Origin of the sequence: Pseudoduganella sp. R-34, from assembly GCF_049904655.1 — a bacterium.
Lineage (GTDB): Bacteria > Pseudomonadota > Gammaproteobacteria > Burkholderiales > Burkholderiaceae_D > Rugamonas.
Window position 1 is genome coordinate 3,326,127 of sequence record NZ_CP184572.1, and the last position, 230,686, is coordinate 3,556,812.

The following is a 230,686-nucleotide window of genomic DNA, read 5'->3' on the forward strand; positions in this document are numbered from 1 at the left end:
CAACCCGATCTTCATGCGCCAGCGCCACAGCCTCAGTGCGCGCGGCATGGCGTTGGCCCTGTTGGCCTTGATCGCCGGCACCATTGCGATCGTTCTGTTCGCGGGCCGGCAATTGCAGCCTTTGCGCGAGCAGGCGTCGCAGCAAGAGAGCCGATTGAAGGAGCGGCAGGCCCGCATGCAAGCGGTGGCTGTGGAGTTCGCGCCGCGCGCCAGCGACCCGCTGCTGAAGACGGAGCTCGAGACCAAGGAAGCGCGCCTGAAATCCTTGCGGCAGGCGATGCAGATGCTGCACCAGGCTGAAGGCGAAGGCGGACAAGGCTTTGCGGAATATTTTCGCGCCCTGGCGCGCCAGAGCGTCAACGGCCTATGGCTGACGGAAGTGGCGGTGCAGGGCGAGCGGCGCGAGGTGAGCATGCAGGGCCGTGTGCTGCAAGCGGCCCTGGTGCCTGCCTACCTGTCGCGCCTCGGTGGCGAACCCGTATTGCGCGGCAAATCCTTCCGGACCCTGGAATTGGGTCCTGCGCCAGCGCAGGCGCCGGCTGTCGATGCAGCGGGACGCGTGCCGCTTGGCACGCTGCCTCCGGTAGCAGGCAGCACCGCAGCCAGCGCATTGGCCGCTGCCGCCCCTGCACCGGTCGAAGCGCCACCGGCACGTTTCCTTGAATTCCGGCTGCGCAGCACGGCTGCCGCGCCTGGCGGGGGGAATCCATGAAGGCCGCGCTGCTGAGACTGGAACAACGCATCGATGCGATGCCGCTGCCGCGGCGCGTGGCCCTGTTCGCTGCGGGGATCCTGCTGGTTGCAGGTATCGCATGGTTCGGAAAATTCGGACCCATGCTGGCGGAGCGCCAGTCCCTGCAGGCCTCGATCCAGCAAGGACAGGCCCAAGTCGACGCGATTGACAAGCAGATTGCCGCTGCGCTGAAGGCTTATGAATCGGACCCGAACGCCACCATGCGGCGCCGTCTGGCCGCAGTGCAGGAAGAAGCCCGCGCCACCAGCGAGGATTTACTGAACCGCAAGCAGGGCATGGTGCAGCCGCAGCGCATTGTCCCGCTGCTGCAACAGATGCTGGCCGGGCATCCCGGGCTGAAAGTGGTTGGGATGAAGACTTTGCCGGTCAGCGGCTTGCGGGACGGACAGTTCGACCAGGCCGGCACAGCTGCGCCGGGCACGGGGCCGCAGCCGGCCAGCCAGGCCCCGGCGATCCTGTATCGCCACGGTGTCGAGGTGGTGGTGGAGGGCAGCTATGCCGACCTGCTGGGCTATATGGCAACGCTGGAAAAAGTGACGCCGCGCCTGATATGGGGCAGCGCGCGCCTGAACGTGATCAAGCACCCCGAAACCAGCCTGACATTGACGGTGTACACATTGAGTCTCGACGAAACCTGGGTGCAGATATGAGAAAGATCCTGGCCGCCCTGGCGGTCCTCGCCGCCATCCCGGCGCTGGCGCAAACGGCGTTGCCCGACCCGACCAGGCCGCCGCCGGAAGTGCTGGCGCCGCAAGCGGAGCGCAGCGGCCCGGCCGCGGCAGTGCCTGCCGCCGGACCGCAACTGCAGTCGGTGCTGCTGGCACGCCGCCCGGGCGGACGCAAGCTGGCGGTAATCGACGGCGCCATTGTCCCGCTGGGCGGGAAGGTAGGCGGCGCCGTGCTGGTCGAAGTGCGCGAGGGTGCCGTCGTCCTGCAACGCGGGAAGCAAAAACAAGTATTGAAATTGGTATCATCGGGACAGGATAAGGCGCGACAGCCATGACAGAGAAAACGAGCATCTCGAAAGCTTCACAATTTTGCCGGCTGGCGATGGGCAGCGGCGCATTCGCGATGCTGGCAGCATGTACCCAGACGCCGATGCGCGACACTTACAGTTCCATCAGCAAGGAGGTGAAATCCGCCGCGCAGTCGGCTGCGGCCGCGCCCGTCCCGCAGCAGGTTTCGGACGCCTTGCTGCCGTCGGCCGAACAGCTGGCAGGACAGTTGCCCAAGGCACGGCCGGTGCTGGAGGAACGCTTCAATGTGGCGTTCAACGACGTGCCGGCAAACCAGTTCTTCAATTCACTGGTGGCGGGCACCCGTTACAACATGCTGGTGCATCCTGAAGTCAGCGGCAATATCACGGCCAACCTGAAGGACGTCACGATTGCCGAGGCGCTGGAAGCCGTGCGCGAAATGTATGGCTACGATTACCGGATCGAGGGCACGCGCATCACGATCAAGCCGCTGACCATGCAAAGCCGGATGTTCCAGGTGAATTACCTGACCGCATCGCGCCGCGGTTCGTCGAACCTGCGCGTGACGTCGACCTCGGTGCAAAATGCCGGCAACAACGGCAATAACAACAATAACAACGGCGACCAGAACAATAACAACCGCCAGAACCGCAACAACAATAACGGCGATCCGAATTCACCCAATGCCAACGTGCTGGATGAAGCGGCCAATGTCACCACGCGATCGGAGTCCGATTTCTGGGCCGAGCTGAAACTGTCGCTGGAAGCGATCGTCGGCGCCGGCAAGGATGGGCGCGCCGTCGTCATCAGCCCGCAATCGGGCCTGGTGGTGATCCGCGGCATGCCGGAGGACTTGCGCAACGTCGACCGCTACCTGAAAGCGACGCAGCTGGCGGTGGCGCGCCAGGTCATCCTCGAGGCAAAAATCCTGGAGGTGGAGCTGAGCGAAAAGGCGCAGTCCGGCATCAACTGGGCGGCTTTCGGCTCGCGCATTTCGGCCGGCATGGTCGGTCCCGGCACGACGCTTGCGCCGCGCATCAATGGCGTCAATTCCCTGCTGAACCAGCCGAACGGCATGTCCGGTACGCCCGGCACTACCCTGGCAACGGCCACCAGTGCGGCTGGGTCGCTATTCGGCCTGGCGTTCCAGAACTCCAATTTTGCCGCGCTGATTTCCTTCCTGGAGTCGCAGGGCACGGTGCATGTGCTGTCCAGCCCGCGCATCGCCACGCTGAACAACCAGAAGGCGGTGCTGAAGATCGGCACCGACGAGTTCTTCGTCACCGGCGTCAGCACCACCACCAATACCAATGCGACCGGCAATGGCACGGTGTCGCCGAACGTGACGCTGCAGCCTTTCTTCTCCGGCGTGGTGCTGGACGTGACGCCGCAGATCGATGACAAGGGCAACATCATCCTGCACGTGCATCCATCGGTAAGCCAGGTGTCGACAGTGAACAAGAATATCAACCTCGGCAATGCCGGCAGCCTGAACCTGCCGCTGGCGGCGTCGGCCACTTCTGAAATGGACAGCATGGTGCGCGGCGAGAACGGCAGCGTGGTGGCGATCGGCGGCCTGATGCGCCAGTCGACCAGTGCCGACCGCTCGCAGATCCCGGTTGCCGGCCGCATTCCAGTGATCGGCAGCTTGTTCCGCAGCACTGCTGACAGCATCCAGAAGCGCGAGCTGGTGGTCCTGATCAAGCCAACGATTGTCGATACGGCCAGCGACTGGAGCCAGGACCTGATGGAGAGCAGCCGCCGCATCGAGCTCCTCGATCCGAAGCAGACCACGGGGCGCCGCTGATATGTACGAGAGCCACTTCGGCTTGCGCGAGGCGCCCTTCGGCATTACGCCGGACACCAGCTTTTTCTTCAAGAGCCCGCACTCGCAGGAAGCGCTGAACACCTTGCTGGTGGCTGCGCGCAGCGGCGAGGGCTTCATCAAGATCACGGGCGAAGTCGGCACGGGAAAGACCCTGCTGTGCCGCACGTTCATGAAAACGCTGGGCGAGGATTTCGTCACAGCCTATTTGCCCAACCCGCTGCTTGAGCCGCGCACCTTGATGCTGGCCCTGGCCGACGAACTGGAATTGCCGCTGGCGAGCGATGTCGACCAGCACCAGCTCCTGAAGTCGCTGACCGCACGCCTGCTGGAATTGGCAGGGCAAGGCAAGCGCGTGGTGCTGTGCATCGACGAGGCGCAGACGATTCCGCGCGAGAGCCTGGAGGCGCTGCGCCTGCTGACCAACCTGGAAACCGAGAAGCGCAAGCTGTTGCAGATCGTGTTGTTCGGGCAGCCCGAACTCAATGAACACCTGCAGGCGCAGTCGATTCGCCAGCTGGCGCAGCGCATCACATTCCAGCATGACCTGGGCGGGTTGACGCGCGACGACATGGAATATTACCTGGCGCACCGGCTGCGCGTGGCGGGGTTTACAGGTGCCCGCCTTTTCAGCAAAGGGGCGGTGCGCAAGCTGTTTGCCGCCAGCCGGGGCATCCCGCGGCTGGTCAACATCATCGCGCACAAGGCCATGCTCGCCGCATACGGCGAAGGGCGCCAGTGCATTGACACCCACCACGTCAAGCTGGCCGCCAGGGATACCGCCGTGGCGCGCCAACGTGGCTGGCCGTGGCTGGCCACGGGTCTTGCCCTGGCCGCACTCGCTGCTGCGGGCGCATTGCTGTCTTACCGGTTGACTTTATGAGCCTGATTAACAAAATGCTGCAAGACCTGGATGCCAGGGGGGGCGCGCCAAAAGGGGCCGGCCTGTCGGATTCCGTGCAGGCAGTCCAGCAACGGTCTTCCCGAAATCACGTGGTCTTGATTGCTGCTGCGGCAGCGGTTGTCGTCGTAGCTGTGGCCGCTTTTGCCGGCTGGCGCTATCTGCGCAGTGCGCCTGCGGATGCGGTACCGGCGCCGGCCACGGGGATGATCCGGCAGGCGCCAGTCGCGGAAAAGCCGCAAGCGACGCCACCTGAACAAATGGTCGATGGTTTGCAACTGCCAGCCGCAAACGAGGCCGCGGCCGCTGCGCCGCCAGCGGCTGGCGCCAAGGATGGAGCGGAAGCGGGGGCTCCGGCGCTGGCCAAACCGCCTGGCGCCAGCCTGGTCAAGCGTGATGACAGCGGCGCGGCAAGCAAGGCTCCGGTGCGCCGTCGCGAAGGCGCCGGACCGGCGGCCGTGCCGTCGCAATTGCGCGCCGCGGCCAACGCCGGTGGTGCGGTGTCGCCTGCATCGCGAGAGACCGGTGCACAGGCCTCAGCGACGGCACTGTTCCAGCGTGCACAGGGCAAGCTCGCGTCTGGGCGCGTAGCGGAAGCCATTGTGGACCTCGAAGCTGCGCTCGACATCGACCAGCGCTACCTGGCGGCACGCGAAACTCTGGTTGGCGTGCTGGTGGAGTCCGGCCAGCAGGCCGATGCGATGCGCCATTTGAGGCGAGCACTGGCGCTGAATCCGGAGCAGTCGGGCATGGCCATGCTGCTGGCGCGCCTGCAACTCGAGCACGGCAGCGGCGCCCTCGATACACTGGAACAAGGCCTGCCTTACGCACAATCGAATCCCGACTACCGTGCGATGATGGCCGGAGTGCTGGAGCGGGCTGGCCGTCATCGCGAGGCCGCCCAGCATTATCAGGCGGCCGTGCAGCTGCAGCCGGCCAACGGCGTCTGGTGGATGGGGCTTGGGATTGCGCTGCAGGGCGACAAGCGTCACGCGGAAGCAAAGCCGGCCTTCCAGCGTGCGCTGGATTCAGGGCGACTGTCGCCGGAACTGCAAGCCTTCGTCGAACGGCGCCTCCAGCAGCTCAATTAAAGTGCGGCCTGAGCGCCCCAGATCTGCTTCATGCTGAAGCGCAGTTCCGCCTGGTCCTCGGTGAGGGCCTCGAGGATTGCGCATTGCGGCTGGTCGGTGCGGCGTTGCACCGACGCTGGCAGGGCCTTGCCGGCCGCATCGCGCATGCAGTGCACCTCCAGCGCGCCGTCGCCGCTGTCGCGCCCCGTCACCACACCCAGTTCCCCGTTCGCCAGGCGCACCAGCACGCCGGGCGGGTATTTGCCGAGCTGGCGGTGGAATTGCTCCTGCAAGACCGGATCGGCCGGATGCAGGGGGTCGTGCAGGAGCTTCTCGAGCGCCTCGTCCGGCAGCATGGAGCAGCGGTAATTGCGCGCCGAAACGCGAGCGCAATAGCGATCGGCCAGGCTAAGCAGGCGTGCATTGTGGGTGATCTGTTCGCGCGTCATGCCGGCCGGGTAGCCGCTGCCGTCGTCGTTCTCATGGTGCATCAGGACGCAGGAAATCCACTCGTCATCCTCAACGCCTGCATACTTCAGCATTTCCGCGCTGTCTTCCGGGTGCCGGCGCACGATCGCCATTTCTTCGCTATTCAGCGTGCCGGGCTTGCACTGGAAGTTGTCGTGGTGCCGCAGCATGCCGACGTTCATGGTGAGCGCGGCGGCAGTCAAGGAAATCACTTCATCGGATGCCTTGTCCAGGCCGCGCGCGACCAGGATCACCACGATGGCGGTTTCAATGCAATGGCGTACCGCATACGTGCCGGCAATCTGGTTCAGGAACAGGCAGGCCAGTGCGATGTCGGGGTTCATTTCGACCGCGCGCACCACTTCGCGCGCGATGTTGCGCAAGTCGGCATCGGCATTGCGCTCGTTGCGCAAATCCCCCAGCAGTTTTTCCAGACGCTTGTTGGCGAGGTTGAGTTCATGCAGCACGGACGGGGGCGGCTCCAGCCGCGATCCGCCTTCCATGCCAAGGTCCTGCAAGCTGTTGAGGTACTGGTTCATCAGATTTGCTCCGAGAAACCCCGTCCATCAGGGCGGGGAGTGAAAGGAGCCGGCCGCAACGTGGCCGTTCTCCTTGAGATTTGTGAAATACTGTATAAACTTACAGTATGATTCTCGTCTACCGTTTCCGTGTGAAATCGAAAAACGGGCTGCTTGATCTGCAAGCCCGTAAGGTGAATTTCGTCTGGAACTACTGCAATGACCGGCAGAAAGATGCCTTGCGGTTTGAGCGCCCTTGGCTGACCGGCTTCGACTTGAACAAGCTCACGACCGGTAGCAGCAAAGAATTGGAGCTGCACTCCGGTGTGATCAATGCCGTATGCGAACAGTTCGCGAAATCGCGCACTCAACACCGTCGGGCTTATTTGCGCTATCGCGGCCGGAAATCGTTGGGGTGGATTCCTTTCAAAGGACGCGACCTGCACCGGGAAGGCAACGCGTTTCGCTTTGCAGGCAATACGCTCCGCGTGTTTTACTCTCGCCCACTTCCTGAAGGGAAGATCAAAGACGGCAGTTGCTTTGCACAAGACAGCCGCGGTAACTGGTTCCTCAATATTGTGATCGAGGTAGCCGAGCCGCCGGTCCGGCCACTCGACCACGGTGTCGGTATTGATCTTGGCTTGAAGGATCTCGCTACACCGTCCGAGGGAGAAAAGATTCCAGCGCAGGGCTTTTATCGTGAGGCTGAAGCGGCGCTGGCAGTAGCGCAGCGAGCCCACAAGCGGCGCCGCATCAAAGCCATCCAGGCGCGTACTGCGCGGCGCCGGCTGGACTTTTTGCATAAAAGTTCGGTGGAGCTTGCCCGCGCCTTCGACCATATTGCTGTTGGCAATGTCAATGCCAGCGGACTCGCCCAAACCAGCTTGGCGAAGTCCGTGCTTGATACAGGCTGGTCGTCCTTCCGCAAGATGCTGGCGTACAAGGCCATGAGGCATGGCGCGCGGTACGTGGAAGTAGACGAACGGTTTACCACCCAGACCTGCTCGAATTGCGGCGCACTGCCCGATTCGAGGCCGAAGGGTATCGCAGGCCTTGGAATAAGAGAGTGGGAATGCAGCGGATGCGGTGCGGTACATGATCGTGATCGTAATGCTGCGTTAAACATTCTCCGTCGCGGACGTGCGACGCTGGAAGCAGGAATCCCCGTCCTTTAGGACGGGGGGGACGTCAAGGTTTGTCCCCTCGTGTTACACGCGCGCCAGTCGCTCCAATGCAAGCGCCAGCGTCTCGTCCTTCTTGGCAAAGCAGAAGCGCACAATGCCCGAATCCTTGCCGTTGCGGTAGAACGCCGAAACCGGAATGGCGGCGACCTTGATTTCGCTGGTCAGCCATTCCGCGAAGTCCGCTTCCGATTGCGCGGAAATGCGGTCGTAGCGCACACACTGGAAGTAGGTGCCATCCGCCGGCAGCAACTCGAAGCGGCTGCCTTCCAGCCCTTTGCGAAACAGGTCGCGCTTGTGCTGGTAGAAGGCGGGCAGTCCCACATATGGCGCGGGATCGGCCATGTAGCTGGCAATGCCGTGCTGCATGGGAGTGTTCACCGAGAACACGTTGTACTGGTGGACCTTGCGGAATTCGAGCGACATCATGGCCGGCGCGGCGACATAGCCAACCTTCCAGCCCGTGACGTGATAGGTCTTGCCGAAGCTGGAGACCACGAACGAGCGCTCGGCCAGGTCCGGGTAGCGGCACATGGACTCGTGCCGCTGGCCGTCATAGACCATGTGCTCATACACTTCATCGGACAGGATCAGGATCCCGGTGTCGCGCACGATTGCGCGCAGCGCCTCCATGTCGGCCGCGCGCAGCACGCTTCCGGTTGGATTGTGCGGCGTGTTGATGATGATCATGCGGGTGCGCTCTGTCACGGCTGCATCCACCCGCGGCCAGGGCACGCTGAAGCCGCCGTGCGGCGAAAGGTCCATCTGCACCAGCACCGGCACGCCGCCGGCCAGTTCGATGGCGGGCAGGTAGCTGTCGTAGGCTGGCTCGATCACGATCACTTCGTCGCCGGGGTGCACGCTGCACAGGATGGCCGTGGTCAGCGCTTCCGTCGCACCCGGCGTGACGGTGATCTCGGTGTTGACGTCGTAATGGTGGCCGTAGACGCGGCTGATTTTCTCGGCGATGGCCTGGCGCAGTTCGAGCGCGCCGATGCCGGGCGGGTACTGGTTAAAGCCTTCGCGCATGGCGACGGTGACCATGTCGACCAGCTTGGGGTCGCAGGCGAAATCAGGAAAGCCCTGGCCCAGGTTGACCGCACCGTGTTGTCCGGCCAGGGCCGACATGCGCGAAAAAATAGTGGTACCAATGTGCGGCAGCCGGGAAGTCAGTTGTTTCATCGTGCTTAGGAAAAGGACATTTTTTCCATTCTAGCGCAGCGGAATAAAACAAGTGTTGCCCCGAGGGTAAAACTGGAATGTCAAGCCTCCAGGCTCCATTTTTCCGGCTGCATGACCTTGAACATGCCGGCTTTCGCGAGTCGCTTGGCAAGTTTGAGCAGGGCCTTGTCCTTGGTGATCAGGATGTCGGCCTGGGCGTCGCGCGCCAGCTCCAGGAACTTCTGGTCGTCGCGGTCGGTGCAAACCGGCAGCCGCGCGCCCGATTCCGGTGGCTGCACTACCTTGATGTACTGGTCGAAACGGGCCGCGCTGGCAGGGCGCGTGCTTTCATCGAGCGGCAGGTGAGGGTAGTTCAGGACGAACAGGTATTCGGCGCGGCAATCGGCGCGGGTGATCGCTTCGACCGCGCCGCTTTCGATTGCCGCCAGCAGCGATGCCCAGCGCGGATCCTGGAAAACGAACAGGTCGAGGCAGACATTGGTGTCGATGACGATGCGCTTCGGAGCATTTTGCAGTGGAACAGGTATCATGTCGGGGTTTTTCGTTTTGAATATTGAATCTTATGCTGATTGTGCTGTCGCCTGCCAAAAGTCTTGACCTGGAAACTCCGCCAACCACCAAACTCGCAACGCAGCCTGCGTTCCTTGATCATTCGGAGCAGTTGATCGAGCGCCTGCGTGGCTTTTCGCCAAATGAACTGGGCGAGCTGATGGACCTGTCCGATGCCTTGTCGACGCTGAACGTGGCCCGCTATGCTTCATGGACCAAAGATACCAGCGAGGCGCGCCAGGCAGTCATGACCTTCAACGGCGACGTCTATGACGGTCTTGATGCGCGCAGCATGTCGGCGAAACAGCTCGATTACACCCAGTCGCGCATCCGCATCCTGTCCGGCCTGTACGGCATGCTGAAGCCTTTGGACCTGATTCACCCGCACCGCCTGGAAATGGGCACCCGCCTGCGAAACCCGCGCGGCAAGAATCTCTACGAATTCTGGGGCGACATGATCACCGAGGCGCTGAACAAGGAAGGCTCGCCGGTGCTGGTCAACCTGGCTTCGGACGAGTATTTCAAGTCGGTCAAGCCGAAGAAGCTGGATATGCCGGTCATTACGCCAGTCTTCGAAGACTGGAAGGGCGGCAAATACAAGATCATCTCGTTCTTCGCCAAGCGCGCACGCGGCATGCTGGCGCGCTATGCGGCGGTGAACAACATCACCGATCCGGTCAAGCTGAAGAAATTCGATGTGGATGGCTACAAATTCGAAGCTGACGCCTCGAACGATACTACCTGGGTATTCCGCCGCAAGATCGCAGCCTGACAAGGGCTTGGGGTCTGACCCTATGGGTCCGACCCCGGTTTGCCGGTTTTACCAAATGTTATACCAGGCCTTCTTCTTGAGCCCGTCATCTGCCAGCATCTTGCTTTCAGGGAAATTCTTGTCGAAGACGCGCTTGGTGTCATCGCGCAGGGTCGTGTTGCCCATCTTATCGTAGCCGCGGTACATGATGGCCAGCGCTTCTTCGATCGAAGGCGAGTCCGCGTAATCGGTCAGCACGCCCTGTGCACGGTTGATCGCTGCCAGGTAGGCGCCGCGGCGGTAGTAATAACGCGCCACATAGACTTCATACTTGGCCATCGCGTTGATCAGGTACTTCATGCGATCGATGGCGTCCGGCGTGTATTTGCTTTCGGGAAACTTTTCAACCAGTGCCTTGAAGGCGGCGAACGCTTCGCGCGTTGCTTTCGGGTCGCGTTCCGCCGGGTCCTGCTCATACAGGAAGTTCAGCAAGCCGATCGAATCGTTGAAATTCACCAGGCCGCGCAGGTAGTACATGTAGTCAACGTTCGGATGGTTCGGGTGCAGCTTGATGAAGCGCTCCACGGCTGCCAGCGCCTGGGCCTGGTCTTGCGCCTTGTAGTGGGAATAAGCGATTTCCATTTGCGCCTGCTGCGCATACGTGCCGAACGGGTAGCTGGATTCAAGGCGTTCGAAGAGCTGGACGGCACGTTCATAGTTGCCGCTAGCCTGTTCATCCTTGGCCTCCGAGTATAATTTCGTTGCGGACCAGCCTCGAGTCTCGTCTGCACGTTCTGGTAACAGGCCACAAGCTGACAAACTAAACAGTACGACTGTTGCTGCAACTACTGATAATTTTTTTTGCATGTTGATGTGCAAGGAATCGTTAACCAAAATACTAAACTTGGCTGATTATAGCCGATGGGAATGCTGTGATATTGAAACCTGAGATGAATTCGGCAGAACAAGTGCCTGATAACGATTTTGACGCCGATTTTGAAGGTGATTTAACGGCCGATCCCCTCGCGCCGATCGAACTCGAACTGAGTAAATCCGATTGCGGTGAGCGCCTGGACAAGGTGGTGGCGCGCATGGTGCCCCAGTTTTCGCGCGGCCGCCTGCAATCCTGGATTGAAGAGGGCCATATTACCGTCGACGGCAAGCCGGCCAAAGTGCGCGCCACCGTGTATGGCGATGAAAAGATCCTGGTCATCCCCCAGCCGGCGCCGGAAGACGTGGCATTCACCCCGGAAGACGTGCCGCTGGATATCGTTTTCGAAGACGATAACCTGCTGGTGATCAATAAACCGGCAGGCCTGGTGGTCCATCCGGGCGCCGGCAACTGGTCCGGCACCATGCTGAATGGCTTGCTGCACCGTTGGCCGCAACTGGGCGGCGTGCCGCGCGCCGGCATTGTGCACCGCCTCGACAAGGATACCAGCGGCCTGATGGTAGTCGGCAAGGACTTGCCGACCCAGACCGACCTGGTGCGCCAACTGCAAGCGCGTACCGTGAAGCGCGTGTACTGGTGCATCGTTTGGGGCACTCCGCGCATGAGCGGCACCATCGATGCGTCCATGGGCCGCGACCAGAAGGATCGCGTGAAAATGGCGGTGTCGACCAGCATGGGCTCGAAACCGGCCATTACCCATTACCAGCGCCTGGCCGAAGGCGTGCTGGACGGCCGTCCGGTATCGCTGGTGCAGTGCCGCCTGGAGACAGGCCGCACCCATCAGATCCGCGTGCACATGGCGCATTTGGGCTTCTCGCTGATCGGCGACCAGGTCTACGGCAAGCAGCATATGGCCAGCGTGTTCCCGCGCCAGGCGCTGCAGGCGCGCCGCCTCGGCCTGGTGCACCCTGCGACCGGCGAACAGATGGAATGGGTAGTGCCGCTGGCGGATGACTTCAAGGAGCTGATGGACCGGGCCGGCATCGAGGAGCCGGACGAGTCGGTACTGTCGGCCGCCGCGGCGACGCACGGGGAGTTTGAAGACTACGATATCTACGACGACGAATTCGACGACGAATAATGCAGCAATCTTTCCAGGGAGCGCAATGGCTGGTGCCTGACTGGCCCGGTGCTCCGGCCAATATCGGTTTTGTCTGTACCACGCGGCGCGGCGGCGTGAGCCCCGATCCTTATGGGCCGGGCCCGCAGGCCATCGCTACCAGTGGCGGCGGCCTGAACCTGGGTGTTCATGTCGGCGACGATCCATCGAATGTCGCGTTCAACCGGGCAATCCTGCGCGGGCGCTTGCCGACGGAGCCGGCGTGGCTGTCGCAGGTGCATGGTGCGGCGGTCGTGCGTGCGGATCGCCTGGGGCGCGGCAGCACCCCGGAGGCCGATGCCAGTATCGCGGCCATGCCGGGCGCAGTGTGCGCCATCCAGACGGCGGACTGCCTGCCGGTGCTGTTCACCGACCGGGCCGGCACGGTCGTGGGCGCAGCCCATGCGGGCTGGCGTGGCCTGGCGGGCGGCGTGCTCGAGGCGACGGTCGACGCCATGCGCGCCGAGGCCGGCGAAGGCGAGATCATCGCCTGGCTTGGCCCGGCAATCGGTCCGCAGGAATTCGAGGTCGGCGAGGAGGTGTTGGCAACCTTCCTGGCCGGTGCTGCTTCGGCCGGCGAAGGGGCAGCGGGCGAGGTTGCCGTGCGGGCCGCCTTCGTGGCGCGGCCGGGACAGCCTGGCAAATACCTGGCGGACATTTACGCGCTGGCCCGGCTTGCGCTGCGCCGGGTCGGCGTAACAGATGTCAGCGGCGGCGATTTATGCACAGTCACCGATGCCAGCCGCTTCTATTCCTACCGCAGGGACAAGGTCACCGGAAGGCAGGCGAGTTTGATCTGGATCAAGGAGTAGGTGGTTCATTGCGACGGGCGGCTTCGGCTGCCCGTTTGCGTTTGCGGCGTTTGCCGCCTGTTAGATAAAATAGTATTCCTAATGGCAACAGGCCATACAGCAGGAAGGTCATGATGCCCGCGACCACGGTTGGTTCCGTGAAAGCCATCAGGATTGTGACGTAGAGCCAGGCAACAGCAACAATCAACATTTTTTTCCAAAATTGTATTTTTAACGGACTCAAAAAATGAACATGCCCGACCCGCAAGCCTTCGCAAACGCATGGATGACGCAAATCAGCGATCCTCAGCAATGGCAATCCTGGTTCAAGATGATGCCGGAGATGGATGCTGTCCCAGGCGCCGCCCTGCTGCGCGATGCAGGTGCAACCGTCCGCCCGGAGGCGATGGAGCAGCTGCGCAACGAGTATATGGGCGAGTTCGGCGCGCTGTGGCAGGAATTCCTGGCCGGTAAGGCGCCTTCCCTGAAGGACCGCCGCTTTTCGTCCGAAGCCTGGCAGGGCAATCCGGTGTCCGCGTTCAATGCGGCATCATACCTGCTAAATAGCAAATTCCTCATGCAAATGGCGGAAGCCGTTGACGCGAGCCCTCACCAGAAACAGAAAATCCGCTTCGCCGTCCAGCAGGTGGTCGATGCCATGTCGCCGGCCAACTTCCTGGCTACGAACCCGGAAGCGCACCAGAAGCTGATCGAGACCAAGGGCGAAAGCCTGACCAAGGGCTTGGCCAACCTGCTGGGCGATATCCAGAAGGGCCATATTTCCCTGTCCGACGAGAAAGCGTTCGAAGTAGGCCGCAACTTGGCCACGACCGAAGGCCAGGTAGTGTTCGAAAACGAGCTGTTCCAGCTGATCCAGTACACGCCGCTGACCAAGACCGTGCATGAGCGGCCCTTGCTGATGGTGCCGCCTTGCATCAACAAATACTACATCCTCGACCTGCAACCGGAGAATTCCCTGGTGCGTTATGCGGTGGAGCAGGGCAATACCGTATTCCTGGTCTCCTGGCGCAATCCCGACCAGTCGCTGGCCGGCACCACCTGGGATGACTATATCGAGAAAGGCGTGATCAGCGCGATCAACATCGCCCGCGACATCACGAAGCAGGACAAGCTCAATGTGCTCGGCTTCTGCGTCGGCGGGACCTTGCTGTCGACAGCACTGGCGGTGCTGGCGGCGCGCGGCGAACAGCCGGCGGCCGGCATCACGCTGCTGACCACCTTCCTCGATTTCAGCGACACCGGCGTGCTGAACGTCTTCGTCGACGAACCGCAGGTGCAATTGCGTGAGCAGACCCTGAAGTCGGGCGGCCTGATGCCGGGCCGCGACCTGGCCAGTACCTTCTCCAGCCTGCGCCCGAACGACCTGGTGTGGAATTACGTGCAGTCCAACTACCTGAAGGGCAATGAGCCGCCGCCGTTTGACCTGCTGTACTGGAATTCCGACTCGACCAACCTGCCAGGCCCGATGTTCTGCTGGTACCTGCGCAACACCTACCTGGAAAACAGCCTGAAAGTGCCGGGCAAGCTGACCGTGGCGGGCGAAAAAGTCGACTTGTCGAAAATCCAGGCGCCAGCTTTCATCTACGCTTCGCGCGAAGACCACATCGTGCCATGGAACTCGGCCTACCTGTCGACCAGGATCCTGAACAACAAGAATCCCGAGCTGAACAAGTTCATCCTGGGCGCCTCCGGCCATATCGCCGGCGTAATCAATCCGGCCGCCAAGAAAAAGCGCAGCTACTGGACCAATGACGCCCGCCCGGCCTCGCATGAAGAGTGGTTCAGCGGCGCGGCCGAGCATCCGGGAAGCTGGTGGGGCGAGTGGTCGGAATTCCTGGCGGCGCACGGCGGCAAGGGCGTCAAGGCGCGCACCAAGCTGGGTAATACCAGATACGAACCAATTGAGGCGGCACCTGGGCGATATGTAAAAGCTAAGGCTGATTGATTTTTGGTAACGTTAAGTTGCAATGCAATATTGTCGTGCCAAAAGCTTTTTTTTCGCCCTATAATGGGCTAGCAAATATTATCAACGGGACACAGCGATGAGTAGTGCAAAGAAAAGTACTGAACGTTTGATTAAGAAATACCCAAATCGCCGTCTTTACGATACCCAGACCAGTTCCTACATTACGCTGACGGACGTTAAACAGCTCGTGCTGGATGCCGAGGAATTCACGGTCGTCGACGCCAAGACCAATGAAGACCTGACCCGCAGCATCCTGCTCCAGATCATCCTGGAAGAAGAGGCGAGCGGCGTTCCGATGTTCTCGACGGATGTACTTGCACAAATCATCCGTTTCTACGGCCATGCAATGCAAGGCATGATGGGTTCTTACCTGGAAAAGAATATCCAGGCATTTACCGATATCCAGCGCAAATTCACGCAAGGCGCCGCAACCTTCGATGGCAAGACTTTCAGCCCCGAAATGTGGACCCAGTTTATGAATGTGCAAGCGCCTATCATGCAGGGCATGATGAATAACTACATCGACCAGTCGAAGAGCCTGTTTGTGCAAATGCAGGAGCAAATGCAAAACCAGAGCAAGAATATCTTCGGCACTTTCCCGTTTGCTGCACCGCCAACAGATAAAAAGTAAGGCCAAAAAGAGGGGCGTCCAGCCCCTCTTTTGCTATAATGGTGGATTGCCCTGAATCATCATCAGCACTCTGCCATGCAATCCAAGCAAATCACCCACTTCACTCCCGCCGACGGCGCACCAGCTCCAAAAGTAGGTTTTGTTTCCCTCGGCTGCCCTAAGGCGCTGGTCGACTCCGAACAGATCCTGACCCAGCTTCGCGCCGAAGGCTATGAAACTGCCAAGTCCTACGACGGCGCCGACCTTGTGATCGTGAACACCTGCGGCTTCATCGACGCCGCCGTGCAGGAATCGCTGGATGCCATCGGCGAAGCGCTGGCTGAAAACGGCAAGGTGATCGTGACCGGCTGCCTGGGCGCCAAGAAGGACAAGGACGGCGACGACATCATCCAGAAGGTGCACCCGAAGGTGCTGGCCGTGACCGGTCCGCATGCCGTGGGCGAGGTGATGGCACAGGTGCATACCCACTTGCCTAAGCCGCACGAGCCGTTCATCGACCTGCTGCCGCCGCAGGGCATCAAGCTGACCCCCAAGCATTACGCTTACCTGAAGATTTCCGAAGGCTGCAACCACCGCTGCTCGTTCTGCATCATCCCTTCGATGCGCGGCGACCTGGTGTCGCGCCCGATCGCTGAACTGATGCTGGAAGCGGAGAACCTGTTCAAGGCCGGCGTGAAGGAACTGCTGGTGATCTCGCAGGATACTTCCGCTTACGGCGTGGACGTGAAGTTCCGCTCCGGTTTCTGGAATGGCCGTCCGGTGAAGACCCATATGACCCAGCTGACCCAGGCCCTGGGCGAGCTGGCCAGGCAGTACGGCGCGTGGGTGCGCCTGCACTATGTTTATCCTTACCCGCACGTGGATGAAATCATTCCGATGATGGGCGACGGCCATATCCTGCCTTACCTGGACGTTCCGCTGCAGCACGCTCACCCGGATGTGCTGAAGCGCATGAAGCGTCCGGCTTCCGGCGAGAAGAACCTGGAGCGCATCCTGAAATGGCGCGAGATGAATCCTGAGCTGGTGATTCGTTCGACCTTTATCGCCGGTTTCCCTGGCGAGACCGAGGCTGAATTCGAGTACCTGCTGGACTTCCTGAAGGAAGCGCAGATCGACCGCCTGGGTTGCTTCGCATACTCGCCGGTGGAAGGTGCTACTGCGAATGAGCTGGCGAATCCGGTGCCGGATGAAGTGCGCGAAGAGCGCCGCGGCCGCGTGATGCTGCTGCAGGAAGAGATTTCGCGCAACCGGCTGAAGGCCAAGGTTGGCAAGACCGTGAAGGTGCTGATCGATGAGCTGACGCCTAGCGGTGCGATTGGCCGTTCGGCTGCGGATGCGCCGGAGATTGATGGCGTGGTGCACGTCAAGCGTCCGTTTGATCCGAAGAAGAAGCTGGCGGTTGGCCAGTTCTACGATGTTGAGATCACCACTGCCGATGCTCACGACTTGTGGGGGGAAGCGCAGTAAAATCGGTAAACCAGGGTCCGACCCAAGGGTCAGACCCAGTCTACACTGCGGCCGCGGGTCAAAAGCGCACAAGCAAACTGATACCGGCTGAGCCGAGAGTGTCAGACCCTTGGGTCTGACACTGGTTTACCGGTTTTGGCTAGAATAGGTGCCATGACCTCCAAAAAGCACCTCCAAACCCAGATCATCCACACGGACTACGTGCCGCCCGAAGGCTTCGCCGCCTTCCCCAGCGCGATCCACCACGCGTCCACGGTCCTGTTCAAGAACGTCGCCGCCATGCGTTCCGGCGACTGGAAAGAAAAGAACGCCTATACCTACGGCCTGCACGGCACGCCCACCACCTTCACCCTCGAAGCGCGCCTGGCTGAAATCGAAGGCGGCCAGCACTGCCTGCTGGCCCCCAGCGGCCTCGCCGCCATCGCCATGTGCGACTTCGCACTGCTGAAATCCGGCGACGATGTGCTGCTGCCCGATAACGTCTACAGTCCCAACCGCGATCTCGGCAAATGGCTGACCGCCGATTTCGGCATCACCGCGCGCTTGTACGACCCCATGATCGGCGCCGGCATCGCAGAGCTGATTCAGCCCAACACACGCCTGATCTGGACCGAAGCCCCCGGCTCTGTATCGATGGAAGTGCCTGACCTGCGCGCGATCTGCGACGCGGCCAAGCAGAAGGGCGTGCTGGTCGCACTCGACAATACCTGGTCCGCCGGCCTGGCCCTGCGCGGTTTCGACCTCGGCGTCGACATCGTGATGCAGGCGCTGACCAAATACCAGTCGGGCGGCTCCGACGTGTTGATGGGTGCCCTGGTCACGCGCGATCCGCTGTTGCACGAGCGCCTCAGCATGGCCCACATGCGCCTGGGCATGGGCGTCAGCGCCGACGATACCTACCTCGTGTTGCGCAACCTGCCGACGTTGAAGATCCGCTTCGAGACCCACGACGCCTCCGCGCGCAAGGTTGCAAGCTGGCTGAAGGCCCGTCCGGAAATCCGCAAAGTGCTGCACCCCGCCTTCGAAGATTGCCCCGGCCACGAAAACTGGAAGCGCGATTTCACTGGCGCGGGCGGCCTGTTCTCCGTGCTGTTCGACGAGAAATTCACTGAAGAGCAAACCGACCGTTTCGTCGACTCGCTCAAACTGTTCGGCATTGGTTACAGCTGGGGCGGCGCGCACAGCCTGTGCATCCCCTACCGCATCCAGGCCATGCGCAAGAACTGGAAAGAGAAGGGCACCCTGGTGCGTTTCAACATCGGCCTCGAAGATCCCGAAGACCTGATCGTCGACATCGAGCGCGCGCTGGCAACCATGTAGCTAGTTAGCTATCTATGCGATTGATCAATACTATGGCGTGCGCGTATTGATCGATCATCTCTACTTGCTTACATTGGTCGGACATCAAGCAGGGGAGACCGTCATGCAAATTCTGAAGATTGCAGCAGGCGCCGTGCTGTGTGGCGCTACGTGTTTGATTTCTGCGGCGCCGCCATCCAGCTATATGCCCGTGGTGGCGAAGGAAGATTTCCAGACTACATTTGAACGGATGAAGGCTGCGCGGGCAGGCCTGATGCGCGAACAGGCGGCTTTTCTTGAGAGCCGGTATGACTTGTCGAACAAGCCGGCGAATGGCGTCACCATGTTTCGCGGTAAGCCGGTGCAAGAGGGGATACGGGTCAAACTGCCGCGCGGGGCCACCTGGGACAAGCTGGGCGCAATGAGCCCGGATGAAATCCGCGAGAAAGGCCTGTACCCGCATGGCTTCCTGCCGCTGCCGCACCCGAATCATCCGGAAGGCGGCATGCTGTTCCCGCAGTTCCACATCGACGAAATCAAGAAACAGGAGCAGCGCGACCTGAATCGCTTCGACCTGGCATTCGATTTCCCTGACCACCTGCTGCCGGAATTCCCGGCGCCGATCTTCCTGACCACGCGTCCCGACCTGGGCGACGTATCGAAGGGCAAGCTGCTGACCATCGACAATTTCCACCAGATGTTCAACGGGATACTGAATCCAAAGCAGCTTGAAGGCCTGCGCCTGTTGCTGACGCCGTTCCCGCAGCAGCAGTTCAACCAGACCGAAGACCGTCGCTCCGAACGTCCGAGCCGCGGCGTAACCTGCTTCGACTGTCACGCGAACGGACACACCAACGCCTCAACCCACCTGGCCGGCGACGCGCGGCCGCAGGCATTCCGGCACCGGATCGATACGCCATCGCTGCGAGGCGTGAACCTGCAACGGCTGTTCGGCTCACAGCGCGCATTGAAATCGGTGGAGGACTTTACGGAATTCGAGCAGCGGGCCGCGTATTTCGACGGCGACCCCGTGATCGCAACCAAGAAGGGCGTGAATGTCCTTGAGCGCGGAAGCCAGGTGCATTTCATGGCCGAGTTCCAGGAACTGCTGGATTTCCCACCTGCGCCCAAGCTGGGCGTGACCGGCAAGCTCGATCCGCGCAAGGCCAATGAACAGGAACTGCGGGGCCAGGCGCTCTTCTTCGGCAAGGCCCAATGCGCCACCTGCCATATGCCGCCGCATTACAGCGACAACATGATGCACAACCTGCACACGGAGCGCTTCTTCGAACCGCACGAAGTGAAGGGCGCGATGATGGTGGGCGACGGCCCGATCAAGACTTTCCCGCTCAGGGGCATTAAGGAATCGCCACCCTATCTGCACGACGGGCGGTTGTTGACGCTCGAGGATACGGTGGAATTCTTCAACCTGATCCTCGAGACGAAAATGACAGCGGCAGAGAAGGCCGACCTGGTGGCCTTCCTGCGCACTTTATGAATTGCCGACAGGGACGTTGTTATTCAGGGCGGTGATGCCGCGAATCAGGCGGTAGATCTTCCACAGCCAGGCTCCGACCCAGACCAGCCAGGCCAGTGGAATGCCGAAAATGGTGATGAAAAGGAGCCAGCCGACGGCGATCCACACCAGGTACCACCAGAACGAGCGGATCATCCAGCCATGGTGGCTGTGGACGAAGGTGCCGGCGCTGTCATCGCGTTTGATGTAGTTCAGGATCAGTGGAATAAAGGACGCGGCCCCGAGCGTGAAGAACACGCTCAGGCCGTGGCCGAGGTAAAGCCAGAAAGCCCAATCCTTGGCGGAACGGGTCTGGTCATCGAAAACGAGTTCTTGTGCCATATCGGCTCCTCACAGTTTGCGACCGTCGTAATGCTGGACAGGGTAGGCGTCCAGTTCGATGTCCTCCAGTACGCGAGCGTTGACGGCAGCCATTTCGCTGCCATTTGGAGCAGTGCCCTCGCCGTAGGTGTGGATGCCGCACTTAGGGCAGAAGCGATGCTTGATCACGTGCTTGTTGAAGACGTAGCTTGCCTGGTCTTCTTCGCGCGTCAGCAGTTTCAGGCTGGTGCGCGGAATGAACCACATCAATGCGCCTTTGCGCTGGCAGATGGAGCAGTTGCAGGCTACCAGCCCTTCGATATCGCCTTCTGCTTCAAATTTCACATTGCCGCAATGGCAGCTTCCCTTGTACAGCATTTTTCTCCTCCGGTTAGAATAATTAGCTTGGCGCTAATGATAATGTAATTGCAAGAGGAGTGGGCAAAATGGCGGGTCCGTTGCAGGGAATTAAAGTTATCGAGATTGGAACGCTGATTGCGGCGCCGTTTGCGGCGCGGCTGATGGCGGAATTCGGGGCGGAAGTGATCAAGATCGAGGCGCCGGGCGAGGGCGATCCGATCCGCAAATGGCGCAAGCTGCATAAAGGAACCTCGCTGTGGTGGTATCTGCAGTCGCGTAACAAGAAGTCCATCTCCATCAACCTGAAGGCGCCGGAGGGCATCGCGCTGGTCAAGCAATTGTGCGCGGATGCCGATGTGCTCATCGAGAACATGAAGCCAGGCGCGCTCGAGAAGCTTGGCCTTGGCTGGGATGTGCTGCATGCGCTGAATCCCAAGCTGACCATGGTGCGCATTTCCGGCTACGGCCAGACCGGCCCGTACAAGGACCGGCCGGGCTTCGGTGCCATTGGTGAGGCGATGGGCGGGATTCGCTATACCACGGGCGAGGCGGGCGGCGTGCCGGCACGCGTGGGCGTAAGCCTTGGCGACTCGCTGGCCTCCTTGCATGCCGTGATGGGGGCGCTGATGTCTGTGCTGCGGGTGAAAATGGGAAATGGCGATGGCCAGGTGGTTGATGTGTCGCTGGTCGAGAGCGTGTTCAACCTGATGGAATCCCTGGTGCCCGAGTACGATCTGCTTGGCCATGTGCGCGAGCGCAGCGGCGGTGCGTTGCCCGGTATCGCACCTTCCAATACTTACCCGACGCGCGACGGTTCGTACGTGGTCATTGCCGGTAACAGCAACCCGATCTACAAGCGCCTGATGCACGCAATCGGCCGCACCGACATGGCGGAAGACCCCCAATTCGCGCAAAACGACGGCCGCGCGGCGCAGGAAAAGCTGATCGATGCTGCGATCGCCGGCTGGACTTCGGCGCATACGATCGACGAAGTACTGGCAATACTGGAGCGCGCCGAAGTGCCTGCGGGCCGCATCTATTCGGTAAAGGATATCGTCGCCGACCCGCATTACCAGGCGCGCGATATGCTGCTGGATGCCGAGTTGCCGGATGGCGTGCATGTGAAGATGCCGGGCATCGTGCCCAAGCTCTCTGAGACGCCTGGCGAAGTGCGCTGGCAGGGACCGACGCTGGGTGAGCACACCGACAGCGTGCTGTCTGTGTTGGGCATGACGACTGCGGAAATTGCCTCGCTACGTCAACGTGGCATCGTAGCGTAACTGACGACCGGATCACCGTTATGTTTACATTATTTCGCACGCCTTCGTGGCCTGGCCAGTCGCTGCTGCGCCGTTGCGGCTACATTGAGTCGAAACTTCCGGCGAGCCCGCTTTATAGCTTTGCACCCGGCGACCTGGTGTTTCGACGAAGTGCCAACCCTGACACTAAGATTACTTCGTAAGCAGTTTTATGAGAAAGCTTAAGGATTCGGTCGGAGTCGTGGCCAAAATCGACTTCATTCGTGGCTACGACGCATATGCCGCGATGCTGGAAGGTACGCCGTACCTGGCACGTCGGTTCCGACTGCTTCAGGAAAAGAAGGTCATGGAAGGGCGGGGCCAATTTGTGTATGGCCTGGAGTTGCTCGAACAGGAAATCGCTGTGCTTCCTAAAGACACTGGACGCTGGGCACCCAACGAACGGTGGTCGGCCAAGCTGGTTTGGGACGAGGATTTCCAGCGTGCGGTGCGGCGCTACGTCATCGTCCATTGGTACCAGGAAGCCGACGATCCGATGCAGCGATTGGCTTATATCGTCGAGTCCATGGCCCTGAATGACTACGGCAATGAAGAAGCTTTTGAGATCGACTAGGCGAGAAGGGGAGACGATTGATCGCAATGAATTCCAACGAGGCTTGTCATCCGCTTCGACTTCCTCCAAGCATCCCTGCCGAATTGGAGGGGTACGAGTGGGTGCCTAATACTGTTGGTCAATCTGGGGGGGCGGTCTACCGCCTTTGCGGTAAGGAGGGGGCTCCTGACATGTTTTTGAAGTATGGCGAAGGTGTACTCGCAGACGATATAAGTGACGAGATGGCGAGACTACGCTGGCTGGGCGGACATGTGCCCGTGCCGAAAGTCGTGCATTTCGTTCGCACTTCCAATGAGGCATGGCTACTGATGTCTGAGGTGCCCGGAGAAAGCGCCTACCAGGTCATGGCGTCGTGTCCGGATCACCGCATCGCGATCGTCGACGCCATTGCGAAGTTTCTGCGGCGGCTACACGCAATCCCGATCGGTGACTGCCCGTTCACAAGCAATCACGAATATCGACTGCTCCGTGCGCGAGCACGCATCGATGCAAACCTGGTGGACGAAGACGATTTCGATGAGGATCGCGAAGGCTGGACTGCTGAACAGGTTTGGGGTGCCATGCAAAGTCTGCTGCCGCTCGCGCCTGATCCAGTCGTCACCCACGGTGACTTCTCACTGGATAACATTCTCCTGCAGGACGGGAAAGTCGTTGGCTGCATTGACGCCGGCCGGGCCGGCATCGCTGATCGCTACCAGGATCTTGCCATCGCCTGGAATTGTCTTGGAGAGTTCGGCACGCCGCTCCAGAGACGATTTCTGGCGCAATATGGCGTGCACGATCCTGATCCATCAAAACTGCAATTTCATTTGATGCTGGATGAGCTATTTTGAGTCGGACGCAGATCGAAAGCCGGGGTCAGGTCTGGCAATCGGACATCTTTTCCGTAATGCGAAAAGGATGGCGGATTGCCAGACCTGACCCCGACTTTTAATGCGCTAGCAGGTTGAGGATGCCGTCCAGGCCGACGAAGTTGAGGGCGACGTTGGCTTGTTCGCGGACCACGGGCTTGGCGCGGAAGGCGACGGACAGGCCGGAAATGCCCATCATCTTCAGGTCGTTGGCGCCGTCGCCCATGACGATGGCTTGCTCGGGGAGGATGCCGATGGCAGCGCAGACGTGTTCGACGGTGTCGCGCTTGACGGTAGCGTCGACGATCTCGCCGATCACTTTGCCGGTCAGCTTGCCGTCGACGATTTCCAGTTCGTTGGCGCGGGTGAAGTCCAGGCCGAGGCGGGTTTTCAGGCGTTCGGTGAAGAAGGTGAAGCCGCCCGATACCAGCAGGGTTTTCAGGCCGGCGGCTTGGACGGCTTTCAGCATCTCCTCGGCGCCCGTCGACAGGCGCAGGCGTTCGTCGTAGACGCGCTCCAGGGCGGCGGCGTCAAGGTCTTCCAGCAGCGCTACGCGGCGGCGCAGGCTTTCGGAGAAATCGAGTTCGCCGCGCATGGCGGCCTCGGTGATTTCGGCGACTTGCGGCTTCAGGCCCTGCATGTCGGCGATTTCGTCGATGCATTCGATGGTGATCAGGGTCGAGTCCATATCCATCGCCACCAGCTTGAATTCGTCCAGGCGGCGCACGCCCATCATGTAGGTGGCGTCGAGCTGGGCTGCCTGGGCTGCGATCTCGATGGTCTGGCGCAGCGCTGGCGTGAAGCTGATTCCTTCGCAGCGCAGGGCGTTGTCGGAAACGGTTACCACGTTTTTCGGCGCGGTCAGGGCGGCAATGCGCTGCAGGCGGGCGGCGCAGTCGCCGACGCCCTGCAGCACAAGGTTCATGGTCATGTCGTTGTTCATGTCAATTGTTTGATGGCGGTCTTGATCTGGTTCACGCGGGCCGCCAGGTCAGGCATGTTCGCTGTGATCTTGAGCTTGTCCTGTCCGTTCAGCTTGATGTGGCGCTGATTCTGGATCAGGTGGATGATGCGCATCGGGTCGATCGGCGGCTTGGGCATGAACTGCAGGTTGACCGCTTCGGTGTGGGCATCGATCTTGATGATGCCGACGGTCTTGGCGGCGATGCGCAGGCGGTGGGTTTCCACCAGGGCCTTGGCGGAATCGGGCAGTTTGCCGAAGCGATCGATCAGCTCCTCCTGCAGGTCGTCGATTGCGTTCTGGGTTTCGCAATTGGCCAGGCGTTTGTAGATCGACAGGCGTTCGTGCACGTCGCCGCAGAAGTCCGCTGGTAGCAGGGCTGGCGTGTGCAGGTTGATTTCGGTGGTGGTGGCAAGCGGCGCGGCCAGGTCGGGCTCTTTGCCTGCCTTCAGTGCGCGCACAGCTTCGTTCAGCATGTCGGTGTAGAGCTGGAAGCCTACTTCCAGCATTTCGCCGGACTGGTTTTCGCCCAGCACTTCGCCGGCGCCGCGGATTTCCAGGTCGTGCATCGCGAGGTAGAAGCCGGAGCCCAGTTCTTCCATCTGCTGGATGGCGTCGAGGCGGCGCTGCGCCTGCTTGGTCATGCCTTGCACGTCGGTCACCAGCAGGTAGGCGTATGCCTGGTGGTGCGAACGGCCGACACGGCCGCGCAGCTGGTGCAACTGCGCCAGGCCGAACTTGTCGGCGCGGTGCATGATGATGGTGTTCGCGGTCGGCACGTCGATACCGGTCTCGATAATCGTGGTGCACAGCAGGATGTTGTAGCGCTGCGCCACGAAGTCGCGCATCACTTTTTCCAGGTCGCGTTCGTGCATCTGGCCGTGGGCGACGGCGATGCGCGCTTCGGGCAGCATTTCCGTCAGCTTGGCCAGGCGGTTCTGGATGGTTTCGACTTCGTTGTGCAGGAAGTAGACCTGGCCGCCGCGCTTCAATTCTCGCAGCACGGCTTCGCGGATGATGGAGTCGTTCTCGCTGCGCACAAAAGTCTTGATGGCCAGTCGCTTTTGCGGCGCGGTGGCGATCACGGAGAAGTCGCGCAAGCCTTCCAGCGCCATACCGAGCGTGCGCGGGATCGGCGTGGCGGTCAGGGTCAGCACGTCGACTTCGGCGCGCAGGGATTTCAGCGCTTCCTTCTGGCGCACGCCAAAGCGGTGTTCTTCGTCGATGATGACCAGGCCGAGGCGGTCGAACTTGACGTCGTCCGACAGCAGCTTGTGGGTGCCGATCACGATGTCCAGCGTGCCGTCCTGCATGCCCTTGATGGCGTTGGCGATTTCCTTGCCGGTGCGGAAGCGCGACATTTCGGCGATGCGCACCGGCCAGTCGGCAAAGCGGTCGGCAAAGGTCTGGGCGTGCTGTTCGGCCAGCAGGGTGGTTGGCGCCAGCAGGGCAACCTGCTTGCCGCCCATGACGGCGATGAAGGCTGCGCGCAGCGCCACCTCGGTCTTGCCGAAGCCCACATCGCCGCATACCAGGCGGTCCATCGGCTTGCCGGAGGTCATATCCTTGATCACGTTGCCGATGGCGGCTGCCTGGTCCGGCGTTTCGTCGAAGCCGAAGCTGTCGGCGAAACGTTCGTAGTCGTGCGAGGAGTAGTCGAACGAGTGGCCCTGGCGCGCGGCGCGGCGGGCGTACAGGTTGAGCAATTCGGCGGCAGTGTCGCGTACCTGTTCGGCGGCTTTGCGCTTGGCTTTGTCCCACTGGCCGGAACCGAGGGTGTGCAGCGGTGCGTCGTCCGGCGAGGCGCCGGAGTAGCGCGAGATCACGTGCAGCTGCGACACCGGCACGTACAGCTTGCTCTCCTTGGCGTATTCCAGATGCAGGAATTCGGTTTCGCCTTCGCCCAGGTCCATGCTGACCAGGCCCATATAACGGCCAATGCCGTGGTTGATGTGCACCACCGGGTCGCCGATCTTGAGTTCGGACAGGTCGCGCACCATCGATTCGACTTGCGTGACCGCTTCCTGTTTCTTGCGGCCGGCGCGGCGGCCGCTGCCGGCATACAGCTCGGTTTCGGTGATGAAGGCCAGGCCGTCATCGAGCTCAAAGCCGGCATGTAGGGGCGCGACGCCCAGCACCAGCTTGGCGTCGCTGGCCAGGAAACCGTCGAAGCCTTCGATCAGGGCCGGCGACAGGTCGAATTCGGCGAAGTACTGCTGCAGCGTTTCGCGGCGGCCGTTGGTTTCGGCGCAGATCATCACGCGCCGGCCGGACTGCATCAGGTAGGCGCGCAGGTTGGTCAGCGGGTCGTCCAGGTGGCGGTTGACGGCGATGTTCGGGATCGGCGCCGACAGTTCCGACGACGGCAGCGACATGTCGCGCGAGATGGCGATGCGCGGATGCGGCTTGGCCAGGATGAAGAACTGTTCGTCGCCGAGGAAGATGTCCTGCGGCGGCAGGATAGGGCGCTCGCGGTCGGCCTTCAGGAATTTGTAGCGCGATTCGGTGTCGGCCCAGAAGCGCTTGATGGCGGCGTCGATATCGCCCACCATTGCCACGCTGGCTTCTGCCGGCAGGTAGTCGAAGAAGGTCGCGGTTTCGTCGAAGAACAGCGGCAGGTAGTATTCGATACCGGCGGAGGCGATGCCGCTGCTGATGTCCTTGTAGACCACGGCGCGCGACGGGTCGCCTTCAAAAGTCTCGCGCCAGCGGCTGCGGAAAGCGGTGCGCGATGCTTCGTCCATCGGGAATTCGCGGCCTGGCAGCAGGCGCACTTCCTTGACCGGATACAGCGAGCGCTGGGTGTCGGCGTCGAAAGTGCGGATGGTTTCGATGGTGTCGCCGAACAGGTCCAGGCGGTACGGCAGGGCGGAACCCATCGGGAACAGGTCGATCAGGCCGCCGCGCACGGAATATTCGCCGGGTGACATCACCTGGCTGACGTGGGTGTAGCCGGCCAGGGTCAGTTGCGACTTCAGTTTTGCCTCGTCCAGCGACTCGCCCTGCTTGAAGAAGAAGGTGTAGGCGGCCAGGAAAGAGGGCGGCGCCATGCGCACCAGGGCGGTGGTGGCAGGAATGATGGCCACGTCGCACTGGCCGGTCTGGATCTCATGCAGGGTTGCCAGGCGCTCGGATACCAGGTCCTGGTGCGGCGAGAAGGCGTCGTAAGGCAGGGTTTCCCAGTCGGGCAGCAGGTGGCAGCGCAGGCCGCCATTGGCGAACCAGGGGATTTCGGCCAGCAGGCGCTGGCCGTCGCTGGCCTGGGCCACGACCACGGCCAGCATCTGGCCGCGAGCTTTCAATTCGAGTGCCGTTTGCGCCAGCGCGTAGGCGTCACCGGAGCCGAACAAATTAGGCAACGCGAAGCGGTTGCCGGGCTTGGGAAGTGCTTTTTTGAAGTCGAAGGGCATGCAAACGTGGCGCTAACTGAGGAGACACTAATATGCTGGCCCCACATTATAGTGCAAGCACCTATTCGTAGGCGCCCAGCCGTTTTTGTTCCGATGATGTAAAAAGATTATCACGCAGCTGCTGGATCGCAGCCTGGTTTTCGCCCAGGCCGGCGCTGGCAGCACGGTAGGCGGCGATCCGGCGCAGCCAGGCGGCTTGTTCGCGGTCGAGTTGGGCCAGCCGGTTGGCGCCTTGCGGGTCGAATGCTGCTGCGCGCAGGCGGAAGATGTCGTCTTCGCTGGCGCCGCCATTGCGGGCGGCTTCGACCTGCTGTTCCAGGTTCAGCACGCGCTGCGGGGCGGCCCGCTCTTCCTGCAGGGCGGGCGGCAGCTTGCGGTCCAGCTCTGCCAGCTTTTGCAGGCGCTGGCCGGGCGTCAGCGACTTGTCGTCCACCAGTTCCAGGCGGGCGATGGCATCCTGGTCGCGGGCATCGGTATCGCCGAACAGGCCGGCGGCTTCGGCCGGGCTGAAATAGCGCTTGCGCAATTCCTGCATGGCGAGCAGGCGCTGGCGGGCGGCGGCGGCGAATGCGGTGCCGGCAGCGGGCGCGCTCACGTCCTGGCCTGCCTCGGCCAGGGCGCGTTTGTAGGCCAGGTATTGGCCAAGCAGGCGCCTGGCTTCGGTCGCCGCAGCGGGCTTCAGGCGCCGCGCCAGCTCTTGCTCGATGCCGGCGCGGATGGCCGGTAGCTCCGCTTCGCCCAGCGCGGACAGGTAGTAGTCGAACAGGTGGCGCAATTCGGCGTCGACCTTCAGCGCGTCGCCGGCGGCGCCCAGCCGGCCATCCGGCTCGGTGCCGGCCATGGAGGGAACGAAGGGGAACGGCGCCGGACCGGTCCTCTGCGGCATTGGCGGCGCGGCGGCCACGGGCGATTGCGCTGGCGGCGTGCTGCCGCCAGTCGCCCAGAGTGCGAGCGCCCCGGCTGCGGCCAGCGCGAATGCCATCAAGCCCGCCCGGCCGCGGGCGCTCACAGGCCCATTCCTTGCAGGCGGTTGGCGTGCTGGCGGAACAGCGTCACCGGGCTGGTCTCGAACAGGTGGGTGATGCCGACCATCTGGTTGACTTCGTCGAGGTGGTTCATCCAGTAGTCGTCGCGGATCACGCGGCCGAGGTGGGACGAGCAGCTCGCGACCAGGCCATCGTTTTTGGCGCCGCCAAAGGCGATCGAAGTGACTGCGAGGAAGGGATCGGCGGGATCGAAGACGTTGGTATAAGGAGTGGCACCGCTCCAGGAGAAGTAATAGACGCCGTTGGCCTGGTGCGCGCCTTCGCCGCAGCTTGTCGTCGGCAGGCCGGCGGGATGGCGGGCATTGAAAGTCGCGGTGCCGGCAGTGCTGAGCGACTGGGCCGCCGCGTAGGCGTCCTGGGGCAGCGACGGGCTGCCGGAAATCAGGCCGAGGAAGCCGCCCAGCGCGTTGCCGACACTGTAGACCAGGTCCGGGGCCGCGCCCACCAGCACGTCCGCCACCTTCGAGCCCTTGTTCACGCCGCCGATGCTGGTCACCGAGGCCACCAGGTCCGGCCGCACCGAGGCCACATAGCGCGAGGTCGGACCGCCGTGGCTATGGCCAATCAGGTTGACCTTTTCCGCACCGGTTGCCGCCAGGATCTGGCGCACCTGGAACAGGAGCTGTTCACCGCGCACTTCCGTGCTGTTGGCTGCCGAAACCGACGTCACATAGACCCGCGCCCCTCCGCTGCGCAGCGCGCCGGGAACGCCGTAAAAGTATTCGAGCGGGCCCAGGCTGTCGAAGCCGAACAGGCCGTGGACCAGGACGATGGGGTAGCGGGTTTGCGTGTAGCCGGTTGCGGAAGCGGGGATTGCGACGATTGCGGTGAACGCGATGAACAGTACCGAAAGCAGCTGCCGGACGAACTTCTTCATAAAGCCTCCTGTGCTGATGGGTTGTTGGAGAGCCCAATCTAGCATCGGCGGCGAGGCGCGCGACAACATCGCTGAATTAGCACGGTGGGTTCCTTCAGTGCCAAAGCACTTTGTTGCGTAGAAGGCGCGCGGAAGCGGTATTTCGTTGGCGAAGGGGAATATTTCAGGCCGGATAAAGCAGCAGGATGGCCGTGATGTTATCGCGGCTGCCATCCTGCTTGGCTTTTTCGACCAGGGCCGCACAGGTTTCAGGCAGGTTATCTGGTCCGGCCTGGGACAGCAGCGCGGACAGGGCCTCCTGCTCCGAAGCGCCATACAAGCCATCACTGCACAACAGGTAAAGGTCGCCCGGCGCCGGCTGATGCGAGAACACGTCCGGCCGCACCTCTTCGCCCGGCCCGATCGCCTGCAGCAGCAGGTTGCGCGGCGGCAGGATGCCCTTCATGCCGGCTTCCAGCGCCTGCTGGTACAGGGTCTGGTCGTGCGTAAGCTGGACCAGTTGCCCGTTGCGGTAGCGGTAGATGCGGCTGTCGCCGACGTGGAAAATGAAGGCCGGACCGTCCGCGTGCGGCTGCCACATGCCGGTCAGCGTCGTCCCCATGCCATAGCCATCTGCCAGGCCGGCGGCCGCATTGTTGCGGAACAGGGTGGTGTTGGCAAACAGGACTGCCTCATGCAGCTGGCGCAGAGCCTCGGCATCGCTGCCCGGTACATGCTGGGCGCGCAGGTGCTTCCACACCAGCAGCAAGGCTTCGGTGCTCGCGATGTCGCCGCCGACATGGCCGCCCATGCCGTCGGCGACGGCAACAAGGTGCAAGTCCGGCAGCAGGAGCAGGTTGTCCTGGTTGCTGGGGCGTACCGTGCCGACGTCTGTCAAGCCATAGGCCAGGCCCATGGTCATCTGCTGCAATACCGGCGGCGACAGCGGGATCATTTGATTTGCTCCGCAAACTGCAGCACGCGGGCCGGCGGCATCATGCCGAGCTGGCGTGCCACGTCCATGTTGACGAGGTAAGAGTAGCTGCCCGGCGTTTCGATCGGAAGCGCGGCAGCCTTGACGCGATGGTACAGGATCTGGGCGGCTTTATGGGCAGTCAGGCGTCCCACGTTCGCATATCCGGCGACCAGGCCAAACAGGGCGCTGCCGTCGCGCAGCGCCACTTCAGCGGCGGAAAATACCGGCAGGCCAAGCGCCAGAGCGGCTTCCGTGACCAGGATGCGCTGCGAAGCGATGAAACTGTCGGGGCCAATATAAAGCAACTGCACCCTGTGTTCGGCCAGGTCCGCCAGCAGGCCCGGAATCGCGTCGGCGCGCGGCTGCCCTTGCGCGTCCAGCGGAAGCGGATGGGGCGTGAATTCGGCGCCCACCCGCTCTGCTTCGGCGCGCATTTCGCGCATGGCGACCCGTGCGTTCACTTCGTTGGGATTGAAGATTGCTGCGATGCGGTCGAAACGGCGGTAGCTGCGGATGGCGGCCATTTGCTGACGGGCCGGCACCACGTGGCTGACGCCGGTCAGGTTGCGCCCGGACGAGGCGAGGTTTCGCGCCAGCCCGGCCGCGATCGGTGCGGAGACCATGGTGAACACGATGGGAATCTCAAATTCCCGGGCTGCCACCGCCAGGCTTACCGGCGTGCCCCAGGTGTAGATCAGGTCCGCATGCCAGGCGCGGGCTTCTTCGAGCAGGGTCGGCACGCGAGAGGAGTCCATGTCAACGCTGCGCACCACGAATTCAGGCTGCAGGCGCTTGTCCTTGAACCATTGGAGAAAGCCGGCTTCAACGTCGGTCTCGCCGCGGAACAGGATCATGTAGATGCGCGGGACATGCGGGCTCGCGCTGTGCGCGCAGGCCGCGGGGGCGAAGGCCGCCAGCGGCGCCAGCGCTGCCGCGGCGCCGAGCAGGCGCCGGCGCCGGAACGATGGAGCCCTTTGGCCCGGCATGTTCAGGTACCTGCCGGGGCTTGCTGTTGCGGGACCTGCTGCAGCGCGGGCTGGTTCGGTGGCGCTGGCTGCGTTGGTGCAGCCGGCACGGCCGGTTGCTGCGGGGCGCCGTCGGCTGGCGCTGGTTGCTCGCCTTCCGCCGGAACGTCGCCCATGTCGATCGCCAGCACGGTCGGGTCGCTGGCATATTCTTCCAGCAGCCAGTCTCCGTTCAATTGCACCACGCCTTCGGGTACAGGACGGTCGATCGCTGGATGCTTCGGCAGCGCCGAGCGCATATAGTCCATCCAGATCGGCAGCGACAGGGTTGCGCCGAACTCGCGGCCGCCCAGCGACTTCGGATCGTCATATCCCATCCAGGCCACTGCCACCACGCCACCGCCATAGCCGGCGAACCAGCCGTCGAAGGAGTCGCTGGTGGTGCCGGTCTTGCCGGCCAGGTCGGGGCGGCCCAGGCGGCCGGCGGCAGCGCCGGTGCCGCTGCGGGCGACGTCGCGCATCATGCTGTCCATGATGAAGACGTTGCGCTCGTCAAGCACGCGCTCGCCGGCAGTGGCCGGCGCGGGCGGCTCGATATCCATGACGAGCACGCCCTTGGCGTCGGTCACGCGGGAGATCAGGTAGGGCGTGGCCTTGTAGCCGCCGTTGGCGAAGACTGCATAGGCGCCGGCCAGTTGCAGCGGCGTGACGGCGCCGGTGCCGAGCGCCATGGTGAAGTTCTTCGGATGGCGCGACAGGTCGAAGCCGAAGCGGGCCAGGTAGGCGTGCGTATCGTCCAGGCCAGAGGCGCGCAGGATGCGCACCGAAGGTACGTTCTTCGATGCTGCCAGCGAGCGGCGCATGGTGACCTGGCCGTCGAACTTGCCGTCGTCGTTTTGCGGCTTCCACGGCTGTCCGATCGAGCTGCCCGGCAGCTCCAGCGGTTCGTCGGCGATTACCGTGCCGGGGCCGAAGCCCTTGGACACTGCAGCGGAGTAGATGAATGGCTTGATCGAGGAACCAGGCTGGCGCCAGGCCTGCGTCACGTGGTTGAACTTTTGCAGGCCGTAGTCGAAGCCGCCCACCATGGCCTGGTAGGCTCCGGTATTGGCGTCCAGCGCCACGAAAGCAGCCGCGACCTGCGGCACCTGGGTGATGGCCCAGCCTTTCTTTTCGGTCTGCATGACGCGGATCACCGCGCCGGGACGGATCGCGGAAGCAGGCTTGGCCTTGCTGGACAGTGCGGACGCTGCCAGTTTCAGGCCCTCGCCGCTGATCGAAAGCACGTCGCCGTCCGATGTTTCGGCCTTGACCAGGGTAGGGCTGGCTTCCAGCACCACGGCTGGTATCAGGCCGTCGCTGACCACGCGCTTGCCCAGCACCTCGTCGATGGCGTCGCCGCGTTCTTCTTCGTCGGCGGGCAATTCAATATAGGTTTCCGGGCCGCGGTAGCCGTGGCGCTGGTCGTAGGCCAGCACGTTGCGGCGCACGGAGTCGTAGGCCGCTTCCTGGTCGCGCGACTGGATGGTGGTGTAGACGTTGATGCCCTTGGTGTAGGTCTCTTCCTTGAACTGCGCGAAGACAGCCTGGCGCGCCAGTTCGGCCACGTATTCGGCGTGGACGTCGAACTCCTGGCCGCGGTGGTTGACGTGCAGCTGTTCCTTCTTCGCCTTTTCGTACTGGGCTTCGGTAATGTATTCGAGTTCGAACATGCGGCGCAGCACCACCTGCTGGCGCGAGCGCGCTTTCTTCGGATTGACGGCAGGGTTGTTGCGCGAAGGGTTTTGCGGCAGGCCTGCCAGCATCGCCGTTTCGGCGATCGACAATTCCTTCAGCGATTTGCCGAAGTAAGCCTGGGCGGCGCTGGCGAAGCCATAGGAGCGCTGGCCCAGGTAGATATTGTTCATGTACAGCTCGAGGATCTTGTCCTTGTCCAGCGCATCCTCGATGCGGTAGGCGAGCATGGCCTCGGCCAGCTTGCGGGAGATGAATTTGTCCTTGCTGAGATAGAAGTCGCGCGCCACCTGCATGGTGATCGTCGAGCCGCCCTGGCGGAAGCTGCCGCGCAGGTTGGCGCGGGCGGCGCCCAGCACGCGCTTCCAGTCAATGCCGCCGTGTTCATAGAAGCGCGAGTCTTCAATTGCCAGCACGGCCTTCTTCATCAGCTCCGGCACCTGGTCAATCGGCGTGAAGTCGCGGTGTTCCTCGCCGAATTCGCCGATCAGCACCTTGTCTGCCGTGTAGATGCGCAGCGGGATCTTGGGACGGTAATCGGTGACCGCTTCCAGCGTTGGCAGGTTGGGGCGGATCACGAAGGCGGCATAGCAGGCCAGGGCGATGCCGCCGGCCATGGCGGCGAGGCCTGCGCCGATGCTGGCGCGGATGACGTTACGGCGGTTCAGCCAGGAAGGACGATTGATCAAATCAGCTCTCTCGATTGCTAAGTCGGGGCATTATAGACTACTCGATAGTTGCTACTTCATTGCTATTTATGCCATAGTCCTAGGTGTTTTAGTCTAAAAGGATTCACGTGTTCCGTCCCTATATCCCCGACGAGGCGCGGCTGCCGGAAATGACGTTCCGCGCCTTGTTCCTCGGAACCTTGCTGGGCATGGTGTTTGGCGCTTCTTCGTTGTACCTGGTCCTCAAGGTGGGCCTGACGGTCAGCGCTTCGATTCCCGTCGCAGTCATCGCAATCACTTTCTTCGGCCTGGCCAAAAAACTGGGCGGCAAGGATGCCAGCATCCTGGAAAACAGCATCGCGCAGACCGCCGGTTCTGCCGGCGAATCGATTGCGTTCGGCCTCGGCGTGACCATGCCGGCCATCCTGATCCTGGGCTTTGAACTGGAAATCTGGCGCGTCATGCTGGTGGGCGTGCTGGGCGGCCTGCTGGGCATCCTCATGATGATTCCGATGCGCCGCACCATGATCGTGGACCAGCACCACGAGCTGAAGTTCCCCGAGGGGACCGCTTGCGCCGAGGTGCTGAAGGCCGCGGCCAGCGATTCCTCGCGCCAGGCGGCCGGCGAACCGGTGCAGGGCGAGTCCGACGCGGCGCGCGATGCACGCCGCCGCGCACGGCTGATCTTCGGCGGCTTTGGCATCGGGCTGCTGTACAAGGCGCTCAACGTTTCCTTCAAAGGCTGGAAGGACACGCCGGAAGTCGTGCTGGGCGCGCCGCTGAAGGGCGGTTCGATCGGCGCCGAAGTGTCGCCGGAGCTGCTGGGCGTGGGCTACATCATCGGCCCCCGCATTGCGCTGACCATGACGGCGGGCGGCGTGCTGTCCTACCTGCTGCTGATCCCGATGATCAGGTTCTTCGGCGACCCGCTCACCACCATCCTGGCGCCGGCCACCATGCTCATTTCCGACATGGGGCCGGACGATGTGCGCGGCGCCTATATCCTGTACATCGGCGCCGGTGCTGTGGCGGCGGGCGGCCTGATCGCGCTGCTGCGTGCAATGCCGATGATCTGGCGCAGCCTGGCGGCCGGCCTGTCCGGCGTGGGCAAGGGCAGCAAAGCCGACGCTACACGCCGCACCGAGCAGGATATCCCGATGAAGTGGGTGGTGCTGGGTTGCCTGGGCCTGATCGCGGTGATTACGGCGTCCGCGCCGCTGCATATGAATTTGCTGGGCGCCTTGCTGATCCTGGTGTTCGGCTTCCTGTTCTCCACGGTTTCCTCGCGCCTGACCGGCGAGATCGGTTCTTCTTCCAACCCGACCTCCGGCATGGCGGTGGCGACGCTGCTGTTTACCTGCCTGATTTTCCTGATGGTCGGCTGGACCGGCGGCCAGTATTACGTCACGGCGCTGTCGGTGGGGGCGATCGTCTGCATCGCCTCGGCCAACGCCGGCACGGTGTCGCAAGACCTGAAGACCGGCTTCCTGGTCGGTTCCACGCCGCGCCTGCAGCAGTACGCCATGCTGGTCGGCTCGCTGGCATCGGCCCTGCTGCTCGGTCCCATCCTGCTGCAACTGAATAATTCCAGCACGGTCTATGTGCCGGCGGCCCAGGTTGCGCCGGGACTGGCGACCGATGCCTCGCGGCTCACGGCGAGCGCGCGCCTGGAGGGGCCGCAGGCGGCCGGCGACAGCACTACCTACAAGGTGTGGCAGAAGCCGGATGCGCAAGGCGGGCCGGAGGGCAAATACCTGGTCGCGCCGGACGGCAAGGCGGTCTGGTTCGTCGATCCGGGCATCAACGGCACGCACCACAAGCGCCCGGACGGCACCGAGGTGCGCAAATACGATGCGCCGAAGGCGGTGCTGGTGTCGTACATTATCAAGGGCATCCTCGACCAGCAACTGCCCTGGACGCTGGTGATGCTGGGCGTGATGATTGCGTTGGTGCTGGAGATGTCGGGCGTGCAGTCGCTGTCGTTTGCCGTGGGCGTGTACCTGCCGCTGTCGGCCACGCTGCCGATTGCGGTGGGCGGCGTGCTGCGCTGGCTGGCCGACCGCCGCAACAACAGGCTGCCGCAATATGCAGGCATGAACGAGGAAGAGCTGCAGGCGGCTGGCGACCGCAGCGAAGGCGTGCTGCTGGCCTCCGGCTACATCGCCGGCGGCGCCCTGGCCGGCATTGTGATCGCCATCACGGCAGGCGTGATGACCAATTTCGATGCCGCGGTGACCGCGTGGGCCGAAAACAGCAATCCTTTCTTCAGCGGACCGGCGGCCGATTTGCTGTCCTTGCTGCCTTATGCTGTAATCATGGCGCTGCTCCTGTGGGCGGCGCGAGAAAGATCCACACCTTAAAGGAGACTGGGCGATGAGGAAACTGGGTGCGGCGGGCCTGCTGTTGACGATGGGAGCGGCCAGCGCCGCCACGCAAACGGTCGACTGCGGCCGCCTGCTGGACGTCAAGGCCGGTGTCTGGCGCGAGAAGGTCACGGTGCATATCGAGAACGGCTCGGTGAAGGCGATCGAGCCCACCCAAGGCAAGGGCGACGTGGACCTGGGAGCCATGTCCTGCATGCCGGGCTTCATCGACATGCACGTGCACCTGACCAGCCAGACGCAGCCCCAGGTCGAAGCCTTGCGCGGCCAGATGACGCTGGACGCCATCGACCGCGCCTATGACTCGGTCGCCTTTGCTGAACGCACGTTGAAAGCCGGCTTCACCACGGTACGCGACCTTGGCGCCAACGAGGGCCTGAACATTGCGATGAAGCGCGCCATCAATACCGGCGCCATCGTCGGCCCGCGCATGTTCACAGCCGGCAAAGCCATCGCCACCACCGGCGGCCACGCCGACCCAAGCAACGGCCAGTCGCGCGAATTGCGCCACCTGCATGGCACGCCGGGACCGGACGAAGGCGTGATCAACAGTCCCGATGAAGCGCGCCAGGCGGTGCGCGCTCGCTACCAGGAAGGTGCGGACGTTATCAAGATCACCGCCACCGGCGGTGTCCTCAGCCAGGCCAGCAGCGGCATGAACTCGCAGTTTGACGACTCTGAACTGAAAGCGCTGATCGCTGCCGCCAGGGATTACGGCTTCAAGGTCGCCGCGCATGCCCACGGTGCGGATGGCATGAAGCGCGCACTGAGGGCGGGCGTGGACTCGATCGAGCACGGCACTTTCATGGACGACGAAGCGATTGCCCTGTTCAAGAAGACCGGTGGCTGGTATGTGCCGACCATCAGCGCCGGCCGCTATGTGGCGGACAAGGCGAAGGAGCCGAACTACTATTCGCCGCTGGTACGCCCCAAGGCTGCAGCCATCGGGCCGCAGATCCAGGGTACTTTTACCCGGGCCTACAAGGCTGGCGTGAAGATCGCCTTCGGCACCGACGCTGGCGTGTTCCCGCACGGCGAGAACGCAAAGGAATTCGCCTACATGGTGGAGGCGGGCATGCCGGCGCTGGAAGCAATCCGTTCGGCCACGCTCGGCGCCGCCTCGCTGCTGGGCCAGTCCAGCCGCCTGGGGGCGCTGGAGCCGGGTTTCGCGGCCGATATCGTGGCGGTGGCCGGCGATCCATTGAAGGACATCACCCTGCTGCAGAAGGTAGGATTCGTGATGAAGGAAGGCGTTGTTTATAAACTGTAATCGGGGAGCGCATGGCGGACGTAGATTGCGATGTACTGGTAGTTGGCGGCGGGATCAATGGGGCGGGCATCGCCCGCGACGCGGCGGGCCGCGGCCTGTGCGTCGTCCTGTGCGAGAAGGACGACCTGGCGTCGCATACCTCGTCTGCCTCCACCAAGCTGATTCACGGTGGCCTGCGCTACCTTGAGTACTATGAATTCCGGCTGGTGCGCAAGGCGCTGGCCGAACGCGAAGTGCTGTTGCGCAGCGCGCCGCACATCATGTGGCCCATGCGTTTTGTGATGCCGCACGACGCCGGGCAGCGTCCCGCGCTGCTGATCCGTGCCGGACTTTTCCTCTACGATATGCTGGCCAAGCGCGAGCTGCTGCCCGGCTCGCGCGGCATCAACCTGCGTTGCCATCCTGCGGGGCGGCCGCTGAAGGAAACCTACACTGCCGGCTTCGAATACTCCGACGGCTGGGTGGACGATGCCCGGCTGGTCGTCCTGAATGCCGTTGATGCCTGTGCCAAAGGCGCATGCATCCTGACCCGCACCAGTTGCATCGGCGTCGAGCGTCATGCCGATCACTGGGTGGCGACGCTGCGCAAGGCCGATGGCACTGAAAAGCGGATTACCACCCGTGCCGTGGTCAATGCGGCCGGACCCTGGGCGCAGTCCTTCATCCAGTCGGCAGGCGGCAAGCAGCAGTCGCGCCATTTGCGCCTGGTCAAAGGCAGCCATATCGTGGTGCGCCGCATCTTCGAGCATGACCAGGCGTATATCTTCCAGAACAAGGATGGGCGCATTGTGTTTGCCATCCCGTATGAACGCGATTTCACGCTGATCGGCACCACCGACCTTGAATACAAGGGCGACCCGCAGCGCGTGGCGATCGACGAAAGCGAGATCCGCTACTTGTGCGAACTGGCCAGCGGCTACTTCCGCGAGCCGGTGCGCCCGGCCGACGTGGTGTGGACCTACGCCGGCGTGCGCCCATTGCTGGAAGATGCCGCAGCCGACGCCAAGGCCGTGACGCGCGACTATTTCCTGGAGCTGGACAAGGAAGGCGCGCCGCTGCTGAACATCTTCGGCGGCAAGATCACGACGTTCCGCAAGCTGGCCGAGGATGCGGTGGACATCCTTTGCAAGACGCTTGGCCGGCCGGAAAAAGGCTGGACCGAAAGGGCCTGCTTGCCAGGCGGCGACCTGTTTGGCGCCATGCCTCAGAATCGTTCAGTGCAGGAGTTTTGCGCCTGGGCCGCCGCCGTGCAGGTGAAGTACGACTGGCTGCCGCAGGAGCTGGTGAAGCGCTATGTGCGCGCATATGGCACACGGGTGCACACCCTGCTCGAAAGCTGTGCATCGCTGGCGGACATGGGGGAGGAAATCCTGCCCGGCGTGTACGCGGCGGAAGTGAACTACCTGCGCCGCAAGGAATGGGCAGTGACGGCTGCCGACATCCTGTGGCGCCGTTCCAAGCTCGGCCTGCATTTGCCGGCAGGAGCCGAAGCCCGGCTCGACGCCTGGCTGGCAGCGAACTGAAACAAAAAAAGGCAGCCGAAGCTGCCTTTTTTGTTGCCTGATAAATGGGGTGCGTCCCCATTTATTTATTTGACGCCGTGCATCAGTTTCTGGATGACCGGGGCGAGGACGAACAGCAGCACGCCGCCGCCGATCAGGATCCAGAAGCCCTGGGTGTAGCCGGTCAGCGCCGATTCCACGGTCATGCCATGTTCGCCGGACATCATCGATGCGACGATGCCGGACAGGTTGTTGCCGATGCCGGTGGACAGGAACCAGCCGCCCATGCCCATGCCGACCAGGCGGGTCGGAGCCAGCTTGGTCACCATCGACAGGCCGATCGGGGACAGGCACAGTTCACCGATGGACTGGATCACGTAGACCATGAACAGGGTCCAGAACGGAATCATCCTCTTGTCGTCGACCAGGTGGGTCAGGGCGTACATCAGCAGGCCGAACGCCAGGCCGTTACCGATGATACCGAGGGCGAACTTGCGCGGGATCGATGGGTTCTTGCCGCGTTTGCCCATCCAGACCCATACCGCTGCCACGACTGGCGCGAAGAAGATGATGGCGAGCGAGTTCACGGACTGGAACCAGGCGGTCGGGAAGATCATGAAGCCCAGGTCGCGGTTCACGATCTCGTCAGCCAGGAAGGTGAACGACGAACCTGCCTGTTCGAAGAAGCACCAGAACATGATGTTGAAGGCGAAGATCACCATCATGGCGATGGTCTTGTCGCGGGACACGGGACCGTTGCGCACACCTTCCACGATCAGCATCACAACCAGGATCAGGAACAGCACGGTCAGCACGCCCTGCAGTTTTTCCGCGCCCAGCGCCAGCAGGGAGTACACGACAGGAATCATGGCCAGTGCGCCCAGCGCCACGTAGGCGATGCGCATCGGGCTCTTGGCTTCCGGTGCCGGTTCGCCAATGCCCTTCAGGCCGCGGCGGCCCAGGTAGAACCAGAACAGCGAAATGATCATGCCGACGCCGGCGGAAATGAACACGATCTTGTAGGCCGGCGTATTGCCGGTGTTGAAGACCTTCTGCGCCAGAAGCTGGGTAACGATCGGGGCCAGGAAGCCGCCGACGTTGATGCCCATGTAGAAGATGGTGAAGCCGGAATCGCGGCGGGTATCGCCCAGCGAATACAGCTTGCCGACCATGGTCGAGATATTCGGCTTGAACATGCCGTTACCGACGATGATCGTCGCCAGGCCGAACTTGAAGATCGTCGGATCGGGAATCGCAATCATGAACAGGCCAGCTGCCATGAAGCTGGCGCCGAGCAGGATAGAACGCTGGTAACCAAGTATGCGGTCGGCAACGTAGCCGCCGAACAGCGCACCGGCATACACCAGCGCCAGGTAGGAACCGTAAGTCAGGTTGGCTGCTGCCTGGCCCGACTTGTCGCCATGGTAGAACTCGGAAACGACGTACAGTACCAGCGCCCAGCGAATCCCGTAAAACGCAAAGCGTTCCCAAAATTCGGACATGAACAGCATCCAGAGCGGAGCAGGGTGACCCATGATCTGCCTGAATTCAGGGATCTTAGCCTCAGTGGTTTGCGTGATAGGACCGCTCATGCGGTTTCTCCTGGTCGAAAAAAAGCCGAATTGTAATCCACCCCGCACGGTTAAGGGCAAATTCGCGTGCTGCAAAGCAGCATTGTGGTATGTTTGCCAAGCTTGCGTCTGTGAATCGGCATACCAAGAGCGTATATTGAAGGTGCGGCGCCCCAAAAGTTAAATAAAAGGATTTACGTATCATGGACAGCAACGTTGTCGATACTCTCATTGCTCCGGAGGGCAGGCTGGAAGTCCTGTCCAAGGCGGAGGTGGTCCAATTGCTCGACTCGGGCAAAGGCGGCCTCTATAACATCTTTCGCAACTGCGCCCTGGCGGTGCTGAATTGCGGCAGCACGATCGACGATGGAAAGGAATTGCTGGATCGCTTCAAGTCGTTTGACATCAACATCCTGCAGCGCGAGCGCGGCATCAAGCTGGAAATCAAGGGCGCCCCGGCGATCGCCTTCGTCGACGGCAAGATGATCAAGGGCATCCACGAGCACCTGTTTGCGGTGCTGCGCGATATCGTCTTTGTCAGCAACGAAGTCACGGGCAATCCGAAGTTCGACCTGGCCCGCAGCGAGGGCATCACCGATGCGGTGTTCCATATCCTGCGCAATGCCAATGTGCTGAAGCCGCAGCTTAACCCGAACCTGGTTGTGTGCTGGGGCGGGCACTCGATCAATCGCGCGGAATATAACTATTCGAAGGAAGTGGGCTACCAGCTTGGCTTGCGGGGGCTGGATATCTGTACCGGTTGCGGGCCGGGGGCGATGAAGGGGCCGATGAAGGGGGCCACCATTGGCCATGCCAAGCAGCGCTTTACCGGCGGGCGTTACCTGGGCATTACGGAGCCGGGCATCATCGCGGCGGAATCGCCAAACCCGATCGTGAACGACCTGGTGATCATGCCCGATATCGAAAAGCGCCTGGAGGCTTTCGTGCGTGTCGGCCACGGCATTTGCGTGTTCCCCGGCGGTGCGGGCACGGCGGAGGAAATCCTGTATATCCTCGGCATCCTGCTGCATCCGGACAATGCGGAAATCCCGTTCCCGCTGATCTTCACCGGGCCTGAAACTGCGCGCGAGTACTTTGTGCAGATCAATGAGTTCATCGGCCTGACCCTCGGCGCCGAGGCGCAAAAGCGCTACAAGATCATCGTCGATGACCCGGAGCTGGTGGCGCAGGAGATGCAGGAAGGGATGAAGCAGGTGCGCGAATTCCGCAAGTCGCGTTCGGACGCCTATTACTTCAACTGGGCGCTGAAGATCGACGACGAGTTCCAGCGCCCGTTTGCGCCGACGCACGAAAACATGCGCAACCTGAGCTTGCACAAGAACCAGCCGGTGCATGTGCTGGCGGCGAACTTGCGCCGGGCTTTCTCCGGTGTGGTGGCGGGCAATGTGAAGGAAGAGGGCATCCGCACCATCGAAAAGTATGGCCACTTCGAGATCCACGGCGACAAGGAAATCATGGGGCCGATGGATGCGCTGCTGGCATCGTTCGTGGCGCAGAGCCGGATGAAGCTGGCGGGCAAGGCGTACACGCCTTGCTACCGGGTGATCCAGTAAAACAGCTGAGCCCGTGTCACACCCTGGGGTCTGACCCCAAGGTGTGACACGGGCTCGTGCGTATGGCTGGTTTTAGTCTTCTTTACGCAGGTGCGGGAACAGCAGCACGTCGCGGATGTTCGGCGAGTCGGTCAGCAACATCATCAGGCGGTCGATGCCGATGCCGCAGCCGCCGGCTGGCGGCATGCCGTATTCCAGCGCGCGGATGAAGTCGGCGTCGTAGTACATCGCTTCGTCGTCGCCGGCTTCCTTGGCCTTCATCTGGGCCAGGAAACGTGCCGACTGGTCTTCGGCGTCGTTCAACTCGGAGAAGCCGTTGGCGATTTCGCGGCCCACCATGAACAGTTCGAAGCGCTCGGTGATGCCTTCGCGGGTGTCGGAAGCGCGGGCCAGCGGCGACACTTCGATCGGGTAGTCGATGATGAAGGTCGGTTCCCAGAGCTGCGCTTCGGCGGTTTCCTCGAACAGCGCCAGTTGCAGCGCGCCGAGGCCGGCGGTGGCGAATGGCTTCACGCCGAATTTCAGCAGTTCGGCTTTCAGGAAGGCGACGTCGTTCAGTTGCGCTTCGGTGTAGCCCGGCGCGTACTTGTTGATGGCGCCGCAGATGGTCAGGCGCTGGAACGGCTTCGACAGGTCCAGTTCACGGCCGCCGTAGGTCAGCACGGCGGTGCCCTTGGCGTCGATGGCCGCCTGGCGGATCACCTTCTCGGTGAAGTCCATGACCCATTCGTAGTCGGTGTAGGCCGCGTAGAACTCCATCATGGTGAATTCAGGGTTGTGACGGACCGACACGCCTTCGTTGCGGAAGTTGCGGTTGATCTCGAACACCCGGTCGAAGCCGCCCACCACCAGGCGCTTCAGGTACAGTTCGGGAGCGATACGCATGAACATCTGCATGTCCAGCGCGTTATGGTGGGTAATGAATGGCTTGGCCGACGCGCCGCCCGGGATCGGGTGCAGCATCGGGGTTTCGACTTCCATGAATTCGTTCGCTTCCATGAAGCGGCGGATCGAAGAGATCGCAGCGGTGCGCGCCTTGAAGGTGCGGCGGGTTTCTTCGCTGGTGATCAGGTCGACGTAGCGCTGGCGGTATTTGGTTTCCTGGTCGGCCAGGCCGTGGAATTTGTCCGGCAGCGGGCGCAGGGCCTTGGTGATCAGTTTGATCTCGCTGACTTTCACGGTCAGTTCATCGGTCTTGGTCTTGAACAGGGTGCCGGTCACGCCCAGGATGTCGCCCAGGTCCCAGCCGCGGAAGGCTTCCATTGCCTCTTCGCCGGTGGTGTCCACGGTGACGTAGATCTGGATGCGGCCGTCGGCTTTCTGGCCGGAGGCGTCCTGCAGGGTCGCGAATGCGGCTTTCTTGCCGGCTTCGCGGCGCAGCATCATGCGGCCGGCGATGACGACGGGAACCGGCTCGGCTTCCAGCTCTTCACGGGTCTTTTCGCCGTACTGCACGTGCAGGTCGGCAGCTTTGTGCTGAGGGCGGAAATCGTTAGGGAAGGCGACGCTCTGTTTCTCGCGGATGGCGGCCAGCTTGGCGCGGCGCTCGGCGATGATCTTGTTGTCGTCCTGGCCTGGTGCCTGGTCTTGCACTTGGTTTTCCGTAGTCATGTTTTTGGTGGTGGTCAGTTTATTGATATCGATTTCGCTGAAGTCGCGTGCAATGCAGATCACATTGTCGAATGCCTTAAACGCTTCAGCAGGCAAAGTGGTTGTCAGGACGACGCAGCGCATGCCGGCTCGGCGCGCTGCTTCCACGCCCAAAGGCGCGTCCTCGAACACGATGCAGTGCGCCGGATCGGCGCCGCAGCGTTCGGCCGCCAGCAGGAACACGTCGGGTTCCGGCTTGCCGCGTTTGACGTCGGCGGCGCCGACGACGGTGTCGAACTGCGGGCGCACACCCAGGCCGTCCAGCGTGAAGTCCACGTTGCAGGGCGGGGCGGCGGTGCCGACCGCCAGGCGGATGCCGGCGGCTCGCGCTTCGTTCACTAGGGTGACGAAGCCTTTGACCGCACGCAGGTGCGGCCCGTAGATTTCGCGGTACAGCACTTCCTTCTCGTCGATCAGCGCGGTCACGTCGTCGTGCGCCAGGTCCTCGCCGAGGTATTGGCGCATGATTTCGTGGCCGGTGCGGCCGGCGGTGGCGGCAAAGAATGCCGCTTCGTCGACAGCATGGCCGCGGCGGCTGAAGAATTCCAGCCACGAGCGGGTGTGGAAACCCATGTTGTCGACGATGGTGCCGTCCATGTCGAAGATGAAGGCGCGCTGCTGCGTCATTGCTTAGATGCCTTGCTTCAGGGACGCGGAGATGAAGTCGTCCAGGTCACCGTCCAGCACGCCCTTGGTATTACCGGTCTCGAAGTTGGTGCGCAGGTCCTTGATGCGGGACTGGTCCAGCACGTACGAGCGGATCTGGTGGCCCCAGCCGACGTCGGTCTTGGAGTCTTCCAGCGACTGCTGTTCGCTCATGCGCTTGCGCAGTTCCAGTTCGTACAGCTTGGCCTTCAGCATGTCCATCGCTTCGGCCTTGTTGCGGTGCTGCGAGCGGTCGTTCTGGCACTGCACGACGATGCCGGACGGGCCGTGCGTGATACGCACCGCGGAGTCGGTCTTGTTAATGTGCTGGCCGCCGGCGCCGGATGCGCGGTAGGTATCGATGCGCAGGTCGGCCGGGTTGATCTCGATCTCGATCGAGTCATCCACTTCCGGATAGACGAACAGCGACACGAAGGAGGTGTGGCGGCCGCCGGAGGAGTCGAACGGCGACTTGCGCACCAGGCGGTGCACGCCGGTCTCGGTGCGCAGGTGGCCATAGGCGTATTCGCCGTCCACTTTCAGGGTGGCGGTCTTGATGCCGGCAACCTCGCCCTCGGACTCTTCCATCACTTCGACCTTGAAGCCCTTGCGTTCGCAATAGCGCAGGTACTGGCGCAGCAGCATGGAGGCCCAGTCCTGGGCTTCGGTACCGCCGGCGCCAGCCTGGATGTCGATGAAGCAGTTGTTCGGATCCATCGGATTGCTGAACATCCGGCGGAATTCCATCTGTTCGATGGTCTTCTGGATTTCTGCGGTATCCGCAATCACGGCTTCGAGCGTATCGTCGTCGCCTTCTTCCTTGCCCATCGCGAACAGTTCGTTCATGTCGCGCAGGTCGCTTTCTGCCTTTTGCAAGGTCAGGACCACGCCTTCGAGGGCTTTCTTCTCGCGGCCCATATCCTGGGCTTTTTTCGGGTCATTCCAAACGGCCGGATCTTCCAGTTCGGCGTTCAGTTGTTCCAGTTTCTCCGACTTCTTATCGAAGTCAAAGATACCTCCGAAGTTCGGCTTCGCGGGTGGTCAGGTCCGCGAGCAGGTTGGCGAGGGAATTGATGCGTTCAGCTTCCATGGTTTTTCAGGTCTGATAGTTGTTAAATCGAACCTGAAATTATACCTCAGAGGCTGGCGCATCGGGCAGCTCACACAAGCAGGCTGAATTCGGCGCGGTAGAGGGCGCCCCGGCCGCTCGCCGGGCCGCGGCCAGCCGGTTCCATGAAGATGGACAGGCGTCCGGAAAGTGGGTTGTCGATTTCATAAATCCCGGCGTCCAGGCCGGGCGCGCCGCTGAAGAGCAGGGTGAACTGCTCCTGGTGGGGCGCTTCCTTGCCCGGGCGCACGGCGTGCAGGTCGAGCGAAGTGCCGCGCATGCCCTGGTAGGCGATGAATTGCTGGCCAACCAGGTCGCGGAAGCCGGCCATGCGCAGGGTGGACGGCGTAGGCGGCAGGGCGGCCAGCGATGCGGCGCGGGCGACGGCCGGGGCGCCGACCAGGCTTCCGGCGGCGAGGATGAAGTTGCGACGTTCCATGACTTATTCCTTTAACAAGATAGGTTGCCATTCCATGGACAGGTGCATGCCCTCGGTCGCGCCAGGCTGGAATCCGAGCCGGCGGTACAGATCGCCCGCTGGATTGCCGTGCAATACATGCAAGCGCAAGGGCAGCCCTGATTGCTGGCTCTCGTCCTGCAGCCGGGCCAGCAGACGGCTGCCGATGCCCTGGCCGCGGCAGGAGGGACTCAGGCTGATGTCGACCAGGCGGATCTCGTCCCGGCTGCGCGCCACGTACAGGCGGCCGGCCGCAGCGCCGTTGGCCAGCACGATGTTTTCTTCCAGGCCGGGGAAGCGGCGGCGGTAGTCGGTCACCTGGGCTTCGTTTTGCATGCAAACCAGCATGGCCCTGACATTCGGGTCGAGGACGGCAAGGTCCTCGCGTGCGCTTTCCACCAGCGCCAGCAGGAAAGGCTGGTCACCGGCTTCAACGGGCCGCAAAGTGAGCTGGCTGTGCATGTTCAATCAGCTGTGTGGCGGGTAAATGCCGGTGAGGGCAATGATGAAGTTAACCACCAGGTAAGGCTGCAAATTGTTGTGGGGGCTGCTGCCGCCGGCAACGCCGAGAGGTCCTTCCGGCGATGGCGCCACGGCGGCGGCATCGTGGTAAGGGGCGCTGACCGTGATCGGTTTGGCAAGCAGGGCGTTTGCCGGCGATTGCACCGTGGCGCTCGTGTTGGAGGCTGACATGCCGTGGCTGTGTGACGGCATCTGAAGCGCGGTCAGCGCAGTGCTTGCCTCGCCGCCTTGTTCGCCCAGGCCGCGCGGGCTCAGGCCAGGACCGGCCCCAGCGTGCATCGGGATGCGCTGGCGCAGGTCCGGGAGCGCGAAGTTGGTCTTGCCATTGCCGCCGTAAGTGGTGCCGAGAATGGAAAACAGTGCCGTGTTCTGCGCAATGGGAAGAAGCTGGCCATTGCACATTGCCCAGCCCACGGGTGCGAAATTCCCGCTGAACATGCGGACTTCGCCGATATAACGCTCTGCCATGCTGGACTCCTCGACTAGCTCTGCGAAGGGAAGATGCCTTCAATGGCGATAATGAAGCTGAGCGCCAGGAAGGGAGCCATATTGTTATGGGGCTGGTTGCCGCCGGCCGGCTGGATCGCCTGGGGTGACATGGGCACCATGCTGGAGCCGGCCGGTGCGTAAAACTTGGGCTTGGCAGGCGCGGCCGGAACATAGGTCGTCGGCCCGGTCAGGCTGATGCCGGTCCCGGTGGCGGGCGGAACGGCGGTGCTGGCGCTGGCGCTATGGTTGTGCGATGGGAGCTGGTTGCTGGCCAGGGTCACTGTCTCGACGCCCGCCTGCTGGCCCATGACATAGGTGTTGGCGGTTCCCGGTTGCGTGCCTTGGTGCAGCGGCACGCGGCCGCGCAGGTCCGGCAGCGCAAAGGTGGTTTGACCGTTACCGCCGTAGGTGGTGCCGATCAGGGCAAACAGGGCTGTGTTCTGTGCGATCGACAGCAGGCTGCCGTCGCAAAAAGCCCAGCCAAGGGGCGGGAAGTTACCCGCGAACAGGCGAATCTCGCCGATGAAGTTGTCCATGTGCCGGCTCCGGTCTGGTTCAGCTCTGCGACGGGAAAATGCCCTGCAGCGCGATGATGAAGTTGACAGTCAGGTAGGGCTGCATGTTGTCGTGCGGCTGGCCGGCGCCGGCATTGCCCACCGTGGCGGGTGCCAGCGTTGCGGTGCCGTCCTGCGGCGCGTAGTAGTTGAGCGCCCCGGCTTCGACGTTGCCGAGCACGCGCCCGGAGGGATCGGCCTGGTGGCTGACGGCTGTGGAAATGCCCAGGGCGTGGGTATGCGCCGGCATTTCACTGGCGATCAGGGTGTGGCTGGCTTCGCCTCCCTGCTGGCCCAGGTTGAAGCTGGCGTGCACGTGGGCCGGAACCCGGCCGCGCAGGTCGGGCAGGGCGAATGTGGTCTGCCCGTTGCCGCCGTAAGTGGTGCCAAGTATGGAGAACAGGGCCTGGTTCTGGTTGATCGGGAGGATCTGGCAATTGCACAGGGCCCAGCCCTTGGGCGCAAAGCTAAATCCCGTCATCCTGATTTCTGCGAGATACGGTTCAGACATGCAGCCTCCTTGCAGGTGCAGACGCCCCGGCCGGGGCGTTGCGGCCGATTCAGTGGATGGAAGGGGTCAGGAGCGGATGGCGCGCCGGCGGCTCAAGCGCATGGCCATCAGGCCGCCCGCCAGCAAGGCCAGGGTGGCGGGTTCGGGTACGCCAGGGCCGCCCGGATCATTGGGGCCGCGCAGGAACTCAAGGCTGATGTTGTCGAGCTGGTTCCAGAAGATCGGGTCGTTGTTGAAGTTGCCGAACTCGAGGATCGTGCTGTTGCTGAGCGCAGTGACGATCAGGGTGTGGGTGCCCCAATCGCCGGTAATATCCGATTCATTGAAGACGGTGGATGCGCCGAATTTGACCTGGGCCTGGTTATCGGGCGGGAATTGCGGATCTGCAGTCCAGCGCTGCAAGTCGAACTTCAACTGGTAGGTAGCGCCCGCGATCGTGGCGATGGTCTGCTGCAGGAAGCCAAGCTCGGTGGTGTTGAAGTCGCCGAACACGTGGTTGCTGGCGTTTGACAGCGGCGAACCTGTGGGATCGGTGCCGAAGGCCTGGCCGCCGCCGCCGGGGCTGACCAGCGTCCACATGCTGTAGTCGAGGTTTTCGAAATCACCGTTCGTGACCAGGTTGGGACCAGCTTGCGCAAGTGATGCAGTCAGGAGCAGGATGGCGGTCAGCGCGGCACGGATTTTCATGGCTTGTTCCTTTTGGCGGATGGCTGAAGGTTGAGGTGGATCATACGACTGCGTATTGACAATCGAACATTTATTTGCGTCAACGTAGCGCTTTTGCAAAGATTCCATATAATTTTGCAAGCTGGTCTGCCTTGACCCAGAGTGCAATCTGCAACTCTTTAGATTGCAAGGGCTATAACAATGGCGCGTGGCAAATATTCATCAGTAAATTTCAGACTAAAAGACAGTTAATGCGCATCCTATTCCTCGCGCCCGCAGCCGTCCTGCTGGCGGGCTGCAGCAGTATTCCAGCGATACCGCCGCAAGGCTCGCAAGCCATTTTCGTGATTCTCGAGACGACGGACTTGCACGCCAACGTGCGCAGTTACGACTACTACAAGCTGGCGTCCGACGCCTCGCTGGGGCTGGAGCGCACGGCGACCCTGATCCGCCAGGCGCGCAAGGAATTCCCGAATACACTGCTGCTCGATAATGGCGACACCATCCAGGGCACGGCGCTGGGCGACTACCAGGCATTGGTGGCGCCGGTCGGATGCGGCCAGCCGCTGGCCATCTACAAGGCCATGAATGCGCTGGGCTTTGAAGGCGGCTCGGTTGGCAACCACGAATTCAACTGGGGCCTGGATTACCTGGGGCAGGTCACAGCCAGCCGCTTCGGCGCGGAAGGCGCTTCGGTGCGCGCCCAGCCTTGCGCGGGCCCGGCATTTCCGGTGGTGCTGGCCAATGTGGTCGACGCCCGCACCGGCGTTCCGTTATTCGAGCCGTACCGGATCTTCGACAAGCGCGTGTCCGCTACCGGGCCGGATGGCAAGTCGCTTGCCACCACGGTCAAGGTTGGCATCATCGGCTTTACGACGCCGGCGATCATGGGTTGGGACAGGCGCTGGCTGGAAGGCCGCGTGCGCACGGAAGGGTGGCGCGAGACGGCGCAACGCTACATTCCCGAGATGCGCGCCAAAGGGGCAGAGGTGGTCGTAGCGATCTCGCATGCGGGGCTGGATGGTGCTGCCTATGTGCCGTCAATGGAAAACGGCAGCCTGTACCTGGCGCAGGTGCCGGGCATTGACGCGCTGCTGCTGGGGCATTCGCATGACGTGTTCCCTAACGCGGCGAGCAAGACCGCCGCCTTCAACCTGCCGGATGTCGATAAAGTGCAGGGGCGGGTGCATGGCGTGCCGACAGTGATGCCAGGCCTGTGGGGTAAGCATCTTGGCGTGATCCAGCTCGCGCTGCGCCATGACGGCAAGCGCTGGGTGTCCGACGCCGGTGCGGCGAAAGTCAAAACCCGCAGCATCCAGCGTCCCGACCGCAGCTTCGTCGAACCGGACCCGGAAATCGCCGCGCTGGTGAAAGCCGAACATGAGGCGACCATCGCCTACGTCAAAACGCCGATTGGCGATACGGACTTCCGCATGTCCGCTTACTTTGCCGATGTCGGCGACGTATCGGCGATCCAGGTAGTGAACCAGGCGCAGGCCGATTATGTGCGCCGCCATATCCAGGCCAGCATGCCCCAATATGCCCGGTTGCCGGTGCTGTCGATGTCAGCGCCGTTCAAGACTGGCGCGGCTGGCGTGGCCGATTACACCGACGTGGCGCCAGGCAAGCTGGCCCTGAACAACGCGGCAGACCTTTACCTGTACCCGAACGACCTGCACGCCGTGAAGGTCGACGGCGCGACGCTGAAGGCCTGGCTGGAGAAGGCCGCCGGCCGCTTCAACACCATCGATCCAACCCGCAGCGAGCCGCAGGAGCTGGTGAACACCGGCTTCGCGGGTTTCAATTTCGATATGCTGACGGACCCTGATGTGCACTACCAGATCGACGTGACGCAAGCTCCCGGCCAGCGCATCAAAGGCCTGACATGGCGCGGCCAGCCGGTGCGGGCAGACCAGGAATTCATCGTCGCAACCAACAACTTCCGGGCCAGCGGTGGCGGCGGTTTCCCGGGACTGGATGGTAGCAAGACCATTTTTGCGTCACCGGACAACAACCGTGCGGTACTGATCGACTACATCAAGTCGGTACAGCACTTGACCCGCCGGGCCAATGGCTCGGCGCGCAGTTGGCGCTTTGCGCCGGTAAAGACGAGTGGGCCGGTAGTATTTCATGCGGCGTCAGGCAAGCTGGCGCTGGCACGCGAGGCCGGGCTGGCCGGCGTATCGCTGCTGAAGGAAGAGGATGGAGGCGGTAAAGGTTACGCGCTGTATGCGATCGATCTCAATGCGGCTTCCGCTTCTCCTGCTGGACGAGAATAAACGGGCTGACGACGCTGGCCCACAGGTTGGCGTCGCTCGCGATCCATTCCTGGCACTGCTGGTCGGAGACCTTGGCGACCTGGCCGGCCTCCATCCAGGCTGAAATGCTGGCCTTGTCGTCGTGGGCGATGCGCACGGCGACGTCCACCAGGTCCAGTTCATCGGCCACCCACACCACATTGCCCTGGGCGAAGTGCTTCAGCAGTTCGCTCCACGGGATGCGTGCGGTTTCGCGGTTGACTTTGGCGCGGAGTTCCGCGTCTTTTTCTGGTTTCAGCTGCATTTTCAACTCTTAAATCGTGGGAATCTGCTCGACGATGGCCGTCGGCGAACCCCGCCATGTTAACCGATACGCCGGGCCTTTGCGAACATTGCCCACCAGCGCTGGGCGGAAGCACGCCAGGTTGGTCCCGCCTGCGCGGCGCACGCTTGGATAGATGATGCCGGTCGAGCCTTCGGCCAGCAGGCTGCGCGCCAGCCGTTGCGATGCGACGTAGCTGTCCGGGTCCAGGCAAGCGGCATATTCGGGCTGGCTGCAGATGTCGTGGAACTGGGCGCTGAAGTCCGAGAGCAGGGCCTGATAGCTGACGCTGTCGTCGAAACGGTCGATTTCGGCGTATTCCACCGTCTTGTGGAAGATCACTTCCGCCAGCGCCGTTTCGTGCTCGAAGGCGCAGTACCAGGCGCCGCGCTGGCCGTCGTTGAAGCGGCTGCCTTGCGGGCGGGCGTAGGTAAAGGCCGCATTGATGCTGCGGTAATTGGGGACGTAATAAACCAGTTCTTCGATACCGATGCCGATAGCGCCGCCGTGTTCGGCGCGCAGGCGGGCATTGGTGGCGTTATCCAGTTCAAACAGCTGGTGCAGCTCGGCGTCGTTATCAGCGAGGGCGGCCAGCACGGAATCTTCTTTATAGACGAAGCGCGACGGAATCAGGCGCACGGTGTCGAATTGGCGCAGCAGGCGAAATGGCGGCAATTACAGGCCTCCGCGACGAGCGTCGAGCAACTGGCGCACGGTTTGCATGGCGAGCAGGCCGCCGGCTTCCATGTAATCAAGCGGGGTTCGGCCGCCGAAAATGCTGTTGCGGTTGGCAAGGCTGACCCACTCGTCAGCCAGCTTGTCGCCGTAAATGATGTGCAGCGACTTGTAGATGCCAAGCAGGTAGGAAATACGGGTAATGCGGTCGACTTCAAGCACGCGGTCGGGGTGCTTTTTCCACTCATAGAAGGCGCTGCTGGACAGGCCGCCCAGCAATTCGCGGGCGTCGTCGTCGCGTAACTTCCAGGCGGCGACCAGTTTGAAAAAGCCCTTGAGGGCGGCGTGCGACAGGCGTTCACGTTCTTCTTTGCGACTCAGGTCGACTGGTTGAGGAATCGTGTATTCGCTGTCGGGGTAGGCAAATGCGGGATTCATATGTCCTCCGTTTATGGATTATTTATACTCCATTTCCGTATTTGTTTCAAGTTGAATGTGTTTGTGCAGTGTCAAAACGCGGTTTGCTGCCCGCTGCCAATATTGCATTAAATCATCGAACAAGGGCGCGCGATGGAGAAAATGCTTGCTGCGCTGGAGGGCCAACTGCGACGATTCGCGACGAATGCCGGCAGCATGGCTGAGCGGCATCCCGGCTTGGCGGAGCAGCTTGGCTTCCGCGATTGGCCGCAGGACGCCCATGTCGACCGGTTGGTGCAGGGCGTTGCCACCCTCCACGCGCGGACGGCACTGGCCTTGCAGAGGGCGCGTTGCCAGCAGGATGAGCATTTGCTGGAATTGCATTTCCCGGGGCAGTTGCAACCGTTCCCGGCGTGCTGGATTGGCTTGTCGCCTGCTGCAGGGCCGGCCGCAGCAATCGTCTCCGCCAGTTACCACCACGGCCCGCAGGCCTCGGTCGAATTGGTGCTTGATCTCGGCAAGGCCATTCGCCCGGGCGGCCCTGCCAACGCCCTGGACATCTTCATTGACGGTGACGCCGCTTTCAGTGCGGCCTTGCGCAGTGTCTTGCTTGGCGAGACAGGCTCGGCGCCTGCCCTTCGCGGGAATGATGCCGGCGAGTGGCTGCCGATTGCTCGCTGGCCATTCGAGCCATCAGGCCTTGATCCTGTGGAAGCGCTGCTCCACCGTGCGCCTGGCGCGCATGCCGGGCTGGCGCTGCTGCGCGAGTACTTCACTTTTCCCGCGCGCTTCAATATCCTGCGCCTTGACCTGTCGCCCTTTGCAGGCGCCAGGAGCGCGAAACTGAGGCTGCCGGCGCCCCCGGCGCGCCTCCTGCAGGCACTGCAAGCGGGCCACCTGCGCGCCGGCTGGACGGCGCGCGCCTGTCTGCAGCGTGTCGCCGCTTCGCCCATCCGCATCGATAGGCGCCGAACCGAATACCTGCTGTCGGTCCCGCCCGAACTGGAGATCTTCAGCATTGACCGGGTCCATGTCGGCGGTGCGGAGGACGTGGGATGGAGCGTGCGCAATGTCGACGATGCACCGGCAGGCCATGAATGGCGCATCGCCTTCCACGGCGCGTACGCCTGGCCGGCCGGCACAGTCGCATCGGTCGACGTGACCTGCTGCGAGCGGGACAAAGTGCTGGCACGGCCGGCTCGAGGTCCCGGCTGCCGCTGGCAGCTCAACGCCTTGCTGGCGCTGGACCGCCTGCCGCTTGATGCCGATGCCTTGCGCGAACTGATGGCCAGCCAGGCAATCGATCATTCCCCGGCGAGCCGCGCAATCATCAGCGCAGTGAGAGGGCTGGAGTTGCGGCCCGCGCTGTTGTGCCCCGGCCGCGCCTCGCCGCTTGCTGGCACTGAAATCCGATTGCAAGTAGAGGAAGGGGCATTCGCAGGCTGCGGCATGCTGCTGTTCGCGCAAGTCATGGACCGCTTCTTTGGCGAGTGCGCGCACATGAACACATTTAGCCGGCTGGTCCTGGTGTCGGCCGCCACCGGAGAGGAGCTGATGCGATGCAAAGCGAGGAACGCCGGCAAGCTGATGGAATGATCGCGGCCGATGCAACCGGATATGCCATCTTCCAGCTGGCAGGAATGCTTGGCGCGCCGGAATGGCGCAACAGCCTGTCCCTGGCATTCCCCGCCTGCGACGTGGTTGCGCTGGACAGCAGAGCGGTCACTCCAGGGTGCATAGGCTTGCTCGGCATGGCGGGCGCGCTGCCGTACTACTACACGGAGGCCGTGGCGCGCGCCGCCGGCGCCGGGGCACGCGCCTTCATCGACTTGTTGTCGGCGCCGGCAATCGATGCATTTTGCGCCGCATGGCGTGAAGGCCGTCCTGAATACACACCCTTGCCGCAATTGCCGCTCCAGCGCGGCCCGCTCAGGGCAAGGGCGCTCGGAGAGCGGCTTTCGCATGCCCTGGGCGTGCCGGTATGGATCGAGCAGTTTGCCGGGCGCTGGGAAATGCTGCCGCCAGGGCAGGCCAGCGCCCTCGGAAGCGGCAAAGCATGCTGCGGCGACGGGGCGCTCCTCGGCGAACGCCTGTGGCGGATCGATAGCGCCGTGCAGGTCCATGTCGGCCCGCTTGACGCGCAATCGGCCCAGGCATTCCTGCCCGGCGGCAGGGACGCGCTGGCATTGGGCCGGCTATGGCGGGCCTCCGCGGAGGATAGCGGCATCCAGGCCGAGGCTCGTGTACACCTTGGCGCTGGCGTGAGCGCAGTTGCGCAACTGGGTGCCGTGGCACGCCTGGGACATGACGCGCTGTTGGCCACGCAGCCGGCCGGCGAAAGGGATGACTTGCGCTACCGGCTTTGCTAGTATTTGGCCAGAAAACAAAGCGAGGAGGCAGAATGAAGAAGATGATCCCGCTGCTGGCGTTTGCGGCGACGGCTGCGTGCACCACCATCAAGGCACCGCCCAATAACGCGGAGTTGAAACAGCAGGTCGCCGATACCGAGCGCGCCTTCGCGGCCACCATGGCCAGGCGCGATCATCTGGCATTCGCTTCCTTCCTGGCGGACGAGGCGCTTTTCTATAGCGGCCCCAAGGTCTTGCGCGGCAGGGATGCCGTGGCCGCCGAATGGAAAGCGTTCTATGAAAAGCCGGAAGCCCCGTTCAGCTGGGAGCCGGACCAGGTCGAAGTACTCGACTCCGGCACCCTGGCGCATTCGTCCGGCCCGGTGCGCGACCCGCAAGGCAAGGTTACCGGCCGCTTCAACTCCGTCTGGCGGCAGGAAGCGCCAGGCAAATGGCGCATCGTGTTCGACAAGGGCGAACGTGTTTGCGATTGCAGGAAGCCGTAATCAAGCCGGTTCGGCGTGCTCCACCAGCAACTGGACGCGGGTCACGCCGTTGTATTCATTGGCATCCAGGCGGAAGGCCACGCGCGCCCGTTCGCCCAGCGCATCGGTATGGCCGAACCAGATGGCGTCGTAGCGTATGCCTTTCTTTTCCAGCATCAGCTTGAGGTGGCGGTCCTTCAGGATGCGCTGGCTTAGCACGCGGAATTCATCGCAGAACACCGGGGGCGCAAAGCCCTGGCCCCATACCTGGCCATCCAGCAGTTCAATGAACTGGGTGGTGTAGCAGTTGTCTTCCAAGGGACCATCGGTTTCGACCACGCGCTCCAGTTGCGATTCGCTCAGCCAGGCCTGGCCGACCGCCTCGAAGGCGGCGCAGAAATGCTCGAAGGCTTCGGCGCGCAAGCTAAGGCCCGCTGCCATGGCATGGCCGCCGAACTTGTCGATCACGCCAGGCGCCCGCTTGGATACCAGGTCCAGCGCGTCGCGCAGGTGGAAGCCGGGGATCGAACGGCCGGAACCCTTGATCATGCCGTCGCCCGCAGGGGCAAAGGTGATGGTGGGGCGGTAGAAGCGTTCTTTCAGGCGCGAGGCCACGATGCCGATCACGCCCTGGTGCCAGCTATCGTCGTAGACGCAAATCGTGGTGCTGTCTGCGGGCTGGAAATCGTCCAGGTGCAGCAGGGCGGCGTCCTGCATCTCCGCCTCGATCTCGCGGCGCTTCAGGTTGATGTCGTTAAGCTGCTGCGCCAGTTCCCAGGCGCGCGTCTCGTCGTCCGTCAGCAGGCATTCGATGCCGAGCGACATGTCTTCCAGCCGGCCTGCTGCGTTCAGCCGCGGGCCGAGCGCGAAGCCCAGGTCGAAAGGAGAGGCGGTGCGCACGGCGCGTCCGGAAACGCGGAACAGGGCAGCCACGCCGGGATGCATACGGCCGGCGCGCATGCGCTTCAGTCCCTGGGCGACGAGGATGCGGTTATTGGCGTCCAGGCGCACCACGTCGGCGACCGTGCCCAGGGCGACCAGGTCCAGCAGTGAATCGAGCTTTGGCTGCGACTGTGCGTCGAACACGCCGCGGCGGCGCATTTCGGCGCGCAGCGCCAGCAGCACGTAGAACACCACGCCCACGCCGGCCAGGTGCTTGGACGGGAAGCCGCAAGCGGGCTGGTTGGGGTTCACGATGACGCGGGCGTCGGGCAGGCTGTCGCCGGGCAGGTGGTGGTCGGTCACGACGACGTCGATGCCGCGCCGTTTGGCTTCTGCCACGCCTTCGATGCTGGCAATGCCGTTATCGACGGTAATGATGATGTCGGGCGCTTTCTCACGCGCGGTCAGGTCGACGATTTCCGGCGTCAGTCCGTAGCCGTATTCGAAGCGGTTGGGAACGATGAAGTCCACCTTGGCGCCCATGGCGCGCAAGCCGCGAATGGCGGTGGCGCAGGCAGTGGCGCCGTCGCAGTCGTAGTCGGCAACGATGACCATGCGTTTGCCGGCAGCGATGGAGTCGGCCAGGAATTCGGCGGCCCGGTCGATGTGCAGCAGGCCGGAGGGCTGGATCAGCGCAGCCAGTTCGCTGGAGATTTCTGCCGGGTTGTTCAGGCCTCGCGCGGCAAACAGGCGGGCCAGCACGGGATGGATGCCGCCCTGGCGCAGCAGTTCGGCTTCCTGCGACGGGCAGGGACGGATGGCGATACGGGTCATTGCGTGAGGTTCTTCAGGTTCTGTGCGCGCCAGAATTTGCGCAGCGCGGCTTTGCTGGTGCGGATTTCAGTCCAGCCTTCGCGGCTGGTCAGGATCATTGTCAGTTCATTTGTGCTGCCGTTGCGCAGGGCGGCCAGCAAAGGGGCGAACCATTCGTGTTCCAGTTGCTGCATGGCGCCCAGCCAGGCGCCCCAGTCATTGCCGGCGCCCATGGGAATCAGGTGTGGCAGCACGACCGGTCCATGTGCACCGGGCGCCGCCGCAGTACTGCCCGCCGAGAGGGCTTTCAGCCAGGATGGCACGACCGCCGCCGCGGGCGTGGCTACGGCCATCGGCTGGTGCTCGGCCATGGGGGCTTCCGCCTGTGCGCCGCCCCACATCCAGAACGAATTCACGGGTGCAAGGCCGCGCTGCTGGCGGGCTTCGTTGACGGAATGCTCGTGCCACAGCATCTGGATCTCATTTTGCAGCTTCTTGAAGGCCAGGGCGTTCGGGCCGGCCGGCATCCAGTCGGCCAGGTTGCTGCCCATGGCGGCATCGGGCGAGGCGGCATCCAGGCCTTGCCAGCCATCGGCGCGCATGAACCAGGTCTCGGCGTCGCCCCAAAGCAGTTCATCGAAAAACGGCCTGGCCAGGTCGAACAGCACGCGCGAATCCGCCTCGTCCAGGCGCAAACGGCGCGAATCGGCCAGGACCAGGTGGTTGCGGGCGAGCTGGATGTGGACTGGATGGACGATGAACCAATAGCCTTCCTTAGGTGCCAGGCCGAAGCCGCGCATGACGGCTGCGGCAAGGCCGCCGCGCGCACGGGCCAGCCATGCTTCATGCGGCAATATGCGGCTATCGTCTGCGATAACATGCTTTTCCAGCAAGCTATTGCGTGAAAGTAACATCGCCAGGGACGGCGCCTGCAGGTTGCGGGAGAGTTCCGGGGCCAGTTCGGCGGGCGGCAATGCGAAGGGGAGGACGACGGTCGTGGAAGCCATGCGGCATTGTAGTGGAAACTCTTTATATGGCAAACTGCGGGCTTTACTGTGTCAATTTATTAAAAATGCCGTTTGAATGGCTGGTTGGCTTGCGCTACACACGCGCTGGCAGGCGCAATGGGCGCAATAGCTTTATCTCTTTTATCTCCGCGATTTCGATGGCAGGCATCGCTCTTGGCGTCACGGCCTTGATTGTCGTGCTATCGGTCTATAACGGCTTCCAGACGGTGGTGACCGAGCGCATGGTTTCCGTGCTTGGGCATGTGGAAGTCTATGAAGTGAGTGGGGCTGGCCTTGGCGACTGGCGTGCCACCGCGGCTTTGGCGGCCCGCAACCCGCAGGTGAAGGGGGCAGCGCCGTTCATCGAATTGCAAGGGATGCTCGTGCATGGCGGCGACTTGATGCGTCCTTCCATCGTGCGCGGCATCCTGCCGGGCGAAGAACCCAGGGTTTCCGATATCGGCAAGCAGATGAAACAAGGCGCGCTGGAGCTCTTGCAGCCCGGCTCTTCCCACATCATCCTCGGTGCGGAACTGGCCAATGAACTGGAAGTGAAGCCGGGCGACAAGGTGGCGCTGGCGATGGCACAGGGGAATTCCACCTCCAACATGGCGCCCACTCTGCACTCCTTCACCGTGGCGGGCACTTTCGAATCCGGCCACAACGAGTTCGACTCCGCGCTGGCGCTGATCCACCTGGCGGACGCCCAGGAACTGATCAACGTTGCCGGCCCGTTCGGCATGCGCCTGCGTTTGCAGGATATGCAGAAGGCTCCAGCCGTGGCGAATGAACTGCGCACCGTTTTGCCGGGCCAGTTGGTGATTCGTGACTGGACCAAGCTCAATGCCGGCTGGTTCGCAGCTGTGAAGTCGCAAAAGAACATGATGTTCATTATCCTGACCTTGATCATCGCGGTAGCAGCCTTCAACCTGGTCGCCACGCTGGTGATGACGGTGACCGACAAGCAGGCCGATATCGCCATCCTGCGCACGCTTGGGGCATCGCCGTTTTCCATCATGAAGATCTTCGTGGTCCAGGGAGCCCTGGTGGGAGTGGCCGGCACGGCCATCGGCGTTGTCTGCGGCGTTCTGCTGGCACTGAACGTAGGGACAATCGTGGGCGGGCTGGAAAGCCTGTTCGGCGTGCACTTCCTGTCCAAGGAAATCTATTTCATCAGTGCCGTGCCTTCGGACCTGCGCTGGGGCGATGTCGCCTCGATTGGCGTAACGTCCTTGCTGCTGGCACTTGTCTCGACCCTCTACCCAAGCTGGTGGGCCGCCCGCGTCAAACCTGCGGAGGCCCTGCGTTATGAGTAAAAACCTGCCTTTCGAATGGATCGTCGGCCTGCGCTATACCCGTGCGGGCAAGCGCAATAGCCGCAACAGCTTCATTTCCTTCATTTCGCTGATTTCGGTCGGCGGCATCGCGCTTGGCGTCGGCGCCATGATCATCATCCTGTCGGTGATGAACGGCTTCCGCAAGGACGTCACGGGCCGCATGTTGTCGGTACTGGCCCACGTGGAGGTCTTCGAACGGGGCACGAGCTTGCCGGACTGGCAAGACCTGGCCAAAAAGCTGCGAGCCAATCCTGAAGTGAAGGGCGCCGCGCCGTTCGTGCAGGCCGAGGCCATGCTGTCGCACGGCGGCGAGGCGCTGCGGCCCGCGGTGGTGCGCGGCGTGCTGCCCGAGGTGGAGCCGAACGTGTCCGACCTGGCAAAGACTACCCGTTACGGCAGTTTCAACGACCTGAAGCCGGGTGAGTTCCGCATCGTCCTGGGCATCGACATGGCCCGCGCCTTGCAAGTCAATCTCGGCGACAAGGTCACCATGGTGCTGCCGCAGGGGACGGTGACCCCGGCCGGCATCGTGCCGCGCATGCGCACCTTCACCGTGGCCGGCGTTTTCGTGGCGGGGCACCAGAAGTTCGACGAAAGCATGGCCTTCATCCATCTCGAGGATGCCCGGAAGCTACTGAGACTTGAAGGCCCGGCGGGCCTGCGCCTGCGCCTGGCGGACATGCACCGCGCGCCTGAAGTGGCTGGCGAGCTGCAAAAGCTGGTGCCAAAGGAAATGACTGTACGGGATTGGTCAAAACTCAATGCGACCTGGTTCGCAGCGGTGCAAACTGAAAAGCGCATGATGTTCGTGGTGCTGGCGCTGATCGTGGCGGTAGCGGCTTTCAACCTCGTCTCGACCCTGGTCATGACCGTGACCGACAAGCAGGCCGATATCGCCATCCTGCGCACGATCGGCGCTTCGCCGCGCTCGATCCAGAAGATCTTCGTGATCCAGGGCGCGTTGGTCGGCTTGCTCGGCGCCGTGCTTGGCGTGGCCGGCGGCGTCTTGGTGTCGCTGAATATCGACGTCATCGTTCCATTTATTGAAAACCTCCTGGGAGTGCAGTTCTTGCCTAAAGATATATACACAATCAGCTCCGTGCCATCGGACATGCATTGGTCCGATGTCGGCGTGATCGGCGTGGTTGCCGTGTTGCTGGCGTTCGTGGCGACCTTGTACCCGAGCCGCTGGGCGGCCAACGTCAAACCTGCGGAGGCGCTGCGCTATGAGTAATGTGTTGACCTGTCGCGACCTCGGCAAGACCTTCACCCAGGGCAGTTACAAGGTCAAGGTGCTGGAAAAGATCAACCTGTCGGTCGCGCGCGGCGAACGCGTGGCGATTGTCGGGGCTTCGGGCTCCGGCAAGTCGACGCTGCTGCACCTGCTGGGCGGCCTGGATACGCCAACCGGCGGCAACGTGGTACTGAAAGGGAGCGACTTCGCTTCGATGAACGAGGCGGCGCGCGGCGACCTGCGCAACCGCGAGCTGGGCTTCGTCTACCAGTTCCATCACCTGCTGCCGGAATTCTCGGCACTGGACAACGTGGCAATGCCTTTGCTGATCCGTCGCGTCAAGCGCGCAGAGGCGGAGCAGGCGGCGCGTGAAATGCTGGCGCGCGTGGGCCTGGAAAAGCGCGTAACGCACGTGCCGGGCGAGCTCTCCGGCGGCGAACGCCAGCGCGTGGCCCTGGCGCGCGCGCTGGTAACGCAACCCGCTTGCGTGCTGGCCGATGAGCCGACCGGCAACCTGGATCATTCGACCGCGGAGAAGGTGTTCGACCTGATGCTCGAGCTGTCGCGCACGCTGGGCACGGCCTTCATCATTGTCACCCACGACGCAAGTCTGGCGGAGCGCTGCGACCGCATGCTGCGCCTGACCGACGAAGGCTTGAATCCTGCCTGAGGACCGCGCCATGTGGATCGATACCCATTGCCACCTTGACGCGCACGAATTCGGCGGCCAATCGCTGGCGCTGGCTGCGCGGGCGCAGGAACGCGGCGTGGGGATGGTGGTGATACCTGCGGTCGACAGCGCCAATTTTCCGGTGGTGCGCGAGCTGGCGCACCAGGCGCCGAATGCCAGTTACGCGCTGGGCATCCATCCCATCTACGTGCCGCATGCCGTGGAGGACGACCTGGCGTACATGCGCGAGGCCGTAGCGCAGGCGATGGACGATCCGCGCTTCGTGGCGGTCGGCGAGATTGGCCTGGATTTCTTTATTCCCATGCTGTGCGAGCCGGATATGCGCGAGAAGCAGGTGTTCTTCCTGCGCGAACAGCTCAAGATCGCACGGGATTTCGAATTGCCGGTGCTGTGCCATGTGCGCAAGTCGCAGGACCAGGTGCTGAAGCATGTGCGGCAGGTGGGGCCAGCGGGCGGCATCGCACACGCGTTCAACGGCAGTTTCCAGCAGGCGCAGGCCTATATCGATGCGGGCTTCAAGCTGGGGTTTGGCGGCAACCTGACTTTTACCCGCGCGCTGCAGATCCGCCGCCTGGCGGCTGAATTGCCGCTGTCCTCCATCGTCGTTGAGACGGATGCGCCGGACATTGCGCCTTCCTGGGTGCACCCGGGCGTGAACACGCCGGCCGAGGTCGCAGGGATCGGCGAAGCGCTGGCGGCCTTGCGTGGCGAGGAGCCAGCCGGGGTCGCTACGGCGACAACGCAAAATGCGTTGGATGTGATGCCGCGCTTGCGGGCCTTGATGGCCGCCTGACCGGCCAGCCAGCCGGGGAGGGGGAGATGCGCTGCGCAATCCTCGGCCTGATCGGCGGCGTGGCGTGGCTGCAGGGGCAGGCAGCCTTGCCGGGAGCGGGCGTCCAGCTGGCCTGCGTGCTCGGCGCGGTGCTCGCTGCCCTGGCCGTCCTGGTGCCTGCGTGGCGCGCCCGCCTGGCCTTTTCCTTCCTGCGCGCAGGACTTGCCGCTACGGCCGGTGCACTGGCCGGTTTCGCCTGGGCCGCCCTGGTCGCACAAGGCGCCCTGTCCGATGAACTTGCAAAGGCGGACGAGGGCCGCGACTTCGAGATCGTCGGCACGATCGACAGCCTGCCAAGCCGGCAGGACGGCAGCATTCGCTTCAATTTTGCCGTTGAATCGCCATCGGCCGTTCCGCCCCGTATCGTCCTGTCCTGGTATGCCGGGCCGCGCGCTGGCGGCGGCGCGCCGCCGCCCGAACTGCTGCCGGGCGAGCGCTGGCGCCTCAAAGTTCGCCTGCAGCGGCCGCATGGCAATGCCAACCCCTTTGGATTCGACTATGAATTGTGGCTGCTGGAGCAGGGTATCCGCGCCACAGGGTATGTGCGGGCCGAGGGCAGCAACGAACGGCTGGCCGGTTTCATGCCGACCGCGCACAACGCCGTCGAGCGCGCCCGTTACGCAATCCGCGAGCATATCAACGCTGCGTTGCCGGATGCGCGCTATGCGGGCGTGATAGTCGCGCTGGCAATGGGCGACCAGCGCGCGATCTCGCCGCAGGACTGGCAAGTGTTCAGCCGCACGGGGATTTCGCATCTCGTTTCCATATCAGGTTTGCACATCACCATGATCGCCGGCCTGGTGGCATGGCTGGCCGGCTGGCTTTGGCGAAAATCGTTCTTCATGCCGGAATGGCAGTTGCCGTTGCTGCTGCCTGCGGCGCGGCTGGCAGTGATTGCCGGCTTTTTTGCAGCGTGGGGCTACGTGGCGCTGGCGGGTTTCGGGGTGCCGGCGCAGCGCACTTTGTACATGCTGGCCGTGGTGGCGCTCGCGGTATGGCTGGACCGGCTGTCAGCCATTTCGCATGTGCTGGCCCTGGCCGCAGCCGTGGTGGTAATTCTCGACCCTTGGGCGGTGATGTGGCCGGGATTCTGGCTGTCGTTTGGGGCAGTCGCTGCGATCCTGTACGCGACGGTGGGCCGGTTGTCGCCTGGAGGCTCCGGGCCGGCCGCCGAAGTCGCAACGGGTGCAGCGTCGGCGATGCCCATTGATGGCGATTCGAAGCCCGGTGGCAGGTGGAAAGCGGCATGGTTCATCCGCCTGCGCGAGAACCTGCGCCTGGCTGCCGTAACGCAGGTCGCAGTGACTGTCGGCCTTGTTCCGCTGACGATGCTGCTGTTTTCTCAAGTCTCCTTGATCAGCCCACTGGCGAACGCCATCGCCATCCCCGCCATCAGCCTGCTGGTCACGCCGCTGGCGCTTGCGGGCAGCGTCTTCCCGGCCCCTTTGGCCGCGCCGGTGCTGCAATGCGCGCACTGGCTGCTGGAGTCGCTGCTCGACGTGTTGCAATGGCTCTCGGCCCAGCCACTGGCCGTGTGGTCCGCCCCCACGCCGGCCTGGCCCATTTTTGTCTTCGCCCTTGCCGGAACGGCCTGGATGCTGGCGCCTCGCGGCTGGCCCCTGCGCTGGCTCGGCCTGGCCTGCTGGCTGCCCCTGCTATCCGCGCAGCCGGAAAGCCCGCCGGCCGGCGAGTTGCGCGTCATCGCCTTCGATGTAGGGCAGGGCATGGCCATGCTGGTTGAAACGAGCGGACATCGCCTGTTATATGACACCGGCCCGGCCTACACTCCGGAAACCAACGGCGGCAACCGGGTGATTCTCCCTTATTTGCGGGCGCGCGGCATCAACGCCCTGGACGGAATGATCGTCACCCACAGCGACACTGACCATTCCGGCGGCGCCCTGGCGATATTGCGCGACATCCGTACCGGCTGGGTGCTGTCATCGCTGCCGGCCGGTCACCCGATCGCGGAAGCGTCGCCGCGGCACGCGCACTGCCTGGCGGGGCAACAATGGGAGTGGGACGGCATCCGCTTCGAAATGCTGCACCCGTCGGCCGCCAGCTATGAAGACCCGGGCCTGAAGCCCAATGCCCGCGGCTGTACGCTGCGCATCGCGGCGAGGAGCGGCAGCTTGCTGCTGCCGGCCGATATTGAAGCCAAGCAGGAAGCAGCGCTGGTAGCGGCTGTGCCGGACAAGCTGCGTGCCGATGTGCTCCTTGTGCCCCATCATGGCAGCGGCACCTCGTCGACCCCGGCCTTCCTGGCTGCGGTACGGCCGCAGCACGGGATTTTCCAGCTCGGTTACCGCAACCGCTACCACCATCCGCGTGCCGACGTGCTGCAACGATACGTGGACCTGGGCGCCGGCATCTGGCGCACCGACGAGGCGGGCGCAGTGTCGCTGGCGTTCGGTGATCGAACGGACGTCAGCGCATGGCGCGCGCAACATCCGCGTTACTGGCATGGGCGCTGACCGATGCTGGGATGTGCTTGATGACAACGTTATTATGGTATTTGCCACAAATCAATGTTATCATCTTGACTATTTGACTATCGTTCGAGCGGAAGGTGCAGCATCGTGGCAACTGATTATTGCGGGTATCACGCGGACAGGGCAGCAAACTGGAATTGCGTCGCTTGCGGCACGCTCCTGTGCCAGGAGTGCTTCCTGGCCTCGCCCCAGGCGACCCATTCGCTGTATTGCACACTGTGCACCGGCAAGATGCGCTACCTCGGCGTCGGCAATGCGCAGCCCTCGTTCTGGTCGCAGATGCCCCGCTTCTTCGCCTATCCGTTTGCGCTGAACGGATTGATTTTCCTCGCCTTGCTCGCCGGCCTGGCCAGCGCATCGGCGAAACTGTTCGACCCGCACAGCATCCTGATCTTCCTGCCGATTTTCATCGTGGTTGCGCTGGGCATCCGGCAAAGCCTGCGCGTGATCGAGTTTTGCAGCCAGGGCAGGACGCGGCCGCCCAGCATTGCCGACCTGTTCGACGGCAATCCCACGACGCTCAAGATGCTTGGATTGATGCTGGCCTATGGCATCCTCGTGGTCTGCCTGGGGCGCTTCGGCTTGCCCGGCGCCGCCATGATTATCTGCCTCTCGGGCTTGCTGCCGGCCAGCATCATGCTGCTGGCGATCCACGGTACCTTGCGGGACGCCCTCGATCCGATCCAGGTAGTGCAACTGGCATGGCGCATCGGCTGGTCCTATCTCGGCCTGCTTCTGGTCCTGCTCATCACCGCGCAAGGCCCGGAACGGGCGATTGGACTCATGCCTGCTGCGACACTGGCTCACCTGGCGGAGCACTATCCCTATGTGCTCATCGCAATCCTCGTCGCAAGCACTGCCTATTTCAACATGGTCATGGGCGCGATGATGGGATACCTGCTGTTCCAGCACCACGAAGACCTGGGCATCGAGCCCGACGATGAACACGCGGCCGGACCTGCGGACGATCGCGCCCTGGAGCTGGCCCGTGCGGTGATACTGGTCCGGGAATCCCGTTACCCGGACGCGCTGCGGCATATGGCCGGCATGGTCGCCGACTACCCGAACGACCTGCATGTCCTCGATTATCACCACAAGCTGCTCTGCCAGTCGCGCGGCGACCCGGACCGCGTGCAACTGCATACCGAGCGTTATCTCCAGGCCTTGCTCGACATGCAGCGCAAGAGCCGCATGATCGCCGTCCTGGAAGCGGCATGCCAGGTGGTGCCACAGTACAAGCCGAAAAGCATCGCCGTGCGGCGGGCCTTGGCGGAGGAGTACTTTATCCAGAAGCGGTTCAAGCCGGCGATTGCGCTGATTGGCATGCTGCACAAGGAGGCGCCGACCAGCGACGAGCTGCCGGCGGCGTATTACGTGTTGGCGCGCATCTACTCGGAAGGCTTGCGCGACGATGGCAAGGCCGTCATGATCCTCGATTTCCTGCTGAAGCATCATGCTGGCCATGCCATCGCCGGCGAGGTCGAGAAATACCGCAAGGTGGTCCTGTCGCTCGGGCAGATGAGTCAGGCTACCGTGTGAGTGGCCAATTGGCGCGCTTCTTCCGAATCGGGGAAGCGCTCCCGTAACTGGTCGCGGTAGCGCTGCGCCTGCGCCGTCAGCCGTGCCTTGGCGGACAGGTTGGCCACCGACTGCAAGATTCTTGGCATCATTTCGTGCCGGCATTGCCGTTCCAGCAGGCGTTCGGCCAGGACGGCGAGCGGCTTGATATGCTCGACGCGTCCGAGGCGCGGCGCCAGCAGGAGCGACACCGACTCCGTCAGCGCGGGTGTCGCGCCACCGTTCCCGGTGTATGCATGCGCCACCTCTTCGATCAGTTCTTGCAGCGCCGGATCGCGGGCGGCATTGCCGGCCTGCTTGAGCAAGGCGTGCACGGTCTCGTGATATTGCCGGCTCTCGGGAGAGATTTTCACGACGCCGTACAAGGCGCGCCACGCACGCGCATCGTGCGGATGCGCCTTGACCAACTGCGCAGCCGCCTGTCGCGCTTCATTCAGCTTCATCTTGACGACCAGCTCCTGAATCCGCGACAGCGCCGACTTGAATGGCGCGTCGTGGTCAATCTTCTCGACAAAATCGCGGTTGTACTTCAGGCCCAGGCGCATCCAGAGGGCCAGCAGCACGTAGCCGAACAGCAGTCCGCCCGTATGGGCCCAGTGCGCGATCCCGTCATTGCCGTTGCTCGCCCCGAACAACTCATAGCCTACCCAGATGGGAAAGACGATGAGGGCCGGCGCCCGCACCTGTCCGGTGAAGAAGATCACGTTGTAGAAGAAGTTGATCTTTCTCAGGCCGTACACGGCGATATACATGCCCATCAAGCCCGATATCGCACCCGACGCGCCCACTACGCTGTGATCGGTACCAAGGTTCGACATCCAGAACAACAAAGTGCCGCCCAGTCCGCTGCACAGGTAGAGCAAGAGGAATACACCGCGCCCGATCGCGATCTCCAAGGCAAAGCCGAACAGGAACAGGAATACCATATTCCCCAGCAGGTGGCCAAAGTCGCCGTGCAGGAACATATTGCTGATCCAGGTATCCCAGCGCGCTTCCTTTGCATTGAACGCATACGCCTTGCCGCTGACAGAATTGACCAATTGCTCGAAGCGGCTGCGATCCTCCCGCCATTCAGGGTCGCCGTCCAGCTCCTGGTGCAAAGCCTGGGAAAATTGCGAATCGTAGGCCGCATACTGGAACTGCGCGTCGCGCAGCTGCGGCGTGGCCTGGTCGCCAGCCGCATCGAGATCCTCCCGCAACTCGGGTTTTGTACGGCTCAGGTAGTGGCGAAATGGCTCTTTCTCGCGCTCATAGAGGCCTGATTCGACATACCACCGATAGGACTGCTCCACCCGTTGCGGGTCTTTGCCCTGATAGAAAAAGAAGATCAGGACGTTGACGAGGATGAGCAGCAGAGTCGCAACGGGCGGATTTTTCCAATCGGGCCGGTTTTCTACGGGGACAATAATCATGAAAGGGGCGCTATGCTGTACAAGAGGCACATTTTATTGCTATTTGGATATTTCTCAAAGGTGTGCGTCCTTGTCCGCTACTGGCATGGGAGGTGATCCTGAGCGATAATTACATGCTTTGCACGAAACACTTGTTGCCATTGCTTTTAGTGTAAGTAAATGACGAAACCGAAAGTCCATTTCGCCCACGCGAACAGTTACCCGGCAGGGACCTACCGCCAATTCTTCGAGTACCTCGGACAGGATTTCGATGTGCAGGCGCTCGACATGCACGGCCATAACCCTCGTTATCCGGTGGAAGATGGCTGGGCCAAGCTGGTCGAGGAACTGATCGCAGAGCTCGAAACACGCTACCAGAAGGAACCGGTGATCCTGGTCGGCCACTCGCTTGGGGGGCTGCTTAGCCTGATGGCTGCGGCTCAGCGCCCTGAGCTGGTGCGCTGCGTGGTGATGCTCGATTCCCCCGTGGTTGCCGGCTGGCGCGCCCAATTCTGGCGCCTGTTCAAAGGCACCCGCTTCTCCGACCGTTATTCCCCGGCGCGCTTCTCGGCCAAGCGCCGCAACGTCTGGGCGAGCCACAAGGAAGCATTGCGTCACTTCGCCAGCAAGGAAATCTTCGGCGCCTGGGCGCCCGGCGTCCTGCTCGATTACCTGGAACACGGCCTGGTCGAACATCCGGAAGGCGTTCAACTGCGCTTCAGCCGCGAAACCGAAACCGCAATCTACCGCAGCCTGCCGCACCATATCGGCACGCTGGTGAAAGGCCAGTTCCCAGTGCCGGTGGGCTATGTGGCGGGCGACAACTCCATGGAGAACCGGCAGGCCGGCCTGGAACACACGCGCAAGCTGGTGGGGCGCAATTTCCGCATGATGCGCGGTTCCCACCTGTTCCCGATGGAGATGCCGCGCCTCGCGGCCGAAATGACACGCGATCTGATCCGCCAGATGCTGGGCAGCGAGCTGCAGGCCGGGGAAGCGCCCCAGCGCATGCGCGCCTGATGTAAAATCCGCACCATTATTTAAACCAGAAAGCACCTGCGATGACGATTAAAAGCGACAAATGGATACGCCGCATGGCGGAACAACACGGCATGATCGAGCCGTATGAGCCCGGCCAGGTACGTGCCGTGGACGGCCGCAAGGTGATTTCCTACGGCACTTCCTCCTACGGCTACGACATTCGTTGTGCCGATGAATTCAAGGTGTTCACCAACATTAACAGCACCATCGTCGATCCGAAAAACTTCGATTCGAACTCCTTCGTCGACGTGAAGAGCGATGTCTGCATCATTCCGCCGAATTCCTTCGCGCTGGCCCGTACCATCGAGTATTTCCGCATTCCGCGCAATGTACTGACCGTTTGCCTGGGCAAGTCGACCTATGCGCGTTGCGGCATCATCGTCAACGTGACCCCGTTCGAGCCCGAGTGGGAAGGCTATGTAACGCTGGAATTCTCGAACACCACCCCGTTGCCAGCCAAGATCTACGCCGGCGAAGGCTGCGCCCAAGTGCTGTTCTTCGAGAGCGACGAAATCTGCGAAACCTCGTACAAGGACCGCAACGGCAAGTACCAGGGCCAGCATGGCGTGACCCTGCCGAAGGCTTGAGCGTCAGGCACTGAGCAAAGGGAGCGAGAGCTCCACACAAAGCCCGCCGCCGGTTCGATTGGCGGCGGCGATGCGGCCGCCGTGCTGCTGTACCACCTGCTGGGCGATTGCAAGGCCCAGTCCATGTCCATCCACGTCCTTTTCCGTGTTGCTGCTGCGGTAGAAGGGCTGGAAAATCTTCCCCAGGTCTTCCTGTGCCACCCCCGGCCCGTTGTCCATGACGCGGATGCGGATGAAGCGCGCATCGAGCGCGGTTTCCACTTCGACCTTGCCGCCGGCGGGGCTGTGCTTGATCGCGTTGCGGACCACGTTTTCGATGGCGCGCGCCAGCAATTCGGGCTGGCCGGTCAGCTGTGCGTCGGCGGTGCCGCTGAAATGCACTTCGCGGCCGTTGGTGGCGGCTTCGAATTTTGCATCCTGCACGATGTCGTCGAGCAGTTCGCCGATGCTGAATTCCTGCTTTGGCGCGTCGAAGGCGCCGGCTTCCAGGCGCGACAGGGTCAGCAGTTCGCCGACCAGCTTGTCCATTCGTACGCTTTCGCGCTCGATGCGCTCCATCGAGGCGGCCGTCTTTTCCGGCTGCTGGTGGGCCAGGCCGATAGCCGCCTGCAGGCGGGCCAGCGGTGAGCGCAGTTCGTGCGAGACGTCGTGCAGGAGATTCTTCTGGCCGTCAAGCAGGGCGCGCAGGCGGCCGGTCATGCGGTCGAAATCGCGGCCCAGGGTGGTGAGTTCGTCGCCGCCGGCGCGTGGCTTGGCGGTGAAGCGCGGCGCGAGGTCGCCGCTGGCTGCAGCGTCGAAGGCCTGGCGTAATGCGCGGATGGGGCGCGCAAAGTACCAGGCGAGCAAGGCGGCGAACAGCAGGCTTGCCAGCACGGCGGCGCCAATGGGGATAAAGGGCGTCAGTGGCCGGAAGCGGGGTGGGGGGGCGCCTGCACCGGCGCCGGGTGGCGGCTCGGGCGGCTGCTGGCCAGCGGCGTGTGGAATCGCCGGCCCGTCCGGTGGAGGCGCCGAAGGGCGGCGGTTATCCGGGCGGCGGAAGGCGCGCGGGTCCAGGCCGGGGATGCCCGATCCTGCAAGCAGGACACGGGAGTCGGGCGCGTCCAGCGTGCCCTGGTGGCGCCGCGAAGGCAGGAAGAGCAGGTAACGCTGGCCGTCTGGCGCAGTCACCTGGCGCACGCCGCGCGGGTCCGGGCTAACGAGCATTTTCTGCGCTTCGGACAGCATGCTTGGCGTCGTGATGCGCCCCAGCAGCTCCTTGCCATCGTCGCCAACGGCATACACGCGATGCCGCGGCATATTCTCCAGCAACTGGCGCAAGCCGTCGGTGCCGCCAAAGGCCAGGGTCGCGGCGGCGGATTCGATCGACATCTCCGCCGGCGGACCGGTCTCGATATCGGAAGGCCGCGCTTCAGCGGCAGCGCGCGCCTTGAGCCACACGGCGCCGCCGATTGCGGCGGTGGCTGCGACCTGGGCGAGCAGGATCGAAAAGAAGAACTTCCAGAAAAGGCGGCCCACGGCTTACTCCCGGATCAGCTGATAGCCGAGGCGGTACACGGTTTGCAGGCAGGAGCGCCCGTCCGAAATGGAACCGAGCTTGTGGCGCAAGCTGCTCATATGGACGTCGATATTGCGGTCGAAGCGCGCCATCGGCCGCCCCAGCCCCTGCTCGGACAGCACGTTCTTGCTCACCGGCTTGCCGGCATTGCGCGCCAATACTTCGAGCAGGTTGAATTCGGTGCTGGTCAGCTCCAGCGGCACGCCGCCCCAGGCAGCGCGACGCTGCTCGGGCCACATGGTGAGCTGGCCGACAACCAGCGGCCCGGAGCCCGTATCCGGCACGGCCTGCGTGCGGCGCAGGATGGCCCGGATGCGCGCCGTCAGTTCGCGCGGCGTGCACGGCTTGGTCACGTAATCGTCCGCGCCCAGTTCGAGGCCGACAATGCGGTCGGTATCGTCGCCGCGCGCGGTCAGCATCAGGATCGGCATCTGGCTCACGGCCCGGATCCGGCGCAGCGTTTCGAGGCCGTTCATGCGCGGCATCATCACATCGAGAACGGCAATGGCGAACGCCCCGGTCAGCGCACGGGTGGTGCCGGTTTCGCCATCGTGGGCGGTACTGACCTCGAAGCCTTCCTGCTCCAGGTATTCCTGGAACATGCCGACCAGTTCGACGTCATCGTCAATCAACAGGACCTTGTTCATGGCGCCCATGATAACAAATCGCTCCTGCCGGGTTGCTCCATCTTTACACGTTTTTACCTGCCACTTACGGCGCTTTACAGGCTGTAGCCAGAGAATGGAATCTCACCATCACCACTGGAGATTCACAATGAAGAAGAGCAAATTGACCCAGCTGCTGCTGGCCGCCGCAATGACCCTGCCGCTGCTGGCCGGGGCGGAAGAAAACCTGCCAACTGAGGGCGAACACCCGCAGCTTGCAGGCCCGCAGCCTGAAGGCCCTCGCGGAGAATTTCCTGGCCGCCATCGCGGCGGGCACTTCGGCGCCCCCGGTTTGCCATTCCTGCATGGACTCGAACTGTCCGAGAGCCAGGAAGACAAGCTTTTCCAGCTGATGCACAACCAGGCGCCTTACCTGCGCGAGCAGCAGCGCGCCCACGAGAAGGCAATGCGCGCCCTGCATGACATGCGCAATGCCGAGAAATTCGATGACGCGGCCGCGGCCAAGCTGGCCCAAGCCGCGGCACAGGCGGAGGCCAACCTGACCTTGGCCCATATCCGTACCCACCAGAAGGTGCTGGCCCTGTTGACCCCTGAGCAGCGCAAGCAGTTGGACGAACGCAAGGCGCGTCGCCAGCAAGGAGGCTTCAATGAACGTTAATTCGATTAGCTCCAGCAGCTTTGCCGGCCAACTGGCCGCCAGCGGCAGCGGGCAGGCGCGCCAGGCGCCGCCGCCTCCGCCGCCCGGACCGCCGCCGGGAGAGGGCGGTTTCGTCAACGCGATCGGCTCGGCGCTGGAATCGCTCGGCGTAACCGGTGTCGCCACCACCGACAAGGAAAGCGCCGCTTCGGCCCTGGGCAGCTTCCTCCAGGAGCTGATGTCGTCCCTGCACGAACAGGGCGAGGCAAATGGCGGACAAGGAGAGGAGCACGGTGGCCCGGGAGGCCCCGGCCGCCTGGCCGAAGACCTGCAAAGCCTGATCTCGTCGCTGCAAAGCGACGATACCGAAAGCGGCGAGGCTTCGCCGCTGGAGACTTCGTTCTCGTCCCTGCTGTCCGCGCTTGGCGGCGACAGCAGCGATTCGCAGTCCAGGCTGACGACGTTCCTGCAAGCGCTGGCCGACAAGCTGCCGCAAGCAGGCAGCAGCGGCAACCTGATCAACACCACGGCATAAAAAGGAGAATCTTATGGACGCGCATGACCACGGCCTGGCCGCAGACCTGGAAGCAATGATGAACATGGGCAGCACCCGGCGCCGCTCGCTGCGTTGGCTGCTGGCCGGCGCGGCCACGCTGCCGCTGATCGCCTGTGGCGGCGGCTCGGACAGCACGAGCACTGGCAGCAGCGCCAGCAGCGGCAGCAGCACGGGCGCCGGCAGCACCGGCACCACGACCGGAAGCTGTACCGTCATTCCTGAAGAAACCGGCGGGCCTTATCCTGGCGACGGCACCAACAGCAATGCGAGCGGCATCGTCAACGTATTGACGCAGACCGGCGTGGTGCGCAGCGACATCCGAAGCAGTTTCAACGGCGCCAGCGGCACAGCCGGCGGCATCCCATTGACGATCAAGCTGAAGATCGTCAATGCGAACAATAGCTGCGGTGCTGCCGGCGAGTTCGCGGTCTACCTGTGGCACTGCGACCGCGAAGGGCGCTATTCGCTGTATTCGAGCGGGGTAGCGGACCAGAACTACCTGCGCGGCGTGCAGGGAGCGGACGCCAATGGCGACCTGTCCTTCACCACCATCTTCCCGGGATGTTACGACGGCCGCATGCCGCATGCCGCACGTGCACTTCGAGGTATATCGCAGCCTGGCGCAAAGCAGCAGCGCCGCCAATCGCATCAAGACTTCGCAATTCACCTTCCCGATGGCGACGTTGAACGAAGTGTATGCCACGTCGGGTTACAGCAGTTCCGCAAGCAACCTGTCGCGCATCAGCTATGCCACCGACAATATCTTCAGCGATGGCTACTCCCTGCAACTTGTCACGATCAGCGGCACCGTCACCGACGGCTACGTCGCCACATTGACGGTGGCTGTCGCCGCCTGATCTTCCCTCGGGGCGAAGCCGGTTTCGCCCTGCATCCCCGTTTTTCGCCACTCCCCGAAACCGCTTTCGCCGCGGCCAGCGCTTCCCCGAGGGGAGGCGCTGGCACACGCCTTGCAATACTCCCAGCATGGTTTAGGCAATGGAGAAAGCATGGACCGTCTGCTCAGCTATCGGCCGGAACTCGAACTGTCCCCGGCGGCGCCACAGGCAGCATGGCGCGATGAAAGCCTGCCGCAAGCAGCAGAACTGCTGGCGGCGCGGCGCGAGGGGCGCCTGCCGGCCTGGTTTCGCCATGTGGCGCCCGGCCTGGGCGGCGTGCTGCCCAAGCTTGCCGACCAGGTGCTGTCGGCCGGTCCCAGGGCCGGCCGCATGCTCGGCATGGAGCTTGAGGGCCTGAGCGCCGAGGACCGCGAGTTCGAAACGGCACGCCAGTTCATGCGTTTTGCCGGGCTGGCAGCGCGCCGTGCCAGGCAGGCTGCCCGCGGCGATCCCCGCCAGGTGCGGCGCGCCGCGCTGAACATCGCGGCCAAGCAGTACGCACCAGGGCTGCTGCCCACCATCGTATCCATCATGGAACGGCATCCCGTTCCACCATCCGCAGCATCACATCAAAGGGGGCTAATCATGCATGACATCGACCGTACCACCCTGGAATTCGGCAACGAAACTTCCTATGAAGGCGAGTATGAGTTTGGCGAATCGGAATGGGGCGGCGAAATGGGCCAGCAAGGGATGCTGACCGAAGCCGAGGAAATGGAACTGGCCAGCGAACTGCTGTCGGTGACCAATGAAGCGGAACTGGAACAGTTCCTGGGCAGCTTCCTGAAGAAGGCGGCATCGTTCGCCGGCAACGTGATCCGCTCGCCGGTCGGCAAGGCCATCGGCGGCGCACTGAAAGGCGTGGCCAAGAAAGCGCTGCCGCTGGCCGGCGGCGCGATTGGCGGCTACTTCGGCGGCCCGCTGGGCGCCAAGATCGGCAGCGGCCTGGCGTCGGCTGCCGGTAGCGCCCTCGGGCTGGAGGCCGAAGGAGAGGTGTCCGGCGAGGACCGCGAGTTCGACGGCGCACGCACCTTCGTCAAGGTGGCTGCCGACACCGTCAACCGCGCAGCTCAGGCGCGCGGCGGCGATCCGCGCCAGATTGCCATGCAGGCGGCGACGGCGGCCGTCCGCCAGCACGCACCGGGCCTGCTGGCGCGTGCCGGGCAGCAGGGCGCCCAGCAGGGGGCAGCCGGGCGCGGCATGGGAGGCATGGCCGGCGCGATGCACGGCAATTCCGGACGCTGGGTGCGCCAGGGCCGCAAAATCGTCCTGTACGGAGCTTGAGCCAAATGAGCCCGTACGCCGCCTGGATGCTGGCACAGGAGGCGCGGTCCTTGCTGACGCGCCTGGCCCGGGTGCTGCCATTCGCCCTGATCGAGCCGATGGTGCCGGCTGCCGCCTTGCTGCCGCGGGCGCAGCTTGGCATCGATCGCCAGCTCGTGGCGGGGCGGCGCGAGCTGCGGGCGATGGTGCGCGGCTTCCTGCACTGGTTGCGCAGCCCCGCCGGGCGGCGCGCCAGCCCGGCGCATGCCCAGCGCCGCTTCACGTTCCTGCGCATGAAGTTCAATGCGGCGCTGATCCAGTTCGACATGTTCAACGACGTGGTGACGCAGCGCAGCGAACATCGCTACGGCGTATGGCTGGCAGGACTGGACGTCGCGTCGGCCGACGCCCTGGCCCTGCGCGGCGGCTACTACACGCCGCCGCCGGTGGTGTGCTACCTCGATCGCGGACCGGGGGCTGCTATCCGCCGCGCCCGCACGCGCCTGCCGGGCGGCGGCGACAATCCCGTCGCCATCATTCGGGTACCGCGCGAACGCATGGTTGGCGCCAGCATTGCGTCTTCCTTGTTCCATGAGGTGGGACACCAGGGCGCGGCGCTGCTGGACCTTGTGAACTCGCTGCGCCCGGTCCTGCAATCGCTGCAGTCCGGCGCCACCGGGCCGGCGCAGGTGTGGAAGTTGTGGGAGCGCTGGATTTCCGAAATCGTCGCCGACTTCTGGTCGCTGGGCAGGGTCGGCGTGGCTGCCACCCACGGCCTGATCGGCGTGGTCAGCCTGCCGCGCATTTTCGTCTTCCGCATCAATATCGACGACCCGCATCCGGTGCCCTGGATCCGGGTGCTCCTGAGCTGCGCAATGGGCGAGCAGCTCTACCCGCATCCGCAGTGGCAGCGCATGGCGCGCTTGTGGGAATCCTACTATCCCCTCGATGGCGTGCCGGAGGCCGACCGGCAACTGCTGATGGCCTTGCGCGATTCGATGCCGGCGCTGGCCGGCCTGCTGGCCAATCACCGTCCGGCCTTGCTGCGCGGTGCTTCGCTGCCGCAGGCGCTGCAGGTGGATCTGCGGCAGCCGGCCTACCTGGCGTTGCTGTTCCGGCTGTGGCAGCGCAAGCCCGAGCGCATGTACCAGGCTTCGCCGGTGCTGGTGTTCGCCGTGATCGGCCAGGCGCGTGCGGACGGCATCCTGAGCCCGGAACACGAAAGCATCCTGCTGGGGCGCCTGCTGACGCACTGGGCCCTTCGCAATACCTTGACTGATATTTGAGGAGAGTTCCATCATGACCAAAACGAGTGCGGCGGCCGCAGGAAAAAGCGGCAAAATCGATGTCAACGTGCGGGCCCGGATCTCGGACAATCGCTGGGTCCCGGTGGTGCATGCGCACCTGTTGCTGATGCAGCCTTCCGATGCGCAGGTGAAGCAGCTGCAATTGCTCAATGAGGACAAGGGCACGCCGGAAGAGGCGCGCAAGATGATGGCTGCCTGGCCCGTGCTGCGGCCGACCCATACCGGTCCGAATGGCCATGCGCGCTTCGACGGGCTGGAGATCGGCACCTACTACGTGGTCTTCAACAACGCCACCCCCTTCGACAAGGACTTCATGCGGTTCAACCGGGTCGACATCCTGGCCACCGACACGCGCGGCGAAACCGAATTCCTGCTGGACCCGCCATTCCGGCTCGAACCGGTCTTCTTTGCCAACGGCGACAACCAGGACCGGCCGCACGGATTGGTGGGCGATACTGTCTGGGTCTCGGTGGCGCACAGCGTGGCAGGACTGGGCAACCCGATGGAAGGCATGTATTACGTGCCGGAGCCGCCACTGCAAAGCCAGGCGCTGAAAGGCGTCAAGTCGAGCATGCGCCTGAACGCCACCGGCTCCACCGAGGTGGCGGTCAATGTCTACATGGCTGCGCTGGAGCCGGACGGCGTCACGCCGGACCCGAATGATGCCGCCCACTACCGCGCCTCGGAACCGATCATCGTCGACGAAGGCAGCGCGACCCAGGTGAGCGGCACGATCACCACCCAGGCGTCGCGTACGGAAGCGGAGTTCCGTCCCGTGCTTGCGCACTGGACCCTGATCCGCAACAGCGCCGATGCACTGTCATTCAATACGTACAAGCTGTTCATCGACCACCTGTTCTGCAACGATGCCGGCGGCGACGTGCCCGAGTTCGAGCGCAGCCGCTTCGACGAAAAGGAACGCGCATTCCGGCTGCTGGAGAAGCGGCGCACCCTGCCTTTCAGCGACTCGGATTCCTACCGTGTGCTGAAGGCCGCCACCGAAGCCTTCGTGATGGTGAACTGCGGCGTGCTGCGCACACCGTATGCGTTCCGGCCGCAGGAAGACGCCGATTACCTGGACCGGCGCGACCTGCCGGGGGACCGCAAGCTGGAGGATGAACTGGTCAAGCGCTACCTGACGTCGCTGGATCCGAAAACCCGCATCCTGCCTTACCTGGCCCTGATCCGCAGCAAGCTGCCGGACGTGCGCATCCACATGGACCACAAGGACCACCACGATGCCGAATTGTGCGCGGGCTTCATCCGCGACCGGCTGGTCAACCCCTGCATGATGGAGCTGATCTGGTCCTATTGGCAGGAAGAGGGCATGCTGGTGCAGACCATGAACGCGATCACGCGCCGCTTCCAGAACGTGCGCTCGCCGGCGCACGGCAACGGCCTCGACCCGCTGGCCAATATGGAAGTGGACATGCTGCGGCCCTTGAACAACCTGCTGTGGGGTTATGTACAGGATGAACAGCACCGCCTGAGCGTGGTGCGCCGCAATTACGAGTACGACCATCACTACGGCATCCACCTGGATGGAAGGGCGGTACGCGATTTCCGTCCGGCCGACAGCCGCTCCAAGTTCGTCGAGGCCTTCCACAACCTGCTGCGCCAGCTGATGCCGTTCTACCGCCAGGACGACGACACCACCGTCAAGGCCGACGCCTTCCCGATCCTGAATGCGCTGAAGGAAGTGCACCTGATCCTGTCGCAGGGCGCGCACAACCAGTTCGGCGACCTGCCGTCCACCGCGCGCATCGAAATGCTGATGCAGCAATGGATGCTGGCGCGTCCGGAATTCCGCGAATTCCTGCCGACGCGGCTGATGGTGGCGCATCCCGAACCGTGGATGGACCGCGTCGATGCAATGAAGAAGGTGCAGGGTTGGAGCGACACCAGCATCGCCCATTTCCGCGACCTGGCCATGTTCGGCGAACAGTTGCTGCTGTCGATCCGCTATACCCACTGGAGCGACGTGTACGACCCCACCGAGGCGTTTGCGTGGGCCCGCTTCTGGCGTCCGCAGGCGCAGGGCTATATGCACGCCTACCGTGCGGTGACAGGTGTCGACCTGACCTCGGAAGTCGCCAACCCCAAACTGGAAGCAACCATGCCGTCGGTGCTGCTGCGGCAGCGGCTGGAGGCCATGCCGCGCTCGGCGTGAGGCGGCGGTGCGCGCCGACTTCACCAGTGCGCTGTACCTGGGCATGCGGCATGCCGCGCAGACGCTGCCTGCCTGGGACGAGCTGACTTTGGGAAAGCCGGCGGCGCTGGAGCCGGTGCCGGGCGAGACGGAACTGGGCGCCAGCCTGGCGCGCCTGATGGACTGCGAGGCCGCCTGCCTGCTGACTTCCAGCCTGCACCTGTTCTGGGACCTGTTCGGCTGGCTGGCGCCGGCACGGGTGGCGCTGCTGGTCGACAGCGCGGCATATCCGGTGGCACGCTGGGGCGCCGAGCGCGCGAGCGCACAGGGCGTGCCGCTGCAATGCTTCAGCCACTGCAATGCGGCCCAGGCCGCGGCGCTTGGGCGGCGCTGGCGCGAAGCAGGGCGCAGGCCGGTGATCCTGTCGGATGGCTATACGCCGGGCGATGCCGCCGCACCGCCGCTGGCGGCGTATGCCGACATCGCCGATGCATACGGCGGCTTGCTGCTGCTGGACGACACCCAGGCGCTTGGCGTCGCCGGCCTGGATGGGGGCGGATCGGTGGCCGAGCATGGCCTTGGCGGCGCACCGGTACTGGTGGGCGCCTCGATGGCCAAGGGCTTTGGCGCGCCGCTGGCGGTGCTGGCGGGGCCGCGCAAGCTGCTCGGCGGCTTCTTGTCAGCCAGCGAAACGCGGGTCCATTGCAGCCCGCCTTCGGTGGCGGCGATTGCAGCCGGCCGCTGTGCGCTGGACGCCAACCGCCGGTTGGGCCGGGCCTTGCGCGAGCGGCTGCGCGAGCGGATTGCGCAATTGCAGGCGAACCTGGCCGGTTTCGGGATCGCCTGCATGGGAGGCGATTTCCCGGTCCAGCGAATCGCGCTGCCGCCCTTGTGCGATGGCGAGGCGTTACGCAGCGAGCTTTCGCTGGCAGGTATTGAAGTGCTGTTGCAGGGGACACCGGCAAGGCAGGTCCTGACGTTGCTGCTGCGGGCTGACCACAGCGCACAGGAAGTCGCCTATGCCGCCCGCTCGATCGGACAACTGATGGAGGTGCTGCATGTTTGAGACAATGGAATTCGAATGGCGGCCCAAAGGCGGCCGCTCAATGGGGCGGGGCCGCACCCGTCCCGCCCGCAAAGTCCGCCCGGCGCCCGTGGTTGGCGGGGCCTGGCCTTACCGCGTGCCGGTATTCGAGCCGCTGCCGCTGCTCGAACCGCCAGCGGGCGACGAACCTGGTCCCGATGAAGGAGACGGCGACGGTGAAGTGCCGCCGACCATCGCTGCGGCTGTGGGGCGGATGCCGCCCGCCCTGCAGCCTGCCTATGCGCTCGTCGCTCCGCTCGATCGGGCGCCCAGCGACCCGCGCACGCACGGGCCGGGGCTGTACTACCTTGAATTCACGGTCAACGGCCAGCGCCGGGGCTATAGCGGACAGGCGCGCCACATGGGCCAGCGCCTGGCGCAACACCGGATCTGCGCGGGCATGATGGGCATCCGGCCATCCGAAGTCAGCGTGTATGTCGCGGCCAACCTGGCGGACGATGCGGACCGCCGCCGGCGCGAACGGACCCTGCACGACACGATGTTCAGGCACCACCAGGGCGTGCTGACCAACCAGCGCCGCGAACTGGAGTTCGAGGTGCTGGGCGAGGAGCACGAAGCGCCCTGCGGCTGCAAGCGCTGCCAGCATGGTCCGTTCAGCTCCGAGCAGGAAATGGAACTGGCGATGGAACTGCTCGGCGTGCAGAGCGAGGAGGAGATGGAGCAATTCCTGGGCAAGATGTTCAAGGGCGTCTGGAACGGCATCAAGAAAGTGGCGAAGCCCTTGGGCGGCATCCTGAAAGGGATCGCGAAAAAGGCCTTGCCCTTTGTCGGCGGTGCGCTCGGCTCCTTCATTCCGATTCCGGGCGTCGGCACGGCCCTGGGCCGCGCGCTGGGCGGGGCGCTGAGCAATGCCCTGGAAATGGAAATGCAGGAGATGCCGGAAGTGGACCGCGAGCTGGAAATGGCGCGCCGTTTCGTGCGCATTGCCGGCAGCGCCGCGCAGGCTGCCGGCGACAGCGATGGCAGCCCGCAAGCGGTCCGGCGCGCCGTGCTCGATGCCTTGCGGTCCCATGCCCCGCAGTTCGGCAAGTCATGATCATCGACTGCCATTGCCACGCAGGCCCCGGCGACGGCTTGACCGGCCCCTGGGACAGCGACGCCGCGCTGGGCCGCTACGCCCGGCGCGCGCGTGAAGCCGGCATCGATCGCACGGTGCTGCTGGCCGCCTTCCATTCCGATTACGGCGCCGCCAATGCCGGCGTGGCGCGCCTGGTGGCGGCGCACCCGGAACGCTACCTCGCCTTTGCCTTCGTGCACGCCCGTCGCGATGCCGGGCGGATTGCAGCGCTGGTACGCAAGGCGGTGGAGGAATACGGATTCGTCGGCATCAAGCTGCACCGGCATGACGCCCCGATCACGGGCGAGGTCTGCGAGGTTGCGCGGCACTTCGGGCTGCCGGTGCTGTACGACCCGGTCGGCGTGACTTCGGTGGCCGAACTGCTGGCAGGACAATATCCCGACGTGAACTTCATCTTGCCCCACCTTGGCAGCTTTGCCGACGACTGGGCGGCGCAACTGGCGCTGATCGACCACCTGGCGCGCCATCGCAACATCTACACCGACAGCGCCGGCGTGCGCCGCTTCGACCTGCTGGAGCAGGCGATCCGCCGCGCCGGCGCACACAAGGTCCTGTTCGGGACCGACGGGCCGTGGCTGCACCCCGGCGTGGAACTGGAAAAGATCCGCTTGCTGCGGCTGGGGGCAGGGGACGAAGGCCTGGTCCTGGGCGGCAACCTGCTGCGCCTCATCGGCCGCGGCTAGGCCGGCGCACTGCGTGCCTTGCGGCGCAATTGCAGCGTGCGGTCGGTCACGCCCAGGCGCAGGGCGGCGCGCTGGTTGTTGTCGCCCTCCTGCTGCAGCACCAGCTGGATGGCCGTGTCGGTAGCCGCCTGGCCGATGCGCGAGAGGCTGACGCCAAGGTCGACGGCGCGTCCAATGGCGTTGATGAAAGCCGCGTCGGGCCAGCAGGCGCCGCCCCCGGCGGGGCGTTCCTCGGGCGGCACATCGCCGATGGTGATTGGCCCGGGTCCGATATGGCGATGCCAGAGCCGCGCCACCGTCTGGCGCAGGTCGCGCACATTGCCGGGATAGCTGCGCGTAAGCAGGTATTGGCGCACGGCCGGATCGAGTTCGACATCCTGCCCGCCAAGCTGGCGCAGGAAGTGCTGCACCAGCGGCAGGATATCGCCTTGCCGTTCGCGCAGCGCCGGCGTCCGGCAGCGCCATGCGGCGATGCGGTAATACAGGTCGGCGCGAAAGGCGCCGCGCTGGACCTCCGCCTCCAGGTCGCGATTGGTGGCGCATACCAGGCGAAAGCGAGTCGGATGCCAGTCATTGCTGCCGACACGCCGGTATTGCTGTTCCTGGATGACGCGCAGGAGCTGCGCCTGTAGCGCCAGCGGCAATTCGCCCACTTCATCAAGGAACAATACGCCGCCGTTGGCTGCGGCAAAGGCGCCGTCGCGCGCGCTGTAGGCGCCAGTGAATGCGCCGCGTTCATGCCCGAACAATTCGCTGCCGGCCAGCTCCGGCGACAGCGTGGTGCAATCGACGACAGTGAGCGGCCCGGGGCCGCCATGCAGGCGATGTATGGCCTGGGCCAGCAAATCCTTGCCGGTGCCGGTCTCGCCGGTGATGAGGACCGGGGAATCGGTGAAGGCCGCCACTTCCACAAGGTTTTGCAGCATGCGCCGCCAGGGCGCGCTTTGCCCGACCAGGCAGGCGCGTATGCGGTCGGAAGACATGAGCTGGGCCACTTCGTGCCAGCGCTGCAGGCGGGCCAGTACCTGCGGCAGGATTGCCTCGCCAGTGCGCCACAGGATCAGGTCGGAAGCCCCGGCCGCCAGCACTTCCCACATGGCGTCGGCCGCCAGTTCGGCAGGTTCGCAGCAGATGGCCAGCATTTGCGGCGCGCCCGCCGCTTGCAGGTTGGCGGCCAGTTCGCCGTCCCACTGCCTGAACAGGAAAATGGAAGCGTCGCTTTCCTGCGGTGCTTCGATGAGGGATACGCCAGCGTCGGACAAGTCTGTCCGCAGCCTGTTGCTGGCATTTGCCGGCGCCTTCGCGGTCGCCAGGATGCAAGCTGAAAGCGCCATTTAGTCGCCCCTCCTGAAAGGACAGGACGTCAACTATAGTGCGAATTCAGGAAGCGTAGCGTTGAGCTTGCTCAATCGTGCGCCGCGGTGCGGCGCACGATCCACAGTGCAGATTTATTGCTTGACGCAGTCGACGAAGTAGTCTTTGCGGCCATTTACTTCGCGCTTCACGAGGCCGTGCACGTCGGTCTCGAAACCTGGGAAGCGTTCATTGAAGTCGCGCGCGAAACGCAGGTAGTCCACGATGGTCTTGTTGAAGCGCTCGCCCGGGATCAGCAGCGGAATGCCCGGCGGGTAAGGCGTCAGCAGGATCGACGTGATGCGGCCTTCCAGGTCGTCCAGCGCCACGCGCTCGATTTCGCGGTGCGCCATCTTGGCGAATGCGTCCGACGGCTTCATGGCAGGCACCATGTCCGACAGGTACATCTCGGTGGTCAGGCGCGCCACGTCGTAGGCCTTGTAGAAGTCGTGGATCTGCTGGCACAGGTCGCGCAGGCCCATTTGTTCGTAGCGCGGGTTGGCAGCCGAGAACTCCGGCAGGATGCGCCACATCGGGGCGTTCTTGTCGTAGTCGTCCTTGAACTGTTGCAGCGCGGTCAGCAGAGTGTTCCAGCGGCCTTTGGTGATGCCGATGGTGAACATGATGAAGAAGGAGTACAGGCCGCACTTCTCGACGATCACCCCGTGTTCCGCCAGGTACTTGGTCACGATCGAGGCCGGGATGCCGGTCTCGCCGAACTGGCCGTCCAGCGACAGGCCCGGGTTGACGATGGTGGCCTTGATCGGGTCCAGCATGTTGAAGCCCGGCTTCAGGTCGCCGAAGCCGTGCCACTTCTTGCTCTCTTCGGTGAAGATCCAGTCTTCCTGCGAGCCGATGCCTTCTTCGGCGAAGCTGTCCGGGCCCCAGACCTTGAACCACCAGTCCTGGCCCCATTCCTCGTCGATCTTCTTCATCGCGCGGCGGAAGTCCAGCGCTTCCAGGATGGATTCTTCCACCAGGGCGGTGCCGCCCGGCGCTTCCATCATGGCCGCCGCCACGTCGCAGGAGGCGATGATCGAATACTGCGGCGAGGTCGAGGTGTGCATCAGGTAGGCCTCGTTGAAGGCATCCTTGTCCAGCTTCACGGTCTCGGAGTCGCGCACCAGAACCTGCGAAGCCTGGGACAGGCCGGCCAGCAGCTTGTGGGTCGACTGGGTCGAGAAGATCATCGACTCCTTGGCGCGCGGACGGTCCTTGCCGATCGCGTGCATGTTCTTGTAGAAGTCGTGGAAGGTGGCGTGCGGCAGCCAGGCTTCGTCGAAGTGCAGGGTGTCGATTTTGCCGTCCAACATTTCGCGCAGGGTTTCCACGTTGTAGACCACGCCGTCGTAGGTCGACTGCGTAATGGTCAGGATGCGCGGCTTCTTGTTGGCCGCAGCCTGGGCGAACGGGTTGTTGGCGATCTTGCGCTCGATGCTCTCCATCGAGAATTCTTCCAGCGGGATCGGGCCGATGATGCCCAGGTTGTTCCGGGTCGGCATCAGGAACACGGGGATCGCGCCGCACATGATGATCGAGTGCAGGATCGATTTGTGACAGTTGCGGTCCACCACGACGATGTCGCCCGGCGCCACGGTCGAATGCCACACCATCTTGTTGGAGGTGGAGGTGCCGTTGGTGACGAAGTAGGCGTGGTCGGCGTTGTAGATGCGGGCGGCGTTGCGCTCGGACGCGGCGACCGGGCCGGTGTGGTCCAGCAGCTGGCCCAGTTCCTCCACCGCGTTGCAGACGTCGGCGCGCAGCATGTTCTCGCCGAAGAACTGGTGGAACATCTGGCCGATCGGGGACTTCAGGAAGGCCACGCCGCCGGAGTGGCCAGGGCAGTGCCAGGAGTAGGAGCCGTCGTTCGCGTAATGCACCAGGGCGCGGAAGAAGGGCGGCGCCAGGCTGTCCAGGTAGGACTTCGCTTCGCGGATGATGTGGCGGGCCACGAATTCCGGGGTGTCCTCGAACATATGGATGAAGCCGTGCAGCTCGCGCAGGATATCGTTAGGGATATGGCGCGAAGTGCGGGTTTCGCCGTACAGGTAGATCGGGATGTCGGCGTTCTTGTGGCGGATCTCGGAAACGAAGGCGCGCAGGGAAGCCAGTGCGAAGTCGGTTTCTTCCGGGGTGCCGCCCCCGAACTCTTCGTCGTCGATCGACAGCACGAAGGCCGAGGCGCGCGACTGCTGCTGCGCAAACTGCGCCAGGTCGCCGTAGCTGGTCACACCCAGGACGTCCATGCCTTCGTTTTCCATCGCCGCGGCCAGGGCGCGAATACCCAGGCCGGACGTGTTCTCGGAACGGAAATCCTCGTCGATGATGACGATGGGGAAGCGGAATTTCATCGATGTTCTCCAGGCGCGACCAAGCGCCTCAAAAAAATAAGACCGGGAGTATCGCAGAAAACATTCCCCGGTGGTGGATTTTTTTACAGCATTGCCAGCACGCCGAGGCCAAGGCCTACCGCGGCCACGCCGTAGGTGGCATACATCAGCCATTTACGGTTGGTCAGCAGGGTGATTGCGGCCAGCGCAATAGCAATTTGTTCAGCCGTGGTAGCCAGCGCCCATTGGTGGTGCTTGTGCAGGGCATGGTCGGATTTATGGTCCCATTCGGCCGACTTGGCTTCCCACTCCTCGGCATCTTTCTTGATTGCCGACTTTTCTTCCTTGTAGCGCGCCACTTCCGCTTCGTAACGCTTCGGATCGACGTTCGGCAGGGTCATGGCCAGTTCGGCCAGGTTCTGCTTGGACGACTTGGCCTGGTAGTAGTTCCAGCGGTTGGACGCTTCGGTCTTGGCGATGGCCGCATTGTTCTTGAACAGGGCGGCATCGTTCTGCGTGGCCCCGCCCTGGTAGCCGAAGATGGCGCCCACGGTGGCCAGGATAGCCGTCGTCACGGCGATATTGCCGGAGAATTTGTCGTTGCTGTGTGCTGCGTGTTCCACGGCGTGGTCGTGCGGGCCGTGGACGTGGAAACCGTGTCCGGACATGTTTAGTTCCTGCTAAAGCTAATGAATGAATAAGGCAGCCCGGCTGCCGAAACGTGATCCTCGCGCGCCACTTCCCGCCATTGGCCGGCAGCCAGCGCGGGGAAGAAGGCGTCGCACTCGTAGCTGCGGCCGATGCGGGTGATGACAAGCCTGTCAACCAGCGGCAAGGCTTGCTGGTAGACCTGCGCGCCGCCGATCACGAAAGCCTCGTCGGCGCCGGCGACCAGGGCCTGCGCTTCTTCCAGCGAGCCGACGCGTTCCACGCCCTCGTGCCGCCAATCGGCATTGCGGCTGATGACGATATTGCGGCGGTTGGGCAAAGGCCGGCCGATCGAATCGAAGGTCTTGCGGCCCATGATAATCGGATGGCCGGAAGTGAGGCGCTTGAAGTGCGCCAGGTCTTCCGGCAAGTGCCATGGAAGAGTGTTGTTGATACCTATGCCATTGCTGGAGTCAGTGGCAACGATGATGGTCAATTTTGTCATGGCCGACATTATATATCGGAGCACTTTGCACTTCGGTCACGTTGCGGAATTGCGCCACCGCAATTTATTTTCGCGCCCGAACAGGGCCTTGTGAAATTTGGATAGTTTTGGCGGGGGTGTGCCGGCGTATCGTAGCTTCCAGCGCGCTAGGAATTACTGCTGAGTAATTCTGTTTATTGGTTTTATAACGATATGGACCCCAGGAGAACCCCTGATGAAACACCCACTCAAGCATCCCAATGGGAATGCCGGGCGCGCTATTCTCGCATTGGCTGATGGCACCCTGTTCGAAGGCATCTCGATCGGTGCCAACGCGTCGACAGCCGGCGAAGTCGTATTCAATACCGCCATGAGCGGGTACCAGGAAATCCTGAGCGACCCAAGCTACAGCCGCCAGATTGTCACGCTGACCTATCCGCATATCGGCAACACGGGCGTCAACCGTGAAGACGGCGAAGCGCCGTTGATCCATGCGGCCGGCCTGGTGGTGAAGGACCTGCCTTTCATGGCCTCGAACTTCCGCAGCGAGCAGGACCTGTCGAGTTGGTTGACGGAGCAGGGCGTGGTGGCGATTGCAGGCATCGATACCCGCAAGCTGACCCGCATCCTGCGCGAGAAGGGCGCCCAGTCCGGCGCCATCATCGCCGGCGGCGCGGCGGAGGAAGCGCTGCGCCTGGCGCGCGAATTTCCGGGCCTGTCGGGCATGGACCTGGCGCAAACCGTCAGCACCGCCGCCCCTTATGAATGGACCGAGACCGAATGGATGCTGGGCCAGGGCCACGGCCGCCAGATGCAGCCGCGCTGCCACGTGGTCGCCTACGACTTCGGCGTGAAGGCGAATATCCTGCGCATGCTGGCCCAGCGCGGCTGCCGCGTCACGGTGCTGCCCGCGAAAGCCGGCGCCGCCGCCGCGCTGGCACTGAACCCGGACGGCATCTTCCTGTCGAACGGGCCGGGCGACCCGCAACCCTGCGATTACGCGATTGAAGCCACGCGCGAACTGATCGAGCGCGGCGTGCCGACCTTCGGCATCTGCCTTGGGCACCAGATCATGGCGCTCGCTTCCGGCGCCCGCACCATGAAAATGAAATTCGGCCACCACGGCGCCAACCACCCCGTACAGGATATCGAAACCGGTCGCGTAATGATCACTTCCCAGAACCACGGCTTTGCCGTCGATCCCGATTCGCTGCCGAATAACTGCGCAGTCACGCATATTTCCCTGTTCGACGGTTCGTTGCAAGGCTTCCGCCGCACCGACAAGCCGGCGTTCTGCTTCCAGGGCCACCCCGAGGCGTCGCCCGGGCCGCACGACCTGGCGCCGCTGTTCGACCGTTTCGTGAGCATGATGGAGGGCGCACGCCATGGCTAAGCGTACCGACATCAAGCGCATCCTGATCATTGGCGCCGGCCCGATCGTGATCGGCCAGGCATGCGAATTCGATTATTCCGGCGCTCAGGCTTGCAAGGCCCTGCGCGAGGAAGGCTATGAAGTGGTGCTGGTCAACAGCAATCCGGCCACCATCATGACCGACCCGGGCATGGCCGACGTGACCTATATCGAGCCGATCACCTGGGAAACCGTGGCACGCATCATCGAGAAAGAGCGCCCGCAAGCCGTGCTGCCTACCATGGGCGGCCAGACCGCGCTGAATTGCGCGCTGGACCTGCATCGCCACGGCGTCCTGGAAAGCTTCAACGTGGAGCTGATCGGCGCCACGCCGGAAGCCATCGACCGCGCGGAGGACCGCGCCAAGTTCAAGGCAGCCATGGAGCGCATCGGCCTGCAGTCGGCGCGTTCCGGCATCGCCCACACCATGGCCGAAGCCTGGCAGGCGCAGGAACGCCTCGGCTTCCCGGTAATTATCCGTCCGTCCTTCACCATGGGCGGCAGCGGCGGCGGCATCGCCCGCAATGCCGATGAATTCACCGCCATCTGCCTGCGCGGCCTGGAGCTGTCGCCGACGTCCGAACTGCTGATCGAGGAATCGCTGATCGGCTGGAAGGAGTTCGAGATGGAAGTGGTGCGCGACCGCAAGGACAACTGCATCATCGTCTGCCCGATCGAGAACCTGGACCCGATGGGCGTGCATACCGGCGATTCGATCACCGTAGCCCCGGCGCAGACCCTGACCGACAAGGAATACCAGATCATGCGCGACGCGTCGCTGAACGTGCTGCGCGAGATCGGCGTCGATACCGGCGGATCGAACGTGCAGTTCGCGGTCAACCCGCAAGACGGGCGCATGATCGTGATCGAGATGAACCCGCGCGTGTCGCGCTCCTCGGCGCTCGCTTCCAAGGCCACCGGCTTCCCGATCGCCCGCGTGGCCGCCAAGCTGGCGGTGGGCTTTACGCTGGACGAGCTGCAAAACGATATCACCGGCGGCGCCACCCCGGCTTCATTCGAACCTGCGATCGACTACGTGGTCACCAAGATCCCGCGCTTCGCCTTCGAGAAATTCGCCGGCGCCAATGACCGCCTGACCACGCAGATGAAGTCCGTGGGCGAAGTGATGGCCATGGGGCGCACCTTCCAGGAATCGTTCCAGAAGGCGCTGCGCGGCCTGGACATCGGCGTGGACGGCCTGCAGCGCATCGCCACCGGCCGCGACGTGATCGAACAGGAACTGCGCCTGCCGGGCCCGCAACGCATCTGGTACGTCGGCGAAGCTTTCGCGCAAGGCATGTCGCTGGCGGAGGTGAACCGCCTTTCCCATATTGACCCGTGGTTCCTGGCCCAGATCCATGACCTGGTGGAAGTCGAGGAATGGGTGGCTTCCCAGCAGCTCGGCGGTTTCGACCGCGACGTGCTGCGCCGCCTGAAACAGCAAGGCTTCAGCGACCGCCGCCTGGCGCACCTGCTGGGCGTGCATGAAGACGCGGTGCGCAAGCAGCGCCACGCCCAGGGCATCCGTCCGGTGTACAAGCGCGTCGACACCTGCGCCGGCGAGTTCGCGACCCGCACCGCCTATATGTATTCGACCTACGACGAGGAATGCGAGGCCCAGCCGACCGGCGCTCGCAAGATCATGGTGCTGGGCGGGGGCCCGAACCGGATCGGCCAGGGCATCGAATTCGATTACTGCTGCGTGCATGCCGCGCTGGCGATGCGCGAGGATGGCTACGAGACCATCATGGTGAACTGCAACCCGGAAACCGTGTCGACCGATTACGACACCTCCGACCGCCTGTATTTCGAATCGTTGACGCTGGAGGACGTGCTGGAAATCGTCGCCATCGAAAAGCCCGAAGGCGTGATCGTGCAGTACGGCGGCCAGACCCCGCTCAAGCTGGCCCTGGCGCTGGAGGCGAACGGCGTGCCGATCATCGGCACCTCGCCCGACATGATCGACGCCGCCGAGGACCGCGAACGCTTCCAGAAACTGTTGTTCGAGCTGGACCTGCGCCAGCCTTCGAACCGCACCGCCCGCAACGAGCAGCAAGCCGTGGCCATGGCCGAGGAGATCGGCTACCCGCTGGTGGTGCGCCCATCGTACGTGCTGGGCGGCCGCGCCATGGAAATCGTGCACGAACGGGCCGACCTGGAGCGCTATATGCGCGAGGCGGTCAAGGTCTCGCACGACTCGCCGGTGCTGCTGGACCGCTTCCTGAACGATGCCATCGAGGTGGACGTGGACTGCGTCAGCGACGGCGCCGACGTGGTGATCGGCGGCGTGATGGAACACGTCGAACAGGCGGGCATCCATTCGGGCGATTCGGCCTGCAGCCTGCCGCCTTATTCGCTGTCCGAGGCCACCGTGGCCGAGATCAAGCGCCAGACCGTGCGCCTGGCGCGCGGCCTGAACGTGGTCGGCCTGATGAACGTGCAGTTCGCGGTGCAGCGACAGAAAGCCGACGGCCGCATGCTGGACCGGATCTTCGTGCTGGAAGTGAATCCGCGCGCTTCGCGCACCGTACCGTTTGTATCGAAGGCGACCGGCGTGCAGCTGGCCAAGGTTGCAGCGCGCTGCATGGCCGGCCGTTCGCTCGCCGAGCAGGGCGTTACCGCGGAAGTGATTCCGCCTTATTACAGTGTCAAGGAGTCTGTATTGCCATTTGCGAAATTCCCGGGCGTTGACACCATCCTTGGGCCGGAAATGAAATCCACCGGCGAAGTGATGGGGACCGGAACCACCTTCGGCGAGGCTTTCCTGAAGGCTGAACTGGGCGCCGGCGTGCGCATCCCGCTGGCGGGCTATGTCTATATGCGCGTGCGCAAGGCCGACCAGGCGCGCGCTGTCGCCTTGGCCCGCGAGCTGGCCGATGCCGGCTACCAGCTGTGCGCCAGCGAGGTGACTGCCGCAGTGCTGGAAGCAGGCGAGGTGCCCGTCAACACCATCGAGGACGAGACCCTGCTTGGCCTGCTGGCCCTGCGCGAGATCGCCATGGCCGTGGTCACGGTGGACGAGAAGCGCATCGCCATTGCGGCCACGCGCAGCCTGCGCACTGCGGCGCTGGCCTCCGGCACGGTGATGTTTACCACCATTGCGGCGGCCGAGGCAGCGGCGGAAGCGCGCAAGCACGCCGGCAACACCGCCGTGCGTTCGCTGCAGGAGCTGCATGCCATGGGCGGCAGCGAACGGCGCGAGGTGCCGCCGCCCGCGCCGCGTCCCGTGCCGGGCGCCGCGGACTTGGCGGCGGCCGCCTGGCAGATGCCGGAGCGCCGTGCGCAATCGCGCCAGCGCAGCGTCGGCGTGGAGCCGCTGAAAGTCTTCATCCGCCAGCCCTTCACGGAATCGGACGAACGCCAGCAGCGCATGATCGGTGAAATCATGCAGATGATCGACAGCGCCAACGGCCTGCCGCACGTCTTCGACTACCTCACCGGCTTGCAGGCCGAGAGCGCGGAAACCTTCCGCTCCTCGTTCGAGCGCAAGCAGGGCCTGCCTTTCACGCCGCAGAATTTCCGCCGCCACCGGCTTGCATTGCTGGACCAGGCGGACGTCATGGTCAACATCCGCGTCGGAATGAGCGAAAGCAGTGCGTTCGAGTTGAGCTATCACATATTCAAGGGCCGCCGAACGCCTATCCTGTTCCTGGTGTGGAAAGGCGCGCCGATCAAGACCACGCTGCTGCGCGAACTCGACGACCTGGTGGATATCACCTACATCGAGTTCGAGGAAGTCTCGGAGTTGCGTGGCCGTTTGCATCAGTTTTTCAAATGTTTGGTAAAGGAGTGAGCGATGTTCAATAATTTCAAGATCAAGACCCTGCTGGTTGGTGTGCTGGGTTTGCTGATTGGCCTGCTGGCGATTATTGGCGGCCTCGGAATCCTGAGCGCGGAGCGCTCGGTCGGACTGGTGAAAGACGTGACGGTTTCCAACCAGAAGAACATCGCGGAGCGCAACGCTATTCGCCTGGACATGGAAACGGGCCGCAGCCAGATCCTGCAGGCCTTGCAGCACAATCCCGAACTGGCCTGGAGCAAGCTGCATGACCACCCGCTGACCAACCACTTCAACATCGTCGACGAAGTCACGGCGCGCGTGAACAAGCGCTGGGAAGGCTACCTGGCCAGCATCAAGTTGCCGGAGGAGCGCAAGCTGGCCGAAGACTGGTTCGCCAAGAGCGACGGCCTGGGCGTTGAGCACGTCCGCGCCGCCACCGCCGCCGTCAAGGAAGGGCGCTGGGACGATGCGGAAACGGTGCTGATCAAGAAACTCAACCCGTCCTACCGCCTTGGCGACGGCGCACTGAAAGCGCTGTCCGAGCACGCCGACAAGCGCATCGAGGCCGATGCCGCCGCGGTCGCGGCCGGCCTGAGCCGCAACAGCACCACCGTCACCGTGGTCCTGGCCGGCGGCCTGGCGTTGAGCGTGTTCGCCGGCCTGGTGCTGCTGAAGGCGATTTCCGAACCGCTGGCGGAAGCCATGGACGTGGCGCACCGCGTCGCCGATGGCGACCTGAAAGGCCAGGCCACCAAGCATGCGGACAATGAATTCGGCGAATTGCTGCGCGCCCTGGACAAGATGCGCGACAACCTGGCCGCCATCGTGGCCGAAGTACGCGGCGGCAGCGACACGATCTCCAGCGCGTCGGCGCAGATCGCGGCCGGCAATATGGACTTGTCCGACCGCACCGGCGAACAGGCCGCCTCGCTGGAGGAAACCGCCTCCTCGATGGAAGAACTGACCAGCACCGTGCGCCAGAACGCCGACAATGCGCGCCAGGCCAACCAGCTTGCCGTTTCGGCATCATCGGTGGCGACCAAGGGCGGGGAAGTGGTTGAACAGGTGGTGGCGACCATGGGCTCGATCAACGAGTCGTCCAACAAGATCGTGGACATCATCGCGGTCATCGACGGTATCGCATTCCAGACCAATATCCTGGCCCTGAATGCGGCCGTGGAAGCTGCCCGGGCCGGCGAGCAGGGCCGCGGCTTCGCGGTGGTTGCCAGCGAGGTGCGCAACCTGGCGCAGCGTTCGGCCGCCGCCGCCAAGGAAATCAAGCAGTTGATCGACGATTCTGTTGGCAAAGTGGAAAGTGGCGCCAAGCTGGTCAACCAGGCCGGGCACACAATGAAGGAAATCGTGTCGAGCATTCAGCGCGTGACTGATATCATGGGGGAAATTACCAGTGCTACGCAGGAACAAACTGCCGGCCTGGAACAAATCCACCAGGCCATCACCGAGATGGATACAATCACCCAGCAGAACGTGGCGCTGGTGGAAGAGGCAGCTTCGGCGTCGACGGCCCTGCAAGACCAGGCCAACAGCCTGTCGAAAGTTGTCAGCGTGTTCCAGATCGACAGCGAGCGCCGCGAGCATCCTGCCGCCGTGCAGGCCCGCGCCGTGATCCAGGCAGTACGCACCAAGCCTGCATTGCCAGCCAAGGCCAAGCCGGTGCAGCGCGACGGCAAGGGAGCCGCATCGCGCAAGGTTGCCAATAGCGAGGTAGGAGACTGGGAAGAGTTTTAATGAAGGAGCATGATTGGAATACAAAGCGTTTGAGCACTTAGTCCGACGGCTGGAGCTGGATTCAAATTCCAGCCCGGAAGCCTTCCGCCGCAAGGTATTTGCCATCAGCCTGGCCGCCTATGCAACCCTGTTCGGGTTGCTGGCCGGGCTGCTTGCGTTATTCGCCATGCTGGTGCAATGGGCAATCGAGTCGCACCGTGCCTTTGCGATGATCAAGGCTGGCCTGGCCGGCCTGTTCCTCCTTTCCCTGATCTTTGTCATCCTGCGCGTGATGCTCATGCGGCTGGACCCGCCGACCGGGCGTGAACTGGTGCGCGATGAAGCGCCCAAGCTGTTCGATATCCTCGAAAAGCTGTACGGCAAGCTGAAAGGCCCGCGTATCGAGCACGTGCTGATTACAGACGAATACAATGCGGCGATCGTGCAGCATGCCCGATTCGGCATTTTCGGGGGCTACCGCAACTACCTGCTGGTTGGCCTGCCGTTCCTGCTCGGCTCTACGCCGAAGGAAATGCTGGCCGTGCTGGCCCACGAATACGGCCACCTGTGCGGCGACCACGCCAAAGGGTCCACCAGGATCTATCGCCAGCGCCGCCTGTTCGTCGCCATGTACCAGCACCTGGAGAGCAGTGCGGACGACAATGTCGTGAGCGCGGCGATCGTGCGCGCCCTGAAGCGCTTCTTCCCTTATTACAGCGCCTATACCTTCGTCCTGTCGCGCCAGGACGAATACGAGGCCGACCAGATCGCCGTCGACATGGCAGGCCACACGGCGACTTCCCAGATGCTGGTACGCGCCCGCCTGCTCGGCGACTGGATTGCCCGCGACTTCTGGCCCAGCATGTACGAGAACGCGGATCGGCTGGAGCGTCCGCCGTTCATGCCGTTCTCCTCCATGCGCCTGGCGATCAAGGCCAACTACGACGAATGGGCCACCAGGAAGGCGCTGGATGCCGCCTGGGCCACGCGTTCGGATCTTGACGACACCCATCCCTGCCTGCGCGAGCGGCTCGATGCCATCGAGATGGCGCCGGTCCTGCCGCCGCCGGTCGATACCTGCGCTGCGGACGTGATGCTGGCCTCCGGCGTCGGCAAGAAACTGGAAGCGGAGCTGGACCAGGATTGGTGGGACGTCAATTCGCGCGGCTGGGTTCACCGCTTCCGCCAGGTGCAGAATTCCCGTGTCCGCATCGGCGAGCTGTCGGCATCGCCGCTGTCGAAACTTTCGGTGCAGGATTTGCTGGAGCTGGCGTCGTTGAAGCTGGACTTCGAAGACACCGCGTCCGCCAAGCCGGCGCTGGTCGAATTGATGAAGCGCGGCGGCGGCCCGTATCCGCGCGCCTCGCTGATGTATGGACGCGTGCTGGTGGCCGAAGGCGACCGCCGTGGCGTCGACCACCTGCGCGAGGCCGCGCTGAATGAGCCGCGCCTGCTGGAGGAAGCCGCACAACGCGGCTACCAGTTCTTGCTGGAGAGGGACGGCGAAGCCGTTGCCAACCGCTGGTGGGGCAGCATCGTGCCCCAGGACGAACCGGCTTAAACGGCCATCGGCGCCGTCAGCGGCGCGTGGTGCTGGTAGCCTTCCAGCGTGAAGTCGGAAGGCTCGATCTTCTCCAGCCACTCCGGTTCGTACTTGCCGGTCTCGGCGAAAGCGGGTACGCGGCTATTGATGTGCAGTCGCGGCAGCGGCAGCGGCTCGCGCTTCAACTGCTCCTGCACCATGTCCATGTGGTTCTCGTAAATGTGCGCATCGCCGATAAAGTAGCTGAACCAGCGCGGCTGGTAGCCGGTCAGGCGGGCCACCAGGTGCAGCAGGGCGGCGCCTTCTGCGATATTGAAGGGCGTGCCCAGGCCGATATCGTTGCTGCGCACGTACAGGCACAGGGAGATCTCGCGCGTCGTGGCGTTCGGGATGAACTGGTACAGCAGGTGGCAGGCCGGCAGCGCCACCTGGTCCAGCACGGCCGGGTTCCAGCCGTGGAACAGGATGCGGCGGCTGGAGGGGTTGTTGACGATGGTGTCCAGGCATTCGCGCAACTGGTCGATGGCCTTGTACATCAACACTTTCTGCACGCCGTCTTCGTCCAGCGGGGCGACCTGGCGGAAGCCGTTGCGTTCTGCGTCCGCAATCTGCGCGGCAGCGGTGGCGTCCAGCACCTTGTAGCCCGGCCACTGGCGCCACTGCACGCCGTACACCGGGCCCAGGTCGTCAGTGCCGGCACGGTGCGGGTTGGCCAGCCATTGGGCGTTTTCATTGGCGTTCTGGTCCCACACCTTGCAGCCCAGGGCGCGGAAGTCGGCCGCGCTGCGCGAGGCGCGCAGGAAGGCGCACAGCTCGCCAACCACCGATTTGAAGGCCAGCTTCTTGGTCGTCACGGCAGGGAAGCCGTCGTTCATGTCAAAGCGCATCATCGCGCCCGGCACGCTGAGGGTGCGGATGCCGGTGCGGTTGTCCTGCCAGCTTCCTTGTTCCAGCACGGTGCTGATCAATTCCTTGTACTGCTTCATGCGATTCTCCGTTTATCGTTTGTTGCCGCGGCCGCCGGGCTTGGAAGCTGCGCGGCCGGCGGCGCGTGCTGCCGATTTGGCGCCGCGCGTGGCGGTCACCACGACTTTGCCGCCGCCACTCGGGCCCACGGCGCCAGCGCCGCCGCGGTTTCCGCTAGCGCCCCTGCCGGCGCCGGGGCTTCTGGCGCGTGCGCCATAGATTGGTCCGCGCGAGCGTTCTTTTTCCTTTGGCGGCAGTTCTTCTTTCAGCCCGCCGAAACCGCCTGCCGGACGAGGGGTGTCATCGCGGGCCGGCTGCTGCTTCGCGGCCGCTCGCTGCGCGGTGCCGGTTGCCGTTCCTTTGGCCGGCCTGTTTGCGCCGCGGGCAGGGCTGGCGCCGGCGGTCCGTGATGCGGGCGCGCTCGGCGTTCCGGTCGAAGGCACGCGATGGTCCGCCTCGAAGCCCGCTTCTTCCTGACGCGGCAAGACCGCGCCTGTCAGCTTTTCGATTGCACGCAGCAGTTCGACTTCGTCGGCGCAAACGAGCGACACTGCCTCACCCTCGGCGCCGGCACGGCCGGTGCGGCCGATGCGGTGGACATAATCCTCGGCCACGGTCGGCAGGTCGAAATTGACCACCAGCGGCAGGGCTTCGATATCCAGGCCCCGGGCTGCAACGTCGGTCGCCACCAGGATCTGCACATCGTTGGCCTTGAAGCGCTTCAGCGCCTTGATGCGTGCCGGCTGCGGCTTGTCGCCATGGATTGAATCGGCCGGGATGCCTTGGCCCTGCAACAGGCCAAGCAACTGCTCGACACCCTTGCGTGTCTTGACGAAGACCAGGACCTGGCCCCAGCCCTCCTTGCGCAGCAGGTGCACGAACAGCTCCGGCTTGCTGCGCTTGTCGGTGGTGAACACCAGCTGGCGCACGGTGCGCGCTGCCGTGTTAGGCGCGCTGGCCTGGACGGTGAGCGGGTCGCGCAGCAACTGCCTGGCCATCGCCCGGATTGATTCCGGCATGGTGGCCGAGAACAGCAGGGTCTGGTGCTCGGCCGGGAGTGCGGCAAACAGCAAACCCAGGTCGGCTGCAAAGCCCAGGTCCAGCATGCGGTCGGCTTCGTCCAGCACCAGGGCGGTCAACTGGCCGAACTCCAACGCACCTTTGCGATGGAGGTCGAGCAGGCGGCCGGGCGTGGCCACCAGCACATCCAGTCCCTTGCGCAGTTTTGCCAGCTGCGGCTCCATCGGCACGCCGCCATAGGCGACAGCGGAACGCAGCGGCAAGTTGAAGCCGTAGGTATGGAAGCTCTGGTACACCTGGTCGGCCAGTTCGCGCGTCGGAACCAGCACCAGGCAGCGCGCGTGGTTGGGGGCGGCCTGGTCGCCTTCCATGGCCAGGCGCTGCAGCAGGGGCAGGGCGAAAGCGGCGGTCTTGCCGGTACCGGTTTGTGCGGCGGCCAGCAGGTCGCGGCCGGCCAGGATTGCGGGAATGGCTTGTTTCTGAATTGGCGTCGGCGTTTTGTAGCCGATCGAATCGAGTGTGCGAAGGAGCCCGTCAATCAGGTCCAGCGAAGCAAAACTCATAGCGCGTCGCTCCATAAAGTGAGGGCTTGGCGGACTTGTTCGTCCGATAGTGCAAGCAGGTTATCGCCGACATACCATTCGGTATAGCTGGCGCCGGACAGTTGCGCGTGGGCTGCGCGGTTGAGCAGCCACACGCCATGCTGCGCAGCGATCTCGTTGCGGATCTGCAGCAGGCGGTCGCGCTCGACCGGCACATGGATATGCAACATGTTCGCATGCGGCCGCGCAGGATTGGCGCGCAGCCGGGGGTAGTCGCGCAAGGTGTCGTACAGCCATTGTGTACGGCGGAAATATTCGGGCATGGCCGCCAGCCGTGCATCGAACTCCATGGCAGCGCTGACCACGTAGGGCGTGCGGTGGATCACGTTGCCGCCCTGGCGGCGGAACCATTCCTGCGCACGGGCGATGAAGTCACGGCTGCCCAGCAGCATGGCGCCGCCCAGGCCGCCGATGCCCTTGTAAAGCGAAACGTAGACGCTATCGAAGCCCGCCGCCACCTCGGCCGGCGCTCGGCCGTAGCCGGCAGCAGCCTCCCACAGGCGCGCACCATCCATGTGCAAGTGGATGCCATGTTCGCGGCAGTGGGACTTGATCGCCGCCAGCTCGTCCCAGCGCGGCGACTGGCCGCCCAGTTCACGCGCCGGCAGTTCGAGCGCCACGGCTGCCAGCCGGTCGGGCACGGCCTGCAAATCTGCGAGCGTGAAGGGGCGGTGCAGGTCGCCCAGCTGGATGGCCTGGAAGTGGTCCAGCAGCTGGTGGTTGCTGCGTTCATGCTTGAAGATGTGCGCTGTCGGGTGCAGGCCCACCAGGCGGCTGCCGCGCTCCATGCAGGCCAGGCGCAGTGCCGTGACCTGGGTCATGGTGCCGGTGATGCAGAAGGCCGCGGCCTCGAAGCCCAGCAGCTCGGCGACTTTCTGCTCGAAAGACTGGATCAGTTCACCCTCGCCATACACGTCATGGGCGATGCCGTTGGCTTCGCACCAGGCGGACATGGCGCCAAAGACCTGCGCCGGCGAAGGCTGGCGATGGCCTGGCAGGATGGTGCGGCAACCCTGGCGCAGTTCGGCGTCGCTCACGTCGCGCCTCAATGGGTCACGTGGACATGGTGGAACTGCAGCGCCGCCAGGTTGGCGTAGATGCCGCCCAGCGCCACCAGCGACTGGTGGGTGCCGGTTTCGACGATCTTGCCGTCTTCCATGACGATGATGCGGTCGGCGCGCTGCACGGTGGCCAGGCGGTGCGCAATGATGATCGTGGTGCGGCCCACCATGGCTGCCTCGAGGGCGCCCTGCACCAGGCGTTCGGATTCGGCATCCAGGGCGCTGGTGGCTTCGTCGAGCAGCAGCAGCGGCGGGTTTTTCAGCAGGGCGCGGGCAATTGCAATGCGCTGGCGTTGGCCGCCGGACAGGCGCACGCCGCGCTCGCCCAGGAAGGACTTGTAGCCGTTAGGCAGGCGTTCGATAAATTCGTGGGCGGCAGCCAGGCGTGCGGCCTGGATCACTTCCTGGTCGGTTGCATCGGCACGGCCATAGCGGATGTTTTCCATCGCGTCGGCCGAGAAAATCACCGTATCCTGTGGAACGATGCCGATGGCGCCGCGCAGGGTATGCAGGTCCAGCAGGCGGATGTCGGTGCCGTCCAGGCGGATCGCGCCCGATTGCGGATCGTAGAATCGCAGCAGCATCTGGAACAGGGTGGTCTTGCCGGCGCCGGAGGGGCCAACCACGGCAACGGTTTCGCCCGGCTTGATATCGAGCGTCACGTGGTCCAGCGCCAGCGTGTCGGGGCGCGAAGGATAGCTGAACGATACCTCGGACAAGCTCAGGGCCGCGCCATTGGCGGCGCGCGGCGGCAGGGCTTGTGCTTGCGCCGGGTTCTGGATGTCGGAGCGCACGGCCAGCAATTCGAGCAGGCGCTCGGTCGCCCCGGCCGCGCGCTGGGCTTCTCCCATGACCTCTGACAGCGCGCCGATCGCGCCTGCGACGATGGAGGCGTACAGGATGAACTGGCCCAGGTCGCCGCCCGTCATGGTCCCCTCCAGCACCGCATGGGCGCCCAGCCACAGCACGAAAACGATGGTGCCGAATACCAGCACGATCGCCAGCATGGTCAGGAAAGCACGAGCCTGGATGCGGCGCATGGCGGTGCTGAACGCACCTTCGACGGAGCCGCCAAAGCGCTTCGCTTCCAGCCCTTCATGGGTAAAGGCTTGCACGGTCGGCATGGCATTCAGAATTTCGCCGGCCATGGCCGAAGCATCGGCCACGCGGTCCTGGGAGTCGCGCGACAGCTTGCGCACGCGGCGGCCAAACATCACGATCGGCAGCACGGTCAGCACCAGCAGGCCGATGATGATGGAGGACAGCTTGGGGCTGGTAATAAACAGCATCACCAGGCCGCCGAGGAAGAGCAGCACATTCCGCAAGGCCATCGAAATGCTGGTGCCGACGACGCTCTGGATCAGGGTGGTGTCGGTGGTCAGGCGCGACAATACTTCGCCGGTCTTGGTGGTTTCGAAGAATTCGGGGCTTTGCTGCACCACGTGGGAATACACGGCGTTGCGGATGTCGGCGGTGACGCGTTCGCCGAGCCAGGACACGCTGTAGAAGCGCGCCGCCGTCGCCAACGCCAGCACCGTGGCGACTGCGAACAGGGCCAGGAACACTTCGTTAACGTGGGTTGCGCTGCGCACGCCGGCATTGGCGCCGAAGCCCAGGTCGATCATCTGCTTGAAGGCGTAGGGAATCGCCAGCGTGGAACCGGCGGCGACCACCAGCGCAATGCCTGCGATGATAAAACGGTTGCGGTACGGCTTGAGGAAGGGCAGCAGGCCCTTGAAGGCGGCCAGGCTGCCTTTCTTGAGTTCTCGGGCTTCAGGCTGGCCGTTGTCGGTGGTGCTCATTGCGTATTCTACGTTCTTGTTCAAAGTTTCATCGGACGGACATAGCCCGTCAACTCCAGGTAGCCGCGCCCCGCCGGTTTGCCGCCGCGCGTGACGGTCACCGCGCCCTCCCAATACACCGCGCCGGTCGAGCGGCGCGAATCGAGTTCCTGGTCCTGCTGCAAAGGACTGACCTGCCACTGTTCGGGGCCGGTGGATATCAGGGTGGCGACGGGATACTCGGCTTGCGTATGCGGCGATTTCCATCGCTGCTGCGGAGTAAAACTGACCTGGTCCTGCGAATAGTGCGTGATCTTACCGGATGCATCGCGCCATGTCGCGTGGGCCCACAGTTTACCACCTTGGCGGTCCCTGATCTGGAATGCCATCAGGGCGCCGCCATCATCGAGGTTGATGCCGGCCCAGTCCCAACCGGCGGCTGCGGGATCGAGCACCTGGCTTGACCATTCGTGATCGAGCCAGGTGATGCCTTGCACGGCCTGTGGCGCGGCTCCGCGGCGGGTGAGGGTGCCGCTGGTGCCCAGTTGCGGCTTGCTATAGTAGTAACTTGCCTGTTCCGGCCTGGGGCCTTTGCGGGAAAAGCCGGCGTCGCCTTGCAGCAGGACGGGTTGGGTCGGCTGCAGCTTCAGCGCCAGCGCGAAGGCCGCGGCTTCGATGTCGATCTGATAAGTGCCATCTTCGGCGCGCTCCATGCGCCAGCCATCCAGGTGCACGCTGGTGTCCTCGGTGGATGCGCCGGCCAGGCCGAAGCCCGCGCGCGCAGTGCGCTGGTCGTGCAGCAGCTTGCCTTGCGCCGGGTCGGATAGCGCGACGTGGGCGACGATGATGTCTTTCGGCGCGAACTGGCTGGGGTTGTCGCGGCCATGACCGGTGCTGCTGCGGAAAAACGTCACCTGGTAGCCGAGCTGGCGGCCGTCGGCGGTGCCGAGCCAGCCGGTGGCGTACCACCATTCGGTCTTGAAGCCGGGGTGGGCGCCGAAGTCGCGCGGGAACTGGAGCTGGACGCCAGGCGTGACCGGCGTGAAGTCGGCTGCCTTCAACGGCAGGATGACAGCCAGCGCGAGCAGGAGGCAAAGCAGGGCGCGCATCACCAGTCCTCCCTCACGGCGCGGATTGGACCGCCGGACAGGGCTTGCCGGCCTGCGATGAGCGCAGTTGCTGCCGACGACAGCAGCAGGGCCAGGGCGACGGTGGCCAGCAGCGGCCAGGGATAGTGCATCTGCATCGTCCAGTGGAAAGATTGCGGGTTGATGACGTGGACCAGCACCAGGCTGATGACCCAGCCAAGGGCGAAGCCGGCCAGGATGCCGAGGGTGGTCAGGGCGGCGCCTTCCAGCGCGAGGATGCCCAGCACCTGGCCGCGCGTGACGCCAACATGGCGCAGCATGCCGAACTCGCGGGCCCGTGCCAGCATCTGGGCCGAGAAGGTGGCGGCGACGCCAAACAGGCCGATGACGATGGCGATCGCTTCCAGCAGATAGGTCACTGCGAAGCTGCGGTCGAAGATTTTCAGCGTCAGGTTGCGGATCTCGGCGGGAACGCTGGTTTCGACCAGTTCGCCGAAGGGCAGCTTGCGGATGTTTTGCTGCACCTGGGCTGCGCTGGCGTTCTTGGCCAGCCAGATGGCGGCGTCGCCGGCGTCGCGGTCGCCGGTCATGGCAATGTAATCGGCGCGGCGCACGATGACGGCGCCTCCGGCGCGGGCGTAGTCGCGCCAGACGCCGGCGACGTGGAACTCGCGCGGCTTGCCCTGCAGCGGCAGGCGCAGCGTGGCGCCGGGGCGCAGGCCGTACAGGTCGGACATGGCTTCCGAGACCCAGGCCGGCGGCAGCGCGGTCGCCGCATGAGCCGTCCCCTCGACGAGGACCATTGCGCGATCAGGATCGGCCGGGTCGACATCGCGCGCCAGCACGGCAACGTTGGCACGGTCGGGCGCCAGGGAGACCGAGCGTACGCGCAGGAATTCGATGCGGGCGATGCCGGGAACGGCGCGCAACGCATCCTGCTCGGCGGGCGAGAGGCCGCCGGTGGCGCCGGCCGATGCGCTGCGTGCGTACACGTCGGCCGGCAGGATGCGCAGCACCCATTCATCCACCGAGGTACGGAAGCTCGCTACCATGATGGCCATCGCCACCATCAGGCTGAAACTCGCCAGCACCCCACCCAGTGCTATGCCGGCCTGGCCCGATGCATTGGCAAGCCGGGCCAGCGCCAGTGCGAACACGGGACTTGCCGCTGCCGGGCTGGCGGTCGGGCGCGGGGCCGCGCGGCTGGATGCCGCATGGCGGGAGAGTGCGGCGAAGGCAATGCCGGACAGCCGCGGCATCAGGGCAATGGCGCCAATGAGAAGCAGGGCGATCGACAGGTAGCCAAAGACCGGCAACTCCAGTACCGGCGGCGCGAAGGTCATGGCGCCGGCTGCGCCAAGGCAGGCCAGTCCGGGCCAGGGACGCGACAGCGGCCGCAGCGCAGTTTCGTCCGTGCCGGCCTTGAGCGCCACGGCAGGCCGCGCGCGCGCCGCGTCGAAGGCTGGCGCCAGGCCGCCAAGCAAGGCCACGCCCAGTCCCAGCCCGAAGTAGGCCAGCGCCGCAACCGGAGCCCACTGCACGCTTGGCTGGACGCCGGCAAAGTAGCCCGCTCCAAGGTCTCCGCCAAACAGCCGCAGCACGGCAGCGGCCAGCGCATAGCCGCCAGCCACGCCGAGCGCCGAACCGATGCTGCCCAGCAGAGCGCCTTCCAGCAGCACCTGGCGGATCAACTGCCGGCGTTCCAGCCCCAATACCCGCAGCAGCGCAAACTCGCTGCGACGCCGCAGCACCGACAAGGCCTGCGACGAAAATACGAGGAAGGCGCCGGTGAACAAGGCGACCAGCGCCAGCACACTCAGGTTGACGCGATAGGCCCGGCTCAAATTCGCATTGCGGCTTTCCTGCTCCGCATCATTCGGTTGCCCTACCCGGAAGCGGCCCGGGAACTCGCGTTCCAGCCGTGCGGACAGCGAGCGTTCGAATGCGCCGCGATCGACGCCATCGCGCAACTTCAAATCGACGCGCGACAACTTGCCCAGCCGCTGGAAATGCCACTGCGCCGCGGCAATATCCATGACCGCAAAACGCTGCCCCACGCGCGCACGTTGCAGCGAACCGGCGACGCGCAGCACGGCGACCTGGCTGCCTGCCTGGAGCCGAAGTTCGCCGCCGGGCCGCGATTGCAGCCAATTCATGGCCGCGGGCGACAGGAAGATCGCGTCGTCAGCCAGCGTGTCGTAGGGCAGTTCTTCGTCGGGTGCGCCGATCAGGTCCGGCGTGATAAAGCCCGCCCGGAACACGTCAAGGCCGATAATTTTCAGCGCTTGCCGCGCACCGGGCAAGGAAGCGTCGAATTCAAGCACCGGAGAGGCGACAGCCACTTCCGGCAGAAGGGCGAGGATCGGGTAGGCCGCCTCATCGAATGTGGCTTCGGTCCCGCTGACCTGGATATCTGCCTGGCCCGACAAACTGTGGACAGCGGTAGTGAATTCGTTCAGCGCAGCGGCGTTGACGAGGTGGATGGCAAACCCCAGCGCCACCCCGATTGCAATCGCTGCAATAGCGGTCAGCGCCCGCACCGGGTGCGCGCGCCATTCGCCAATGGCCAGCCAGCGCGTCAGCCGCCGCATTCCAGGTGGTACATGTCTGCGGCGCGTTTCGCTTTCAGCCTGGCGCGTTCGGTGTTCTGGAGTGTGGCGCCGCGCGCATCTTCCTCCGCCCATTTGTGCTGCATCTGGAGTTTCTTGCATTTCTTGTTATGGCTGGCCACGGCCCGTGCCTCGGCCAGGCTTTCACGCTCTTCGCGCGCTTCCTTTTTGCGGCGCTGGCTGGCCATTTTCTCGGCTTCGCGTTCCTGGCGCTTCAGGTCCGCTGCGGCAGCGGGATCGGGCGCCGGCGCCGACGGCACGGCGATCGTGCTGGCGACGCCTTTCTCGCATGGCTGCTGCGAGTAGCTTACTTTTCCATCGACGGTGCACTTGTGCAGGGCTTGCGCGCCTGCGGGCAGCACCGTCGCCAACAGCAGCAAGGGCAGGAGTTTCATAGGACTTTCCCTGGATTCATCAGGCCCAAAGGATCCAATGCGGCCTTGATGGCCCGCATCAGGTTCAACTCTACCGGCGACTTGTAGCGCGCCAGTTCGTCACGCTTCAAGGCGCCAATCCCGTGCTCGGCCGAAATCGAGCCGCCATAGGCTGCCACGGCATCGTGCACGACGCGGTTGACCGCCTCCTGGCTGTGCAGGAAGTCTTCGTTCGCCACGCCAGCCGGCGGCGCGACGTTGAAATGCAGGTTGCCATCGCCCAGGTGGCCGAAGCACACCAGCTGGCAACCGGGGAATGCGGCCTGCAACTGCGGTTCCGTGCCTGCGATGAAGTCGGCAATCGAGGAAACCGGCAGCGAAATATCATGCTTGATGTTCTTGCCGTCGGCTGCCTGGGCCAGCGGAATATGCTCGCGCAGGTCCCACAGCCCGCGCGATTGCGCTGCGGAGCTGGCAACCACCGCATCCTGCACCGCGCCTTCGCCAAGCGCCGCGCCAAGTGCGCGCTCGAGCAGCGCCGCCGCATGGGCCTCCGATTCGCTGCTGGACAGTTCCAGCAAGGCGTATTGCGCATGTCCGTCGGCCAGCGGCTGCGGCAGCGCCGGGAAATGCTTGGCCACCAGGCGCATGCAAAAGGCCGACATCAGCTCGAAGCCGGTCAGGCTCGCGCCGCAATGGTCCTGCATGACCGACAGCAGCCGCAGTGCGGCCGCCGGCGATTCCATCGCCGCCAGCGCCGTGACCGAAGCCTTGGGTTGCGGGTATAGCTTGAGCACTGCGCCGGTAATGATGCCCAGCGTGCCTTCGGCGCCGATGAACAGGTCGCGCAGGTCGTAGCCGGTATTGTCCTTGCGCAGGCCGCGCAGGCCGGACCAGACCTCGCCCTGCGGCGTGACGACTTCCAGCCCCAGGCAGAGTTCACGCGTATTGCCGTAGCGGAGCACGCCGGTGCCGCCGGCATTGGTGGAGAGGTTGCCGCCAATGGTGCAACTGCCTTCCGCCGCCAGCGAGAGCGGGAACAGGCAGCCTTGTTCGGCCGCTGCTTCCTGAGCTCGTTGCAGGATCACTCCGGCATCGACTGTCATGGTGCGGTTGACCGCGTCGACCTGGCGCACCTTCTGCATGCGCGCGAGCGACAGCACCACGGCGCTTCCGCTGGCATCGGGCACGCTGCCCAGTACCAGTCCCGTGTTGCCGCCTTGCGGCACGATCGGAATGCGCGCTGCCACGCACAGCTTGACCGTGGCGGCGACTTGTTCGGTATCGGCAGGCCGCAGCACGGCCAGCGCGCGGCCGGTGAAACGTCCGCGCCAGTCGCGCAGAAAGGGCGCCATATCCGCTTCGCCGGAAATGACGTGCGCGTCGCCGAGCAGGGCGCGGCAAGCGCCCAGGAAAGCGGAATTATCCATGTTTACTTGGTCTTGCTGGTGTTGACCTTTTCCAGCAATTCGCGGGCGGCCTGCCTGGCCGCCTTCTTATAGGGCTGCACATAAAGGATGGCGCACAGGAAGTACACCACGACAATGGCAACCTCGCCCCAGCCAAGCCATGGCGTGACCTTGTCGCCGTAAGCGCGCACCACGCCTTCGATGAAGTAGATCAGGATCATCATCGAGGTCCACTGCAGCGTATAGATATCGCGCTTGATAACGCCCAGCAGCGGGAACAGCAGCGGTACCGCCTTCAGTACCAGCCAGGAGCCGCCCGGTTTCAACGGAGACAACCACATTTCCCAGGCCACGCTCCACATGATGAGCAAAGCCAGGCTGGCGATGGCGCCCCAATGGAAAAGTTTATGCTTCGTGCTATTCATTTCGTCCCCGCAGCTTGATGGCCGCTTCGGCCAGCCGGCGACCCATCGCGATCGCCAGGCGTTTCTCATCTTCCGTGAACGGCTTCTTGCCGTCCAGTCCCGACCAGTGGCTGGCGCCGTATGGCGAGCCGCCGCTGGTCGTCGTCATCAGTTCGGGATGGGTGTAGGGCAGGCCCATGACCATCATCCCATGGTGCAGCAACGGCACCATCATCGTCAGCAAGGTCGACTCCTGGCCGCCGTGCTGGCTGCCGGTCGAGGTGAAGACGCAGGCCGGCTTGCCGGACAGGGTGCCGGACAGCCACTGCGCCGACGTCCCGTCCCAAAAATACTTCATGGCCGCTGCCATGTTGCCGAAGCGGGTGGGGGAGCCCAGCGCCAGGCCGTCGCACTGCTCCAGGTCCTGCAATTCCACATACGGCGCGCCATCCAGCGGCACTTCCGGCTCGGTCGCTTCCGTCACGGTGGAAACGGCCGGCACGGTACGCAGGCGGGCATCGCAGCCCGGTACGGATTCAACGCCTTGGGCAATCATTTCCGCCAGCTTGCGCACGGATCCGTGCCTTGAATAATACAAAATTAGAATTGTGAGGTTAGTTCTGTTCATCGTTGCTATTATATGGCCCTTTACACAAGTTGCATGACTAATAAGCTTCACTGATGGTTTTTAAGTCCCTCTATACCAACGTAGCACGCGCCTGCACAAAAGGCGTGGCTGAACTGCGTGCGCTCTCGTGGGGCGAACTGCATGACCTGATCCAGTTCGGGCGCCGCCGCCTGCGCGAGGAAAGCCTGCCCCAGGTGGCTGGCGGCCTGACATTTACCACCGTTTTTGCGCTGGTGCCGGTCCTGACGATCGCGCTGGCCATCTTCACCACATTCCCGATGTTCAATACCTTCCGCACCGCGCTGGAAGCGTATTTCATCAAGAGCGTGATGCCCAAAGCGATTTCCAGCACCATCCTGGGCTACCTGACGACGTTTGCGGCCAAGGCGACGCGGCTGTCGGCGGTGGGCGCGGTAACCCTGGTGCTCACTTCCGTCGCGATGATGAGCATGATCGAGCGCGCCTTCAACCGTATCTGGCGCGTCAAGACCGAACGCCGCCTGGTGCGGCGCGTGCTGGTGTACTGGGCGCTGATCACCCTTGGCCCCTTGCTGATCGGCGTGTCGATCAGCCTGTCGACCCACCTGTTCGATGCCACCAGCGGCCTGGTTGGTACGGTGACCGGGCCGGTTTTCTATACGCTGCTGTCGGTCCTGCTGACCACCCTGGCCTTTACCTTCCTCTACATCACGGTGCCGAACCGGATGGTGGACTGGCGCGACGCGATTTGCGGCGGCGCGCTGGCGGCGGTGTCCTTTGAGTTGGCCAAGCGCGGCTTTGCGATCTTCATTACGCAGGCGCCAACCTATTCGAAGATCTATGGCGCCCTGGCGGCGCTGCCCTTGTTCCTGCTGTGGATCTATGTTTCCTGGCTGATCACGCTGCTGGGGGCCTTGCTGACCGCGGCGCTGCCGGTGGTGAAGTACGAGCGCTGGTGGCACGAGGCGGTGCCGGGCGGCGAATTCGTGGATGCCATGGCGGTGCTGAAGGTGCTGCACGAGGCGCGCGAGCGGGGTGATAACGCCGCCGTCAGCTCGGCCGAGATGCGGGGGCGCACCCGTCTTGGCTTCGACGAAATGGACTCTTTGCTGCAAAAGATGCTGGTGCCCGGCTGGGTGGCGAAGGTGAAGATGGCGCCGCCGCCGCGCGTGCAGTTCGGCAAGCGTGTCAGTGAAGGCGCGGACAACTGGGTGCTGCTGGCCAACGTCCACAAGATCACGGTGGCGGACGTCTACCGCCTGTTCGTATTTGGCGGCATGTCGCTCAACGCCGGCGTGCTGGCCGATTCGGACGATGAAGCGGACCGCCAGGCCAGCCGCGATGCCGCCACCCTGGCGCGCCAGGTCGAATCCGCAGTGGAGTCGGGGCTCGGCAGCACACTGGCGGCGCACTTCGGCGCCGCCTGAGGTCAGAGATCAGCGCAGGAAGGCCAGCAGCGCGTCGAGCACGGCATCCGGCTGCTCGGCCATCATCTGGTGGCCGGCATCGACCGTCACGGTTTTCGCACCCGGCAGCGCCGCCAGCAAGGCCTTGGTGCTGCGTGGGGGCGTCATCATGTCCTTGCTGCCAAAGATGAACTGCACCGGGCAGCTGACACTGGCTGCCGCCGAGTCGCCGTTCGCATAGTTGTTGCAAGCGGTGAAATCAGTGTGGAACAGCAGGTCTTCGCCTTGGGCAGAAATGCGCTCCATCAGCCGCTTCGACATTCCGCTGACATAAAAGCCTGGTCCGGGGCAGGACGGTTTCTGCGCGTACGAACTGTGCGACCAGATGTTGACCATGTCGATGGCGTCGCCTTCGGCTTCGCGCGCAGCCCCCAGCAGCGCATCGGAAACCTTCATGGGATAGGTGGCCCCCAGCAGCGCCAGTCGCGTAATGCGCTGTGGCGCGCGATGGGCGGCCTCCAGCGCGATCAGGGAGCCCATGCTGTGCCCGACCAGCGCGGCCTTTTCCACGCCGGCAGCGTCCAGCAGGGAAAGCAGCCAGGCGGCCATTTCCTCAACGCTGCGCAGCGCGGCGCCACGGCTGCGGCCATGGCCTGGCAAGTCGACCGCCAACACGCCAAAGCCATGATGCGCCAGGTAGCGCGATTGCAGCGCCCAGACCGAATGATCGTTCTGCGCACCATGGATCATGACCACCGTCGGCAGTCCCGGATCAAAGACCTTGCCGCTCGTGTAGCAATACGAATCGCCGAACATCATGCTCAAGCCCCTTTCTGCGAGGCTTTGAGCCCGCGCGCCAGGTCCTCGAGCAGGTCGTCGGCATCTTCCAGTCCAACCGACAACCGCATGGTGCCTTCAGCAATCCCCGATGCAGCCAGCTGGTCGGCCGGCACGCGGAAATGCGTGGTCGAAGCAGGGTGGATCACCAGCGAACGGGCATCGCCGACGTTGGCGAGGTGCGAAAACACCTTCAGGCTGTCGACAAAGCGCTTGCCGGCCGCGCGGTCACCCTTCAAGGTGAAGGAAAGGACGGCGCCGGCGCCCTTGGGCAGCAGCCGGGCCGCCAGCGCGCGGTCGGGATGGCTGTCCAGTTCCGGGTAGATTACCGACTCGACAGCCTGGTTGGAAAGCAGGAATTCCGCCACGCGCCGCGTGTTGGCCACGTGCCGGTCCATGCGCACCGCCAGCGTTTCCACGCCCTGCAGGATGGCAAAGGCATTGTGCGGGCTCATGGCTGCTCCAAAGTCGCGCAAGCCTTCGCGCCGCGCCCGCAGGGCAAACGCAGCCACGGTCGATTCTTCGGCAAACACCATGCCGTGGAAACCGTCATACGGTTCGCACAGCTCGGCGAAACGCCCGGTCGCCTCGTACGCCGCCTGCCAGTCGAAGGTCCCGCCATCGACCAGAACGCCGCCGATCGCTGTGCCATGCCCGCACAGGAATTTGGTGGCGGAATGGAAAACCAGGTCGGCGCCATGCTCGAAGGGACGCAGGAGGTAGGGCGTGGTGAAGGTGGAGTCGACCATCAGCGGCAGGTGCGCTTCGCGGGCGATTGCCGCCACGTTGGGAATATCCAGTACATCCAGGCCCGGATTGCCCAGGGTTTCGCCGAACAGCACCTTGGTGTTGGGCCGGATCGCAGAGCGCCATGCGTCAAGGTCGCGCGGATCGACAAAAGTGGTCTCGATCCCGAAGCGCTTCAGCGTATAACCGAGCAGGTTGTGCGAGCCGCCGTACAGCGCCCGCGACGCAACAATATGCGACCCCGCGCCGGCAATCGTGGCCAGGCCAAGGTGCATGGCCGCCTGGCCGCTGGCGGTGGCAATGCCTGCCGCGCCGCCCTCCAGCGCCGCCATGCGCTCCTCCAACACCGCATTGGTAGGGTTGGAGATGCGCGAATATACGTGGCCGGCCCGTTCCATATTGAACAGGGCAGCTGCATGGTCAGAGTCGCGGAAAGCGAAGGATGACGTGAAATGGATGGGAGTCGCGCGGCTGCCGGTGGCCGGATCTGGCGTGGCGCCCGCGTGCAGGGCGAGGGTATCGAACCCGGGATAATTTGGCGTTGTCATGGTTGCCATGCTATCGTGTTATTTAGCTCGTGAATACTGTTGCGTTTTGATTAATCCAACTCTGGATTTTTCACTTGGCATACGCTAAATTCGATGGTAAGGCTTACAATAAAACCATAATCACCACCGGACAGGACGGCCCAAAATGAAAGTATCTGAAATCCTCCAAGTCAAAGGGAACATCCTCTATACAATCACTCCGGACCAGCCGCTGGTCGAAGCGGCGAACACCATGGCCGAAAAAGACATCGGTTCGCTGGTGGTGATGGAATATGGTGACCTGGTCGGCATGCTCACGTTCCGCGAAGTGCTGAAGGCGCTGCACGCGAACCAGGGCTCGGTCGGCGGCGGCACCGTGCGCAAGCACATGGACGACCACCCGATCACCGTGACCCCCGACACCGAAGTCAATGAAGTGCGCCGCATCATGCTGGAAAAGCACGCGCGCTACCTGCCGGTGATGAACGCCAAGACCCTGCTGGGTGTGATCTCGTTCTACGACGTCGCCCGTGCCGTGCTGGAAGCGCAGAGCTTCGAGAACCGCATGCTGAAGGCGTATATCCGCGACTGGCCGGCCGAGGAAGAGGAAAAGTCGGAAAGCTGACACTTCTATCAGCAAGCGAAGCCGCCTGCGGGCGGCTTTTGTTTTATGAGTTTGCCGCCATGATCATGTGACCCATTAAAGGATGCCCCAGATGAATCACGCGTTCACCACTTCCGTACCGCACCTTCAGACAGAAAGGCTTACTCTTCGCGAATATCGGCGCGCCGATTTCGACTTATTTGCAGACCATTTGATGAATCCGGAGAGCTCCGTTCACTTGGGCTCGGCTGACCGTCAGACGGCTTGGAGAATCTTCACTTCACATGCTGGATTATGGCTCGTCCACGGAGCTGGATGGTGGGCTATAGAGGATAAGCAAACTGGCCAGCTTGTAGGCAGTGTTGGAGCTTTCTTTCGCGAACAATCAACTGTGATGGAAATGGGATGGAATACCTATCGAGCATTCTGGGGGAAAGGAATTGCGAACGAGGCGGCTGCGGCGGTCTTGAAATATGTTTTCGAGGTGCGGCGCGAACCGAAAGTGCGGGCTCTTATCAGTTCTGGCAATGAATCATCGCGTCGCGTTGCCGAGCGCTTAGGAATGACCTTCGAAATGGAAACTGAGCTGAACGGAAAGGTAATCGGTAGTTACATGCGCGAGTGCATGTGACTCGGCCCCAGTCGGCCAGGAGCGGCCAGGCCGCTTCTAGCATAAAATTATGACCGGCCTCAAAGGCAGCCTGGGTGCGAGGTTCCTAACGTCGGTCTCGACCAGGAGCCGACTCACAATTTTTGAAGGAATAACTGCTCCTATGAATCCGGTGCAACTTCACACCGCTGGTGCTACGGTCGTGCATTCAAGTCCATTCAGCACACTTGAGGTACCAGTGGATAGCGAGATTCTGGCAGCTGAGCTCAGGGAAATTTGGGCACGGCCACTATATTTTGGTATTCAAAAGGTAGATGCTCAGGACTTTTTGGTCAAGAATTTTCCCCTCGTTTCAGTCGAACTGATATCGAAATTGCTAGCTAATTTCGACTGGCGCCCGCGATCGGTTGCAGCGTACCTCGTTGCGGTTTCAGGGAAAGCGGAATTTACGGCCTTGATAGGCCGCCTCTTGTTAAGAAGCGACGTGTGTTATGCCGGCGTAGCGTTTTGCGTTGCACTTGCAGCCCTCAATTCTGACGAATCGGTTGGGTATCTTGAGGAATACTTGTCCTACTACCTGACTCAACCTAACCTTTGGTTCGATCAGGCGCAGGCGATGGCTGCGCTTTCCTACCTTGATAGACTCAATGAAACGGAACGCGCTTCTCGCTTTCAAGCGGAATGGGAAAAATTTATTGCAAACAAGATAGACTGGAATCTCGATGAGAGCATAGTTCGCTTTTCGCAGACCATGAAGAACGTCGAAAATCTTAAAGGGCGCATAGCCTTAGTTGCCGCCACATAGTTGGTTCCCGGCCAGAAGCCGAGCTTTCCTCCACCACGGATTGTTAATGAAGCGAGACGAACCAGCTTGCCAGCAGCTTGAAGCCGACCTTCTGGACCGTGGTGGCTAGGTCCGAAGCGTTGAGCAATCGCACTAGGAATTTTAAATGCAATTGAAGTTGATTCGAGTATGCCTGGCGACGCTGTTGTTGCCGTTGGCAGTTCAAGCTGAAGCACCAAAGCGCGCAAAGTCGCTCGACCAGGTTTCTGCACTAATTCAGAACAAAGGCGGTTCCGAGCAATACGCTGAGCAGATGAACGGTACGCCGAAGCCCGATGGTTTTGGAACGACTCTTCCTTCGGGGTTCTCTGCAAAAGACATTGCCGGCCTGTTGGCGCCGCGAGAAAAGGCGTCGCTCGCGACCTTGATCGGCGTAAAGGCCTGGCCGCATCGCGCCAACACTTACATCGCGTTGGCGTGCTTCGCGCAGACCCAGAAAGAGTACGACAGTGACAAACGCTACGAAAAGGGACCGAGCTGCACGAAGTATTACAACCCGGCTCCTGGAAATAGCCGTGTGTACATCGACAAGCCTGTGTATCTGGGCGTCCTGGAATACAAGCCTGGTGATCCAAAGCCAATCCTGATCGCTAGCTATGGCAAACCATTGGACGTAAAAACCAGCTGGAAGGAAAGTCAGCTGGTCGGCCCCCAAGGAAAATTCGATACACCTGGCAGCGACGAAAGCGACCTGATGCCGGAAGAATATTTGAAGTTCGACTTTGCGCCCTACAAGATCACTGAAGGGGAGACCGCATTCGGCCTTCGGGTTGGCTGGAACGATAGCTACGCCGGTGGCGGGGGTTTTTTCGAAGCGCTTTCGCTTTTCAAAATTGAAGGGAGCAAGCTCGTTAATGTCCTATCAGAGCCAATCTATTTCTATCAGAATATCGCAGGGGACTGGAACAAGGACGGCACCCGAAATCATGATTTGGAAGAGGGCCAGAACGTGCTTTCCGTTTTGCCGGGCAAATCCCAGGGCTATTTTGATTTACAAATGCGAACGCTTAAGAGCAAGTGGAAGAAGGTCTTCAAGTGGGATGCCTCAAAATCGAGGTATATAGCGGTGCCAGCGAAGCCCAAAACCATGTCGGCGGGCAGGTCATAAGGAAATTCCAGCTTCTGATTTTCGCAGTTGCCCTGATCGCGATATCCGAATGTTCCGAGTTCCCCATCTCTGGCGAGCCATTCTCTTCGTTTTGACGACATGAAAAGTTGACTAAATTTTGCCGAATTTGGCCAATAGCAGACGGACTCACTCGATTAACTGACCATGCGAGTATTTTTAGATGACGAGCGCGCCACTCCTGACGGATGGGTGCGTGTTTATTGGCCAAATGAAGCCATAACGCTCTTGGAAACGGGAGCGGTAGATGAATTGAGCTTGGACCACGATCTTGGTGATGATGGGCGTGGTACCGGATATGACGTTGTACTATGGATTGAAGAAGCAGTTGCATTGCGTGGGTTCCGGCCGCCCAAGATAACTGTTCATTCAGCAAACTCATCGGCGCGAGAAAAGATGGTCGCAGGAATTCGAGCCATCGAACGAATTGTCGCCGAGCGTCAGGGGTAATCTGACGCTACCTGCCAAAAGCCGAAGCCAATCTACGAACGAGGAATTAGGAGCTATATTTGAAGATCAGCATGGTGAACTCGTTATTGGCGGAAATCCAGCCTGCATTGATTGCAGCAGTAGTTGAAGACGTAAAAACTCATCTGACAAGATTGGCTGCAACTGGAAGGGAAATTTACGGGTATGCGCTTCTTCCCGGAGAGTTTTATGACATCCATAGCGTTGTAGTTGCGACCAACAGCGAAGGTGAAATCGAGATACCTTGTTCAGATGATCTTTACCGCTATTACAGATACTCTGTCGATGAGTGGAGGAATTACGACCAGAAGGAATTTGCAAAAACCAATGCTATTTTGCTTGTAGCGAACGAACGCTTCAAGGCCTTGTACACACGTGAGGATGGAAGCTACCAGATGGACGAATGCGAAGTTGCGTTCGCGAATGGGGTCTTAGACGCACTTGTCGATGGCTTGGATGCTGCAAAGAAGGCCGGCGAGTTTGGCAGCAGGGAAAAATTTCTTGTCGTTTGGATTGCTGATTCTGATGTGCCGATCATGTCCGAGTCATCGCGACGCTTGAACTCTGCCGCAGTCGCCGCCGATTTCTCCGCCGAATTTGGCTGACAGGTGATAATGGCCGGCCAATGAAAGTCGTTTGTCGGCCAGAAGCCGTCACTCAATATTTCTGATTCGACACTTATAAGATGCCCTATTGCCCCGTTAAAAATGATGCTGCCAACTGATCTACCTCACGACTTTGTTCCGATCTTCGATTTTGTAAATAGGCAGTCGAAGCCGATCACTCTTGCACTTGTGAGGTGTACTGTCAATAGTGGACACTCTCGTCTCAAGCTGCCAGCACTTCCTTGTTGAAGTCTGCCGCAAAGCGTGCCGGCGATTTGTAGCCAAGGCGCGAATGACGCCGTTGGCGGTTGTAGAAGATCTCGATGTACTCCGTAATGGCCGCCTGCGCTTCAGACCTGCATGCAAAGCGACGATGATGAACCAGCTCATTTTTCAAGCTGCCCCAGAAGCTCTCCATCGGCGCGTTGTCGAAGCAGTTTCCCTTGCGCGACATCGAAGTCTGCATTCCGAATTGGTTCTGCAGTTTCCTGTATTTCTCGGCGCAGTATTGACTGCCGCGATCAGAATGATGGATCAATCCCGCCGCCGGTCTTTTGTTGCGCACAGCCCGCCACAAGGCTTGCGCCGTCAAGTCCTGCGTCATGCGTGGCCCCATCGCATACCCCACCAGCTCGCAGGTGAAAACGTCCTTCACGCCGGCCAGATAGAGCCAGCCTTCCTCAGTCGCGATGTAGGTGATGTCTGCCACCCAGGCTTCGTTTGGCCGCGTCGGCAGGAACGTTTGGTTCAACAAGTTCGGCGCGACCGGCATGTCATGCCCGGAATTGGTGGTGGCCTTGAACTTGCGCTTTTGTCTGCAGCGCAGACCAAGTTCTGTGCGCAACCTGGCGACGCGATCACGCCCGGCCTCAAATCCTTGCTCCTTCAGTTCAGGATGAACGCGCAGCGTGCCATAGGTTTCGCGCGATTGCTGATGCACGGCCTGAATCGCCACCTTCAGCTTGGCGTCCTCCTGAGCGCGGCGCGACGGCTTGCGCCCCTGCCATGCGTAAAAGCCGCTGCGAGAGACATTCAAGACCCTGCAAAGCAAATCCGTCGGGTATCCGTCGAGTCGCACCGACTTCATGAACGCGTACCTGGCAGCGACTCCCTTGCAAAGTACGCCGTTGCTTTTTTTAGCACTTCCTTCTCCATGCGTTCAACGGCCAATTCTTTGCGCAGCCTAGCCACTTCCGCTTCAAGCTCCGCCACGCTGCGACTACCGGGAGCAGCCCCAGTATCATTGCTTCGCTTTGCAGCGTTAACCCAAGTCCCCAGTGTTCCCTTAGGAATGTCAAGCCGCTGCGCGGCTTCCTCCAGTGTCAGTCCCTGTGCGAGGACTAGTTTGACCGCCTCTGCCCGGAACTCCGGTGTGTATGTCTTCGATTTCATAAATGCTTCTCCCGTTGCTAAGTTTAACAAACGAGAGTGTCCGAAAAAGTCAGGTTACCTCATTGAACTAGCTCCGCAAGAAATTGAATTGGTACCAGGTGATGAGGTAAACGTATTCGTTTACAAGGACGACATTACTCTGCCGATTCATATGGAACTTGGGGACGACTATCTTCAAATTCATCCAAATCAGAGCTGGGGGAATTGGTACGTGTACAAGAACGGTGAGGATGTCTCGGGAGAACCGTATCGAACACCCTACACCAAACCATTTATTGGTGGCTGAAGTATTCACCGTAGGAACGTTATGAGCTTCGCCCTTATCGCTGATTTGAGCGCCAATAAGCTGCTGCGAAGACGCTGTGAGAGGGTACAATCGGCCAGAAGCGGACCTCGGTCGAATATTTGAAAGAAGCTTAGTGGCCTATCATGTGTTGATTTTCACAGCGTCGACGACAGTTGAACCTACGGTCGACCTCTACTTAGGGTCTGCACAAACCGTCGATCTCTATTGGGAGTCGGCTGGCCGCGAAATCGGTCTGCCAACCATAAGTACAATCACGGAACGCGCTGATTATGAGCCGGGTTTTTGTTTATCTGGCAAACCGCTCAGGGACTTCAGGGATGAGCTGGGATTGCTTTTGAAATACTGGGAACAATCGCATTGGGGCTACGCATTGTCATCTCATCATCTTAAAGCCATGACCACAATAATTGCCACGCTTGACCACGAGTCTGCCGTAAACGCCACACTCATTATTTGCTAGCGCGCGGCAACAATGCCGCTTCGGGGCGGCAGTTTGCCAAGGCGCCAAACCGCAACCGTCGAGTACAATCGGCAGAGATCGGCCACAAACGGACACTCGGGACAAACAAGTTTAGGATGAAAATGGAAGAACTCTGGGGGCTACTGCATGATGCTGGAATTGATTCGATCACAGGAAGTGTCCCTGGTACTGTTTCATTAGAGGTCTCAATTCGCTACTTGCGAAAGCAATTTGCCGGCGAAGGCACAGGATTCAAAGTCGTCTTGTCAGACTGTAACCAGTTCGTTTATCAAGAATATGATTCGCCGGCGGTCAAAAATTTCGAGGAGATAGTTAGCCTCGCGCCTGAGATCGTGGGTGTTGAAAAAGGGACTCATCCGGTCGTTGTAAGCTGCGTTATGGGGGAGCTCAAAGTATCCTACGGCGCTGCATCGATTCATCTCGATTCAGGTGATAAAGTGTCACTCGATGAGCTCACCGCAGCGAGCAAAGCCTATTGGGATGCGTGGGCAGCGAACATGCCTCAACGCCGATAACGGCCAATAGCTGCACGCGGCGAGCGCATAAGTTTTTAGAGCTTTCATGGGGCCTCATAGGGTCAACATCATTAACCTTTTGAACCTTATAGCATCACGCAGCGAGCAGCTTGAGTATCAAGAATCTGCACCAGTGTAGATTCCTTGTCTTCATAGGGAAGATCTATAATGAACCTGTTAATTTGGTGAGCCTCTCCGTCAACCCCGCACCTATACAAGATTTACAAATATCAAATATGACTTCGCAAGATTCGTCAATTACGCGTTTCGATGTATTCGTTCCTGGCGCATTCCCTCAATACAGCTACGTTAAGCGAGTATTTTCCCACCCGAGAACCAAGGTTATATTTGATCCTGAGGTTCAAATCGGCAATGTCCTCAAGCAGCCGGGCATGATTGCACAAATCGTTGGACCGTCTAAGAGTGGAAAGACTCGGGCTGTTGAGAACTGTGTTGGTTTAGCAAACTTGGTGTTGGTTGCTGGCTCGCAAATTGGCGAACAGTCTTCCCTATGGGATGTGGTTGTCCGAACCCTAAAATCTGCCACCAGTGAGGAAATTGAGCGAACGCAAGGCAGCGTGGTCGGTGGAGAAGTTAAGGCGTCAGGGGGGCTGAACGTCCCGATGCTGGCAAAGGCAGAAACCGAATTTTCCTCGTCGACCGAGCGAAGCAACGAGGTTACGGAGAAAAGCACTTACGAAAATGACCCTTTCCAACTTGCGACTAGTCAGCTGCAAGCTCAGAAAAAGGTATTGTTCTTAGATGACTTTCATACGATCCCAGAAAGTATGCAAGCGACGGTGGCTGCGCAGCTGAAGGCTGCAGCACAAGTCGGCGTCAAAATTTGTTTGGCGGAAGTACCTCACCATAGCGACTCGACGATATCTGCACTGCCTGATCTTACCGCTCGCGTTTCAAAAATCGAATTCCAATACTGGTCAAATTCAGACTTGATCGCCATTGGTTCTGAGGGTTTCGCCAGCCTAGGTGCAACAGTATCCGCAGCGACGCTGAACGCCTTAGCACTTGAGTCCGCTGGGTCGCCGCAATTGATGCAGCTTATTTGCTTAAACGTCGCTGAATTTCTGCAGCTGGATCTAAAGTTAAAGTCGCCGGAATCATTCCAGTTGGACATCAGCCAAATTCGTCATGTCCTTGTAACGACTCACGCCGCAATTGACAGGGATAAGATCTTTCGGATCTTAGATACAGGTCCAGACGAGCGTGGAAGCCCGCGAAATCGATATCCAATGGTGGCATTGGACGAAGGGGATAACTATGAAATTACGCTCGCGGCGATTTCACTATCGCCTCCTAGGGCACATTTGACCTGGGGCTCAGGTATGGACAACCTGTACGATCGAATCGATCGAGTGTGTAAGGATCCAAATAAAAAACCAGCGAAAGGGCAAATAACGAGGGCTTTGGAGCAAATGCAGAGCCTTGCCGAAAAGCATATGCCTCGACAGCCGATCATCGAATGGTCCGACTCTACAGGTTTGCACATACTTGACCCATATTTCTTGTTCTATCTGAGGTGGAGTGAAAAATACGAATCAGTTAGGGCACAATTGCCATCACCGGCAGACCTTTTTTCCGCCCGCAAGTGAGGCATCTAGCAGTCGCAATTCATGCGACGTGGCTAGAATTATTTGGTGGCGGAGGCAGATTAGATATTGGCCGAGCTCCCGCCCATTCCTGTATCTCACCTAGCAAACACGCAACTCGGGCCGTCTCGATGTCTTCAACTTCGGAGTGACCTATGGCAGTGATGACCAGCCGATCTGCCCGCCATCGCGTCTTTAATAGCCGTCCGTGAATCGGCATTCCTATCGGATTAATCGCCCTGGCGAGAATAAGGAATGCCCGGTTTGGGGTGGTAGCTGCCGTTCAGCTCAAGCTCAAGCTCAAGCTCGGACTACTGAGTATCAAGCAACACCGGCGAGGGCGTCGTCACTTAGCCAGCCGACCAGCGCTTCGCCGGTCATTGGCCGGGCGAACAGGAAGCCTTGGCCAAGCGGGCATCCCAGGGCGTGCAGGATTTGGGCCTGGCGTTCGTCTTCCACGCCTTCCGCAATCACTGCCAGGCCGAGGTTGCGGCCCAGTTGCACCACCATTTCGGCAATGCTGCTGCCGCGCGCTGAGTTGGTGATCTCTGTGACGAACGCGCGGTCGATCTTCAGGCGGTCGACCTGCAGGCGCTGCAGGTAGGACAACGAAGAAAAGCCTGTGCCGAAATCGTCGATCGCAATCGTCACGCCGGTCTGCTTGATCTGCGCCAGCATCTTGATCAGCATGTCCGGTTCTTCCATCGCCATCGATTCTGTGATCTCAAGCTCCACATACTCCGGCGGTGCGCCGGTATCGTGCAGGGCATTGCGCAGCGTTTCCATGAAGTGCGGGTGGCGGAACTGCACCTGCGACACATTGATCGACATGGTGAATTCGGTATGGCCGGCGGCGCGCAGGGCAACCAGTTCCTGCATCGAGGTGCGCATCACCCATTCGCCCAGGTCGATGATCAGGCCCGAATACTCTGCGATCGGGATGAAGCGGTCCGGCGAGACGAATTTGCCATCCGGCGTTTGCCAGCGCAGCAAGGCTTCCGCGCCCATCGGGCGGCGCGTTTCCAGGTCGACTTGCGGTTGATAGACAACAAAGAGTTGGTTCTGGCTGAAACCGGTGCGCAAGGCGTGCATCATGCGCACGCGCTCGCGGATTTCTACGCCCATGCTGCGCGAGAAGTAGAAGTGGCCGGCGCGCTGTTGGGTCTTGGCGCGCTTCAGGGCGATATCGGCGTCCTTCAGCGCATCCGCGCCGCTGCCGTCATGTTCCAGCAAGCGCACCAGGCCGAGGGTGGCGGATAGCTGCACGTCCTGGCCGTCGATGCTGAATGGCGTCGTGAACAAGGCGATGATATTGGCCGGGTTGACCTGGCCGGCATCGCCCAGCACGCAGAAAATATCGCCGCCGATACGGGCGACGGTCAATTGCTTGCCGAGGCTATTTTGCAGGCGGGCCGCAACCGCGGACAGCAGCAAGTCGCCGAATTCATGGCCCAGCGCATCGTTGGTCTCGGCAAAGTGATCGAGGTCGACCAGGCAAAGCGTGGCGTCCTGCTTGGCAGGGCCGGCCAGCGTGGCATCGAGGATCTCGACCAGGCGGGTGCGGTTCGGCAGCTTGGACAGGTTGTCGTAGAAGGCAGCCGTGTGCAGGTGCGAGACCAGCTCCACGTTGTCGAGCCCCACGGCCACATTGCTGCAAAAGACTTCGAGCAGGCTTTCTTCCAGCGGGCTCGGTGCGCGCGAGACATCCATGAATGCCACAAAGGTGCGGCTCGCCTTGCCGGCAAAGTAAAGCGCGATGCTGTCGCCACAATAGATGTTGCGGCGCGCAGCCAGGCATTCCTCCATCGCCTTGTGTACGCGCGGGTCTTCGCTTGCCGTCAGCTGGGAATTGGACAGGTTATGGTGGCTGCCGGTGGCCGCCATGACAACCAGCTCGTGGCAGCCGGCATCCGGGCATTCCTGCACGCACAGCACGCCATGCGCTTCCTGGCCGAGCAGTTCTGCGATCTGCGACAAGACGCCGGAGGCGAAATTCTGCACGCCGTGCAGCGCCATCAGCTCCGTGCTGGAATGGACGATGCGCGCCAGGCCGCGCCGGCTTTCGTTGATATTGCGGATCTGTTCATAGGAGCGGATCGCGGCCGTCACGGTGGTGAACAGCTTGATGCGCGTCAGCTCGGACTTGGTCTTGTAATCGTTGATGTCGAAATCGCGGATCGCATCGATCTCGGGCGCGTAACCGGGCTGGCCGGTGCGCAGGATGATGCGCACGTCGGCAAGCTTCAGTGTTTCGCGAATATAGCGCACCAGGTGCAAACCGGCGTCATCCTGCTCCATGACTACGTCAAGCAGGATCACGGCGATTTCCTGTTCGTGCTTGAGCATCTCGCGCGCCTGCGCGGCGGAATAAGCGTGCACGAATTCCAGGGGGCGGTGCTGCATGTCCAGGTTGCCGAGGGCGAACGTGGTCGTCGAATGGACGTCCTCGTCGTCATCGATAATCATCACGCGCCAGACATTGCGCTGTGTGGGGAGAGCTGGCTGAGCCGTATGCTCTTCTAAGAAAACCAGATCGTCCTGATCGTCGTGGCCGCCATCCGGCGCCGTGATCGAAGGGGGCATTTGTCGCTTCTCCAAGGGGTCTCGGTGTTCTTACAACCTAGTATATAGCGAATTATTCCTGAGAACGACCATTAAAACACTTTCATGGATACTAACGAAATAGCGGCGTGCTAGTTTCGCAAAAGTTGTAGCTTAAAAAGCTACTTCCTGCGAGTTTTGCCATATCGGGTTAGAATGGGGAGTTTCTCCCAGCTACTACTCATCGTCCTCATCATGTCCGGCAATTCCTTTGGCAAGCTGTTCACCGTCACCACTTTTGGCGAATCCCATGGTCCTGCAATTGGCTGCGTCATCGACGGCTGCCCGCCGGGAATGGCGTTGAGCGAGGCAGACATCCAACCGGAACTGGATCGCCGCAAACCTGGCACTTCGCGCCACGTGACGCAGCGCCAGGAGCCTGACACGGTCCAGATCCTGTCCGGCGTGTACAAGGGCGTCACGACCGGTACCCCGATCGCGCTGCTGATCAAGAACGAAGACCAGCGCAGCAAGGATTACGGCAATATCGCGGAGAGCTTCCGTCCGGGCCACGCCGATTACACCTACTGGCACAAGTACGGCGTGCGCGATCCGCGCGGCGGCGGCCGTTCTTCGGCTCGACTGACCGCGCCGGTGGTGGGCGCGGCGGCCATTGCCAAGAAGTGGCTGAAGGAGAAGTACGGTACCGAATTCGCCGGCTGCATGAGCCAGTTGGGCGAGATCGAAGTGCCGTTCGAGAGCTTTGAGCACGTGCCTTCCAACCCGTTCTTCGCTGCCACTTCCGACGCGGCCCTGATTGAACGCATGGAAGACTATATGGACGGCCTGCGCAAGGACGGCGATTCCATCGGCGCACGCATCGACGTGGTGGCGCGCAACGTGCCAGTTGGCCTGGGCCAGCCAATCTACGACAAGCTGGATGCCGATATCGCCTACGCGATGATGGGCATCAATGCAGTGAAAGGCGTCGAAATCGGCGCGGGCTTCGATAGCGTGGCGCAGCGCGGCTCCGAACATGGCGATGAACTGACCCTGGAAGGCTTTGTCGGCAATAACTCCGGCGGCGTGCTGGGCGGCATTTCGACTGGCCAGGACATTACGGTGTCGATCGCCATCAAGCCGACTTCGTCGATCCGCACGCCGCGCCGTTCGATCGACAAGGAAGGCAACCCTGTGATGGTGGAAACCTTTGGGCGCCACGATCCGTGCGTTGGCATCCGGGCTACCCCGATTGCGGAAGCAATGCTGGCCCTGGTGCTGATGGATCACGCGCTGATGCACCGTGCCCAATGTGGCGACGTAAAGGTTTCCACGCCGGATATCAGCAAAGCGTGATCCCCGCGCAAGCCTTCGGATTCGCGCTTTTCCTTTTCTGTTATTACGCATACGCCGGGACATTTTCGACCTACGCCAGCCTGTATTTCCAGGGCAGGGGGATGTCGGTAGCGCAGATCGGCGTCCTGATGTCGCTGATCCAGGTGTTGCGGATCTTCGGCCCCAATCTGTGGGGCTATGTCGCCGACCATTCCGAACGGCGCGTCTTCGTGCTGCGCCTGACCGGCGTTGCGGCGCTGGTGACGTTCTCCGGTTTCATCTTCGGTTCCACCTTCGCGCATTTCTTCGCCGCGATGGTCCTGCTCAATCTTTTCACCAGCGCGCAAGGGCCGATGTGCGAAGCGCTCATGCTGTCAGAGATGCGCGGCGACCTGACCTACTACGGGCGCATCCGCCTGTGGGGCTCGATCGGCTTCATTGTCACCGTGATGCTGGCCTCGTTCCTGATGGATTGGCAAGGGACGGGCGCCCTGGTCTGGTTCTGCGGGGTACTGCTGGTATGCGTGCTGGGGGCGGCCTTCCGCCTTAAGGACGTGCCGCGCCTGACCCATGCGGGCAAGCCGCCGGCCTTGCTGGCGGTGCTGCGCAAGAAGGAAGTGCTGGCATTCTTCGCCTCCACCGCGCTGATGGTTTCGGCCCACGCTTCGCTGTACACCTTCTACTCGCTGTATCTTGAGAAGCAGGGGTACAGCAAGACCGTCACCGGCTTGATGTGGTCGCTGGGCGTGGTGGCCGAGGTGCTGTGCTTCTATTTCCAGGCGCCGCTGTTCAAGCGTTTTGGCGCCAGGCGCCTGATGTATGCCTGCTTCGCTTTCGGTGTGCTGCGCTTCGCCATGATCGGGGTCGGCGCGCAGTCTCTGGCCTTGCTGGTTGCGGCGCAGCTGATGCACGCGGCGACCTTCGCGCTGCACCATTCGGCCTCGGTGCAGACCATGCAACGCTGGTTCGGCGGCGCCTTGCAGGCGCGCGGGCAGGCGCTGTACATCAGCATTTCCTATGGCGTCGGGGCCAGCGCCGGCAGCCTGGCGCTGACCCAGGTCTGGCAGGGCGCGGGGCCGCAAACCATCTACTACGTTGCGTCGGGGCTGGTGGCGACGGGCGCCATCGCTGCTGCGCTGAGCTACCGCTGGCAGCGGTAGGACTCAGGCGGCGCGATTGACGGTGCCGACCTGGTGGCGGCGCTCGGCCGCCTTCACAATCATCGAACGGATGTCGTTCAGCAGTGAGAACTCGGTCGGGCTGAGGTGGATGGCCGGGAAGGAGTCGTCCCAATCGCCGTACAGGAAGCCGGTCGGCTGGCCGTTGGAGCATAGCGGCAGGATCACGAAGCTGCGCGCATCGTTCAGCGTATCGCGCCACCAGGCCGGCAGCTTCGCGGCGAACTTCGGATCGGCCGCATTTTCAATGAAGATCACACGGTCGCTGCTCAAAGCGGCGTGGAACACGTTCGGCTCGTAGGCATCGGCAAAGTGCATGGCGTCCAGGTGCTCGCGCACGCCTTCGCCGAGGCACATGCGCGCCGCGTACTTGCTTTCGCGGCGGTTGCGCACGAATGCCACCGCTCGACTGAACTGCAAGCCCTTGAATACGGTTTCCAGCGCGATCGAGACCATCTGGCCCGGGCTCGCGGTGTCGAGCGAATCGCGCATATCGGACAAGCCGCTAAGCAGGATATTGTTGCCGGCGACGCGCTGGCGGGTTTGCGCCAGGGCTTTCGCGCGGCGTTCGGCCGGCTTGGACAAAGGCGCGATCGACAGGTCGCTTGCCGCAACGACCTTGGCCTGCTCGATGGCCCGCGCCAGCTTGTCGGGGCTGACGCCGATCATGGTTGAATAGCGGGCGGTGATGCGCTTCACTTCCGCGGCGCCTTCTTCGCTGTCATGCCACAGTGCACCGGCACAGATGCAAGACATGGTGGAAACGCCTGCCACCCAGTCTTCAGGGCCGAGCGGTTCGGCCGGCATATCGTCGGCAGGCGGCACCAGGGTGCGCATGCCGGACAGCAGGTTTTCAGGCAAGCCCCAATGCACGGCGGCGGCGCGGCCGATATCCTGTAGGCTCAGGCCCAGCATCCCGACTGCCGCACTGTCTTCCTTGCCTTCGCCCGTGGCGCCCTGCAGGGCCGACCAGCGCTCCGGCATGTAGAAAGTGACCAGCATGCGGCCCAGGGTCTGCAGCATGGAGCAGACCACAGCTTCCTCGCCGTGGCGGTTTTCCGCGGTGGCCGATACTTCGCGTGCGACGATGCCGGCCAGTACGGCCTTTTCCATTTCAATGTGGGCCATGCCGGAATCGGGAGACACCACGGACAATTCTTCGATCAGCTTCAGCCCCAGGGCCAGGTGCCCGATCGCTTCGGTGCCCAGCACCAGCATGGCTTTGCTGACGGTATTGATTTGCTGGCCGAAGGCGGAATACATGCCGCTGTTCGCCAGGCGCAGGACCTTCTGGGTCAGCACAGGATCCGACAGCACGGTGCGCGCCATGTCGAACTCCTTGTCGTCCTCGCCGCGCATTGCGCCAAGGATGGCGGTGATGGCCTTAGCAAAGCCAGGCATGTCGCCTTGCTGGCGCGTGCGCTCCCAGAGCGTTCCCAGGGTCTGTTCGGCCAGGGCGTTCATTGGGCCACCTGCCGCGGTTCTTCAGTCATCAGCGACGCGTAGGTGCGCTCCCTGAGCGCAGCCACGGCCGTGTGCGCGGCCATCGGACGGCCGGTGAGGAAGCCCTGGACGTAATGGCAGCCGCGCTGCTCGACGTAGTGCATTTGTTCTTCGGTCTCGACCCCTTCGGCCACCACGGACAAGTCCAGGTGCTTGGCCAGGTCCAGCACCGCATTACAGATGGCGCCATCCTTTTCCGAGCCGGGCAGGTCGCGGATGAAGGTGCGATCGATCTTCAGTACGGAAATCGGGAAGCGCTTCAGGTAGGACAGCGAAGAGTAACCGGTGCCAAAATCGTCGATTGCGATGCGGGCGTTGCGCTCGGCCATCCGGGCTAGGATTGTCTCGGCGTGGGCCGGATCGATCATCAGCGTGCCTTCGGTAATCTCCAGCACCAGTTGTTCACCGGGTAGGCCAGAGAAGGCCAGGGCATCGTCGAGCACATCGAGGAATTTGTCGTTGCGGAATTGACGGGGACTGATATTGACGGATATGTATAGCGGCCGTTTGGCCACTTCCTGGAACTGCTTCAGCTGCACGCAGGCCGATTTCAGCGCCCATGCGCCGAGCAGGTTGATCAGGCCATTGGTTTCCGCGATTGGAATGAAGCGTGCCGGCGGCACCATGCCCAGGGTAGGGTGCTTCCATCGCATCAGGGTTTCGAATCCTTCTATTTCGCGCGTGATGGAATTGACGATAGGCTGGTAGTACAACAGGAATTCGCCCTCGCGCACGGCCTGGAACATGGCCGCTTCCAGCGAAATGTCGTGTTCAGGCGAGCCGCTCTGGCGCTGGCTGTAGATCACGCAGCGGGCCTTGCCGGTTTCCTTGGCGCGCGACATGGCGGCATCGGCCAGGGCGACCAGGCGCACTTCGTCTTCCGCGTGCTCGGGATAGACCGACACGCCGAGCGAGGCGCTGACGTAAATCGTGTGCCGGTCCACTTCGAACGGCGACTGCAGCGTGGCAAGCAGGCGGCCGGTGACCAGCCTGATTTGCGCCTCGTTGTAGGTGCCGGGCAGCACCGCGACGAATTCATCTCCGCCGACGCGGGCCAGGGTATCGCTATCGCGCAGGGTTTTGCGCAAGCGCGCCGCGGCCATTTGCAGGACGGCGTCGCCAACCGGGTGGCCAAGGCCGTCATTCACTTTCTTGAAGCTGTCCAGTCCAATGGTGGCTACGGCAAATCCCTGTCCTGAGCGGCGCGCCTGGGCGATGGTCATGCGCAGGCGATCCGACAGCAGCAGGCGGTTAGGCAGCTCGGTCAGGCCATCGTGGGTCGCCATGTGGCGCAAGCGTTCTTCTGTCGCCCGCTGGGCCGTCATGTCGCGGCCGACCACCAGCAATTCGTAGGCCCTGTTTCCCGTCGCGTAGCTGCTGACGCGTAGTTCAAACCAGATTTCCTGCTCGGGAGTCTTGAGGCGAATCTCGGCGCGGTGTGCACCGCGGGCCTGGACCGATTCGGAAAGCGCGGACTTCAGCGCAGCATGGTCCAGGTCACAGGCAAAGGCGAGCAAAGGCTGGCCTTCAAGTTCCTGCCCGTTGCGTAACAGGTTGGCGGCGCGCTGGCTCGCAAACAGAATTTGACCCATCAGATTCAGCCTGAACACCACATCGCCCGCTTCCTCTAGCAGGAGGTCTGCCTCATGGTGTGATGTCGTTAGCGGCACTGTTGGGGAGCTGGAAAGCATTGTTGCGCTCGATTCTTTCTCTTCGGGTCGAAACCAGTGAGAAATGTATCACTTAAACCTCATGTTTCACATGAAAAAGAGCAACATTAGGCTATGTTTTTAGGAAATTTGTTGCCCAAGATCAGTTTTGGATGAAATCAGAAGAAGTTTGATGCTTTACTAAGCAATCTTTCATTTTTACGCTAACCTTGCGACTGCTGAAAGTTTGCGCTAGCCTCGCGTTACACAGGAGGCCGAGGAGGGCGAAATGAACCGTTTCGACACGCACGAGGTTTTCAACCAGGTAAGCCCGTTTGTGAACGTCAACCTGTTCACATGCGACACCGCCTTGCGCGAAGCGCTGGAGCGCGAAGGCGGCGCTTTCGCCACTGCTTCGCTGATGGAACTGGGCGCCGAACTGGGCTCCGCGGAAATGCAGGAGCTGGCGCGGCAGGCCAACGAACATCCCCCCGTATTGAAAAACTTCGACCGTTCCGGGCACCGGGTTGATGAAGTCGAATTCCATCCCGCCTGGCACAAGCTGATGGAGCTGATGATCGCAGCCGGCGCCCACGCTTCGCCATGGGAAGGCAAGCATCCGCACCACGGCGCGCAAGTGGCGCGTGCGGCGCGCTACATCCTGTTTGGGCAAGTCGAAAACGGCGCGCAATGCCCGATCACGATGACCTACGCCAGCGTGCCGGCTTTGCGCCAGAGCCCGGGCCTTGCCGCGCGCTGGCTGCCGAAGATCCTGTCGCGCGTATACGATCCAAGCCCGTTGCCGATTGACGAAAAACGCGGCGCGCTGATTGGCATGGGCATGACGGAAAAGCAGGGCGGTTCCGACCTGCGCGCCAACACGACGCAAGCCGAAGGCGTGGCTGCCGAAGAAGTGCGTGCGCTGTTCGGCGACGACAGTGAAGCGGTCTATCGACTGACCGGCCACAAATGGTTCTTCTCCGCGCCGCAGTGCGACGCCCACCTGGTGCTGGCCCAGGCCGGCGACGCGGGCCTGAGCTGCTTCCTCGTTCCGCGTTTCCTGCCAAATGGAGTTCGCAACCAGGTGCGCGTGCAGCGCTTGAAGGACAAGCTTGGCAACAAGTCGAATGCCTCGTCGGAAGTCGAATTTACCGGCGCCTACGGCTGGCTGCTTGGCCCGCTGGGCCGCGGCGTGCCGACCATCCTGGAAATGGGCAATCACACGCGGCTTGACTGCGTGCTCGGCACGGCCGGCATCATGCGCGCGGCGTTGACCCAGGTTCTGCACCATGCGCGGCGCCGCAGTGCATTCGGCAAGCCGCTGGCGGAACAGCCACTGATGCAGAACGTGCTGGCCGACCTGGCGCTGGAATCGGAAGCCGCCACTATTTTCGCGATGCGTCTGGCGCGCTGTTTCGACCGCATGGACAATCCTGCGGAAGCGCTGCTTGCGCGGCTGCTGACGCCAGCCGGCAAATACTGGATCTGCAAGCGCGGGCCCGGTTTTGGTGCCGAGGCGATGGAAGTACTTGGGGGCAGTGGCTATGTGGAGGAGAGCTCGCTCGCCCGCCTTTACCGGGAACTGCCGGTGAATTCGATCTGGGAAGGCTCCGGCAACGTGATGTGCCTGGACCTGTTGCGCGCCCTGTCCAAATCCGGCCAGGCGTTGGAAGTGCTGGCCGCCGAACTGGGCGAGGGGAGCCACGCCGATCCCGAGTACGTGCGCTACACCAGCCATTTGCTGGCCGACCTGCCCAAAGCCCGAGAGGACGAGTTCGGCGCGCGGCAGCTGGCCGAGCGCATCGTTCTCGCCGTGCAGGCCGGGCTGCTGCTGCGCCACGCACCGGCCTTTGTCAGTTCCGCCTTCGTTGCCAGCCGCCTGGCACGCGAGCCGGGCGGCGCTTACGGCCGGTTGCCGGTGGGAACTAACTGTGAAGCCATTCTACAGCGGGCGCTGGTGGAAAACGCCTGAGGCTGGGATAATGCGCGCAATTGAACGAATTTATTCCTATTTGACATGAAACAAGATCCACGCTTTCCCAACCTGTTCATTACCGACCATCCGCTGATCCAGCACAAGCTGAGCCATATGCGCGACAAGGCAACGTCGACGCGCACCTTTCGCGAGCTGCTGAAAGAAATCACGCTGCTGATGGGCTACGAGATCACCCGTGACCTGCCGCTGACCACGCGCGAAATCGAAACCCCGCTGCAAACCATCCAGGCGCCTGTGATCGCCGGACGCAAGCTGGCCGTGGTGCCGATCCTGCGCGCCGGCGTGGGCATGAGCGACGGCCTGCTGAACCTGGTGCCATCGGCACGCGTCGGCCATATCGGCGTGTTCCGCGACCCTGAAACCCACCAGCCGGTGGAATACCTGGTGCGCCTGCCGGACCTGGTCGACCGCACCTTCATCCTGTGCGACCCGATGGTGGCGACCGGCAATTCGGCCGTGCACGCGGTGGACGTGCTGAAAAAGCGCGGCGTTCCCGACGACCAGATCATCTTCCTCGCCCTGGTGGCGGCACCGGAAGGCATCGAGGTGTTCCAGAAATCGCACCCGAACGTGAAGATCTTCTGCGCTTCGCTCGATTCCCACCTCAACGACCATGCCTACATCATTCCGGGCTTGGGCGACGCGGGCGACCGCATTTTCGGCACCAAATAAGTCATGGCCGCGCCGGTCGATCCAGCCTTCCAGGACCGGATGCAAGCCTTGCGCGACAAATACGCCGCCAGCGTTCCCGAGCGCATGGCGGCAATCCGCGATGCCCTGGCGCTATGCCAGGGCGACCTGAGCCCTTCCCACATCGAGCAATTGCACCACGCGCTGCACAGCGTAGCCGGCTCGGCCGGATCGTTTGGCCTGGCCGCGCTTGGCGACGAGTCACGCCGCATCGAACAGCTGGTGCGCGGCGTGATGGAAGCTGGTGCGCCGTGGAGCGGAATTGAGTCTGCGGTCCAGGCGCTGTTGCAAAGCGCCGACAAGGAATTTGGCCCAGGGAAAATTGCCGCGCACGATTGATATTTATCAAACAAGATTGATAAATCTTGTCTATAGTTAGTCATACATGTTCGGGACCTGATTTGGCACTCGTGAATTAATTTTCATCGCGGCGTGTTTTTAACAGGTATTTCGGTATAATGGCGGATCGTTTAGATTCAGGTGACTGGATTCAAACGGTATCACGGGCGCAAGCTCATTTAACTGTAATAGGAATTGTAATGGCAACTGGTATCGTAAAATGGTTCAACGACGCAAAGGGTTTTGGCTTCATTACCCCTGATGAAGGCGGCGAAGATCTGTTTGCTCACTTCTCGGCTATCCAAAGCAACGGCTTCAAGTCGCTGCAGGAAAACCAACGCGTGTCCTTCGACGTGACCTCCGGCCCAAAAGGCAAGCAGGCGTCGAACATCCAGCCTCTGTAATCGAGACGGATCAAAACGATAAAAAATCCTCCAAATCGGAGGATTTTTTTTCGCCCCTACACATCAGCCCGTGTCACACCATGGGGTCAGACCCCATGGTGTGACACGAGTTCAGCCTTTGCGCCAGTAGCCGGGCTGGGCGTAGGTGTGGCGCAGGAAATCGACGAAGGCGCGGATGCGAAATGGCAGGTGCCGCCTTTGTGCAAATACGGCGTAAATATCATTTCCTGGCGCCGAAAATTCGTTGAGCACAGGCTTTAAACGTCCTGCTTCAATATCTGCGCCCACTTCCCACATTGAGCGCCATGCCAGGCCTTTGCCGGCCAACACCCAATCGTGCAAGACTGCGCCGTCGTTGCAGCTCATATTTCCCGCAATTTTCAGCGTCACGTTTTTATCGCCTTCGCGGAAAGTCCAGCCGCGCTGGCTGCCTTCGCTGCTGATCGTCATGCAGTTGTGCCTGGCGAGGTCGTCCAGTGTTTTCGGCACACCGTGGCGTTTGAGATAGGCGGGCGTGCCAACCACCACGCGATGATTATCGGCCAGCTTCACGCTCACCAGGTTGGAGTCGGACATCGAGGCAATGCGGATCGCCACGTCCACCCCTTCGCCAATCAAATCCACCACGCGGTCGTTCAGGTTCAATGTCACCGCCACGTCACGGTGCTCCGCTAAAAAGGAGGGGACCAGGGGTGCCACATGCAGCCGTCCAAAGCCGGCAGGCGCGGAGATAAGGAGGTGTCCCGTGGCGCGCGCGCTACGTTCTGCCACCGCGGCTTCCGCGCTTTCCAGATCCACCAGGATGCGTTGGCAATCCTCAAGGAAGGCTGCACCTTCGTCCGTCAGCGCCAGCTTGCGCGTGGTACGCTGGAGCAGTTTGACGCCGAGCCGTTGCTCCAGCGCGTCGAGGCGGCGTCCGATAACGGCGGGCGCAATGCCTTCCGCGCGGGCCGCCGCCGACAGGCTGCCGCGGTTGACCACTTCTACAAAGGTGGAGATTTGCCTGAACTGACCCATAAGACCTCATTTATGACTAAAACGCACAGATGAAGTGCTTTTTAGTCTTGTTTCTCTATGTTTTTAGTCAATATACTGGAAAACATCGAATCACAACACTAATCATCATTAACGGAGAAAGACCATGAGCATCACTCTGCCAGCAGGTATGCAAATCACAGGAGAAATCAAGCCAGGTTTCGAGCGCGTGCTGACCCCGGAAGCGCTGGCCCTGGTGGCCAAGCTGAGCCGCGAATTTGAGCCGCGCCGCCAGGAACTGCTGGCCAAGCGCGTCGAGCGCGCCAAGCGCCTGGATGCAGGCGAGCGCCCGGACTTCCTGGCCGAAACCGCCCATATCCGCAACGGCGACTGGAAGATCGCACCGATTCCTAAAGCCCTGGAATGCCGCCGCGTGGAGATCACCGGCCCGGTCGACCGCAAAATGGTCATCAACGCGCTGAATTCCGGTGCGGACTCCTACATGACCGATTTCGAAGATTCCAATACCCCGAACTGGGACAACCAGATCTCCGGCCAGATCAATATGCAGGATGCGGTCCGCAAGACCATCTCGCTGGAACAGAACGGCAAGTCCTACAAGCTGAATGAAAAGACTGCCACCCTGGTGGTGCGTCCACGCGGCTGGCACCTGGACGAAAAGCACGTGACCGTCGATGGCAAGCGTGTCTCGGGCGGCATCTTCGACTTCGCACTGTTCATGATCCACAACGCGAAAGAGCAACTGGCACGCGGCGCCGGCCCATATTTCTACCTGCCGAAGATGGAGTCGCACCTGGAAGCCCGCCTGTGGAATGACATCTTCGTCATGACCCAGAATGAACTGGGCCTGCCACAAGGCACCATCAAGGCCACCGTGCTGATCGAAACCATCCTGGCCGCGTTCGAGATGGACGAAATCCTGTACGAACTGCGCGAGCACAGCTCGGGCCTGAACGCCGGCCGTTGGGACTACATCTTCAGCTGCATTAAGAAGTTCAAGCTGGATAAGGACTTCTGCCTGGCCGACCGCGCCAAGGTCACCATGACTTCGCCGTTCATGCGCGCCTATGCGCTGCTGCTGCTGAAGACCTGCCACAAGCGCAATGCACCTGCAATTGGCGGCATGGCAGCGCTGATCCCGATCAAGAACGATCCGGAGAAAAATGAAGTGGCCATGGGCGGCGTGCGTAACGACAAGGCGCGAGATGCGACCGACGGTTACGACGGCGGCTGGGTCGCTCACCCTGGCCTGGTGGAGCTGGCCATGGGCGAGTTCAAGAAGGTGCTGGGCGATGCGCCGAACCAGATTTCCAAACAGCGTCCGGACGTGGAAGTGACGGCAGCGGAGCTGCTCGACTTCAAGCCTGAAGCGCCTATTACTGAAGCTGGCCTGCGCTATAACATCAACGTCGGCATCCACTACCTGGGTAGCTGGCTGAATGGCAACGGCTGCGTGCCGATCCATAATCTGATGGAGGATGCGGCGACCGCTGAAATCTCGCGTTCGCAGGTGTGGCAGTGGATTCGTTCGTCGAAGGGCGTGCTGGAAGACGGCCGCAAAGTGACTGCCGATATGGTTCGTGCGATGATTCCGGAAGAACTGCCGAAGGTGAAAGCCACCGCTCCGGACGGTTCCACTCCAGCCTACGATCGCGCTGCCCAGATTTTCGAGAAGATGTCGACTTCGGAAGCGTTTGAGGAATTCCTGACGCTGCCGCTGTACGAGGAAATCTAAACCGGTAAACCAGGGTCAGACCCAAGGGTCTGACCCTCTCAGCGCAGCCTCGACGGGTTTGGTTCCAGGCCTTTGACCTTCTCCAAACATCAAGATCCTTGAACCAATTCGTTGGCCGGGAAGTCATTCAGGGTCTGACCCTGTGGGTCAGACCCAGGTTTACCGGTTTTGCCGCGAAGCCAACGACGGCCTGTCGAGAAACTCCTGCAAGCGCCCCTCATCGATACGATGGCCCGCGATCCTGCGCAACAGGCTGTCGATCCGATCCGCCCCCCAGAACAACTCTCCCTCATAGACAAAACTCGGCACGCCAAAGATGCCATCGTTAATGGCCTGCTCGGTCGCCCGCGCCAGTTCCGCCTTCACCTCTGGCGTCCCCGCCGCGGCAACCAGCGCCTCGCCATCGAGCCCGCAATCGCGCGCCACCCGTGCGAGGACGCCGAAATCCTGCGCATCCTGCCCCTGTTCCCAGGTTGCCGCCATCACTGCGGTGACGAATGCGATCCGCTCCGCACGTCCCTCGATAGCGGTCGCCATTCGCAGCATCGGCAAGGGATTGAACGGATGGCCTGGCGGCCCCACGAACTCCAGGCCCTGCGCCGACGCCTGCCGCATCACATCGCGGAACGTCAGTACACGTTTCGCCGGGACCTCGGCCGGGCCCACCAAGCCATGCTTGTTCAGCATCGCGGCGAACAAGACAGGCACGATTTCAACCTGCACCCCCGCCGCCTCAATGCGGGCAATCTGCTTGGTGGCCAGCCAGACGAAAGGGCTGATGGGATCAACGTACATGCGGACGGTTTGCATAAATCTCCTCAGGTCAGAAGTTGTTCTTCCACTCCCGCAGCGCCGCAAAGACGGCAACCGGTGGCTCGCCGCCACGCAATTTGCCGGCCTCGTGCAACTGGGCAGCGATTTCGGGCTCACGATAACGCAGGAAAGGGTTGGTGGCACGTTCCAGTGCGATAGTGCTCGGCACGGTCGGCAGCCCACGCTCGCGCGTCGCGGAATCGGCCGCTACCCGGGCGCGTAGCGCCGTATTCCCCGGCTCCACCGCGCTGGCGAAACGCAGGTTGGACAGCGTGTATTCATGGGCGCAGAACACCTTGGTGGCCTCCGGCAGTGCCGCCAGCTTGCCAAGCGATTCGGCCATCTGGCCCGGCGTGCCTTCAAACAAGCGCCCGCAACCGCCGGCGAACAAGGTATCGCCACAGAACACCCATGGCTCGGCACCATCGCGGACATAGGCGATATGGCCGAGGGTATGGCCTGGCACATCCAGCACGCGCAACGACAGGTCCAGCCCCGGAACCTGCACCCGGTCGCCTTCGCCCAACGGCACGGTCACGGCTGCGATACCATCATGGCGGGGACCGAAAACCGGCACCTGGAAGCGGGCCAGAAGCCCCGGAACGCCCCCAATATGGTCAGCATGGTGATGGGTGAGTAGAATGGCGGTAAGTGTCAGCCCGTGCTCTTGCAGGGAGGCCAGGATGGGCGCGGCGTCGCCGGGATCGACTGCTGCAGCGTTGCGGCCATCGTGGACCAGCCACAGGTAGTTATCCCTGAAAGCAGGGACGGTCAGGACAGAAACAGGTTTGCTCATGGGCTCAGTAAAGGGAATGCATGGATAGCGCAACATCCGACGAATCCATTATAGCGTTCGACAAATGGCTGGAAACACCGCCGGGTGCATACGTGCGCGCCTGGGAGCAGGCATGCCTGGACAAGATGGTGGCGGATATCTTCGGTTTCAACGCGGTGCAGATCGGCATGCCGCAACTTGACGCCTTGGCGGCCAACCGCATGCCGCACCAGTGGCTGGCCGACATCCGGCTGCATCCGCGCCAATCCGGCAGCAGCCGCGCGGTAGCGGTGACCCTGGACAGTGTTGAACTGCCATTCGCCACCAACAGCATGGACCTGGTGGTGCTGCCGCACGTGCTGGAATTCTCCGCCGAGCCGCACCAGGTGCTGCGCGAAGTCGAGCGTGTGCTGATCCCGGAAGGCCAGGTCATCGTCTGCGGCTTCAACCCGGCCAGCCTGTGGGGGCTGCGCCAGCTAAGCGGCCGCCTGACCGGATCGCACTATCTGCCCAAGGCCGGTGAGTTCATCTCCATGCCGCGCATCAAAGACTGGCTAAAATTGCTGAATATGGGCGTCAGCCACACGCACCTGGGCTGCTATGCGCCAGCCTGCCGCACCGAACGCTGGCTGCAACGCTACAACTTCATGGACCGCGCCGGTCCTAATTACTGGCCGTATTTTGGCGCGGTCTATATGGTGCAGGCGATCAAGCGCGTGAAAGGCATGCGCCTGATCGGCCCGGCCTGGAAACAGAAAACGGCCAAGGCGGGTGTACCTGTCCCGGCCACCAACAAACACAAAGAAAGACTCGATGGATAAAGTAGAGATTTATACCGACGGTGCATGCAAGGGCAATCCCGGCACCGGCGGCTGGGGCGCGCTGATGATCGCAGGCGACGCCAAGAAGGAACTGTTCGGCGGCGAGCTGAATACCACCAACAATCGCATGGAACTGACCGCGGTCATCGAATCGCTGAAGGCCCTGAAGCGCCCGTGCGAAGTGGTCCTGCACACCGACAGCCAGTACGTCCAGAAAGGCATCAGCGAATGGATCCACGGCTGGAAGGCGCGCGGCTGGAAAACGTCGACCAAGGAGCCGGTCAAGAACGCCGACCTGTGGCAGGCGCTCGACGCCGCGCAAGCCGTGCACACGGTCGATTGGCGCTGGGTGCGCGGCCACAACGGCCATCCGGGCAACGAACGCGCCGACCAGTTGGCCAACCTGGGCGTGGAATCGGTCCGCCGCAAATAAGGCCTGTTATACTTCGCCGCTTGCTACGAACACATTCGTGAATTTATGCGTCAAATCGTCCTCGATACCGAAACCACCGGCATTAACCCGAAACAGGGTAACCGAATCATTGAAATTGGCTGCGTTGAGCTGTTCGAGCGCAAACTGACCGGGAATAACTTCCACCGCTACATCAATCCAGAGCGTGATTCGGAAGAGGGCGCATTGGCGGTGCACGGCCTGACCACCGAATTCCTGCGCGATAAACCACGTTTCCATGAAGTGGTGGAGGAACTGCGAGAGTATATCCAGGGCGCGGAAGTGATCATCCATAACGCGCCGTTCGACCTTGGCTTCCTGAACCACGAGTTCAACCTGCTCAAGCTGCCAACTTTTGACTCCCACATCAGCGGAGTGATCGACACCCTGGTGCAGGCAAAGGAAATGCGTCCAGGTAAACGCAACTCGCTGGATGCGCTGTGCGAACACTTCGGCATATCCAACGCCCACCGCAAACTGCACGGCGCGCTGCTGGACGCGGAATTGCTGGCCGATGTCTATCTGGCGATGACCCGTGGCCAGAACAGCCTGGGCATGGATATCGTAATCGAGGAATCCGGCAGCGGCATCGCCATGGCTGAAATCGCACTGGCCGACGTGATCGTGTTGCGCGCAAGTGAAACGGAAGAAGCCGAGCACATTGCGTTGCTGGATGGCTTGGACAAAGCGGTCAAGGGAACTTGTGTTTGGCGCAACCCTAGTCTATAATAGCGCCACTTCGGGAGGTTAGCTCAGGGGTAGAGCACTGCATTCACACTGCAGGGGTCGCAAGTTCGAAACTTGCACTTCCCACCAGAAATACTCAAACAAATCAAGGGCTTGCGAAATCACTTCGCAGGCCTTTTTTGTTTGGTGTGGAAAAAATGTGGAAAAATGATTCCCGCCGCTTTTTGCGGCTCGGAAAAAGGGTGTCGGCGGACACCTTCCCGCTGTATCAAGAAGTAGGGACATTCGCCCCAAATGTTGCCGCCGGTGCGAATACCAGTCGGAGTGTCGCGACTTACCTCGGCACATGGCAGGCCAAGCGAATTGAGTGCTCTATTCGGCGGCCCGCTTTTGCATCAGTGGCCCAAACATCACAAGCGACGACGCGCCCGCAGCGCGAAACATGAAGTACTGCTTCCACGATTTCAGGTGGTGCACCCGGCCTCGGAACCGACGTCAGCTAACAGGAATGCATGCCGGTGAAGATTGGGCGCGCTCCGGACCCTCTATATCAACCAGGAACTCGAAGATTTCGTGACAGTCATAACCTTGATGAACAAGGAACGTCCAAGCTCGAAGGGAGCCCGCGAAACGGTTGACGATAGCAGCTTGGGCCGCGGCGTCAGCGGCAATATTGGAGACCTGCATGGTGATTTCTTTCGTGGGCCGGCGGGGCAAGGCCGACGATCAGAGAAGCGCTGCAGACAATTAGGCAGCGTCGACAAATTCTCACACATTTTCACAGACGCGGCGATACGCGCCTTGATTAATGATGCAAATTTACAACTACAGTGGCATCTTTGGTAACAACCGAAATCATCGGACAAGATTTAATTTCGATAGCCCGCAGACTTAGAAGAGTGGCAATCTAAGAGACTTTTTCAGATGAGCTACAACACAGATCATGCCGCAAACGGCCAGCGGCAGACGCAAGTGGTCTCAAAGCCTGCATTGGCTCTAGTGTCCACTCGCTCCATCTCCGACCGACTCACCGCAATATAGGCACGGGTCGCCGCAATTGACTCGACCGCCGCCAAGGCATCACTTAAGGTCAAGGCTTCCCTACTTCTGGACCTTCCATGGGTGTATTGCTTTCTATTCGTTGGGTGAATGAAACGCTACAATTCCAGAATTGCATTTATAGAAACTCCGCGTGAAAATCGAAACCCCTTTGCTCGTTCCCGTGCTGGCCGCACTGCCGGTATCGGCCTGCATGGTCATTCTGGGACTGCCTGCCGTCAATGATCACTATATCGGAGCTTTTCGTACGCTGTTCCTGGTCGCCTGCCTGCTATGGCTTATTCCGCTGACGCTGCTTCAGCGGGCCATGTGGCGTCGCGATTGGTCCTGGCTGCGCATGGGATCGATACTGCTGGCGGCCACCTATGCCATGGCGATTACGAACGCCTTTCTAGGACAAAGCTTTGGTATCGCGATAGGACGAGAGACGGGCTACCAATGGGAATATCTGGCACGGGGCCTGGATAGCTGCTGGCTGGCACTGGTCGCGTTCTGTGCGGTCCATGCGGTGGCGGCCTATTACCTGTCGCTGCAACAGGTTCGCCTGCATCTGGCCGAGGCGCAAAGCGCCGCCCGCGATGCCGAACTGCGCGCGCTGCGCCTACAGGTCAATCCGCACTTCCTGTTCAACTCCCTTAACGCGATCTCAGCGCTGGTGTCGGCCCAGTCCAATCGAGAAGCCAACCGCATGCTTGCGTGCGTGGCCGACTTCCTGCGTGCCACCCTGGCCCATGATGGCCGTCATGAGCATGCGCTGGCCGATGAGCTGGCCCTGCTCGACGCCTACCTGGCCATTGAAAAAGCACGCCTCGGCCAGCGCCTACGCCTGACGATGAAAACTGGCCCAGACCTGCTGGGCAGCGTCGTGCCTTACCTCATGCTGCAGCCGCTGGTTGAGAATGCGATCCGCCACGGCATCGCGCCGCTCGCCACGCCCGGCCAACTCGATATTTTGGTCGAGCGCATCGGCACGCGCTTGCTGATCGGCGTGCTGAACGACGGCCAGCCCGCGGCGCACAAGGGGAGCGGCATCGGCCTGGCCAACGTCCGGGAACGCCTGCGCCACCTATACGGCGCCGAGCAAGAGGTCGATGCAGGTTGGCGTGCGGACGGACGCTTCCACGTGCACATTTCGATTCCGCTGCGCGCGAACGAGGTGGCGGCATGAACATCAGAGTGGTGATCGTCGACGACGAGCCGCTGGCCAGGCTGGCGGTCAAGGTCAGGCTGGCGCAGCGCGGGGCGTTCGAGCTGGTGGGTGAATTCGGTGACGGCGACAGCGCTTACCAAGGGATTGTGACACTGAATCCCGACTTGGCGTTCGTCGACGTCGAGATGCCGGGCAAGAGCGGACTCGACGTGCTTGCCGCACTGCCGCCGGCGCAGCGGCCGATGACGATCCTGCTCACCGCCTATGAAGGCTTCGCGCTGCAAGCGTTTGAACTGGCCGCCATCGATTACTTGCTCAAGCCGGTCGATGACGAGCGCTTCGACGAAGCCCTGGAGCGCGCGCAGCAGGCGTTTCCCTATCGCTGCCAAAGTCGTGCCGCAGCACCGGTGGCCATGGCGATGCGCAGCTTCAGCGTGCGAGTGGGATCGCGCACGGTGCTGGTGCCGGTGGCTGATGTTGAGCGCATCGAGGCCGACGGCGACTACGCCTCTTTGCATGCGAAGGGCAAGAGCTGGCTAGTGCGGGAGCGCCTGCAGAATCTGGCCATGCAGCTCGATCCGCGTCAGTTCCACCGCGTGCACCGCTCGTCCATCGTACGGCTGGACACGATCGCCGAACTGCGTTCGCTAACCAACCGGGACGCCATGCTGCGCCTGCGCGACGGCACGGTGCTGCGAGCCAGCCGCTCCTACATGCCGGCGCTGACGGAAGCGTTGCAACAGCTCAAAACAAACACCGATTCGTAGTCCAAACTGGAGGAATGCATGTTAAGTAGCAAGAAGCTTGGTTCAATGGCCCTGTTGGGCGCGTTATGCTCGTCGCCCGCCTTGGCGGCGAAGGACACCCCGTTGAGCGCGTCCGATCGCGCCGCTATCGTGCAGACGCTCGCGGCGAAAATCAATGCGAATTACATTGATCCAACGCGGTCCGCACAGGTTGGCAGTGCGATCATCAGGAAAAATGCCGAAGGCGGGTATGCTGCCGCCACCAGCGCAACGGCGCTCAGTGCGGCGCTAAAGCAGGACTTGCGCGAACTCAGCGGCGACATGCATTTCAGCGCCGGGCGTTACGAGGGCTTCACGGAATCCAGCGGTCCCGAGGAGCCGCCGAGCCGCGCCCAGATTGACGAATGGCGTAACGCGGCCGCGCGGCGCGGCTATGACATCGAGAAGATCGAACGCCTCCCCGGCAACGTCGGCTACCTCGAGCTGCGCCGCTTCGCCGGCGTGGAATTCGTCGGCCCGGCCCACACGGCGGCGATGTCGCTCTTGGCGGGCACGGATGCGCTGATCCTCGACCTGCGCCGCAACGGGGGCGGCTCACCGGCCGGCGTGGCTTACCTGATGAGTCATTTCCTACCGGCGGGCGACGTGCACCACCTGACCGATATCTATGATCGCCAGACCGACACGACGCGGCAGATCTGGACCGTGCCGTCGATCGTACAGCGTTACGACAAGCCCGTATATGTGCTGATCTCCGCTCGGACAGGTTCCGCAGCGGAGGACTGCGCCTACAACTTCCAAGCGCTGAAGCGTGGCACCCTAGTCGGCGAAACCACCATCGGCGCTTCCAATCCCGTTAGCTGGTTCAGTTTGGGACACGACATCGCGGTCTCGATCCCGACGGCGCGCGTGATCAATTTCGTCACTAAAACCAACTGGGAGCATGTCGGCGTGAAACCGGACGTAGCCGTGCCCGCAGCGCAGGCGCTGCAGGCGGCGCATGTCGCCATCCTGCGCAACTTGGTGTCATCCGCCAAGGAGGGCGACGAGCGCACGGAACTGCAACGCCTTCTCACCATGGTGGAGAAGGGAGAAACTGAGAAGCCAGTCTACACCCTCAAGGGGGAGCGTTAATCTTCGCATTATTGGTTCACACTGCAGGGGTCGCAAGTTCGAAACTTGTACTTTCCACTAGAATTCTGCGATCAAAACAAGGGCTTACGAAAATCGTAGGCCCTTAGTCTTTCCCGGTCCGGAAAAGTCCTCAACGGCCCATCGGCGCCATCATCGTGGCAACCGCTGGTACTGCTCGACCAGGTCCACAAACCGTTTGTGGCCATGTACTCCGATCCAAGCCCACATTGCCTCCACCTCCGAGAGATTATCCTCGTAGTAGCGCCTGTTGAATGCGAGCCAGAAATGGTGAACGCGGAGCGGCGTCCCTAAACGCACCAACTGTTTGCCAAATGTAGCTCCGACGAAGGCATCCATCTGCGTAGGAGAGACCATCGTGGCTGCATAGCCGTCAATTCTTCCGCGTACCAGCTTTTCCAGATTGCGCGCCCCGTCCTGTGCGCCATCATCGACCTTCGCTCCCTGTTTTCTCAACTGCTCCGCGAGCGTTGCGCCATTATTCATGCCCAGCCGGTGGTTAATAAAGTATGAGTTCGGATCAGTGTCCGAAGGAATCCCGTCGCCGGCACGTACAAAGACGACGGTGTACATCGGGATTGCGCGCTTGGCGTCGAGCTCGCCTTCGTGGGATTGGGGCAGCGCGTAGCGAATGAGATCGCTGTCGCCGGCATCCATCAGCATGGCGTCGACAACAGCGTTGCTCAACGCTTGACGCAGGCGTAACGGAGGCAACCGGACCGAAACCACCGTGCAACCGGCCGATGCAGCGATGTCGCGAACCAGCTGCACCGTTGCCCCAGGGTTGGGCGCTTCGACACTGCCGGCACCCAGGAAATAGGGCGGGCGGTGCAGGTTCACATAGCCCAACTTTATAGGCATGCAGGCGCACCTGGCATAACCGAATGCCAGCCATATTGCCAGGAAGGTCAAAACGCGGGCTGTGCGCATATCCGAGCTCAGCTGATTCTGGAATCCATTGTATTCCAATATGAAATCAACTCTATGCTTTTGGAGATGTCTCATGACAACTTAGTCAATATGTTGTCCAAAAAATCACCAAAAAATCACCAAAGAATCACATGCTTTGGTGATGTGCGGCCCCAATCGTCCCCGGTATATTTTGCTTCGCGCTTGCCAACATTGACAAATCTGAACAGTCGGTTGGCCTGCCGTTCCCTCGTTGCGTTTTGTTCGTGGCAGCACATTCCGATTAGGTGGTGCACATCATGGCGGAAACACTCAAAAGCAAAACAGTCCGCATAGTGCAGGGCTTGCAGGAAGGGGCGGAGTTCTCCCTCGACCCGGGTTTTCCCTGCGTGATCGGTTCGGACCCATCTTGCACGGCCGTCTTGCTGGATGAGAATGTAGCTCCAAGGCATTGCCTGCTGTCGATCGATGACCGCATCGTGCGCTGCACCGCGCTGGAAGATTCCGTGCGTATCGGTACCAGCACGCTGGAGGCGGGCGCGACAGCCAGGGTTTTTGATTACCAGACCATTGAAATCGGCAACGCATCGTTCGCGGTGCGGCCGGCAGATGAAGAGTGGGAAAAGGGCCTGGCCAAAGCGGGCTCGCCGTGGGCGAGTTTTGCGCCGGGTGGAAGCATGCGCAGTCCAGGTCGTTTGCTGAGCAGCGCGATCCTGGTCGTCATCGGATTCGCCGCCAGCCTGAGCCTGGCCTACGCCATGATGTCACCGGACCGGACGGAAATGACGGAGGCCCGTACGCGCGAGGCGCAGCAATGGCTCAAGTCGGTAGCGCCGGTGGGCAGTCAATTGCAGCTGGAAGTCGACAGTGATCACCACCTGTCGGTGTCGGGCTACGTCAATACCATTTACCAGCGCGACCTGCTTGCCATGTCGCTGCACGATTCCGAATACCAGGCGCGCAGCGACATCCACGCCACCGAAGAGATCGTGGCCGCGGTAGCGCGCCTGGCCCGGCTGGAAGGCATCAGCTGCCTCGCCAAGGATGCCGGCGCCGGCATCGTCAGCTGTGCCAACGAAGTAGATACCCCCGAGGCTGCGTCCAAACTGACATCGCTGGCGCAGCAGGTGCCGGGCTTGAAGGCCTTGAACGTGCAGGTGAAAAAAGGTGAGCCTATTGCGCCGCCCGGCCGGGAGGTTGCGGAAGCTGCCCCGCCTGCCGCGTCGGCCGTGGTGGCGATGGAGCCGACGGTTGCTCCGCTGCGGATGTCGAAACGCTTTTCATCGATTCTGATTTTGAAAAAGAACAAATGGCTGATTGGCGCATATGGGGAGAAATTCGCGGAAGGCGATGAGTTCAACGGTATCCGGATCGTCAAGATTGAATTGGACCAGGTCGAGTTTCAAAAAGGCGACCGGCACTACATTTTCCCGCTGGCGGCACTGCAATGAATACTCTTCCGCAAGACGATGTGCTGCCACCCAGCGAGTTTGCCACGCGCCTGCTGGCCGATAGAAGCGGGGCCGTGTGCGCCGAATACCGGCGCCTGATGGAGCAGGCCGCCGCAACCGGGGCCGAGCGTTTGCGGCACCCCCTTGAGCAGCGCGAATATGCGGCAACCAGGGCACTGGTCGAGAGCGCGTCTGTTTCGGTCGAGGTCTTGCAGAACATCTGGGACAGCATGCATTTGAACGCCCGATAGCGAAACGGGAACCATGCAGGTTTGCACCGCCTCAGCCCAGCTGGAGGCGGAGGTAGCAGGAAGCGGGGTGATGCTGGGAGAGCAGCTGATGCGATGTTTCTTAACCTTTCACGGAGATAAAAATGTCAAACGGATTTGATGGTGCAATTTCAGGTGCAGGCGGTCTGTTGCAAGCTGCGTTCGACGGTCTGGCGAATCTGCCGGATGCGAAGAAGGACCCTGCCGGATTCGCAACCGGCATGCAAAAGGTCGCGCTCTCGATGCAGGTTGCCAGCACGGCGCAGAGCGCAGTCTCCGAAACGATCAAGGCGTTCGGGGAAGGCACCAAAGGCGCTGCTCACAATATTTCGTAAGCTCTGGCGCGCTGATGCGATATGAGTACATGGAGATTGGAATGTCTGATTTGGAAAAATTGAATATCTTTTCTCCATGTGTTCTACAGCGCATTGCCGAGATCGGGTTCCTGGCAAGCGAGTATGGGTTTCACGAGAAGGCCGAGCAGATTTTCCTGGGCATGGCCCTGGCAAAACCCGATAGTTCGGCGCCTGCGGTCTCCCTCGCGGTGGTGCATGCGCGGAGCGGCCGCCTGCAGGACGCCATCAATGGATTGAAGCATGCTGCCGGGGTTTTTCCCTCCAGCGAGATGGTGAAAGCGATGCTTGGCGCATTCCTCGTGGAAGCCAAACAGGATGGCGCACTGGAACTGTTTGAGGCCGTGCTTGCCAGCAGGCAGGAGCCGGGCGCCGTGAATATTGTCGAATGCTGGCTGGACCAGGCGCGCAAGCTGAAAGAAGAGGGCGCGGCGCGCAGGACCGATACGGGGTCCCTGGCATTTTTCCGTCACCACAACATACGGCCCTAGTGACCAAGGAGAAAACATGGATCTTACCTCCCTCTCATCGCTGCAGGCCTTGCAGTCGTCGACGCAGGCCGGTGCCAACGGAGCGCCAGCACCGGACCAGGCCTCCATCAGCCGCTTTCAGCAACTGCTCGGAGAGCCGCAGTCGTCCACCCTGGCGGCCGACGGGCCGGGGGATGCTTCGCAACTGATCCGCAGCCACAGCGAAAACATGTCGTCGATGTGGAGCACCGCGCAAGATGCGGTAGAAAACCTGTTGAAGAAAGATGGCGATCTTTCGATGAAGGACGTATTGCAGCTGCAATATGACATGGTCAAGACGTCTGCAGCCTTTGAAGTGGTGTCGAAGGCGGCGGGGATGACGGAGAAAGGTGCGGAGTCCCTGTTCCAGCGCAATTGACCCTGAAACCGCCCATGGAAAACAACAATATGTCGACCCCATATGATCGGCGCCTTGCTTATGCACTGCTCCTGGCGGGCCTGCTGTTCCTCTCCGGCTGCGAGCAGGCCGTGTACAGCAACCTGTCCGAGCAGCAGGCCAACGATGTTCTGCTGACCTTGCTGAAAGGCGGCATCAGCGCCGAGAAGCGTGCTGGCGAAAAGGGCTACAGCATCTGGGTCGACAGCGCCAAGATGGCGCCGGCCATCAGCCTGCTGAATTCGAACGGACAACCGCCGCAGCATTATGCGGACATGGGTGAAATCTTCGCGCGTAACAATCTGATTTCGTCGCCCACGGAAGAACGCATCCGCTTTACCTATGGGACTGAGCAGGCGATCGCCAAGACCCTGTCGCAGATCGACGGCGTGCTGAGCGCCCGTGTGCACATCGTGCTGCCGTCCAACGATCCGCTGGCGTCGCCGGTCAAGCCGTCTTCTGCCTCCGTGTTCCTGAAATATCGGTCCGACATCAATATGAAGGCCGTGATCCCTGAGGTGAAGGAACTGGTGATCCGCAGCGTGGAAGGGCTGACGGTGGACAAGGTGTCGGTCAGCCTGTTCCCGGCGCGTGCAACCGGCTCCACTTCCGACCAGGTGCCGACGGCACGGTTCTTCGGCGCGATCGTCGCCAACTCCAGCGTGGCAACACTCTGGACCATGATGCTCTTGCCCTGGATCGTGGTGGCGATCCTGCTGATACTCCTGCTGAATGCGGCGCACTTGCGCAGCTGGCTCAAGGAGAAATTGGCAGCACGGGGGGCGCCGGCGCGCGGCGATGGTCGGGAACGTCCAGCGCGCCAGAGGGAACGGGCATGAGCGCCGTCACGCTGGAGGCAGCACCACCTGGCTTCACAGCCGCTGCCAAGGCCGATAGCCCCGCTGGCGATACGCCTGGCCTCGCCTGGCAGCCGCTGGTGCGGGACCGCGCTTTCGATCTTCGGCTTCGTTTCAATCTGTTTCCAGCAACCTATGCGCATGCCAGCTGGATCGCCCGCCTGGGCCGGCATCTTCCGCTTGCCGATGGACTCGATGCTTCTCCGTTCTGGCTGCGCCGCCTGTCCCTGGCGTTGCTGCAGGCGTGCCAGCTGGACCAGGACTTTGATTTCGATTTTTCCGAGCCCATGAAAAGCATCGCCTTGCTGGATGCAGCGGTGCTCGAACGCTGCGCAAGATTGATGGCCGGCTTGCTGGTGCGGGACCAGATCAGGCATGCGGTGCTCGGCGCCGACATGATGGCGATCGAACGCACGCTGGGTCGGGAGGCGCATCGGTTCGCGCTGGGATGGACTGCGCCGCTTCCGGGGCTTGGATACGTCTTCCATCCGCGCGGCGCCGCATTTCCGGACAACGAAGCCTGGACCCGGCGCGCGGTGTGCCTGGCCGGCGCCCTGCTGGGTGATGCGTCAAGGGCAACGCTGGCTCGCATGCAGTTCAGGTTTCCTTGCGACTGGAACAGCCTCCAGCGGCCGGTCTTGGAGGAGCATGACCGCACCAAGTTGGCCGCGCTCTTTGTCGCCGTTCTGAACAAGGCGGCGCCGGAACATGCGTGGCTGTTCGCGGCGCCTGGGAGGACTGCGCAATGATGATATTGATGGATCGCGGCAAGCTCGCCAGCGCCGATGGAAAAGTCATCAAGGCGAACGATTTCGTGCAGCTGGCCACCGCGCAGGAGACGCTGGCCGAGGCCAGCCGGCGGGCCGCCGAGATCGTTGCGCTGGCGGAAACGCAACGCGAGGCCGCGATTCGGCAGGGACGCGAGCTTGGCATCGAACAGGGGCGCGCGGAGTATGCGGCATCGATGGTCGAAGCCACCGCAAGAATGGATTCGTCGTTCATCTGCCTGGAGGCGCGGCTGGTCAAAACGGTGATGGACGCGTTGCAGGCCATCCTGCACGAGATTGGCGACCGCACCGTGATGGAACGTCTGGTGCGCCGCACGATAGCCAATTCAAGCCGGAAGAATTCCTTTCGCCTGATCGTGGCGTCGCAACAGTTCGACACCGTCAATGCGCTGCTGCCGTCCGTGCTGGCCGAGTTCCCCGAGATTGAATTTGTCGACGTGGTGCAGAATCCCGCCGGCGTGCCGGGGATGTGCGTGCTGGAGAGCGAATTCGGCATCGTTGACGCCAGCCTCGATACGCAGCTCGCGGCGATACGCGCGGGCCTGACCCGGGCATTCGTCGGCAAGCGGCGCGCCAGCCCGGCCGGTTAATGAGGGGCAGAACGACATGGTAAGCACGGACTATCTTTCCGATGCACTGGCAGATGCGCTCAGTGGTTTTTCCGCGATCGAGACCCGCGGCCGAGTGCTGGAGGCGGTGGGAACGTTGATCAAGGCCAGCGGCGTCAGCGCCCGGGTCGGCGATATCTGCGAGCTGCGCAATCCGGGTACGCCGTGGCGGATGCAGGCCGAGGTAGTCGGCATTGTCCGCGACCTGGTGCTGCTGATGCCTTTCGGCGAGCTGGCCGGTTTGTCGACCCAGACAGAGGTGGTGCACCTGGGCCGCACTCAGGGGGTGAAGGTGGGGCCGGGTGTGCTGGGCCGGGTGCTGGATGGATTCGGCGAGCCGATCGACGGCCTGGGGCCGATTGACGCGGTGCAGGAATACCCGGTGTACGCGCCGGCGCCCGATCCGCTGCGGCGCAAGCCAATCCTGAGCGCCCTGCACACGGGCGTGCGTGCGATCGATGCATTACTTACCTGCGGCGAAGGGCAGCGCATGGGGATCTTTGCGCCGGCCGGCACCGGCAAGAGCAGCCTGCTGTCGATGATCTCGCACGGCGCTGCAGCCGATGTCACCGTTGTAGCGCTGGTGGGCGAACGCGGGCGCGAGGTGGGGGAGTTCTTCCGTACCGCAGTGCCAGCTGCCCGCCGGGACCGCACCGTCTTCGTGGTGGCGACCTCGGACCGGGCGGCCGGGGAGCGGGCCAAGGCGCCCTGCGTGGCGACGGCGATTGCCGAGTATTTCCGGGACCAGGGCCGTTCGGTTTTGCTGCTGGTCGATTCGGTCACGCGCTATGCGCGCGCATTGCGCGAGATTGGCCTGGCGGCCGGTGAGCCGCCAACACGGCGCGGTTTTCCTCCCTCGGTGTTTACGGTGCTGCCAAAGCTGTTTGAACGGGCCGGACAAAACGAGAAGGGCGCGATTTCCGCCTTCTACACGGTGCTGGTCGACGATGACGAGGCAGGCGATCCGATCGGCGAAGAAGTGCGGTCGACACTCGATGGCCACATCATCCTGTCTGCCAAGCTGGCCGCCGCCAACCATTATCCGGCGATTGATACGGCGCAGAGCCGCAGCCGGGTGATGAACATCGTGGCATCGGCTGAGCACCAGGCTTTGGCGGGAACACTGCGCGAGCTCAGCGCCAAGTACCAGTCGATCGAGATGTTGTTGCAGATCGGCGAATACGAGGCGGGGTCGGATGCCGTCGCGGATCGGGCGATTCGTAGCCGTGAAGCGTGTTCGGCGCTGCTTCGGCAGGCGCCGGGAGAATCGTCCGGCCTGCGGGAAGCGCTGGCAGCCATGCGCAATATAGCGGCGAGCTAGAGGACATGGAAACCATGGAACAGCACGAAAAACTGGTCGAGGTTCGGGACGCGCAACTCCAGAGCGCACACGCCGAACTCGCGCGCAGGGCGACGGTGCGCAACCGTATCCGGCAGGAGGTCGAACGCGTGGAGGAAGCGCTGCAAGCCCTGGCCGCCCAGAGGGCTGCCTGGGACCAGCAGTGGCAGGCGTGGATACAGCAGGGCGGGGCACTGCAGCGAGGCAAAGACTATGCCGATCAGCACCTGAAAATCGCCGCGCTCGAGAACGATCTCGAAGAAGAGCGCGCCAGCATCGTTGAATGCCTGCTGGAAGCGCAGCAGGAAGTCGATGCGGCCCGGGCCAGGACTAGGAAGCAGTATGAGGCCCTGACGCAAATCATGGATGTGGTCGGCCAGATGAAGCAAAAGCGGCGCCAGGAGCAGGAAGCGCGTAACGTGCAGCGGTCGGAAGACGCCGTGGCCGCGAGCTGGTACCTGGCCAGGAAGGCCGCCGCGCCGGAGGCAAGGCATGAATGAATTTTCCACGATCGATGGCGGCGAGCGGAACCTCCCGGAATTTGCGCAAGCCGGTGTGTCGCCATACCAGTCCACGTCCGATGCGGCTGTCGCAGCCTTTCGCGATCTGATGCTCAAGCGGGGGCCGGACGCGGCGTCGGCTCCGCCGGCCAAGCCGAATACGCAGGCAAGCGTCGCGTCCGCGCATGCACTCCGCGCGGACTGGTCCGACCCGGTATCCGAAGGGGCGGAGGTCATTTCCCGGCTTGCGCCCGCACACCCGCGGGCGGCGGCTGGAGGGGAGGGCGGCGAGTCTTCCCTGCCTTTCGCGATACCCGCCGAGTTGATGGCGGCCGGCGTGCAGCGGCCAGGCCAGCACGCTCCCGCCGCGCTTCAGCAGGAGGTCGCGTCGGCCGCTGCGGCTCATGCCGAGGTTGTCCAGAACGAGGAAGTGGCGGCGCTGCTGCAGCATTTCAGCGCCAACTTGTACGTTGCCGACCGCCCCAAGGCGGGGACGGGGCACATCATGGTCGACCTCGGCGCATCACTGCCTGGCTCATCGGTGGAGATGTCGCGCGAGGGAGTCTTCCTCAACGTGCGGCTGCACGCGGCGGACGAAGCAATGCTGCGCCAGATGCGCGGTGGTAGCGCGCGCTTGCTGGACGCGCTGAACAAATCGACGGGCCTGGTGGTTCGGCTCGACCTGGTCCAGCGTAATGACACGGCCGGAGACGAGGCATGATGCCTGATTCCACCTGCCTGGTGCTCGATCAGCTCGAGCCTGATGCGAGCCGCCTGATGAATGCCTGGCTCGCCGTGCGGCAGTATACCGAATGGCCGGTGGCCGGCCGGCGCCTGCGCATCCAGTGGGGCTATGTGCCGCCGCATTCCTCGTTTGCTGTCGCCGTCGAATGCACGTTGGCGGGCCAAGCCGTGCTGGTCAAGCTGGACGGGCTGGCCGGAATCGACCCGCGCCTGGTCGGCGAGCCATTTTCCCGTCTGCCAGCGCCGATGCGCAATCTGGTCATCGAACGGGTCGCCGCGGATTTCTTCGCGGCGCTGCCGCCGGCCTTCATGCATGACGCGGACATCCGCGCGGTGCATTGGTCAATGCCGGACAGCGAGGCCTGGCCCTGCGCGATCGGCTTTGTCGCGACGCGCGAGGACGGTACGCAATCGCGCGGCACGCTGGCGGCGAGTGCGCTGCAGACGCTGGAATGGCTGCACCAGGCCATGCCGCAAGGCGCCCCGCCGCCGAGGTTGGCCAGGGACGACTTGCCGGTCGCCGTCCGGCTGCGCGTGGGACGGACTGTGCTGGCCATGTCCACGGTGCGCGGCCTGGGCGTCGGCGACGTGGCGTGGATCGATGAAGGCGGGGCGATTTCGCGTCATGGCGTGACGCTGGTCCTCATTCCCGGCAACAGCAGCCAGCGTGCGTGGTCGGCTCGTCTCAAGCACCGCACCGTGGCGCTACAGGCGCCATATTCCGGAATCCTGGCGCCCGAGCAAGGCCTGGTTGTCAACCGAGGAGAGCAAAGCACCATGCACAAGGACCATACCGATATCGAAGTCCCGGTCGTGTTTGAAATGGGCCAGATGGTATTGCCGCTGGCGGAGATCGAACGCCTGCACGCCGACCAGACGTTCGAGCTGGAGCAGGATGCCGGCCTGGCGACAGTGACGCTGAGCGTGTTCGGCTCGGTGATCGCCGAAGGCAAGTTGATCACCATCGGCCGCAAGCTGGGCGTGCGCATCGTGCGCGTTGCCGGCGGCGGCAACGAACAATCCGCTTAGCTGTTGCAGGGGGAAACGTGCTACCACAGGGAATGCCGGATCCGATCATCGTCATCACCACACTGGGCTTGCTGGGGCTGGCGCCCTTCCTTGCCGTGATGGTGACGTCCTATTCCAAGATCGTGGTGGTGACCAGCCTGGTGAGGAATGCGCTGGGCTTGCAGCAGGTGCCGCCCAACCTTGTCCTGAACGGGCTGGCGATCATCCTGTCGCTCTACATCATGGCGCCGGTCACCAGCAAGATCAGCGACACCGTGCAGGCGCAGGTGAAGCCGGGCCAGCAGATGAACGCGGGCAGCTTCTTCGACATCCTGGGCCTGGCGCGCGAACCGCTGCGGGCGTTCCTGTCGAAGCACACCAATCCGCGCGAGCGCGAATTTTTCGTCCGCTCGGCCGGCAAGATATGGCCGGTGGAGCGGGCCGAGGCGCTTACGGGCGATGACTTGCTGGTGCTGGTGCCGGCATTCACGGTGACCGAGCTGACGGCCGCGTTCAAGATCGGATTCCTGATCTACCTTGCCTTCGTCATCATCGACCTGGTGGTGGCCAACATACTGGTCTCGATGGGCATGATGATGTTCTCGCCCACGGTGGTGTCGGTGCCGCTCAAGCTGCTGCTGTTCGTCGTGCTGGACGGCTGGTCAAAGCTGGTGCACGGCTTGATCCTTACTTATCAATAGGCCGGCGCCATGGAATTTTCCGTCCTCATCACCTATGTCAACCAGGCGCTGCTCCTGATCCTGATCCTGTCGCTGCCGGTGATCGCGGTGGCCAGCATTACCGGCCTGGCGCTGGCGTTCCTGCAGGCGGTCACCCAGGTGCAAGACCAGACGATATCGTTCGGCGTCAAGCTGATCGCAATCATTGTCACGATCGCCATGACTTCATCGTGGCTGGGCAGCGAGTTGTACATGTTTGGCGACCAGATGTTTGGCGCCATTGCGGGAGTACGCTAGCAATGGGCGCCATGATGCACCAGGGAGAAGCCATCCTGATCGTGACCAGCCTGCTGATGACGCGCATGCTGGTGGCTTTTTCAGTCTGGCCGATCTTCATGGGGCAGACTGTCCCCGTCATGGTGCGCATGGCGCTTGCCGTGGCCTTGAGCAGCCTGATGCTGCCGGCCGCATTGCAAGATCCGGCCATGCTGTCGATTTCCACTCCCCAGATTGTCTTCGTACTCCTGAAGGAGGCGGGCATCGGGCTGGTGCTGGGCTTTCTGTCGGGCATAGGATTCTGGGCCCTGTACACCGCCGGCACGATTATTGAATTCCAGGCGGGCATGAGCATGGCGACCGTGGTCGACCCGACCACGGGACAGGACGATTCGATGGTGGGCGGCCTGATGATGCAGATGTTCACCATGCTGTTCCTTGTGACCGGCGGCCTGCTGTCGATGATCGGCACGCTGTATGAGAGCTACCAGGTGTGGCCGATCCCGAGCATGGCGCTGTCGATGGGCAACGCGAGCCTGGTGGAAGTCGGGCTGCGCGCGCTGGGCGAGATGCTGGGCCTGGCACTGAAGGTTGCGGCGCCGTTCCTGCTGTTGATGCTGATGCTGGAGATCGGGCTGGGCCTGTTGTCGCGGTTTGCGCCGCAGCTGAACGCCTTTTTCCTGGCGATGCCGCTCAAGGCGCTGATCCTGTCACTGCTCATGTTGCTGTACGGGGCCGGCATGTCGGAGAGCTTGCGCGCTCTGCCCATCGCCGATTTTCCCGGGATGCTGAACGCACTGCGCGGGGTCTGGCATGAGTAGCGAATCGTCCAGCCAGAGCAAGACCGAGCAGCCGACCAACAAGAAGCTGCGCGACGCCAGAAAGAAGGGTGATGTCTGGCACAGCAAGGACCTGGCCGCGACGGCCGCGATCGTGCTGGCCCTGGTCCTGTTCACGCTTGGCGGCGTGAGCCTGGTCGAGCGAATGGGCGCCATGCTCACGCGCACAGCCGGCGCCAGCTTCAGCACCTTGGACGATCCGGCGGTGTTGCTGGCATGGACCCGCGACCTGCTGACGGAAGCGGCGTGGATTTGCGGCGCCGTCGTGCTGCTGATGGCCGCGCCGGCGGCGCTGCTGGGTTCGATCCAGGTCGGCGCGGTGTTTTCTCTGGATCCGGTGATGCCACGCCTGTCGCGCCTCAATCCGATCGAAGGGACCAAGCGCCTGTTCTCGCTGCGCAACCTGGTCGAGCTGGTCAAGCTGATCGTCATCTTGATCGCGCTGGCCGCCGTGCTGTGGTGGGTGGCGCGCGCAACCCTGCCTGCGCTGGTGCGCGCGCAGTGGCTCCCGGTTGGCGGCCTGCTGCCGCTGGCCGGCAACGTTATCGGCCAGATGGCATGGATGGTCACGGTGGCGTTCGTAGCCATGAGCGTGTTCGACACCTGGTTCCAGCGCATGGACTACCTGAAGCGCCACAAGATGACGAAGGATGAAGTGCGGCGCGAATCGCGGGAAATGGAAGGCAGTCCGGAAATGCGCGGCATGCGCCGCCGCCTGCATCAGGAAGTGGGCATGGGAAACATGCTGGAGAACGTGCGCAAGGCGAATGTGGTCGTCGTCAACCCGACCCATATCGCCGTCGCGCTGTACTACGAAGCCGGCGTGACCGACCTGCCGCTGGTGGTCGCAAAAGGAGATGGGCATATTGCGCAGGCGATCCGCGACATCGCGCAGGAAGAGGGTATCCCCATCATGCGCAACGTCAAGCTGGCGCGCGGCCTGAATGAGGCGGTGCAGTTGAATGCTTATATACCGGACGAATTTCTGGAGCCCGTTGCCGAGGTGCTGCGTTGGGTACGGGATTTTCATGGACGACTTGGCGAGGGATCAGAGTGAAAAATAACCCGATGCATGGATTGGGAGCCCCCGGATCGTGGTCGCTGCTTGCGCGCCATGCGGATCTGCTGCTGGTGGCCCTGGTGGTGGCCGTCATCATGCTGATGGTCTTGCCGCTGCCGCCCTTCATTCTCGACAGCCTGATCGCGCTCAACCTGACGATCTCCGTCGTGCTGCTGATGGTCGCGCTGTATATTTCCTCGCCGCTCGGCCTCTCGACATTTCCATCGCTGCTGTTGTTCACCACCTTGTTCCGCCTGGCGCTCAACATCGCTTCGACGCGGCAGATCCTGCTGAACGCGAATGCGGGCGACATCATCGCGACTTTTGGCCAGATGGTGGTGGGCGGCGACGTGATCGTCGGCGCGGTGGTGTTCCTGATCGTGGCAATCGTCCAGTTCATCGTGGTGGCCAAGGGTTCCGAGCGGGTGGCCGAAGTGGCGGCTCGCTTCAGCCTGGATGCGATGCCGGGCAAGCAGATGAGTATCGATGCCGACCTGCGGGCCGGCATCATCGACAAGGACGAGGCGCGCCAGCGCCGCGCCAAGCTGGAGAGCGAGAGCCAATTGTATGGGGCGATGGATGGCGGTATGAAGTTCGTCAAGGGCGACGCCATCGCGGGCTTGATCATCGCAGCTGTCAACATCCTCGCCGGGCTGGCGATCGGCGTCTTCCGCAAAGGCATGGATGCCGGCACGGCGCTGCAGACCTACGCGGTGCTGACCGTTGGTGATGCCCTGGTGTCGCAGATACCGTCCCTGTTCGTGTCGATTGCTGCCGGTATCGTCATTACGCGCGTCTCCGATCCGGGCCGGGTCGGCAGTCCGAACCTCGGCAGCGAAATCGCTGCGCAGATCAGCAGGCAGCCCAAGGCCCTGCTGGTGGGCGGCGCGATGGTTTTCCTGCTGACGTTGGTGCCCGGTTTTCCCAAGTTCCAGTTCATCCTGCTCGGCATTGCGGTTGCCTCGCTTGGCTTTTTCCTGGCGCCGGCGCGGCGCCGCTATGCCAACGCGGCACAGACGCCGGTCCCGTCGATGCAGAAGGAAGGCCACGACGTGGCCCGCACCCTGCTCGACGCCGAGGAGCATCGCTTGACGATTCCGCTGGTGGTGCAGGCTTTCCCCGGCGTTGGCAGCGTGCTGTCACCGGTGCATTTCGAGACCGAACTGGCCGAGGCGCGGCGCTACTTCAGTGTCGAACTGGGCATCCCGTTTCCAGGCGTCGTCATGCGCGAGAATGCGCGCCTTGCGGACGGCGAATACCGGATCTATGTGGATGAAATTCCCGTGCTGGCCGGGCAGTTGGCGAAGCACGAGGTGCTGGCACTGGCCTCCCGGCAAATGCTGGACCTGGCGCGCATCCCCTACAGGGAGGGCGGTACGCTGGTCCTCGGACACACCGCGCTGTGGGTTCCGGTGGAGGAGATCGACGCGCTGGAAGCGGCAAACCTGAAGTATCTGGAGAATGAACAGATCCTGGCCCGCAGCCTGCTGAGCGTAATGCGCCGCCACGCCGGCGAATTCATCGGCATTCAGGAAACCCAGTACCTGCTGAAACGCCTGGGCGAACAGTATCCCGACCTGGACAAGGAACTGCAGCGCAATGTGCCCTTGCCGCGCCTGGCGGAAGTGCTCAAGCGCCTGGTGCGCGACGAAATTCCCATCCGCAATCTGCGGGTGATCGCGCAGGCCCTGATTGAATGGGCGCCGCGGGAGAAGGACACGGTCCTGCTGACCGAATACGTGCGGATCGCGCTGACGCACTACATTTCGCACCGCTTCGCGCTGGAGGACGGTTCGCTGCCGGCGATCGTGCTGCATCCCCGCGTGGAAGAACAGTTGCGGCAAGCCCTGCGCCAAACCTCGGCGGGCTCGGTGCTGATGCTTGATCCGGAAATCGGCAACCAGTTGGTTGCCAATATCAAGCAGGCGGTGGAAACCCATGTGGAGAAAACAGCAGTTCTGCTGACTTCACTTGAGATCAGGCCCTATCTCAGGAAGTTGACCGAGGTGGAGCTGGCCGATCTCGCCGTGGTGTCGTACCAGGAACTCAGGCAAACGGTAAGGGTAGTGCCGGTCAGTTCAGTGGAGATCTAGGCACAGACCTGCATCGCATGAACGGTAGCCAACCAACAAAGGAGAACAATATGTTAGGGATCGACTTCGGTGGCATCATCCACCGCGCAGTACAGTTGCTGGACCTTGACCCGCCGCCGCCCAAGCACGTGGACCCGCCGCCGCCCGCGACGCCCAACGTGGTCAATGCCGACTACGTGACCAAGGGGCCGCGGGCATCGCCGATGCTGGTGACCAAGCCGCAGATCGATTTCGTCAAGGTGCCGGCGCCGGCCGTCAAGGCCGCCGAGGAGTACACCGATAAAACGGTCGACACCGCGAAAGAGACCAAGCAGACGGCGGACAAGCTGGAAGCCGATTTCGGCGACACGGCGCCGGAAGACAACCGGGCCGACTGGGAAATGTACGTAGCCCGGCGCACCGTCGCCAACGGCGACCAGGCCAAGGCCGAACAGGCGATCGCCGCCGAATTGCGCCTGACCTACCAGGGCGACCCGAACAACAAGGAGGCGGTCCAGAACGCAGCGCACGATATCGCGAACCGCTACCATGACGACCCGGCCGCACAGGCAGCGGTCAACAAAAGCCTGGACACCGTCCTGACTGAAACCCCCACCGAACGTGCCACCAATACCAAGCTCAATGAAGTCAACCAGGCCGGCACCAAGCTCGACGATCTGACCGCACAGCAGCAGGACGGCGACAAGTCTGTCACAAGCGCGCAGATCATCAGCGCGCGCGAAGACTATGCCGCAAAGCAGAAGGAACTGCTGGCAGCGACCCGCAAGGAATTGAGCGCGACCTATGCCGACTTGCCTGCCGGTGTAAAGATCCGTGAACTGGACCCGCTGGCTTACGCGGCCACGCAGATGAACGGACGCTACGCCAATGATCCCGAGTTCAAGACCGTGATCGGGGCGGCCACAATCCTGCAACGGGTGGAAGACAGTGCCGTGCTGGGCAACGAGGCGCAAGTCGATTTGCTGGGCAAGGCCCTGCCGAAAGGTGTGGACCCGACGATCAAGGGGCTGGTGATGGCCGACCCCGGCGTGCAAAAAATCATCGACAACTACGTCAAGGACGGTGTCAAAGCGGTTGAAGATGCGTATGCCCAGAAGGGCACCGTGGCGGGTGCCGAGGCCTTGCGCGACGTGACCGACCCGTCCAAACATGCGGCCATATCGCCCGAGATCGCCGCCCGGATCATCAACCAGTCGAAACCGACACTGGAAAAGATCGTCGACGATATCGCCACCCGGCAGGCAAAGGGCAAGGACGGCCAGCGGACCATCACAGATATCGGGTCGGGTATCAAAGTAGCCAAGGCGTTGTCGGCGGCGGTGGACGTCGCAGCTGCCGGCGGCGACTGGGAGAAGAAAGAGTACAGCAACCCTGAAATCAAGGCTGCGGTGGAGGGCATCGCGCACCTCATCGCCACCAAACCCGCGTCGGATATTACCCAGCTGGGCTTCAAGGATGCGGTGGCCGACGGCCACGCGACACTTGCCCTGGAAACCGTGCGCCAGGTATCGACCCTGAAAATGGATGAAGTTGATATGGGCGCGGCCGGGAAGTTCCACGATGCGGGCCGCTTTGAAAAGCAGCAGGGGGTGTGGCGCGATGCGACGCTGCGCGCGATCAATGACGGCCTTAACGGCTTGAAGAAAAATAACGAGGGCATGCTCGACAAGGCGACCAAAGGCATGGCGCCCTTGCTGGTCCAGGGCAAATACTCGCAACTTCTGACGGAGGACGATTTCGTCAAGGGTCAACGGGCGATGATTGAAAAATTCCCGGGACTCAAAAAAGACATCATCGACGGCCGCAAGGACATCGACGATATGGGATACAGGCTGCTGCGCACCAGCGAGGCCGTTGATTTCTACAACAAGGACCTGGGCGGGATGGACGGCTACAAGAAGGCCGATGGCACTCGCAAGTCCCTGATGGCCGATGAGAAAGTGACCTCGACCATCCTGCTGAGCGATAGCGCTTCGATGCGCGCGAGTACCCAGATTGCCCGCAAGATGCTCTCGGACGATCTGAAAAACGGCGGCGGCGAGGCGCAGAAATTCGGTATTGGCGCGCAGCTGACCGGCGACCTGGCGGAATTCCTGGCCGAGACTTATGTCATCGGAAAGGTGAACGGCGGCGTGAATTTGCCAGGCGCCGCGATCAACGCCTCGCGCGCGGCTCACCTGCCTTACTTTGGCGGCACGGTGATCTGGGGTGTCGGCGGCGCCTTCCAGGCAGCCTTGACCGGGTATCTCTTCGACAACGTGCAGGTCGGTGACGTCGGCGGGCCCTTGCGCAAAGCCTTGTTGCTCGGCCTGGTGGGCGGTTTCGCCGGTTTCCACCTGATGCAGGCCGGCATGGGCGCGGCGCGCATCCAGCCGCATTCGCTTGGCGACGGCCTGCTGGGGAAAGGTGGCGATAAGCTCGACACCAAAATCAAGAATTTCGGGACGAAATTCTTCGATGCCGCCGAATCCGGCGAGAGCAGCTGGGGTCTTTATGTCAAGGAAGGCTCGGTGCGCGACCGCTGGACACGACTCGCGACCGAGGCGACACAGCCGCTGGTCAAGCAACTGGTTGGCCTGATGACGATAGCCACGGCATGGGATGGCAGCGGCGTATTCATGAATCTCAACGGAACACTGCCCTTCAAAAACCCGGATGGCACGGCGGCCACCGATACGCAACAGTTTAAGCTGGGCACGCAATCCGTCAATCTCGCCAGCGACGCCATGCTGTTGCGCCTGCAGGTGCGCGAGATGACCTTGCGTTCCCTCGGCGCCAAGGTCATGGCCGATCCGGCGCTCAAGGCTGCCGCCGAAACCCGCTGGAAGATCGAACGGTTTGCCTTCGCTGCGTCGGAAGGAAAGAAGGTCGCCGAATTGAAACCGCATGAGTTCAGCTTCAATACGCGGCTGGCAGGCAAGTATGCGCTCGGCGAATCGGGAGTCGACGGTGCCACCGCCCGAACTGCGCTCGGTGAAGCAAGTGCGACCAGGAAGTTCCTTGGCACGAGCAAAATGCTGGATGTGTTCGAGCATCTGTTCGGCACCGGATCAAAGGGCAATGCGGCGAAGTGGGCAGAGACGCTCAGCCCGTCGGTCAGGGGCCTGCTGTTCAGAAACATCGTCAAAGAGGGCGCCACGAAAACTGTGGGGCGTTTCGCCGTATTCGGCAGTAACCCGATCGGCTGGGTTGTCAACATCGCCTACCTGGGCACGACGGTCGCCAATTGGGCCTGGGACCACAACAAGAACATACAGAACTTCCAGAACTATGATCGGACCTTCATGGAAGGCGTCGGCCTCGACAAGGCGCATGCCGACGTGATGGCGGAGCACGATTGGTGGAGCAGCAACGCCAAGGTCGACGGCTTCCTGAAAGCCTACGCAACCACCGGCGGCGACCCGGAAAAGTTCATCGACTACATCAACAAGACCGACACCAAGGTGCTCGGGAAGATGCTGGAGGCCACCGAATCGCTCACCGATCATCTTGACGGCAACGGTAATGTGGCCGATGCCAACCCGTTCTATGACAGCTACCTGGCCCTGCCGCCCGAGCCGGCCGACGTGGACCTGTCCAAGCATCCGACGATCCATTTCAATGCCGAGAAAAACCGCTATGAAGATTCGGCCACAGGCATGTTCCACGAAAAGGGCAAACTCGACTGGCGCCTGGATCGCAATGGCAACATTACGTCCTACTTCCCTGAGGAACGCAAGCTGACGTTCTATTCGCTGGCGGGTCCGCACACCACGACGATCCATATCAGCAGTGCCGCCGGGTGGAAGAACTGGCTGGCAGCGCGCGACCTGCCGCTGCCGCCGCAGGCGCCGCCGCCGTCGACCGTGCCACCGGATTTGCCGGCCGCGCCGCCGGTATCGACCCAAAATGTGTATACCGTCAAACCCGATGACAACGTCTGGGATGTCGCGGGTAACGATCCAGGCATCGTCGCCAAGATCTATGATCTGAATCCCTGGCTGAACGAACGCCTGGAGGCTAGCGCCAAGGACAGCGGGCATGGCCGGAATCCAAACATCCTCAATGCTGGGGAAATTCTGATCTTGCCAGAAGGCTTCAAGGCGCACGGGTGATCTAGCGCCGCCAGCCATCGCTTTCCCTGACCCTGCCGCCGGTGACCTCGTCCGTCACCGGCACAGCGGCCCCGTCTCATCCGGACCCGACCTCTGCCTAGTCATTTGCAATAAATTGTATCGGGACAACCTCCCGTACCGCTTTCCGGTATTCTGGTCAACCGTCACCGCGCGGTCGTGCGTCGGGACCCCCGGTAAAACCTCTAAATCACCAAGCGCTCACCATTTGAGGTGATTTTCAAACCGGTTTGAATTCGTTAAGCTGTATTTATTGTTGTTTCCAATGCAAGAGCAGGCGGGGACATTCATCGTTGCTGTCCCGGCCGCCTAGAATGGATCAGTAATCAGATGAGCGATTTGTCCCACCATCCCTGCCAAGTCTTGCTGGCCGACCAGATTCTGTCGACCAAATTCGTGATCCCCGCCGCCACTGCGCACTTGCTGGCGCGGCCGCGCTTGCAGCAGCCGGAACAAGCGCCGCGCGTGGTGCTGGTCTGCGCACCCGCCGGCTACGGTAAGACGACACTGGCCGCGAGTTGGGCCGCCGCCAGTTCCACGCCTGTCGCATGGCTGTCGCTGGATGCCGGCGACAACGACCCACTGCGCTTCCTGGTGCATTTCATCCGCGCGATTCAAGGCCAATGTGCCGAGTTCGGCAAAGTCCTGGCCGATATGTGTGCCTTGGTTCCACCGCCCCCGATCGATGTCCTGATGCGGCCACTGATCAATCAGCTGTGTGCGCTGCCGGAACGGCTGTGCTTCATCCTGGATGACTTGCAGTTGGTGACTGAGCCGGCCGTGCACAAAGCCATTGCGTTCCTGGTCGACCATCAACCGGCGCGATTGCAGCTGATCTTCGCGAGCCGCAGCGAGCCGCCATTCTCGCTGGCGCGGCTGCGCGGCCAGGGGCAGATTGCGGAATACCGCAGCGAAGACTTGCGCTTCAGCCTGGAGGAAACGGAAGCGTTCTGCAACGATGTCATGCAGCTCTCTTTACCGCATGAGCAGGTCAGCATACTGGCTGAGCGCACTGAAGGCTGGATCGTCGGCCTGCAGCTGGCGGCAGTGTCCCTGAGCCATCATCCCGACAAGGCCGGTTTCGTCCGGAACTTCGCCGGCGACAACCGGCACGTGACCGATTTCCTGCTGGACGAAGTGTTGCAGGGCCATGCCGCTGATATCCAGAACTTCCTGCAGCAAACCTCTGTGCTGGAACGCTTCAATGCGGCGCTGTGCGATGCGGTGACCGGGCGCGACGATAGCCGCGCCCTGATCAGCGAGATAGAGCGGGCCAATATGTTCATCTTCGGGCTCGATGAGCAACGCATTTGGTATCGGTATCACCATCTGTTTGGCGCCTTGCTGCAAAGCCGGCTGCGCCTGGCCGCGCCGGACTCGATCCGGCTGTTGCACCGGCGTGCCAGTCAATGGTTCAGCGAGAACGGTCTCATTACGGAAGCGGTCCACCATGCGCTGGCAGCGCGCGATCACGAATGGGCTGCCGATTTGATGGAGAAGCACCACAGCGAACTCTTTTCCCACGGCCGGATGGGCAGTGCGCTGGCCTGGTCGAGACAGCTGCCGGAGACTGTGCTCGCGCAGCGCCCCTTGCTGTCGATGGTTTGCGCCTGGGGCTATCTGTACCGGGATGACTTGGCCGAGCTGGAACGCCACCTTTGCCTCGTGGACAAGTGCCTGGCCGGACTTCACGACGCGCCTTTCGGCGGCAAGGAGCGCGCGATGCTGGGCCAGCTTGCGCTATTGCGCGGCTGCCAGTCGGCGTACGAGGGCAATATCGACGAGGGCCTTGCCCATCTGGACGAAGCGCAGGCGTCGCTGGCGCCAGCCCGGACCCTGTATCGCGCCGCAGCCGTGGCACGCGGCGTGTTTTACTTTGTCAGCGGGCGCCTGGATGAGGCGCAACGGCTACTTGAGAACAACATCCTGGTCCGGGAAGCGACCCACAACGTCCAGGTGCCAATCACCGCCGCCCTCGCGCTGGCGCGCAGTCATTTGCTGCGAGGCCGACCGTTGGCAGCGAAGCAGATCTACGACAAGACCATCCAAGCCCTGATGGTGTGCGGTTGGCAGGACCTGCCGGCGTGCGGCATGCTGCATATCGGCCTTGGCGAGGTCGCCTACGAAATGAACGAGCTCGTGTTGGCGGAACAGCATCTGGCGCGCGGCGTCGAGATGACTGCGGCCGGGATGCAGTACGCCAATGCCTGGGGCCGGGTGCTGCTGGCGAAGACGCGCAAGGAACTGGGGGCGGCCGTGGAAGCTTGCGACCCCCAGTTCGAGGTCCTGTTGCTGCGCTACGCCGGCCGCCTGGTAGTGGAGGTCGCGCCGCTGTCAGCCGTGATTGCGGGCTATTGGCTGAGTCTCGGCCAGATGGATGCGGTCCAGCTCTGGAGCGAAGCCGCGCGCTTGCCTCTCGAGGAAGCGCTGGCACCCGGCCGCGAGGCGGAATACCTCGTGCTGGCGCGCTTTTTCATCCTCGCCGAACGGCGCAGCCAGGCGCTCGACCTGTTGGATCGCTTGTGGTATCCGGCTCTGGAAGACCAGCGTCTGGCGGTGATGACCGAGATCCTGGTGCTCAAGGCGATCTGCCTGCAGAAAGTCGGCCGCAGCGACGAAGCGATGACGGTGCTGCAAGAGGGGGTCAGCCTGGCCGAAAACACGCATCTGCTGCGCGTATTCATCAATGAAGGTGACGCACTGACCGGAATGCTTAAAAAGCTGGCGCGCGGCGCTGATTACAAATCCTATGTTCATACCTTGCTTGGTCATATGGGCGCAGATGCCGCCCAGGACTCGACGCAGGCTTTCGAGCGCCTGCCGCAGTTGTTCAGCAAAAAAGAAAAGCTTGTCGTCAGTCATATTGCGCGAGGTGCGACGAACCATGAAATCGCCGAGAGCCTGTTTATCTCATTGAATACGCTGAATTCGCACGTGAAAAAAATCTACGTGAAATTGGGCGTGAACAGCCGGCTGCAGGCAGCCGAACGCCTGCGCCAGCTTGGCCTTTCCGATTAGCTTGTCCGCGCCGCCGGACGCACGCGTGGCGCTTGTCAGCATCGACCGGCCTGCAAAGGCTATAGCGCTAGTTCGCTGGCACGGCGTCGAATTCTATCAGCGTGCCGTCGGACCAGCCGTGCCGGTCCGACGGCAGGGACAGCGACAGTTGAGGGGTTGGCCAAGTACGGCGCTCCGTGCGGTCGCCGTCGTGGAGCGTCACAGCCTGGAAGGCAAAGGGAATCCGCACGGATTGTCCCCCATGGCGGCCGACAAAGCACCAGTCGCGCCGGCCCGCCAAGACCGATAGGGCCGCACTTTCCCAGAAGCCCAAGTTCTTCTTGAGGATGGCCATGTTAACCTGGCAGGCTAACCTCAAGTCTCCCATTCGCAAGACGTCGGATGACAAGCCCGGCGTACGCACTGCGGCCGTCGGCCAGTGCTGGTCGAACAGATTCTGGTGCTTGTTCACCGAAAGAACGGCGTCGCCCGGGTCATACCGGGTAAGACGAGGTAAAACGAAACCGGCCTTTTCCGCGTCCAGCACCAGGCGCTGATCGCCATGTTCGATGACGATTTGAACGTTGTCGAGAGCTAGACCTGGATCGTTTGGCACCAGATGAAAATGCAGCTCGCTCTTTGGCGCCAGATGCCTATGCTCCTCAAAAGCATCCAGGCCAGCGCGGAATGGATCGTAGGGCCAACTCGCGGGATTGCGCAGCGCCGTGACGTGGACAACCGCGTCCTGTGCCAGGACCGGGCGACAAGGGCCGCAACTGGCAGCGATTAGAGCAGCAATCAGCAGGGAGGTCAGGCGCATGAAGCAATAGTACTGGCCGATGGAATGCAATTCAATTTGGATGCGATCGAATGCCGATTGGAGCGGACGAACGGTAAAATCAGCCAGTGGAGCAGTTTTATGGGATGCGGAGTTATGGAAGCCATTGCGACAAAAGTCGAAGCAATTACGGACGATGATGATGACCTCTCGTCTTTGTGCATTTGGTTTGACAGAGGGGGGTATATCGCCCTTGCAAGGGAAATGGGTGATCGCGATATCGAGTGTGAATTTCTGGATCAGATGAATGGCTTCAAGCCGAAGCGGCTCGAGTACGAGTTAGAGAAACGGGTACTGCAGTTGACGGTATTCGATGACGAGTACTTTGATAGAGAGCGGACGCTGCAACAGTTGAAGGTCAATCTTCCTGAAGGGCTCTTTAAACTTGATCACGTCATCGAATGCCTTGAATCAATCTTTGCCGGGTGTGCGCTTTGATCGTTGATCCTGCAAGTTGCCGAATAATGAAAGGCAAGCTCAAGCCGCTATCACGCTGTAGTCGCCCTGCCGGACCCGATCCAGCATCGTCAGCTGGGCAGGCAGGCAGATGGAGTGCAGGTCATACCGTTCAATAATGGTCTGGCGCGCGCGCAGGCGAATCTTTGTGAACGCTTCGGGATCGGCCAGGACCTGTATTGCGCGCTCTGCGATCTGTTCAGGGGAAAAGAAGTCGACCAAGAACCCGTTGTCGCCATCCCGAATAACTTCTTCCACCGGCGGCGTGCGCGAGCCGATGACTACGCAGCCGCTGGACATCGCCTCCAGCATCGACCATGACAGTACAAAGGGATAGGTCAGGTAGACATGGGCGCGCGACAGCGCCAGGATGCTGGTGAAGTGGGAATACGGCACCTTGCCAAGGAAGTGCACTCGGCTCCAATCGACTGAATCGCCCAGCTCCTTCAACATGACGTCTTTCCAGGAGCCGCCTCCAGCAGGTGCCGCGCCATAACTGACGCCATCGCCGCCGACAATCAACACGCGCGCATGCGGCCGGCGGCGCAGGATCTCGGGCAGGCTGCGCATAAAGCTTGGGAAGCCGCGATGCGGTTCCAGGTTCCGGCCGACATACGTAAGGACTTCGTCGCCGGCCTTGACGGTAATGCCGGCACCCGGAATCTGGTAGGTCGCGTTGGGATTCGGGCGTATGCGTGCCGTATTGACGCCTTCGTGCAGCACGTGCAAGCGTTCGCGATAGGGTTCCGGGTAGAGCGATTGCTGCCAGCGCGTCGGTGTCATGCCGGCATCGGCCGCGTCGAGTGACAGCAGGTTCACCGTGTTGCGGGCTCGCAGGCGAGGTGCGGTGTCCGGCGTGACAGGTTCGTCGGGTGCAAAGCCGACGTCGCCCTTGCTGATGTGGTAGAAGTACTCGAAGTAGCCGACCAACGGCACGTGCGGAAATACGTCCTTGAGGAACAGGATCTCGCCCCAGCCGCTATGGCCGACAATCAGGTCGGGCTTGAAGCGGTTGTGGCGAAGCCGCATGGCGACGCGCGCCACCCCTTGGCCATAAAGCACTGCCGATTCTGCGCTGCGCAGGTAGTGGTGGGTCTGGCGCGAAACCGCCCGGTCCGGCTGGTACACCATCGTGCGCACTCCGGGCACATTCATTCCCTTGCGTTGCGTTATAAAAATGACATGATGGCCGTTGGCTGCCAGGTGCTGCATCAGGTGCAGGAATTGGCCCGGCATATTCTGGTGGACAAAGATGATATTCATGGCGGCAGCACTTTACACCGAAAAAAAAGTTCATACACCCCTAAATTGTTGCGGAAATCGATGGATATATTGATATGAGGTTGGCGCGGTGCAGACCGTGGGCAACGAAAAATATCAATTGGGAGTGGTGGATGGTTTCGGTTGTTAGCGGTAGCGGTACGGGTTTGTTGAATTCTTCGCTGGGTTTGATGGGGCAGGGCGGCGTGGCGGGGAACTGGCCGCAAGGGGCGGCACGAGAGTCTGGCTTCCTGAATATCGCTAACGGTAACCTGGTATTACAGCGGCGCGATGACTTTGTGGCGGCCGCCGGCGTCGACCTGAAAATGGTACGCACCTATAACTCCCAAGGGGCTTTCGACGAAGGCGCCGGGCGCCAGTGGAAAATCGGCCTGCACAAGCAGGTCGGATCGCTGATCGGCACATTGAACGCTTCCGGCAGCAACATCACCCGCCTCGAGGGCGATGGCAGTTCCTCTGTTTTCGTTTTCGACTCCACCAGCGGTCGTTACCTGAACGAGAACGGCAGCCAAAGCCTTGTCTTCGGCTCTTACCAGAAATGGACGTGGCGCGACGAAACCGGCACAGGTCTGTACGAGGTTTATGACGAGGCTCACAATGGCCGCCTGCTGCTGGCCGGGGACCGCGAAGGTGTGCGCCTGAACTACGAGTATGGAGAAAGCGGCCTTGTCGCTGCCATCCGCACGTCTTCCGGCGACACTACCCATTTCGACTACGACTCCAACGGCAACCTGACCCAATACCGGACGGTGACCGGCGATAGCGCACGGGAGTTGATCCGGGTGCGCTACGGTTACGACGGCCTTGAACGCCTGGCCAGTGTGACGACCGATTTGAGCCCGGAAGACAACAGTGTCGCCGATGGCAATACGTACGTGGTGCAGTACACCTACGATGGCGACAGCAACCGCGTAGCAAGCATTGCGCAAACAGATGGCACGTTGGTCAGGATGAGCTACGTGTACGCGGACGATGCGTGGAAGGTTGCGAGTATTACAGATGCGCAGGGCACCCTGGCCATCGAATACAAGCAAGGGCAGACGGTGCTGACGGATGCGGCTGGCAAGGCCGTCGCCTATAGCTTTGACGGCGAAGGCCGCCTGCTGGCAGTCGGTACTCCTGGCAGCCTGCCGCAGGCAAGCTTTGAATACGATGCGAATGGCAACGTGGTTCGCGCAGCTTCTGCCGATGCCGCGACCATGTCTTACGAGTATGATGCACGCGGCCAGCGCGTCGCCATCCGCGGCGCGGACGGCATGCTGGTCCTGCAGCGTGGCTTCGCGCCCGATGGCCGGTTGCTGGCGGAAATTTCATACGATGCCACTTACCAGGCGTCGTTGACGAATTATGTTTACGATGGCGCCAGCAGGCTGGCGTTCGTGGTCGCGCCTGACGGTCAGGTACAGCAATATCAATATGACACTGCGGGCCAACGCATCGCAACGGTCCGCTATCCGGACTCGCGCTATGGCAGCGGCCCGCGCACGGAAACGGCCCTGCGCGCCTGGGCTGCCAATGAAGTGCAGCAGAAGCATGCGGTACAGCGGACATACTATACGTATGACGTGCGCGGCCTGGTTGCGACCCGAGCCGACGAGCACGGCACAACGTCATTCGTCTACGACCAGGCAGGCCAGCTGCTGCAACTGATTTCCCCTGATGGCAGCAGCACCCAATACACCTACGATGGACTGGGCCGCTTGCTGACGACCACCACCGCCGCTGGCCAGGCAGAAGTGACGGACCTGGATGCCACTGCCAACGTCATGGCCACCTCCTACGACAAGGGCTTGGCGAGCAGCAGCGTGATGAGCGGAGCCGACATGATGTTCATGGGCGCCGTAGCGATGAGTGCGCCGGTATATGCTTCGATCGTCGCCGGCACTACCAGCGACGAATCATTGAAAGGCACCTCCGGCGACGACTATATCAACGGCGGTGAAGGCCGCGATTCGCTGTCTGGCGGCTACGGTAATGACGTGCTGGAAGACGCCTTCGACGCCAACATATTGCATGGAGAAGCCGGCAACGACACGCTTGCCGGCATCAGCGCCTCTGACGACACCCTGTACGGAGAGGCGGGCGCCGACACCTACCTTTACAACCTGGGATATGGCAACGACATCATCTACGGGCAGCGCAACGAGGATACGTTGCGCCTGGGCGAGGGAATCAGTCCTGCTGACGTGACGTTCGAGCGTTACAGTTACGATAGCCTGCAGCTTGTCATCCGCCAGGGTGGCCTGGAAAGGGGCCGCGTTGCCCTGATGGGCATGGCGGCCGAAGTCACTTCCGGCTCCGGCGGGGTCATGCAGCTCATTTTTGCGGACGGAACAGTATGGGATGCGGCGACGATTCGCGCGCGCGCCCTGATCGGAAGCGATGGGATCGACGACAACCTGACCGGCTACAGCAGCAGCGATTTCATCGCCGGCAATGCCGGCACGGATACTTTGGCCGGCGGCGCCGGAGCCGATACCCTTGATGGGGGGGCGGGTGCCGATTCGATCGATGGCGGCTCCGGTAACGACAGCGCTTTCGGCAACTCTGGCAACGACACCCTTACCGGAGGCGATGGCAACGATATCCTGGATGGCGGCGAAGGTGCTGACGACCTGTCGGGAGGCATTGGTGATGACACGCTCAGTGGCGGCCTTGGCATCAGCGCGGGCGACGACACCCTGAGGGGCGACGCCGGCGCAGACACGTACGTCTATGAGCTGGGTAGTGGCAAGGACTGGATCTACGGCCAGCGCAATGAAGACACGCTGCGGCTGGGCGCTGGCATCAATCCAGCCGACGTCTCGGTGGAGCGAAATGGCAACGACCTGGAGTTGGCGATTCGACAGCAGGGAGTTGAAGTCGGGCGCGTTGTGCTGGTCTACCAGGGATATGACTCTGCCAATGCCTACGACGGCGTCAAGCAGGTCGTCTTTGCCGATGGATCGGTATGGGATGCCGCCTCTCTTCGCGTGCGCACCCTCTCCGGGTCCGCGGCCAGTGAAGCAAGCCTGAGCGGGTATGGCAGCAACGATGCGATCCAGGGCAATGGCGGCAGCGATACCATCTCTGGCGGTGCGGGAGATGACACCATTGACGGCGGCGCAGACTCCGACCTGATCTACGGTGACGCGGGCAACGATTCCTTGCTCGGAAACAGCGGCAACGATTCACTGTATGGTGGGAACGGCAACGACGTCCTGAACGGCGGCCAAGGCAATGACGAACTGAGCGGCGGAGCGGGCGCCGACACCTATGTCTATGAACTGGGTGACGGCAATGACTGGATCTATGGCCAGCGCAATGAGGATACCCTGCAATTGGGGGCTGGTATCAATCCTTCCGATGTCAGCTTCGAACGCGTCTATCATGGTGTCTCCGGCCCCTGTCTTGATGTCGTCATTCGACAGAGTGGTGTGGAAGTCGGCCGTATCGTGCTGTCGAACCAGGCTAACGATTCCGACACCACCAGCGGTGTCCAGAAAATGGTCTTCGCCGACGGCACAGTGTGGGATGCGGCAACGATCCGTGTACGTTCATTGGTCGATGATGCCAACCGCAACAACGGCGAACTGCGGGGATATAACGGCGACGACATAATCCTGGGCAATGGTGGTGCCGATACACTGTACGGCGGTAACGGCAACGACTTACTGAATGGCGGCGCTGGCGACGACTTCCTTGACGGAGAAGCCGGAACCGACACCTATGTCTACGAGCTGGGTGACGGCAATGACACCATCTTTACCAGGCGCTATGAAGACACGTTGAAGCTGGGTGCTGGCATCAGTACAGGCGACGTTACCCTGGTTCGGCGCGGCAACGACGTAGAGGTGATGGTGCGCCCAAATGGCACTGAGGCCGGTCGCATCCTTTTGCAGGGCCAGGCCTACGACGCTAGCTACGGCATCGGCATCAAGCAGATCATCTTTGCCGACAATACGGTGTGGGATGCGGCGAAGATTTTGTCGATTGCCGCGATTCCACCGGCAGGCGAAACGCGAAATGGAACAGAGTATGGAGGTGTGGTACTCGGCACTCCAGGCGACGACAAGTTGAATGGCGGTGCCAGCACCGATTCCATTGACGGTGGCGCTGGCAATGACAATATATCTGGATATGCGGGTAGCGATTCCTTGCTCGGAAAGCAGGGCAATGACTACTTGTATGGCGGCGATGGCAACGACCTGATCGACGGCGGCGAAGGCACTGATCGATTGTACGGCGACGCCGGCAACGACACGCTCAAGGGCGGCACTGGCTACAGTGATGACACTTTGCAGGGCGGTAGCGGTTCCGATACTTACATCTATGAGCTTGGTGGCGGGAAGGATGAAATTAATGGGCAGCGTGATGAAGATACGCTCCGGCTAGGGATTGGTATCGATCCGGTCGACGTGTCGATCGTGCGAAATGCTGCGAACCTTGAGCTGGTGATCCGCAAAGACGGATACGAAGCCGGCCGTGTCGTCTTGATCAATCAAGCGTCGGACGCAACAACCGACGTAAGCGGTGTCATGCAGGTTCAATTTGCGGACGGCACGTCCTGGGATGCTGCGGAGATCCGGACGCGTGCGCTGACCGGTTCAGTATATGACGACGGCAACCTGGACGGGTACAGCAGCAGCGATTTCATTTCCGGCAGTGCCGGTGACGATCGCCTGTCCGGCGAAGCTGGTGACGATATCCTTGATGGCGCAGCCGATACCGACACCCTGTACGGCCACGCAGGGAACGATGTTCTGCTTGGTGATTCCGGCAACGACTTCTTATACGGCGGCGATGGCGACGATACGCTGGACGGCGGGACTGACACGGACAGGATGTATGGCGACTCCGGTAATGACGCCTTGTTCGGCAAAGGCGGCAATGACGACCTTTCTGGTGGCGACGGCAATGACCTCCTGGATGGAGGGGAAGGGGGCGACAACCTGCACGGTGGCACCGGCAACGACACCCTCGCTGGCGGGACTGGCAACGATTATTTGTACGGGGAGGCCGGCGCCGATACTTATATCTACCAGCTGGGTGATGGAAAAGAGACGATCTACGGCCAGCGCAACGAGGACATCCTGAAGTTTGGCGCAGGGATCTCGCCAGATGATGTGACTGTCGTGCGAAACGACATTCACCTGGAACTTGTGATCCGCCAGCGCGGGATGGAGGTTGGCCGCGTTGTACTGCACTACCAGGGCGCTGATTCCCAATATAGCGAGGACGGTGTCAAAGAGGTGGTTTTTGCTGATGGAACGGTATGGAATGCCGCGAAGTTAAGAACCCTGTACCTGGCTGGCACAGACGCCAACGATCGCTACTACGGCTATGCCAGCGGCGATTCCATACTGGGTGGTGCTGGCAACGACTTGCTGTCGGGCGGTGCAGGCGACGACCTGCTTGACGGCGGTGGTGACGCCGACAATATCTCGGGCGAAGCCGGCAACGACACGTTGCTTGGGGGCGGTGGCAAAGACATATTATACGGTGGAGACGGCGACGATTCCCTTGATGGCGGAGAGGGCGGCGATTCCCTGTACGGTGGCAATGGCAATGACACGCTCAGGGGCGGCACAGGTTTTGGCGGCGGCGACGACGAGTTGACAGGCGGCGCCGGCGCGGATACCTACATCTACGAACTTGGCGGTGGCAGGGACAAGATCACTGGCGAGCGCAATGAAGATGTCCTGCAACTTGGAATCGGCATCGATCCAGCCGACGTATCGATCGAGCGATACAGCGATAACCTGGACCTGGTCATTCGCCAGGCGGGTTCAGAGGTCGGGCGCATTGTGTTGGTTAATCAAGCTTCCGACTACTATGAATCTGGCGTCAGGCAGGTCATTTTTGCCGACGGCACGGTGTGGAGCGCGGACATGCTGCGTGCCCGGGCATTGATCGGCACGGAATTTAGCGAAAGCAACCTGCGAGGCTACAACAGCAACGACTCCATCGTTGGCAACGCGGGCAACGATTCCCTCTTCGGAGGAAGTGGGGCCGATACAGTTGAAGGCGGACGCGGCAACGACTCCCTGGACGGCGGCGATGGTGACGATTACCTGGACGGCGGTGAAGGCAACGACACGTACACGGGCGGGAACGGGGCAGATACCTTCAACTATGAACTGGGCGATGGCAACGACACGATCTTCGGCCTGCGCAACGAAGATACGCTGAGGCTGGGGGCGGGCATCAATCCAGGTGACGTCAGCTTTGTGCGTCCGATCGACAGCTACAGCCTTGAATTGATGATTCGCCAGGGTGGGGTTGAAGTCGGGCGCATTGTGTTATCCAACATGGCGTCCGATACCACAGCCAGCAGTACCGGTGTGAAGCAGATTGTCTTCGCCGATGGTACGAGCTGGAGTGCGGAAACGATCCGGGCGCGGGCCCTGATCGGCACGGAAGCCAATGACCCTAACCTGCGCGGCTACAACAGCAATGACAGTATTGTTGGCAACGGCGGCAATGACTTTATCAATGATCCGGGCGGCAGCGACACGACTGATGGCGGCGCGGGCAACGACACGATCAGCGACGCGGGTTCCGGCAGCAATCTGATATTGGGTGGCTCGGGCAACGATTCCATCACCTACAGCAATTCGTCGAACAATACTATTTTCGGCGGCGCTGGAAGCGACACGGTGACCTTTTATAGTCCCGGCAATTTTGCCTACGCAAACCAGCTTGCCGGAGGCCGCGGGAACGATCGCCTGGTTGGCTCGAACGCGGCGGACTCGTACATGTTCTACCGTGGCGACGGACAGGACACGATCTCCGACTACGATGTCAATGCATATGGAAAAATCGACCGCCTGGTGCTGGGCGAGGGCATTTTGCAAAGCGACATGGGCTTCAGCCGCGTCAATGCCTATGACCTGCTGATTTCAATTGGCGACGCGGGCAGCCCAACCCTGGATACCATCCTGGTCGAAAACTGGTTCAATTCAACTGGCGCCTACCAGTTGGAGCGGATCGAATTTGCCGATGGCGCCAGCCTGTCGAAGGACCAGGTCAACGCGCTGGCAAACGTGCGCAACGGCACGGAGTTAAATGACGGGTCGCTTGGGCCGATCGCTGGCGAGAACAGTGCGACTTATGGGCTGGGCGGCAACGACACAATCACTGGCACCTCCAGCGGCAACGACACGATCGACGGCGGCAGCGGAAATGATTCGATCAGCGATTCCGGCGGGACGCGGAATGTGCTCCTGGGCGGAGACGGCGCCGACACCATCCAGTTCGCGTCCACCAGCGACAACACGGTCAAAGGTGGCACCGGAAACGATTGGGTGAAGATTTCGACGGCTGGAGCCGGACAGGGCAAGACCAATGAAGTGGAAGGTGGCAAAGGCAACGATCGCCTGGAAAGCGGTTCCAGTACCGACACCTACTTGTTCAACCGGGGTGACGGCCAGGATACGATCTACGATTACGACAGCGCAAATGGCGGCGCCACGGACCGCGTGCGTTTTGGCATGGGCATCGCCCCGTCCAACCTGAGTTTCATGCGAATGGGTAACGACCTGGTGATACTCGTCGGTGGCGACGGCATACCGGGGCGTTCCGACCAGGTCACCATTGAAAACTGGTTCACGAACGCACAATACCAGATCGAACGCTTCGAGTTTGCAGATGGCAGCTCTATCGCAAGCAACGCCCTGCCGGCGCTGGTGAACTTCATTGCCGGCACCAGCGTTTCCGATACGCTGACCGGCGACTCCGCCAACAACACCATCCTTGGCGGCGCCGGCAACGACAAGATCACCGATACGTCGGGCGACAATAACCTGCAGGGCAATGCAGGCACCGACACCATTAACTTCAGTGGCGGCAGCAATTACGTCGATGGCGGCGCGAACGATGACCAGATCAACGGTAGCGGTCCGGCCGGCAGCAACAATGTCATTGTTGGCGGCACCGGTACCGACCGCATGGTCAGTGGCGCCAGCAACGATACCTATCTTTTCGCGCGCGGCGACGGCATGGATACCATTGCCGATAGCAGCAATGCCGACCTTGACGTGCTTGAATTTGGCCCAACGATCACGTTGGCACATTTGAATGTCACCCGTAACGGCAACAATCTTGTCGTGCGCGTAGTCGATCCAGCGAACTCCTCTCAGGTCGACCAGGTCACGTTCGAAAACTGGTTTGTCGGTACCAGCAACATCATCGAGAAGTTCCGCTTTGCCGATGGCACGGAAATCGCCACCGCGCAGATTGTTGCCATGATGAGCAACGGCTCCAGCTTTGGCGGAATGGGTATCGAGAACCTCGATGCGGGCGCACTGCAGGCAGCAGGCAGCGTCGGCACCGATGCGGTGCTGACGCTGGTAAATACCGGCAACGGCAATTTTGTGCTGCGGGAGCAGGATGCGGCGCTGGCGTCGCTCGGCCTGGATGTGAGCCTCGGCCGAACCTATAACTCGCAGTCACAGATTGGCGTCACTGGCTGGACCAACTGGCAACTGAGCACCGGCAGGACGGTGCGCCTGGATTCCGCCACCAATACCGCCTATCGCGGCAACGGCGATGGGTCGACCGGTAAATACACTTGGGATGCCTCGATCGCTGCCTATCGCTCCCTGGACGGGCAGGGCGCCTACGACAAGCTGGTATTCAATGCGAGCTTGCAGCAATGGACCTGGACGGACGGCGCTAGCGGTGTAATTGAAACATATGACGCGGCCAACAATGGCCGTCTTATGAACTCGCGCGACACGAGCGGCAACGTCACTACGTATGCCTACCGGACCGACGGCCAGTTGGACTACGTCGCCGGCGCCTCCGGCGAAAAAGTGGTGATGGTATATAACAACGCGGCCCAGCTGATTTCGGTGCGCGTGGACTACACCTCGAACGGCCTGGCGAAGAACAGCACCCGTGTTTACTACGACTACGACGGCCAGCGGCGCCTGACGATGGTGCGTACCGACCTGACACCGGATGACAACAGCATCGCCGATGGCGACGTCTACTGGACGATGTACAGCTACGACGGCGACAGCGGACGTATCGCCCGCATCTCGCAAAAGGATGGCAGTTCCTTGCGCTTGACGTACAAGCAGGACCCCGTGAGTGGCGCATCGTGGGTTGATACGATGACTGATGGCACAGGACGTATGACGCGCCTGGTTCGCGGTGCGGACGGTACTGTTATCGAAGACCCCGCAGGCCACCAGGTCAAGTACACGTATGACAGCGCAGGCAAGCTCGATAAGGTGACCGACCTGACGACCCTTCAATCGTCGGACTACGCCTACGACGCTAACGGCAACATCCTCAGCGTGACCGACGCCAATGGTGTCGTCAATCAATTCGCCTACGACAGCGACGGCAACCAGGTTCTCGACCGAATTGCCGGCGTGCGTGAGATCAGCCGCACTTTCGCAAAACCCGGCCTCGTGCAAACCCAGACGGTTAACGGCGAGACTACCCGCAACGTCTATGATGCCCAGGGCCGCCTGCGCTTCCAGGTATCCCCGGAGGGACGCGTCACCGAATCGCTCTACAACGCCAAGGGCGAGGTGGTAACGACATTCGAATACGCCGGTGAAAAATTCAATGTGTCCACCCTGGGGGCGACGGAAGCGCCGTCCGAAGCCGCGCTGGCGGCCTGGGCTGAAGGGATTGATCGCCGCAACAGCGTGCGCACCGATTTCATCTACGACAGCCGCAGCCAGGTACGATCCTCGACCACCTATGCCGCGCTGGCGGCCGACGGTAGCGGTGTGGTGGATGGCACGGAGTCCGTCCGTCGCTATACCTATGACCAGAACGGCTTGCTCCTGCAAACCATCGACACCAATAACAAGCAGGTCAGCTACAGCTACGACGGCCTTGGCCGAGTCATCGCGACGCTGGATTCTCGTCCGGAGGTCGCACAAGCCACGGCAACGGTGTACGACGATGCAATTCGCACGGTAGTCACGACCGGCGTGAACGGCAACACGGTCAGCGAAGTCCTCAACCGCGCCGGCCAACTGCTCAGCAGGACCGCCAGCTCGGCCGTGGCAAACGGCACCTCGCGCGTTTTCCATGATGCTGCTGGCCGCCCGGTCATGACCGTGGATGCTGCCGGTACGCGCAGTTTCGTCATGTACGATGCCGCAAGCCGCAAGATCGCCGACATCGATGGCGACGGCAGCCTGGTCGAATACCGCTATGGATCGAACGGCCAGCTGACGCATAGCATTGCCTACGCCACGCCGGTCGATACGTCGGCACTGGTCGATGCCGGCGGCAAGCCGGTTGCCAGGACGCTGGCGAGCGTAAGGCCCGACGCGAAAGCCGCTGACCGTCATGCCTGGAACATTTATGACTCCGTGGGGCGCCTGGTTCAGGCTGTTGACGCTCAGGGGGAAGTCACGGAAACCCTGTACGATGCGGCCGGCCATATCGCATCGGTAGTGCGGCACGCAGAAACCGTAGACGCGTCTGCACTGAAGCTCACCGATGCGCCGGCTGCATTTGCGCTGGCAACCGACCCGGCCGACAGCGTTACGCGCTTCTTCTACGACAAAGACGGAAACCGGCTGGGCGCGCTCGATGGTTCGGGCAATCTTACGGAATTCGTCTACGGCGCCACTGGTGAACTGGTATCGAGCATCGTCTACCGCCAGGCAACCAACACGGCTTTGCGCGCAACTGGCAGCCTTGCCGATCTGCGCGCAGCAGTCGCAGCCAGCGCCGTAGCGACAAACTACTTGTATAACGGCAAAGGCCAACAGGTAGGCACGGTGGATGCTGGCGGCACGCTGACCGAGACCGTCTACGACACGGAAGGCAATGTCTCGCGCAAAGTACGCTATGCCACGACTGTGAACTGGCAGGCTGGCGCGACCATCGCTACCTTGCGTCCTGGATCGTCCATCGCCGACCGCACCTGGGACTACACCTACACTGCGCTGAACCAGCTTGCGACCGAGACCGCACCTGACAAGACGGTGACCCAGTACAAGTACGACAAGCTGGGCAAAGTCACTTCGGTGATGCGCTTTGCGGGTACCCCTGTAGCCGAATCGGCATTGGCGCGCTATGACGTAGAAGGCCGCCTGACCGCAGAACTGCCGGCCAGCGCAGCATGGCGCATCATTGAAGCGGGCGCAGCTCCCGCCGCGATCGATGCGGTCTGGAATACCTACGGCGTAAGCTACCAGTACGATAATGCTGGCCGCCGCATCAGTATGACTGCGCCGGGCGGAGCGCGTACGCTGTACTTCTATGATACAGATGGCCACCTCGCGCATACGGTCAACACCCTGGGCCAGGTTGTCAGTACGGAGTACAACGCCTTCAACCAGGTTGCGCGAAATGTGACCTATGACGGCGTGATCGATGCGTCGACGCTGGCAACGCTCAACGGCGGCAATGTATCTGCCCTTGCCGGGGTCCTGCAAGCCCTGGCGCCGGTTGCCATCGCCACTCGTACCTTGTACAACGAGGACGGCCAGGTTGCCGCCACCGTGGATCCGATGGGCGCGCTTAAGGCCTATCGCTACGATGTACTGGGGAATGTGAGCGAGACCTTTGCTTTCGCCACCCCGATCAACCCTGCCATGACGGAAGCCGACATCCTGTCAGGCATTGACGCCGGCAGGTTTACCAACGCCGCACACGACCAGCACCAACGCTTCGTTTATGACAGGGCAGGCCGCCTGGCTGCCACCTTCACGGCGCTGGAGGCCGGGCAGAACGGTCAGCAATGGTCGGTCTCCACTCGCAGCTACGACGGCGCCGGCAACCTGGTCGGCACCACGTCCTTCGCAACGCCGCTCACCCACGGTGCTCCCACGGCAGATCAACTGGCTGGCATGAGCCCTGCCGCAGGCGACGAGCGCGTACGCATTGTCTACGATGCAGTAGGCCGCGTTGCAACCACGGCGACCGCCCAGGCCTGGGATGGCGACAAATACACCTGGACACTGCAAACCCGGGAATATGATGCCAACGGCCTGCTGGCCGTGCAGCGCACATTGGCAACGCAGATTACGTCGGCCGAACCGAGTGCCGCTGAATTGTCGGCGGCCTCATTGAAGTACAGCATCAACGATGCCGTGCAGCGTTTCGCCTACGACGAGATGGGCCGGGTGACGCATACCGCCACGGCGCAAGGCGTGGTGGACGGCGCGTTGCGCTGGGCCGTGTCGAGCGCAGCCTACGACAAGTCAGGCAACGTTACCGAACGCACGGCTTACGCGGCGGGATTGACCTCCGCCACGCTGCCTGCCAACCCAACGCTCGCCGACTACACGGCCTGGCTGAAGAGTGGCCAGGCCGATGCCACCCGCGACCGCACCACACGCTATGTCTACGATGCCGGCAACCGCCTGCAATACACCATCGGCGCCCAGGGCAATGTCGTCGGGCAGGAATACGATGCACGCGGCAACGTCGTGGCGGTGACGGAATACGTCACGCAAGTCTTGGGTGCTGTACCTGCCAACTTCACGCCCGGTGCGGCGTATAGCGTTAGCCGCACGATCTATGACGCCGCAGGCCGCGCGCAATACACGATCAACGCGGAAGGTGGCGTGAGCGAATTGCGCTACGACGCGCTGGGCCGTGTCTCCACGACGATCGCCTACGCAACGGCGATCCCGGCGGATTTGCTGTCGGGAATGAATAGCGCCAAGCTGGTTGGCGACTTCATTAAGTTGCACCTTGATGCCGACAACGACCGGACCAGCCGCAACGTCTACGACAAAGACGGGCGTGTGAGCTTCAGCATCGATGGCAAGGGCTATGTTAAGGAAATGCGGTACGACGCCCTGGGGCAGGTGACCGATACCTACGCCTACCAGGACCAGATGACCCTGTCCGAGGCCGACCAGACGCTGGATAAACTGGCAGAGTTTGGCACCGCGCAGATCGCGGCTGGAAAGAGCCGTCACGAATCGTTTGATTACGATTCGCAGGGCCATCTTGTGCGCTCGACCGACGGTGAGAAGCATTCGGAGGTCTTCCATTACGATGGCGCAGGCAACAAGATCTCCTTCACCAACAAGCTTGGCAAGGAATGGATCTATCGCTACAATGCAGCCGGCCAACTGATGGAAGAAGTGGCACCGCCGGTGCAGGTAATGGGCAACGATCATGTCACGGCCAACGTCTCGCTGACGACGCGCCTGGATTACGACGCGTTGGGCAATCTGGTATCGCGCACAGAAGCCGCCGGCGTGGCTGGCTACGAGCGCACTACCAGCTATCGGTACGACCTGGCCGGGCGGCAGGTGAAGACCATCCTGCCGCGCTTCAGCATTTACAATTCTGCTGAAACGCCTTCCACCGAACAGGATGCCGGCATGGCGGAGATGGACTCGGGTGAAGTCGCTGTTACGGTAACGTACGACCTGATGGGCAATGCCATTATGAGTCGGGACGTCGGCGGCGGGATCAGCCGCAAGGTCTATGACCGCATGGGCCGCGTGAAGTACGACATCGATGCGAAAGGCCAGGTCACTGGATTCGAGTACGACGCTTTTGGCCAGCAGACGGCGTTGACGCGCTATGCAGTGGTGCCGAACTTGACGGGTAGTGACTTCAGCGAAGCGGACGTCAAGCAACGCCTGGAAGCGCTGGATCACAGCCAGGATCGCACGATCAAGACCAGTTACGACCGCCTTGGCCGCGTGGCTACCGTTGCCGAGCCGGGCAGCTACGTCTTCGATAACGTGAATGGCGCGCCAGGCTACCGCATGCTGGTGCGTGTCACCGCCAATGAGTACAACGCTTTTGGCGAACTGCGCCACAAATTCGTCTACGGTGCAGATCCCGCAAACATCAACGCAAAACTTACCACGCCAAGCGAAGAACGCTACTACTACAACCAGCGCGGTGAGCGCATTGCGCAGTTCGTAGCGGAAGACGCAGCACGTGGCTTCCTGACCACGACGGAATACAGCGCATTCGGCGAAATTGACAAGGTCACCGAGTTCTCCAACCGGGTCAATGCAAGCTCCATGACCGATTCCGCCTTTGGTGCCGCGGACGTGAGCGAACAGGACCGCGTGACCAGTTATGACTACGACAACGTCGGCCAGAAGACCGCCCAGACACGCCACAATGTTGACGTTGGGGCGTGGGCGAACAACGCCATGGCGACTGACCATGTCCTGGTGACCACCCGCTATGAATACGATGCCGTCGGCAATTTGCTCTCAACCAAGGATGCCAGCGGCGCCGAGACCCGTAGCTACTACGATGCCACGGGACACGTGGCCGCGATTACGGTCAAAGGAAGCAAAGACGGCAAGTTGGCACTGACCACGTTCGACCGCGACGTCTACGGCAATGTGGTCAAGCAGACTGCGTACGCCACGGCAGCTTTTCTGGACGCGGCCGGGAACTACATTGTCCCCGCCTCGGATAGCGCAGATCGTACTACCTGGACGACTTACAACATCAACGGTCATGCCATCGCGCAGACGGATGCTGAAGGGAAGACTTCCTATACCTCGTACGATATTTATGGCCGCGTAGCCAAGCAATGGCAGAACGTGACCAGCATGTTGTCGGCCAGTGAGTCCTTTGTGCGGAGAACCTTCACGATCACACAGTACGACCAGCTGGGCCAGGTGCTGAAGGTCATCACCCCGGGTGTTGCAGTAAAAGCAGAGAACAACCAGGTACTAAGCTCAATTGAGTTGAGTGCGCCGAATACTGGTTATCCCACCCTTGCGAGGGAACTATCTTCCTCGTATACCGGAACCAATAGGGTACGGTTGAATTATCCGGACCTGGGTAATGGGCCAGTCAAAGTCGAGCTGAATTACAAGACGAAGATGGGCTATTTCCAGGAGGCGAGAGAGCAGGGCGGTGTGGCCCCGCCCAACTATGTCGAAGAAGGTATCGACCGCGTCAAGGTGCTGGAGGAGACGGAAAATGGACCAGGCCTCTGGACGCCCTTGTCTGGAGCTACAGGTGTCACCGTTTCCTGGAGCGACTCTTCCGAAGCCTTTGGCGGTATTGAATCTATCAACAGCGTTAAGGTCTATATCCGTGACGGGCAAGGCCAGTGGCTGCTGAAATATGACAGCACAGGTACGGACCCATCTCGCGCAGCTTCGGTTACCGATCATATGCGCGGCGATGTCGGCACGACTGTCAACGAGAACGAATTCAATGCCTTCGGCGAACTCGTAGGCAAGAGCCTCAACGGAACCCTCTACGAGACTGCCTCGTACGACAAGGCCGGCAATATGTGGCGCACCAATGCCGGCGACCGGGTCGAAAAGGTTATGTTCTATAACGTGGCGGGCCAGATGACGGTCCAGATCCGCAGCGCAAAGGACATCGACCTTAAATCGTACGATTCCGCCAAGGCTGTAGCGGAAAGACTTGATCGCAACCTGGATACAGCCAACGGTATCATCCGTAACGAAACCAGCTATGACCTGATGGGCCGGGCTGTCAGCCAGACCGGCACCGCGCACGGCACAGGCGCTCCCGCCAACATACCCGCAAACGGCTCGGTCGTTAATGCCAGCGTTTCTGCGGAGGAGAAGGAAACCTCTCGGGTTGCTTGGAGATATCATTCTCCTGACGGTTCGGACATCGTCGAGGTAGACGGGCCGAACTGGAGCTACTACTGGTCAGGCAGCAACGTCGTTAACGTCGGATTCACCCTGCCGGATGGCCTGGGCAGCGGCGATATCAAGATCGAGGTCTCTTACTACAACGGTGGCGTTTCACCGCTGGATCGCGGCACCAGCTTTGCAGAGCCAAGCTCGCCGACATTCGAGCAGATTCTGCGAGTTGACCAATTGCCTGAGCCCGATAAAGATAGCGGCGTTCGGCACACTACCCTGAGTATGTATGGCTGGCCGTCAATCGATGGATGGAACGCGGTCCGCATCTATAAGAAGGACGTGACCGAGGGCTGGGTGCTCCTGAGTGAAAACAAACAGGTAGACAACCCTCAGGCCGCACGCGGCGGGCCATACGTGACAATGCCGATGCCTGCCGATGGCCTGGCGACGCCACGCATGGAATACACGCTGCCAAACGGACAGCTTGTCTCGTCGAGTGGCGGCCAGGTCCACAACTTCGGCGACCAGGCCCTGTTCGATATGTCAGCGGCGCCTGCAGGTCAGTACGATGTCCGCCTTTACTACACCCCACAGACAGGGACATCGGAGATACTGAAGGAAACCGTCCGGGTGCTGGTCACCATCGATGATGCGGGCAAACGCACTGTCAAATACCTTGGCAGCACGGCCGGACCGGTCGAGCAGAATGTGCGCGCCACCAGCATGCAGCGCCTGGATCGCTGGGGCAACGTGCTGGAAGTGACCGATCCCCGCAATCCCGACTGGTTCATCCGTTATAGCTATAACGACAATAACCAGATGATCAAACAGGAGGCAGTGGACAGTGCCCTTGGACAAGTGCGCTATCTGGGCGAAACCTATTACGATGAAGCTGGCCGCGAAGTCGGCCAACGGGATGGCCGCCTTAACCTGCAGCGCAAGGTCTATGACGCCGATGGCCAGCTGGGTGAAGAACATCACGCCGACGGTGGCCTGATCGAGTACAAGTACAGCATGTTTGGTGACCGCACCGACATGTTTACCTTCACCAGTGCAGACCGAAGCGTCCACACCCAATACGCCTATGACCACCTGGCCCATTTGAGCAAAGTCTCCAACTTTGCCGAAACCTGGCATACCTACGAAGACAGCAATGGCAGCTTGTGGGCTGGACAACTGAACGCAGAAGGCGAAGTGGCCGAGTCGTATGCATACGATGAGCTTGGCCGCCGCACGGTGACCACGGACGGCATGAACGGCAAGCGTGTGGTGCGTTACGACCACGCCGGCAATATCCTGGCCGAAGTCGACCAGGTAGGCGTGACCACCTCCTACGCCTATGACGCCTTTGGCCGCAAGACCGCCATGGTGATGACGGACGACGGTGGCCCGCGGATTCAGTACTGGGAGTACGACCCGCTCACCGGGCGGCTTGCCTCGCACACCAATGGCGGTAACGTCAGGACGACCTACACGTACACCGGCCTCGGCCAGTTGGCGACGCAGACTTCGCCCGAGCGCGGCACGCTGCCGGGCCAGAACCTGAAATACACCTATGATGGCGACCGCCTGATGCGGATCGACGACATCACCAACAACAAGGTGACGAGTTACGCCTACGACCTGGCCGGCAACCACCTGCGCGAAAGGACGGAAGCAGGTGGCCGGGTGGTGCAGAATAATTCCATCGAATACGACCAGCTGGGCCGCATGGTCCACGTCGGTGATGGCCGTTTCGACCTGCAGATCACTTATGATGCGGCAGGCAACAGGGAGACAGTCCGCACGACGTACACGAACGACAGCGGGCAGGAGAACCAGCGCTGGGTAATGAACAAGTTCGACGCGATGAATCGCCAGACCCTGGTCGATGGCATAGTCACCTTCGAAGTCCTCCCGGGGAATACGCGCCAGATTGCCCAATTCGGCCAGGGCAGCCACGAAATCACTTACGACTGGGCCGGCAATCGTACCAGCGACAAGTACTACGCCTCGAACGTGGTGGCCACCGAACGCTTTGAATATGACGGCGCGGGCCGCTTGCAGAAGACCTTCCGCGATGAAAACCTGATCGACCTGCGTTATTACGATGGCGCAGGCCGCGTGGTGCGCTCCGGCGTCGACGCAGGCGCGACCTGGGGCTGGCTGATGGACGAATGGAAGCTGGCCAAGGAATACCGGATCACCGAATACGACGCCGCAGGCCGCATGACGCGCCAGAAGATGCGCGACCTGGGCAACAACGCCCTGGACGACATCTTCTTCAAGATGGTTACCGGCTACGTGATCGACGGGACGCATATCGGTTACAGCAAGGCGGGCAACCTGCGCGGCTACATTGTCGTGCCGCCCAACGGCGGCCCGGTCACGCAGTTCACAACGGACTACCTTTGGTTTGATACGGCGAAAGAATCGCTCGCGTCGGCGCGCAACGCAGATGGGATCTCATACACTACGACCCAATACGACAGCAATGGCTTCGCCGTTAAAGTCATTGAAAAGCCGGACGACGCAGAAGAGAAGTCCCGTACCTTCATCAACGATGTCAATGGCCAGATGTTGATCAGGAATGACGGTGGACTCGATACGTACTCCTTGATCGTCAACGGCCAACTGCTTGGCCGCAGCAAGGTGAACGATTACGACGCCAGCTTCGTCAACACCTACCAGCCGGCGACGGCCGGTGGCCTGTCGGCGCCGCCAAGCGCTTACGTGGTGCGCGGCAGCGGCGAAACGCCGTCGAGCATCGCGCAAGCGCTTTGGGGCGACAGCAAGCTGTGGTATCTGATCGCCGATGCCAACGGCATGGCAGGCGATGACCAGCTCGCTGTCGGCAAGACGCTGCGCATTCCAGCGCGCGTGAATACGGTCCACAACGACTACCAGACCTTCAAGCCGTATGATGCGGCCGATGCAGTTGGCAACACGATGCCGGCCATGCCAATTCCCAATGCCCCGCCTGGCGACAAGGGCTGCGGTGCGCTTGGCACGATCATCATGATCGTAGTGGCAGTGGTGGTGACCTACTTTACAGCAGGAGCTGCATCTAGCTACTTCGGTTCTTATTTTGTCGGCGGAGCCATTGGGGGCGCAGCCGGGTCTATTGCGAGCCAAGCAGTTGGTATGGCGATTGGAGCGCAAGACAAATTCAGTTGGAAGAGTGTGGCTCTTTCGGCAATTGCAAGCGGTGTTTCCTATGGCATGGCAGGCGGCAGTACTAGCACCGCGCAATTTGCGGGCTTTGAGGGCACTCCAGCCGTCATCGCACGCGCGGCAGTGAGCAACGCGATCTCGCAAGGAATCGGTATCGTCACTGGTCTGCAGGATAAGTTTGAGTGGCGCGGAGTTGTCGCTGCCGGAGCCGGAGCCGGGATCGGGCAGGCATTGAGCGAAAGTTTAGGGCTCAATACCGAAGCCGCGAAAAACATGAAATTTGGCGAGCGGTTGCTGAAAGCGTCGCTGGTTGGTTTTGCCGCTGGCACAACGACTGCAGTGATGCGCGGGGGCAGAATTAGCGTAGCCCAGATCGCGACTGATGCATTCGGCAATGCTCTAGGGTCGAGTCTCGCAGACCAACTTGGTCGAGCCAGTAGCGAGGAAAAGCTTGCCCAACAACGTAAGGATGCCCGTCAAGCGATTGCCCGCGACGGCACTGACTACATTGCTGATCAACTGATGGCTGGCGGTATGGGGGTGATGGAAGCTACCGTACGCTCAAGGTCGGATGAGGTTCGCGATGCTGTCGGGATCATTCAAGCAATGGCTGCGGCTGAGAATCGTACTGGAACCAATTTCGATAGCTTGCCGGTCACTCAGCAAACCGCGGTGTTACGAGCAGCGCTTGCGGCAAATTCGAGCAGCGGTCCAATGCTGACCGATCGATTAGTTCCGCGTGAAGCAATCGTCGAGAGCGGAGCGGACGCGGGGGAATACAATAACGCAGTACGCCTGCCAGACGCTTCCCCTGTGGAAATTTCGGCGCACCGTGACGTGCAAGGGGGCTTCATTTCTACCACGGCAAATGTTCTTGACCGTGGCAATGCAGCAGTTGGCGCACTGATTGATAAGGTTGGGGAGTCTAACGCAACGTGGGGTGTCCGCGGCATCCAGCTTGCAATTGGTGGCATACCGAAAACTGCCATTTCGTTCGTTGTCGACAGTATCACTGAGAAACCTATCAAATATCTCAATGAGACGTTGTCAGGACTAATCGCGAAGAACGCTTTCGACGTGGAGGACGCGAGCCCAGAGCGTGCCGTCGAGATCAATAAAGTGAGCGGTGCCTTGGGTGGGTTTGGCGTGACTGCCGCGCTTGGTTCCGCCTTCGGTGTAATTCGGAATGTGCAAGGTTCCAGAGGTATTTTCAAGCCATCTGCGATTCAGCGAGCCGAGCAACGGTCTTCTCCATCTTTGCATAACGATCCGTATCACCCAGATGCTGTAGCGGCGCGTCAGGCAGAGATGAGCAAACTTTACGGGGGATTTGACCCGAAAGGAGCCGCAAAGGCGTTAGGATACGGAAACCGCATTCCGGCACAAAAAGCACCATTTAACTCGCACGGGCAAGACGTATTTTTCAACGGAAAACAATATATTACTCCGGACATTGATGGTCACAATGTAACGAATGGCTGGAAGGTCTTTGATACGCGTGGCCGGCGGACCGGTACTTGGAACACAGATTTGTCCGAAAGACTGAAAGACTAAGATATGCAAAATTTCTCTATTGAATTGACTGACAATGTAACCATTATTGCAGGCGAACCTAGTGTCAGCGGTCGAATTAGAATTGGGGTCTTTGAAGAATCGTTTTCTTGTCCAGTGACTTACTGGAATCGTGCCGATTATCTATCGCAGTGGAAAACCGGACTGGGGCGACTACTTAATGGGGAGCACAAAAGCGCCCTTGTTACGTCAATGCGAGACCCCATGTTCTCGAATTTTGTATTTTGGTGGGTCATGTATTTGAACGGTGATGATATTGTCGTTCAAAATCATGTCTTATTCTTGGATGAATTGGGGGAGCCATTTGAGTTATCGGCTCTGTATCAATTTATTCCTAATCAAGAGGGTGTTGAGCCGGGTGAGCCTCCCCCTTCAGAGTGGAAAACCAATTTGGCCGAAATTAAGAGTTTTTTGCAGTCAATTGAATCCCCGCAGTAGCAAGGAATCTTCTCGATGCATTCGGCAATGCTATCGGGTCTAGTTTGGCGGAGCAGATGAGGCCGACACCAGCGAAGCCTGTCGAGCCGGTACAGGAGTCGACGGCTGCGACGTTCGCTGACGATGTGGAGCAGCGCATCGCGGCGGACCCGATCGCTAGTGCGATGGACAAGCGGAACCGACGTGAGCAGGCGGCGAGAATCTTGGCTGAGCAAGCAGCCACCGATGGTCAATCTACCGGTCCAGGGGCGAAACGAACTGGTCCATGGTTGCCAGAAGGTACTTCAATCAGCCCGTTCTCGCTTTTGCGCGAGGAAGGCTTTACTACGTACAACGCTGGAGTTGTAGAAGCTGACGATGGGGCTTGGATGCAGTATGGCCAGGCAACATATCATCGCTCTGACAGTTTGTATGCTCCAACGAGATCCGTTCTTGGAGATGCTTATCGATTCTCGGCGAACGAGGCACTGAGTTCTGATAACTCGTTTGGAGTGAGAGTCGGATATGGTGCATCAGCCGTTGTTTTGGCATTGCCGGGATTGGTTAATGACGCGGCACGTAATGTGTTGAATGCTCCGTCAAGAATGTATGTCGGCGCGCAAACAATGAACGTTGGTTGGCAAGCTCGTGATCCACTTCACTTTTCTAATGGACTGATGGATTTCAGCACCGGATTGCTGGACGTCGCTGGAGCGGCCTCCATTACGAAAGCAGGCATTGTCCGCAATAACGAATTGGCCGCGTATTCCGCGCGTCAAGAGTACGCGCGCATCACTTACAATTTCAGAGATGGCATTGAGAGCCACATGACGAAGTTTGACGGATTTAGTCAAGCGAAAGGCATAAGTGGTACACATAACCTCGATGAATTTATGAAGGCCGCATCAAACTACGATGTAAAGATCGTAGGTCAAACTCAATTGGCAGAGGGAATTGCCCATATCGAGTATCAAATACCGAAGCTTGATCCCGCGAAGAATGTAATGCGAGATAGTTCGGGAAATGTGTTGTATAAGGGGGGATTCGAGAAAACCGTTTACGATCCACGCGTTTACTCCGATGCACAAATGGCCGCTCTGGGCCAACAAGCGGCTGTCAATGGCTATAAGGCAGCTATGGCTGCGGGTAAGGGGCAGTACAGTGCCACGGCCGGGGGCGTGCAGTTCCAAGTTTATCTGGATCCTAAGACCGGAATTGTTCGCAACTATCACCCACAATAGGAGTTTTTATGGAATTGTTTAATGTAACGAACGCCAAGTCGGATGACCTTTGGATTGTGAAGGAGTTCTTTAATTCTATTTGTAGACATGGGCGATTTATTCGTGTGATTGCGCAATTGGTAAATCACGAAAGTTCGGTGATTAATGAGGAGTATTGCCTCTTTTCGGAACCAGCCGGCGGGGATCCAGAGCTAGATTTCATTGGAGTTAAGTTCGGAAATCCATCTGGGGAAATAGTGATATCTGAGGAATCGCTCAACAATTTCATAGATGAAGCATGCAAGGAATATTTGGCCCACTACCCTAACGAGGCGGCAAATATCGGAGAGATTTTGCTTTCACGGCGTATTTGATTTTGCTATTCGTCTACTAGTTCACGTAGCCTACAGGGGTAGACCTACGCATTCGGCAATGCGCTGGGTGAAAGTCTGGCTACTACCAACAAACCGCAGGCACGAGACCCATGGGCGGAGCTTGATAAATTGGGTGGCGAACTCGATTCGTTCCTTAGCGGTTCTGAGCGTACTGCCTATTTAAGTGACCCCGACAGAAAGCAGGCTCAGGATCGACTCCACTTGAGTTTTGGCGGGAAAGGAAAGGAAGAAGATGCAATTGCCGAAGAAATCCTGATTAAAGACGCAAAACGGAAGCTTGCTGAACTCGATAGGCTCGAAGCGAAATTTAACGACACAAAGCGACAATACATTTCGGCCGCAGCCCAGGCGAGCCGTCCTGAACCGGCACCGATCACGATAGAGGTATCCGATGTGGTGGCGGACGCCGTTACGGGAGTTGGCCATGGACTACAAAATCTCGCTTTAGGAGCAGCGGAGCCGATGTTGCAGGTTGCAGATGTAATGCAGGCCTCGCTGAAGATGCTGCACGGTTCGGTGACTGGTGACTATGAATCGCTTACTCCGTTGAGCGCTATGGGAACTCAGCTTGGTGAGACCGGAGGCGGGACAAGCGATGGCTTGCTTATGACTGGTAAGAATGTCGTGAGTATGTTGCCACCGGTTGCGGCTGCCCAGGTTGGCTGGGGAGTCGGATCTTCGCTTTACAAAGGAGATGTGGCTGGAGTCACCGAAAATATGGTTGGCGGCGCGGCGGTCTTCGGTGGGGCACGCGCTATGGGCCTAAACGAGTATGGTTTCAGAGAGGTTCCGGTAAGTTCTACCGGAAAACTCGGCCGCCAACAAGGAGCAATTGGCCTTCAACCGTATGGTCCTTCTTCTGCAGGAGCAAATGCGACTGCCGCAGCACAAAACCGGCCAGTTAATTCCACTCGAAATGGTGTGACTCGAACCAATGCGGCTGATTGGCGGGATCTCCGAGATCATTGGGATGATCTGGGGTACGGCGACATCCTTAGTGCAGCTAACCGTGGCAAAATTGCGAAAGGCCAGACACCTAAAGTGGATGATGCTTGGGTGAGTGTCTTCCCTGAGGATGCTGGCCTTATGGGGGAGCGTATCTCGATGCACCATATTGGCGGTAATCCGATCACTGTGCCGTTGGCAGCGACGCGCCACCTTAATGCACACGTGCCTGGTGGTTTCCGCTACAACCCGGGCGGTCCTGGGTCTGCAATTCCATTCTATCCACCTAAGCCAGGAAACTAATGTATGGTTAATGAACTTGTATCAAAAGAACACCCGAGGCAAAGGCTTATATTCTTTGTCGCAGAAGATGTTGACGACGAAAAGCGAGCAGCCGTGAAGAAAATGATCACTGATCTTGCGCCGCAGAGGAAGTGGGTAATTGGCCCGCCAAGCTTCATTGATGTCGTAGACGACGCTATAAGCCGCGAAGGGGATGAGCAAGATGAGACCTTAGGCGGAATACACGAAATATATTCTGCGTATTCACCAAACGATTTGCCTCGTGAAGTTGACCTGCTTCATTTGGCGGAAGTGGAGCAGATAGTGCGGGCCGTCCAGCGCTTATCGCTTGAGCAAGGCATAGAGTTTGAATTTGAGCTCGATGGCCGCTTTGTAGGAGCGATTGAGAATGGTGATATGGACTCCACCCTGCAGCAGGGCTTGCTAGGGGAATGGCATAATCATCTGGCCTAGAGTCTCGCCGATTTTCTGCGCTTAGTAGACTTATCTTTAGATTAAGAAATAGCAGCCCCAACCCCGCTTTGTGCGGGGTTTTCTTTAGCTGCTAAGGGGAGATGCTCAGGCGCCAGCCTGGGCCAGCACCGTTTCCAGCATCTCATTGACGAAGCGCTGCTTGCTCTTGGGGAGTTCGCTGATGCGTTCGATATTGCGTTCCAGCTGGGACGCCGGTCCGCGCTTGCCTGAGCGCTGCTGGTGGGCCAGGCCCACCAGTTCATCAATCGAGGTGGCGAACAAGGTGGCCAGCTGCGGTAACACCGACGCCGGCATGCGGATGCGCGCCACTTCGTAGTGGGCCAGGGTCTGCTGGGCCACGCCCAACTTGTCCGCCAGCTCCTGCTGTGTCCAGCCGCGTTCCTTCCGGAGCTGCGCCATGCGCTGCCCCAGCGCCACGAAAAATTCCTTGTCGTCTGCTGCCATGTTCTCGAACCAGTGATGGTGTGCCGAGTGCATAGCTTATCTCCCGTTTTTCGAACAAGAGTTGACTGTACTCGTAATGAGAGTAATAATCAACTCAGTTATTTTCCCTTTTACCCTCTTGACAGGTTTTTCGCGTAGGCGGCTTCCATGGCACGTTTTTCAGATAGTGAGATCGATCAACTCAAGAGCGAGGTATCGGTCGAGCGCCTGGTGGAGGCGGCCGGCATCGTCTTGAAGAAAAGCGGCAAGGATCGGCTGGGCCGCTGCCCCTTCCACGCCGACGGCGAACCGTCGTTGGTGGTGACCCCGGCCAAGAACCTGTGGCATTGCTTCGGCTGCCAGATTGGCGGCGGGCCGATCGACTGGGTGATGAAGTTCAAGGGCGTATCGTTCCGGCATGCGGTGGAGTTGCTGAAGGCCGATCTTCCTTTAGCCGCTGGCGAGTCGCCGATCAAGCGCGCCACGGTGCGCAGCCTGCCGGCGCCGGTGGACCTGGATGCGGATGACCAGACGTTGCTGAACCAGGCCGTCGATTATTACCACGAGACCTTGCTGGCTTCGCCCGAGGCGCTGGCTTACCTGCAGGCGCGCGGGCTGGACCACCCGGAGCTGGTGGGCCGCTTCAAGCTCGGTTTCGCCAACCGCACACTGGGCTTGCGCCTTCCGAACAAGCAGCGCGTGGCCGGCGCCGATATCCGAACTCGCCTTCAGAAGGTGGGCATTTACCGTGAGAGCGGGCATGAGCATTTCAGCGGTTCGCTGATCGTGCCGGTGTTCGATGAATTGGGCAACGTGACCGAGGTGTACGGCCGCAAGGTGCGCGACGACCTGCGCAAGGGCACGCCGCTGCACCTGTACCTGCCAGGCCCGCATCGGGGCGTCTGGAACGAGAGCGGCTTGGCCAACGCTGGTGGCGAGGTGATTCTGTGCGAAGCCCTGATCGACGCCATGACGTTCTGGTGCGCCGGGTTTACCAACGTGACGGCGGCCTACGGCGTCGAGGGCTTTACGGACGACCACCTGGCCGCCTTTAAGCGTTACGGCGTAACGCGCGTGCTGATCGCTTACGACCGCGACGAGGCGGGCGACCGGGCTGCCGAGAAACTGGGCGAGCGCTTGATCGGCGAAGGCATCGAGGCGCTGCGCGTGCATTTTCCGAAGGGGATGGATGCCAACAGCACGGCGCGCAAGATGACGCCGCCCCAGCACAGTCTGGGCCTGATGCTGCGCCAGGCCGAGTGGATTGGGCGCTCGCGCGTGGAGCCCGAGTCGGCGCCGGCGGCCGACCCGGTTCTTCCTTTAGCCGCCGACCTGCCGGAGGTCGAGCCGCCGCCGGCCGGCGACGAGCTGCTGCTGGACCAGGGCGACCGCCAGTGGCGCATCCGCGGCTGGAAGAAAAACCTGTCGCCAGAGCAGATGCGGGTCAACCTGCAGGTGCGGCGCGTGATGGAGGGTGGCGAAGATGGCGGTTACCACGTCGACACGCTGGACCTGTACGCGGCGCGCGGCCGCGCCGCCTATATCCGCCAGGCCGCCATTGAACTGGGCTTGCCGGACGAGGCGATCAAGCGCGATATCGGCCATGTGCTGATGAAGCTGGAGAGCCTGCAAGACGACCTGATCACGCTGAACGCCGGCCCGAAGACGACCTTGCCGGCCATGTCGGCTGAGGATGAGCGCGCGGCGCTCGACCTGCTGCAGGGGCCGGACCTGATGCGGCGCATCGCGTCGGACATGGAACGCTGCGGTGTGGTGGGCGAAGCCAACAACCTGCTGGCGGGCTACCTGGCGGCCGTGTCGCGCAAGCTCGATACCCCGCTGGCGATCCTTATCCAGTCGTCCAGCGCGGCCGGCAAATCGAGCCTGATGGATGCGGTGCTGGCCATGGTGCCGCCCGAGGAAAAGGTGCAGTACAGCGCGATGACGGGGCAATCCCTGTTCTACCTGGGCGAGACGGATATGCAGCACAAGATCCTGGCCATCGCGGAAGAGGAAGGCGTGCGCCAGGCGGCCTATGCCTTGAAGCTGCTGCAGTCGGATGGCGAATTGACCATGGCCAGCACCGGCAAGGACGAGGCGAGCGGCAACCTGGTGACCAAGCAGTACAAGGTGAAGGGGCCGGTGATGCTGATGATGACCACCACGGCCATCGACATCGACGAGGAGCTGATGAACCGCTGCCTGGTGCTGTCGGTGAACGAGTCGCGCGAGCAGACCAGGCTGATCCATGAACGCCAGCGCATGAAGCAGACGCTGGAAGGCTTGCTGGCGTCCAGCGACAAGGAAGCCTTGATCGCCTTGCACCAGAACGCGCAGCGCCTGTTGAAACCGGTGCTGGTGGTGAACCCGTATGCCGATCAGTTGACCTTCCTCGATGACAAAACGCGTACCCGGCGCGACCACATGAAGTACCTGACCCTGATCCGGGCCATTGCCCTGATCCACCAGCATCAGCGGCCGATCAAGACGGTGGAGCATCGCGGCCGCAGCCTGGCTTACATCGAGGCGACCAAGGCCGACATCGCCCTGGCCAACCAGATCGCGCACGAGGTGCTGGGCCGCACGCTGGATGAACTGCCGCCGCAGACGCGGCGCCTGCTGAGCCAGTTGCAAGCCTGGGTGGTCGATAACGCCAAGGCGCAGGCGCTGCCTGTGCGCGAGGTGCGCTTTACCCGCAAGCAGGCGCGCGATGCGCTGCACTGGGGCGATACCCAGCTCAAATTGCACCTGGCCCGCCTGGCCGACCTGGAATACCTGGCGGTGCACCGGCGCGGCACTAGCTTTGACTACGAGCTGGTGTACGACGGCCAGGGCGACGGCAAGCACCTGTGCGGGCTGCTGGATGTGACTGTTTTGGGTAAAAAACATGGCTACGACGGGGATCGGTCGGGGTATCAGGCGGATCGGTCGGGGTCTGGTCGGCCCCCGGTCGGCCCTTGGTCGGGGGCTGGTCGGGGTCAGCTCCAGGGAGCGGAAAGCCTGCAACCACGGGCGCTCTTGCTCGATGAGGGGGCTGCTGGCGAGGCATTCGTGCAAAGCGCAATAATCTATGCCAACGGCGCCGGTCCTGTCGTAGCCGGAGAATGACGTGAGCGCCATCGGCACGGTCTATCGGAAGCGCGGCAGCAAAGGCTTCGCGAAGCCAGTGGGCGACCCGCGCGACGCGCGGGGCCTGTATGCCGCCATGCGCCGCTTTATCGAATACCGCGGCAGCATCGGCAGCACGGAATCGGGGCTGTACAGCTCGGAGCGCTACATCCGCGACTTCATCGCCTGGGCCGATGTGCGCGCCGTCACCCATCCCGAGCATGTCAGCCAGGCCGTGCTGGAGCGTTACCAGCGTTATCTGCACCACTACCGCAAGAAGGACGGCGCCCCGCTGTCGGTGGCGAGCCGGCGCAGCAAGATCATTCCCCTGAAAGGCTTTTTCAAGTGGCTGACCCGCACCGGGCAGATACCGGCCAACCCGGCTTCGGAGATCGAGCTGCCGCGTGCCATCCGGCGCCTGCCGCGCCATGTGCTGTCCGTCGCCGAGGTGGAGCGTGTGCTGGTCCTGGCCGACACCACCACACCTATTGGCCTGCGCGACCGCGCCATGATGGAAGTGCTGTACGCCACCGGCATGCGGCGCATGGAGATATCCCGCCTGGAGGTGGGCGACATCGACGTGGACAAGTGCGTGGTGCTGATCCGCGAGGGCAAGGGACGCAAGGACCGCTTGCTGCCATTGGGTGAACGGGCTTTGCACTGGGTGCAGGAATACCTGGACCGCAGCCGGCCGCAATTGGCCTGGAACACGAAAGATGCCACGCTATTTCTCGGTCAGGAAGGGCTTGGGCTGTCGCCGACCTGGCTGTCGTCGCACGTGGCCTCGTACGTGAAACGGGCTGAACTAGGCAAGCATGGCGGCTGCCACCTGTTCCGGCACACCATGGCCACGCTGATGCTGGAGAACGGCGCCGATATCCGTTTTATCCAGGCCATGCTGGGCCACGCCGAGCTGTCGACCACGCAGATTTACGCCCAGGTGGCGATCCGGCAGTTGCAGAAGGTGCACGCCACCACCCACCCTGGCGCGCTGAGAAGGCACAGGAGCGCGCCAGCGACGCCGGACGCGATTACCTCTCAACCCGAGGCTGAAGACGCGACAGCGGACTTCCTGGCCGCGCTGGACGCCGAGGGTGAGGACGAGGACAAGGATTTGTGACGCGCCACTGGCGCGTTACGCAGTAACAGACTTCGAAAGGACGCATCATGGCCGCCACCGCAGCCGAACGACAAGCCGCCTACCGAGCCCGCCGCCACAACGCTGGCCCCGCCGGTAACGGTGAACGACGCCTCAACACCTGGCTGACCACCGAGGCTTCGCTGGCCCTGGCCAGATTGGCAGCCCGTTACGGCGTAACGCAACGTGAGATCCTGGAACGCTTCATTACCGCCGAGGATGACCGCATTCTGGCCACAATGAAGCCCGATTCGCCTGAGTGGGACGCTTACTTCCGGCGCCGGTGAGTGCGCTACAATGACTTTATCGCTTCCCAAGGATGTTGCAATGCTGACAAAAGAAATGAAACTCCAGGCTTTTATGAAGCTGCGCACCGAGAATTACCGCGCCAGCCTGCGCCTGGAGGGGCTGACCCCACGCCCGGCGGCTACCACCAAGCCAGCGCCGACCACGGCCGCGCTCAAGACCAAACATGGTCGATAAGTACGGCACCGGTGGCGACACGCAGTATTGCTACCCCGGCTCCGACGTACTGATCAACAAGCTTGGCCTCACCGACGAGGCCGCCCTGGAAGCGGCTGAAGTCGAGCTGACCCAGGCGCGCATCGAGCAGTTCAAACCCGACTTCGACGATATTTCCCTGTCCGCCTTGCGCGGCATTCACCGCTTCCTGTTCCAGGACGTTTATGAGTGGGCAGGAGAGCTGAGATCGGTCGACATCAGCAAAGGCAGCACCCGTTTCGCCAACGTGAGCCGGGTCGAGCCGGAGGCGGACAAGCTCTTTCGACAGCTGGCGCAAGAGAACTACCTCGTTGACCTGCCGCGCGAGCATTTCGTGGCCCGGCTGGCGCACTACTACTGCGAACTCAATGTCGTCCATCCCTTCCGGGACGGCAATGGACGCGCCCAGCGCGTGCTGTTTGAAGTGATCAGCATCAATGCCGGCTACCAGCTGCGCTGGGCGCCGATTGGTCGCACGGAGTGGCTGGAGGCGAACATTGCTGCCTACAACTGCCAGCTTGGGCCGCTGACGGCGCTCCTGGACCAGGTACTAACGCCGATCTGATCGGCGCGTTACGCAGTAACGGGACACGCCAACAGGACGCCACGGTCGCAGCTCCTTACCCGCCTGTCACGCAAGCCGCTCGGCGTGCAGTGGCGACATGCAGGGCACGGCAGCTTGCGCGCCAGGCTGGCGTTGGCGGACACGCTGACACCTCGACTCCGGACGCGCGCGAAACAACGACGACATCAGTCGCTGCGCGATACCGCCAGCCTTCGGGAGGAAAAAGCCACGCTTGGTTCGTTCGTGGGCTACACGGCGCACGCCTACGGCGCTTGCCGCCGCGCTCCGCCGTCAGTCAGGTCAACACCAGCAAAGGCACAGCCGCTCCGGGGGGAATTGGGCGCTACGCGCCCAATTCCACATAACGCCGCATTCTGTCAAATCGCCCCGTTCACTACGCTGCGCTTCGTTCCTTGGGGCGATCCCGCGCTGCGCCGGGCCCTGCGGGTTGACAGAATAGGCGTTATGTCTCGCGCCCCTGCGCGGCTGCCAAGCCATCATGTGCGCCTTGTGGGCGCATCAAGCGGTCAGCGTTACGGCGTAGGCACCTGCGGTGCCCACGGCCGCGCGCTGCCGTCAGTCAGTCAAGGGCTACGCAAAACCAACCCCAACCCCGGCACCGGGGTGGCAAGCCGCCCCGGTGCGCATACCGCTCACCATTGGTCCCACAATAGGATTGGGTAGCGGAAAACCCACCAGAGGAACTCGTCATCGGAAAGACCGAAACTGCAACCACGTCCTGCAAAAGCTTCTAGCATTTGGGCGCAACAACTTCACCGGAGCACGAAAACTATGCAATTTGTTATTGATCAAGACTGGCTGACACTTTTCAACACCGGACTGCGGCTGCTCGAACAGCTGCAGCGATACTGGGGTAAAAACCGCACATCGGCGCAAATTTCGAAAAAAATGCCGGCTCCGATCCGGCGCTGCTCCAAGAAACGCCGTACCTAAAGGCGCCACGCCCGATGCGACTACGACTTCGCATCGGGCCAAATGCATTCGGCAATGCAGTCGGGTCAAGTCTGGTTGAAACAATGAACGGCAGCGCGCGACGTGCTCAGATAGCCGAGGATCAGATGCGTTCGGGACGCGAAGACGCTGAAGCGGATTTATATCGGTGGACTAAGCAACAAGAACAGGCGCCGGCGCCGTTAACGCCAATTAAACTGGGTCAGTATTTAGATGCGCTTCGCTCAGGCGGCGATCTGAGAGCGTCATTGGATTCTGACGTAGAAGATGACGAGAAGTTCATTCCCGGTGGTGGGGGGCGTTCAGCGCCACGACCAATGAATCGAGGCCCATTGTCGGCTCAATTTGAGTTGGCGATAAATGGGCGGGCACACAGTCTCGCAGAGGCGCTTTCGGACATTGATCAACTTGGTGACTATGCTCAGGCCAAGAATGACATTGCCTTAGTTGGTGAATGGACACGACATTTACAGCGTGGTGAGTTTATTGAGAAAGTCCGACAAGAATTATCCAGCGATGGTTACAATGCCCCTGACCTTGGAAAACGTTATTTGCCTGCGCTCGACGGTTCGAGCAGGCGAATAGAGGTGCCAGATTTTAGTGCCTCGGTACTTGAAAATCATATCGAGTACAGCCGGCTCGTAGCACTAGAAAAGATGGGGGCGATTGCACTCAATAGCGATCTTTCGATCAAGTTCATCGGGAATAGCGGGCATACGCCTGAAGCCTTCAGGGCAATGCTGCAGAAAGAGTACCAGTCGGCAGTTGACATGGGACACACAATTGCATCGCAACAGTTGGAACGGGGCGAGTTGTTCGTGCCGTATAGCTATTTCAAGGATCGCTATACCGCTGAACAAATCGCGAAAGGCGGAGCAACAGATCGATTCGCAAAGACTGCAATGGAGAAGGTGCTTGCTTTTTATGGTGTCCCAGATGGTCCATTTAGTGTCGTTTCGCTCGACAGGCACTTTTATCGGTACTCTGATCCATCGACGTATAAGCGTCCTGATCTCCTAATGCGCTTTGGAGTTCAAGATATTCATGTTTTGGACGCCACACTTGGAGTTAAATCTGCGTCAACGCCCCAGGTTAGTGTTACGTTGAAAAACGGTGCAAGTTCCTGGACCAATATTTCGCCGAACCAGCCCGCAAGTACCATTTATAGGAAGAAATAAATATGTCGGAAACAAAGCTCAAAAAGGCCCTTACGGACTACGCCGGGGAATTGACATATATGAGTTTTACCGCTGACCAACCGGAAGGAACGTCTATGTTCAGTCACGAACAGAACCGCGCAAGCTGTGCGGCAAAGTTTGAGACTCTAAAGTCATGTTGGAATCGCGACACGCAGACAATTGAACGGCTAGAGGTGCTAACAAAGAATGCGATTAATTACTTTGCTGCGGCCGAATTCCACGAAGGTCGACTAACAGTAAAGTCAATCGAAGAGATACTCTGGGGCATTCGCACTGGGAATCGCGAGACTTGATCCTATGCCAGGCAGTCATGACTATCGCCGCGTCGGGCTAGGCCAAATGCATTCGGCAATGCGCTGGGTAGTAGCATGGTGCAGTCGATGCAGGAGTCGGCCAATCAAAGGGCGAAGCTGGCTTGGATGGACAAGCGCGTTGACGAGGTGATGGCGGATGTTCATGCCAATGGCGAGAGGTTTGTTAGTGTAGATCCTGTTGGAAGCGCGCAGCAGAGTTCTACTTCGATCACAGTTTCCGGGACACCGTGGACCGATTCAGGAAGAACCCTGGCTGACGGAACGATGATTTCCAAGAACAGAAATCCAGATGACAATCGGTTGTTGGTCTTAACGTCTCCCAACCAAATTCCTTCCATCGACGGGTACTCTATCCAGACCGTTGAGCGGTTAACTTCAGACGTCGCGAGCTTCACCTATCGGCCAGAGATTGGCGATCCGGAAATTGCAGCGCTGCGAAGTGCTGAGATGGCACGCATTGTTGGAGAATTGCATGGCATAAACTCCACACCGTTACTGGCTGATCCAGTTTCTGTGCCGGTTTCGCCTCAAGAGACTCCCTCTTCAGATGTGATATTTGGCCGATCCTTCGGCCTATCGACGCTACTAGGTGCAAATGCCACAACCAGCGCACTCTATACGCCGATTCACTCGGAAGGGGCTTATCGAGTAGCTCGCGGCGTGCCTGGGTATCAGGCTCACCATCTCAATCAAAATGCAATTTATAAGAACTTTGGAATCCCAGAGCCAGCCGGTTTTTCGATCAACATTCGAGGAAACGCTCTTAATGAAGCAGGGTCTCCTCACTATGAGGCTCACGCATCGTTGGAGCAATGGTGGAACCAGTATCGCCGGGGAGGTGATAAATTCGGCGAGGTACCAACAAATGGTGAGGTCGGCGAGGCTTCTAGGAAGTCGCTCGTCGATGCCGGTCTCGACCCTGTCGAGGCGCAACGGGTTTCTGACATCGCACGCCAGCAAAGGATAAATGCTGGCCATGCCGAGGCCGCACCAGTCCCACGTATTCCGGGGCGTGTGGTTCAAACCCCGACGTCTACTGTCGATGAAACCCTCTGGAAGACCCGCAGGGTTGCAACTGGGTTGAAATGGGGCGGTCGTGCGCTGATGGCTTATGGTGCTGCGATGGATGCTGCAAGCCTTTACTCTGAAGTCCAAACAAGCCGCCGGACCGGGAATTACGGTAATACCGTGAATGAAACCGTTAGAATTGCCGGTGGCTGGAGTGGAGCATGGGCTGTTGGAGGTGCAGGCGCTGAATTCGGTGCCGGATTCGGTCTTGCATTCGGCCCGGTTGGCGCATTAGTTGGTGGCTTTGCTGGTGGTGTCGTTGGCGGTGCGATTGGATATTCTATGGGCAGCTATGCGGCACAAGGGATTTACGCCGACATGCGCCGGTGGTAAGAGCCAATCTGCAAAGGAGAAAGTTAGTTTATGCATCAGAAGACTGTGCAGTTCTTGGAAAATTTACGCTCTACCGACTGGTTCTGTAATGTCGGTCGGGGCGAATACTTAGCAACTGATGGCGATTTACTCGCGGTCGGCTCCTGGGAGGATGCAATTGCGCTCTCAAATTCGGAGATTTATGAGGATGCCTTGCGTGAAGCCATGAATGAAATCACGGTTTCACTTCATCGGCACTTCCCATCGGAGTACATGCGCTGGAATGAAACTGTCCGAGAAATCAAGCCGAAGCTCGCCTCACTGGTAGAGGAGAAGTTGCGGGAGTCAGTAAGATCAGGGCGAGCACCGGTAGTGCTAACGAGCGAGCCCTGTTTGAGTGATCTTCTTGGCGCCTGTATGGCAATCGAATACTCGGACCTCTTTGACTCCTTGTACTTCCGGAAATTGGCTAACAGCTATTTGGGCGGCCACTTCCCCTGCGGTTGGGAGGGGGCGGTCTCGGAAGACTTCACAGAGGGCTTTAAGACGGGGAAAATGTACGTCTATTAGCCTTGTCGTGAAGCGGAGCACAAAAACGACGCGGGACCGTGTCTGACATTTGGACAAATTCCGCCGATATCGCGTTGTAGCGTCTTGCCATTTTAAGGAATGGTAAGCGTACTACTTTTCATAAAAAAATAGCCGCCCCAAACCCCGCTTCGCGCGGGGTTTTTCTTTTAGCTGCTAAGGAGAGGATGCTCAGGCGCCAGCCTGGGCCAGCACCGTTTCTAGCATCTCGTTGACGAAGCGCTGCTTGCTCTTGGGGAGCTCGCTGATGCGCTCGATATTGCGTTCCAGCTGGGACGCTGGCCCGCGCTTGCCTGCACGCTGCTGGTGGGCCAGGCCCACCAGTTCATCAATCGAGGTGGCGAACAAGGTGGCCAACTGCGGCAGCACCGATGCCGGCATACGAATGCGCGCCACCTCGTAGTGGGCCAACGTCTGCTGGGCCACGCCCAACTTGTCCGCTAACTCCTGCTGCGTCCAGCCGCGTTCCTTCCGGAGCTGCGCCATGCGCTGCCCCAGGGCCACAAAAAATTCCTTGTCGTCTGCTGCCATGTTCTCGAACCAGTGATGGTGTGCCGAGTGCATAGCTTATCTCCCGTTTTTCGAACAAGAGTTGACTGTACTCGTATTGAGAGTAATAATCAACTCAGTTATTTTCCCTTTTACCCCCTTGACAGGTTTTTGGCGTAGGCGGCTTCCATGGCACGTTTTTCAGATAGTGAGATCGATCAACTCAAGAGCGAGGTATCGGTCGAGCGCCTGGTGGAGGCGGCCGGCATCGTCTTGAAGAAAAGCGGCAAGGATCGGCTGGGCCGCTGCCCCTTCCACGCCGACGGCGAACCGTCGTTGGTGGTGACCCCGGCCAAGAACCTGTGGCATTGCTTCGGCTGCCAGATTGGCGGCGGGCCGATCGACTGGGTGATGAAGTTCAAGGGCGTATCGTTCCGGCATGCGGTGGAGTTGCTGAAGGCCGATCTTCCTTTAGCCGCTGGCGAGTCGCCGATCAAGCGCGCCACGGTGCGCAGCCTGCCGGCGCCGGTGGACCTGGATGCGGATGACCAGACGCTGTTGAACCAGGCTGTCGATTATTACCACGAGACCTTGCTGGCCTCGCCCGAGGCGTTGGCCTACCTGCAGGCGCGCGGGCTGGATCACCCGGAGCTGGTGGGCCGCTTCAAGCTTGGTTTCGCCAACCGCACCCTGGGCCTGCGCCTGCCCGAGAAGAACCGCCTGTCCGGCGCCGACATCCGCGCTCGCCTGCAAAAGGTGGGCATCTATCGCGAGAGCGGGCATGAACATTTCAATGGTTCGTTGATCGTGCCGGTGTTCGATGAAGCGGGCAACGTGACGGAGGTGTACGGCCGCAAGGTGCGCGACGACCTGCGCAAGGGCACGCCGCTGCACCTGTATCTGCCAGGCCCGCACCGGGGTGTGTGGAACGAGAGCGGCCTGGCCAACGCTGGCGGCGAAGTGATTCTGTGCGAAGCCCTGATCGACGCCATGACGTTCTGGTGCGCCGGTTTTACCAACGTGACGGCGGCCTACGGTGTTGAAGGCTTTACGGACGACCACCTGGCCGCCTTCCAGCGTTACGGCGTAACGCGGGTGCTGATCGCCTACGACCGCGACGAGGCTGGCGACCGGGCGGCCGAGAAGCTGGGCGAGCGCCTGATCGGCGAAGGCATCGAGGCGCTGCGCGTGCACTTCCCGAAGGGGATGGATGCCAACAGCACGGCGCGCAAGATGACGCCGCCGCAGCACAGCCTGGGCCTGATGCTGCGCCAGGCCGAGTGGATTGGGCGGGCACGTGTGGAGCCCGAACCGGCGCCGGCGGCCGACCCGGTTCTTCCTTTAGCCGCCGACCTGCCGGAGGTCGAGCCGCCGCCGGCCGGCGACGAGCTGCTGCTGGACCAGGGCGACCGCCAGTGGCGCATCCGCGGCTGGAAGAAAAACCTGTCGCCAGAGCAGATGCGGGTCAACCTGCAGGTGCGGCGCGTGATGGAGGGTGGCGAAGATGGCGGTTACCACGTCGACACGCTGGACCTGTACGCGGCGCGCGGCCGCGCCGCCTATATCCGCCAGGCCGCCATTGAACTGGGCTTGCCGGACGAGGCGATCAAGCGCGATATCGGCCATGTGCTGATGAAGCTGGAGAGCCTGCAAGACGACCTGATCACGCTGAACGCCGGCCCGAAGACGACCTTGCCGGCCATGTCGGCTGAGGATGAGCGCGCGGCGCTCGACCTGCTGCAGGGGCCGGACCTGATGCGGCGCATCGCGTCGGACATGGAACGCTGCGGTGTGGTGGGCGAAGCCAACAACCTGCTGGCGGGCTACCTGGCGGCCGTGTCGCGCAAGCTCGATACCCCGCTGGCGATCCTTATCCAGTCGTCCAGCGCGGCCGGCAAATCGAGCCTGATGGATGCGGTGCTGGCCATGGTGCCGCCCGAGGAAAAGGTGCAGTACAGCGCGATGACGGGGCAATCCCTGTTCTACCTGGGCGAGACGGATATGCAGCACAAGATCCTGGCCATCGCGGAAGAGGAAGGCGTGCGCCAGGCGGCCTATGCCTTGAAGCTGCTGCAGTCGGATGGCGAATTGACCATGGCCAGCACCGGCAAGGACGAGGCGAGCGGCAACCTGGTGACCAAGCAGTACAAGGTGAAGGGGCCGGTGATGCTGATGATGACCACCACGGCCATCGACATCGACGAGGAGCTGATGAACCGCTGCCTGGTGCTGTCGGTGAACGAGTCGCGCGAGCAGACCAGGCTGATCCATGAACGCCAGCGCATGAAGCAGACGCTGGAAGGCTTGCTGGCGTCCAGCGACAAGGAAGCCTTGATCGCCTTGCACCAGAACGCGCAGCGCCTGTTGAAACCGGTGCTGGTGGTGAACCCGTATGCCGATCAGTTGACCTTCCTCGATGACAAAACGCGTACCCGGCGCGACCACATGAAGTACCTGACCCTGATCCGGGCCATTGCCCTGATCCACCAGCATCAGCGGCCGATCAAGACGGTGGAGCATCGCGGCCGCAGCCTGGCTTACATCGAGGCGACCAAGGCCGACATCGCCCTGGCCAACCAGATCGCGCACGAGGTGCTGGGCCGCACGCTGGATGAACTGCCGCCGCAGACGCGGCGCCTGCTGAGCCAGTTGCAAGCCTGGGTGGTCGATAACGCCAAGGCGCAGGCGCTGCCTGTGCGCGAGGTGCGCTTTACCCGCAAGCAGGCGCGCGATGCGCTGCACTGGGGCGATACCCAGCTCAAATTGCACCTGGCCCGCCTGGCCGACCTGGAATACCTGGCGGTGCACCGGCGCGGCACTAGCTTTGACTACGAGCTGGTGTACGACGGCCAGGGCGACGGCAAGCACCTGTGCGGGCTGCTGGATGTGACTGTTTTGGGTAAAAAACATGGCTACGACGGGGATCGGTCGGGGTATCAGGCGGATCGGTCGGGGTCTGGTCGGCCCCCGGTCGGCCCTTGGTCGGGGGCTGGTCGGGGTCAGCTCCAGGGAGCGGAAAGCCTGCAACCACGGGCGCTCTTGCTCGATGAGGGGGCTGCTGGCGAGGCATTCGTGCAAAGCGCAATAATCTATGCCAACGGCGCCGGTCCTGTCGTAGCCGGAGAATGACGTGAGCGCCATCGGCACGGTCTATCGGAAGCGCGGCAGCAAAGGCTTCGCGAAGCCAGTGGGCGACCCGCGCGACGCGCGGGGCCTGTATGCCGCCATGCGCCGCTTTATCGAATACCGCGGCAGCATCGGCAGCACGGAATCGGGGCTGTACAGCTCGGAGCGCTACATCCGCGACTTCATCGCCTGGGCCGATGTGCGCGCCGTCACCCATCCCGAGCATGTCAGCCAGGCCGTGCTGGAGCGTTACCAGCGTTATCTGCACCACTACCGCAAGAAGGACGGCGCCCCGCTGTCGGTGGCGAGCCGGCGCAGCAAGATCATTCCCCTGAAAGGCTTTTTCAAGTGGCTGACCCGCACCGGGCAGATACCGGCCAACCCGGCTTCGGAGATCGAGCTGCCGCGTGCCATCCGGCGCCTGCCGCGCCATGTGCTGTCCGTCGCCGAGGTGGAGCGTGTGCTGGTCCTGGCCGACACCACCACACCTATTGGCCTGCGCGACCGCGCCATGATGGAAGTGCTGTACGCCACCGGCATGCGGCGCATGGAGATATCCCGCCTGGAGGTGGGCGACATCGACGTGGACAAGTGCGTGGTGCTGATCCGCGAGGGCAAGGGACGCAAGGACCGCTTGCTGCCATTGGGTGAACGGGCTTTGCACTGGGTGCAGGAATACCTGGACCGCAGCCGGCCGCAATTGGCCTGGAACACGAAAGATGCCACGCTATTTCTCGGTCAGGAAGGGCTTGGGCTGTCGCCGACCTGGCTGTCGTCGCACGTGGCCTCGTACGTGAAACGGGCTGAACTAGGCAAGCATGGCGGCTGCCACCTGTTCCGGCACACCATGGCCACGCTGATGCTGGAGAACGGCGCCGATATCCGTTTTATCCAGGCCATGCTGGGCCACGCCGAGCTGTCGACCACGCAGATTTACGCCCAGGTGGCGATCCGGCAGTTGCAGAAGGTGCACGCCACCACCCACCCTGGCGCGCTGAGAAGGCACAGGAGCGCGCCAGCGACGCCGGACGCGATTACCTCTCAACCCGAGGCTGAAGACGCGACAGCGGACTTCCTGGCCGCGCTGGACGCCGAGGGTGAGGACGAGGACAAGGATTTGTGACGCGCCACTGGCGCGTTACGCAGTAACAGACTTCGAAAGGACGCATCATGGCCGCCACCGCAGCCGAACGACAAGCCGCCTACCGAGCCCGCCGCCACAACGCCGGCCCCGCCGGTAACGGTGAACGACGCCTCAACACCTGGCTGACCACCGAGGCTTCGCTGGCCCTGGCCAGATTGGCAGCCCGTTACGGCGTAACGCAACGTGAGATCCTGGAACGCTTCATTACCGCCGAGGATGACCGCATTCTGGCCACAATGAAGCCCGATTCGCCTGAGTGGGACGCTTACTTCCGGCGCCGGTGAGTGCGCTACAATGACTTTATCGCTTCCCAAGGATGTTGCAATGCTGACAAAAGAAATGAAACTCCAGGCTTTTATGAAGCTGCGCACCGAGAATTACCGCGCGAGCCTGCGCCTGGAGGGGCTGACCCCACGCCCGGCGGCTACCACCAAGCCAGCGCCGACCACGGCCGCGCTCAAGACCAAACATGGTCGATAAGTACGGCACCGGTGGCGACACGCAGTATTGCTACCCCGGCTCCGACGTACTGATCAACAAGCTTGGCCTCACCGACGAGGCCGCCCTGGAAGCGGCTGAAGTCGAGCTGACCCAGGCGCGCATCGAGCAGTTCAAACCCGACTTCGACGATATTTCCCTGTCCGCCTTGCGCGGCATTCACCGCTTCCTGTTCCAGGACGTTTATGAGTGGGCAGGAGAGCTGAGATCGGTCGACATCAGCAAAGGCAGCACCCGTTTCGCCAACGTGAGCCGGGTCGAGCCGGAGGCGGACAAGCTCTTTCGACAGCTGGCGCAAGAGAACTACCTCGTTGACCTGCCGCGCGAGCATTTCGTGGCCCGGCTGGCGCACTACTACTGCGAACTCAATGTCGTCCATCCCTTCCGGGACGGCAATGGACGCGCCCAGCGCGTGCTGTTTGAAGTGATCAGCATCAATGCCGGCTACCAGCTGCGCTGGGCGCCGATTGGTCGCACGGAGTGGCTGGAGGCGAACATTGCTGCCTACAACTGCCAGCTTGGGCCGCTGACGGCGCTCCTGGACCAGGTACTAACGCCGATCTGATCGGCGCGTTACGCAGTAACGGGACACGCCAACAGGACGCCACGGTCGCAGCTCCTTACCCGCCTGTCACGCAAGCCGCTCGGCGTGCAGTGGCGACATGCAGGGCACGGCAGCTTGCGCGCCAGGCTGGCGTTGGCGGACACGCTGACACCTCGACTCCGGACGCGCGCGAAACAACGACGACATCAGTCGCTGCGCGATACCGCCAGCCTTCGGGAGGAAAAAGCCACGCTTGGTTCGTTCGTGGGCTACACGGCGCACGCCTACGGCGCTTGCCGCCGCGCTCCGCCGTCAGTCAGGTCAACACCAGCAAAGGCACAGCCGCTCCGGGGGGAATTGGGCGCTACGCGCCCAATTCCACATAACGCCGCATTCTGTCAAATCGCCCCGTTCACTACGCTGCGCTTCGTTCCTTGGGGCGATCCCGCGCTGCGCCGGGCCCTGCGGGTTGACAGAATAGGCGTTATGTCTCGCGCCCCTGCGCGGCTGCCAAGCCATCATGTGCGCCTTGTGGGCGCATCAAGCGGTCAGCGTTACGGCGTAGGCACCTGCGGTGCCCACGGCCGCGCGCTGCCGTCAGTCAGTCAAGGGCTACGCAAAACCAACCCCAACCCCGGCACCGGGGTGGCAAGCCGCCCCGGTGCGCATACCGCTCACCATTGGTCCCACAATAGGATTGGGTAGCGGAAAACCCACCAGAGGAACTCGTCATCGGAAAGACCGAAACTGCAACCACGTCCTGCAAAAGCTTCTAGCATTTGGGCGCAACAACTTCACCGGAGCACGAAAACTATGCAATTTGTTATTGATCAAGACTGGCTGACACTTTTCAACACCGGACTGCGGCTGCTCGAACAGCTGCAGCGATACTGGGGTAAAAACCGCACATCGGCGCAAATTTCGAAAAAAATGCCGGCTCCGATCCGGCGCTGCTCCAAGAAACGCCGTACCTAAAGGCGCCACGCCCGATGCGACTACGACTTCGCATCGGGCCAAATGCATTCGGCAATGCGTTAGGGAGCACCTTGGTAGAAGCAGGGAAGGATGCTGCGCGACGCGCACAAATTGAAGCCGATCAGATGCGCGCCGGTCAGGAAGAAGCCCAAATTGAGAAAGAAGTGTGGGAGGCAAGTTCTTCGCAAAATTATCTAGTGCCGAAGCCTCGGTCGTTGGCAGAGGCATATGCAGCGACATATGGATTGCAGCTCACTGATGGCGTATATCATCCAGGAACAGATGACGCCGACTACCTGGATGCAGGGTTCATCGGCGATTACAAAAAGAAATCGCTTTGGGAGCAAGTTAACAAAAGCAGAGTACGGCCAGATGAACTTATCCCTTATCCGAAGGACTATAATGTCAAGGAACCAAAAAACTGGGTCGCCAAAGGCGAAGAGGTTGATCCTGTGTTTCGGATAGGCGCAAGCGATCCACCACGCCGTCCTGATATCGGAAGTGGCACTTGGAAAAGTGAGGATGCGACGCTAGTATCGAGAATGGAAAAGCAGAGCATTCTTTCTTCGCTTAATGGCGTAGAGGTTATTTGGCCGGATGCCGTGGCGCACTTGCGCCACTACTTCGAAAATACCGGTGAGCCTTTAACAGTAAACCTGCAGCGTATTGTCGAAACAACGCCGGCTGGACGTGATTTTTATATAAATCAACGTAACGCAGCACTATCTTTTGCTCAAGATAATCTGCGCGATGGCGAAACTATTACTTTTACATCAACCGCAATGGAGCAGCGACGATTTTCCGGAGATGAAAATTGGATTCGTGCAATAGGAACATTTTCAGGCTGGTCTACTGCTACCGCTACTAGATCCGGAAATGACTACAGCATGAGTTTTGATCTTAAAATTTACGATAAATACAACTGGAATTCCGGCCAGTCGTTCGATTCATTTGGAAAAGATATATCCGATGATTTTATGGGGAAATTCCATAAGCAGGGCGTAGCTCGCGAGTATGAGGTGTTTGGGAACTTGCCACTTAAATTCACGTGGAAAGGCAATCCTTATGGCGACAACGTAACAACTGCAGTAAGAATTCAAAAGAATGGACTAAAATGAAGAATGGGTTTAGATTGCTATTGATATCTGAATTGAGCTATCTTGTATTCATATCTTCAATTTATGTTGTTGACTATCTCAAGTTGGGCACTGAGGTATCTTCAACTGCAGAGATTTCTATATTTTTGTTTGGTGCGGCGACCTTTTTAATTATGCAATTCTGCTTAGTGTTTTCGCTGATGCGATTATTGGGAAATAAAGACCTTTGCGATTTGAAGCATCTATCATCAATTGGCACAGGAATTCTATTAACGGCAGTCACTTGGTTGCACCTGATGGGAGTATTCTCGGCAGCCCTCAAGCCTCAAGGATAGTTGCGGCTATCTAAGTATTGCGATAGTTGCATTCGGCAATGCTATCGGGTCCAGCCTAGCGGAACAGATGCAACAAGGAGGACAGGATGAGGCCACACGCAAGAAGTTATACAGTGTCGGTGGAATGAAGTCGGGAATGAGATTAAAGAGCACGGGAGGCTTCAGTCTAGGCAATGTGAGGGTTGACTTTGACCCGGAATATTCTGCTGGCTCGGAAATCTCAGACGATCAGAAATTGGCATTGAGCGAGGGGGCGGGACCACTTGCCGCCGATGTGGCTAGAAACTGGCTCGCACTTGGAGACGACATTGGTCCGGCAGCTAATGGCCGTCAACTGCCTTCGTCCGATAAGCAAAAAGCTGAAAGTGCCGCCGTGCGCAGGCGCCTTGCCCAACTGGCCACTGATTTCGGTACGGGCACAGGAGAATTTGCTCCCACAACCAAAGATAACAAGAGTCTATGGAGCGCAGTGAAGGACTCTGCGAAAGTTCCATGGAACCTTGCAATGGATGCAGCAGAGTTGGGTGAATACACGCCACTGGGCATGATGCAACGCGGAGCGTACCGTGCTGCTGGCTGGGACTTGCCTCGTCCTGCCGAATTGCGTGCAGGGTATGAAACTCCGGCGTTTGGCTTGTCGCTAGAGTTCCTTGCTCCGTTAGTGCCTGTGTCTAGAATTGCTCGCATTCCTCGGACGCTCGGCGGTGCGGCGTTTGTTGAAGGAAAATTTGTTCATGACCTCAAACCGCTCACCAATTTGGAACTGTACGGGCGGGAGATTTCTCGGACGCCAGACGAAGCAGTGGCACTCTTACGCCGAGTTGGTCACGATGCCGATGAGTTGGCAGGTTATCGCTTTGTTAAACTGAGTGATGGACAAATCGACGAAGCTGAAGATGTTGAAGCGATGGGCCTGCTCATGCGTGGGAGCCGGGAAGACATTGAATTCGCGCGTGCTGCCTTCAAGGATCAAAAGGACATCACCGACGAATATCAATCGATGCAGATCGGCACCTACTTCCACGGCGAGGCGAATGCATGGCGGCGCGGAGACACCTTCATCATCATTGGAACCCACGAGCTAGGATACGATCCCGTGGAAATGGCCTTGCATCTGGAAATGGGCACCAAACGGGGCCTGGCCGACATGGGCAAAGACCTGAACTCCTGCGGCAAACCCAAATAGGTGCCGTACCGGGCACGCGCTATGCCGCTATTTCTGGCGTAGCGTTTCAATGGTGAGGACGGCCTTTTCCGTGTCATGCGGGAATTTCAAGAATTGTCGCAAGCCCTCGAAGACGGGGCCGACCAACTCCGAGTTCGCTTCCCGGTCGAAGAATGGACTCAAGCCGGCTGCGCTGGCCAGCACCTGGCGGGCTTCATCTCCCAGCCGGATATTCCCAAACGAAGCGTCGGCTTGCGCGGGCAAGGTCTGGTCCGCTTCGGCGATGTGGCGGATGGCGCCGGTTTCGGCGAGGAAGGTCAGGAAGCGCTTTCGACCGTGGGGATTTGCTGCTCGCGATGGCAAGACCAGCACGTCCAGCGGCGCGTCTTCATATTGCGGCATGTCGCGAACAATGCCTGGAAATGCAAAGAAGCCCATATCGTCCGCAATCGCCTCGGGAAATTTTGCGGCAACAAAGCTCCCCATCAACGTCATGCCCACCTGCTTGCGATAGATGTAAGGCAATACGCGTTCGTGATCGAGCTCGATGGTCGGTTCGAAGAAGTAGCCTTTACGCAGCAGTTCACCCCAGGCATCGAATACTTTTCGAACGCGGGGATCGGTAAAGGGCACATCGCCGCGCAGTACTTTGCGATGGAATTCCAGGCCATTGAGGCGCAAATCGAAATAGTCGAACCAGCCGGTGGCAGGCCAGTTGTGCGCGGCTCCCAAGCCGAGCGGGGTTACGCCAGCACCTTTCAGGCGTTCGCAGACTTTCAAGAAATCATTCCACGATGCCGGTGGTTCGATCCCGAGGCTTTGGAACAGCGATTTCCGATAGACGAAGCCCCAAGGGTAGTAATACATCGGGAATCCGAATACCTCGCCGTCGATCCGGGTTCCCTCCAGCGTGACCGGGTAGAACTTCTTCTTTTTCAGCAGCGCCACCGTATCGGCATCAAGCGGCACCAGCAGCTTGCTTTGGACTGCGTCGCGCAGCCGCTCTCCCGCGTACCAGAATGCCAGGTCGACCTGGCCGCTGCGCAGCCGCGCGGAGAAACTGCGCTTGTATTGCTCCTGCGGATAACCGTGATGTACCACCTCTAGATCGGGGTTTGCCTTCGAGAATTCATTGATGATGCGTATCCATGCAGTCCTTTGGGCGCTGTGCGACACGATATAGTCGACGACCAATTGTTCGGCCCCTACAGCGATCGATGGCAGGCTGGATGACAGGCATAGCGCCACTCCCATCAGCCAAATTCGGCGACGGTCAACCATGTGGATCGATCGCTTCGTCTGCGTAGCCAGCATGAAACAAGTTTGTCCGCAACAACGAATCGTGTCAACGGAGGCCAGCGCGACGCACCGATTCGGGCTATGTCCGTTTCCGCACGGAGTGGCTTTATGCTGAGTCGTATGCTCAGGCTATGAAGATGACAGCAAATCCCTCTGCAATTCCGGATGAACCAGCGCCATCGAGACGGCGCCGTGTTCCCCCATTGTCGCTGGCCGCATGGAGGCAATTCATCAGCGTGGCAAAGCCGTACTGGCTTGGAGATGAAAAGAGGTCTGCCTGGGGCTTGCTGCTGCTGTTGATTGTGCTGATGCTTGCCGAAACCGAGCTTGCCGTGATGCTGAACAACCAGTCCGGCGAGATGACTTCGGCGCTGGCCGGTCGGGATGGCGACCGTTTCTGGCAGTCGGTGCGGGCTTGCCTGCTGATCCTGGTGTTTGCAGTGCCGATCTACGCCTTCTACTACTACATGCGGGACATGTTCGCCAACCAGTGGCGGCGCTGGCTCACCGGACGCTTCCTCGATGGCTATCTGCAGGGGCGCAAATACTACGAACTGACCTCGGAAGGCGAGATCGATAACCCGGACCAGCGTATCAGCGAAGATGTCAACACATTCACCGGCCGCTCGATCCATTTCCTGCTGATCTTTCTGGGCTCGATCATGCAGCTGGTGGCGTTTAGCGCGGTGCTATGGTCGATTTCGCATCTGCTGGTTGGCGTGCTGGCCGTGTACGCCCTGACGGGTACCGTGGTCGCGCTCTACGTCTTTGGCACGCCACTGATCCGTCTCAATTTCTCGCAATTGCGGCGCGAAGCGGATTTTCGCTTCGGCCTGATGCGTTTGCGTGAGAATGCCGAATCGATCGCCTTTTACCGGGGCGAGGCGCAAGAGCGTGCTTACCTCGACGGCAAATTCGACAAGCTGTTCCACAATTTCAGCAGGCTCATCAAGAAGCAGCGCACCCTGAATTTGTTCCAGCGCACGTTCAGCCAACTCACATTGGTGCTGCCCGGGGTGATCCTCGCCGAAGGCGTGCTTTCCGGCCAACTGGAAGTAGGGCGGGCAATCCAGGCGGCAGGCGCCTTTACTGCAGTGCTTGGCGCTGTGGGTGTGATCGTCGATAACTTTGAGAGCCTGAGCCGCTTCGTGGCGGGTACGGAGCGCCTGCAAACCCTGTCCAAGCTCGTGCTGCCGGTGGCGGAGGGCGAGGCAGTTAGCGGGAAAACACGTCCGCGGATCAGGATGCGGCCTGGCAAGCAGATCGCCGTCGATGCCCTGACGGTGTGTCCACCGCAGTCCGAGCGCGTACTCGTGAAAGACTTGTCTTTCGTCCTGGCGCCGGGCGATGCGCTGCTGATCACAGGCGATAGCGGTTGCGGAAAAAGTTCGCTGTTGCGAGCAATCGCCGGCCTTTGGGATACCGGCAGCGGCCTGATTCATCATCCGCCGCTGAAAGAGTTTTTCTTCCTGCCACAGCAGCCTTACCTGCAGCAGGGCACGCTGCGCAGCCAGCTCATCTACCCGAGCGTGCAGACGCGGCTGAGCGATGAGCAACTGCTGGAGATCCTGGTGCAAGTCCACCTGCCGCAGCTCGCCGAGCGTGTCGGCGGGCTCGATGCGGTACAGGATTGGGAGAAACTGCTATCGATGGGGGAGCAGCAGCGGCTCGCCTTTGGCCGTGTGCTGGTGCATGAACCAAGCATCGTGATCCTGGACGAAGCGACCAGCGCGCTCGACAGCGGCAATGAGGCTTCACTCTACAAAAGCCTGCGTGAAAGCGGAGCTACCCTGATCAGCATTGCCCACCGGGCAGCCGTCATGCATCACCATACGCATGTGCTGCACTTGAAAGGCGACGGCGGATGGGAATTGCGTGAGGTGGCTCACGCGCTTTCAACGTCCCCGGGAACCCGATGAATGCGGATGATCTGGAAGTTGTACTGCTCGGCAGCTAACGGGGTGTCAGTGCTGCTTGCCTGTTGCTGCCGTAGGTAGTCGCTCACCAGCATGGCTGCACCTTGCTCCGTCAGCACGCCAGCCGCCTTTGCCTGTATCTGATGCTCAGACCGGTCGGCATTCCGGTAGGCAATTACCCAAGTTGACACCTGCTTTTCTTCCTGCTGTTCTTGTAAGGGAATCGCGTATGTTATCAAAGTCGAACGCGTACTAGCGCCCGCCTGGCGGCTGCCGTTCATCATATTTCCCAAGTGCAAAGTTTGATGTCGTAAAATTTAACACATCCCTCGTAACAGATTTTGCTAACTCAGCATAATCAAGTACTTATCTCGTAGGCATGATTGATGCTTCGGTCAGCTTGTAGTTTTCTCAACCTAAATATGGAGCGCGATATGAAAGCTAATACGCTGTTCAAGTCTTGCCTGCTGGCCTGCTCCGTTCTGGCGGGTGCTCAAGCGATTGCCGGTCCTGGCACCGTAAACAGTATCGAATTTAGCTTCATGAACTACAGTAACACCGCTTCACAGTCTTTCAGCAGTTTGCCGTTGACGAGTTTCGACAATACGCCGTCGGTCTCGCCGATCTCCATCCCGACGCCACAGGAAATCCATCCGGTCGTTGAGGTATTCATCCCTTCGATGCCGGTCCAGACCACTGCACCTGAAGTTATTGCGGTGGTGGATTTGCCGCAAGCGCCAGCGGCCATCCCTGAGCCAGGCACCGCCGCCTTGCTGGGCTTGGGCTGTGCCTTGCTCTTCCTGCGTCGCCGTGGGGGATTCCATGCATAACTCGCGGAGTTTTCCGGCGCTTGCCCTGGCCTTGCTGCTGGCGGCTTGCGGTGGCGGCGGTGGCTCGGGGGGCGCGCCGGTAGTGTCTCCTGCTCCAACCACGCAGACGCCATCGCCTACCGAAGGCAATATCGTCACGTCGGTTCCGGCGCCGACTTACGCGGCTGGCAGCGGCAACCTGAGCATCTTCAACGCCATCAATGCCTTGCGCAGCAAGATCGGTTCCGGGTTGCTGGCCCAGAGCCTGTTGCTGGACAAGTCGGCGGGCGCGCACTGGAGCTACATCAACCAGAACGGCATCAGCGAACTGCATGGCGAAACGGCGGGCAAGCCTGGGTACACAGGCGTTCGCGCGGGGGACCGGATTGCCGCGGCGGGCTATACCGCCTCGGTCTCGGGGGAGGCGATCTTCAGCACAGTCGGTACGGACAAATACATGACCTGTGTTGCGGAGTGGGCCAATTCGGTTTATCACGCGGCCCTGCTGTTTGCCAGCACCATCGACATCGGTGTAGCGGCAAACAACTTCAACCCGGCGGAGGGCGCGTCGACCCTGTGCGTGGTGGACGTTGCGACGAGTACAACGCAAACGGCGCAGTTGCCGGGCGCGGGCAGTATTCGCGCATATCCCTACGCAAACCAGGCGGACGTGCCTTTTGTCTTCTTCAATCGCACCGAAACGCCAACGCCTGTGCCGGACCTGGTCGAAGCGGGCACGCCCGTAACGGTCAGTTTCGAAACCAGGGGCATGGCAGTGACGGCGCCGATTGCGATCAGCCAGTTCACGCTGACGCCTGCGGGCGGCACGGCAGTCGAAGCGCGCATCCTGGTGAACAAGGGAGGCAAGCTGGGCCCGGTCATCGCGAGCAATGGTCCTGCGCTGACGGATGACGGGAACATGCAAGGTTTCACCGCAACGCTGGTGCCGGTGCTGCGGCTGAAGGCCGCTACCGCCTACAACGTGGCGCTGATCGCTGTCGTGGATGGAAAGACCATCAACAAGTCCTGGACGTTCACAACCGCCGCACAGTAATGCTTGTACCGAGGGCCGGCAATCCTGTGCGGAATGCCGGCCCATTTCATTTACTTCGGGCGCGGCGATCGCACGCCTTTGTCGGGCCGGGCCAGGGTGCCTGAGCGCAGCATGCGCACGGCATGCCCGACGGCGCGCGCGACGTTGCGGACTTCTTGCTTGAGGGCTTCGTCCTTGTCCATCGCATCGTGGCTAGTGGCGTAAGGCTCGTAATAGCCAAGGTAGCGGTCAAGCCGGGCCTGCGCGCCGGCATCGATCAACTCCATCCAATCGAGCCAGTCGGAGAGATTGCGCCGCAGGCTTTCCACGCCGGCGACGTCGCCATGCACCACAAGGCCATAGGCGCGCCCGGCCAGGTGTTTGGGGTAGGGCCAGCCGGCCAGCTCCAGGGCCTTAGCTTCCTCGGGCTTCTTGCCATGGGTGCTGGTCGGGTCGGGATTGCCGCCGTCTGCGCATACCAGGCGATCGATCATCAGCTTCAGCACGGAAGGCGCCTGGTACCAGTACACCGGCGTAAAGATGATGACACCGTGCGCGGACACCCACTTTTCATATATATCGTTCATCCAGTCATTGACCTGGCCAAGGCCGTGATTGGGGTAGCAGCTGCAGGGCCAGTGGCAAAGCGGCATGGCGGTGGAAACGCAGCCCTTGCACGGATGGATGCGCAATTCAAACTCGGAGGTCAGGCGGCTCAGGTCCAGGACGTCGGTATCGATTCCTTCGCTGGCCAGCGTGGCCTCCGCCAGCTTGAGCATGCGCCAGGTTTTCGACATTTCGCCGGGGCAGGTGCCGTCATTCCGCGCGGCGCCGCAGATCAACAGGACGCGTGAAGGCGTGGCAGGATCTTTCTGTCGCTGTTCGGCTGCTTGCAGGCGGGCAGCAGCGGCCTTCCATTCAACTGACAGCTCGTAGCCAGGATCGGCATATCCCGACCCGGCCGGTTCCGTCACCGGCGCCTTGCGGCTGTCGCTGAAATCTTGCCACGCCACTTCCTCCAGCTTCGCCACCTCGTCGCGCAGTCTGTCGAAGCGCGGGTCGGCAAAATTGCGCGTAAAGCGCAGGTGGAACTCGGCGCGTTCCAGCTTGGCGGGGGCCTGGCCCTTGCGGACTTCAGTCATGTTTGTCTCCCATACACGGGCAATGTGCCATGGCAGGATCAGCGGGTCAGTTCGACAGCGAACGCAAGGTCAGCGGAAACTTGATCTGGATTAAGGTTGAGGCGGGGGCGGGAGGGCTAGGATTGAAGCATGGCAAAGAAGTTTCCAATCATTCCCTTGCACCCGGAGCGGGTCTGCTGGGGTTGCGACAAGTACTGTCCCGCTGACAGCCTGGCGTGCGGCAACGGTTCCGAGCGAACCCAGCATCCATCGGAGCTGTTTGGACCCGACTGGATGGAGTGGGAATCGCCCCTCCTGGAACCTCAGCCGGAAGCCAAGGCGAAGAAGAGCATCTGACGCGGGCCTAATCAGGCAGCTTGTAAGAAAACGAGACCGGGAACTTGCGCTGCGTGCCCGGCGGGAATACCGTCGTGTGTTTCAAGGTCCGGGCAACCGCTTCGTCATACGCCTGGTCGCTGGATGACTGGGTTCTCTGCACGTTGATGACTTTGCCCATCCCGTCCAGCTCGATGTCGAAACTCACTTTCAGCACTCCTGACCCTTTGCCCGGGTCTGGTACATAGAAGATCTGTCGCCGAACTGCTTCCAGCTGCTCCTCGGTGGGCGGCGTCTCTTCCGGGGCGATCTGCAGCGTCCTGGCGGCTTGCAGTTCTTCGCGCATGGCCTGGTTGACCGCGTTCTGGTAGGCGACCGGGTCGGCTTGGCCCGTCGTGGAGGTATAGCTTGGTCCGTGGCTGCCGCTGGTAAGAAGCGCGGCGCATCCTTTCACCAGCAGGATGATCATGAAAGTGATCTGCCAGCCCGACCAGCTCCAGCCCGACTTGCCGCTGCTTTCCACAGGAGCTTCGCCAAGCGGAACGGCGCCCGTTGTGCCGTTGCGCGCGATCTCGGCCTGCGCTGCCTGGTGCCATTTCTGCAGGATCTCGCGATCGATGATGATTGAGAACCAGTGATAGAAGCGGTCCGTCAGCTGATGGAACAGAATCAGGTCGTCCCTCGCCGCGACGCGTTCGGGATTTGGCGTATTGCGGACCGTCTGGATCAACTGTTTGACGGTCCCCATGGCGTGTGCCGACATCGATTCATACAGTTTCCACTGGTCTATGGCACGGTCCACCATGGCGCCGGCCTCGCCAAACTGCTGGATGCGGCGGCTGTCGCGTGCCCAATCCAGTACTTCACTGGCGGCGACGAACAAGGTTTCGTGCCCGGGCTTCCAGCCGGTGGCCAGGAGATGGGCAATGCGTGCCTCGAAGATGGTGCGCGCAGTCAGATTGAGCAGGCTGTCGTGTGATAGCGATGCCTGCAGCGCTTCCCGCCAGCGGGACTGGTGCCTGCTCTCGTTTTTCGACACCAGTTCCTGTGCGCTGGACTGGAATTGTGTGAAAGCCTGGTCGGCGAGTTGGTATGGATCGTCGGGAGCCGGCTGCGCGACAATGACGGGCTCGGTTTCGGGGGCGGCGGCCAGCGGGGGGCCCACGTCGTCGACGCCGGCGGGAGCCGCTGCCTGGCGCTCGACTTGCAGGTGCGCTTGCCATTGAAGTGCTACTTCATAGGCCTGGCGAAGTTCCTGGAAACCGTCCGGGTCAGCCTCCTGGTCGATCTTTTTCAGCTCGCGCGCATAAGCACGGCGAATATCCTTGGCGTCCGCGCCGGCATCGAGTCCAAGCCGGAGCAGGAAGGGGAAAGTGTCGCGCATGCTAGGAATCCAGGTTCAGGAAACTCTGGTGCTCGAAGTATTCCAGCGCTTCGTTGAAGGTGCGGGCGGCCTGGCGCGAAACCCGCATGTCCTGCGCCTCCAGCGCGCGCTCGAACTGCATGATCTGGCGGCCCAGGTGTTCGCGGGCTTCGCCGCGCAATTGCTGGTACAGGCGTTCGCCGCGGGCCAGCATGGTGCGGAATTCGATGCGCTCGCGCGGGTGGATCTTCAGCTCGGACAAGGCGGCGAAGCGTTCCTTGATTTCTTCCTGGGTCAGCATGCCTGGATTACCTTCGATCACCAGGGCGTGGGTCTGCTTGGTCAGGAGCACCGTCGCTTCCACTTGCAGCAAGCCGTTGGCGTCGTAGGTGAAGCGCACGTCCACGCCGTTGTTCTGGCCGGGCACCTGCGAAATCGGTACTTCGATGGTTCCGAGCTCGATATTGTCGCGGGCCATGCGCGCTTCACCCTGGAAGACGTTGATGCGCAAGGCAGTTTGCCGGTCGCTGGTCGGATGGTAGTTCTTGACCTTGCTGACCGGGACCACGGTGTTGCGTTCGATGACCGGATCGAAGTGGCCGTGCGAATACTGGTCGCCACCCAGGTGCATCGATACCTCGACGCCCAGCGAGTAGGGAGCCACGTCGGTCATGACCACTTCGTCCAGGGCGGCATCGTTCATTTTCAGGCCGGCTTGCACGGCCGCGCCCAGCGCTACCACTTCATCCGGATTGATGTCGCAGGATGGGAATCGGCCAAACATGCGTGCCACCATGCGGCGCACGATCGGCATGCGCGTGGCGCCGCCGGCCAGCACGATGTTATCCAGGCTGGCAGTCTGCAGGTTGGCGTCACGCAGTGCGCGCTCGACCGGCGAGCGCAGGCGAGCCAGCAAGGGCGCGGTGATGCGTTCGAGGCCTGCCTCGTCCAGCGGCATGGAATAGGTGATGCCGGCGTGGTTGGTCTGCAGCAGCGCTTCCGGCGCTTCGCTGAGCTTGCGTTTGGCCTGCTCGGCTTGCGCCACCAGGCTTTGCATGAACCGGCCGTCCTGCTTCAGTTCGACGGGAATGGAAGCCTGCTTGAAGAACTCGTCGATCAGCAGGTTGACGAAGTCTTCGCCGCCCAGGAAGTTGTCGCCGGCGGAGGCCCGCACTTCCATCACGCCCTCAAACAGGTCGAGTACGGAAACGTCAAAGGTCCCGCCGCCCAGGTCGAACACCAGGAACTGGGTCTCCTTGCCGCGCTGGTGAATGCCGTAGGCGAGGGCGGCGGCTGTCGGTTCGTTCAGGAGGCGTTCGACCTTGAGGCCTGCCAACTGGCCTGCGGCGCGGGTTGCCTTGCGCTGCGCGTCGGAAAAATAGGCCGGAACGGTGATGATCGCTTCGGTGATTGGCTGGCCGAGGGCCGCTTCTGCATCCTCTTTCAAGGCGCGCAGGATCAGCGCCGACAGTTCCTCGGCGCGGAAGTTGCGCCCGCCGAGCGTGAACTGCTTGTTGCTGCCCATATGGCGCTTGAAGACGGAAGCGCTGTTGGTGGGGTGGGTCTGCAGGCGCTCGCGCGCCGCCTTGCCGATCAGGATGGTGCCGTCTTCGTCAACGCTGACGCAGGACGGGGTGAGGAACTCCCCCAGGCTGTTGGGGATCAACCGTGGCTCGCCGTTGTGCCAGGCGGCGATGAGGCTATTGGTGGTGCCGAGGTCGATGCCGACGATCATTTGCTGCTCCGATGTAAATTTCACAAAAGAGTAGCCTAGCATTTATTTCTGAATGAGAAAAGTCGTTGCCTTTTATGAAGGCTTCGGCGCCATAGATTAGTCATGAAAGCGACAGTCCGCCCGATTGCCAGAATCTGTGGCAAGCCGCCTGATCGAGGCCTAAAATATTGTCGCATTACGAGAAAGGAGGAAATCATGGCTAATCTGAGGCGTTACGATCCATTGACTGAGCTGGCCCGTTTCGATCCCTTCCGCAACTTTGAAGACCTGTTCCGCGACTTCAGGATGGCAAACATCACGCGCGAAGGAGAGGGGCAACAGCCGATCCGCATCGACGTGCACGAAAATGAATCCTCGTACACCGTTCGAGCCGACGTGCCGGGCGTGAACAAGGACGACATCAAGGTCGACATTTCCGGCAACCGCGTGACGATCGCCGCCGAGACCAAGCGGGTCGAGGAGGAAAAGCAGGGCGGTACCGTTGTGCGGAGCGAACGCTATTTCGGCGAGCAGTATCGCAGCTTTACCCTGGAACACGATATTGATGACAGCCGGGCCACCGCCAAGTGCGAAGGCGGCGTGCTGGAGCTGACTTTGCCGAAAAAGGCCAAGCAGGGTAGCCGCAAGCTGGAAATCCATTAAACCCTGACCGGCAAGGTCAGGATGAAACTGGTGCCCTCTCCGAGGGCACTTTTTACGTCTATGCGCCCGCCGAGCAAGCCATACACGATGTTGTAGACGATGTTGAGCCCAAGGCCGGAGCCGCCGCGTCCCAATTTGGTGGTGAAGAAGGGATCGTAGATCTTGCCCATGTTTTCGGGAGCGATGCCGATGCCGTTGTCGCGTACCGAGATCGCTACCGAGTCCGTGCCGATGGCGTCGGCCGTGATGACGATTTCGCCATGCTCCTTGCCTTCAAAGGCATGGATCAATCCATTGTTGACGAGGTTGATGAGCACCTGGCCGAATGGTCCCGGGTAGCTGGCCATGACGATCCCGCGCGGAATGGCGTGGCTGACCCGGATGCCGGACTTCTTAAACGTCGGCATCAGCACCAGCAGGATTTCTGATACCAGTTCATCCAGCTGGAATTCACGGCTTTGCGAAGTCGCCCGGTCGACGGCAACCTGCTTGAAGCTCGACACCAGGTCCACCGCACGATGAAGGTTGCGCAGCACGATCTGGCTGCCGTTGTTGACGTCGCCAAGATAGGCGGCGAGTGCGGAGCGCTTGACGCCGGATTCCACCGCGGAGGCAAAGGCCGTGGTCTGGTCCAGCAGGGTGCTGACGGCCAGCAGGCTGTTTCCGATAGGCGTATTCAATTCGTGCGCCACGCCGGCAACCAGAGAACCCAGCGCCGCCAGCTTTTCGCTGCGCACCAGCTCCTCTTGCGCGCGCTGGAGGCTGCCGAGGGAATCGGCCAGTTCGCGGTTGGTGTCGGCGATCTGGCGGGTGCGCACATTGACCAGGTCTTCGAGTTCCAGTTCGCTGCGCTTGCGGTCCGTGATGTCGGTGGAGACGCCGCCCAGCGCCCAGATATGGCCGAATTCATCGATCAGGGGGAATTTCTCTGATATATACGTGCGTGGGCCGCCCACTGTGCCGCCGGAGGTTTCTTCATGGCTGGAGGCCCGCCCGCTCGCCAACACTGCGCGGTCAGCCTGGCGGATCGAATGCGCCATGTCTCGGCTGAACAGCACTTCGTCGGTATTCCCGAGTGGCTCAGGCGACCCGGGAGGCAGCAGCATGCGGAAGCTGTGGTTGACCATCAGGTAGCGGCCGTCGAGGTCTTTGACGTAGATCACCGCTGAGGACTTCTCGACGATGTTGGTGAGCAGGGCCTGGCTACGGCGCAGGGCTGCATCGCGCGCTGCGATGGTGGCGAGCATGGCGTTGAAGGCCGTGGCCAGCCGGCCGACTTCGTCTCGGCTGCTGACCGGCGAGCGCAGGTCGAAGCGCTGCTCGCGCGTGACGCGGTCGGCGACGGCAGACAGCGCGAGCAGCGGCTGCGTGACCAGCCGGCGTGAACTGAAGGCATACAGGATGCCGCCAAACGACAGGGTGAGCAGCACCACGCCGAGCACCAGGCCGTACTGGCGCAGTCGCTCCAGCACCGACGGCAGGTGGTAAATGGTCGCCAGGTAGCCGACCAGCTCGCGCTCGAACCGGATGGGGGATAGCGTCGCCAATGCGTAACCGTCGAAGCGATGCCCTTCGCGTTCCAGTTCCTGCGACCATTCGCACCTTTCGGAGGGATCGCGGTTGAAGTGGCTAAACACGCGTTTGTCGGCAGTGAACAGGCAGGCCTGGGTAATCTCGGGACTGCTGCGCAAGGCTTCCAGCTTGCGCGCCGCAGCGCTGCTGTCGCCGAAGTTGAGGTCCGAATCGAGGCTCAATGCGAACAGTTCGCTGCGCACGGCGAGGTCTTGTAGCACGCGCGGGCGGGCGACCAGCAAGTCGTAGCTGGACAGTGCAAGCAGTGCAACGAGCATGGCCGCAATCGTCGTGAGGACCGACACCAGCAAGAGTTTGCGCTGGAGTCCTAGATCACGGAAGAAGCCCTGGAAGCTTTTCATGGGTGTGGCCCATTTGCACCGGAGTAATTATCTTAGCTCAAGCGTCACGTGAGCCACAAGCATGCGACATTCCCATGTAATTGTTGCTATGTTTGGCGTATGACAGAACAACAAGACGACAGCGAAAAGCCGCAGCCGCCGCCGGCGCAGGATGCGGGCGCGGAACCGCCTGTGCGCCCCGGCCGCCCGTCGCGGGCGCGGCTGCTGGAGTGGCAAGGGCCGGTGTTCTGGATGTCATGCGGAGCGCTGCTGGCCGGCCTGGCGGGTGGCGCGGTCGTCCTCGCGCAGCGCGTAGGCATTGAACGGGACCTGATGGCAGTCGCCACCACGCTTGCACCGGATGGCGGCAGGGCGCAGACGGCGCCAGGGCCACAGGCCGTGGCGCGGGCGCCGGCGCTTGCGGAACCGGGAATGCAGGCCGCCAGCAGGCAAGGCGGGTCGGCGTTGGAGGGTTCATCGGTCACGGAGCCCGCAGCAAGCAAGCCCGTCGCGGCTCCGCGCCACCGCGCGCGCCCTGGGAATGGCGCTACTGCGCGCTCGAAGCATCAGGTCAGCGCCAAACAGCCGCCACGCAAGAAAAGTGCACTGCGCCGCAAGCCTGTAGCCGAACCGGAGAGGTACGCGGAAGTCTTCAAGCGCTGCCCATGGCCTGGCGAGCCCGGCGCCGTGGAGTGCCGGCGGCATATCTGCAATGGGGCGGAAAGCGAAGGCCCGGCATGCAGGCCATACAGGTCGAAGCTGCGTTAAGCGGCAGGAAGCGAGATGAAGGAGCGCTGGCGTTCGGCGAGTTCCTGGCATGCCAGGCAAGTCGCGGCCCCAGGCTGGGCCTGCATGCGCCCCGCGGAGATCGCGCCCCCGCAGTGCAGGCACTGGCCAAAGGTCCCGGCCTGCAAACGCTCCAGCGCAGCATCGATCGCAGCCACTTCGGCGGAGTCGCGGCCAGCCAGCACCTCGCGCCGCTGGCGCAGGACGGCAGTCCAACGGTCAATTTCTTCAGGTAGCATGGCTAGTCTCCACTTTTGGGGCACTTTAACGGGCATCTTGCGCCGCGTCACCTGTGCCGCTTGACCTAAGTCAAGTTTGACCGACTTATTCTTGAGGACCCGCATTTGGCCTCTTGCCCCAAGGGACGCTACAATCTTAGGATGACAGGATTTGACCACCGACAGGACCAGGCTTTGACACATTCAACGATTGCGGAACGCAGCCTGCAATGGCTGCTGGCGTCGGCGACGGACGCGATGCTGATCATCGACAACGAAGGCCAACTGATCTTGGTCAACCCGGCGCTGGAAAACCTGTTTGGCTATGAGCCGGGCGAACTGCAAGGCAAGTCGCTGGAATCGCTGATTCCGGAACGCTTCCGCCACGGCCACGTTGGCCTGCGCAGCAGCTATTTCGAACGCCCGCATCCGCGCGCCATGGGGGCCGGATTCGAACTGTTCGCCACCCGCAAGGACGGCACCGAGTTCCCGGTCGAGGTGAGCCTGTCGCCCCTGCAGGACAATGGCACCCAGCCGATGGTGATGGCGACCATCCACGATATCAGCGCCCGCAAGAAGGCCGAACACGCGCTGCAGGAAAGCGAAGCGCGCATGCGCGCGATCTTCGAAACGGCGGTCGATGCGATCATCACGATCGACGAGCACGGCATCATCGAACGGGTCAACCCGGCCGCAGAGCGCATGTTCGGCTATCCGGAATCGGAAGTCCTGGGCCGCAACGTCAAGATCCTGATGCCGGCGCCGCACCGCGAAGCGCACGACGGCTACCTGCAGCATTACATGACCACCGGCGAAAAGCGCATCATCGGCAAGGGCCGTGAGGTGCAGGGCCTGCGCCGCGACGGCAGTATTTTCCCGATGGACCTGGCCGTCACGGAAATGTGGCTGGGCGGGCGCCGCATGTTCACTGGACTGGTGCGCGACATCACCGAGCGCAAGCACGCCGAAGAAAAGGCGCAGCAACTGCTGCAGGAGCTCACCAGCGCCAACGAAGAACTGACCAACTTTGCCTACGTCGTATCGCACGACCTGAAAGCGCCGCTGCGCGGCATCGGCTCGCTGGCCGACTGGCTGGCGCATGATTACGCTGACAAGTTCAATGAAGAAGGCAAGGAGCACATGCGGCTCCTGATCAACCGGGTCCACCGCATGGGTGCCCTGATCGACGGCATCCTGCAGTATTCGCGCGTGGGCCGCATCAAGGAAGCCGTGGTGCCGGTGCAGCTCGACCAGCTGGTGGCCGAAGTGGTTGACCTGCTGGCAGTTCCGGCGCATATCAAGGTTACCGTGATGCCCGGCATGCCGACAGTTGCCGGCGAACCGACCCGCATCCAGCAGTTGTTCCACAACCTGGTGTCCAACGCGGTCAAGTACATGGACAAGCCGGAAGGCGAAATCGAAGTGGGCTGGGCCGACGAAGGCAGCCAGTGGCGCTTCCACGTTCGCGACAACGGCCCCGGCATCGCGGAGCGTCATTTTGAACGGATTTTCCAGCTGTTCCAGACGCTGGCGCCGCGCGACCGGGTTGAAAGCACGGGTGTCGGCCTGGCGCTGGTGAAAAAAATTGTGGAAATGTACCAGGGCAGGGTGTGGCTGGAGTCCGAGCTGGGCAAGGGCACGACCTTCTATTTCACCCTGCCAAAGAAAAGAAAGAATAACGCATGAATAATACGAGCAAGCCGATCCTGCTGGTGGAGGACGACCAGGTCGACGTGATGACCATCCTGCGCGCGCTGAAGGAAGTCCATGTCAGCAACCGTGTCGTGGCGACGGAAAACGGCGAGGCCGCGCTGGAATACCTGCGCGAGCCGGGCAACGAACAGCCATGCATCATCCTGCTGGACCTGAACATGCCGATCATGAACGGCATCGAGTTCCTGCAGAACGTCAAGCAGGACCCGCTGCTGCGCCGCATCCCGGTCATCGTCCTGACCACGTCGGAAGAACAGCAGGACAAGATGCGCAGCTTCGACCTGGGCGTCGCCGGCTACATGACCAAGCCGGTGGACTACCGCCAGTTCGTGGAGGTGGTCCGCTCCATCAACCTGTACTGGACCATCAGCGAGCTGCCATGAACAGGGTAAGGGTCCTTATCGTCGAAGACGATATCGTTGACCGTATCGCCTGCCGCCGCGCCTTTGCGCAGGCGCCGGGCTTCAACTGCGAATTGCTGGAAGCGGAAAGCGGCCAGGAAGGCCTGGATATCGCCTTGCGCGAAGAGCCCGACTGCATCCTGCTCGATTATCACTTGCCCGACCTGACCGGGCTTGAATTCCTAGCCCGCCTTGCGGCAGACCGCGGCGAGCCTCAGCCAAATATCCCGGTGATGATGCTGACCGGCGCCGACAGTGCCACCGTGGCGGCAGAAGCGATGCGCCGCGGCGCGCGCGACTACCTGGTGAAGGACAGCGACGGCCGCTACCTCGACTTCCTGGCTGGTGCCATCGACCGCCTGCTGCGCGAGCAGCGCCTGATCGACGAGAAACAACTGGCTGAACAGGTGCTGCGGCAGTCGCAGAAAGAGCTGCGTGAACTGGCCGCGTACCAGGAAAAACTGAAGGAACACGAACGCACCCGCATCGCCCAGGAAATCCATGATGAACTGGGCGGCCTGCTGACCGGCATCAAGGCCTATATCTCGGTCGCCATCGAGCGCGGCGGCGAGCAATCGGACCCACTGTTGAAGGATGCGGCCAAGCTGGCGCAAGATGCGATAGAGACCGTGCGCCGCGTGATTACCGACCTGCGTCCAAGCGTGTTGGACCAGCTGGGCATCTGGCCTGCGCTGGAATGGTATGCGGAACAGGTGGCGCAGCGCAGCGGCTTGCAATGCACCTGCAATATCACGCCGGAGGCGCAGGCGCTGGAGCTCGATGCGGAGCGCAGCACCATGTTGTTCCGCGTCGCGCAGGAAGCGCTGACCAACGTGGTGCGCCATGCCGAAGCGAGCGAGGCGCGCGTCATCGTGGACATTGACGGCGAAAACGTGGTGCTGCGGGTGGAAGACAATGGCAAGGGTATCGAGAGTGCCGGCTTGTCCGACCGCGAATCCTGGGGCTTGTTCGGCATGCACGAGCGCACGCGCCGCTTTGCCGGCGAACTGAATATCAGCGGCAAGGCCGGGCAGGGCACTACGCTGCAGCTGCGCCTGCCTTTGGAGGACAAGAATGGGTGACAGGATCACCGTTTTGCTGGTCGACGACCATGCGATTGCACGCAACGGCGTGCGCCTCATGCTGGGCACTGCGCCCGACATCAGCGTGGAGGGCGAGGCCGGCAACGCCGTGGAAGCGATGCAGCGCGTGGCCGAGCGCAGTTTCGACGTGGCACTGGTGGACATCAAGATGCCGGGCAAGAATGGCCTGGACCTGTTGAAGACCCTGCGCAGCGAATGCCCGCGCATGGCGGTGCTGGTGCTGAGCACCTATTCCGAGGAAATTTACGCGGTGCGCGCGCTGAAATCGGGCGCCTCCGGCTACCTGACCAAGGATGCGCCGACGGCGACCCTGATCGAGGCCGTGCGCAAGGCTGCCTCGGGCGGCAAGCACGTCAGCCCGGCGTTGCTTGAAAAACTGGCAACCCTGGTCGGCGGCGGCGCGAGCGGCGACCACGAAGAGCTTTCCAACCGCGAACTGGAAGTCTTCAAGCTGATTGCCCAGGGCGAGTCCCTGGTGCGCATAGGGGAAAAACTACACCTCAGTCCTAACACTGTGACAACCTATCGCAGCCGCATCCTCGAGAAAATGGGCATGTCCACGAATGCTGAGCTGACCCGCTATGCCCTCGAGCACGGGCTGATCTGAGCGGCTGTAGGGGAACCACTACAGCAACTACACAGGATGCTTGATACCGGGAAATGACGCCGGGCGCAATACTGCTTCCATCGAAAACAAGGAGCAGCAAAATGAGCCCGGTCATCCCAATCACCCCTGCAAACGCCACCAAATCCTGCGCACCAGTCGCAGCCAAATGCTCGCTGTGCAGCTTCAACCGCCTTTGCCTGCCACAGGGCCTGGCCGACGAAGATGTTGCTCGCCTTGACCAGATCATTTCCCGCCGCCGCCGCGTGAACCGCGACGAGCCGCTGTACAAGACCGGCGACAGCTTCCACAGCCTGTATGCCGTGCGCTTCGGCCACTTCAAGACCGTGCAGGTGAACCAGCGCGGCGAACAGACGATTGGCGGTTTCCACATGGCCGGCGACCTGCTGGGCATGGAAGCCATCGGCAATGGCCAGCATTCCTGCAACGCCGTGGCGCTGGAGGACAGTGAAGTCTGCGAGATCCCCTTCAACCGCCTGCAAGAGCTGGTGATGCAGATTCCTGGCCTGCTGCAGCAGTTCCACCGCACCATGAGCCGCGAAATCCAGCGCGAGCAGTCGGTGATGCTGTTCCTGAGTCATATGCGTGCCGAACAGCGGCTGGCCATGTTCCTGCTGAACCTCGCCGGCCGTTACGCCCAGCGCGGCTACTCTTCGACCAGCTTCCAGTTGCGCATGTCGCGTGAAGATATCGGCGGCTACCTGGGCCTGACCGTGGAAAGCGTCAGCCGCCAGCTGGCCCGCCTGCGCCAGGATGGCTCGATCGTCCTGAGCAACCGCGATCTGCGGATTACCGACCGCGCCAGGCTCGAGGCCATGTCGTCCGGCGGCATGGCGCAGGAACTCGCCGTCGCCTGACCGGCTTACCAGTTTTCTCACCTGTAGGGGGTGTATGGGGCAGCTCTTGCTGCCCCTTTTTTATTGCGCGAACACTTCTTTGGCGGCCATCAGGCCGTTGAGCGCGGCCGGAAAGCCGGCGTAGACGGCCATCTGCATGATGGTCTCCACGATCTCTTCGCGGCTGACGCCGACGTTGAGGGCGGCGTGGATGTGCACCTTGAGCTGGGGCGCAGCGTTGCCCATGGCGGTCAGCGCGGCCACCACAGCGATCTCGCGTGATTTCAGGTCAAGCCCCGGGCGCGAATAGATGTCGCCAAAGGGGAATTCGATCAGGTAGCGGGCGAAATCGGGCGCAATATCTTCCAGGCTTTGCACGACGCGGTCGCCGGCCTGGCCGTCGACTTCACGCAGTTTTGCGAGCCCGCGCTCGTAGCGGCTTTCGGTGTTCATTGGCATGTGCTCCATCGGTGGTTGGATTCGACGCCAGGGACTGCTCCAGTGAGCGGTAATACTCGATCTTGGCCTGCAATGATGCTGCAGATTGTTGCATCGCCTCGATTTCGGCGAGCACGTCCTGCATATGCTCTTCTAGCATCCGGCGCCGTTCAGGCACCGTCGAGTCCCCAGCGCCGCGAAGTTTTGCGAATGACTGCATTTTGCCGATTGGCATATGGGTCGTTCGCAGACGCAGCAGGAATTCGATCCAGGCAAGGTCCGAGGCCGCGTAACGCCGCTGGCCGCCCGCCGCACGATTGACCGGGGCAATCAGCCCGATGCGCTCGTAATAGCGGAGGGTGTAGGCCGTGAGGCCGGTACGTTTGGCGACTTCGTCAATGCTCAGGTGCGATTCCATGGGGTGATCGTAAAAGTTAGAGTGCACTCTAAGTCAAGCACTTTATTACTCTAACCGGGAAGCCGCAACTGCGAGCGCAAGGTCCATGGTGTTGATGTGGGCTTCGAGCCAGTCCGGCAGCGTGCGGATGATGTCGCGTGCCGTGGCTTCCTCGTCGTCCTTCAGCAGGCGCAGGGTGCGGGCGACCTTTTCCAGCAAGTAGCCATGGGCTGCGCGGTGGGCCTGGGCAGCCGGGTAGGCAATGCGCTCCATCAGGCTGTTTTCTTCGCGCAGGTGTTCCATGAATTCAGTTGCCAGGTCGCGGCAGGCTGCGTCAAAGGCGGGACGGGGCAGGCTTTCCATGGCGTCGAGCATGTCGAAGACGATGCGGTGCGACTGGTCGAGAACGGGAATGCCCAATGCGAGGTCCGGCCCGAAGACGATGGAATCCATGGGGTTCTCCAGTAGTGTCGAACCGCAATTGTGCCGCTGGAAAAAATTCGGGCACATGATCCATGTCAATTTTCACTTTTGACCTAAAGCGCGGCAAGCCTCGGCCTTCAGGCCGAGGTCAAGAGCGCGGACGCCGACGGCGTCCAACTGAACGCGCCTGTTCCAGGTGCTGTATATAATTACAGTATTATGCGCTTGCAAGCCTTCCAGTTTGAGCTGATTCCCAGTGAGCAGCAGCGTAGGTCGCTGCAGTGTTTTGCTGGCGCCTGCCGGTTCGTGTTTAACAAAGGGCTGGAAGTGCAGAAAAGGCGCTTCAAAGGCGGCGACAAATATCTGAGTTACCCCGCTCTGTGCAGGTTGCTGACAACGTGGCGCCACGATCCGGACACCCCTTGGCTGAAGGAAGCGCCAACCCATCCCCTGCAACAGGCGCTGAAGAACCTGGATCGCGCTTTTGCCAATTTTTTCGCCAAGCGGGCGGGTTTCCCGTGCTTTAAAAAGAAGGGCAGGCGAGAAAGTTTCCATTATCCCGATCCCCAGCAAATCAAACTCGAACAGGGCAACAATCGCCTGTTCCTGCCCAAGTTGGGTTGGCTGCGTTACCGCAACAGCCGCCCAGTGCTTGGTACCGTCCGCAACATTACCGTTAGCCTTCGTGCAGGGCACTGGTCGGTATCGATCCAGACGGAACGCATGGACGAGCCGGTCACGGCCATTGGCAGCCCGGTTGGTATCGACATGGGCATCGTGCGCTTTGCAACGCTATCGGACGGCGGGCATCTGGAACCGATCAATAGTTTCCGACGGCATGAAATCGCGCTGCGCAAGGCGCAGCAGTCAATGGCCCGCAAGGTCAAATACAGCCGGAACTGGAGCAAGGCGAAAGCACGTGTCCAGCGTGTCCATGCGCGCATTGTCAATGTGCGCCGTGATTACCTGCATAAAGCCACAACAACGATTTGCAATAATCACGCGGTCGTGGTGGTGGAAGAGCTGCGGGTACGCAATATGACGAAGTCTGCGGCGGGAACTTGCGCAGCCCCTGGCAAGCATGTGCGTGCCAAGGCCGGCCTGAACAAGGCCATACTCGACCAGGGGTGGTTCGAGTTCCGGCGACAGTTGGCATATAAACTGGCATGGAGAGGTGGCGAGCTGATAGCAGTGCCGCCACATCATACGAGCCAGACTTGCCTCGCTTGTGGCGTTGTGTCGCCGGAGAATCGGCGTACGCAAGCGGTGTTCAGTTGCATTGGGTGCGGCTACGAAAACCACGCCGACGTGGTCGGCGCAATCAATATATTGCGTCGCGGGGCGGCAATGATGTGTAGCGAAGGGCGGGACGACGCCCGGTTCGCCTGTGTTGTGAATGGCGCAGTGAGGCCGTCATCAGCAGGAACCCACCTTTGCGCTTAAAACGGCCTGCGTGCCGGCGATAGTGCAGAAGGAATCCCCTTCCTTTCCGCGTAAGCGGTGGCCGCAGGCCAAGGTAGGGGAGGAAGTCAAAAAGTCTATGAAAGCGCGCAAGGGCGGCGGAACCAGCCGGCGCCCTGGGTAGTAGAGGAAAGGGCCCGTAAAGGATTGCCACCAGGGTTCCAGCACCGCTTCCAGGGCGCCGTTGTCCAGGTGTGGGCGCAGCCAGTCTTCGAACAGGTAGATGATCCCGCTTCCTGCCTTGGCCGCGTCGACGATCAGTTCGACGGCACCGGATGGCTCCACCAGCAAGGGGCCGTTGACATCGACTTTCACGGTTTCCCCAGCGCGCCTGAATTCCCATGGTTGCACTGCGCGTCCGGCAAAACGCATGCGCAAGCAATCGTGCTGGAGCAGTTGTTGTGGATGGTCGGGCCGTCCGCGTTTGTCGAGGTAGGCCGGCGCGACAGCGGCGGCAAAGCGCTGGACCCGTGGGCCGATAGGTACTGCGATCATGTCCTGCTCAAGGCGCTCGTCATAGCGAATGCCTGCGTCGCAGCCCGCGGCAAGCACGTCGACGAGGCCCTCTTCTGCGGTAATTTCCAGTTGTATGTCGGGGTAGGCGGCCAGGAACGCCGGTACGATGGCCGGCAATACCAGTCGTGCTGCACTGATGGGGACGTTCAGCCTCAATCTGCTGGCTGGCCGGTCGCGCAAGCCGTTCACTTCGGCGAGGGCGGCATCGACTTCTGACAGGGCGGGCTGGAGGCGCGCCAGCAGGCGCTTGCCCGCTTCAGTGGAGGTGACGCTGCGTGTGGTGCGGTTCAGCAGCCGCACTCCCAACTGGGCTTCCAGGCGGCGCACCGCTTCGCTGAGACCGGATGGGCTGACGCCCATCGCACGCGCGCCATCGCGAAAGCCTTGGGCGCGTGCAACGGCAATGAAAGCATTCAGGTCGGCAAGATCGACGCGCATTGTGCAAAGTTTCGTACGGGCTGTTTTGATTATACCGGCTTATCGAACGGTCGATTCGCTTCTAGACTGGGAACCTCATTGAAAAGGAGCTCTACCATGTCCCAGCAACCATCCACTTACTGCCTCGGAGACCTGATCGTTAATCGCATGGGATACGGCGCCATGCGCCTTTCGGGGCCGCATGTTTTCGGACCGCCGGCCGATACAGCAGGCGCATTGAAGGTCTTGCGCACGGCGGTTGAATCCGGTGTCGATCACATCGACACCAGCGATTTCTACGGCCCGCACGTAACCAACCAATTGATCCGCGAAGCCTTGCGCCCTACCGCGATGGCCTGGTGATTGCCACGAAAATTGGCGCCCGGCGCGGCGCCGACGCTTCCTGGCTGCCGGCTTGTTCGCCTGCTGAACTGGAACAGGCCGTGCATGACAACTTGCGCAACCTGGGGCTCGACAAGCTGGATGTCGTCAATTTGCGCCTGATGATCGAACCGATGCAGCCGGCTGAGGGCTCGATCGAAGAGCCGCTTGCCGCGCTGGTGGAGCTGCAGCGCAAAGGCCTGGTACGCCACATCGGCTTGAGCAACGTGACCCATGCCCAGGTAGCCGAGGGGCGGCGGATGTGCGAGATCGTGTGCGTGCAAAACCAGTACAATCTGGCGCACCGCAATGACGACGCCTTGATTGATGAACTGGCACGCGATGGTATCGCCTACGTGCCGTTCTTCCCCTTGGGCGGCTTCTCGCCGCTGCAATCGTCTACCTTGTCGAGTGTCGCCGCCCGGTTGGGCGCGTCCCCGAACCAGGTGGCCCTGGCTTGGCTGCTGTACCGGTCGCCGAATGTGCTGCTGATTC

At 61.6% G+C, this 230,686-nt stretch carries 194 protein-coding genes, 1 tRNA gene and 3 pseudogenes (2 of these 198 only partly in view); 127 read left to right on the forward strand and 71 right to left on the reverse strand.

Annotated elements, in window-relative coordinates:
• The 6 genes in view from ACN9MW_RS15390 to ACN9MW_RS15415 are tightly spaced (at most 1 nt apart) and all read left to right on the forward strand, a layout consistent with a single transcriptional unit that may run on beyond the window.
• Positions 1-712, forward strand: partial view of an MSHA biogenesis protein MshA gene (locus ACN9MW_RS15390; protein WP_426171998.1) — the 3' portion only. Its footprint begins 23 nt before the window's first position; 712 of the gene's 735 nt are visible here — the last part of the coding sequence; the start codon falls outside the window, past its left edge; its stop codon occupies positions 710-712.
• Positions 709-1,404, forward strand: coding sequence for a hypothetical protein (locus tag ACN9MW_RS15395; RefSeq protein ID WP_426171999.1), 696 nt, complete (start codon positions 709-711; stop codon positions 1,402-1,404). The genes ACN9MW_RS15390 and ACN9MW_RS15395 overlap by 4 nt, the downstream gene beginning before the upstream one ends.
• Positions 1,401-1,757, forward strand: a complete 357-nt coding sequence (locus ACN9MW_RS15400; RefSeq protein WP_426172001.1) for an MSHA biogenesis protein MshK — start codon at positions 1,401-1,403, stop codon at positions 1,755-1,757. Before ACN9MW_RS15395 ends, ACN9MW_RS15400 begins: the two co-directional genes overlap by 4 nt.
• The gene (mshL, locus tag ACN9MW_RS15405) at positions 1,754-3,538 is read left to right on the forward strand and encodes a pilus (MSHA type) biogenesis protein MshL (protein ID WP_426172002.1); all 1,785 of its coding nucleotides are present in this window, start codon (positions 1,754-1,756) and stop codon (positions 3,536-3,538) included. Before ACN9MW_RS15400 ends, mshL begins: the two co-directional genes overlap by 4 nt.
• Before the next feature lies 1 nt (position 3,539).
• Positions 3,540-4,439 carry an ExeA family protein gene (locus tag ACN9MW_RS15410; RefSeq protein ID WP_426172004.1) on the forward strand — a complete coding sequence of 300 codons (900 nt, stop codon included), beginning with the start codon at positions 3,540-3,542 and terminating at the stop codon, positions 4,437-4,439.
• The gene (locus ACN9MW_RS15415) at positions 4,436-5,548 is read left to right on the forward strand and encodes a tetratricopeptide repeat protein (protein ID WP_426172005.1); all 1,113 of its coding nucleotides are present in this window, start codon (positions 4,436-4,438) and stop codon (positions 5,546-5,548) included. The genes ACN9MW_RS15410 and ACN9MW_RS15415 overlap by 4 nt, the downstream gene beginning before the upstream one ends.
• On the opposite strand, the gene ACN9MW_RS15420 is transcribed toward ACN9MW_RS15415, so the two are convergent.
• Complete coding sequence (locus ACN9MW_RS15420) at positions 5,545-6,534, reverse strand: HD-GYP domain-containing protein (RefSeq protein ID WP_426172007.1); 990 nt, start codon at positions 6,532-6,534, stop codon at positions 5,545-5,547. The two genes, ACN9MW_RS15415 and ACN9MW_RS15420, sit on opposite strands and share 4 nt — an antisense overlap.
• 107 nt (positions 6,535-6,641) lie before the next feature.
• On the opposite strand from ACN9MW_RS15420, the gene ACN9MW_RS15425 reads away from it, so the two are divergent.
• The gene (locus ACN9MW_RS15425) at positions 6,642-7,688 is read left to right on the forward strand and encodes an RNA-guided endonuclease InsQ/TnpB family protein (RefSeq protein WP_426172008.1); all 1,047 of its coding nucleotides are present in this window, start codon (positions 6,642-6,644) and stop codon (positions 7,686-7,688) included.
• A gap of 33 nt (positions 7,689-7,721) precedes the next feature.
• Here the strand turns inward: ACN9MW_RS15425 and ACN9MW_RS15430 are convergent, their stop codons facing one another.
• Both ACN9MW_RS15430 and ACN9MW_RS15435 read right to left on the reverse strand, forming a co-directional pair.
• Positions 7,722-8,876, reverse strand: a complete 1,155-nt coding sequence (locus ACN9MW_RS15430; RefSeq protein WP_426172009.1) for a pyridoxal phosphate-dependent aminotransferase — start codon at positions 8,874-8,876, stop codon at positions 7,722-7,724.
• A gap of 80 nt (positions 8,877-8,956) precedes the next feature.
• Entirely contained in the window at positions 8,957-9,406 is a 450-nt protein-coding gene (locus ACN9MW_RS15435) for a putative toxin-antitoxin system toxin component, PIN family (RefSeq protein ID WP_426172011.1), read from the reverse strand.
• 32 nt (positions 9,407-9,438) lie between these two features.
• Between ACN9MW_RS15435 and yaaA the strand changes: the two genes are divergently transcribed.
• A complete protein-coding gene (gene yaaA, locus ACN9MW_RS15440; protein ID WP_426172013.1) occupies positions 9,439-10,197 on the forward strand; it encodes a peroxide stress protein YaaA in 759 nt (252 codons plus the stop codon).
• A 48-nt stretch (positions 10,198-10,245) separates the two neighbouring features.
• Here the strand turns inward: yaaA and ACN9MW_RS15445 are convergent, their stop codons facing one another.
• Positions 10,246-11,043 (reverse strand): outer membrane protein assembly factor BamD, encoded by a 798-nt coding sequence (locus ACN9MW_RS15445; protein ID WP_426172014.1) that lies wholly within the window; start codon positions 11,041-11,043, stop codon positions 10,246-10,248.
• 83 nt (positions 11,044-11,126) lie between these two features.
• Between ACN9MW_RS15445 and ACN9MW_RS15450 the strand changes: the two genes are divergently transcribed.
• Together ACN9MW_RS15450 and pgeF are read left to right on the forward strand one after the other, a co-directional pair.
• Positions 11,127-12,209: an RluA family pseudouridine synthase gene (locus ACN9MW_RS15450; protein WP_426172016.1), complete on the forward strand. Its 1,083-nt coding sequence runs from the start codon at positions 11,127-11,129 to the stop codon at positions 12,207-12,209.
• Positions 12,209-13,039 carry a peptidoglycan editing factor PgeF gene (pgeF, locus tag ACN9MW_RS15455; RefSeq protein ID WP_426172017.1) on the forward strand — a complete coding sequence of 277 codons (831 nt, stop codon included), beginning with the start codon at positions 12,209-12,211 and terminating at the stop codon, positions 13,037-13,039. The genes ACN9MW_RS15450 and pgeF overlap by 1 nt, the downstream gene beginning before the upstream one ends.
• Here the strand turns inward: pgeF and ACN9MW_RS15460 are convergent.
• Positions 13,029-13,229: a hypothetical protein gene (locus tag ACN9MW_RS15460; RefSeq protein WP_057265381.1), complete on the reverse strand. Its 201-nt coding sequence runs from the start codon at positions 13,227-13,229 to the stop codon at positions 13,029-13,031. The two genes, pgeF and ACN9MW_RS15460, sit on opposite strands and share 11 nt — an antisense overlap.
• A gap of 36 nt (positions 13,230-13,265) precedes the next feature.
• On the opposite strand from ACN9MW_RS15460, the gene phaC reads away from it, so the two are divergent.
• The 5 genes from phaC (at position 13,266) to ACN9MW_RS15485 (ending at position 19,900) form a co-directional block, all read left to right on the forward strand.
• Positions 13,266-14,984 carry a class I poly(R)-hydroxyalkanoic acid synthase gene (gene phaC / locus ACN9MW_RS15465; protein ID WP_426172019.1) on the forward strand — a complete coding sequence of 573 codons (1,719 nt, stop codon included), beginning with the start codon at positions 13,266-13,268 and terminating at the stop codon, positions 14,982-14,984.
• Between the two features lie 97 nt (positions 14,985-15,081).
• Positions 15,082-15,636, forward strand: coding sequence for a polyhydroxyalkanoate synthesis repressor PhaR (gene phaR / locus ACN9MW_RS15470; protein ID WP_426172021.1), 555 nt, complete (start codon positions 15,082-15,084; stop codon positions 15,634-15,636).
• A gap of 75 nt (positions 15,637-15,711) precedes the next feature.
• Entirely contained in the window at positions 15,712-17,103 is a 1,392-nt protein-coding gene (rimO, locus tag ACN9MW_RS15475; RefSeq protein ID WP_426172023.1) for a 30S ribosomal protein S12 methylthiotransferase RimO, read from the forward strand.
• A 153-nt stretch (positions 17,104-17,256) separates the two neighbouring features.
• A complete protein-coding gene (locus ACN9MW_RS15480) occupies positions 17,257-18,423 on the forward strand; it encodes a cystathionine beta-lyase (protein WP_426172025.1) in 1,167 nt (388 codons plus the stop codon).
• Between the two features lie 103 nt (positions 18,424-18,526).
• The gene (locus ACN9MW_RS15485; protein WP_426172027.1) at positions 18,527-19,900 is read left to right on the forward strand and encodes a hypothetical protein; all 1,374 of its coding nucleotides are present in this window, start codon (positions 18,527-18,529) and stop codon (positions 19,898-19,900) included.
• Here ACN9MW_RS15485 and ACN9MW_RS15490 read toward each other — a convergent pair.
• Complete coding sequence (locus ACN9MW_RS15490) at positions 19,895-20,260, reverse strand: DUF4870 family protein (protein WP_426172028.1); 366 nt, start codon at positions 20,258-20,260, stop codon at positions 19,895-19,897. The two genes, ACN9MW_RS15485 and ACN9MW_RS15490, sit on opposite strands and share 6 nt — an antisense overlap.
• A gap of 9 nt (positions 20,261-20,269) precedes the next feature.
• On the reverse strand, positions 20,270-20,617 hold the full coding sequence (locus ACN9MW_RS15495; RefSeq protein ID WP_426172030.1) for a GFA family protein: 348 nt from the start codon (positions 20,615-20,617) through the stop codon (positions 20,270-20,272).
• A gap of 68 nt (positions 20,618-20,685) precedes the next feature.
• Here ACN9MW_RS15495 and ACN9MW_RS15500 point away from each other — a divergent pair, with 68 nt between their 5' ends.
• From ACN9MW_RS15500 to ACN9MW_RS15510, 3 genes are all read left to right on the forward strand, one after another.
• The gene (locus tag ACN9MW_RS15500) at positions 20,686-21,879 is read left to right on the forward strand and encodes a CaiB/BaiF CoA transferase family protein (protein ID WP_426172031.1); all 1,194 of its coding nucleotides are present in this window, start codon (positions 20,686-20,688) and stop codon (positions 21,877-21,879) included.
• Positions 21,880-22,069: 190 nt separating this feature from the next.
• Positions 22,070-22,471, forward strand: a complete 402-nt coding sequence (locus ACN9MW_RS15505) for a hypothetical protein (RefSeq protein WP_426172033.1) — start codon at positions 22,070-22,072, stop codon at positions 22,469-22,471.
• Positions 22,472-22,497: 26 nt separating this feature from the next.
• The gene (locus tag ACN9MW_RS15510) at positions 22,498-23,304 is read left to right on the forward strand and encodes an APH(3')-I family aminoglycoside O-phosphotransferase (protein ID WP_426172205.1); all 807 of its coding nucleotides are present in this window, start codon (positions 22,498-22,500) and stop codon (positions 23,302-23,304) included.
• 97 nt (positions 23,305-23,401) lie between these two features.
• On the opposite strand, the gene serB is transcribed toward ACN9MW_RS15510, so the two are convergent.
• The 7 genes from serB to ACN9MW_RS15545 form a co-directional block, all read right to left on the reverse strand.
• Positions 23,402-24,247, reverse strand: coding sequence for a phosphoserine phosphatase SerB (gene serB / locus ACN9MW_RS15515; protein WP_426172207.1), 846 nt, complete (start codon positions 24,245-24,247; stop codon positions 23,402-23,404).
• A 14-nt stretch (positions 24,248-24,261) separates the two neighbouring features.
• On the reverse strand, positions 24,262-27,693 hold the full coding sequence (mfd, locus tag ACN9MW_RS15520) for a transcription-repair coupling factor (protein WP_426172035.1): 3,432 nt from the start codon (positions 27,691-27,693) through the stop codon (positions 24,262-24,264).
• Positions 27,694-27,754: 61 nt separating this feature from the next.
• Entirely contained in the window at positions 27,755-28,702 is a 948-nt protein-coding gene (locus ACN9MW_RS15525; RefSeq protein WP_426172036.1) for a lipase secretion chaperone, read from the reverse strand.
• Entirely contained in the window at positions 28,699-29,616 is a 918-nt protein-coding gene (locus ACN9MW_RS15530; RefSeq protein ID WP_426172037.1) for an esterase/lipase family protein, read from the reverse strand. The genes ACN9MW_RS15525 and ACN9MW_RS15530 overlap by 4 nt, the downstream gene beginning before the upstream one ends.
• A gap of 163 nt (positions 29,617-29,779) precedes the next feature.
• Positions 29,780-30,550, reverse strand: coding sequence for a PP2C family protein-serine/threonine phosphatase (locus tag ACN9MW_RS15535; protein ID WP_426172039.1), 771 nt, complete (start codon positions 30,548-30,550; stop codon positions 29,780-29,782).
• Positions 30,547-31,557 carry an ABC transporter substrate-binding protein gene (locus ACN9MW_RS15540; protein WP_426172040.1) on the reverse strand — a complete coding sequence of 337 codons (1,011 nt, stop codon included), beginning with the start codon at positions 31,555-31,557 and terminating at the stop codon, positions 30,547-30,549. Before ACN9MW_RS15540 ends, ACN9MW_RS15535 begins: the two co-directional genes overlap by 4 nt.
• A 2-nt stretch (positions 31,558-31,559) precedes the next feature.
• On the reverse strand, positions 31,560-33,887 hold the full coding sequence (locus ACN9MW_RS15545; RefSeq protein ID WP_426172209.1) for a penicillin-binding protein 1A: 2,328 nt from the start codon (positions 33,885-33,887) through the stop codon (positions 31,560-31,562).
• 179 nt (positions 33,888-34,066) lie between these two features.
• On the opposite strand from ACN9MW_RS15545, the gene ACN9MW_RS15550 reads away from it, so the two are divergent.
• Genes ACN9MW_RS15550 through glpD form a run of 3 tightly spaced genes read left to right on the forward strand, consistent with a single transcriptional unit; the run spans position 34,067 to position 39,112 of the window.
• Positions 34,067-36,298 carry an OPT family oligopeptide transporter gene (locus ACN9MW_RS15550; protein ID WP_426172041.1) on the forward strand — a complete coding sequence of 744 codons (2,232 nt, stop codon included), beginning with the start codon at positions 34,067-34,069 and terminating at the stop codon, positions 36,296-36,298.
• Between the two features lie 13 nt (positions 36,299-36,311).
• Positions 36,312-37,589, forward strand: coding sequence for an amidohydrolase family protein (locus ACN9MW_RS15555; RefSeq protein ID WP_426172042.1), 1,278 nt, complete (start codon positions 36,312-36,314; stop codon positions 37,587-37,589).
• Between the two features lie 11 nt (positions 37,590-37,600).
• Positions 37,601-39,112, forward strand: a complete 1,512-nt coding sequence (glpD, locus tag ACN9MW_RS15560; RefSeq protein ID WP_426172043.1) for a glycerol-3-phosphate dehydrogenase — start codon at positions 37,601-37,603, stop codon at positions 39,110-39,112.
• Positions 39,113-39,177: 65 nt separating this feature from the next.
• Here glpD and ACN9MW_RS15565 read toward each other — a convergent pair whose 3' ends face one another.
• A complete protein-coding gene (locus tag ACN9MW_RS15565; protein ID WP_426172044.1) occupies positions 39,178-40,683 on the reverse strand; it encodes a peptide MFS transporter in 1,506 nt (501 codons plus the stop codon).
• A 182-nt stretch (positions 40,684-40,865) separates the two neighbouring features.
• On the opposite strand from ACN9MW_RS15565, the gene ppnN reads away from it, so the two are divergent.
• Complete coding sequence (gene ppnN, locus ACN9MW_RS15570) at positions 40,866-42,236, forward strand: nucleotide 5'-monophosphate nucleosidase PpnN (RefSeq protein WP_426172046.1); 1,371 nt, start codon at positions 40,866-40,868, stop codon at positions 42,234-42,236.
• A 72-nt stretch (positions 42,237-42,308) separates the two neighbouring features.
• Here ppnN and lysS read toward each other — a convergent pair whose 3' ends face one another.
• From lysS to ACN9MW_RS15615, 9 genes and pseudogenes are all read right to left on the reverse strand, one after another.
• Positions 42,309-43,847, reverse strand: a complete 1,539-nt coding sequence (lysS, locus tag ACN9MW_RS15575; protein ID WP_426172211.1) for a lysine--tRNA ligase — start codon at positions 43,845-43,847, stop codon at positions 42,309-42,311.
• Positions 43,848-44,006: 159 nt separating this feature from the next.
• Positions 44,007-44,513, reverse strand: a pseudogene (locus ACN9MW_RS15580) (HAD family hydrolase); the annotation flags it as partial.
• A 3-nt stretch (positions 44,514-44,516) separates the two neighbouring features.
• Positions 44,517-45,621 (reverse strand): peptide chain release factor 2 gene (gene prfB, locus ACN9MW_RS15585; RefSeq protein WP_426172047.1). Its coding sequence is split into 2 segments (ribosomal slippage): positions 44,517-45,539 and positions 45,541-45,621, totalling 1,104 coding nucleotides; the frame shifts between segments, so codons are not numbered across the junction.
• A 70-nt stretch (positions 45,622-45,691) separates the two neighbouring features.
• Complete coding sequence (locus tag ACN9MW_RS15590) at positions 45,692-46,078, reverse strand: DUF6916 family protein (RefSeq protein ID WP_426172048.1); 387 nt, start codon at positions 46,076-46,078, stop codon at positions 45,692-45,694.
• 3 nt (positions 46,079-46,081) lie between these two features.
• A complete protein-coding gene (locus tag ACN9MW_RS15595) occupies positions 46,082-46,558 on the reverse strand; it encodes a GNAT family N-acetyltransferase (protein WP_426172049.1) in 477 nt (158 codons plus the stop codon).
• A 6-nt stretch (positions 46,559-46,564) separates the two neighbouring features.
• Positions 46,565-47,086 carry a phage tail protein gene (locus tag ACN9MW_RS15600; protein ID WP_426172050.1) on the reverse strand — a complete coding sequence of 174 codons (522 nt, stop codon included), beginning with the start codon at positions 47,084-47,086 and terminating at the stop codon, positions 46,565-46,567.
• 14 nt (positions 47,087-47,100) lie between these two features.
• Positions 47,101-47,643 (reverse strand): phage tail protein, encoded by a 543-nt coding sequence (locus ACN9MW_RS15605; protein WP_426172051.1) that lies wholly within the window; start codon positions 47,641-47,643, stop codon positions 47,101-47,103.
• A 19-nt stretch (positions 47,644-47,662) separates the two neighbouring features.
• A complete protein-coding gene (locus tag ACN9MW_RS15610) occupies positions 47,663-48,172 on the reverse strand; it encodes a phage tail protein (protein WP_426172053.1) in 510 nt (169 codons plus the stop codon).
• Positions 48,173-48,238: 66 nt separating this feature from the next.
• On the reverse strand, positions 48,239-48,859 hold the full coding sequence (locus ACN9MW_RS15615) for a PEP-CTERM sorting domain-containing protein (protein WP_426172055.1): 621 nt from the start codon (positions 48,857-48,859) through the stop codon (positions 48,239-48,241).
• Positions 48,860-49,089: 230 nt separating this feature from the next.
• Here ACN9MW_RS15615 and ACN9MW_RS15620 point away from each other — a divergent pair, with 230 nt between their 5' ends.
• A complete protein-coding gene (locus tag ACN9MW_RS15620) occupies positions 49,090-51,117 on the forward strand; it encodes a bifunctional 2',3'-cyclic-nucleotide 2'-phosphodiesterase/3'-nucleotidase (RefSeq protein ID WP_426172057.1) in 2,028 nt (675 codons plus the stop codon).
• Here ACN9MW_RS15620 and ACN9MW_RS15625 read toward each other — a convergent pair.
• Genes ACN9MW_RS15625 through ACN9MW_RS15635 form a run of 3 tightly spaced genes read right to left on the reverse strand, consistent with a single transcriptional unit; the run spans position 51,080 to position 52,531 of the window.
• Complete coding sequence (locus ACN9MW_RS15625) at positions 51,080-51,400, reverse strand: DUF2288 domain-containing protein (protein ID WP_130314474.1); 321 nt, start codon at positions 51,398-51,400, stop codon at positions 51,080-51,082. The two genes, ACN9MW_RS15620 and ACN9MW_RS15625, sit on opposite strands and share 38 nt — an antisense overlap.
• A gap of 9 nt (positions 51,401-51,409) precedes the next feature.
• Positions 51,410-52,093: an RES family NAD+ phosphorylase gene (locus ACN9MW_RS15630; RefSeq protein WP_426172059.1), complete on the reverse strand. Its 684-nt coding sequence runs from the start codon at positions 52,091-52,093 to the stop codon at positions 51,410-51,412.
• Positions 52,094-52,531, reverse strand: a complete 438-nt coding sequence (locus tag ACN9MW_RS15635; protein ID WP_426172061.1) for an MbcA/ParS/Xre antitoxin family protein — start codon at positions 52,529-52,531, stop codon at positions 52,094-52,096. It abuts the gene before it with no gap.
• A gap of 195 nt (positions 52,532-52,726) precedes the next feature.
• Between ACN9MW_RS15635 and ACN9MW_RS15640 the strand changes: the two are divergent.
• The 4 genes and pseudogenes from ACN9MW_RS15640 to ACN9MW_RS15655 form a co-directional block, all read left to right on the forward strand.
• A pseudogene (locus tag ACN9MW_RS15640) lies at positions 52,727-52,873 on the forward strand (type VI secretion system baseplate subunit TssF); the annotation flags it as partial.
• Positions 52,874-52,879: 6 nt separating this feature from the next.
• Positions 52,880-54,106, forward strand: coding sequence for a type VI secretion system baseplate subunit TssF (locus ACN9MW_RS15645; protein WP_426172212.1), 1,227 nt, complete (start codon positions 52,880-52,882; stop codon positions 54,104-54,106).
• Positions 54,070-54,879: a type VI secretion system baseplate subunit TssG gene (locus ACN9MW_RS15650; RefSeq protein ID WP_426172063.1), complete on the forward strand. Its 810-nt coding sequence runs from the start codon at positions 54,070-54,072 to the stop codon at positions 54,877-54,879. The genes ACN9MW_RS15645 and ACN9MW_RS15650 overlap by 37 nt, the downstream gene beginning before the upstream one ends.
• A 32-nt stretch (positions 54,880-54,911) precedes the next feature.
• Complete coding sequence (locus tag ACN9MW_RS15655) at positions 54,912-55,364, forward strand: YybH family protein (protein ID WP_426172065.1); 453 nt, start codon at positions 54,912-54,914, stop codon at positions 55,362-55,364.
• On the opposite strand, the gene recJ is transcribed toward ACN9MW_RS15655, so the two are convergent.
• Together recJ and ACN9MW_RS15665 are read right to left on the reverse strand one after the other, a co-directional pair.
• Positions 55,365-57,059 (reverse strand): single-stranded-DNA-specific exonuclease RecJ, encoded by a 1,695-nt coding sequence (recJ, locus tag ACN9MW_RS15660; protein ID WP_426172066.1) that lies wholly within the window; start codon positions 57,057-57,059, stop codon positions 55,365-55,367.
• Entirely contained in the window at positions 57,056-58,045 is a 990-nt protein-coding gene (locus tag ACN9MW_RS15665; protein WP_426172068.1) for a hypothetical protein, read from the reverse strand. Before ACN9MW_RS15665 ends, recJ begins: the two co-directional genes overlap by 4 nt.
• Before the next feature lie 26 nt (positions 58,046-58,071).
• Here ACN9MW_RS15665 and ACN9MW_RS15670 point away from each other — a divergent pair, with 26 nt between their 5' ends.
• The 6 genes from ACN9MW_RS15670 (at position 58,072) to ACN9MW_RS15695 (ending at position 66,170) form a co-directional block, all read left to right on the forward strand.
• On the forward strand, positions 58,072-59,361 hold the full coding sequence (locus ACN9MW_RS15670) for a lipoprotein-releasing ABC transporter permease subunit (protein ID WP_426172070.1): 1,290 nt from the start codon (positions 58,072-58,074) through the stop codon (positions 59,359-59,361).
• A complete protein-coding gene (locus ACN9MW_RS15675) occupies positions 59,354-60,616 on the forward strand; it encodes a lipoprotein-releasing ABC transporter permease subunit (protein ID WP_426172071.1) in 1,263 nt (420 codons plus the stop codon). Before ACN9MW_RS15670 ends, ACN9MW_RS15675 begins: the two co-directional genes overlap by 8 nt.
• Positions 60,609-61,286 carry a lipoprotein-releasing ABC transporter ATP-binding protein LolD gene (gene lolD, locus ACN9MW_RS15680; protein ID WP_426172072.1) on the forward strand — a complete coding sequence of 226 codons (678 nt, stop codon included), beginning with the start codon at positions 60,609-60,611 and terminating at the stop codon, positions 61,284-61,286. The genes ACN9MW_RS15675 and lolD overlap by 8 nt, the downstream gene beginning before the upstream one ends.
• Positions 61,287-61,296: 10 nt before the next feature.
• On the forward strand, positions 61,297-62,100 hold the full coding sequence (locus ACN9MW_RS15685) for a TatD family hydrolase (RefSeq protein ID WP_426172074.1): 804 nt from the start codon (positions 61,297-61,299) through the stop codon (positions 62,098-62,100).
• Between the two features lie 26 nt (positions 62,101-62,126).
• Positions 62,127-64,613 carry a DNA internalization-related competence protein ComEC/Rec2 gene (locus tag ACN9MW_RS15690; RefSeq protein ID WP_426172076.1) on the forward strand — a complete coding sequence of 829 codons (2,487 nt, stop codon included), beginning with the start codon at positions 62,127-62,129 and terminating at the stop codon, positions 64,611-64,613.
• 105 nt (positions 64,614-64,718) lie between these two features.
• Positions 64,719-66,170, forward strand: coding sequence for a hypothetical protein (locus ACN9MW_RS15695; protein WP_426172077.1), 1,452 nt, complete (start codon positions 64,719-64,721; stop codon positions 66,168-66,170).
• Here ACN9MW_RS15695 and ACN9MW_RS15700 read toward each other — a convergent pair.
• Positions 66,155-67,621: a rhomboid family intramembrane serine protease gene (locus ACN9MW_RS15700; RefSeq protein ID WP_426172079.1), complete on the reverse strand. Its 1,467-nt coding sequence runs from the start codon at positions 67,619-67,621 to the stop codon at positions 66,155-66,157. The two genes, ACN9MW_RS15695 and ACN9MW_RS15700, sit on opposite strands and share 16 nt — an antisense overlap.
• Before the next feature lie 159 nt (positions 67,622-67,780).
• Here ACN9MW_RS15700 and ACN9MW_RS15705 point away from each other — a divergent pair, with 159 nt between their 5' ends.
• Positions 67,781-68,620: an alpha/beta fold hydrolase gene (locus tag ACN9MW_RS15705; protein ID WP_426172080.1), complete on the forward strand. Its 840-nt coding sequence runs from the start codon at positions 67,781-67,783 to the stop codon at positions 68,618-68,620.
• Positions 68,621-68,661: 41 nt separating this feature from the next.
• Positions 68,662-69,228, forward strand: coding sequence for a dCTP deaminase (gene dcd, locus ACN9MW_RS15710; protein WP_090443665.1), 567 nt, complete (start codon positions 68,662-68,664; stop codon positions 69,226-69,228).
• Between the two features lie 3 nt (positions 69,229-69,231).
• On the opposite strand, the gene ACN9MW_RS15715 is transcribed toward dcd, so the two are convergent.
• Together ACN9MW_RS15715 and ACN9MW_RS15720 are read right to left on the reverse strand one after the other, a co-directional pair.
• Positions 69,232-70,743 (reverse strand): HAMP domain-containing sensor histidine kinase, encoded by a 1,512-nt coding sequence (locus tag ACN9MW_RS15715; RefSeq protein WP_426172083.1) that lies wholly within the window; start codon positions 70,741-70,743, stop codon positions 69,232-69,234.
• 3 nt (positions 70,744-70,746) lie between these two features.
• Entirely contained in the window at positions 70,747-71,430 is a 684-nt protein-coding gene (locus ACN9MW_RS15720) for a response regulator (protein WP_426172213.1), read from the reverse strand.
• Positions 71,431-71,557: 127 nt separating this feature from the next.
• On the opposite strand from ACN9MW_RS15720, the gene ACN9MW_RS15725 reads away from it, so the two are divergent.
• From ACN9MW_RS15725 to ACN9MW_RS15765, 9 genes are read left to right on the forward strand one after another with little or no spacing between them, the layout of a single operon-like run.
• Complete coding sequence (locus tag ACN9MW_RS15725) at positions 71,558-72,067, forward strand: Spy/CpxP family protein refolding chaperone (protein ID WP_426172085.1); 510 nt, start codon at positions 71,558-71,560, stop codon at positions 72,065-72,067.
• A complete protein-coding gene (locus tag ACN9MW_RS15730) occupies positions 72,057-72,581 on the forward strand; it encodes a hypothetical protein (RefSeq protein WP_426172086.1) in 525 nt (174 codons plus the stop codon). Before ACN9MW_RS15725 ends, ACN9MW_RS15730 begins: the two co-directional genes overlap by 11 nt.
• Before the next feature lie 13 nt (positions 72,582-72,594).
• Complete coding sequence (locus tag ACN9MW_RS15735; protein WP_426172088.1) at positions 72,595-73,683, forward strand: hypothetical protein; 1,089 nt, start codon at positions 72,595-72,597, stop codon at positions 73,681-73,683.
• On the forward strand, positions 73,610-74,782 hold the full coding sequence (locus tag ACN9MW_RS15740; protein WP_426172089.1) for a hypothetical protein: 1,173 nt from the start codon (positions 73,610-73,612) through the stop codon (positions 74,780-74,782). Before ACN9MW_RS15735 ends, ACN9MW_RS15740 begins: the two co-directional genes overlap by 74 nt.
• Positions 74,783-74,787: 5 nt before the next feature.
• A complete protein-coding gene (locus ACN9MW_RS15745) occupies positions 74,788-76,047 on the forward strand; it encodes a hypothetical protein (RefSeq protein WP_426172090.1) in 1,260 nt (419 codons plus the stop codon).
• Between the two features lie 13 nt (positions 76,048-76,060).
• Positions 76,061-78,238 (forward strand): 8-amino-7-oxononanoate synthase, encoded by a 2,178-nt coding sequence (locus ACN9MW_RS15750; RefSeq protein ID WP_426161390.1) that lies wholly within the window; start codon positions 76,061-76,063, stop codon positions 78,236-78,238.
• Between the two features lie 7 nt (positions 78,239-78,245).
• Positions 78,246-79,283 (forward strand): aminotransferase class I/II-fold pyridoxal phosphate-dependent enzyme, encoded by a 1,038-nt coding sequence (locus ACN9MW_RS15755; protein ID WP_426161391.1) that lies wholly within the window; start codon positions 78,246-78,248, stop codon positions 79,281-79,283.
• The gene (locus ACN9MW_RS15760) at positions 79,276-80,358 is read left to right on the forward strand and encodes a hypothetical protein (protein WP_426161392.1); all 1,083 of its coding nucleotides are present in this window, start codon (positions 79,276-79,278) and stop codon (positions 80,356-80,358) included. The genes ACN9MW_RS15755 and ACN9MW_RS15760 overlap by 8 nt, the downstream gene beginning before the upstream one ends.
• Positions 80,355-81,083 carry an amidohydrolase family protein gene (locus tag ACN9MW_RS15765; RefSeq protein ID WP_426161393.1) on the forward strand — a complete coding sequence of 243 codons (729 nt, stop codon included), beginning with the start codon at positions 80,355-80,357 and terminating at the stop codon, positions 81,081-81,083. Before ACN9MW_RS15760 ends, ACN9MW_RS15765 begins: the two co-directional genes overlap by 4 nt.
• Here the strand turns inward: ACN9MW_RS15765 and ACN9MW_RS15770 are convergent.
• From ACN9MW_RS15770 to ACN9MW_RS15785, 4 genes are all read right to left on the reverse strand, one after another.
• Complete coding sequence (locus ACN9MW_RS15770) at positions 81,080-82,417, reverse strand: sigma 54-interacting transcriptional regulator (protein WP_426161394.1); 1,338 nt, start codon at positions 82,415-82,417, stop codon at positions 81,080-81,082. The two genes, ACN9MW_RS15765 and ACN9MW_RS15770, sit on opposite strands and share 4 nt — an antisense overlap.
• A gap of 114 nt (positions 82,418-82,531) precedes the next feature.
• Positions 82,532-84,787, reverse strand: coding sequence for an Orn/Lys/Arg decarboxylase N-terminal domain-containing protein (locus ACN9MW_RS15775; protein ID WP_426161395.1), 2,256 nt, complete (start codon positions 84,785-84,787; stop codon positions 82,532-82,534).
• A gap of 83 nt (positions 84,788-84,870) precedes the next feature.
• Positions 84,871-85,434, reverse strand: a complete 564-nt coding sequence (locus ACN9MW_RS15780) for a DUF4337 domain-containing protein (RefSeq protein WP_426161396.1) — start codon at positions 85,432-85,434, stop codon at positions 84,871-84,873.
• A 2-nt stretch (positions 85,435-85,436) separates the two neighbouring features.
• Positions 85,437-85,919: a dihydrofolate reductase gene (locus ACN9MW_RS15785; RefSeq protein ID WP_426161397.1), complete on the reverse strand. Its 483-nt coding sequence runs from the start codon at positions 85,917-85,919 to the stop codon at positions 85,437-85,439.
• Between the two features lie 214 nt (positions 85,920-86,133).
• Between ACN9MW_RS15785 and carA the strand changes: the two genes are divergently transcribed.
• The 4 genes from carA to ACN9MW_RS15805 are packed head-to-tail and all read left to right on the forward strand — an operon-like array spanning position 86,134 to position 94,379.
• Positions 86,134-87,291 (forward strand): glutamine-hydrolyzing carbamoyl-phosphate synthase small subunit, encoded by a 1,158-nt coding sequence (gene carA / locus ACN9MW_RS15790; protein WP_426161398.1) that lies wholly within the window; start codon positions 86,134-86,136, stop codon positions 87,289-87,291.
• Positions 87,284-91,102 (forward strand): carbamoyl-phosphate synthase large subunit, encoded by a 3,819-nt coding sequence (gene carB, locus ACN9MW_RS15795; protein WP_426161399.1) that lies wholly within the window; start codon positions 87,284-87,286, stop codon positions 91,100-91,102. Before carA ends, carB begins: the two co-directional genes overlap by 8 nt.
• Before the next feature lie 3 nt (positions 91,103-91,105).
• Entirely contained in the window at positions 91,106-92,839 is a 1,734-nt protein-coding gene (locus tag ACN9MW_RS15800) for a methyl-accepting chemotaxis protein (protein WP_426161400.1), read from the forward strand.
• Between the two features lie 13 nt (positions 92,840-92,852).
• Positions 92,853-94,379: a M48 family metallopeptidase gene (locus ACN9MW_RS15805; protein ID WP_426161401.1), complete on the forward strand. Its 1,527-nt coding sequence runs from the start codon at positions 92,853-92,855 to the stop codon at positions 94,377-94,379.
• On the opposite strand, the gene ACN9MW_RS15810 is transcribed toward ACN9MW_RS15805, so the two are convergent.
• Genes ACN9MW_RS15810 through wrbA form a run of 10 tightly spaced genes read right to left on the reverse strand, consistent with a single transcriptional unit; the run spans position 94,376 to position 106,303 of the window.
• Positions 94,376-95,347, reverse strand: coding sequence for a thymidylate synthase (locus tag ACN9MW_RS15810; RefSeq protein WP_426161402.1), 972 nt, complete (start codon positions 95,345-95,347; stop codon positions 94,376-94,378). The two genes, ACN9MW_RS15805 and ACN9MW_RS15810, sit on opposite strands and share 4 nt — an antisense overlap.
• 12 nt (positions 95,348-95,359) lie before the next feature.
• Complete coding sequence (locus ACN9MW_RS15815; protein ID WP_426161403.1) at positions 95,360-96,910, reverse strand: DEAD/DEAH box helicase; 1,551 nt, start codon at positions 96,908-96,910, stop codon at positions 95,360-95,362.
• Entirely contained in the window at positions 96,907-97,986 is a 1,080-nt protein-coding gene (locus ACN9MW_RS15820; RefSeq protein ID WP_426161404.1) for a threonine aldolase family protein, read from the reverse strand. The genes ACN9MW_RS15815 and ACN9MW_RS15820 overlap by 4 nt, the downstream gene beginning before the upstream one ends.
• Before the next feature lie 8 nt (positions 97,987-97,994).
• Positions 97,995-99,812 (reverse strand): ABC transporter transmembrane domain-containing protein, encoded by a 1,818-nt coding sequence (locus ACN9MW_RS15825; protein WP_426161405.1) that lies wholly within the window; start codon positions 99,810-99,812, stop codon positions 97,995-97,997.
• Positions 99,813-99,832: 20 nt separating this feature from the next.
• Positions 99,833-100,900: a lipocalin-like domain-containing protein gene (locus ACN9MW_RS15830; protein ID WP_426161406.1), complete on the reverse strand. Its 1,068-nt coding sequence runs from the start codon at positions 100,898-100,900 to the stop codon at positions 99,833-99,835.
• Positions 100,900-103,470 (reverse strand): FtsX-like permease family protein, encoded by a 2,571-nt coding sequence (locus ACN9MW_RS15835; protein WP_426161407.1) that lies wholly within the window; start codon positions 103,468-103,470, stop codon positions 100,900-100,902. Before ACN9MW_RS15835 ends, ACN9MW_RS15830 begins: the two co-directional genes overlap by 1 nt.
• Positions 103,458-103,883 carry a DUF4124 domain-containing protein gene (locus ACN9MW_RS15840; protein ID WP_426161408.1) on the reverse strand — a complete coding sequence of 142 codons (426 nt, stop codon included), beginning with the start codon at positions 103,881-103,883 and terminating at the stop codon, positions 103,458-103,460. The genes ACN9MW_RS15835 and ACN9MW_RS15840 overlap by 13 nt, the downstream gene beginning before the upstream one ends.
• The gene (locus tag ACN9MW_RS15845; protein ID WP_426161409.1) at positions 103,880-105,292 is read right to left on the reverse strand and encodes an FAD-binding oxidoreductase; all 1,413 of its coding nucleotides are present in this window, start codon (positions 105,290-105,292) and stop codon (positions 103,880-103,882) included. The genes ACN9MW_RS15840 and ACN9MW_RS15845 overlap by 4 nt, the downstream gene beginning before the upstream one ends.
• A 2-nt stretch (positions 105,293-105,294) precedes the next feature.
• Entirely contained in the window at positions 105,295-105,696 is a 402-nt protein-coding gene (locus ACN9MW_RS15850) for a DUF2069 domain-containing protein (RefSeq protein WP_426161410.1), read from the reverse strand.
• Complete coding sequence (wrbA, locus tag ACN9MW_RS15855; RefSeq protein WP_426161411.1) at positions 105,689-106,303, reverse strand: NAD(P)H:quinone oxidoreductase; 615 nt, start codon at positions 106,301-106,303, stop codon at positions 105,689-105,691. Before wrbA ends, ACN9MW_RS15850 begins: the two co-directional genes overlap by 8 nt.
• 53 nt (positions 106,304-106,356) lie before the next feature.
• Here wrbA and ACN9MW_RS15860 point away from each other — a divergent pair, with 53 nt between their 5' ends.
• A complete protein-coding gene (locus tag ACN9MW_RS15860; protein ID WP_426161412.1) occupies positions 106,357-107,709 on the forward strand; it encodes a YihY family inner membrane protein in 1,353 nt (450 codons plus the stop codon).
• Positions 107,710-107,718: 9 nt separating this feature from the next.
• Here the strand turns inward: ACN9MW_RS15860 and ACN9MW_RS15865 are convergent, their stop codons facing one another.
• Together ACN9MW_RS15865 and ACN9MW_RS15870 are read right to left on the reverse strand one after the other, a co-directional pair.
• Complete coding sequence (locus ACN9MW_RS15865) at positions 107,719-108,507, reverse strand: alpha/beta fold hydrolase (RefSeq protein ID WP_426172215.1); 789 nt, start codon at positions 108,505-108,507, stop codon at positions 107,719-107,721.
• Between the two features lie 2 nt (positions 108,508-108,509).
• Positions 108,510-109,820 (reverse strand): O-acetylhomoserine aminocarboxypropyltransferase, encoded by a 1,311-nt coding sequence (locus ACN9MW_RS15870; protein WP_426161413.1) that lies wholly within the window; start codon positions 109,818-109,820, stop codon positions 108,510-108,512.
• 145 nt (positions 109,821-109,965) lie between these two features.
• Here ACN9MW_RS15870 and ACN9MW_RS15875 point away from each other — a divergent pair, with 145 nt between their 5' ends.
• From ACN9MW_RS15875 to ACN9MW_RS15900, 6 genes are all read left to right on the forward strand, one after another.
• Positions 109,966-110,424 (forward strand): CBS domain-containing protein, encoded by a 459-nt coding sequence (locus tag ACN9MW_RS15875; protein ID WP_426161414.1) that lies wholly within the window; start codon positions 109,966-109,968, stop codon positions 110,422-110,424.
• Between the two features lie 91 nt (positions 110,425-110,515).
• Positions 110,516-111,034: a GNAT family N-acetyltransferase gene (locus ACN9MW_RS15880; RefSeq protein ID WP_426161415.1), complete on the forward strand. Its 519-nt coding sequence runs from the start codon at positions 110,516-110,518 to the stop codon at positions 111,032-111,034.
• A gap of 142 nt (positions 111,035-111,176) precedes the next feature.
• Positions 111,177-111,818, forward strand: a complete 642-nt coding sequence (locus ACN9MW_RS15885) for a DUF6000 family protein (RefSeq protein ID WP_426161416.1) — start codon at positions 111,177-111,179, stop codon at positions 111,816-111,818.
• Positions 111,819-111,963: 145 nt separating this feature from the next.
• Positions 111,964-112,965, forward strand: coding sequence for a hypothetical protein (locus ACN9MW_RS15890; RefSeq protein ID WP_426161417.1), 1,002 nt, complete (start codon positions 111,964-111,966; stop codon positions 112,963-112,965).
• Between the two features lie 165 nt (positions 112,966-113,130).
• A complete protein-coding gene (locus ACN9MW_RS15895) occupies positions 113,131-113,433 on the forward strand; it encodes a cyclic-phosphate processing receiver domain-containing protein (RefSeq protein ID WP_426161418.1) in 303 nt (100 codons plus the stop codon).
• A gap of 59 nt (positions 113,434-113,492) precedes the next feature.
• Entirely contained in the window at positions 113,493-114,056 is a 564-nt protein-coding gene (locus ACN9MW_RS15900) for a DUF4303 domain-containing protein (RefSeq protein ID WP_426161419.1), read from the forward strand.
• A 223-nt stretch (positions 114,057-114,279) separates the two neighbouring features.
• Here the strand turns inward: ACN9MW_RS15900 and ACN9MW_RS15905 are convergent.
• Positions 114,280-115,448 (reverse strand): IS3 family transposase gene (locus ACN9MW_RS15905; RefSeq protein ID WP_426161420.1). Its coding sequence is split into 2 segments (ribosomal slippage): positions 114,280-115,181 and positions 115,181-115,448, totalling 1,170 coding nucleotides; the frame shifts between segments, so codons are not numbered across the junction.
• Positions 115,449-116,337: 889 nt separating this feature from the next.
• On the opposite strand from ACN9MW_RS15905, the gene ACN9MW_RS15910 reads away from it, so the two are divergent.
• Positions 116,338-116,751, forward strand: a complete 414-nt coding sequence (locus ACN9MW_RS15910) for a hypothetical protein (RefSeq protein WP_426161421.1) — start codon at positions 116,338-116,340, stop codon at positions 116,749-116,751.
• 110 nt (positions 116,752-116,861) lie between these two features.
• A complete protein-coding gene (locus ACN9MW_RS15915) occupies positions 116,862-118,361 on the forward strand; it encodes a hypothetical protein (RefSeq protein ID WP_426161422.1) in 1,500 nt (499 codons plus the stop codon).
• A 318-nt stretch (positions 118,362-118,679) separates the two neighbouring features.
• On the opposite strand, the gene ACN9MW_RS15920 is transcribed toward ACN9MW_RS15915, so the two are convergent.
• Entirely contained in the window at positions 118,680-120,941 is a 2,262-nt protein-coding gene (locus tag ACN9MW_RS15920; RefSeq protein ID WP_426161423.1) for a GGDEF/EAL domain-containing response regulator, read from the reverse strand.
• 213 nt (positions 120,942-121,154) lie between these two features.
• Between ACN9MW_RS15920 and aroC the strand changes: the two genes are divergently transcribed.
• Both aroC and ACN9MW_RS15930 read left to right on the forward strand, forming a co-directional pair.
• The gene (aroC, locus tag ACN9MW_RS15925) at positions 121,155-122,255 is read left to right on the forward strand and encodes a chorismate synthase (RefSeq protein WP_426161424.1); all 1,101 of its coding nucleotides are present in this window, start codon (positions 121,155-121,157) and stop codon (positions 122,253-122,255) included.
• The gene (locus ACN9MW_RS15930) at positions 122,210-123,394 is read left to right on the forward strand and encodes an MFS transporter (protein ID WP_426161425.1); all 1,185 of its coding nucleotides are present in this window, start codon (positions 122,210-122,212) and stop codon (positions 123,392-123,394) included. The genes aroC and ACN9MW_RS15930 overlap by 46 nt, the downstream gene beginning before the upstream one ends.
• A 3-nt stretch (positions 123,395-123,397) precedes the next feature.
• Here ACN9MW_RS15930 and ACN9MW_RS15935 read toward each other — a convergent pair whose 3' ends face one another.
• Together ACN9MW_RS15935 and ACN9MW_RS15940 are read right to left on the reverse strand one after the other, a co-directional pair.
• Positions 123,398-124,876: an HDOD domain-containing protein gene (locus tag ACN9MW_RS15935; RefSeq protein ID WP_426161426.1), complete on the reverse strand. Its 1,479-nt coding sequence runs from the start codon at positions 124,874-124,876 to the stop codon at positions 123,398-123,400.
• Positions 124,873-126,606 carry a putative bifunctional diguanylate cyclase/phosphodiesterase gene (locus ACN9MW_RS15940; protein ID WP_426161427.1) on the reverse strand — a complete coding sequence of 578 codons (1,734 nt, stop codon included), beginning with the start codon at positions 126,604-126,606 and terminating at the stop codon, positions 124,873-124,875. Before ACN9MW_RS15940 ends, ACN9MW_RS15935 begins: the two co-directional genes overlap by 4 nt.
• Before the next feature lie 247 nt (positions 126,607-126,853).
• Between ACN9MW_RS15940 and ACN9MW_RS15945 the strand changes: the two genes are divergently transcribed.
• The 4 genes from ACN9MW_RS15945 (at position 126,854) to ACN9MW_RS15960 (ending at position 129,993) form a co-directional block, all read left to right on the forward strand.
• A complete protein-coding gene (locus tag ACN9MW_RS15945) occupies positions 126,854-128,536 on the forward strand; it encodes an isovaleryl-CoA dehydrogenase (RefSeq protein WP_426161428.1) in 1,683 nt (560 codons plus the stop codon).
• Positions 128,537-128,581: 45 nt separating this feature from the next.
• Complete coding sequence (gene upp, locus ACN9MW_RS15950; protein WP_426161429.1) at positions 128,582-129,232, forward strand: uracil phosphoribosyltransferase; 651 nt, start codon at positions 128,582-128,584, stop codon at positions 129,230-129,232.
• 3 nt (positions 129,233-129,235) lie between these two features.
• The gene (locus tag ACN9MW_RS15955) at positions 129,236-129,589 is read left to right on the forward strand and encodes an Hpt domain-containing protein (RefSeq protein WP_426161430.1); all 354 of its coding nucleotides are present in this window, start codon (positions 129,236-129,238) and stop codon (positions 129,587-129,589) included.
• A 200-nt stretch (positions 129,590-129,789) separates the two neighbouring features.
• Complete coding sequence (locus tag ACN9MW_RS15960) at positions 129,790-129,993, forward strand: cold-shock protein (RefSeq protein ID WP_028102570.1); 204 nt, start codon at positions 129,790-129,792, stop codon at positions 129,991-129,993.
• 111 nt (positions 129,994-130,104) lie between these two features.
• On the opposite strand, the gene ACN9MW_RS15965 is transcribed toward ACN9MW_RS15960, so the two are convergent.
• Positions 130,105-131,010, reverse strand: coding sequence for a LysR family transcriptional regulator (locus tag ACN9MW_RS15965; protein WP_426161431.1), 906 nt, complete (start codon positions 131,008-131,010; stop codon positions 130,105-130,107).
• 124 nt (positions 131,011-131,134) lie between these two features.
• Between ACN9MW_RS15965 and aceB the strand changes: the two genes are divergently transcribed.
• Entirely contained in the window at positions 131,135-132,724 is a 1,590-nt protein-coding gene (gene aceB, locus ACN9MW_RS15970) for a malate synthase A (protein ID WP_426161432.1), read from the forward strand.
• Positions 132,725-132,883: 159 nt separating this feature from the next.
• Here aceB and ACN9MW_RS15975 read toward each other — a convergent pair whose 3' ends face one another.
• Together ACN9MW_RS15975 and gloB are read right to left on the reverse strand one after the other, a co-directional pair.
• Positions 132,884-133,534 carry a 2-hydroxychromene-2-carboxylate isomerase gene (locus tag ACN9MW_RS15975; protein ID WP_426161433.1) on the reverse strand — a complete coding sequence of 217 codons (651 nt, stop codon included), beginning with the start codon at positions 133,532-133,534 and terminating at the stop codon, positions 132,884-132,886.
• Between the two features lie 13 nt (positions 133,535-133,547).
• Complete coding sequence (gene gloB, locus ACN9MW_RS15980) at positions 133,548-134,333, reverse strand: hydroxyacylglutathione hydrolase (RefSeq protein WP_426161434.1); 786 nt, start codon at positions 134,331-134,333, stop codon at positions 133,548-133,550.
• A 20-nt stretch (positions 134,334-134,353) separates the two neighbouring features.
• Here gloB and ACN9MW_RS15985 point away from each other — a divergent pair, with 20 nt between their 5' ends.
• The 7 genes from ACN9MW_RS15985 to ACN9MW_RS16015 all read left to right on the forward strand — a co-directional run bounded on the left by ACN9MW_RS15985 (position 134,354) and on the right by ACN9MW_RS16015 (position 140,360).
• Positions 134,354-135,133 carry a class I SAM-dependent methyltransferase gene (locus ACN9MW_RS15985; protein WP_426161435.1) on the forward strand — a complete coding sequence of 260 codons (780 nt, stop codon included), beginning with the start codon at positions 134,354-134,356 and terminating at the stop codon, positions 135,131-135,133.
• The gene (gene rnhA, locus ACN9MW_RS15990; RefSeq protein ID WP_426161436.1) at positions 135,126-135,566 is read left to right on the forward strand and encodes a ribonuclease HI; all 441 of its coding nucleotides are present in this window, start codon (positions 135,126-135,128) and stop codon (positions 135,564-135,566) included. The genes ACN9MW_RS15985 and rnhA overlap by 8 nt, the downstream gene beginning before the upstream one ends.
• A 45-nt stretch (positions 135,567-135,611) precedes the next feature.
• Positions 135,612-136,313: a DNA polymerase III subunit epsilon gene (gene dnaQ / locus ACN9MW_RS15995; protein ID WP_426161437.1), complete on the forward strand. Its 702-nt coding sequence runs from the start codon at positions 135,612-135,614 to the stop codon at positions 136,311-136,313.
• Positions 136,314-136,325: 12 nt separating this feature from the next.
• Positions 136,326-136,400 (forward strand) — tRNA-Val (locus ACN9MW_RS16000).
• Positions 136,401-137,463: 1,063 nt separating this feature from the next.
• On the forward strand, positions 137,464-138,498 hold the full coding sequence (locus ACN9MW_RS16005; RefSeq protein ID WP_426161438.1) for a sensor histidine kinase: 1,035 nt from the start codon (positions 137,464-137,466) through the stop codon (positions 138,496-138,498).
• A complete protein-coding gene (locus tag ACN9MW_RS16010) occupies positions 138,495-139,247 on the forward strand; it encodes a LytR/AlgR family response regulator transcription factor (RefSeq protein WP_426161439.1) in 753 nt (250 codons plus the stop codon). Before ACN9MW_RS16005 ends, ACN9MW_RS16010 begins: the two co-directional genes overlap by 4 nt.
• Before the next feature lie 18 nt (positions 139,248-139,265).
• The gene (locus tag ACN9MW_RS16015; RefSeq protein ID WP_426161440.1) at positions 139,266-140,360 is read left to right on the forward strand and encodes a S41 family peptidase; all 1,095 of its coding nucleotides are present in this window, start codon (positions 139,266-139,268) and stop codon (positions 140,358-140,360) included.
• A gap of 150 nt (positions 140,361-140,510) precedes the next feature.
• Here ACN9MW_RS16015 and ACN9MW_RS16020 read toward each other — a convergent pair whose 3' ends face one another.
• A complete protein-coding gene (locus tag ACN9MW_RS16020; RefSeq protein WP_426161441.1) occupies positions 140,511-141,239 on the reverse strand; it encodes a hypothetical protein in 729 nt (242 codons plus the stop codon).
• 347 nt (positions 141,240-141,586) lie between these two features.
• Here ACN9MW_RS16020 and ACN9MW_RS16025 point away from each other — a divergent pair, with 347 nt between their 5' ends.
• The 19 genes from ACN9MW_RS16025 to ACN9MW_RS16115 all read left to right on the forward strand — a co-directional run bounded on the left by ACN9MW_RS16025 (position 141,587) and on the right by ACN9MW_RS16115 (position 162,188).
• Positions 141,587-142,738, forward strand: a complete 1,152-nt coding sequence (locus tag ACN9MW_RS16025) for an FHA domain-containing protein (protein ID WP_426161442.1) — start codon at positions 141,587-141,589, stop codon at positions 142,736-142,738.
• Positions 142,735-142,989, forward strand: coding sequence for a hypothetical protein (locus ACN9MW_RS16030; protein WP_426161443.1), 255 nt, complete (start codon positions 142,735-142,737; stop codon positions 142,987-142,989). The genes ACN9MW_RS16025 and ACN9MW_RS16030 overlap by 4 nt, the downstream gene beginning before the upstream one ends.
• 122 nt (positions 142,990-143,111) lie before the next feature.
• Positions 143,112-143,342: a hypothetical protein gene (locus tag ACN9MW_RS16035; protein ID WP_426161444.1), complete on the forward strand. Its 231-nt coding sequence runs from the start codon at positions 143,112-143,114 to the stop codon at positions 143,340-143,342.
• A 41-nt stretch (positions 143,343-143,383) separates the two neighbouring features.
• On the forward strand, positions 143,384-143,851 hold the full coding sequence (locus ACN9MW_RS16040) for a tetratricopeptide repeat protein (RefSeq protein WP_426161445.1): 468 nt from the start codon (positions 143,384-143,386) through the stop codon (positions 143,849-143,851).
• A 16-nt stretch (positions 143,852-143,867) separates the two neighbouring features.
• Complete coding sequence (locus ACN9MW_RS16045) at positions 143,868-144,248, forward strand: hypothetical protein (protein WP_426161446.1); 381 nt, start codon at positions 143,868-143,870, stop codon at positions 144,246-144,248.
• A gap of 14 nt (positions 144,249-144,262) precedes the next feature.
• Positions 144,263-145,105, forward strand: coding sequence for a type III secretion system inner membrane ring lipoprotein SctJ (sctJ, locus tag ACN9MW_RS16050; RefSeq protein WP_426161447.1), 843 nt, complete (start codon positions 144,263-144,265; stop codon positions 145,103-145,105).
• Positions 145,102-145,872: a SctK family type III secretion system sorting platform protein gene (locus ACN9MW_RS16055; protein ID WP_426161448.1), complete on the forward strand. Its 771-nt coding sequence runs from the start codon at positions 145,102-145,104 to the stop codon at positions 145,870-145,872. The genes sctJ and ACN9MW_RS16055 overlap by 4 nt, the downstream gene beginning before the upstream one ends.
• Complete coding sequence (gene sctL, locus ACN9MW_RS16060) at positions 145,869-146,501, forward strand: type III secretion system stator protein SctL (protein WP_426161449.1); 633 nt, start codon at positions 145,869-145,871, stop codon at positions 146,499-146,501. The genes ACN9MW_RS16055 and sctL overlap by 4 nt, the downstream gene beginning before the upstream one ends.
• A 16-nt stretch (positions 146,502-146,517) precedes the next feature.
• Complete coding sequence (locus tag ACN9MW_RS16065) at positions 146,518-147,840, forward strand: FliI/YscN family ATPase (RefSeq protein ID WP_426161450.1); 1,323 nt, start codon at positions 146,518-146,520, stop codon at positions 147,838-147,840.
• Between the two features lie 14 nt (positions 147,841-147,854).
• Complete coding sequence (locus ACN9MW_RS16070) at positions 147,855-148,358, forward strand: hypothetical protein (RefSeq protein WP_426161451.1); 504 nt, start codon at positions 147,855-147,857, stop codon at positions 148,356-148,358.
• Positions 148,351-149,079, forward strand: a complete 729-nt coding sequence (locus ACN9MW_RS16075; RefSeq protein WP_426161452.1) for a hypothetical protein — start codon at positions 148,351-148,353, stop codon at positions 149,077-149,079. Before ACN9MW_RS16070 ends, ACN9MW_RS16075 begins: the two co-directional genes overlap by 8 nt.
• Entirely contained in the window at positions 149,076-150,131 is a 1,056-nt protein-coding gene (locus ACN9MW_RS16080) for a FliM/FliN family flagellar motor switch protein (protein WP_426161453.1), read from the forward strand. Before ACN9MW_RS16075 ends, ACN9MW_RS16080 begins: the two co-directional genes overlap by 4 nt.
• A gap of 32 nt (positions 150,132-150,163) precedes the next feature.
• Positions 150,164-150,811, forward strand: coding sequence for a type III secretion system export apparatus subunit SctR (gene sctR / locus ACN9MW_RS16085; protein WP_426161454.1), 648 nt, complete (start codon positions 150,164-150,166; stop codon positions 150,809-150,811).
• Positions 150,812-150,820: 9 nt separating this feature from the next.
• Positions 150,821-151,087 (forward strand): type III secretion system export apparatus subunit SctS, encoded by a 267-nt coding sequence (sctS, locus tag ACN9MW_RS16090; RefSeq protein ID WP_426161455.1) that lies wholly within the window; start codon positions 150,821-150,823, stop codon positions 151,085-151,087.
• Positions 151,088-151,089: 2 nt separating this feature from the next.
• Complete coding sequence (gene sctT / locus ACN9MW_RS16095) at positions 151,090-151,887, forward strand: type III secretion system export apparatus subunit SctT (RefSeq protein ID WP_426161456.1); 798 nt, start codon at positions 151,090-151,092, stop codon at positions 151,885-151,887.
• Positions 151,880-152,962: an EscU/YscU/HrcU family type III secretion system export apparatus switch protein gene (locus ACN9MW_RS16100; RefSeq protein WP_426161457.1), complete on the forward strand. Its 1,083-nt coding sequence runs from the start codon at positions 151,880-151,882 to the stop codon at positions 152,960-152,962. The genes sctT and ACN9MW_RS16100 overlap by 8 nt, the downstream gene beginning before the upstream one ends.
• Positions 152,959-155,058: a type III secretion system export apparatus subunit SctV gene (gene sctV / locus ACN9MW_RS16105; RefSeq protein WP_426161458.1), complete on the forward strand. Its 2,100-nt coding sequence runs from the start codon at positions 152,959-152,961 to the stop codon at positions 155,056-155,058. Before ACN9MW_RS16100 ends, sctV begins: the two co-directional genes overlap by 4 nt.
• A 50-nt stretch (positions 155,059-155,108) precedes the next feature.
• Positions 155,109-159,152, forward strand: coding sequence for a hypothetical protein (locus ACN9MW_RS16110; RefSeq protein ID WP_426161459.1), 4,044 nt, complete (start codon positions 155,109-155,111; stop codon positions 159,150-159,152).
• A gap of 348 nt (positions 159,153-159,500) precedes the next feature.
• Positions 159,501-162,188 carry a LuxR C-terminal-related transcriptional regulator gene (locus tag ACN9MW_RS16115; protein WP_426161460.1) on the forward strand — a complete coding sequence of 896 codons (2,688 nt, stop codon included), beginning with the start codon at positions 159,501-159,503 and terminating at the stop codon, positions 162,186-162,188.
• 67 nt (positions 162,189-162,255) lie between these two features.
• On the opposite strand, the gene ACN9MW_RS16120 is transcribed toward ACN9MW_RS16115, so the two are convergent.
• Positions 162,256-163,017, reverse strand: coding sequence for a hypothetical protein (locus ACN9MW_RS16120; protein WP_426161461.1), 762 nt, complete (start codon positions 163,015-163,017; stop codon positions 162,256-162,258).
• A gap of 6 nt (positions 163,018-163,023) precedes the next feature.
• Between ACN9MW_RS16120 and ACN9MW_RS16125 the strand changes: the two genes are divergently transcribed.
• On the forward strand, positions 163,024-163,443 hold the full coding sequence (locus ACN9MW_RS16125) for a hypothetical protein (protein ID WP_426161462.1): 420 nt from the start codon (positions 163,024-163,026) through the stop codon (positions 163,441-163,443).
• Between the two features lie 39 nt (positions 163,444-163,482).
• On the opposite strand, the gene ACN9MW_RS16130 is transcribed toward ACN9MW_RS16125, so the two are convergent.
• Positions 163,483-164,724 (reverse strand): glycosyltransferase family 4 protein, encoded by a 1,242-nt coding sequence (locus ACN9MW_RS16130; protein ID WP_426161463.1) that lies wholly within the window; start codon positions 164,722-164,724, stop codon positions 163,483-163,485.
• Between the two features lie 131 nt (positions 164,725-164,855).
• Here ACN9MW_RS16130 and ACN9MW_RS16135 point away from each other — a divergent pair, with 131 nt between their 5' ends.
• The 6 genes from ACN9MW_RS16135 (at position 164,856) to ACN9MW_RS16160 (ending at position 188,727) form a co-directional block, all read left to right on the forward strand.
• The gene (locus ACN9MW_RS16135; RefSeq protein WP_426161464.1) at positions 164,856-184,976 is read left to right on the forward strand and encodes a calcium-binding protein; all 20,121 of its coding nucleotides are present in this window, start codon (positions 164,856-164,858) and stop codon (positions 184,974-184,976) included.
• Between the two features lie 3 nt (positions 184,977-184,979).
• A complete protein-coding gene (locus tag ACN9MW_RS16140; RefSeq protein ID WP_426161465.1) occupies positions 184,980-185,432 on the forward strand; it encodes a hypothetical protein in 453 nt (150 codons plus the stop codon).
• Between the two features lie 56 nt (positions 185,433-185,488).
• Positions 185,489-186,652 (forward strand): CdiA family toxin C-terminal domain-containing protein, encoded by a 1,164-nt coding sequence (locus tag ACN9MW_RS16145; RefSeq protein ID WP_426161466.1) that lies wholly within the window; start codon positions 185,489-185,491, stop codon positions 186,650-186,652.
• Positions 186,653-186,660: 8 nt separating this feature from the next.
• Positions 186,661-187,005 carry a ribonuclease toxin immunity protein CdiI gene (gene cdiI, locus ACN9MW_RS16150; RefSeq protein ID WP_426161467.1) on the forward strand — a complete coding sequence of 115 codons (345 nt, stop codon included), beginning with the start codon at positions 186,661-186,663 and terminating at the stop codon, positions 187,003-187,005.
• 129 nt (positions 187,006-187,134) lie between these two features.
• Positions 187,135-188,274 carry a hypothetical protein gene (locus ACN9MW_RS16155; protein ID WP_426161468.1) on the forward strand — a complete coding sequence of 380 codons (1,140 nt, stop codon included), beginning with the start codon at positions 187,135-187,137 and terminating at the stop codon, positions 188,272-188,274.
• Positions 188,275-188,277: 3 nt separating this feature from the next.
• Positions 188,278-188,727 carry a hypothetical protein gene (locus tag ACN9MW_RS16160; RefSeq protein ID WP_426161469.1) on the forward strand — a complete coding sequence of 150 codons (450 nt, stop codon included), beginning with the start codon at positions 188,278-188,280 and terminating at the stop codon, positions 188,725-188,727.
• Between the two features lie 105 nt (positions 188,728-188,832).
• On the opposite strand, the gene ACN9MW_RS16165 is transcribed toward ACN9MW_RS16160, so the two are convergent.
• Entirely contained in the window at positions 188,833-189,225 is a 393-nt protein-coding gene (locus ACN9MW_RS16165) for a helix-turn-helix domain-containing protein (RefSeq protein WP_426161470.1), read from the reverse strand.
• A 114-nt stretch (positions 189,226-189,339) separates the two neighbouring features.
• On the opposite strand from ACN9MW_RS16165, the gene ACN9MW_RS16170 reads away from it, so the two are divergent.
• The 9 genes from ACN9MW_RS16170 to ACN9MW_RS16210 all read left to right on the forward strand — a co-directional run bounded on the left by ACN9MW_RS16170 (position 189,340) and on the right by ACN9MW_RS16210 (position 198,918).
• Positions 189,340-192,279, forward strand: a complete 2,940-nt coding sequence (locus ACN9MW_RS16170; protein ID WP_426161471.1) for a CHC2 zinc finger domain-containing protein — start codon at positions 189,340-189,342, stop codon at positions 192,277-192,279.
• 1 nt (position 192,280) lies between these two features.
• Positions 192,281-193,399, forward strand: a complete 1,119-nt coding sequence (gene xerC / locus ACN9MW_RS16175) for a site-specific tyrosine recombinase XerC (protein ID WP_426161472.1) — start codon at positions 192,281-192,283, stop codon at positions 193,397-193,399.
• A 47-nt stretch (positions 193,400-193,446) separates the two neighbouring features.
• Positions 193,447-193,704: a hypothetical protein gene (locus ACN9MW_RS16180; protein WP_426161473.1), complete on the forward strand. Its 258-nt coding sequence runs from the start codon at positions 193,447-193,449 to the stop codon at positions 193,702-193,704.
• A gap of 40 nt (positions 193,705-193,744) precedes the next feature.
• Positions 193,745-193,900, forward strand: a complete 156-nt coding sequence (locus ACN9MW_RS16185; RefSeq protein ID WP_426161474.1) for a YhfG family protein — start codon at positions 193,745-193,747, stop codon at positions 193,898-193,900.
• A complete protein-coding gene (locus ACN9MW_RS16190; RefSeq protein WP_426161475.1) occupies positions 193,890-194,483 on the forward strand; it encodes a putative adenosine monophosphate-protein transferase Fic in 594 nt (197 codons plus the stop codon). Before ACN9MW_RS16185 ends, ACN9MW_RS16190 begins: the two co-directional genes overlap by 11 nt.
• A gap of 792 nt (positions 194,484-195,275) precedes the next feature.
• Positions 195,276-195,437 (forward strand): hypothetical protein, encoded by a 162-nt coding sequence (locus tag ACN9MW_RS16195; RefSeq protein WP_426161476.1) that lies wholly within the window; start codon positions 195,276-195,278, stop codon positions 195,435-195,437.
• Between the two features lie 83 nt (positions 195,438-195,520).
• Entirely contained in the window at positions 195,521-196,633 is a 1,113-nt protein-coding gene (locus ACN9MW_RS16200) for a hypothetical protein (RefSeq protein ID WP_426161477.1), read from the forward strand.
• Between the two features lie 389 nt (positions 196,634-197,022).
• The gene (locus ACN9MW_RS16205) at positions 197,023-198,369 is read left to right on the forward strand and encodes a hypothetical protein (protein WP_426161478.1); all 1,347 of its coding nucleotides are present in this window, start codon (positions 197,023-197,025) and stop codon (positions 198,367-198,369) included.
• 30 nt (positions 198,370-198,399) lie between these two features.
• Complete coding sequence (locus ACN9MW_RS16210) at positions 198,400-198,918, forward strand: hypothetical protein (RefSeq protein ID WP_426161479.1); 519 nt, start codon at positions 198,400-198,402, stop codon at positions 198,916-198,918.
• A 189-nt stretch (positions 198,919-199,107) separates the two neighbouring features.
• Here the strand turns inward: ACN9MW_RS16210 and ACN9MW_RS16215 are convergent, their stop codons facing one another.
• On the reverse strand, positions 199,108-199,500 hold the full coding sequence (locus ACN9MW_RS16215) for a helix-turn-helix domain-containing protein (RefSeq protein ID WP_426161480.1): 393 nt from the start codon (positions 199,498-199,500) through the stop codon (positions 199,108-199,110).
• 114 nt (positions 199,501-199,614) lie between these two features.
• On the opposite strand from ACN9MW_RS16215, the gene ACN9MW_RS16220 reads away from it, so the two are divergent.
• The 8 genes from ACN9MW_RS16220 to ACN9MW_RS16255 all read left to right on the forward strand — a co-directional run bounded on the left by ACN9MW_RS16220 (position 199,615) and on the right by ACN9MW_RS16255 (position 208,330).
• Positions 199,615-202,554, forward strand: a complete 2,940-nt coding sequence (locus tag ACN9MW_RS16220) for a CHC2 zinc finger domain-containing protein (protein WP_426161481.1) — start codon at positions 199,615-199,617, stop codon at positions 202,552-202,554.
• A gap of 1 nt (position 202,555) precedes the next feature.
• Positions 202,556-203,674 (forward strand): site-specific tyrosine recombinase XerC, encoded by a 1,119-nt coding sequence (gene xerC, locus ACN9MW_RS16225; RefSeq protein ID WP_426161472.1) that lies wholly within the window; start codon positions 202,556-202,558, stop codon positions 203,672-203,674.
• Positions 203,675-203,721: 47 nt separating this feature from the next.
• Positions 203,722-203,979 (forward strand): hypothetical protein, encoded by a 258-nt coding sequence (locus ACN9MW_RS16230; protein ID WP_426161473.1) that lies wholly within the window; start codon positions 203,722-203,724, stop codon positions 203,977-203,979.
• A 40-nt stretch (positions 203,980-204,019) separates the two neighbouring features.
• The gene (locus tag ACN9MW_RS16235) at positions 204,020-204,175 is read left to right on the forward strand and encodes a YhfG family protein (protein WP_426161474.1); all 156 of its coding nucleotides are present in this window, start codon (positions 204,020-204,022) and stop codon (positions 204,173-204,175) included.
• Entirely contained in the window at positions 204,165-204,758 is a 594-nt protein-coding gene (locus ACN9MW_RS16240) for a putative adenosine monophosphate-protein transferase Fic (RefSeq protein ID WP_426161475.1), read from the forward strand. Before ACN9MW_RS16235 ends, ACN9MW_RS16240 begins: the two co-directional genes overlap by 11 nt.
• A gap of 792 nt (positions 204,759-205,550) precedes the next feature.
• On the forward strand, positions 205,551-205,712 hold the full coding sequence (locus tag ACN9MW_RS16245; protein WP_426161476.1) for a hypothetical protein: 162 nt from the start codon (positions 205,551-205,553) through the stop codon (positions 205,710-205,712).
• Between the two features lie 14 nt (positions 205,713-205,726).
• Positions 205,727-206,830, forward strand: coding sequence for a hypothetical protein (locus ACN9MW_RS16250; protein WP_426161482.1), 1,104 nt, complete (start codon positions 205,727-205,729; stop codon positions 206,828-206,830).
• 381 nt (positions 206,831-207,211) lie between these two features.
• Positions 207,212-208,330: a hypothetical protein gene (locus ACN9MW_RS16255; protein ID WP_426161483.1), complete on the forward strand. Its 1,119-nt coding sequence runs from the start codon at positions 207,212-207,214 to the stop codon at positions 208,328-208,330.
• A gap of 27 nt (positions 208,331-208,357) precedes the next feature.
• On the opposite strand, the gene ACN9MW_RS16260 is transcribed toward ACN9MW_RS16255, so the two are convergent.
• Complete coding sequence (locus ACN9MW_RS16260; protein ID WP_426161484.1) at positions 208,358-209,623, reverse strand: ABC transporter substrate-binding protein; 1,266 nt, start codon at positions 209,621-209,623, stop codon at positions 208,358-208,360.
• A gap of 116 nt (positions 209,624-209,739) precedes the next feature.
• On the opposite strand from ACN9MW_RS16260, the gene ACN9MW_RS16265 reads away from it, so the two are divergent.
• Positions 209,740-211,527 carry an ABC transporter ATP-binding protein/permease gene (locus tag ACN9MW_RS16265; protein WP_426161485.1) on the forward strand — a complete coding sequence of 596 codons (1,788 nt, stop codon included), beginning with the start codon at positions 209,740-209,742 and terminating at the stop codon, positions 211,525-211,527.
• On the opposite strand, the gene ACN9MW_RS16270 is transcribed toward ACN9MW_RS16265, so the two are convergent.
• The gene (locus ACN9MW_RS16270) at positions 211,494-211,808 is read right to left on the reverse strand and encodes a hypothetical protein (RefSeq protein WP_426161486.1); all 315 of its coding nucleotides are present in this window, start codon (positions 211,806-211,808) and stop codon (positions 211,494-211,496) included. The two genes, ACN9MW_RS16265 and ACN9MW_RS16270, sit on opposite strands and share 34 nt — an antisense overlap.
• Before the next feature lie 150 nt (positions 211,809-211,958).
• On the opposite strand from ACN9MW_RS16270, the gene ACN9MW_RS16275 reads away from it, so the two are divergent.
• Both ACN9MW_RS16275 and ACN9MW_RS16280 read left to right on the forward strand, forming a co-directional pair.
• Positions 211,959-212,354, forward strand: coding sequence for a PEP-CTERM sorting domain-containing protein (locus ACN9MW_RS16275; RefSeq protein ID WP_426161487.1), 396 nt, complete (start codon positions 211,959-211,961; stop codon positions 212,352-212,354).
• The gene (locus ACN9MW_RS16280) at positions 212,347-213,387 is read left to right on the forward strand and encodes a CAP domain-containing protein (RefSeq protein WP_426161488.1); all 1,041 of its coding nucleotides are present in this window, start codon (positions 212,347-212,349) and stop codon (positions 213,385-213,387) included. The genes ACN9MW_RS16275 and ACN9MW_RS16280 overlap by 8 nt, the downstream gene beginning before the upstream one ends.
• Positions 213,388-213,437: 50 nt before the next feature.
• Here ACN9MW_RS16280 and ACN9MW_RS16285 read toward each other — a convergent pair whose 3' ends face one another.
• Entirely contained in the window at positions 213,438-214,508 is a 1,071-nt protein-coding gene (locus ACN9MW_RS16285) for a flavodoxin family protein (protein ID WP_426161489.1), read from the reverse strand.
• 129 nt (positions 214,509-214,637) lie between these two features.
• On the opposite strand from ACN9MW_RS16285, the gene ACN9MW_RS16290 reads away from it, so the two are divergent.
• Entirely contained in the window at positions 214,638-214,844 is a 207-nt protein-coding gene (locus ACN9MW_RS16290) for a DUF3079 domain-containing protein (RefSeq protein WP_426161490.1), read from the forward strand.
• Between the two features lie 7 nt (positions 214,845-214,851).
• Here ACN9MW_RS16290 and ACN9MW_RS16295 read toward each other — a convergent pair whose 3' ends face one another.
• Positions 214,852-216,207, reverse strand: coding sequence for a TonB C-terminal domain-containing protein (locus tag ACN9MW_RS16295; protein WP_426161491.1), 1,356 nt, complete (start codon positions 216,205-216,207; stop codon positions 214,852-214,854).
• 1 nt (position 216,208) lies between these two features.
• Complete coding sequence (locus ACN9MW_RS16300; protein ID WP_426172217.1) at positions 216,209-217,921, reverse strand: molecular chaperone HscC; 1,713 nt, start codon at positions 217,919-217,921, stop codon at positions 216,209-216,211.
• A gap of 195 nt (positions 217,922-218,116) precedes the next feature.
• Between ACN9MW_RS16300 and ACN9MW_RS16305 the strand changes: the two genes are divergently transcribed.
• On the forward strand, positions 218,117-218,563 hold the full coding sequence (locus ACN9MW_RS16305) for an Hsp20/alpha crystallin family protein (RefSeq protein WP_426161492.1): 447 nt from the start codon (positions 218,117-218,119) through the stop codon (positions 218,561-218,563).
• Here ACN9MW_RS16305 and ACN9MW_RS16310 read toward each other — a convergent pair.
• Positions 218,560-220,497, reverse strand: a complete 1,938-nt coding sequence (locus ACN9MW_RS16310) for an ATP-binding protein (protein ID WP_426161493.1) — start codon at positions 220,495-220,497, stop codon at positions 218,560-218,562. The two genes, ACN9MW_RS16305 and ACN9MW_RS16310, sit on opposite strands and share 4 nt — an antisense overlap.
• A gap of 99 nt (positions 220,498-220,596) precedes the next feature.
• Here ACN9MW_RS16310 and ACN9MW_RS16315 point away from each other — a divergent pair, with 99 nt between their 5' ends.
• Positions 220,597-221,244 carry a hypothetical protein gene (locus tag ACN9MW_RS16315; protein WP_426161494.1) on the forward strand — a complete coding sequence of 216 codons (648 nt, stop codon included), beginning with the start codon at positions 220,597-220,599 and terminating at the stop codon, positions 221,242-221,244.
• On the opposite strand, the gene ACN9MW_RS16320 is transcribed toward ACN9MW_RS16315, so the two are convergent.
• Positions 221,241-221,501, reverse strand: coding sequence for a TraR/DksA family transcriptional regulator (locus ACN9MW_RS16320; protein ID WP_426161495.1), 261 nt, complete (start codon positions 221,499-221,501; stop codon positions 221,241-221,243). The genes ACN9MW_RS16315 and ACN9MW_RS16320 overlap by 4 nt on opposite strands.
• 174 nt (positions 221,502-221,675) lie before the next feature.
• On the opposite strand from ACN9MW_RS16320, the gene ACN9MW_RS16325 reads away from it, so the two are divergent.
• From ACN9MW_RS16325 to fnr, 5 genes are all read left to right on the forward strand, one after another.
• A complete protein-coding gene (locus tag ACN9MW_RS16325; RefSeq protein ID WP_426161496.1) occupies positions 221,676-223,166 on the forward strand; it encodes a sensor histidine kinase in 1,491 nt (496 codons plus the stop codon).
• On the forward strand, positions 223,163-223,576 hold the full coding sequence (locus tag ACN9MW_RS16330) for a response regulator (RefSeq protein WP_426161497.1): 414 nt from the start codon (positions 223,163-223,165) through the stop codon (positions 223,574-223,576). Before ACN9MW_RS16325 ends, ACN9MW_RS16330 begins: the two co-directional genes overlap by 4 nt.
• Complete coding sequence (locus ACN9MW_RS16335) at positions 223,573-224,676, forward strand: response regulator (RefSeq protein WP_426161498.1); 1,104 nt, start codon at positions 223,573-223,575, stop codon at positions 224,674-224,676. Before ACN9MW_RS16330 ends, ACN9MW_RS16335 begins: the two co-directional genes overlap by 4 nt.
• On the forward strand, positions 224,669-225,304 hold the full coding sequence (locus tag ACN9MW_RS16340) for a response regulator (RefSeq protein WP_426161499.1): 636 nt from the start codon (positions 224,669-224,671) through the stop codon (positions 225,302-225,304). The genes ACN9MW_RS16335 and ACN9MW_RS16340 overlap by 8 nt, the downstream gene beginning before the upstream one ends.
• Before the next feature lie 101 nt (positions 225,305-225,405).
• Positions 225,406-226,179 (forward strand): fumarate/nitrate reduction transcriptional regulator Fnr, encoded by a 774-nt coding sequence (gene fnr / locus ACN9MW_RS16345; RefSeq protein ID WP_426161500.1) that lies wholly within the window; start codon positions 225,406-225,408, stop codon positions 226,177-226,179.
• 60 nt (positions 226,180-226,239) lie between these two features.
• Here fnr and ACN9MW_RS16350 read toward each other — a convergent pair whose 3' ends face one another.
• From ACN9MW_RS16350 to ACN9MW_RS16360, 3 genes are read right to left on the reverse strand one after another with little or no spacing between them, the layout of a single operon-like run.
• Positions 226,240-226,611 carry a carboxymuconolactone decarboxylase family protein gene (locus ACN9MW_RS16350; protein ID WP_426161501.1) on the reverse strand — a complete coding sequence of 124 codons (372 nt, stop codon included), beginning with the start codon at positions 226,609-226,611 and terminating at the stop codon, positions 226,240-226,242.
• Positions 226,565-227,014, reverse strand: coding sequence for a MerR family transcriptional regulator (locus ACN9MW_RS16355; protein ID WP_426161502.1), 450 nt, complete (start codon positions 227,012-227,014; stop codon positions 226,565-226,567). The genes ACN9MW_RS16350 and ACN9MW_RS16355 overlap by 47 nt, the downstream gene beginning before the upstream one ends.
• A 45-nt stretch (positions 227,015-227,059) precedes the next feature.
• Positions 227,060-227,446 (reverse strand): bacteriohemerythrin, encoded by a 387-nt coding sequence (locus ACN9MW_RS16360; RefSeq protein WP_426161503.1) that lies wholly within the window; start codon positions 227,444-227,446, stop codon positions 227,060-227,062.
• 186 nt (positions 227,447-227,632) lie between these two features.
• Between ACN9MW_RS16360 and ACN9MW_RS16365 the strand changes: the two genes are divergently transcribed.
• On the forward strand, positions 227,633-228,859 hold the full coding sequence (locus ACN9MW_RS16365; RefSeq protein WP_426172219.1) for an RNA-guided endonuclease InsQ/TnpB family protein: 1,227 nt from the start codon (positions 227,633-227,635) through the stop codon (positions 228,857-228,859).
• On the opposite strand, the gene ACN9MW_RS16370 is transcribed toward ACN9MW_RS16365, so the two are convergent.
• The gene (locus ACN9MW_RS16370; RefSeq protein ID WP_426161504.1) at positions 228,833-229,831 is read right to left on the reverse strand and encodes a LysR family transcriptional regulator; all 999 of its coding nucleotides are present in this window, start codon (positions 229,829-229,831) and stop codon (positions 228,833-228,835) included. The two genes, ACN9MW_RS16365 and ACN9MW_RS16370, sit on opposite strands and share 27 nt — an antisense overlap.
• 96 nt (positions 229,832-229,927) lie before the next feature.
• On the opposite strand from ACN9MW_RS16370, the pseudogene ACN9MW_RS16375 reads away from it, so the two are divergent.
• Positions 229,928-230,686 (forward strand): annotated as a pseudogene (locus ACN9MW_RS16375) (aldo/keto reductase family oxidoreductase) (it continues 101 nt past the right edge of the window).

Bases quoted from the DNA above. Each gene is read 5' to 3' on its own strand.
- ACN9MW_RS15395 (WP_426171999.1), top strand. From the start codon at position 709: ATGAAGGCCGCGCTGCTGAGACTGGAACAACGCATCGATGCGATGCCG.
- ACN9MW_RS15400 (WP_426172001.1), top strand. From the start codon at position 1,401: ATGAGAAAGATCCTGGCCGCCCTGGCGGTCCTCGCCGCCATCCCGGCG.
- mshL (WP_426172002.1), top strand. From the start codon at position 1,754: ATGACAGAGAAAACGAGCATCTCGAAAGCTTCACAATTTTGCCGGCTG.
- ACN9MW_RS15410 (WP_426172004.1), top strand. From the start codon at position 3,540: ATGTACGAGAGCCACTTCGGCTTGCGCGAGGCGCCCTTCGGCATTACG.
- ACN9MW_RS15415 (WP_426172005.1), top strand. From the start codon at position 4,436: ATGAGCCTGATTAACAAAATGCTGCAAGACCTGGATGCCAGGGGGGGC.
- ACN9MW_RS15420 (WP_426172007.1), bottom strand. From the start codon at position 6,534: ATGAACCAGTACCTCAACAGCTTGCAGGACCTTGGCATGGAAGGCGGA.
- ACN9MW_RS15425 (WP_426172008.1), top strand. From the start codon at position 6,642: ATGATTCTCGTCTACCGTTTCCGTGTGAAATCGAAAAACGGGCTGCTT.
- ACN9MW_RS15430 (WP_426172009.1), bottom strand. From the start codon at position 8,876: ATGAAACAACTGACTTCCCGGCTGCCGCACATTGGTACCACTATTTTT.
- ACN9MW_RS15435 (WP_426172011.1), bottom strand. From the start codon at position 9,406: ATGATACCTGTTCCACTGCAAAATGCTCCGAAGCGCATCGTCATCGAC.
- yaaA (WP_426172013.1), top strand. From the start codon at position 9,439: ATGCTGATTGTGCTGTCGCCTGCCAAAAGTCTTGACCTGGAAACTCCG.
- ACN9MW_RS15445 (WP_426172014.1), bottom strand. From the start codon at position 11,043: ATGCAAAAAAAATTATCAGTAGTTGCAGCAACAGTCGTACTGTTTAGT.
- ACN9MW_RS15450 (WP_426172016.1), top strand. From the start codon at position 11,127: ATGAATTCGGCAGAACAAGTGCCTGATAACGATTTTGACGCCGATTTT.
- pgeF (WP_426172017.1), top strand. From the start codon at position 12,209: ATGCAGCAATCTTTCCAGGGAGCGCAATGGCTGGTGCCTGACTGGCCC.
- ACN9MW_RS15460 (WP_057265381.1), bottom strand. From the start codon at position 13,229: ATGTTGATTGTTGCTGTTGCCTGGCTCTACGTCACAATCCTGATGGCT.
- phaC (WP_426172019.1), top strand. From the start codon at position 13,266: ATGAACATGCCCGACCCGCAAGCCTTCGCAAACGCATGGATGACGCAA.
- phaR (WP_426172021.1), top strand. From the start codon at position 15,082: ATGAGTAGTGCAAAGAAAAGTACTGAACGTTTGATTAAGAAATACCCA.
- rimO (WP_426172023.1), top strand. From the start codon at position 15,712: ATGCAATCCAAGCAAATCACCCACTTCACTCCCGCCGACGGCGCACCA.
- ACN9MW_RS15480 (WP_426172025.1), top strand. From the start codon at position 17,257: ATGACCTCCAAAAAGCACCTCCAAACCCAGATCATCCACACGGACTAC.
- ACN9MW_RS15485 (WP_426172027.1), top strand. From the start codon at position 18,527: ATGCAAATTCTGAAGATTGCAGCAGGCGCCGTGCTGTGTGGCGCTACG.
- ACN9MW_RS15490 (WP_426172028.1), bottom strand. From the start codon at position 20,260: ATGGCACAAGAACTCGTTTTCGATGACCAGACCCGTTCCGCCAAGGAT.
- ACN9MW_RS15495 (WP_426172030.1), bottom strand. From the start codon at position 20,617: ATGCTGTACAAGGGAAGCTGCCATTGCGGCAATGTGAAATTTGAAGCA.
- ACN9MW_RS15500 (WP_426172031.1), top strand. From the start codon at position 20,686: ATGGCGGGTCCGTTGCAGGGAATTAAAGTTATCGAGATTGGAACGCTG.
- ACN9MW_RS15505 (WP_426172033.1), top strand. From the start codon at position 22,070: ATGAGAAAGCTTAAGGATTCGGTCGGAGTCGTGGCCAAAATCGACTTC.
- ACN9MW_RS15510 (WP_426172205.1), top strand. From the start codon at position 22,498: ATGAATTCCAACGAGGCTTGTCATCCGCTTCGACTTCCTCCAAGCATC.
- serB (WP_426172207.1), bottom strand. From the start codon at position 24,247: ATGAACCTTGTGCTGCAGGGCGTCGGCGACTGCGCCGCCCGCCTGCAG.
- mfd (WP_426172035.1), bottom strand. From the start codon at position 27,693: ATGCCCTTCGACTTCAAAAAAGCACTTCCCAAGCCCGGCAACCGCTTC.
- ACN9MW_RS15530 (WP_426172037.1), bottom strand. From the start codon at position 29,616: ATGAAGAAGTTCGTCCGGCAGCTGCTTTCGGTACTGTTCATCGCGTTC.
- ACN9MW_RS15535 (WP_426172039.1), bottom strand. From the start codon at position 30,550: ATGATCCCGCTGTCGCCGCCGGTATTGCAGCAGATGACCATGGGCCTG.
- ACN9MW_RS15540 (WP_426172040.1), bottom strand. From the start codon at position 31,557: ATGCCGGGCCAAAGGGCTCCATCGTTCCGGCGCCGGCGCCTGCTCGGC.
- ACN9MW_RS15545 (WP_426172209.1), bottom strand. From the start codon at position 33,887: ATGGCCGGCGGCATCGCCCTGGCCTGCTATGCCGCCTTCGTGATCCGC.
- ACN9MW_RS15555 (WP_426172042.1), top strand. From the start codon at position 36,312: ATGAGGAAACTGGGTGCGGCGGGCCTGCTGTTGACGATGGGAGCGGCC.
- glpD (WP_426172043.1), top strand. From the start codon at position 37,601: ATGGCGGACGTAGATTGCGATGTACTGGTAGTTGGCGGCGGGATCAAT.
- ACN9MW_RS15565 (WP_426172044.1), bottom strand. From the start codon at position 40,683: ATGAGCGGTCCTATCACGCAAACCACTGAGGCTAAGATCCCTGAATTC.
- ppnN (WP_426172046.1), top strand. From the start codon at position 40,866: ATGGACAGCAACGTTGTCGATACTCTCATTGCTCCGGAGGGCAGGCTG.
- lysS (WP_426172211.1), bottom strand. From the start codon at position 43,847: ATGACTACGGAAAACCAAGTGCAAGACCAGGCACCAGGCCAGGACGAC.
- ACN9MW_RS15590 (WP_426172048.1), bottom strand. From the start codon at position 46,078: ATGGAACGTCGCAACTTCATCCTCGCCGCCGGAAGCCTGGTCGGCGCC.
- ACN9MW_RS15595 (WP_426172049.1), bottom strand. From the start codon at position 46,558: ATGCACAGCCAGCTCACTTTGCGGCCCGTTGAAGCCGGTGACCAGCCT.
- ACN9MW_RS15600 (WP_426172050.1), bottom strand. From the start codon at position 47,086: ATGGCAGAGCGTTATATCGGCGAAGTCCGCATGTTCAGCGGGAATTTC.
- ACN9MW_RS15605 (WP_426172051.1), bottom strand. From the start codon at position 47,643: ATGGACAACTTCATCGGCGAGATTCGCCTGTTCGCGGGTAACTTCCCG.
- ACN9MW_RS15610 (WP_426172053.1), bottom strand. From the start codon at position 48,172: ATGTCTGAACCGTATCTCGCAGAAATCAGGATGACGGGATTTAGCTTT.
- ACN9MW_RS15615 (WP_426172055.1), bottom strand. From the start codon at position 48,859: ATGAAAATCCGTGCCGCGCTGACCGCCATCCTGCTCCTGACTGCATCA.
- ACN9MW_RS15620 (WP_426172057.1), top strand. From the start codon at position 49,090: ATGCGCATCCTATTCCTCGCGCCCGCAGCCGTCCTGCTGGCGGGCTGC.
- ACN9MW_RS15625 (WP_130314474.1), bottom strand. From the start codon at position 51,400: ATGCAGCTGAAACCAGAAAAAGACGCGGAACTCCGCGCCAAAGTCAAC.
- ACN9MW_RS15635 (WP_426172061.1), bottom strand. From the start codon at position 52,531: ATGAATCCCGCATTTGCCTACCCCGACAGCGAATACACGATTCCTCAA.
- ACN9MW_RS15650 (WP_426172063.1), top strand. From the start codon at position 54,070: ATGCAAAGCGAGGAACGCCGGCAAGCTGATGGAATGATCGCGGCCGAT.
- ACN9MW_RS15655 (WP_426172065.1), top strand. From the start codon at position 54,912: ATGAAGAAGATGATCCCGCTGCTGGCGTTTGCGGCGACGGCTGCGTGC.
- recJ (WP_426172066.1), bottom strand. From the start codon at position 57,059: ATGACCCGTATCGCCATCCGTCCCTGCCCGTCGCAGGAAGCCGAACTG.
- ACN9MW_RS15665 (WP_426172068.1), bottom strand. From the start codon at position 58,045: ATGGCTTCCACGACCGTCGTCCTCCCCTTCGCATTGCCGCCCGCCGAA.
- ACN9MW_RS15670 (WP_426172070.1), top strand. From the start codon at position 58,072: ATGGCAAACTGCGGGCTTTACTGTGTCAATTTATTAAAAATGCCGTTT.
- ACN9MW_RS15675 (WP_426172071.1), top strand. From the start codon at position 59,354: ATGAGTAAAAACCTGCCTTTCGAATGGATCGTCGGCCTGCGCTATACC.
- lolD (WP_426172072.1), top strand. From the start codon at position 60,609: ATGAGTAATGTGTTGACCTGTCGCGACCTCGGCAAGACCTTCACCCAG.
- ACN9MW_RS15685 (WP_426172074.1), top strand. From the start codon at position 61,297: ATGTGGATCGATACCCATTGCCACCTTGACGCGCACGAATTCGGCGGC.
- ACN9MW_RS15690 (WP_426172076.1), top strand. From the start codon at position 62,127: ATGCGCTGCGCAATCCTCGGCCTGATCGGCGGCGTGGCGTGGCTGCAG.
- ACN9MW_RS15700 (WP_426172079.1), bottom strand. From the start codon at position 67,621: ATGATTATTGTCCCCGTAGAAAACCGGCCCGATTGGAAAAATCCGCCC.
- ACN9MW_RS15705 (WP_426172080.1), top strand. From the start codon at position 67,781: ATGACGAAACCGAAAGTCCATTTCGCCCACGCGAACAGTTACCCGGCA.
- dcd (WP_090443665.1), top strand. From the start codon at position 68,662: ATGACGATTAAAAGCGACAAATGGATACGCCGCATGGCGGAACAACAC.
- ACN9MW_RS15720 (WP_426172213.1), bottom strand. From the start codon at position 71,430: ATGAACAAGGTCCTGTTGATTGACGATGACGTCGAACTGGTCGGCATG.
- ACN9MW_RS15725 (WP_426172085.1), top strand. From the start codon at position 71,558: ATGAAGAAGAGCAAATTGACCCAGCTGCTGCTGGCCGCCGCAATGACC.
- ACN9MW_RS15730 (WP_426172086.1), top strand. From the start codon at position 72,057: ATGAACGTTAATTCGATTAGCTCCAGCAGCTTTGCCGGCCAACTGGCC.
- ACN9MW_RS15735 (WP_426172088.1), top strand. From the start codon at position 72,595: ATGGACGCGCATGACCACGGCCTGGCCGCAGACCTGGAAGCAATGATG.
- ACN9MW_RS15740 (WP_426172089.1), top strand. From the start codon at position 73,610: ATGGACCGTCTGCTCAGCTATCGGCCGGAACTCGAACTGTCCCCGGCG.
- ACN9MW_RS15745 (WP_426172090.1), top strand. From the start codon at position 74,788: ATGAGCCCGTACGCCGCCTGGATGCTGGCACAGGAGGCGCGGTCCTTG.
- ACN9MW_RS15750 (WP_426161390.1), top strand. From the start codon at position 76,061: ATGACCAAAACGAGTGCGGCGGCCGCAGGAAAAAGCGGCAAAATCGAT.
- ACN9MW_RS15760 (WP_426161392.1), top strand. From the start codon at position 79,276: ATGTTTGAGACAATGGAATTCGAATGGCGGCCCAAAGGCGGCCGCTCA.
- ACN9MW_RS15765 (WP_426161393.1), top strand. From the start codon at position 80,355: ATGATCATCGACTGCCATTGCCACGCAGGCCCCGGCGACGGCTTGACC.
- ACN9MW_RS15770 (WP_426161394.1), bottom strand. From the start codon at position 82,417: ATGGCGCTTTCAGCTTGCATCCTGGCGACCGCGAAGGCGCCGGCAAAT.
- ACN9MW_RS15775 (WP_426161395.1), bottom strand. From the start codon at position 84,787: ATGAAATTCCGCTTCCCCATCGTCATCATCGACGAGGATTTCCGTTCC.
- ACN9MW_RS15780 (WP_426161396.1), bottom strand. From the start codon at position 85,434: ATGTCCGGACACGGTTTCCACGTCCACGGCCCGCACGACCACGCCGTG.
- ACN9MW_RS15785 (WP_426161397.1), bottom strand. From the start codon at position 85,919: ATGACAAAATTGACCATCATCGTTGCCACTGACTCCAGCAATGGCATA.
- carA (WP_426161398.1), top strand. From the start codon at position 86,134: ATGAAACACCCACTCAAGCATCCCAATGGGAATGCCGGGCGCGCTATT.
- carB (WP_426161399.1), top strand. From the start codon at position 87,284: ATGGCTAAGCGTACCGACATCAAGCGCATCCTGATCATTGGCGCCGGC.
- ACN9MW_RS15800 (WP_426161400.1), top strand. From the start codon at position 91,106: ATGTTCAATAATTTCAAGATCAAGACCCTGCTGGTTGGTGTGCTGGGT.
- ACN9MW_RS15810 (WP_426161402.1), bottom strand. From the start codon at position 95,347: ATGAAGCAGTACAAGGAATTGATCAGCACCGTGCTGGAACAAGGAAGC.
- ACN9MW_RS15815 (WP_426161403.1), bottom strand. From the start codon at position 96,910: ATGAGTTTTGCTTCGCTGGACCTGATTGACGGGCTCCTTCGCACACTC.
- ACN9MW_RS15825 (WP_426161405.1), bottom strand. From the start codon at position 99,812: ATGAGCACCACCGACAACGGCCAGCCTGAAGCCCGAGAACTCAAGAAA.
- ACN9MW_RS15830 (WP_426161406.1), bottom strand. From the start codon at position 100,900: ATGCGCGCCCTGCTTTGCCTCCTGCTCGCGCTGGCTGTCATCCTGCCG.
- ACN9MW_RS15835 (WP_426161407.1), bottom strand. From the start codon at position 103,470: ATGCGGCGGCTGACGCGCTGGCTGGCCATTGGCGAATGGCGCGCGCAC.
- ACN9MW_RS15840 (WP_426161408.1), bottom strand. From the start codon at position 103,883: ATGAAACTCCTGCCCTTGCTGCTGTTGGCGACGGTGCTGCCCGCAGGC.
- ACN9MW_RS15845 (WP_426161409.1), bottom strand. From the start codon at position 105,292: ATGGATAATTCCGCTTTCCTGGGCGCTTGCCGCGCCCTGCTCGGCGAC.
- ACN9MW_RS15850 (WP_426161410.1), bottom strand. From the start codon at position 105,696: ATGAATAGCACGAAGCATAAACTTTTCCATTGGGGCGCCATCGCCAGC.
- wrbA (WP_426161411.1), bottom strand. From the start codon at position 106,303: ATGAACAGAACTAACCTCACAATTCTAATTTTGTATTATTCAAGGCAC.
- ACN9MW_RS15860 (WP_426161412.1), top strand. From the start codon at position 106,357: ATGGTTTTTAAGTCCCTCTATACCAACGTAGCACGCGCCTGCACAAAA.
- ACN9MW_RS15865 (WP_426172215.1), bottom strand. From the start codon at position 108,507: ATGATGTTCGGCGATTCGTATTGCTACACGAGCGGCAAGGTCTTTGAT.
- ACN9MW_RS15870 (WP_426161413.1), bottom strand. From the start codon at position 109,820: ATGACAACGCCAAATTATCCCGGGTTCGATACCCTCGCCCTGCACGCG.
- ACN9MW_RS15875 (WP_426161414.1), top strand. From the start codon at position 109,966: ATGAAAGTATCTGAAATCCTCCAAGTCAAAGGGAACATCCTCTATACA.
- ACN9MW_RS15880 (WP_426161415.1), top strand. From the start codon at position 110,516: ATGAATCACGCGTTCACCACTTCCGTACCGCACCTTCAGACAGAAAGG.
- ACN9MW_RS15885 (WP_426161416.1), top strand. From the start codon at position 111,177: ATGAATCCGGTGCAACTTCACACCGCTGGTGCTACGGTCGTGCATTCA.
- ACN9MW_RS15890 (WP_426161417.1), top strand. From the start codon at position 111,964: ATGCAATTGAAGTTGATTCGAGTATGCCTGGCGACGCTGTTGTTGCCG.
- ACN9MW_RS15895 (WP_426161418.1), top strand. From the start codon at position 113,131: ATGCGAGTATTTTTAGATGACGAGCGCGCCACTCCTGACGGATGGGTG.
- ACN9MW_RS15910 (WP_426161421.1), top strand. From the start codon at position 116,338: ATGGAAGAACTCTGGGGGCTACTGCATGATGCTGGAATTGATTCGATC.
- ACN9MW_RS15920 (WP_426161423.1), bottom strand. From the start codon at position 120,941: ATGCCCCCTTCGATCACGGCGCCGGATGGCGGCCACGACGATCAGGAC.
- aroC (WP_426161424.1), top strand. From the start codon at position 121,155: ATGTCCGGCAATTCCTTTGGCAAGCTGTTCACCGTCACCACTTTTGGC.
- ACN9MW_RS15930 (WP_426161425.1), top strand. From the start codon at position 122,210: ATGTGGCGACGTAAAGGTTTCCACGCCGGATATCAGCAAAGCGTGATC.
- ACN9MW_RS15935 (WP_426161426.1), bottom strand. From the start codon at position 124,876: ATGAACGCCCTGGCCGAACAGACCCTGGGAACGCTCTGGGAGCGCACG.
- ACN9MW_RS15940 (WP_426161427.1), bottom strand. From the start codon at position 126,606: ATGCTTTCCAGCTCCCCAACAGTGCCGCTAACGACATCACACCATGAG.
- ACN9MW_RS15945 (WP_426161428.1), top strand. From the start codon at position 126,854: ATGAACCGTTTCGACACGCACGAGGTTTTCAACCAGGTAAGCCCGTTT.
- upp (WP_426161429.1), top strand. From the start codon at position 128,582: ATGAAACAAGATCCACGCTTTCCCAACCTGTTCATTACCGACCATCCG.
- ACN9MW_RS15955 (WP_426161430.1), top strand. From the start codon at position 129,236: ATGGCCGCGCCGGTCGATCCAGCCTTCCAGGACCGGATGCAAGCCTTG.
- ACN9MW_RS15960 (WP_028102570.1), top strand. From the start codon at position 129,790: ATGGCAACTGGTATCGTAAAATGGTTCAACGACGCAAAGGGTTTTGGC.
- ACN9MW_RS15965 (WP_426161431.1), bottom strand. From the start codon at position 131,010: ATGGGTCAGTTCAGGCAAATCTCCACCTTTGTAGAAGTGGTCAACCGC.
- aceB (WP_426161432.1), top strand. From the start codon at position 131,135: ATGAGCATCACTCTGCCAGCAGGTATGCAAATCACAGGAGAAATCAAG.
- ACN9MW_RS15975 (WP_426161433.1), bottom strand. From the start codon at position 133,534: ATGCAAACCGTCCGCATGTACGTTGATCCCATCAGCCCTTTCGTCTGG.
- gloB (WP_426161434.1), bottom strand. From the start codon at position 134,333: ATGAGCAAACCTGTTTCTGTCCTGACCGTCCCTGCTTTCAGGGATAAC.
- ACN9MW_RS15985 (WP_426161435.1), top strand. From the start codon at position 134,354: ATGGATAGCGCAACATCCGACGAATCCATTATAGCGTTCGACAAATGG.
- rnhA (WP_426161436.1), top strand. From the start codon at position 135,126: ATGGATAAAGTAGAGATTTATACCGACGGTGCATGCAAGGGCAATCCC.
- dnaQ (WP_426161437.1), top strand. From the start codon at position 135,612: ATGCGTCAAATCGTCCTCGATACCGAAACCACCGGCATTAACCCGAAA.
- ACN9MW_RS16010 (WP_426161439.1), top strand. From the start codon at position 138,495: ATGAACATCAGAGTGGTGATCGTCGACGACGAGCCGCTGGCCAGGCTG.
- ACN9MW_RS16015 (WP_426161440.1), top strand. From the start codon at position 139,266: ATGTTAAGTAGCAAGAAGCTTGGTTCAATGGCCCTGTTGGGCGCGTTA.
- ACN9MW_RS16020 (WP_426161441.1), bottom strand. From the start codon at position 141,239: ATGCCTATAAAGTTGGGCTATGTGAACCTGCACCGCCCGCCCTATTTC.
- ACN9MW_RS16025 (WP_426161442.1), top strand. From the start codon at position 141,587: ATGGCGGAAACACTCAAAAGCAAAACAGTCCGCATAGTGCAGGGCTTG.
- ACN9MW_RS16030 (WP_426161443.1), top strand. From the start codon at position 142,735: ATGAATACTCTTCCGCAAGACGATGTGCTGCCACCCAGCGAGTTTGCC.
- ACN9MW_RS16035 (WP_426161444.1), top strand. From the start codon at position 143,112: ATGTCAAACGGATTTGATGGTGCAATTTCAGGTGCAGGCGGTCTGTTG.
- ACN9MW_RS16040 (WP_426161445.1), top strand. From the start codon at position 143,384: ATGTCTGATTTGGAAAAATTGAATATCTTTTCTCCATGTGTTCTACAG.
- ACN9MW_RS16045 (WP_426161446.1), top strand. From the start codon at position 143,868: ATGGATCTTACCTCCCTCTCATCGCTGCAGGCCTTGCAGTCGTCGACG.
- sctJ (WP_426161447.1), top strand. From the start codon at position 144,263: ATGGAAAACAACAATATGTCGACCCCATATGATCGGCGCCTTGCTTAT.
- ACN9MW_RS16055 (WP_426161448.1), top strand. From the start codon at position 145,102: ATGAGCGCCGTCACGCTGGAGGCAGCACCACCTGGCTTCACAGCCGCT.
- sctL (WP_426161449.1), top strand. From the start codon at position 145,869: ATGATGATATTGATGGATCGCGGCAAGCTCGCCAGCGCCGATGGAAAA.
- ACN9MW_RS16065 (WP_426161450.1), top strand. From the start codon at position 146,518: ATGGTAAGCACGGACTATCTTTCCGATGCACTGGCAGATGCGCTCAGT.
- ACN9MW_RS16070 (WP_426161451.1), top strand. From the start codon at position 147,855: ATGGAACAGCACGAAAAACTGGTCGAGGTTCGGGACGCGCAACTCCAG.
- ACN9MW_RS16075 (WP_426161452.1), top strand. From the start codon at position 148,351: ATGAATGAATTTTCCACGATCGATGGCGGCGAGCGGAACCTCCCGGAA.
- ACN9MW_RS16080 (WP_426161453.1), top strand. From the start codon at position 149,076: ATGATGCCTGATTCCACCTGCCTGGTGCTCGATCAGCTCGAGCCTGAT.
- sctR (WP_426161454.1), top strand. From the start codon at position 150,164: ATGCCGGATCCGATCATCGTCATCACCACACTGGGCTTGCTGGGGCTG.
- sctS (WP_426161455.1), top strand. From the start codon at position 150,821: ATGGAATTTTCCGTCCTCATCACCTATGTCAACCAGGCGCTGCTCCTG.
- sctT (WP_426161456.1), top strand. From the start codon at position 151,090: ATGGGCGCCATGATGCACCAGGGAGAAGCCATCCTGATCGTGACCAGC.
- ACN9MW_RS16100 (WP_426161457.1), top strand. From the start codon at position 151,880: ATGAGTAGCGAATCGTCCAGCCAGAGCAAGACCGAGCAGCCGACCAAC.
- ACN9MW_RS16110 (WP_426161459.1), top strand. From the start codon at position 155,109: ATGTTAGGGATCGACTTCGGTGGCATCATCCACCGCGCAGTACAGTTG.
- ACN9MW_RS16115 (WP_426161460.1), top strand. From the start codon at position 159,501: ATGAGCGATTTGTCCCACCATCCCTGCCAAGTCTTGCTGGCCGACCAG.
- ACN9MW_RS16130 (WP_426161463.1), bottom strand. From the start codon at position 164,724: ATGAATATCATCTTTGTCCACCAGAATATGCCGGGCCAATTCCTGCAC.
- ACN9MW_RS16135 (WP_426161464.1), top strand. From the start codon at position 164,856: ATGGTTTCGGTTGTTAGCGGTAGCGGTACGGGTTTGTTGAATTCTTCG.
- ACN9MW_RS16140 (WP_426161465.1), top strand. From the start codon at position 184,980: ATGCAAAATTTCTCTATTGAATTGACTGACAATGTAACCATTATTGCA.
- ACN9MW_RS16145 (WP_426161466.1), top strand. From the start codon at position 185,489: ATGAGGCCGACACCAGCGAAGCCTGTCGAGCCGGTACAGGAGTCGACG.
- cdiI (WP_426161467.1), top strand. From the start codon at position 186,661: ATGGAATTGTTTAATGTAACGAACGCCAAGTCGGATGACCTTTGGATT.
- ACN9MW_RS16160 (WP_426161469.1), top strand. From the start codon at position 188,278: ATGGTTAATGAACTTGTATCAAAAGAACACCCGAGGCAAAGGCTTATA.
- ACN9MW_RS16165 (WP_426161470.1), bottom strand. From the start codon at position 189,225: ATGCACTCGGCACACCATCACTGGTTCGAGAACATGGCAGCAGACGAC.
- ACN9MW_RS16170 (WP_426161471.1), top strand. From the start codon at position 189,340: ATGGCACGTTTTTCAGATAGTGAGATCGATCAACTCAAGAGCGAGGTA.
- ACN9MW_RS16180 (WP_426161473.1), top strand. From the start codon at position 193,447: ATGGCCGCCACCGCAGCCGAACGACAAGCCGCCTACCGAGCCCGCCGC.
- ACN9MW_RS16185 (WP_426161474.1), top strand. From the start codon at position 193,745: ATGCTGACAAAAGAAATGAAACTCCAGGCTTTTATGAAGCTGCGCACC.
- ACN9MW_RS16190 (WP_426161475.1), top strand. From the start codon at position 193,890: ATGGTCGATAAGTACGGCACCGGTGGCGACACGCAGTATTGCTACCCC.
- ACN9MW_RS16195 (WP_426161476.1), top strand. From the start codon at position 195,276: ATGCAATTTGTTATTGATCAAGACTGGCTGACACTTTTCAACACCGGA.
- ACN9MW_RS16200 (WP_426161477.1), top strand. From the start codon at position 195,521: ATGAACGGCAGCGCGCGACGTGCTCAGATAGCCGAGGATCAGATGCGT.
- ACN9MW_RS16205 (WP_426161478.1), top strand. From the start codon at position 197,023: ATGGTGCAGTCGATGCAGGAGTCGGCCAATCAAAGGGCGAAGCTGGCT.
- ACN9MW_RS16210 (WP_426161479.1), top strand. From the start codon at position 198,400: ATGCATCAGAAGACTGTGCAGTTCTTGGAAAATTTACGCTCTACCGAC.
- ACN9MW_RS16215 (WP_426161480.1), bottom strand. From the start codon at position 199,500: ATGCACTCGGCACACCATCACTGGTTCGAGAACATGGCAGCAGACGAC.
- ACN9MW_RS16220 (WP_426161481.1), top strand. From the start codon at position 199,615: ATGGCACGTTTTTCAGATAGTGAGATCGATCAACTCAAGAGCGAGGTA.
- ACN9MW_RS16230 (WP_426161473.1), top strand. From the start codon at position 203,722: ATGGCCGCCACCGCAGCCGAACGACAAGCCGCCTACCGAGCCCGCCGC.
- ACN9MW_RS16235 (WP_426161474.1), top strand. From the start codon at position 204,020: ATGCTGACAAAAGAAATGAAACTCCAGGCTTTTATGAAGCTGCGCACC.
- ACN9MW_RS16240 (WP_426161475.1), top strand. From the start codon at position 204,165: ATGGTCGATAAGTACGGCACCGGTGGCGACACGCAGTATTGCTACCCC.
- ACN9MW_RS16245 (WP_426161476.1), top strand. From the start codon at position 205,551: ATGCAATTTGTTATTGATCAAGACTGGCTGACACTTTTCAACACCGGA.
- ACN9MW_RS16250 (WP_426161482.1), top strand. From the start codon at position 205,727: ATGCGACTACGACTTCGCATCGGGCCAAATGCATTCGGCAATGCGTTA.
- ACN9MW_RS16255 (WP_426161483.1), top strand. From the start codon at position 207,212: ATGCAACAAGGAGGACAGGATGAGGCCACACGCAAGAAGTTATACAGT.
- ACN9MW_RS16260 (WP_426161484.1), bottom strand. From the start codon at position 209,623: ATGCTGGCTACGCAGACGAAGCGATCGATCCACATGGTTGACCGTCGC.
- ACN9MW_RS16265 (WP_426161485.1), top strand. From the start codon at position 209,740: ATGAAGATGACAGCAAATCCCTCTGCAATTCCGGATGAACCAGCGCCA.
- ACN9MW_RS16270 (WP_426161486.1), bottom strand. From the start codon at position 211,808: ATGATGAACGGCAGCCGCCAGGCGGGCGCTAGTACGCGTTCGACTTTG.
- ACN9MW_RS16275 (WP_426161487.1), top strand. From the start codon at position 211,959: ATGAAAGCTAATACGCTGTTCAAGTCTTGCCTGCTGGCCTGCTCCGTT.
- ACN9MW_RS16280 (WP_426161488.1), top strand. From the start codon at position 212,347: ATGCATAACTCGCGGAGTTTTCCGGCGCTTGCCCTGGCCTTGCTGCTG.
- ACN9MW_RS16285 (WP_426161489.1), bottom strand. From the start codon at position 214,508: ATGACTGAAGTCCGCAAGGGCCAGGCCCCCGCCAAGCTGGAACGCGCC.
- ACN9MW_RS16290 (WP_426161490.1), top strand. From the start codon at position 214,638: ATGGCAAAGAAGTTTCCAATCATTCCCTTGCACCCGGAGCGGGTCTGC.
- ACN9MW_RS16295 (WP_426161491.1), bottom strand. From the start codon at position 216,207: ATGCGCGACACTTTCCCCTTCCTGCTCCGGCTTGGACTCGATGCCGGC.
- ACN9MW_RS16300 (WP_426172217.1), bottom strand. From the start codon at position 217,921: ATGATCGTCGGCATCGACCTCGGCACCACCAATAGCCTCATCGCCGCC.
- ACN9MW_RS16305 (WP_426161492.1), top strand. From the start codon at position 218,117: ATGGCTAATCTGAGGCGTTACGATCCATTGACTGAGCTGGCCCGTTTC.
- ACN9MW_RS16310 (WP_426161493.1), bottom strand. From the start codon at position 220,497: ATGAAAAGCTTCCAGGGCTTCTTCCGTGATCTAGGACTCCAGCGCAAA.
- ACN9MW_RS16315 (WP_426161494.1), top strand. From the start codon at position 220,597: ATGACAGAACAACAAGACGACAGCGAAAAGCCGCAGCCGCCGCCGGCG.
- ACN9MW_RS16320 (WP_426161495.1), bottom strand. From the start codon at position 221,501: ATGCTACCTGAAGAAATTGACCGTTGGACTGCCGTCCTGCGCCAGCGG.
- ACN9MW_RS16330 (WP_426161497.1), top strand. From the start codon at position 223,163: ATGAATAATACGAGCAAGCCGATCCTGCTGGTGGAGGACGACCAGGTC.
- ACN9MW_RS16335 (WP_426161498.1), top strand. From the start codon at position 223,573: ATGAACAGGGTAAGGGTCCTTATCGTCGAAGACGATATCGTTGACCGT.
- ACN9MW_RS16340 (WP_426161499.1), top strand. From the start codon at position 224,669: ATGGGTGACAGGATCACCGTTTTGCTGGTCGACGACCATGCGATTGCA.
- fnr (WP_426161500.1), top strand. From the start codon at position 225,406: ATGAGCCCGGTCATCCCAATCACCCCTGCAAACGCCACCAAATCCTGC.
- ACN9MW_RS16350 (WP_426161501.1), bottom strand. From the start codon at position 226,611: ATGAACACCGAAAGCCGCTACGAGCGCGGGCTCGCAAAACTGCGTGAA.
- ACN9MW_RS16355 (WP_426161502.1), bottom strand. From the start codon at position 227,014: ATGGAATCGCACCTGAGCATTGACGAAGTCGCCAAACGTACCGGCCTC.
- ACN9MW_RS16360 (WP_426161503.1), bottom strand. From the start codon at position 227,446: ATGGATTCCATCGTCTTCGGGCCGGACCTCGCATTGGGCATTCCCGTT.
- ACN9MW_RS16370 (WP_426161504.1), bottom strand. From the start codon at position 229,831: ATGCGCGTCGATCTTGCCGACCTGAATGCTTTCATTGCCGTTGCACGC.